The sequence below is a fragment of the Ruegeria sp. AN11 genome (assembly GCF_056536005.1).
On sequence record NZ_JBQFJD010000001.1, the window covers coordinates 3727351 to 3950554 of the forward strand.

Annotated in this window: 219 protein-coding genes, 1 tRNA gene, 1 pseudogene and 1 riboswitch (2 of these 222 running past the window's edge); of the genes and pseudogenes, 113 read left to right on the forward strand and 108 right to left on the reverse strand. The window is 57.8% G+C overall.

The window, feature by feature from the left end; translation table 11 throughout:
- Positions 1 to 1478: the 3' portion of a GcvT family protein gene (locus tag ACR3EQ_RS18435; protein ID WP_170614859.1), read on the forward strand. It extends 1030 nt beyond the left edge of the window; only the last 1478 of its 2508 coding nucleotides appear in the window; its start codon lies off the left edge, out of view; it ends in the stop codon at positions 1476 to 1478.
- Between the two features lie 68 nt (positions 1479 to 1546).
- On the opposite strand, the gene ACR3EQ_RS18440 is transcribed toward ACR3EQ_RS18435, so the two are convergent.
- The 3 genes from ACR3EQ_RS18440 to ACR3EQ_RS18450 all read right to left on the reverse strand — a co-directional run bounded on the left by ACR3EQ_RS18440 (position 1547) and on the right by ACR3EQ_RS18450 (position 3674).
- Positions 1547 to 1885, reverse strand: a complete 339-nt coding sequence (locus ACR3EQ_RS18440) for a carboxymuconolactone decarboxylase family protein (RefSeq protein ID WP_170614858.1) — start codon at positions 1883 to 1885, stop codon at positions 1547 to 1549.
- A gap of 65 nt (positions 1886 to 1950) precedes the next feature.
- On the reverse strand, positions 1951 to 2604 hold the full coding sequence (locus ACR3EQ_RS18445; RefSeq protein ID WP_170614857.1) for a DUF938 domain-containing protein: 654 nt from the start codon (positions 2602 to 2604) through the stop codon (positions 1951 to 1953).
- Positions 2601 to 3674 (reverse strand): FAD-dependent oxidoreductase, encoded by a 1074-nt coding sequence (locus tag ACR3EQ_RS18450; RefSeq protein ID WP_170614856.1) that lies wholly within the window; start codon positions 3672 to 3674, stop codon positions 2601 to 2603. Before ACR3EQ_RS18450 ends, ACR3EQ_RS18445 begins: the two co-directional genes overlap by 4 nt.
- Positions 3675 to 3803: 129 nt before the next feature.
- Here ACR3EQ_RS18450 and ACR3EQ_RS18455 point away from each other — a divergent pair, with 129 nt between their 5' ends.
- Positions 3804 to 4205, forward strand: a complete 402-nt coding sequence (locus ACR3EQ_RS18455) for a hypothetical protein (protein ID WP_480442174.1) — start codon at positions 3804 to 3806, stop codon at positions 4203 to 4205.
- 3 nt (positions 4206 to 4208) lie between these two features.
- Complete coding sequence (locus ACR3EQ_RS18460; protein ID WP_170614855.1) at positions 4209 to 5441, forward strand: HlyD family secretion protein; 1233 nt, start codon at positions 4209 to 4211, stop codon at positions 5439 to 5441.
- 229 nt (positions 5442 to 5670) lie between these two features.
- Here the strand turns inward: ACR3EQ_RS18460 and ACR3EQ_RS18465 are convergent, their stop codons facing one another.
- From ACR3EQ_RS18465 to xdhA, 7 genes are all read right to left on the reverse strand, one after another.
- On the reverse strand, positions 5671 to 6744 hold the full coding sequence (locus ACR3EQ_RS18465) for a BMP family ABC transporter substrate-binding protein (protein WP_170614854.1): 1074 nt from the start codon (positions 6742 to 6744) through the stop codon (positions 5671 to 5673).
- A 35-nt stretch (positions 6745 to 6779) separates the two neighbouring features.
- Positions 6780 to 7700, reverse strand: a complete 921-nt coding sequence (locus ACR3EQ_RS18470; RefSeq protein ID WP_170614853.1) for an ABC transporter permease — start codon at positions 7698 to 7700, stop codon at positions 6780 to 6782.
- Positions 7701 to 7703: 3 nt separating this feature from the next.
- Entirely contained in the window at positions 7704 to 8786 is a 1083-nt protein-coding gene (locus ACR3EQ_RS18475) for an ABC transporter permease (RefSeq protein ID WP_170614852.1), read from the reverse strand.
- 63 nt (positions 8787 to 8849) lie between these two features.
- The gene (locus tag ACR3EQ_RS18480) at positions 8850 to 10367 is read right to left on the reverse strand and encodes an ABC transporter ATP-binding protein (protein WP_170614851.1); all 1518 of its coding nucleotides are present in this window, start codon (positions 10365 to 10367) and stop codon (positions 8850 to 8852) included.
- Complete coding sequence (gene xdhC / locus ACR3EQ_RS18485) at positions 10364 to 11299, reverse strand: xanthine dehydrogenase accessory protein XdhC (RefSeq protein ID WP_170614850.1); 936 nt, start codon at positions 11297 to 11299, stop codon at positions 10364 to 10366. The genes ACR3EQ_RS18480 and xdhC overlap by 4 nt, the downstream gene beginning before the upstream one ends.
- Positions 11299 to 13701, reverse strand: a complete 2403-nt coding sequence (xdhB, locus tag ACR3EQ_RS18490; protein ID WP_480491502.1) for a xanthine dehydrogenase molybdopterin binding subunit — start codon at positions 13699 to 13701, stop codon at positions 11299 to 11301. The genes xdhC and xdhB overlap by 1 nt, the downstream gene beginning before the upstream one ends.
- The gene (gene xdhA / locus ACR3EQ_RS18495; RefSeq protein WP_480491504.1) at positions 13698 to 15059 is read right to left on the reverse strand and encodes a xanthine dehydrogenase small subunit; all 1362 of its coding nucleotides are present in this window, start codon (positions 15057 to 15059) and stop codon (positions 13698 to 13700) included. Before xdhA ends, xdhB begins: the two co-directional genes overlap by 4 nt.
- A 343-nt stretch (positions 15060 to 15402) precedes the next feature.
- Here xdhA and dnaE point away from each other — a divergent pair, with 343 nt between their 5' ends.
- The 3 genes from dnaE (at position 15403) to ACR3EQ_RS18510 (ending at position 19628) form a co-directional block, all read left to right on the forward strand.
- Entirely contained in the window at positions 15403 to 18903 is a 3501-nt protein-coding gene (gene dnaE, locus ACR3EQ_RS18500; RefSeq protein ID WP_480491505.1) for a DNA polymerase III subunit alpha, read from the forward strand.
- 90 nt (positions 18904 to 18993) lie between these two features.
- Positions 18994 to 19212, forward strand: a complete 219-nt coding sequence (locus ACR3EQ_RS18505) for a YMGG-like glycine zipper-containing protein (RefSeq protein ID WP_170614846.1) — start codon at positions 18994 to 18996, stop codon at positions 19210 to 19212.
- A gap of 47 nt (positions 19213 to 19259) precedes the next feature.
- Positions 19260 to 19628 (forward strand): hypothetical protein, encoded by a 369-nt coding sequence (locus ACR3EQ_RS18510; RefSeq protein ID WP_170614845.1) that lies wholly within the window; start codon positions 19260 to 19262, stop codon positions 19626 to 19628.
- A gap of 4 nt (positions 19629 to 19632) precedes the next feature.
- On the opposite strand, the gene ACR3EQ_RS18515 is transcribed toward ACR3EQ_RS18510, so the two are convergent.
- On the reverse strand, positions 19633 to 19827 hold the full coding sequence (locus ACR3EQ_RS18515) for a SlyX family protein (protein ID WP_170614844.1): 195 nt from the start codon (positions 19825 to 19827) through the stop codon (positions 19633 to 19635).
- 131 nt (positions 19828 to 19958) lie between these two features.
- Here ACR3EQ_RS18515 and hisS point away from each other — a divergent pair, with 131 nt between their 5' ends.
- From hisS to hisG, 3 genes are read left to right on the forward strand one after another with little or no spacing between them, the layout of a single operon-like run.
- On the forward strand, positions 19959 to 21506 hold the full coding sequence (gene hisS / locus ACR3EQ_RS18520) for a histidine--tRNA ligase (protein WP_170614843.1): 1548 nt from the start codon (positions 19959 to 19961) through the stop codon (positions 21504 to 21506).
- A 3-nt stretch (positions 21507 to 21509) separates the two neighbouring features.
- Positions 21510 to 22598 (forward strand): ATP phosphoribosyltransferase regulatory subunit, encoded by a 1089-nt coding sequence (locus ACR3EQ_RS18525; RefSeq protein ID WP_170614842.1) that lies wholly within the window; start codon positions 21510 to 21512, stop codon positions 22596 to 22598.
- Complete coding sequence (gene hisG / locus ACR3EQ_RS18530; RefSeq protein ID WP_480491507.1) at positions 22595 to 23284, forward strand: ATP phosphoribosyltransferase; 690 nt, start codon at positions 22595 to 22597, stop codon at positions 23282 to 23284. The genes ACR3EQ_RS18525 and hisG overlap by 4 nt, the downstream gene beginning before the upstream one ends.
- Here hisG and ACR3EQ_RS18535 read toward each other — a convergent pair whose 3' ends face one another.
- Complete coding sequence (locus tag ACR3EQ_RS18535; RefSeq protein WP_170614840.1) at positions 23285 to 23716, reverse strand: DUF1489 domain-containing protein; 432 nt, start codon at positions 23714 to 23716, stop codon at positions 23285 to 23287.
- A 129-nt stretch (positions 23717 to 23845) separates the two neighbouring features.
- Here ACR3EQ_RS18535 and ACR3EQ_RS18540 point away from each other — a divergent pair, with 129 nt between their 5' ends.
- The 7 genes from ACR3EQ_RS18540 to ACR3EQ_RS18570 all read left to right on the forward strand — a co-directional run bounded on the left by ACR3EQ_RS18540 (position 23846) and on the right by ACR3EQ_RS18570 (position 33872).
- Positions 23846 to 26131, forward strand: a complete 2286-nt coding sequence (locus tag ACR3EQ_RS18540) for an adenosylcobalamin-dependent ribonucleoside-diphosphate reductase (RefSeq protein WP_480491509.1) — start codon at positions 23846 to 23848, stop codon at positions 26129 to 26131.
- A gap of 319 nt (positions 26132 to 26450) precedes the next feature.
- Positions 26451 to 26729, forward strand: coding sequence for a hypothetical protein (locus ACR3EQ_RS18545; RefSeq protein ID WP_480491511.1), 279 nt, complete (start codon positions 26451 to 26453; stop codon positions 26727 to 26729).
- Positions 26730 to 27126: 397 nt separating this feature from the next.
- Positions 27127 to 27603: a winged helix-turn-helix domain-containing protein gene (locus ACR3EQ_RS18550; protein ID WP_480491801.1), complete on the forward strand. Its 477-nt coding sequence runs from the start codon at positions 27127 to 27129 to the stop codon at positions 27601 to 27603.
- Between the two features lie 871 nt (positions 27604 to 28474).
- Positions 28475 to 28792 (forward strand): hypothetical protein, encoded by a 318-nt coding sequence (locus tag ACR3EQ_RS18555; RefSeq protein WP_480491513.1) that lies wholly within the window; start codon positions 28475 to 28477, stop codon positions 28790 to 28792.
- A 31-nt stretch (positions 28793 to 28823) separates the two neighbouring features.
- Complete coding sequence (locus ACR3EQ_RS18560) at positions 28824 to 31652, forward strand: S8 family serine peptidase (RefSeq protein WP_480491514.1); 2829 nt, start codon at positions 28824 to 28826, stop codon at positions 31650 to 31652.
- Positions 31630 to 32832, forward strand: coding sequence for a trypsin-like serine peptidase (locus ACR3EQ_RS18565; RefSeq protein WP_480491515.1), 1203 nt, complete (start codon positions 31630 to 31632; stop codon positions 32830 to 32832). Before ACR3EQ_RS18560 ends, ACR3EQ_RS18565 begins: the two co-directional genes overlap by 23 nt.
- Positions 32829 to 33872 carry a glycoside hydrolase family 19 protein gene (locus ACR3EQ_RS18570; protein WP_480491517.1) on the forward strand — a complete coding sequence of 348 codons (1044 nt, stop codon included), beginning with the start codon at positions 32829 to 32831 and terminating at the stop codon, positions 33870 to 33872. The genes ACR3EQ_RS18565 and ACR3EQ_RS18570 overlap by 4 nt, the downstream gene beginning before the upstream one ends.
- A 146-nt stretch (positions 33873 to 34018) precedes the next feature.
- Here the strand turns inward: ACR3EQ_RS18570 and tnpC (ACR3EQ_RS18575) are convergent, their stop codons facing one another.
- Genes tnpC (ACR3EQ_RS18575) through tnpA form a run of 3 tightly spaced genes read right to left on the reverse strand, consistent with a single transcriptional unit; the run spans position 34019 to position 36388 of the window.
- A complete protein-coding gene (gene tnpC / locus ACR3EQ_RS18575; RefSeq protein WP_480491519.1) occupies positions 34019 to 35578 on the reverse strand; it encodes an IS66 family transposase in 1560 nt (519 codons plus the stop codon).
- 55 nt (positions 35579 to 35633) lie between these two features.
- Positions 35634 to 35987 carry an IS66 family insertion sequence element accessory protein TnpB gene (tnpB, locus tag ACR3EQ_RS18580; protein WP_480491520.1) on the reverse strand — a complete coding sequence of 118 codons (354 nt, stop codon included), beginning with the start codon at positions 35985 to 35987 and terminating at the stop codon, positions 35634 to 35636.
- Positions 35984 to 36388 carry an IS66-like element accessory protein TnpA gene (tnpA, locus tag ACR3EQ_RS18585; protein ID WP_480491522.1) on the reverse strand — a complete coding sequence of 135 codons (405 nt, stop codon included), beginning with the start codon at positions 36386 to 36388 and terminating at the stop codon, positions 35984 to 35986. The genes tnpB and tnpA overlap by 4 nt, the downstream gene beginning before the upstream one ends.
- A 288-nt stretch (positions 36389 to 36676) precedes the next feature.
- Between tnpA and ACR3EQ_RS18590 the strand changes: the two genes are divergently transcribed.
- The gene (locus ACR3EQ_RS18590; RefSeq protein ID WP_480491523.1) at positions 36677 to 38158 is read left to right on the forward strand and encodes an SEL1-like repeat protein; all 1482 of its coding nucleotides are present in this window, start codon (positions 36677 to 36679) and stop codon (positions 38156 to 38158) included.
- A gap of 159 nt (positions 38159 to 38317) precedes the next feature.
- On the opposite strand, the pseudogene tnpC (ACR3EQ_RS18595) reads toward ACR3EQ_RS18590, so the two are convergent.
- The 7 genes and pseudogenes from tnpC (ACR3EQ_RS18595) to ACR3EQ_RS18625 form a co-directional block, all read right to left on the reverse strand.
- Positions 38318 to 39235, reverse strand: a pseudogene (tnpC, locus tag ACR3EQ_RS18595) (IS66 family transposase); the annotation flags it as partial.
- Positions 39236 to 39304: 69 nt separating this feature from the next.
- Positions 39305 to 39931 carry a hypothetical protein gene (locus ACR3EQ_RS18600; RefSeq protein WP_480491525.1) on the reverse strand — a complete coding sequence of 209 codons (627 nt, stop codon included), beginning with the start codon at positions 39929 to 39931 and terminating at the stop codon, positions 39305 to 39307.
- A 41-nt stretch (positions 39932 to 39972) separates the two neighbouring features.
- On the reverse strand, positions 39973 to 40713 hold the full coding sequence (locus ACR3EQ_RS18605; RefSeq protein ID WP_480491527.1) for a hypothetical protein: 741 nt from the start codon (positions 40711 to 40713) through the stop codon (positions 39973 to 39975).
- A 20-nt stretch (positions 40714 to 40733) separates the two neighbouring features.
- On the reverse strand, positions 40734 to 41759 hold the full coding sequence (locus ACR3EQ_RS18610) for a hypothetical protein (RefSeq protein ID WP_480491529.1): 1026 nt from the start codon (positions 41757 to 41759) through the stop codon (positions 40734 to 40736).
- 220 nt (positions 41760 to 41979) lie between these two features.
- Complete coding sequence (locus ACR3EQ_RS18615; RefSeq protein WP_480491531.1) at positions 41980 to 42372, reverse strand: thermonuclease family protein; 393 nt, start codon at positions 42370 to 42372, stop codon at positions 41980 to 41982.
- Positions 42373 to 42395: 23 nt separating this feature from the next.
- Entirely contained in the window at positions 42396 to 43175 is a 780-nt protein-coding gene (locus ACR3EQ_RS18620) for a COG3904 family protein (RefSeq protein ID WP_480491532.1), read from the reverse strand.
- On the reverse strand, positions 43175 to 44455 hold the full coding sequence (locus ACR3EQ_RS18625) for a hypothetical protein (protein WP_480491534.1): 1281 nt from the start codon (positions 44453 to 44455) through the stop codon (positions 43175 to 43177). The genes ACR3EQ_RS18620 and ACR3EQ_RS18625 overlap by 1 nt, the downstream gene beginning before the upstream one ends.
- A gap of 521 nt (positions 44456 to 44976) precedes the next feature.
- On the opposite strand from ACR3EQ_RS18625, the gene ACR3EQ_RS18630 reads away from it, so the two are divergent.
- Entirely contained in the window at positions 44977 to 45468 is a 492-nt protein-coding gene (locus tag ACR3EQ_RS18630) for a thermonuclease family protein (protein WP_480491803.1), read from the forward strand.
- Positions 45469 to 46174: 706 nt separating this feature from the next.
- Here the strand turns inward: ACR3EQ_RS18630 and ACR3EQ_RS18635 are convergent.
- From ACR3EQ_RS18635 to zorA, 4 genes are read right to left on the reverse strand one after another with little or no spacing between them, the layout of a single operon-like run.
- Positions 46175 to 49645, reverse strand: coding sequence for an SNF2-related protein (locus tag ACR3EQ_RS18635; RefSeq protein ID WP_480491536.1), 3471 nt, complete (start codon positions 49643 to 49645; stop codon positions 46175 to 46177).
- A gap of 11 nt (positions 49646 to 49656) precedes the next feature.
- Positions 49657 to 50988: an EH signature domain-containing protein gene (locus tag ACR3EQ_RS18640; RefSeq protein WP_480491538.1), complete on the reverse strand. Its 1332-nt coding sequence runs from the start codon at positions 50986 to 50988 to the stop codon at positions 49657 to 49659.
- Positions 50985 to 52130 carry an OmpA family protein gene (locus tag ACR3EQ_RS18645; protein ID WP_480491540.1) on the reverse strand — a complete coding sequence of 382 codons (1146 nt, stop codon included), beginning with the start codon at positions 52128 to 52130 and terminating at the stop codon, positions 50985 to 50987. Before ACR3EQ_RS18645 ends, ACR3EQ_RS18640 begins: the two co-directional genes overlap by 4 nt.
- A gap of 3 nt (positions 52131 to 52133) precedes the next feature.
- The gene (zorA, locus tag ACR3EQ_RS18650; protein WP_480491542.1) at positions 52134 to 54092 is read right to left on the reverse strand and encodes an anti-phage ZorAB system protein ZorA; all 1959 of its coding nucleotides are present in this window, start codon (positions 54090 to 54092) and stop codon (positions 52134 to 52136) included.
- A gap of 353 nt (positions 54093 to 54445) precedes the next feature.
- On the opposite strand from zorA, the gene ACR3EQ_RS18655 reads away from it, so the two are divergent.
- The 12 genes from ACR3EQ_RS18655 to ACR3EQ_RS18710 all read left to right on the forward strand — a co-directional run bounded on the left by ACR3EQ_RS18655 (position 54446) and on the right by ACR3EQ_RS18710 (position 65189).
- Positions 54446 to 54539 (forward strand) — tRNA-OTHER (locus tag ACR3EQ_RS18655).
- 19 nt (positions 54540 to 54558) lie between these two features.
- Positions 54559 to 55065, forward strand: a complete 507-nt coding sequence (locus tag ACR3EQ_RS18660) for a hypothetical protein (RefSeq protein WP_480491543.1) — start codon at positions 54559 to 54561, stop codon at positions 55063 to 55065.
- Between the two features lie 3 nt (positions 55066 to 55068).
- The gene (locus tag ACR3EQ_RS18665) at positions 55069 to 55662 is read left to right on the forward strand and encodes a hypothetical protein (RefSeq protein ID WP_480491545.1); all 594 of its coding nucleotides are present in this window, start codon (positions 55069 to 55071) and stop codon (positions 55660 to 55662) included.
- The gene (locus tag ACR3EQ_RS18670; protein ID WP_480491546.1) at positions 55646 to 55843 is read left to right on the forward strand and encodes a hypothetical protein; all 198 of its coding nucleotides are present in this window, start codon (positions 55646 to 55648) and stop codon (positions 55841 to 55843) included. Before ACR3EQ_RS18665 ends, ACR3EQ_RS18670 begins: the two co-directional genes overlap by 17 nt.
- Positions 55843 to 56619 carry a hypothetical protein gene (locus tag ACR3EQ_RS18675; protein ID WP_480491548.1) on the forward strand — a complete coding sequence of 259 codons (777 nt, stop codon included), beginning with the start codon at positions 55843 to 55845 and terminating at the stop codon, positions 56617 to 56619. The genes ACR3EQ_RS18670 and ACR3EQ_RS18675 overlap by 1 nt, the downstream gene beginning before the upstream one ends.
- Entirely contained in the window at positions 56612 to 56791 is a 180-nt protein-coding gene (locus ACR3EQ_RS18680; RefSeq protein WP_480491550.1) for a hypothetical protein, read from the forward strand. Before ACR3EQ_RS18675 ends, ACR3EQ_RS18680 begins: the two co-directional genes overlap by 8 nt.
- Before the next feature lie 29 nt (positions 56792 to 56820).
- Complete coding sequence (locus tag ACR3EQ_RS18685) at positions 56821 to 57393, forward strand: hypothetical protein (protein WP_480491552.1); 573 nt, start codon at positions 56821 to 56823, stop codon at positions 57391 to 57393.
- A gap of 1290 nt (positions 57394 to 58683) precedes the next feature.
- Entirely contained in the window at positions 58684 to 59355 is a 672-nt protein-coding gene (locus tag ACR3EQ_RS18690) for a hypothetical protein (protein ID WP_480491553.1), read from the forward strand.
- A 5-nt stretch (positions 59356 to 59360) separates the two neighbouring features.
- Positions 59361 to 61622 (forward strand): DDE-type integrase/transposase/recombinase, encoded by a 2262-nt coding sequence (locus ACR3EQ_RS18695; protein WP_480491555.1) that lies wholly within the window; start codon positions 59361 to 59363, stop codon positions 61620 to 61622.
- Entirely contained in the window at positions 61619 to 62620 is a 1002-nt protein-coding gene (locus ACR3EQ_RS18700; RefSeq protein ID WP_480491557.1) for a TniB family NTP-binding protein, read from the forward strand. Before ACR3EQ_RS18695 ends, ACR3EQ_RS18700 begins: the two co-directional genes overlap by 4 nt.
- The gene (locus ACR3EQ_RS18705; protein WP_480491559.1) at positions 62574 to 64463 is read left to right on the forward strand and encodes a TniQ family protein; all 1890 of its coding nucleotides are present in this window, start codon (positions 62574 to 62576) and stop codon (positions 64461 to 64463) included. The genes ACR3EQ_RS18700 and ACR3EQ_RS18705 overlap by 47 nt, the downstream gene beginning before the upstream one ends.
- A gap of 429 nt (positions 64464 to 64892) precedes the next feature.
- Positions 64893 to 65189, forward strand: coding sequence for a hypothetical protein (locus ACR3EQ_RS18710; protein WP_480491561.1), 297 nt, complete (start codon positions 64893 to 64895; stop codon positions 65187 to 65189).
- A 7-nt stretch (positions 65190 to 65196) separates the two neighbouring features.
- Here ACR3EQ_RS18710 and ACR3EQ_RS18715 read toward each other — a convergent pair whose 3' ends face one another.
- The 3 genes from ACR3EQ_RS18715 to ACR3EQ_RS18725 form a co-directional block, all read right to left on the reverse strand.
- Positions 65197 to 66963 carry an adenylate/guanylate cyclase domain-containing protein gene (locus ACR3EQ_RS18715; RefSeq protein ID WP_170614838.1) on the reverse strand — a complete coding sequence of 589 codons (1767 nt, stop codon included), beginning with the start codon at positions 66961 to 66963 and terminating at the stop codon, positions 65197 to 65199.
- A 561-nt stretch (positions 66964 to 67524) separates the two neighbouring features.
- Positions 67525 to 67731: a DUF1059 domain-containing protein gene (locus ACR3EQ_RS18720; protein ID WP_170614837.1), complete on the reverse strand. Its 207-nt coding sequence runs from the start codon at positions 67729 to 67731 to the stop codon at positions 67525 to 67527.
- Positions 67732 to 67764: 33 nt separating this feature from the next.
- A complete protein-coding gene (locus ACR3EQ_RS18725) occupies positions 67765 to 68175 on the reverse strand; it encodes a GFA family protein (RefSeq protein WP_321254612.1) in 411 nt (136 codons plus the stop codon).
- A 157-nt stretch (positions 68176 to 68332) separates the two neighbouring features.
- On the opposite strand from ACR3EQ_RS18725, the gene ACR3EQ_RS18730 reads away from it, so the two are divergent.
- Positions 68333 to 69226 (forward strand): LysR family transcriptional regulator, encoded by an 894-nt coding sequence (locus tag ACR3EQ_RS18730; protein ID WP_170614835.1) that lies wholly within the window; start codon positions 68333 to 68335, stop codon positions 69224 to 69226.
- A 286-nt stretch (positions 69227 to 69512) separates the two neighbouring features.
- Here ACR3EQ_RS18730 and ACR3EQ_RS18735 read toward each other — a convergent pair whose 3' ends face one another.
- The gene (locus tag ACR3EQ_RS18735; RefSeq protein ID WP_480491805.1) at positions 69513 to 70424 is read right to left on the reverse strand and encodes a LysR family transcriptional regulator; all 912 of its coding nucleotides are present in this window, start codon (positions 70422 to 70424) and stop codon (positions 69513 to 69515) included.
- Between the two features lie 146 nt (positions 70425 to 70570).
- Here ACR3EQ_RS18735 and ACR3EQ_RS18740 point away from each other — a divergent pair, with 146 nt between their 5' ends.
- From ACR3EQ_RS18740 to ACR3EQ_RS18755, 4 genes are all read left to right on the forward strand, one after another.
- Positions 70571 to 71551, forward strand: a complete 981-nt coding sequence (locus tag ACR3EQ_RS18740; RefSeq protein WP_480491563.1) for a glutathione S-transferase family protein — start codon at positions 70571 to 70573, stop codon at positions 71549 to 71551.
- Positions 71552 to 71554: 3 nt separating this feature from the next.
- The gene (locus tag ACR3EQ_RS18745; protein WP_170614832.1) at positions 71555 to 73087 is read left to right on the forward strand and encodes a glutamate synthase-related protein; all 1533 of its coding nucleotides are present in this window, start codon (positions 71555 to 71557) and stop codon (positions 73085 to 73087) included.
- A gap of 74 nt (positions 73088 to 73161) precedes the next feature.
- The gene (locus tag ACR3EQ_RS18750; protein WP_480491564.1) at positions 73162 to 73728 is read left to right on the forward strand and encodes a hemerythrin domain-containing protein; all 567 of its coding nucleotides are present in this window, start codon (positions 73162 to 73164) and stop codon (positions 73726 to 73728) included.
- Positions 73729 to 73738: 10 nt separating this feature from the next.
- Entirely contained in the window at positions 73739 to 74776 is a 1038-nt protein-coding gene (locus tag ACR3EQ_RS18755) for a glutathione S-transferase C-terminal domain-containing protein (RefSeq protein ID WP_480491566.1), read from the forward strand.
- Positions 74777 to 74845: 69 nt separating this feature from the next.
- On the opposite strand, the gene ACR3EQ_RS18760 is transcribed toward ACR3EQ_RS18755, so the two are convergent.
- Both ACR3EQ_RS18760 and ACR3EQ_RS18765 read right to left on the reverse strand, forming a co-directional pair.
- Positions 74846 to 75064, reverse strand: coding sequence for a GDCCVxC domain-containing (seleno)protein (locus tag ACR3EQ_RS18760; protein ID WP_480442187.1), 219 nt, complete (start codon positions 75062 to 75064; stop codon positions 74846 to 74848).
- A 4-nt stretch (positions 75065 to 75068) separates the two neighbouring features.
- Positions 75069 to 75392, reverse strand: a complete 324-nt coding sequence (locus ACR3EQ_RS18765; protein WP_170614829.1) for a PQQ-binding-like beta-propeller repeat protein — start codon at positions 75390 to 75392, stop codon at positions 75069 to 75071.
- Positions 75393 to 75491: 99 nt separating this feature from the next.
- Between ACR3EQ_RS18765 and ACR3EQ_RS18770 the strand changes: the two genes are divergently transcribed.
- The 3 genes from ACR3EQ_RS18770 to ACR3EQ_RS18780 all read left to right on the forward strand — a co-directional run bounded on the left by ACR3EQ_RS18770 (position 75492) and on the right by ACR3EQ_RS18780 (position 78040).
- A complete protein-coding gene (locus ACR3EQ_RS18770; protein ID WP_480491569.1) occupies positions 75492 to 75890 on the forward strand; it encodes a MerR family transcriptional regulator in 399 nt (132 codons plus the stop codon).
- 363 nt (positions 75891 to 76253) lie between these two features.
- Complete coding sequence (locus tag ACR3EQ_RS18775) at positions 76254 to 77396, forward strand: sensor histidine kinase (RefSeq protein ID WP_170614827.1); 1143 nt, start codon at positions 76254 to 76256, stop codon at positions 77394 to 77396.
- Entirely contained in the window at positions 77393 to 78040 is a 648-nt protein-coding gene (locus tag ACR3EQ_RS18780; protein WP_170614826.1) for a response regulator transcription factor, read from the forward strand. The genes ACR3EQ_RS18775 and ACR3EQ_RS18780 overlap by 4 nt, the downstream gene beginning before the upstream one ends.
- A gap of 75 nt (positions 78041 to 78115) precedes the next feature.
- Here ACR3EQ_RS18780 and ACR3EQ_RS18785 read toward each other — a convergent pair whose 3' ends face one another.
- The 3 genes from ACR3EQ_RS18785 to ACR3EQ_RS18795 all read right to left on the reverse strand — a co-directional run bounded on the left by ACR3EQ_RS18785 (position 78116) and on the right by ACR3EQ_RS18795 (position 80545).
- Positions 78116 to 78949, reverse strand: a complete 834-nt coding sequence (locus tag ACR3EQ_RS18785) for a hypothetical protein (protein WP_480491570.1) — start codon at positions 78947 to 78949, stop codon at positions 78116 to 78118.
- A 206-nt stretch (positions 78950 to 79155) separates the two neighbouring features.
- Positions 79156 to 80064, reverse strand: coding sequence for a c-type cytochrome (locus ACR3EQ_RS18790; protein WP_480491572.1), 909 nt, complete (start codon positions 80062 to 80064; stop codon positions 79156 to 79158).
- A 13-nt stretch (positions 80065 to 80077) separates the two neighbouring features.
- Complete coding sequence (locus ACR3EQ_RS18795) at positions 80078 to 80545, reverse strand: cytochrome c (RefSeq protein ID WP_170614824.1); 468 nt, start codon at positions 80543 to 80545, stop codon at positions 80078 to 80080.
- A gap of 86 nt (positions 80546 to 80631) precedes the next feature.
- Between ACR3EQ_RS18795 and ACR3EQ_RS18800 the strand changes: the two genes are divergently transcribed.
- On the forward strand, positions 80632 to 81477 hold the full coding sequence (locus ACR3EQ_RS18800) for a LysR family transcriptional regulator (protein WP_170614823.1): 846 nt from the start codon (positions 80632 to 80634) through the stop codon (positions 81475 to 81477).
- Between the two features lie 184 nt (positions 81478 to 81661).
- On the opposite strand, the gene ACR3EQ_RS18805 is transcribed toward ACR3EQ_RS18800, so the two are convergent.
- Both ACR3EQ_RS18805 and ACR3EQ_RS18810 read right to left on the reverse strand, forming a co-directional pair.
- Positions 81662 to 83029, reverse strand: coding sequence for a sensor histidine kinase (locus ACR3EQ_RS18805; protein ID WP_480491574.1), 1368 nt, complete (start codon positions 83027 to 83029; stop codon positions 81662 to 81664).
- The gene (locus tag ACR3EQ_RS18810; protein ID WP_170614822.1) at positions 83026 to 83694 is read right to left on the reverse strand and encodes a response regulator transcription factor; all 669 of its coding nucleotides are present in this window, start codon (positions 83692 to 83694) and stop codon (positions 83026 to 83028) included. Before ACR3EQ_RS18810 ends, ACR3EQ_RS18805 begins: the two co-directional genes overlap by 4 nt.
- Positions 83695 to 83833: 139 nt before the next feature.
- On the opposite strand from ACR3EQ_RS18810, the gene ACR3EQ_RS18815 reads away from it, so the two are divergent.
- The 5 genes from ACR3EQ_RS18815 (at position 83834) to ACR3EQ_RS18835 (ending at position 89396) form a co-directional block, all read left to right on the forward strand.
- Complete coding sequence (locus ACR3EQ_RS18815) at positions 83834 to 84922, forward strand: tricarboxylate transporter (RefSeq protein ID WP_480491576.1); 1089 nt, start codon at positions 83834 to 83836, stop codon at positions 84920 to 84922.
- Positions 84923 to 85003: 81 nt separating this feature from the next.
- Positions 85004 to 87034, forward strand: coding sequence for a tripartite tricarboxylate transporter permease (locus ACR3EQ_RS18820; RefSeq protein ID WP_480491578.1), 2031 nt, complete (start codon positions 85004 to 85006; stop codon positions 87032 to 87034).
- Positions 87035 to 87042: 8 nt separating this feature from the next.
- Positions 87043 to 88131, forward strand: coding sequence for a 4-oxalomesaconate tautomerase (locus ACR3EQ_RS18825; RefSeq protein ID WP_170614819.1), 1089 nt, complete (start codon positions 87043 to 87045; stop codon positions 88129 to 88131).
- A 51-nt stretch (positions 88132 to 88182) separates the two neighbouring features.
- Positions 88183 to 88419 carry a hypothetical protein gene (locus tag ACR3EQ_RS18830; protein WP_170614818.1) on the forward strand — a complete coding sequence of 79 codons (237 nt, stop codon included), beginning with the start codon at positions 88183 to 88185 and terminating at the stop codon, positions 88417 to 88419.
- Positions 88416 to 89396, forward strand: a complete 981-nt coding sequence (locus tag ACR3EQ_RS18835) for a D-2-hydroxyacid dehydrogenase family protein (RefSeq protein ID WP_170614817.1) — start codon at positions 88416 to 88418, stop codon at positions 89394 to 89396. Before ACR3EQ_RS18830 ends, ACR3EQ_RS18835 begins: the two co-directional genes overlap by 4 nt.
- On the opposite strand, the gene ACR3EQ_RS18840 is transcribed toward ACR3EQ_RS18835, so the two are convergent.
- A complete protein-coding gene (locus ACR3EQ_RS18840) occupies positions 89365 to 90384 on the reverse strand; it encodes an AbrB family transcriptional regulator (RefSeq protein WP_170614816.1) in 1020 nt (339 codons plus the stop codon). The genes ACR3EQ_RS18835 and ACR3EQ_RS18840 overlap by 32 nt on opposite strands.
- 122 nt (positions 90385 to 90506) lie before the next feature.
- On the opposite strand from ACR3EQ_RS18840, the gene ACR3EQ_RS18845 reads away from it, so the two are divergent.
- Genes ACR3EQ_RS18845 through tcuB form a run of 3 tightly spaced genes read left to right on the forward strand, consistent with a single transcriptional unit; the run spans position 90507 to position 93650 of the window.
- On the forward strand, positions 90507 to 91187 hold the full coding sequence (locus tag ACR3EQ_RS18845) for a GntR family transcriptional regulator (protein WP_170614815.1): 681 nt from the start codon (positions 90507 to 90509) through the stop codon (positions 91185 to 91187).
- A gap of 11 nt (positions 91188 to 91198) precedes the next feature.
- On the forward strand, positions 91199 to 92593 hold the full coding sequence (gene tcuA, locus ACR3EQ_RS18850) for an FAD-dependent tricarballylate dehydrogenase TcuA (RefSeq protein ID WP_480491581.1): 1395 nt from the start codon (positions 91199 to 91201) through the stop codon (positions 92591 to 92593).
- Positions 92583 to 93650: a tricarballylate utilization 4Fe-4S protein TcuB gene (gene tcuB, locus ACR3EQ_RS18855; RefSeq protein WP_480491583.1), complete on the forward strand. Its 1068-nt coding sequence runs from the start codon at positions 92583 to 92585 to the stop codon at positions 93648 to 93650. The genes tcuA and tcuB overlap by 11 nt, the downstream gene beginning before the upstream one ends.
- A 54-nt stretch (positions 93651 to 93704) precedes the next feature.
- On the opposite strand, the gene ACR3EQ_RS18860 is transcribed toward tcuB, so the two are convergent.
- From ACR3EQ_RS18860 to ACR3EQ_RS18920, 13 genes are all read right to left on the reverse strand, one after another.
- The gene (locus tag ACR3EQ_RS18860) at positions 93705 to 94712 is read right to left on the reverse strand and encodes an iron ABC transporter permease (protein WP_170614812.1); all 1008 of its coding nucleotides are present in this window, start codon (positions 94710 to 94712) and stop codon (positions 93705 to 93707) included.
- Between the two features lies 1 nt (position 94713).
- Positions 94714 to 95661, reverse strand: a complete 948-nt coding sequence (locus ACR3EQ_RS18865) for an ABC transporter substrate-binding protein (RefSeq protein WP_480491585.1) — start codon at positions 95659 to 95661, stop codon at positions 94714 to 94716.
- Positions 95662 to 95679: 18 nt separating this feature from the next.
- Positions 95680 to 96465, reverse strand: a complete 786-nt coding sequence (locus ACR3EQ_RS18870; RefSeq protein WP_170614810.1) for an ABC transporter ATP-binding protein — start codon at positions 96463 to 96465, stop codon at positions 95680 to 95682.
- Complete coding sequence (locus tag ACR3EQ_RS18875; RefSeq protein ID WP_170614809.1) at positions 96462 to 96818, reverse strand: DUF1636 domain-containing protein; 357 nt, start codon at positions 96816 to 96818, stop codon at positions 96462 to 96464. The genes ACR3EQ_RS18870 and ACR3EQ_RS18875 overlap by 4 nt, the downstream gene beginning before the upstream one ends.
- A 101-nt stretch (positions 96819 to 96919) precedes the next feature.
- Positions 96920 to 97122: riboswitch (cobalamin riboswitch) on the reverse strand.
- Positions 97123 to 97232: 110 nt separating this feature from the next.
- Positions 97233 to 98969 carry a Mur ligase family protein gene (locus ACR3EQ_RS18880; RefSeq protein WP_170614808.1) on the reverse strand — a complete coding sequence of 579 codons (1737 nt, stop codon included), beginning with the start codon at positions 98967 to 98969 and terminating at the stop codon, positions 97233 to 97235.
- Positions 98970 to 98984: 15 nt separating this feature from the next.
- On the reverse strand, positions 98985 to 101786 hold the full coding sequence (cphA, locus tag ACR3EQ_RS18885) for a cyanophycin synthetase (RefSeq protein ID WP_170614807.1): 2802 nt from the start codon (positions 101784 to 101786) through the stop codon (positions 98985 to 98987).
- A gap of 23 nt (positions 101787 to 101809) precedes the next feature.
- Complete coding sequence (locus ACR3EQ_RS18890; protein WP_170614806.1) at positions 101810 to 102697, reverse strand: cyanophycinase; 888 nt, start codon at positions 102695 to 102697, stop codon at positions 101810 to 101812.
- A 56-nt stretch (positions 102698 to 102753) separates the two neighbouring features.
- Entirely contained in the window at positions 102754 to 103920 is a 1167-nt protein-coding gene (gene iadA / locus ACR3EQ_RS18895; protein WP_480491588.1) for a beta-aspartyl-peptidase, read from the reverse strand.
- Positions 103921 to 104021: 101 nt separating this feature from the next.
- Entirely contained in the window at positions 104022 to 105032 is a 1011-nt protein-coding gene (locus ACR3EQ_RS18900; protein ID WP_170614804.1) for an Ldh family oxidoreductase, read from the reverse strand.
- Positions 105033 to 105042: 10 nt separating this feature from the next.
- Complete coding sequence (locus ACR3EQ_RS18905) at positions 105043 to 105630, reverse strand: DUF3726 domain-containing protein (RefSeq protein ID WP_170614803.1); 588 nt, start codon at positions 105628 to 105630, stop codon at positions 105043 to 105045.
- Positions 105627 to 107312 carry a hypothetical protein gene (locus ACR3EQ_RS18910; protein WP_170614802.1) on the reverse strand — a complete coding sequence of 562 codons (1686 nt, stop codon included), beginning with the start codon at positions 107310 to 107312 and terminating at the stop codon, positions 105627 to 105629. The genes ACR3EQ_RS18905 and ACR3EQ_RS18910 overlap by 4 nt, the downstream gene beginning before the upstream one ends.
- Positions 107309 to 108286: a membrane dipeptidase gene (locus tag ACR3EQ_RS18915; RefSeq protein WP_170614801.1), complete on the reverse strand. Its 978-nt coding sequence runs from the start codon at positions 108284 to 108286 to the stop codon at positions 107309 to 107311. The genes ACR3EQ_RS18910 and ACR3EQ_RS18915 overlap by 4 nt, the downstream gene beginning before the upstream one ends.
- Entirely contained in the window at positions 108286 to 109728 is a 1443-nt protein-coding gene (locus ACR3EQ_RS18920) for an aldehyde dehydrogenase family protein (protein ID WP_170614800.1), read from the reverse strand. The genes ACR3EQ_RS18915 and ACR3EQ_RS18920 overlap by 1 nt, the downstream gene beginning before the upstream one ends.
- Positions 109729 to 109831: 103 nt before the next feature.
- Here ACR3EQ_RS18920 and ACR3EQ_RS18925 point away from each other — a divergent pair, with 103 nt between their 5' ends.
- Positions 109832 to 110713, forward strand: a complete 882-nt coding sequence (locus ACR3EQ_RS18925) for a LysR family transcriptional regulator (RefSeq protein WP_170815753.1) — start codon at positions 109832 to 109834, stop codon at positions 110711 to 110713.
- Positions 110714 to 110812: 99 nt separating this feature from the next.
- Here the strand turns inward: ACR3EQ_RS18925 and fahA are convergent, their stop codons facing one another.
- Genes fahA through hmgA form a run of 3 tightly spaced genes read right to left on the reverse strand, consistent with a single transcriptional unit; the run spans position 110813 to position 114094 of the window.
- A complete protein-coding gene (gene fahA / locus ACR3EQ_RS18930) occupies positions 110813 to 112069 on the reverse strand; it encodes a fumarylacetoacetase (RefSeq protein ID WP_480491591.1) in 1257 nt (418 codons plus the stop codon).
- A gap of 39 nt (positions 112070 to 112108) precedes the next feature.
- Complete coding sequence (locus tag ACR3EQ_RS18935; RefSeq protein ID WP_480491593.1) at positions 112109 to 112732, reverse strand: LysE family translocator; 624 nt, start codon at positions 112730 to 112732, stop codon at positions 112109 to 112111.
- A 6-nt stretch (positions 112733 to 112738) separates the two neighbouring features.
- Positions 112739 to 114094 (reverse strand): homogentisate 1,2-dioxygenase, encoded by a 1356-nt coding sequence (hmgA, locus tag ACR3EQ_RS18940; RefSeq protein WP_480491594.1) that lies wholly within the window; start codon positions 114092 to 114094, stop codon positions 112739 to 112741.
- Between the two features lie 57 nt (positions 114095 to 114151).
- Here hmgA and ACR3EQ_RS18945 point away from each other — a divergent pair, with 57 nt between their 5' ends.
- Positions 114152 to 114604, forward strand: coding sequence for a MarR family transcriptional regulator (locus tag ACR3EQ_RS18945; protein WP_170614795.1), 453 nt, complete (start codon positions 114152 to 114154; stop codon positions 114602 to 114604).
- 61 nt (positions 114605 to 114665) lie between these two features.
- Entirely contained in the window at positions 114666 to 115901 is a 1236-nt protein-coding gene (locus ACR3EQ_RS18950; RefSeq protein ID WP_480491596.1) for an adenylate/guanylate cyclase domain-containing protein, read from the forward strand.
- A 34-nt stretch (positions 115902 to 115935) separates the two neighbouring features.
- On the opposite strand, the gene ACR3EQ_RS18955 is transcribed toward ACR3EQ_RS18950, so the two are convergent.
- Positions 115936 to 116313, reverse strand: coding sequence for a VOC family protein (locus ACR3EQ_RS18955; RefSeq protein WP_480491598.1), 378 nt, complete (start codon positions 116311 to 116313; stop codon positions 115936 to 115938).
- A 40-nt stretch (positions 116314 to 116353) separates the two neighbouring features.
- Between ACR3EQ_RS18955 and ACR3EQ_RS18960 the strand changes: the two genes are divergently transcribed.
- Positions 116354 to 116890: a winged helix-turn-helix transcriptional regulator gene (locus tag ACR3EQ_RS18960; RefSeq protein WP_480491599.1), complete on the forward strand. Its 537-nt coding sequence runs from the start codon at positions 116354 to 116356 to the stop codon at positions 116888 to 116890.
- 36 nt (positions 116891 to 116926) lie between these two features.
- On the opposite strand, the gene ACR3EQ_RS18965 is transcribed toward ACR3EQ_RS18960, so the two are convergent.
- Complete coding sequence (locus ACR3EQ_RS18965; RefSeq protein WP_170614791.1) at positions 116927 to 117736, reverse strand: division plane positioning ATPase MipZ; 810 nt, start codon at positions 117734 to 117736, stop codon at positions 116927 to 116929.
- A 367-nt stretch (positions 117737 to 118103) separates the two neighbouring features.
- Here ACR3EQ_RS18965 and ACR3EQ_RS18970 point away from each other — a divergent pair, with 367 nt between their 5' ends.
- Entirely contained in the window at positions 118104 to 118475 is a 372-nt protein-coding gene (locus ACR3EQ_RS18970; RefSeq protein ID WP_170614790.1) for a VOC family protein, read from the forward strand.
- Between the two features lie 66 nt (positions 118476 to 118541).
- Here the strand turns inward: ACR3EQ_RS18970 and rpmE are convergent, their stop codons facing one another.
- Both rpmE and rplS read right to left on the reverse strand, forming a co-directional pair.
- Positions 118542 to 118763 (reverse strand): 50S ribosomal protein L31, encoded by a 222-nt coding sequence (rpmE, locus tag ACR3EQ_RS18975; RefSeq protein WP_170428949.1) that lies wholly within the window; start codon positions 118761 to 118763, stop codon positions 118542 to 118544.
- 11 nt (positions 118764 to 118774) lie between these two features.
- Positions 118775 to 119158: a 50S ribosomal protein L19 gene (rplS, locus tag ACR3EQ_RS18980; protein ID WP_170328369.1), complete on the reverse strand. Its 384-nt coding sequence runs from the start codon at positions 119156 to 119158 to the stop codon at positions 118775 to 118777.
- A gap of 389 nt (positions 119159 to 119547) precedes the next feature.
- Here rplS and ACR3EQ_RS18985 point away from each other — a divergent pair, with 389 nt between their 5' ends.
- A complete protein-coding gene (locus tag ACR3EQ_RS18985; protein WP_480491601.1) occupies positions 119548 to 120351 on the forward strand; it encodes a glycoside hydrolase family 25 protein in 804 nt (267 codons plus the stop codon).
- Positions 120352 to 120466: 115 nt separating this feature from the next.
- Here the strand turns inward: ACR3EQ_RS18985 and ACR3EQ_RS18990 are convergent, their stop codons facing one another.
- Together ACR3EQ_RS18990 and ACR3EQ_RS18995 are read right to left on the reverse strand one after the other, a co-directional pair.
- Entirely contained in the window at positions 120467 to 120829 is a 363-nt protein-coding gene (locus ACR3EQ_RS18990; RefSeq protein WP_170614788.1) for a hypothetical protein, read from the reverse strand.
- A 216-nt stretch (positions 120830 to 121045) separates the two neighbouring features.
- Positions 121046 to 121468 carry a hypothetical protein gene (locus ACR3EQ_RS18995; protein WP_170614787.1) on the reverse strand — a complete coding sequence of 141 codons (423 nt, stop codon included), beginning with the start codon at positions 121466 to 121468 and terminating at the stop codon, positions 121046 to 121048.
- Between the two features lie 375 nt (positions 121469 to 121843).
- Between ACR3EQ_RS18995 and ACR3EQ_RS19000 the strand changes: the two genes are divergently transcribed.
- Positions 121844 to 122263, forward strand: a complete 420-nt coding sequence (locus ACR3EQ_RS19000; protein ID WP_170619557.1) for a hypothetical protein — start codon at positions 121844 to 121846, stop codon at positions 122261 to 122263.
- A 218-nt stretch (positions 122264 to 122481) separates the two neighbouring features.
- Positions 122482 to 123102 carry a 30S ribosomal protein S4 gene (rpsD, locus tag ACR3EQ_RS19005; protein ID WP_170614785.1) on the forward strand — a complete coding sequence of 207 codons (621 nt, stop codon included), beginning with the start codon at positions 122482 to 122484 and terminating at the stop codon, positions 123100 to 123102.
- A 124-nt stretch (positions 123103 to 123226) separates the two neighbouring features.
- On the opposite strand, the gene ACR3EQ_RS19010 is transcribed toward rpsD, so the two are convergent.
- On the reverse strand, positions 123227 to 123688 hold the full coding sequence (locus ACR3EQ_RS19010; protein ID WP_170614784.1) for an Lrp/AsnC family transcriptional regulator: 462 nt from the start codon (positions 123686 to 123688) through the stop codon (positions 123227 to 123229).
- Between the two features lie 103 nt (positions 123689 to 123791).
- On the opposite strand from ACR3EQ_RS19010, the gene ACR3EQ_RS19015 reads away from it, so the two are divergent.
- The 4 genes from ACR3EQ_RS19015 to ACR3EQ_RS19030 all read left to right on the forward strand — a co-directional run bounded on the left by ACR3EQ_RS19015 (position 123792) and on the right by ACR3EQ_RS19030 (position 128116).
- Positions 123792 to 125207, forward strand: coding sequence for an aminotransferase class V-fold PLP-dependent enzyme (locus tag ACR3EQ_RS19015; protein WP_170815748.1), 1416 nt, complete (start codon positions 123792 to 123794; stop codon positions 125205 to 125207).
- Between the two features lie 64 nt (positions 125208 to 125271).
- Complete coding sequence (gene hisC, locus ACR3EQ_RS19020; protein ID WP_170614782.1) at positions 125272 to 126357, forward strand: histidinol-phosphate transaminase; 1086 nt, start codon at positions 125272 to 125274, stop codon at positions 126355 to 126357.
- Positions 126354 to 127274: a prephenate/arogenate dehydrogenase family protein gene (locus tag ACR3EQ_RS19025; protein WP_170614781.1), complete on the forward strand. Its 921-nt coding sequence runs from the start codon at positions 126354 to 126356 to the stop codon at positions 127272 to 127274. The genes hisC and ACR3EQ_RS19025 overlap by 4 nt, the downstream gene beginning before the upstream one ends.
- On the forward strand, positions 127271 to 128116 hold the full coding sequence (locus ACR3EQ_RS19030; RefSeq protein WP_170614780.1) for an extensin family protein: 846 nt from the start codon (positions 127271 to 127273) through the stop codon (positions 128114 to 128116). Before ACR3EQ_RS19025 ends, ACR3EQ_RS19030 begins: the two co-directional genes overlap by 4 nt.
- Here the strand turns inward: ACR3EQ_RS19030 and ACR3EQ_RS19035 are convergent.
- Together ACR3EQ_RS19035 and ACR3EQ_RS19040 are read right to left on the reverse strand one after the other, a co-directional pair.
- A complete protein-coding gene (locus ACR3EQ_RS19035; protein WP_480491604.1) occupies positions 128113 to 128970 on the reverse strand; it encodes an FkbM family methyltransferase in 858 nt (285 codons plus the stop codon). The two genes, ACR3EQ_RS19030 and ACR3EQ_RS19035, sit on opposite strands and share 4 nt — an antisense overlap.
- A 58-nt stretch (positions 128971 to 129028) precedes the next feature.
- Positions 129029 to 130030 (reverse strand): DUF2125 domain-containing protein, encoded by a 1002-nt coding sequence (locus tag ACR3EQ_RS19040; RefSeq protein ID WP_480491605.1) that lies wholly within the window; start codon positions 130028 to 130030, stop codon positions 129029 to 129031.
- A 67-nt stretch (positions 130031 to 130097) separates the two neighbouring features.
- Between ACR3EQ_RS19040 and ACR3EQ_RS19045 the strand changes: the two genes are divergently transcribed.
- From ACR3EQ_RS19045 to ACR3EQ_RS19055, 3 genes are all read left to right on the forward strand, one after another.
- Entirely contained in the window at positions 130098 to 130628 is a 531-nt protein-coding gene (locus ACR3EQ_RS19045) for a gamma-glutamylcyclotransferase (RefSeq protein ID WP_170614777.1), read from the forward strand.
- A gap of 69 nt (positions 130629 to 130697) precedes the next feature.
- Positions 130698 to 131876, forward strand: coding sequence for a biopolymer transporter ExbB (locus tag ACR3EQ_RS19050; RefSeq protein ID WP_170619555.1), 1179 nt, complete (start codon positions 130698 to 130700; stop codon positions 131874 to 131876).
- Between the two features lie 3 nt (positions 131877 to 131879).
- Positions 131880 to 133559, forward strand: coding sequence for a peptidoglycan -binding protein (locus ACR3EQ_RS19055; RefSeq protein WP_170614775.1), 1680 nt, complete (start codon positions 131880 to 131882; stop codon positions 133557 to 133559).
- 10 nt (positions 133560 to 133569) lie between these two features.
- Here the strand turns inward: ACR3EQ_RS19055 and ACR3EQ_RS19060 are convergent, their stop codons facing one another.
- From ACR3EQ_RS19060 to gloB, 3 genes are all read right to left on the reverse strand, one after another.
- A complete protein-coding gene (locus ACR3EQ_RS19060) occupies positions 133570 to 134178 on the reverse strand; it encodes a DJ-1/PfpI family protein (RefSeq protein WP_170614774.1) in 609 nt (202 codons plus the stop codon).
- A 78-nt stretch (positions 134179 to 134256) separates the two neighbouring features.
- On the reverse strand, positions 134257 to 136581 hold the full coding sequence (gene clpA / locus ACR3EQ_RS19065; protein ID WP_170614773.1) for an ATP-dependent Clp protease ATP-binding subunit ClpA: 2325 nt from the start codon (positions 136579 to 136581) through the stop codon (positions 134257 to 134259).
- 174 nt (positions 136582 to 136755) lie between these two features.
- Positions 136756 to 137523 (reverse strand): hydroxyacylglutathione hydrolase, encoded by a 768-nt coding sequence (gloB, locus tag ACR3EQ_RS19070; protein ID WP_170614772.1) that lies wholly within the window; start codon positions 137521 to 137523, stop codon positions 136756 to 136758.
- Positions 137524 to 137584: 61 nt separating this feature from the next.
- On the opposite strand from gloB, the gene ACR3EQ_RS19075 reads away from it, so the two are divergent.
- The 7 genes from ACR3EQ_RS19075 to ACR3EQ_RS19105 all read left to right on the forward strand — a co-directional run bounded on the left by ACR3EQ_RS19075 (position 137585) and on the right by ACR3EQ_RS19105 (position 143957).
- Entirely contained in the window at positions 137585 to 138319 is a 735-nt protein-coding gene (locus tag ACR3EQ_RS19075) for a methyltransferase domain-containing protein (RefSeq protein ID WP_170614771.1), read from the forward strand.
- A gap of 313 nt (positions 138320 to 138632) precedes the next feature.
- Positions 138633 to 139193 (forward strand): F0F1 ATP synthase subunit delta, encoded by a 561-nt coding sequence (locus tag ACR3EQ_RS19080; protein WP_170614770.1) that lies wholly within the window; start codon positions 138633 to 138635, stop codon positions 139191 to 139193.
- Positions 139194 to 140732 carry a F0F1 ATP synthase subunit alpha gene (gene atpA / locus ACR3EQ_RS19085; RefSeq protein ID WP_170614769.1) on the forward strand — a complete coding sequence of 513 codons (1539 nt, stop codon included), beginning with the start codon at positions 139194 to 139196 and terminating at the stop codon, positions 140730 to 140732. It abuts the gene before it with no gap.
- Positions 140733 to 140744: 12 nt separating this feature from the next.
- Positions 140745 to 141623, forward strand: a complete 879-nt coding sequence (locus ACR3EQ_RS19090) for a F0F1 ATP synthase subunit gamma (protein ID WP_170614768.1) — start codon at positions 140745 to 140747, stop codon at positions 141621 to 141623.
- A gap of 18 nt (positions 141624 to 141641) precedes the next feature.
- Positions 141642 to 143066: a F0F1 ATP synthase subunit beta gene (gene atpD, locus ACR3EQ_RS19095; protein WP_170614767.1), complete on the forward strand. Its 1425-nt coding sequence runs from the start codon at positions 141642 to 141644 to the stop codon at positions 143064 to 143066.
- A gap of 12 nt (positions 143067 to 143078) precedes the next feature.
- Complete coding sequence (locus ACR3EQ_RS19100; RefSeq protein ID WP_170817178.1) at positions 143079 to 143489, forward strand: F0F1 ATP synthase subunit epsilon; 411 nt, start codon at positions 143079 to 143081, stop codon at positions 143487 to 143489.
- 117 nt (positions 143490 to 143606) lie between these two features.
- On the forward strand, positions 143607 to 143957 hold the full coding sequence (locus ACR3EQ_RS19105; RefSeq protein WP_170614765.1) for an H-type lectin domain-containing protein: 351 nt from the start codon (positions 143607 to 143609) through the stop codon (positions 143955 to 143957).
- A gap of 60 nt (positions 143958 to 144017) precedes the next feature.
- Here the strand turns inward: ACR3EQ_RS19105 and rpiB are convergent, their stop codons facing one another.
- Both rpiB and ACR3EQ_RS19115 read right to left on the reverse strand, forming a co-directional pair.
- On the reverse strand, positions 144018 to 144467 hold the full coding sequence (rpiB, locus tag ACR3EQ_RS19110) for a ribose 5-phosphate isomerase B (RefSeq protein WP_321254484.1): 450 nt from the start codon (positions 144465 to 144467) through the stop codon (positions 144018 to 144020).
- Between the two features lie 67 nt (positions 144468 to 144534).
- Positions 144535 to 145554 (reverse strand): ribose-phosphate pyrophosphokinase, encoded by a 1020-nt coding sequence (locus tag ACR3EQ_RS19115; RefSeq protein ID WP_170614763.1) that lies wholly within the window; start codon positions 145552 to 145554, stop codon positions 144535 to 144537.
- 107 nt (positions 145555 to 145661) lie between these two features.
- Between ACR3EQ_RS19115 and ACR3EQ_RS19120 the strand changes: the two genes are divergently transcribed.
- A complete protein-coding gene (locus ACR3EQ_RS19120; RefSeq protein ID WP_480491608.1) occupies positions 145662 to 146264 on the forward strand; it encodes a DsbA family protein in 603 nt (200 codons plus the stop codon).
- On the forward strand, positions 146261 to 147085 hold the full coding sequence (locus ACR3EQ_RS19125) for an alpha/beta fold hydrolase (RefSeq protein WP_480491610.1): 825 nt from the start codon (positions 146261 to 146263) through the stop codon (positions 147083 to 147085). The genes ACR3EQ_RS19120 and ACR3EQ_RS19125 overlap by 4 nt, the downstream gene beginning before the upstream one ends.
- Before the next feature lie 35 nt (positions 147086 to 147120).
- On the opposite strand, the gene ACR3EQ_RS19130 is transcribed toward ACR3EQ_RS19125, so the two are convergent.
- From ACR3EQ_RS19130 to ACR3EQ_RS19160, 7 genes are all read right to left on the reverse strand, one after another.
- A complete protein-coding gene (locus tag ACR3EQ_RS19130) occupies positions 147121 to 148155 on the reverse strand; it encodes a threonine aldolase family protein (RefSeq protein WP_480491612.1) in 1035 nt (344 codons plus the stop codon).
- Positions 148155 to 148628: a YcgN family cysteine cluster protein gene (locus ACR3EQ_RS19135; RefSeq protein ID WP_170614759.1), complete on the reverse strand. Its 474-nt coding sequence runs from the start codon at positions 148626 to 148628 to the stop codon at positions 148155 to 148157. Before ACR3EQ_RS19135 ends, ACR3EQ_RS19130 begins: the two co-directional genes overlap by 1 nt.
- Entirely contained in the window at positions 148625 to 149557 is a 933-nt protein-coding gene (locus ACR3EQ_RS19140; protein ID WP_170614758.1) for a bifunctional riboflavin kinase/FAD synthetase, read from the reverse strand. The genes ACR3EQ_RS19135 and ACR3EQ_RS19140 overlap by 4 nt, the downstream gene beginning before the upstream one ends.
- A 68-nt stretch (positions 149558 to 149625) precedes the next feature.
- On the reverse strand, positions 149626 to 150069 hold the full coding sequence (locus ACR3EQ_RS19145; protein WP_170614757.1) for a MaoC family dehydratase: 444 nt from the start codon (positions 150067 to 150069) through the stop codon (positions 149626 to 149628).
- Between the two features lie 101 nt (positions 150070 to 150170).
- Entirely contained in the window at positions 150171 to 151046 is an 876-nt protein-coding gene (locus tag ACR3EQ_RS19150) for a TIGR01459 family HAD-type hydrolase (RefSeq protein WP_170614756.1), read from the reverse strand.
- 242 nt (positions 151047 to 151288) lie between these two features.
- Positions 151289 to 152209 (reverse strand): manganese-dependent inorganic pyrophosphatase, encoded by a 921-nt coding sequence (locus ACR3EQ_RS19155; RefSeq protein WP_170614755.1) that lies wholly within the window; start codon positions 152207 to 152209, stop codon positions 151289 to 151291.
- Between the two features lie 108 nt (positions 152210 to 152317).
- The gene (locus tag ACR3EQ_RS19160) at positions 152318 to 153298 is read right to left on the reverse strand and encodes a TraB/GumN family protein (protein ID WP_170614754.1); all 981 of its coding nucleotides are present in this window, start codon (positions 153296 to 153298) and stop codon (positions 152318 to 152320) included.
- 121 nt (positions 153299 to 153419) lie between these two features.
- Between ACR3EQ_RS19160 and ACR3EQ_RS19165 the strand changes: the two genes are divergently transcribed.
- The 6 genes from ACR3EQ_RS19165 to ACR3EQ_RS19190 all read left to right on the forward strand — a co-directional run bounded on the left by ACR3EQ_RS19165 (position 153420) and on the right by ACR3EQ_RS19190 (position 159293).
- The gene (locus tag ACR3EQ_RS19165; RefSeq protein ID WP_170614753.1) at positions 153420 to 154094 is read left to right on the forward strand and encodes a DUF2161 family putative PD-(D/E)XK-type phosphodiesterase; all 675 of its coding nucleotides are present in this window, start codon (positions 153420 to 153422) and stop codon (positions 154092 to 154094) included.
- 174 nt (positions 154095 to 154268) lie between these two features.
- On the forward strand, positions 154269 to 154556 hold the full coding sequence (locus tag ACR3EQ_RS19170) for a co-chaperone GroES (RefSeq protein WP_170614752.1): 288 nt from the start codon (positions 154269 to 154271) through the stop codon (positions 154554 to 154556).
- 55 nt (positions 154557 to 154611) lie between these two features.
- Positions 154612 to 156252: a chaperonin GroEL gene (gene groL, locus ACR3EQ_RS19175; RefSeq protein WP_170614751.1), complete on the forward strand. Its 1641-nt coding sequence runs from the start codon at positions 154612 to 154614 to the stop codon at positions 156250 to 156252.
- A 238-nt stretch (positions 156253 to 156490) separates the two neighbouring features.
- On the forward strand, positions 156491 to 157333 hold the full coding sequence (locus tag ACR3EQ_RS19180) for a DMT family transporter (RefSeq protein WP_480491615.1): 843 nt from the start codon (positions 156491 to 156493) through the stop codon (positions 157331 to 157333).
- A gap of 38 nt (positions 157334 to 157371) precedes the next feature.
- The gene (locus ACR3EQ_RS19185; RefSeq protein ID WP_170807913.1) at positions 157372 to 158145 is read left to right on the forward strand and encodes an alpha/beta fold hydrolase; all 774 of its coding nucleotides are present in this window, start codon (positions 157372 to 157374) and stop codon (positions 158143 to 158145) included.
- A complete protein-coding gene (locus ACR3EQ_RS19190) occupies positions 158142 to 159293 on the forward strand; it encodes an alpha-D-ribose 1-methylphosphonate 5-triphosphate diphosphatase (protein ID WP_480491616.1) in 1152 nt (383 codons plus the stop codon). Before ACR3EQ_RS19185 ends, ACR3EQ_RS19190 begins: the two co-directional genes overlap by 4 nt.
- Before the next feature lie 67 nt (positions 159294 to 159360).
- Here the strand turns inward: ACR3EQ_RS19190 and ACR3EQ_RS19195 are convergent, their stop codons facing one another.
- The 3 genes from ACR3EQ_RS19195 to ACR3EQ_RS19205 all read right to left on the reverse strand — a co-directional run bounded on the left by ACR3EQ_RS19195 (position 159361) and on the right by ACR3EQ_RS19205 (position 161198).
- Entirely contained in the window at positions 159361 to 160428 is a 1068-nt protein-coding gene (locus ACR3EQ_RS19195; RefSeq protein WP_480491618.1) for a 5-(carboxyamino)imidazole ribonucleotide synthase, read from the reverse strand.
- Positions 160421 to 160909 carry a 5-(carboxyamino)imidazole ribonucleotide mutase gene (purE, locus tag ACR3EQ_RS19200; protein WP_321254452.1) on the reverse strand — a complete coding sequence of 163 codons (489 nt, stop codon included), beginning with the start codon at positions 160907 to 160909 and terminating at the stop codon, positions 160421 to 160423. Before purE ends, ACR3EQ_RS19195 begins: the two co-directional genes overlap by 8 nt.
- Before the next feature lie 64 nt (positions 160910 to 160973).
- Positions 160974 to 161198 (reverse strand): YdcH family protein, encoded by a 225-nt coding sequence (locus ACR3EQ_RS19205; RefSeq protein ID WP_480491619.1) that lies wholly within the window; start codon positions 161196 to 161198, stop codon positions 160974 to 160976.
- Positions 161199 to 161362: 164 nt separating this feature from the next.
- Here ACR3EQ_RS19205 and ACR3EQ_RS19210 point away from each other — a divergent pair, with 164 nt between their 5' ends.
- The 4 genes from ACR3EQ_RS19210 (at position 161363) to ACR3EQ_RS19225 (ending at position 163876) form a co-directional block, all read left to right on the forward strand.
- Positions 161363 to 161776 (forward strand): Hsp20 family protein, encoded by a 414-nt coding sequence (locus ACR3EQ_RS19210; RefSeq protein ID WP_058275530.1) that lies wholly within the window; start codon positions 161363 to 161365, stop codon positions 161774 to 161776.
- Between the two features lie 5 nt (positions 161777 to 161781).
- A complete protein-coding gene (locus ACR3EQ_RS19215; protein WP_170614745.1) occupies positions 161782 to 162006 on the forward strand; it encodes a DUF1150 family protein in 225 nt (74 codons plus the stop codon).
- Positions 162007 to 162119: 113 nt separating this feature from the next.
- Positions 162120 to 163007, forward strand: coding sequence for a PhzF family phenazine biosynthesis protein (locus ACR3EQ_RS19220; RefSeq protein WP_480491621.1), 888 nt, complete (start codon positions 162120 to 162122; stop codon positions 163005 to 163007).
- Positions 163004 to 163876 (forward strand): glycosyltransferase family 10 domain-containing protein, encoded by an 873-nt coding sequence (locus tag ACR3EQ_RS19225; RefSeq protein ID WP_480491622.1) that lies wholly within the window; start codon positions 163004 to 163006, stop codon positions 163874 to 163876. Before ACR3EQ_RS19220 ends, ACR3EQ_RS19225 begins: the two co-directional genes overlap by 4 nt.
- Before the next feature lie 57 nt (positions 163877 to 163933).
- Here the strand turns inward: ACR3EQ_RS19225 and ACR3EQ_RS19230 are convergent, their stop codons facing one another.
- From ACR3EQ_RS19230 to trxB, 3 genes are all read right to left on the reverse strand, one after another.
- On the reverse strand, positions 163934 to 165652 hold the full coding sequence (locus tag ACR3EQ_RS19230) for a bifunctional sulfate adenylyltransferase/adenylylsulfate kinase (protein WP_170807918.1): 1719 nt from the start codon (positions 165650 to 165652) through the stop codon (positions 163934 to 163936).
- Positions 165653 to 165858: 206 nt separating this feature from the next.
- Positions 165859 to 167529 carry an adenylate/guanylate cyclase domain-containing protein gene (locus ACR3EQ_RS19235; protein WP_480491625.1) on the reverse strand — a complete coding sequence of 557 codons (1671 nt, stop codon included), beginning with the start codon at positions 167527 to 167529 and terminating at the stop codon, positions 165859 to 165861.
- A 123-nt stretch (positions 167530 to 167652) separates the two neighbouring features.
- Entirely contained in the window at positions 167653 to 168594 is a 942-nt protein-coding gene (trxB, locus tag ACR3EQ_RS19240; protein WP_170614740.1) for a thioredoxin-disulfide reductase, read from the reverse strand.
- A gap of 227 nt (positions 168595 to 168821) precedes the next feature.
- Here trxB and ACR3EQ_RS19245 point away from each other — a divergent pair, with 227 nt between their 5' ends.
- Positions 168822 to 169322 (forward strand): Lrp/AsnC family transcriptional regulator, encoded by a 501-nt coding sequence (locus ACR3EQ_RS19245; RefSeq protein WP_170619551.1) that lies wholly within the window; start codon positions 168822 to 168824, stop codon positions 169320 to 169322.
- Positions 169323 to 169439: 117 nt separating this feature from the next.
- Here ACR3EQ_RS19245 and ACR3EQ_RS19250 read toward each other — a convergent pair whose 3' ends face one another.
- The 4 genes from ACR3EQ_RS19250 to lgt form a co-directional block, all read right to left on the reverse strand.
- Positions 169440 to 170222: a Hint domain-containing protein gene (locus tag ACR3EQ_RS19250; protein WP_170614738.1), complete on the reverse strand. Its 783-nt coding sequence runs from the start codon at positions 170220 to 170222 to the stop codon at positions 169440 to 169442.
- A gap of 735 nt (positions 170223 to 170957) precedes the next feature.
- Entirely contained in the window at positions 170958 to 171716 is a 759-nt protein-coding gene (gene pgeF, locus ACR3EQ_RS19255) for a peptidoglycan editing factor PgeF (protein WP_170614737.1), read from the reverse strand.
- Positions 171713 to 172780 carry an SAM-dependent methyltransferase gene (locus ACR3EQ_RS19260; protein ID WP_170614736.1) on the reverse strand — a complete coding sequence of 356 codons (1068 nt, stop codon included), beginning with the start codon at positions 172778 to 172780 and terminating at the stop codon, positions 171713 to 171715. The genes pgeF and ACR3EQ_RS19260 overlap by 4 nt, the downstream gene beginning before the upstream one ends.
- Positions 172777 to 173664 carry a prolipoprotein diacylglyceryl transferase gene (gene lgt, locus ACR3EQ_RS19265; RefSeq protein WP_170614735.1) on the reverse strand — a complete coding sequence of 296 codons (888 nt, stop codon included), beginning with the start codon at positions 173662 to 173664 and terminating at the stop codon, positions 172777 to 172779. Before lgt ends, ACR3EQ_RS19260 begins: the two co-directional genes overlap by 4 nt.
- Positions 173665 to 173762: 98 nt before the next feature.
- Between lgt and ACR3EQ_RS19270 the strand changes: the two genes are divergently transcribed.
- The 5 genes from ACR3EQ_RS19270 (at position 173763) to ACR3EQ_RS19290 (ending at position 176975) form a co-directional block, all read left to right on the forward strand.
- Positions 173763 to 174011 (forward strand): accessory factor UbiK family protein, encoded by a 249-nt coding sequence (locus ACR3EQ_RS19270; protein WP_050604795.1) that lies wholly within the window; start codon positions 173763 to 173765, stop codon positions 174009 to 174011.
- Between the two features lie 327 nt (positions 174012 to 174338).
- On the forward strand, positions 174339 to 174839 hold the full coding sequence (locus ACR3EQ_RS19275; protein ID WP_170614734.1) for a type III secretion system chaperone family protein: 501 nt from the start codon (positions 174339 to 174341) through the stop codon (positions 174837 to 174839).
- Between the two features lie 39 nt (positions 174840 to 174878).
- The gene (gene proC, locus ACR3EQ_RS19280) at positions 174879 to 175694 is read left to right on the forward strand and encodes a pyrroline-5-carboxylate reductase (protein WP_480491629.1); all 816 of its coding nucleotides are present in this window, start codon (positions 174879 to 174881) and stop codon (positions 175692 to 175694) included.
- Positions 175687 to 176025, forward strand: coding sequence for a tRNA-binding protein (locus ACR3EQ_RS19285; protein WP_480491631.1), 339 nt, complete (start codon positions 175687 to 175689; stop codon positions 176023 to 176025). Before proC ends, ACR3EQ_RS19285 begins: the two co-directional genes overlap by 8 nt.
- Positions 176025 to 176975 (forward strand): 2-hydroxyacid dehydrogenase, encoded by a 951-nt coding sequence (locus ACR3EQ_RS19290; RefSeq protein WP_480491633.1) that lies wholly within the window; start codon positions 176025 to 176027, stop codon positions 176973 to 176975. The genes ACR3EQ_RS19285 and ACR3EQ_RS19290 overlap by 1 nt, the downstream gene beginning before the upstream one ends.
- Here the strand turns inward: ACR3EQ_RS19290 and ACR3EQ_RS19295 are convergent.
- Positions 176972 to 177550 carry a thymidine kinase gene (locus tag ACR3EQ_RS19295; protein ID WP_170680897.1) on the reverse strand — a complete coding sequence of 193 codons (579 nt, stop codon included), beginning with the start codon at positions 177548 to 177550 and terminating at the stop codon, positions 176972 to 176974. The two genes, ACR3EQ_RS19290 and ACR3EQ_RS19295, sit on opposite strands and share 4 nt — an antisense overlap.
- A 355-nt stretch (positions 177551 to 177905) precedes the next feature.
- Between ACR3EQ_RS19295 and ACR3EQ_RS19300 the strand changes: the two genes are divergently transcribed.
- The gene (locus tag ACR3EQ_RS19300) at positions 177906 to 178367 is read left to right on the forward strand and encodes a hypothetical protein (protein WP_170614729.1); all 462 of its coding nucleotides are present in this window, start codon (positions 177906 to 177908) and stop codon (positions 178365 to 178367) included.
- A 65-nt stretch (positions 178368 to 178432) separates the two neighbouring features.
- On the opposite strand, the gene ACR3EQ_RS19305 is transcribed toward ACR3EQ_RS19300, so the two are convergent.
- Positions 178433 to 179557: a beta-ketoacyl-ACP synthase III gene (locus ACR3EQ_RS19305; protein ID WP_170614728.1), complete on the reverse strand. Its 1125-nt coding sequence runs from the start codon at positions 179555 to 179557 to the stop codon at positions 178433 to 178435.
- 220 nt (positions 179558 to 179777) lie between these two features.
- Positions 179778 to 183131 carry a carbamoyl-phosphate synthase large subunit gene (gene carB / locus ACR3EQ_RS19310; RefSeq protein WP_170614727.1) on the reverse strand — a complete coding sequence of 1118 codons (3354 nt, stop codon included), beginning with the start codon at positions 183129 to 183131 and terminating at the stop codon, positions 179778 to 179780.
- 178 nt (positions 183132 to 183309) lie between these two features.
- Here carB and ACR3EQ_RS19315 point away from each other — a divergent pair, with 178 nt between their 5' ends.
- The 4 genes from ACR3EQ_RS19315 to aspS all read left to right on the forward strand — a co-directional run bounded on the left by ACR3EQ_RS19315 (position 183310) and on the right by aspS (position 187562).
- A complete protein-coding gene (locus tag ACR3EQ_RS19315; RefSeq protein WP_170619550.1) occupies positions 183310 to 184437 on the forward strand; it encodes an aminodeoxychorismate synthase component I in 1128 nt (375 codons plus the stop codon).
- A complete protein-coding gene (locus tag ACR3EQ_RS19320) occupies positions 184392 to 185039 on the forward strand; it encodes an aminotransferase class IV family protein (RefSeq protein WP_170614725.1) in 648 nt (215 codons plus the stop codon). Before ACR3EQ_RS19315 ends, ACR3EQ_RS19320 begins: the two co-directional genes overlap by 46 nt.
- Positions 185036 to 185707, forward strand: coding sequence for a CPBP family intramembrane glutamic endopeptidase (locus tag ACR3EQ_RS19325; RefSeq protein ID WP_480441894.1), 672 nt, complete (start codon positions 185036 to 185038; stop codon positions 185705 to 185707). Before ACR3EQ_RS19320 ends, ACR3EQ_RS19325 begins: the two co-directional genes overlap by 4 nt.
- 79 nt (positions 185708 to 185786) lie before the next feature.
- On the forward strand, positions 185787 to 187562 hold the full coding sequence (aspS, locus tag ACR3EQ_RS19330) for an aspartate--tRNA ligase (RefSeq protein WP_170614724.1): 1776 nt from the start codon (positions 185787 to 185789) through the stop codon (positions 187560 to 187562).
- 346 nt (positions 187563 to 187908) lie between these two features.
- On the opposite strand, the gene ACR3EQ_RS19335 is transcribed toward aspS, so the two are convergent.
- Positions 187909 to 188628 carry a response regulator gene (locus tag ACR3EQ_RS19335; protein ID WP_170614723.1) on the reverse strand — a complete coding sequence of 240 codons (720 nt, stop codon included), beginning with the start codon at positions 188626 to 188628 and terminating at the stop codon, positions 187909 to 187911.
- A 151-nt stretch (positions 188629 to 188779) separates the two neighbouring features.
- Here ACR3EQ_RS19335 and ACR3EQ_RS19340 point away from each other — a divergent pair, with 151 nt between their 5' ends.
- Positions 188780 to 189754 carry a 2-dehydropantoate 2-reductase gene (locus ACR3EQ_RS19340; RefSeq protein WP_480491635.1) on the forward strand — a complete coding sequence of 325 codons (975 nt, stop codon included), beginning with the start codon at positions 188780 to 188782 and terminating at the stop codon, positions 189752 to 189754.
- Between the two features lie 6 nt (positions 189755 to 189760).
- Here ACR3EQ_RS19340 and ACR3EQ_RS19345 read toward each other — a convergent pair whose 3' ends face one another.
- From ACR3EQ_RS19345 to hrpB, 3 genes are all read right to left on the reverse strand, one after another.
- On the reverse strand, positions 189761 to 191239 hold the full coding sequence (locus tag ACR3EQ_RS19345; RefSeq protein WP_170614721.1) for an inorganic phosphate transporter: 1479 nt from the start codon (positions 191237 to 191239) through the stop codon (positions 189761 to 189763).
- Between the two features lie 90 nt (positions 191240 to 191329).
- Positions 191330 to 191788: an NUDIX hydrolase gene (locus ACR3EQ_RS19350; RefSeq protein WP_170614720.1), complete on the reverse strand. Its 459-nt coding sequence runs from the start codon at positions 191786 to 191788 to the stop codon at positions 191330 to 191332.
- Between the two features lie 177 nt (positions 191789 to 191965).
- Positions 191966 to 194413, reverse strand: a complete 2448-nt coding sequence (gene hrpB / locus ACR3EQ_RS19355) for an ATP-dependent helicase HrpB (RefSeq protein WP_480491637.1) — start codon at positions 194411 to 194413, stop codon at positions 191966 to 191968.
- Positions 194414 to 194536: 123 nt separating this feature from the next.
- On the opposite strand from hrpB, the gene meaB reads away from it, so the two are divergent.
- The 5 genes from meaB (at position 194537) to ACR3EQ_RS19380 (ending at position 198588) form a co-directional block, all read left to right on the forward strand.
- The gene (gene meaB / locus ACR3EQ_RS19360) at positions 194537 to 195514 is read left to right on the forward strand and encodes a methylmalonyl Co-A mutase-associated GTPase MeaB (protein ID WP_170614718.1); all 978 of its coding nucleotides are present in this window, start codon (positions 194537 to 194539) and stop codon (positions 195512 to 195514) included.
- Between the two features lie 165 nt (positions 195515 to 195679).
- Positions 195680 to 196816 (forward strand): Hint domain-containing protein, encoded by a 1137-nt coding sequence (locus tag ACR3EQ_RS19365; protein WP_170614717.1) that lies wholly within the window; start codon positions 195680 to 195682, stop codon positions 196814 to 196816.
- 222 nt (positions 196817 to 197038) lie between these two features.
- Positions 197039 to 197326, forward strand: a complete 288-nt coding sequence (gene rpmB, locus ACR3EQ_RS19370) for a 50S ribosomal protein L28 (RefSeq protein WP_170614716.1) — start codon at positions 197039 to 197041, stop codon at positions 197324 to 197326.
- A 397-nt stretch (positions 197327 to 197723) separates the two neighbouring features.
- Positions 197724 to 198074, forward strand: coding sequence for a hypothetical protein (locus tag ACR3EQ_RS19375; RefSeq protein WP_170614715.1), 351 nt, complete (start codon positions 197724 to 197726; stop codon positions 198072 to 198074).
- A 40-nt stretch (positions 198075 to 198114) separates the two neighbouring features.
- A complete protein-coding gene (locus ACR3EQ_RS19380) occupies positions 198115 to 198588 on the forward strand; it encodes a copper chaperone PCu(A)C (protein ID WP_170614714.1) in 474 nt (157 codons plus the stop codon).
- Between the two features lie 96 nt (positions 198589 to 198684).
- On the opposite strand, the gene ACR3EQ_RS19385 is transcribed toward ACR3EQ_RS19380, so the two are convergent.
- Together ACR3EQ_RS19385 and ACR3EQ_RS19390 are read right to left on the reverse strand one after the other, a co-directional pair.
- Positions 198685 to 199293, reverse strand: a complete 609-nt coding sequence (locus ACR3EQ_RS19385; RefSeq protein ID WP_480491640.1) for an HdeD family acid-resistance protein — start codon at positions 199291 to 199293, stop codon at positions 198685 to 198687.
- A gap of 61 nt (positions 199294 to 199354) precedes the next feature.
- On the reverse strand, positions 199355 to 200050 hold the full coding sequence (locus ACR3EQ_RS19390) for an NAD-dependent deacylase (RefSeq protein WP_480491807.1): 696 nt from the start codon (positions 200048 to 200050) through the stop codon (positions 199355 to 199357).
- A 28-nt stretch (positions 200051 to 200078) separates the two neighbouring features.
- Here ACR3EQ_RS19390 and ACR3EQ_RS19395 point away from each other — a divergent pair, with 28 nt between their 5' ends.
- Positions 200079 to 200522 carry a low molecular weight protein-tyrosine-phosphatase gene (locus ACR3EQ_RS19395; RefSeq protein WP_480491642.1) on the forward strand — a complete coding sequence of 148 codons (444 nt, stop codon included), beginning with the start codon at positions 200079 to 200081 and terminating at the stop codon, positions 200520 to 200522.
- On the opposite strand, the gene ACR3EQ_RS19400 is transcribed toward ACR3EQ_RS19395, so the two are convergent.
- Positions 200519 to 201469 carry a LysR family transcriptional regulator gene (locus ACR3EQ_RS19400; RefSeq protein WP_170614711.1) on the reverse strand — a complete coding sequence of 317 codons (951 nt, stop codon included), beginning with the start codon at positions 201467 to 201469 and terminating at the stop codon, positions 200519 to 200521. The genes ACR3EQ_RS19395 and ACR3EQ_RS19400 overlap by 4 nt on opposite strands.
- Before the next feature lie 65 nt (positions 201470 to 201534).
- Positions 201535 to 201846 (reverse strand): hypothetical protein, encoded by a 312-nt coding sequence (locus ACR3EQ_RS19405; protein ID WP_170614710.1) that lies wholly within the window; start codon positions 201844 to 201846, stop codon positions 201535 to 201537.
- A 520-nt stretch (positions 201847 to 202366) separates the two neighbouring features.
- On the opposite strand from ACR3EQ_RS19405, the gene lepA reads away from it, so the two are divergent.
- A complete protein-coding gene (gene lepA / locus ACR3EQ_RS19410) occupies positions 202367 to 204166 on the forward strand; it encodes a translation elongation factor 4 (protein ID WP_480491808.1) in 1800 nt (599 codons plus the stop codon).
- Between the two features lie 77 nt (positions 204167 to 204243).
- On the opposite strand, the gene ACR3EQ_RS19415 is transcribed toward lepA, so the two are convergent.
- A complete protein-coding gene (locus ACR3EQ_RS19415; protein WP_480491644.1) occupies positions 204244 to 205008 on the reverse strand; it encodes a hypothetical protein in 765 nt (254 codons plus the stop codon).
- Between the two features lie 420 nt (positions 205009 to 205428).
- Between ACR3EQ_RS19415 and ACR3EQ_RS19420 the strand changes: the two genes are divergently transcribed.
- Together ACR3EQ_RS19420 and ACR3EQ_RS19425 are read left to right on the forward strand one after the other, a co-directional pair.
- Entirely contained in the window at positions 205429 to 205914 is a 486-nt protein-coding gene (locus tag ACR3EQ_RS19420) for a hypothetical protein (RefSeq protein ID WP_480491646.1), read from the forward strand.
- Between the two features lie 168 nt (positions 205915 to 206082).
- Complete coding sequence (locus tag ACR3EQ_RS19425) at positions 206083 to 206535, forward strand: hypothetical protein (protein WP_170614705.1); 453 nt, start codon at positions 206083 to 206085, stop codon at positions 206533 to 206535.
- 221 nt (positions 206536 to 206756) lie between these two features.
- On the opposite strand, the gene ACR3EQ_RS19430 is transcribed toward ACR3EQ_RS19425, so the two are convergent.
- The 3 genes from ACR3EQ_RS19430 to ACR3EQ_RS19440 all read right to left on the reverse strand — a co-directional run bounded on the left by ACR3EQ_RS19430 (position 206757) and on the right by ACR3EQ_RS19440 (position 208277).
- Positions 206757 to 207038 carry a type II toxin-antitoxin system Phd/YefM family antitoxin gene (locus tag ACR3EQ_RS19430; protein WP_170614704.1) on the reverse strand — a complete coding sequence of 94 codons (282 nt, stop codon included), beginning with the start codon at positions 207036 to 207038 and terminating at the stop codon, positions 206757 to 206759.
- Positions 207039 to 207481: 443 nt separating this feature from the next.
- Entirely contained in the window at positions 207482 to 207691 is a 210-nt protein-coding gene (locus tag ACR3EQ_RS19435) for a hypothetical protein (RefSeq protein ID WP_170614703.1), read from the reverse strand.
- A gap of 244 nt (positions 207692 to 207935) precedes the next feature.
- Positions 207936 to 208277, reverse strand: coding sequence for a metalloregulator ArsR/SmtB family transcription factor (locus ACR3EQ_RS19440; RefSeq protein ID WP_170614702.1), 342 nt, complete (start codon positions 208275 to 208277; stop codon positions 207936 to 207938).
- A 341-nt stretch (positions 208278 to 208618) separates the two neighbouring features.
- Here ACR3EQ_RS19440 and ACR3EQ_RS19445 point away from each other — a divergent pair, with 341 nt between their 5' ends.
- From ACR3EQ_RS19445 to ACR3EQ_RS19470, 6 genes are all read left to right on the forward strand, one after another.
- Complete coding sequence (locus ACR3EQ_RS19445; protein ID WP_480491648.1) at positions 208619 to 209251, forward strand: ATP-dependent Clp protease proteolytic subunit; 633 nt, start codon at positions 208619 to 208621, stop codon at positions 209249 to 209251.
- Positions 209252 to 209384: 133 nt separating this feature from the next.
- Entirely contained in the window at positions 209385 to 210653 is a 1269-nt protein-coding gene (gene clpX / locus ACR3EQ_RS19450) for an ATP-dependent Clp protease ATP-binding subunit ClpX (RefSeq protein ID WP_170614700.1), read from the forward strand.
- A gap of 199 nt (positions 210654 to 210852) precedes the next feature.
- Positions 210853 to 211212: a RidA family protein gene (locus ACR3EQ_RS19455; RefSeq protein ID WP_480491650.1), complete on the forward strand. Its 360-nt coding sequence runs from the start codon at positions 210853 to 210855 to the stop codon at positions 211210 to 211212.
- Positions 211213 to 211291: 79 nt separating this feature from the next.
- Positions 211292 to 211675: an NADH:ubiquinone oxidoreductase subunit NDUFA12 gene (locus tag ACR3EQ_RS19460; RefSeq protein WP_170807948.1), complete on the forward strand. Its 384-nt coding sequence runs from the start codon at positions 211292 to 211294 to the stop codon at positions 211673 to 211675.
- A gap of 12 nt (positions 211676 to 211687) precedes the next feature.
- Positions 211688 to 212140 carry an outer membrane lipid asymmetry maintenance protein MlaD gene (mlaD, locus tag ACR3EQ_RS19465; protein ID WP_170614697.1) on the forward strand — a complete coding sequence of 151 codons (453 nt, stop codon included), beginning with the start codon at positions 211688 to 211690 and terminating at the stop codon, positions 212138 to 212140.
- Positions 212137 to 212496, forward strand: coding sequence for a DUF2155 domain-containing protein (locus tag ACR3EQ_RS19470; RefSeq protein ID WP_480491652.1), 360 nt, complete (start codon positions 212137 to 212139; stop codon positions 212494 to 212496). Before mlaD ends, ACR3EQ_RS19470 begins: the two co-directional genes overlap by 4 nt.
- On the opposite strand, the gene aat is transcribed toward ACR3EQ_RS19470, so the two are convergent.
- The 4 genes from aat to ACR3EQ_RS19490 all read right to left on the reverse strand — a co-directional run bounded on the left by aat (position 212460) and on the right by ACR3EQ_RS19490 (position 215692).
- On the reverse strand, positions 212460 to 213092 hold the full coding sequence (gene aat / locus ACR3EQ_RS19475; protein ID WP_170614695.1) for a leucyl/phenylalanyl-tRNA--protein transferase: 633 nt from the start codon (positions 213090 to 213092) through the stop codon (positions 212460 to 212462). The genes ACR3EQ_RS19470 and aat overlap by 37 nt on opposite strands.
- Before the next feature lie 48 nt (positions 213093 to 213140).
- Positions 213141 to 214490: an acetyl-CoA carboxylase biotin carboxylase subunit gene (accC, locus tag ACR3EQ_RS19480; protein ID WP_170614694.1), complete on the reverse strand. Its 1350-nt coding sequence runs from the start codon at positions 214488 to 214490 to the stop codon at positions 213141 to 213143.
- Positions 214491 to 214499: 9 nt separating this feature from the next.
- The gene (gene accB / locus ACR3EQ_RS19485; protein ID WP_170614693.1) at positions 214500 to 215003 is read right to left on the reverse strand and encodes an acetyl-CoA carboxylase biotin carboxyl carrier protein; all 504 of its coding nucleotides are present in this window, start codon (positions 215001 to 215003) and stop codon (positions 214500 to 214502) included.
- 152 nt (positions 215004 to 215155) lie between these two features.
- Positions 215156 to 215692: a LuxR C-terminal-related transcriptional regulator gene (locus tag ACR3EQ_RS19490; protein WP_170614692.1), complete on the reverse strand. Its 537-nt coding sequence runs from the start codon at positions 215690 to 215692 to the stop codon at positions 215156 to 215158.
- 224 nt (positions 215693 to 215916) lie between these two features.
- Here ACR3EQ_RS19490 and ACR3EQ_RS19495 point away from each other — a divergent pair, with 224 nt between their 5' ends.
- From ACR3EQ_RS19495 to ACR3EQ_RS19515, 5 genes are all read left to right on the forward strand, one after another.
- Positions 215917 to 217212 carry a helix-turn-helix transcriptional regulator gene (locus ACR3EQ_RS19495; protein ID WP_170614904.1) on the forward strand — a complete coding sequence of 432 codons (1296 nt, stop codon included), beginning with the start codon at positions 215917 to 215919 and terminating at the stop codon, positions 217210 to 217212.
- Positions 217213 to 217290: 78 nt separating this feature from the next.
- Complete coding sequence (locus tag ACR3EQ_RS19500) at positions 217291 to 217671, forward strand: response regulator (RefSeq protein WP_170614691.1); 381 nt, start codon at positions 217291 to 217293, stop codon at positions 217669 to 217671.
- Entirely contained in the window at positions 217668 to 217982 is a 315-nt protein-coding gene (locus tag ACR3EQ_RS19505; RefSeq protein ID WP_170807953.1) for a hypothetical protein, read from the forward strand. The genes ACR3EQ_RS19500 and ACR3EQ_RS19505 overlap by 4 nt, the downstream gene beginning before the upstream one ends.
- Positions 217970 to 220648 carry an ATP-binding protein gene (locus ACR3EQ_RS19510; RefSeq protein WP_170614689.1) on the forward strand — a complete coding sequence of 893 codons (2679 nt, stop codon included), beginning with the start codon at positions 217970 to 217972 and terminating at the stop codon, positions 220646 to 220648. The genes ACR3EQ_RS19505 and ACR3EQ_RS19510 overlap by 13 nt, the downstream gene beginning before the upstream one ends.
- Positions 220649 to 220726: 78 nt before the next feature.
- Complete coding sequence (locus ACR3EQ_RS19515; protein ID WP_480491654.1) at positions 220727 to 221836, forward strand: FliM/FliN family flagellar motor C-terminal domain-containing protein; 1110 nt, start codon at positions 220727 to 220729, stop codon at positions 221834 to 221836.
- Here ACR3EQ_RS19515 and ACR3EQ_RS19520 read toward each other — a convergent pair whose 3' ends face one another.
- The 4 genes in view from ACR3EQ_RS19520 to ACR3EQ_RS19535 are tightly spaced (at most 33 nt apart) and all read right to left on the reverse strand, a layout consistent with a single transcriptional unit that may run on beyond the window.
- Positions 221837 to 222268 (reverse strand): protein tyrosine phosphatase family protein, encoded by a 432-nt coding sequence (locus ACR3EQ_RS19520; RefSeq protein WP_480491656.1) that lies wholly within the window; start codon positions 222266 to 222268, stop codon positions 221837 to 221839.
- Between the two features lie 9 nt (positions 222269 to 222277).
- Complete coding sequence (locus tag ACR3EQ_RS19525) at positions 222278 to 222709, reverse strand: DUF6691 family protein (protein WP_170614686.1); 432 nt, start codon at positions 222707 to 222709, stop codon at positions 222278 to 222280.
- Positions 222709 to 223131: a YeeE/YedE thiosulfate transporter family protein gene (locus ACR3EQ_RS19530; protein WP_170614685.1), complete on the reverse strand. Its 423-nt coding sequence runs from the start codon at positions 223129 to 223131 to the stop codon at positions 222709 to 222711. The genes ACR3EQ_RS19525 and ACR3EQ_RS19530 overlap by 1 nt, the downstream gene beginning before the upstream one ends.
- A 33-nt stretch (positions 223132 to 223164) precedes the next feature.
- Positions 223165 to 223204, reverse strand: partial view of an MBL fold metallo-hydrolase gene (locus tag ACR3EQ_RS19535; protein WP_170619544.1) — the end only. It continues 824 nt past the right edge of the window; 40 of the gene's 864 nt are visible here — the last part of the coding sequence; its start codon lies off the right edge, out of view; it ends in the stop codon at positions 223165 to 223167.

The following is a 223204-nucleotide window of genomic DNA, read 5'->3' on the forward strand; positions in this document are numbered from 1 at the left end:
ACGGCAACCCGCTGGTTGGTCCGGCACCAGGCCTGCGCAACATGTGGCTGGCCGAAGGTTTCTCGTTCGGGATCACCGCCGCGGGCGGCACCGGCTATTATCTGGCTCAGATGATGGTCGATGGCGAAGCTGAGATCGACATGGCCTCGCTGGACCCGAAACGCTATTCGTCGAACTGGATGACCACCGAGTTCGCGGCGCGCAAGAACGAAGAGTGTTATGAGCACGTCTACATCCTGCACCACCCGGATGAAGAGCGTGAAGCCTGCCGTCCGCTGCGTACCGTTCCGGCCTATGATCGGCAGAAAGCACGTGGCGCACAGTTCGGATGGGTCAACGGGTGGGAACGCCCGAACTATTTCGGCCCCGTCGATGCACCTGACAACTTCGACAAGGAAAACCGCTCGTTCCGCCGTGGTGGCTGGTGGCAACATGCCGTCGAAGAAGCCAAGGCGATCCGCGAAGGCGTTGGCCTGATCGACGCGTCGGCCTTCACCAAGCATGTCGTCAAAGGCCCCGGTGCGACCCAGTTCCTGGACTGGTTCACCTGCAACAAGCTGCCCAAGGTCGGACGCATCAACCTGACCTACGCGCTGACCTCGCACGGCACCACCCGCACCGAATACACCATCGTCCGCAACGGCGAGAACAACTACTACATCGTCTCTGCCGGTGCCTGGACCGAGTATGACGCCGACTATCTACGCAAGGCGGCCGAGGACAAGATGGAGGAGTTCGGTTACATCGAGATTCAGGACGTGACCACCCAGTGGGGCGTCTTCGCCATCGCCGGACCCAAGTCGCGTGACGTTCTGAAAGAGATCATCAAAGACGCCGATCCGGAAACCGCACTGTCCAACAAGCGCTTCCCGTGGTTGTCGGCCCGTCAGATCGAATTGGGTATGTGCCCGGTCAACGCGATCCGTGTGGCCTATACCGGTGAGCTGGGCTGGGAACTGCACCACCCGATCGAGATGCAGAACTACCTGTTCGACCTGCTGGAAAAAGCTGGTGAGAAGCACGGTATGAAGCTGGTCGGTGCACGCGCTCAGAACTGGCTGCGTCAGGAGAAATCCTATCGCGCCTTCGGCACCGAACTGGGCCGCGATGCAACCCCGCTGGAAGCCGATCTGCCGCGTTTTGTCGACCTGTCCAAGGACTTCTACGGCAAGGCCAAGCTGGAAGAGACCGGCGTGCGCGTGAAATGCTGCACCCTGCTGATCGACGGCCCGGACGATGCCGACCCGTGGGGCCGCGAGGCGCTGTACACGCCGGAAGGTGAGCGCGTGGGTCGTCTGACCTCGGGTGGATATTCGGTGGCCTTTGAGAAATCCATCGGCATGGGCTATGTGAAGCCCGAGCTGGCGGTCGAAGGCACCAAGCTGCAGGTCAAGATGCAGGACAAGCTGTGGGATGCGGTCGTGACCTGCGACAGCCCCTACGATCCGAAAAACGAAACCATCCGTAAGGACGGTTAAGTTAGGACCATGGGCGGTGCACTTGAATTGCGCCGCCTTTTGCGCTTGGCTTGTAGTGTAACGAATTGTTACTTATTGGAAAGTTCGTCGAAACATTCCAATGCCTTGGCCGCGTACATCATGGATGGTCCGCCGCCCATCTGGATGGCCATTGAAAGCACGTCCGAGACTTCGTCGCGTGAAGCCCCGGCTTTCACAAGAGCTTCTGTGTGCAATGAGATGCAGGGTTCACAGCGCACGGCGATCGACATCCCAAGGGCGATGAATTCCTTGATCTTGTAGTCCAACGCACCGCCTTCTTTGACGGATTTTCCCAATGCGCCGAAGGCGCGCGCCGTGTCGGGAATCGCCCCATTCAGGTTCCGCAAACCGCTTCGGGTTTCAGACAGTTTTGTCGTCCAGGTCATTGACGTTCTCCGTTATATACAAAAAACGGAATATATCGAAGGTCACCATCAGACTTTGATCTTGATCAGTTGCCGCGTTTATCCGCTATGAAGGCAAGATTATTTGCAGGCAACTCCACTCTTTCGACAACACTCAATCCTTGCCCTTCCATGAATTCGGCGATGTCATCATCGTTTTTGTACCCGATTTCAGGGTCTTGCTGGAAAAGGGCGTCATGAAAGCGTTGGTCACCGTCGCTGGTCAGGGTACCGGAACGCTTGAATGGGCCATAAAGGACAAAACGCCCATTTACGCACAGCGCCCGGGCGACTTCCGTCAGAAGCGTCATTGTTTCGTCCCAACTGATAAGGTGAAGCAGGTTGATCAGGACCACAAGGTCGAACTCTGCAAACTGCTTGTGCCAGCCCTCGGTTGTGGCATCCAGATGCGCGGCCTTCGATACGTTGGCCAGGGCCGTTGTATAGGCGTCGATGCTGGCGCGGCGAACAGGATCAATTTCGGTCGGTTGCCAATTGACTTCGGGCAGGACGGTCGCAATGGCACTGACATGCTGGCCTGTGCCGCTGGCAATCTCAAGCGCGGAACCTGAACGCGGTGCCCATTGCAGCAACAGGTCGCAAAGAACACCGCTGTTCCGGCTCGCGGCCGGAGCAACCAATTTGCCGCCGGCCTCCGGCGTCGCAACGCTCGCGTTCGAGGGCAACTTGCGGCGGGTCATGCGTTAAACCTCGCCGGGCTCAAAGCGGCGACTGTTTCCTGATCCAGTTCGGGGGCGGCGCCTGTTGTCAGATCCGCGACAAGCTGTGATGCAGCGGGTGCGGTTTGAAACCCGTAACCGCCCTGACCGACGGACCAGACGAATGAAGGGTCGCCGGGATCAGGCCCCAGAACCAGAGTTCCGTCCGGGGCAAAGCTGCGCAATCCCGCCCAGTTCGCCAAAACCCGGTTGACGGGTTCCGTGACCATCGCTTCATACCGGGCCAACCCTTCAGCCAGAACCATGTCATCGGCATAGGCATCGTGGGGGGCGACGGGATCAGCCTCGCTCGGGGACACGATAAGGTTTCCCGCGTCCGGCTTGGCATACCAGCTGTCGCCGGCACCCAGCATCATGGGCCAGCCGCGCACGTCATATCCGCCCGGCGCAGGAATGCGGGCCATCGATCTGCGATACGGCGTGATGCCGAGCGGTGCGATCCCGGCCAGTTCCGCGATTTCATCAGCCCATGCGCCAGCGGCATTGACCAGCATCCGGGCCTGATAAACCTGATCTGCCTTTATTTCCCAGTGCCGGGGCTTGCTGATTGCATTGACCTTGCGCCTGGTCAGAATTTGGCCGCCGTTCTTTCGTATGGTTCGGGCAAAATCCTGCAACAACCGGTCCGTGTCGATGTCAAACGCGGCATGACCAACTGCCGCGAATGCCAGCGTGTCCGGGTCCAGGATCGGGACACGGGCCAAGGCGTCTTCCGTGGAAATCGGCGCCACGCTCAGGTTTTCGGCATCTTTCCTGAATTCTTCGGCCTGATGTGGTGCCGCAACCAGCATGATCCCCCGAGGTGTCAGATAACCGCCGTTATCGGATTGCAGAAACTGCGCACCGGCCCTGTTCAACGCGACCACCGACGGTGGCCCATAGCTTTCTTCGAACAGGGCAGCCGACCGACCCGAAGCGTGATACCCCAGCGCGTCTTCTGCTTCCAGCACGGTGACAGAGCCAAATTGCGACAGGCGTGCGCCCGCGCTCAGACCGGCGATGCCGCCGCCAATGATCAGAAAATCAATCAACTCGTTTTACCCGTCTGAATCGATGTTTATGGAACACAACCCGTGAAGCGGGGTCAGGTCATTCAAGCAGGCTTGAATTTGCGCTTCAACCCATTCAAACAGTGGGCAATCAGATAAAGGGAGGGCAGGGTGAACGCCGCAGATTTACACCCGATGGCCACGGGACATATTCCGTCCTACGTGACACAGGCAGACGGAAGCGATTTTCTTTTCACTTTCATGCTGGTTTTTACTGTTGTCGTGATTGTTTTGCTTGGGGTTGCATATTTCACCCTGCATTCGATCCCCGAGAAAATTGCACACCAGTCCAACCATCCGCAATTTCAGCTGGTGGGTATTCTGGCGCTGCTGGCGTTGTTCACTCATAACGGTCTGTTCTGGGTCGCGGCGATCCTTGTGGCCGGGTTTCAGTTCCCGGATTTTGCTGCACCCCTGCGTGGAATTGCCGATGCCATCCGGTCCCTGGCGCCGCAGCGCGCGCCGGAACCACCCGCGCCACAACCGGCACAAGAACCGCAGCAGGAGCACTAATTCATGCTTGAGACATTGATGTGTGCGCTGGTCACGGTACTGCCGGATTATCTGTTTCGACGCTATGTTCAGGGCAAGCGGATCGGACATGAGATCACACTGTTCACCATGTGGTACGAACTGCGCTGGGGTCTGACCACCTGTGCCATTCTGGCGCTGACCGTGATCACCACCCTGTTTTATTTTCATCCCGCCAGCAGCACGGCGGCGTCCTATTTCCGCACTGTCACCATCCTGCCGCAACTGGGCGGGCGTGTGTCCGAGGTTTACGTTCGTAACAACGAACAGGTCACGGCCGGGCAACCGATCTTCCGGATCGAGGATCTGACCCAGACCGCGCAGGTCGAGGCGGCGCATGCTGAAATCGCGCAGGTTCAGGCCTCGCTGAAAGTCGCACAAACCGATCTGGCCGAGGCGGAAGCCGGGATTGCCGGCGCAAAGGCCGCACTTGATCAGGCTCTGGAGGATCTTGAGCGCAACACGACCTTGCGCGACGAAGGATCAAGCGCTGTGCGTCTGGCCGAAATCGACCGCCTGGAAAACCTGGTGGCCGAGCGTGAAGCCCAAGTGACAGCAGCCCAATCCCGGCGCGCTGCGGTCGTGCAACAGATCGAAGAGTTGATTCCCGCGCAACTGGCCAGCGCCAATGCACAATTGGACGCGGCACTGACCGAGCTGGACAAAACCGTCATCAATGCGGGGGTCACGGGCCGTGTCGAACAGTTCGGATTGCAGGTCGGCGACTATGTCAGCCCGCTGCTGCGCCCGGCTGGTATTCTGGTTCCGTCCTCGTCCGGTCATGACCGGTTCCAGGCGGCCTTCAATCAGCTGTCCGCACAGGTCATCAAGCCCGGCATGATCGGAGAACTTGGCTGCATGACCAAACCGTTTACGGTGATCCCGATGGTTGTGGTCGAGGTGCAGGACGTGATCCCCTCGGGTCAGATCCGCCCCTCGGACGAATTGCGCGATGTGCAGACCAATACGGTGCCCGGGTCGATCCTTGTCTATCTCGAACCGCTGTACAAAGGCATGGCGGACGACATTCCGGCGGGCAGCAATTGTCTGGCAAATGTGTACACGGACAACCACGAGCGGCTGGAGCATGAAGACCTGGGTTTCTGGGAGGCTGCGTTTCTGCATGTCGTCGACACGATCGGTGTCGTCCACGCGGCTGGCCTGCGCCTGCGCCTGATCTTGATGCCGGTCAACACGCTGGTTCTGAGCGGGCATTGATCAATCTGCTTGCCGGTTAACACGCAACGGCCGGTCTTGCGGCAGCGGTTCGCAAGCACGCTGGCGAACGACAGCCAGTATGGATAGGGCTTTGCTTGGGGCGATGGGGAACAGTCGCCAACTGAAATCAGGTCCTGCTGTATTCTGGCGATCTGCCGTGCCGTAGCTGCCACGGAAACAAAAAAGGGTTGGCCCGAGGGCCAACCCTAATGTTTCAATCTTACAGTGTTTACTGCGGAATCTCGCCTTCCAGACCTTCGACATAGAAGTTCATACCGGCCAGAGTACCGTCATCGGCAACTTCACCTTCGGCCAGCCAGTCGCTGCCGTCCTGCTTTTTCAGCGGGCCGGTGAACGGGTGGTAGCTGCCGTCAGCAATGGCTGCCTTCATGGCCAGCGCTTCCTCTTTCACGTCAGCAGGCACTGCGTCCGAGATTTCGCCAATCTCAACCATGCCTTCCTTGATGCCGTCCCAGGTGTTCACGGTTTCCCACGATCCATCCATAACGGCCTGGGTGCGCGCGATGTAGTAAGGCGCCCAGTTGTCGATGATCGAGGATACGCGCGGCTTCGGGGCGTATTCGCTCATGTCCGAGGCCTGACCGAACGTGATGACATTGCCTGCCTCTTGCGCGGCCGCCTGCGGCGCGGTCGAGTCGGTATGCTGCAGGATCACGTCCGCACCCTGTTCGATCAGAACAGTGGCCGCGTCGGCCTCTTTCGCCGGGTCGAACCAAGTGTAGGCCCAGACGATTTTGAAATCGACAGCCGGGTTCACCTTCTTGGCGTGGATGTAGGCTGAGTTGATGCCGCGGATCACTTCGGGGATTGGGTACGAGCCGATGTAACCGACGATGTTCGACTGGGTCATTTTCCCTGCGATGTGGCCCTGAACGGCGCGGCCTTCATAAAAGCGTGCCGAATAGACCGAGACGTTGTCGGCAGTCTTGTAGCCGGTTGCGTGCTCGAACTTCACGTTCGGGAATTTCTTGGCCACGTTGATGGTCGGGTCCATGTAGCCGAACGAGGTGGTAAAGATCAGGTCAGCACCTTCCAGCGCCATCTGAGTCATCACACGCTCGGCGTCCGGTCCTTCGGGCACCGATTCAACAAACACGGTTTCGACCTTGTCACCGAAATGCTCTTCAACGGCCAGACGGCCCTTGTTGTGTTCATAGGTCCAGCCGCCGTCGCCCACGGGGCCGACATAAACAAACCCGACCTTGGTTTTGTCTTCGGCCATGGCGCTTGTCGCCAGACCCAGCGCCATGGCGGCGCTTGTCAGAAGTGTTGTGAATTTCATTTAGTTACTCCCCAAGTTGGTTCAGTTGGCCCCGTCTAGTGCGAGGCATGGAAGGTCCGGCCCAGTGAGGCAGGTGCGCTGCTCTTGTCGGCCGAAAGGATCACAAGCACAAGGATCGTGATGATGTATGGCGACATTGCCAGATACTCGACTGGAATGGCAACGCCCGCTGCCTGCAGATTAAGCTGCAACACTGTGATTCCGCCAAACAAATAAGCACCCAACAATGCACGCCACGGCTTCCAGCTTGCGAACACGACCAGAGCCAGAGCAATCCAGCCAACACCGGCGGTCATGCCCTCGGTCCACTGCGGAACACGGATCAGGCTGATGTACGCGCCGCCAAGTCCGGCGCAGGCTCCGCCGAACAGGATCGCCATGATGCGGATCTTGATGACCTTGTAGCCCAGGGCGTGCGCCGCATCGTGGTTTTCACCCACCGCGCGCAGGATCAGACCAACACGGGTGTATTTCAGCGTGGCCCAGACGGCGGCCGTCAGAGCGATCCCGACATATAGGATCGGATCGTGCTGGAACAGGATCGGGCCAATGACCGGGATATCGCTCAGCACAGGGATATGGATGTCGCCCATGCTGGGCGGTTTGATCCCTACATAGCTCTGCCCCATCAATGCACTGAACCCAAGACCGAACAGCGTCAGCGCGAGGCCACTGGCGACCTGATTGGCCAGCGCCACTTGCGTCAGCAGGACGAACAGAAGGGACAGAACGGCTCCACCGATGGCAGCCGCGATGAACCCCAGCCAAGGCGAGCCGGTTTCGACCGAGATTGCAAAACCGCTGATCGCGCCCACAATCATCATGCCTTCGACGCCAAGGTTCAGAACGCCAGCCTTTTCGACGACAAGCTCTCCGATCGCGGCCAGAAGCAGGGGGGTTGCGGCCACCATCAGCGAGGCGACCAGAAGTACGGGATTGATTTCACCAAGGTCCATGGGTCACGCCACCTCGCTACGGGCCGCACGGATGCGGTAGTTTGTCAGAAGATCGAAAGCCAGCAGGAAAAACAGAAGCATCCCCTGGAACACCTGAATGGCTGCGGCCGGCAGGCCCATCTGAGACTGGGCGATTTCGCCGCCAATGTAGGTCAGCGCCATCAGGCCACCGGCCAGCAGGATACCCACCGGGTGCAGGCGGCCCAGAAAGGCCACGATGATCGCAGTAAAGCCGTAGCCCACGTTGAAATCGATGCTGACGACACCGGCCGGTCCCGAGACCTCGAACATGCCTGCCAACCCGGCCAGCATACCGGACAGGCCCAGGCAGAACAGGATCAGACGAGCAGGGTTTACACCGGCGAATTTCGCCGCCCGCGGTGCCTCACCTGTCAGGCGGATGTGAAAACCCAGCATGTGACGGTTCAGCAGCACATAGGCAAAGATCACCGCGATCAAGGCGGTCACGACACCCCAGTGCATCCCCGATCCCGCAATCAGTTCGGCATTATGCGCGCTTTCATAGGATTGCAGGTTGCGCGAGCCGGGAAAGCCGAACCCTTCGGGATTCTTCAGCAGGCCAAGAGAAACCGAGGCCAGCATCTGCTCGGCCACATAGACCAGCATCAGCGAAACAAGGATTTCGTTGGTTCCAAAGCGCACTTTCAAAAAGGCCGGGATCATCGCCCACAGCCAGCCACCAAACGCACCGGCGATCACCATTATCGGGAAGATGTACCAGCCCTCCAATGGGTAGAACGCAAGTCCCGCAGCAGCGCCGAATATGGCGCCCATGATATACTGACCCTCGGCACCGATATTCCAGATGCCGGCCCGGAAACCCAGCGAAAGGCCAATCGCGATCAGCACCAGCGGCGCGCCTTTCACCAGCAGTTGCGGCCGGTAGTAGAAGGAAAACTCACCGAACAATGGCTCCCAAAAGATGGTGCCGATTGCCTGCAGCGGGTTCTTGCCCAGAATAGCGAACAAAAGCCCGCCAAACACCATCGTTGCCAGCACGGCCACCAGAGGGGTCGCATAAGACCACGCCTTGGACGGCTGCGGCCGTTTCTCCAACACAATCACCTGCTCATCCCTCCAAGTTCTTCATCTTTTTGAAAATACTCCCGCCGGAGGCGGTCAATCTGTCTACACATGAGCCACCTCCATGCCATGCGCGCCGCCCATCATCAGGCCGATCTCATCCACGGTCAGACCTGTGGTCGTGCGTGGCGCGCTCAGGCGTCCTTCATTCAACGCGGCAAAACTGTCCGAGATCTCCATCAGCTCATCCAGATCCTGGCTGATGCAAATGACGGCAGTACCCTTGGCTGCAAGATCCAGAATGGCCTGTCGGATTGAGGCCGCCGCGGCCGCATCCACACCCCAAGTGGGCTGATTCACCACCAGAACGTCGGGGTTTTGCAACACTTCGCGTCCGATAACGAATTTCTGCAGGTTGCCGCCGGACAGAGACCGGGCCGCATTTTCCGGCCCGGGCGTGCGGACATCAAAGGCCTTGATGATCTTTTCGGCGAAACTCTTGGTCTCGGCCCATTTCAGAAACCCGTTGTTCTCCAACCCTTCACGGACCGATCCAGTCAGCAGGGCATTTTCGGTAAGGCTCATATCCGGAGCGGCCGCATGACCCAACCGCTCCTCGGGAGCGGTCAGAACACCCAGCTTTCGCCGTGCGGTCGGACCCAATTTGCCAATCGGTTGTCCATTGAACTTGATCGCGTCGGCTGTTGTCTGAATTTCTCCGGACAGCACGCCAAGCAATTCGTCCTGCCCATTGCCCGCAACACCCCCGATGCCCAGAACCTCGCCCTTTCGGACGGTCATATGCACATTCTTCAGCGCGGTCCCGAACTCAGAAGGCGAGGGCACCGACAATCCGCTGACATCCAGCGCAACGTCCCCGAACTCTCGCCCCGATCGTTCCGGCGTTTGCAGGGTCGAACCGACCATCATCTCGGCCATGTCCCGCGCCGAGGTCTCGGACGGAACGCATTCGCCCACATTCTTGCCCAGACGCAGGATCGTGGCGTGATCACACAGCGTGCGAATTTCTTCCAGCTTGTGCGAGATATAAAGGATCGAGGTTCCTTCGGACCGCAATTTGTTCAACGTCTCGAATAGGATATCTACCTCCTGCGGCGTCAGAACCGAGGTCGGCTCATCCATGATCAAGAGCTTGGGCTCCTGCAACAGACAGCGGATGATCTCGACCCTCTGACGTTCGCCCGCAGACAGATCACCAACCGTGCGATACGGGTCCAGCGGCAGACCGTAGGTTTCGGACACTTGCCGGATACGCGAGGCCAGATCGCCCATGGGTGGCGGGTTCTCCATCCCCAATGCGATGTTCTCGGCCACATTCAGTGCGTCGAACAGCGAGAAATGCTGGAACACCATCGCGATCCCGTCGGCCCGTGCGGCACGGGGCTCCGGCGGCGCAAAGGATTGGCCGCGCAACAGCATCGTGCCGCTGTCGGGCTTCACCAGCCCGTAGATCATCTTTACCAGCGTGGATTTGCCGGCGCCGTTTTCACCCAGCAGGGCGTGAACTTCGCCTTCGCCGATGTCAAAGGACACCTGATCATTGGCCACGACGCCGGGATAGGCTTTGGTCAGCCCCTGCAAGCTTAACAATGGAGTGGTCACGCGCTCAGGTCCTTTTTCAACTCGTTCTGCCGGGCAGGGCGCAAAAGCTGCGCCGCGACGCCAACGGCAATCATCTGCGGGTGTTTGCCCAGTGACGGATCACCGATTGGACAGCTTATCCGGCTGATCCGCTCGGGCGAGTGCCCAAGTGCCGCCAGCCGCGATCGGAATCGCGCCCATTTCGTAGCCGAGCCGATCAGCCCGGCAAAGCGGAAATCGTGCAAAAGCAGCCTGTTGCAAAGCTCCAGGTCCAGATTGTGCGAGTAGGTCAGGACCAAATGCTCGGCATCGCGCGGTGCATGGCGAACCAGTTCCGCTGGCTTGGCGGCCGGAACAGCGGTTACACCCGGCGGCACCGTTTCCGGGAACCGCTCAGGCCCGGTATCGACCCAGGTGATTGCCAGATCGGGCAGAGGGGACAGGACATCGACCAGGGCACGTCCCACATGGCCGGCGCCCCAGATCCACAGATTGCGGGCCGGTGTGTGAACCGGCTCGACCATCCAGCCGTCTAACAACTGAGCTTCGGGTTCGACACCCTGACCCCGGGCTTGCGCCAGCATCCGTTTGACCGACAGCGGCATCGCGCCTGTCGAAACCGGGCGAGCGATGATATTGTCATCCAGCCCTTCCACCGCATCAAAATCATAGATCTCGCTGAGCAGCGTCACAGCACCACCGCAGCACTGGCCCAGATCGGGGCCAAGCGCATGTTGCGTCAGGCGGGACGAAACGGCTTGTGTTCTTGCAGCTTCCGCCGCCTGAAATTCCAAAGTGCCGCCTCCGATCGTGCCGGACTGCCCGTCTTTCCAGACCAGCATCGCGGCCCCGACCTCGCGCGGGGACGACCCCTTGATCCCGGCGATAACCACCCGGACAACTTTTCCGTGGGTATTGACCGCCTCCCTCAAAGCCTCCCGATCAAATCCCATCAGATGCCTCCCTTCATCCTTTGGACCCCGCGCCAGACCTCTTCGGCCGTGGCGGGCGCATCCAATGCCGGATAGCTGTCCCCGCAAGCCGCCACTGCATTTGACAGTGCCAGCCAGGCGGAAATGCCCAGCATGAAAGGCGGCTCTCCGACCGCTTTCGACCGATAGATCGTGTCCTCGCGGTTTTCGCCATCCCAGAGCGCGACATTGAATATGTCGGGCCGGTCGGAACAGGCCGGAATCTTGTACGTCGACGGCGCATGGGTGCTCAGATTGCCCTTGCCGTCCCAAACCAGTTCCTCGGTCGTCAGCCAGCCTGCGCCCTGAACGTACCCGCCTTCGACCTGTCCGATGTCCAGCGCCGGGTTCAGCGACGCACCTGCGTCGTGCAGGATATCCGTGCGCAGGATGCGGTTTTCACCGGTCAGCGTGTCTACTGCGACCTCGGTGATCGAGGCACCGTAGGCAAAGTAAAAGAACGGGCGACCCCGGCCCTTGATCCGGTCCCACTCGATCTTGGGTGTTTTGTAAAACCCGGTCGCCGACAGGCTGATGCGGCCCTGATAAGCCAGTGCGGCAGCTTCGGCGAAGGTATAGCGTTCCTCTCCGATCGAGACATAGCCATCCGAGAATGTCACCGCCGACGGATCGGCCTGATGGCGTTCGGCCAGATAATCGGCCATCCGGTCGCGGATCGTGTCGCAGGCGGCTTTCACCGCCATACCGTTCAGATCGCTGCCCGACGAAGCTGCCGTCGCCGAGGTGTTGGGTACCTTCGCGGTATCGGTTGCGGTGATCTTCACCATCTCGAGCGGAATACCAAAGCGCGAGGCCGCAACTTGCGCGACCTTCTGAAACAGGCCTTGACCCATTTCGGTGCCGCCATGGTTCAGGTGGACAGAGCCGTCCTGATACACATGCACCAGCGCACCCGCCTGGTTCAGGTGGGTCAGCGTGAAGGAAATACCGAACTTGACCGGGGCAAAAGCGATGCCCTTCTTAATCACTCTGTTCTCGGCGTTCCACTTCTCGATGGCCGTCTTGCGTGACGCGTAATCGCTGGTTTTCAGCAGCTTTTCGGTCATTCCGTGCAATTCGAAATCGCTGACTTCCATCCCGTAGGGCGTGGTGTTGCCGCCTGCGGGCAAGGGGCGCACGGGGGCGTCCCCCATCTCAACAGCGCCGCGGCTGGTCAGGTCTTCGTGCGGATCGGGATGGCCCAGAGGTTTTTCCGCAGGCTCAGCGTCCGCGACAGCATGAGCCGGTTCGTAATAATTCCGGCGGCGCAGTTCGACCGGGTCCAAGCCCAATTCATAGGCTGCGTGGTCCATGACGCGTTCGATACCAACCATACCCTGCGGCCCGCCAAAGCCGCGATAAGCGGTGGCGGATTGGGTGTTGGTTTTCAGCCGGTGGCTTTCGATCCGCGCATTTGGCAACAGATAGGCGTTGTCGGAATGCAGCATCGCACGGTCGGCGACAGGCAGGGACAGGTCCTGCGCCCAGCCGCAAATGGCATATTGCAGGAAGGAAACACCCTGAATGTGCCCGTTTTTATCGAAACCGGCCTTGTATGCGATACGGAAGGCGTGGCGTTTGCCGGTGATGATCATGTCATCGTCGCGGTCATAGCGCATCTTGCAGGCCTTGCCGGTGGCGCGGGCGGCCACGGCACAGGATACGGCCAGAGCGTTGCCCTGACTTTCCTTGCCGCCAAAACCTCCGCCCATGCGGCGGGTCTCAACACGAACGGCATGCATGGGAACACCCAAGGCATCCGCCACTTTGTGCTGAATCTCGGTCGGGTGTTGGGTCGAGCTGTGCACCAGCATATCCGCGCCCTCATTCGGCACGGCCAGCGCGGCCTGACCTTCCAGATAGAAATGCTCCTGCCCGCCGATCTCGAACGTGCCTTCGATGACATGCGCGGCCCCGGCGATGGCGGCATCAGCGTCACCTTTGGCATAAATACGGGGACCATCTTCGAACCGGCTGTCCGCGGCCAAAGCCTCTTCGACCGTCAGGATCGGGGTTTCTTCGGCGTAGTCGATCTTGCCCAGCCGGGCTGCCTTGCGCGCGGCCAGATGGCTGGTGGCGATAACAAGGAAAACGGGCTGGCCAATGTAGTGGATCGTGCCATCCGACAGCAAGGGCTCGTCATGGATCGACGGAGAGACGTCATTTGCAAAAGGCAGATCATCGGCGGTCATGACCATGACGACCCCATCGGCAGCTTTCACCGCTGACAGATCCATCGACGTGATCGTACCCTTGGCAATCGGGCTAAGGCCAAAGGCCAGATGCAGCGATCCCTTGGGTGTCGGAATGTCATCCACATAGCGCGCGGTTCCAGAGACATGCAGCGGCGCCGCGTCATGGGGGAGGGATTTGGTCACGCTCATGCGGACACCTCCAATACGTTTGTGACTTCACCCTGATCTTCGAGGAAATACCTCTCAAGCATCGCTTTTGCGGTCTCCAACCGGTAGTTGGCCGAGGCGCGCATATCCGTCATCGGCGTGAAGTCGTTGGCAAAGGTTGGGATGGCGGCTTGAACAGTCTCATGTGTCCAGGGTTTGCCTGTCAGGGCCGCTTCGACATTCGAAGCGCGCTTGGGAATGCCAGCCATGCCGCCGAACGCGATACGCGCATCAGCGACGACACCGTCTGCCACAGTGATGTTGAAACACCCGCACACGGCCGAGATATCCTGATCGAACCGTTTGCTGAGCTTGTAAGCTTTCAAGCGATCATCTTGGCGCGGGAAACTGACCGCCTCGACGAATTCGCCCGGTGCGCGGTCCTGCTTGCCGTAGTCGATGAAGAACTCTTCCAGCGGGATCGACCGGCGTGTATTACCCTTACGCAGATGCAGTGTTGCACCCAAGGCAATCAGGGCAGGCGGGTTGTCCCCGATGGGCGAGCCGTTGGCGATGTTGCCGCCGACGGTGGCCGCGTGGCGCACCTGAACACTTGCGTAACGGCGGATCATCTCGGCGTAGGAGGGATGCAGGTCGGCCAATGCCTCACCCATGCGGTTCATGTCGACCATGGCACCGAAGCGGATTTCGTCATCCGTGATGGTGATTTCCTTCAGGTCATCGCAACGGTTCAGGAATATCACCGGATTGAGATCCCGCAGTTGTTTCGTGACCCAAAGCCCAACATCGGTCGCGCCGGCAACCAGGGTGGCGTCAGGATGCTGAGCATAAACCGCCGCCAGTTCATCCGTTGACCCCGGCAGCAGGGGCGAAGTCACCAGCGTCGCCACCGGCTTGTCCTTGACCCAAACGGGAACCGGTTGCGTTTCGGTCGCTGCAGCCGCGCGTATGATCGGTGCGTATCCCGTGCACCGGCACAGGTTTCCGGCAAGCTGTGTGTCGTGATCCGTGGCACCATTGGCGTGACTTGCCACCATCGACATGACGAAACCGGGGGTGCAAAAGCCGCACTGAGACCCGTGCAGATCAACCATCGCCTGCTGAACAGGATGGGACTCGCCATTTGGGCCGCTGGCACCTTCGACGGTGCGCACCGCTTTGCCGTGTAGTTGAGGCAGGAACAGAATGCAGGAGTTCAGCGCCTTGTGGCCACCCTCATCCGTCACCATGACGGTGCAGGCCCCGCAATCGCCTTCGTTGCAGCCCTCCTTGGTGCCGGTCAGGCCACGATCTTCGCGCAGCCAGTCCAGCAGGGTCGCTGTCGGATTGACATCCGCCAGCTCCACTGTCTCTCCGTTCAGAAGAAACGTGATATTCATACGAGAAACCCGTCGCGTTACCCAGTTGCGCCCGTTAGGCCCTCCTTCGATGCGACGTAGAAAGAGTGGCGGGCGGATAGCTTGCCGTCAGATGTTAGAAACAGCGCGCCTTGTCTGGCAAGAAAAACTGCCTGTACGATACACCATTAGGCACCCGCGACTTGTGAATGTCGCTTTTTCATAACGGTCAGTCGGTTGTTATTAAAGCGCTTTTTGGCAGAAGGGGCCTGCCATCCCCGAAGCACCTTCTGAAAAAGCCGAATAATCGCCGCCGATTTTTCCGGCATTTCAAAGCTGCGGTTCCTGCTTTTGCAACTCCGCAGGGTGGGATAGCGTAGGCAGCATGAGCAGTTCCCCTCGATTCATTCACCTCCGCGTTCACACAGAATATTCTCTTCTCGAAGGCGCCGTGCGGCTGAAAAAGCTGCCCGCCCTGTGCGAGAAGATGGAGATGCCTGCCGTTGCCGTGACGGACACCAATTCCATGTTCTCCGCGCTCGAGTTTTCGGTAACGGCCAGCGGTGCCGGTGTGCAGCCGATCATGGGCTGTCAGGTCGATCTTACCTATGTGCAGTCGCAACCCGGCGAAAAACCCAAGGCGCCCGCGCCGCTGGTGCTGCTGGCGCAGTCCGAGGTTGGATATGAGAACCTGATGAAGCTCAGCTCCTGCCTTTATGTGGACAAGGGCGGGCAGCTTCCGCAAGTGACCTTGGATGAACTGGCCGACCGCTCAGACGGTCTGATCTGCCTGTCCGGCGGTCCCGACGGGCCGGTCGGGCGGTTGCTGCAACAGGGGCAGCGCCCGGCGGCAGAGGCTTTGGTTGACCGATTGGCCGCGATGTTTCCGGACCGGCTTTATATTGAACTGCAACGCCACCCGGGCGAGGATGGCCAGCCCGAAGCGGAACGTCTGACCGAGCGTGGCCATGTCGAGATGGCCTATTCCAAAAACCTGCCGCTGGTCGCCACCAATGACGTCTATTTCCCGACCTCGGATATGTATGAGGCGCATGATGCGCTGATCTGTATCTCGGAAGGGGCTTATGTCGACCAGCAGGAAGGCCGCCGCCGTCTGACCGCGCAGCATTATTTCAAGTCGCAGCAGGAAATGGTGACCCTTTTCGCCGATCTGCCCGAGGCGATCGAGAACACGGTCGAGATCGCGCGACGCTGTGCCTTCATGGCCTATCGCCGCGATCCGATCCTGCCGAAATTCGCAGATGACGAGGTTGCCGAACTGCGTCGCATAGCAAATGAGGGCTTGCAGAAACGTCTGGCCGTGATTCCGCATGCCGTGACGCCTGAGGAGTATCAGGAACGGCTGGATTTCGAACTGGGCATCATCGAAGGGATGGGTTTCCCAGGTTACTTCCTGATCGTTGCGGACTTTATTCAATGGGCCAAGGACCACGACATTCCGGTGGGGCCGGGGCGGGGGTCGGGCGCGGGTTCTCTGGTGGCCTATGCGCTGACGATTACCGACCTTGACCCGCTACGCTATTCACTCCTGTTCGAACGCTTTCTGAACCCGGAGCGGGTCTCGATGCCTGACTTCGATATCGACTTCTGCATGGACCGCCGTGAAGAGGTGATCCGCTACGTGCAGCAGAAATACGGGCGCGACAAGGTGGGGCAGATCATCACTTTCGGCGCGTTGCTGTCCAAGGCCGCCGTGCGCGATATCGGGCGGGTGTTGCAGATGCCCTACGGCCAGGTGGACCGCCTGTCCAAGATGATCCCGGTTGAAGGCGTTAAACCCGTTTCCATCGAAAAGGCGCTGAAGGACGAGCCGCGCCTGCGAGAAGAAGCGCGCAACGAAGAGGTCGTGGACCGCCTGCTCACCTACGGCCAGCAGGTCGAAGGGCTGCTGCGGAACGCCTCGACCCACGCGGCGGGTGTTGTGATCGGGGACCGCCCGCTAGACGCGCTGGTGCCGCTTTATCAGGATCCGCGGTCCGACATGCCCGCAACCCAGTTCAACATGAAATGGGTCGAACAGGCCGGGCTGGTGAAGTTCGACTTTCTGGGTCTGAAGACGCTGACCGTGATCCAGAACGCGATGGATCTGATCTTCAAATCCGGGCGGCCCCTGCATGTGGCGGCGGATGGTACGGAGCTCTATGAACCCGCCGAAGGGGCGGAAAACCAGATCAACGCCATTCCGCTGGATGACGAGGCCACGTATAAACTCTATTCGGCGGCTAAGACGGTGGCGGTGTTCCAGGTGGAATCCTCGGGCATGATGGATGCGCTGAAGCGCATGAAGCCGACCTGCATCGAGGACATCGTGGCCCTTGTGGCGCTGTACCGTCCGGGCCCGATGGAAAACATCCCGACCTATTGCGAGGTCAAGAACGGGCTGCGCGAGATCACCTCGGTTCATCCTCTGATCGACCATATCCTTGAGGAAACACAGGGCATCATCGTTTATCAGGAACAGGTGATGCAGATCGCGCAGGTGATGGCGGGGTACAGCCTTGGTGGCGCGGACCTGCTGCGCCGCGCGATGGGTAAGAAGATCAAAGAGGCGATGGACGCCGAGCGCCCTAAATTCGAAAAGGGCGCGGGTGAGAATGGCGTGGATGCCAAGAAGGCCAGCGAGGTTTTCGACCTGCTGGAGAAGTTCGCCAACTATGGTTTCAACAAGTCCCACGCGGCTGCCTATGCAGTGGTCAGCTACCAAACCGGTTGGCTGAAGGCGAACCACCCGGTCGAGTTCATGGCGGGGGTCATGAACTGCGATATCCACCTGACCGACAAGCTGGCCGTTTATTTTGAAGAGGTCCGCAAAGGGCTTGAGCTTCCTTATGTGCCGCCCTGTGTAAACCGCTCGCTGGCGACGTTCGACGTTGTGAACGGAGAGCTGGTTTACGCGCTGGGCGCGCTCAAGAACGTAGGCGTCGAGGCGATGAACCTTGTTGTCGAAGGGCGTGGGGACAAGCCGTTTGTGAACCTCTTTGACTTTGCCCGCCGGGTCGATTTGAAGAAGGTCGGTAAACGTCCACTGGAAATGATGGCGCGGGCGGGGGCCTTTGATCAGCTCGACAAGAACCGCCGCCGCGTCTTCGAAAGCCTTGAGCAACTGGTGCAGTACTCGGCGGCGATCCACGACCAGAAGAACTCGAACCAGGTGTCGCTGTTTGGTGAGGCCGGGGATGATCTGCCCGAACCGCGGCTTTCCGCGACGCCCGACTGGTTGCCGGCAGAACGCTTGAGCGAAGAGTTCAAGGCAATCGGCTTCTATCTTTCAGGCCACCCACTGGACGATTACATGCCTGCGCTGAAGCGCAAGCAGGTTTTGACCCTGGACGAAGTGACCGAAAAGGCGCGTTCCGGCCCTTTGATCGCCAAGATGGCCGGTGTCGTTGCCGGACGACAGGAGCGCAAGTCAGCGCGCGGCAACCGCTTTGCCTTTGCACAGCTTTCTGATCCGACCGGAGCTTATGAGGTCACGCTGTTCTCGGATACGTTGGAGAAATGCCGGGAATTTCTTGAAACCGGCGCGCAGGTGGTTCTCACCGCCGAGGCGACGATGGAGTCGGATCAGTTGAAACTGCTCGGGCGATCTGTTGGGCCAGTGGACTCGGTGGTGGCCGAGGCGGGCGCAACCGGGCTGCGCATCTTCGTGGATCAGCCGCAGGTTCTGCCCACCGTCGCCAGGGTTTTGGAAGACGCTGCCGGTGCAGCCAAGGGCGCGGCGAAGGGGCCGATCCATCTGTGTCTGCTTGACCCGGGCTTGCCTGGGGATGTGGAAATGGATCTGGGGCAGGATTTTCCGATCAACCCGCAGATCAAAGGCGCGATCAAATCGCTGGATGGCGTGATGTCGGTCGAGGAAATCTGACGTCCAACGGCTTGTTGCCAGAAGATTGCCACCAAGCTAGGCTGGAATTCTACCTATATTCATTTGGGTTAAGTCATGGGAGGACGCCAAATGGGGATTTCAGGAAGACGTCTGGGAATACTGGTCGCTGCTGCTGTGGCGTCACTGGCATTGTTGCCCGCAACTCAAGCTTTGGCGGATAAGGACAAGCAGGAAGACGCGCTCAAAGGCGCTTTGATCGGCGCGGGCGTTGGTGCTTTGGTCGGCGATGGCAAGGGAGCCGCTGCGGGGGCTGTTGTCGGGGCCATCATCGGCGCCAATAAAAAGTGACCACCGATCCCAAAATAGGATCGTTGCCCAATTTGAGAGGACTTGCCATGCGTTTTCACGGGTTCAAACTGATTTCGATGGTCGCTTTTATCGCCGCGCCGGGATTTGCGCTGGCCGATGACGAAGCGGACCAGATGATGCAGGAAGCGCTGCCGCTGATGTACCATACCTGCGCATCAGTCATCGAAGAGGCAGACGGGAATGACGAGTACGTCCTGGACGTGGTCGGAAAGATGACGGCCCTGTCTCTGTACAATCGCCAGATCGACATCGAACAATACGCCGCGTCCGAGGACGACAAAGCCAAGCTGCGCGAAACCTTCCTGGCCGCGCTGACCGAAGGATGCACCGGGGACGAGGATGCGCTGCTGGGCGGTGTTGTGGACAGTGCGGTGAAATCGACGCTGGGACTGTAACCCTTTAGTAATGCGGCGGGCGCTCGTCGCCGAATACGACACCGCCGGACCCTTCCTGCGCGCGCTCAGCCTCACGTTGCAACAGCATCTCAACTCTGCGGGTCAGGCGTTCAATCTCGGTTTGTTGCCGCGTGACAACCGCGTTCAGGTCTTCGACTGTACGGGTCAGGTGGGCGATCTGTTCTTCCAGATGCTGCATGGGTGGCTCCTGTCTCTGGGGCTGGTCATAGCGACCCTGTGACGCCGTGGCCAGAGAAAGCGCGCCTTGCCCCGAAACAGACCATGGGATAGACCGCGCGCGGAACAAGAAAACTCCCAAGGACGCCCCACATGGCCAAGCCCAAGAAACAGCCCCGCCCCAAGGCCGAGACGCCGAAAGGGTTCCGCGACTATTTCGGCCAGGAAGTCACGCAGCGCACCGAGATGCTGCGGGCTATTGCGGACGTCTATCATCGGTACGGGTTTGACGCCCTGGAAAGCAGCGCAGTGGAAACTGTCGAGGCGCTGGGCAAATTCCTGCCCGACGTGGATCGCCCGAACGAAGGCGTGTTTGCGTGGCAGGAAGTGGACGAGAACGACAAGGGCGACTGGATGGCCCTGCGTTACGACCTGACCGCACCACTGGCGCGGGTCTACGCACAGCACCGCAACGATCTGCCGACGCCCTATCGCCGTTATGCAATGGGGCCGGTCTGGCGGAACGAAAAGCCGGGTCCGGGGCGGTATCGCCAGTTTTATCAGTGTGATGCCGATACGGTCGGTACGGCCTCAATGGCCGCCGATGCCGAGATCTGCGCCATGCTGTCGGATACGTTGGAAACCGTCGGCATCCCGCGCGGCGACTATCTGGTGCGGGTGAATAACCGCAAGGTTCTGAATGGTGTGTTGGAGACCATCGGTTTAGGAGACGTAAAAGCGGGGCAAACAGCAAGTCCTCAAGAAGCGTTTAATAAACAAGTTCAGAAATACAATCACATCGTTGTGAACAACGTACTTCGTACTATCGACAAGTTTGACAAGGTCGGTGAACAGGGCGTTCGCGAGTTGCTAACGCGCGGACGCAAGGACGCTTCGGGAGCGTTTATCGCAGGTGCCGGTCTTAACGAAGAACAAGTTAAACCAGTGATCGATTTCCTTACGGCACGCGGCTCAACTAATGCCGACACTTTGCTAAAACTGATGGTTGCGGTTGGAGATAGCGCGATAGGTGCTGAAGGAATCGCTGAGCTTCAGGAAATTGTGCAACTACTTGCATCACAAGGTTACGATGAGGACCGTATCGTCATTGACCCGTCAGTGGTGCGCGGATTGGGCTACTATACAGGCCCTGTCTTTGAGGCCGAATTGACCTTTGAGATTTTCGACGAGAAGGGACGTAAAAGGCAATTTGGTTCCGTTGCAGGGGGAGGGCGCTACGACGATCTGGTTGCCCGTTTCACGGGGCAGAAAGTGCCTGCTGTTGGCATCTCCATCGGTGTTGATCGCCTGCTGGCCGCGTTGCGGGAAAAGGGCCGCATCGCAGCGCAGGCCACTGGCCCCGTGGTTGTCACCGTCATGGACCGTGACCGCATGGCTGATTATCAGGCAATGGTCGCGGAACTGCGCAACGCAGGCATTCGGGCCGAAGTTTATCTGGGCAATCCCAAGAATTTTGGCAACCAACTGAAATATGCGGACAAACGGAACTCTCCGATTGCAGTGATCGAAGGCGGTGACGAAAAGGCGGGTGGCATCGTGCAGATCAAGGACCTTATCCTGGGCGCGAAGATTGCCGAAAGCGCCACGCTCGAGGAATGGAAAGAACGCCCCAGCCAGTTCGAAGTGCCGCGCGGCGATCTGGTCGCCAAGGTGCGTGAAATTCTGAACAGTCAGGACTGACGCATGCCCAACCGCTCTCAGATTCAGGCCCGCGCCGCGATGATGCGCGTCCGGTTCGAGGCCGCCGGGGCGCAGGTGGTCGATCCGCCTTTGCTGCAATCGGCAGACTTGCTGCTGGATCTCTACGGCGAGGACATCCGCGCCCGGGCCTATGTGACCTCGGACGCGCTGCGCGGCGAACAGATGCTGCGCCCGGATTTCACCCTGCCCGTGGTGCAGATGCACATGAGCGAAGGTGCCGAACCCGCGCGCTACACCTATTCGGGCGAGGTTTTCCGGCGTCAGGAACACGATCTGGACCGCGCAAACGAATACATTCAGGTCGGGTACGAGGTTTTTGATCGCGACGATCCCGCCGGAGCGGACGCCGAGGTGTTCTCGCTTTTTGCGCTGCAGCTTCGTGGTCTGCCCCTGCGCGCAGCCACCGGCGATATCGGTATACTGACCGCAGCCGTTCAGGGCCTGAGCACGACTGAACGACGTAAGGCCGCGTTGATGCGGCACCTGTGGCGACCCCGCCGGTTCCGTGTTCTTCTGGACCGGTTTGCCGGACGTAAACCCGCTCCGGCGGGCCGGGACGCTTTGTTGGACGCGTCCGATCCGATGACATTTGAATCCCCCATGATCGGCAAGCGGCGCTCATCGGAAATCGAAGCCCGCATCGCGGCACTGCGCGAAGACCGCGAGACGCCTCCGATTTCGGACAGCGAACTGGCCGGTCTGGAGACGCTGCTGAATGTCCGCGAAACGATGCCTTTCGCGCTTGAGCGCTTGCGCGATGTGGCCGTTGATCTGCCGCAGATCACCCCTGCGCTGGATCGGCTCGAGGCGCGGATTGCCTCGCTTCAGGCGCGTGGGGTCGACGTGGAACGGCTGGATTTCGAAGCCGCCTATGGCCGGACATCCATGGAGTATTACGACGGGTTCGTATTTGGCTTCTACGCCGAAGGCCGTCCCGATCTGCCGCCCATCGCAACCGGCGGACGCTATGACGCGCTGACCCGGCAACTGGGCAACGGCGCGGAAATTCCCGCAGTGGGTGGTGTCCTGCGCCCCGACCTGATGCTCGAGATCGAGGAGGGCGCAAGATGAGCCTGAAACTGGGCGTTCCCTCGAAGGGCCGGCTGATGGAAAAGACCTTCGCCTGGTTTGAAAAGCGTGGCATCACCCTGTCGCGCAGTGGATCAAACCGCGAGTATTCGGGCAAGGTTGAGGGGATCGACAACGTATCACTGATCCTGCTGTCGGCGGGGGAGATTCCGCGGGAACTTGCAGCAGGGCGGATCCATCTGGGCGTGACGGGAACGGACCTTGTCCACGAAAAATTGCCCCGCTGGGAACAACAGGTCGAAGAGATCGCGCCATTGGGGTTCGGAAATGCCGATTTGATCATTGCGACACCTGCCTGTTGGGTCGATGTGGACACGTTGGACGATCTGGATGCTGCAGCGGCGGCGTTCCGCAAGGTGCACGGCCACCGGCTGCGCATTGCGACCAAATATCATCGGCTGGTGCGTGAATTCCTGACCGAGGCGGGCGTGGCCGACTACACTCTGGTCGACAGCCAGGGCGCGACCGAAGGCACGGTGGTGAATGAAACCGCCGAGGCAATCGCGGACATCACGTCAACCGGGGAAACCCTGAGGGCCAACCATCTGAAAATCCTGTCGGATGGACTTATACTGCAGTCGCAGGCGACACTTTGGTGCAGCCGCGTCGCGAACTATGACGCTGACGACAAGGCCGTTCTGTCCGATCTGCTGGATCGGCTGGGCTAATTACAGCACACCAATCTCTGCCAGCGCGCGGTTCAGATCATCGGGCAGGGCATCGTCCTGCTCGCGTCCCTGTGGCAGATCGGCCGGAGTATCCTCGGGTTTCAGATAGCGCCAGCCCTGAAACGGGCGTTTCAGCGCGGTCTGCGTACGGTGTATCTCGGGGTCCAGCACGATGGCACAGCGGCGGATGCCGTCTTCGCCGCGTACCTCGTCCAGCCGCAGGATGCGTTGGCGGCACTGGATGACGCCCTTGATCACCCAATAGATTGATCCGCCGTTCAGAATTTCGGCCTCACGCTTGGGCCACATACGGGTGACGTGGCGCGGGCAGCCGTCCTCATAAAGCGCTATGCGGCCGTCCTGCCACGCCATCAGCGTGTCTACGCTTTCCGAGCCAACGGATAGTTTTATGAGGTTTACGTACTTATCCACAGCTTTCCCACAGAGTCGTCCCGAAGTGCATCTTTATATTGTAGCTCGTAAGGCGCAGTCATCAAGGTGTTGTGGCAGGGGCAGGGTTTGGGGTAGTCTGGATACCTCTTTCAGTACAGGGAATCAACAATGAGCCGCTTTGCCGCCCCCCTCGCCGAGCAGATCTGGGATATGAAATACCGCTTTAAAAAGGCGGATGGTACGCCCATCGACCAGACGGTCGAGGATTCCTGGCGGCGCATTGCCCGCGATCTGGCGCAGGTCGAGAACGACCCGGCGCATTGGGAGCAGAAGTTTTTCGAGGCGCTGGAAGACTTCAAATACCTGCCAGCGGGCCGTATCACCGCAGGCGCAGGGACAGCGCGGCGTGTGACCCTTTTTAACTGCTTTGTCATGGGAACAGTGCCTGACAGCATGGGCGGCATTTTCGATATGCTGAAAGAGGCCGCCCTGACGATGCAGCAGGGTGGGGGGATTGGCTATGATTTCTCGACCATCCGTCCGCGGGGCGCGGATGTGCACGGGGTCGCGGCGGACGCATCCGGTCCGCTGTCGTTCATGGATGTGTGGGACGCGATGTGCCGAACCATCATGTCCGCCGGATCGCGCCGAGGGGCGATGATGGCAACCATGCGGTGTGACCATCCGGATATCGAGCAGTTCATCACCGCCAAATCCGACCCGGCCCGTCTGCGCATGTTCAACATGTCGGTGCTGGTGACGGATGCCTTCATGGAAGCGGTCAAGGCGGACGGCCCGTGGGAGCTGGTGTTCGGCGACAAGATCTATCACACCGTTCAGGCGCGCGATCTGTGGAACAAGATCATTCAGGCGACCTATGACTATGCCGAACCGGGTGTGATCTTTATCGACCGGATCAACCAGGCCAACAACCTTAGCTACGTGGAAACCATCGCGGCCACGAACCCTTGTGGAGAACAACCGCTGCCGCCCTACGGCGCTTGCCTGCTGGGGTCGATCAACCTGGCGCGACTGGTGGCAGAACCGTTCGAACAAGCCGCCCATCTGGACGAGGCGGCGATGCAGGAACTGGTCGCCACGGCGGTTCGGATGATGGACAATGTGGTCGATGCGTCAAAATTCCCGTTGCCTGAACAAGCCGCCGAAGCACAGGCCAAGCGCCGTATCGGCCTGGGTGTGACCGGGCTGGCGGATGCTCTGCTTATGCTGGGCCTGCGCTATGGCTCAGACGAGGCGGCGCGTCAGACCGAGCGCTGGTTGCACGCAATCGCCCGCGCCGCGTATCTGGCGTCGGTGGGTTTGGCGAAGGAAAAAGGCGCATTCCCCCTGTTCGATGCCGAGAAATACCTGGCCAGCGGCACGATGCAGAAGATGGATGACGATGTGCGCGATGCAATCCGCGAACACGGTATCCGCAACGCTTTGCTGACGTCGATTGCACCGACCGGAACGATTTCCCTGTACGCCGGGAACGTGTCGTCCGGGATCGAGCCGGTCTTTGCCTATGCCTACACGCGCAAGGTGTTGCAGAAAGACGGATCGCGAACCGAGGAAGAGGTCGTGGATTACGCCGTGCAGATGTGGCGCAATAAGTTCGGTGACGAGGCGTTGCCAGACTATTTCGTGAACGCACAAACTCTGACACCGCTGGATCATGTGAAGATGCAGGCTGCCGCGCAGAAGTGGATCGACAGCTCGATCTCCAAGACGATCAACTGCCCCGAAGACATCAGCTTTGATGCCTTCAAGGACGTGTACATGCAGGCCTGGGATCAGGGCTGCAAGGGCTGCACCACCTATCGCCCGAACGATGTGACCGGGTCGGTTCTGACCGTCTCGGAAAGCTCGGACAAGGCACCCGGCGAAAGCGCCGACGCCCCACACGAAGCCGATGGCGGCGATGTCATCTACATGTCCGAACCGCTGGACCGACCCCAATCGCTGGAAGGTTCAACCTACAAGCTGAAATGGCCGGACAGCGAGCACGCGATCTATCTGACGATCAATGACATCGTGATCGCGGGCCGCCGTCGACCATTCGAGGTGTTCATCAACTCGAAGAACATGGAGCATTACGCCTGGACGCTGGCCCTGACCCGCATGATCTCGGCCGTGTTCCGGCGCGGTGGCGACGTGTCCTTCGTGGTCGAGGAGCTGAAAGCGGTGTTCGATCCGCGCGGCGGCGCCTGGGTCAAGGGCAAATACATCCCCTCGATTCTGGCGGCGATCGGCGGAGTCATCGAGCAGCACTTGATCAACATCGGCTTTCTTGAGGGCGAAGGCATGGGCCTGAAGTCCGACCCACAGGCACAGGTTGTGAACATGGATGCCCCGCGCGGAAAGGCCTGCCCGTCATGCGGCCAATTCGACATGGTGATGATCGAAGGTTGCATGACATGCCGGAGCTGCGGGCATTCCAAATGTGACGGATGATGCTTGAGCTGCGCTGTTGTGTGGGTGGGCATAAATAACCCATAGGGTTGATTTTTACGCCCATATGAACGGTCTTTAATGCCCACAGATTCTTAAGGATTTGAAATAAAATAAAAAAGACTCCTGTAGGGTTTTGAGGTCATTCTACGTTGGGCGACCTTCGATAGCATTCGCGCTATTGACCAAGACCAGAAAATCTCAAGACTGTGGCCATGGAACCAGATCGTCTCATACGCGTCACACGCTAAAGCTGACCAGAATTTTGTACTTGCCCAGCAAAACCGCTCGGGCAGTTCCATGGCTATCGGATACCGAATTGATGAAAAACAAATCGACTATCGAGGAGTCCCCTCAATACTCCGAATTGAACGCTCGATTTTCCCGTTTTTTGCTGGACTTCAGAAAGGAAAAACTCGCGCAGCAACTTGCCGGAGACGACAAAAACCGTGACGAGATTACTCGCGGAGACTTTCAATCATTCAAAGCGCGGATGACTGAGGGGTTGGAACTAACCGATTATGATCTAGATCGTATTCACCGCCGAGTATTGTCTGTACTTCTCCGCCCCGAAGCGGGCTCGGTGCGACAAGACGAATGAGGCTGGAAGGCTTAAAACTGGCGTGAAGACCGATCCGCTTTGACAATGAGTCAGTCCTAATTCTCACTTGAACATCTACGGTCACTTCACTGCGCACTCTTCAGTAAAAAAACAAAAACGTAATTCTAAGCTACTCCCGCATTTCTCTTCAATGCGCATCATCGGCGGGTCGCAGCCCTAAACGGACCTTCATCTTCGGGCTTTGCAAACTCCGAAATACCAGACGAAACCGCCGTTCGCTGTGGCGCTCTTGACTGGTCAAACGCAAACAGGACCGACTTTTCTATTGCGTGATCGCACCAGGAAGGCCCTAGATCGTCGTCAGCTTACAAATCCGATCTCCCTTGAAGAGAAGGCCGCGCACTATTCGGCTGAGGGTAGGGCGATCAAGGCACTCATGGAGAAGAAGGGTCTGCCCCAAAGGGGTGTCGCAACTGAGCTGGGTGTTTCGTTGGGCCTGGTTCAACGCCGCCTGAAACGAATGGAGAACGAAACCAGCAGAACTGACTCGGCTTGTCCTTGTAAAGATAATAGGAGCGAGCCGGCGCGGCGAGGCGCAGATGAGTCTGTATATAATAAAGGGCTCTCGAACCCAGAGGAGGCCTTGGTTTCGATCCGCAAGTCCTCATCTGTCGTGAAGCTTTCGGACAAGAAATGGGAGAAAGTACGGGAAGGGGCGAAGGTTACACCCTTTGAACCTGAAAAACCAGTCGAAGCCCATCCTCCGAAATCAATACCTGACAAACAACCGGCCAAGATTATTGGTTTTAGACCCATCGCATCTAGCCCACGTCCGCAGGATCTTCATTTCCAACCTTTGGAGGGACCTGAGGTGCCCCTGAATTGCAGAAAGCGCTTGCTTTGGTCGGGCTAAGGTGACCATCCCAGCGCGTTATTCGTGCTATTAGGAACGCTTGACGTGTTTTTAGGAACAGCCAGCTCGTGTTTTCACATGTGCCTTTCTCACAACGAGAGCAGTGCGCTGTAATTTACATCTAAAACAACATGTTAGCCCGCATCGGGTGATCAATCACTAACTGTTTGAATGCCGTTGTACAAGCCACCCCCGTTATCTCGATAGAGGCGCTGAAAACTATGACCAGTTGAATTTGTGATTTAAATCAATCCTTTACATCGTCTTTGTGACTGCGTTCCTGAAAACACGAGGTGCGTTCCCGAAAACCGATGCTGCACGAGGCCCCAATTGCAGCAATGCGCAGAGACCGGAAATTGCAAAATCTAACGAACGGTCCAGCGCTGCCTACTACCGACCAGTCAATATAATGAGGTTGCAGCCCGCATCGCGGACATTCACTGGAAGCGAAATATTTGGACGATGCCGAACTCACAATTCGCGGGACGATCCGACCGTTTGCTGCGCCTTGGTTCGCCTAACCAACGGTCCTGTCAGTACTATTTTGCTCATTCTTTTTGAACAACCAACAATGGTAAAAAACGATGGCGGCAAGAGCAATCATACGGGCTCTCCTCTGCCTGCCATCGCGTTCCGCAATTCCATTCAGTACGAGCACAAGGGCATTGTTACCTGCCAACAAGAAGAATGATGAAGAGCGGATCACTAAGCGATTATAACGTGTTGTGGGTAATCCCAAATGAGCCCTGTTCTATTTTATCGTTATACCAGAACAGTAAATCTATTCAGCAGAGGAAAATCGAAGCAATCAATACATGTTGACCCGAATCGAAAGTAGTAAGATGATTCGAATATTATAGTGGAGATTATTATGAAAAACTGGATTCTGGCGACAAGTATACTCTCTCTAGCAACGACAGCCGGTTGTTTACATGACGAAGAAGGTCAAACCGACATAGTTGATCAGGCTAACACCGTCATTGAAGGCACGAAGTCTGCTTGTAAGTTTGTCCCGTCAGTAGCATCAATTGCCGCTATTTTAGGAGTTCCAGGCGCGCCTATCGCAAGCGAACTGGCGGATCAAATTTGTGCAGAAGTAGCTAAAGTTCCGCGGTTGGAATCTGATGAAGGAGTATCTACCGTCACGGTGAGCGTTGACGGAAAAGAGGTGACAGGTTTGCGCTATTAAATTCGCGTTGCTCCACGAACCCCTTGGAGCAATGGCAGCTCTTCAAAATCCGGGGGACTTTTATACTATGAAGGGAATACGTAGCTGGAAAATTCGTAGCGTAGGGATCAACTCCATACTACTTGCCTTCCAAAAGATCGCTGCCTTCGTGGGCGCCGTAGTTTTTCTTCTCGTTGCTTACTCAGCCGACGCTAAGGGGCGCGAAACAGCTATAATCCAATGGCGTTCCAACAACACTATTTTTGATGGTATTCAGCATGCAATTGAGGATCATTACCTCACGCTGTATAATCTTGGGCTTTTGCCAACAAAAAAAATAACTTACAGGAATTCCGAGAGGAAGATAGCGGACGGTCTAGTCGATCACTTTTCCTACTTCCACTGGTCGGATAAAATCGACAATATCCTATGCGACATGAACTACTCTATATGCAGTAGATCAAGGGTGGAAAAGTCTAATACTAACTTCGGAGAAAACGATCACGTTCGAGGCTTTTTAGTTTCTGGCAAAAACAGAAGTAAATGGATTTACGACTACCCAGTGACCCTGATTGTACCCGACGTTGCATTTGATGTCTCTAGTAGGTGGATTGGCACAAGTTTGGACCTTTCAGGTGGAAAAACTACAAGAGCGCTCTACGAGGAAACAGCGTTGGGGTGCAAAACTCTACACGGATCCGAGACAATCGAATTCTTAACCTCAATGTCCAAAAATAGGTTGAAAAACACACTGAAGGTGTCCTCCGGAGATGACTGTGCCGCATTAATCGCAGGTCGCAACGCTCATTGGCTAAATATCGCATACACGGTTAATAACGAGGATAGTAGAAACGATCCGAATTCACATAATCCATCGAGTGTGACAGGCAACGATTCAGACTTGGCAACTGAAATAGCAGCCGCCGAAACAGATGAAGGTTGGGAGATTTTAGACAGAGCGTTAAAGGCTGTGTTTCCAATTGGATCTGATTTTGCAGCAGAAATTGAAGTGCCGGTTGCAATAATTGAAAGCTCCGTGGCGGTAAAGAAAAATGTCATAGGAAAGACAGAACTGGCGTCCGCAGCTTGGAAGTCAAAAATTTCTGAGATGTCATTCCGTGAGAGAATTCAACATATTCCTAAAAAAGGTTATCGTGCATTCGTTACTACAGGGGGCACTTTCCGCACACTGGTAGATTTCGCAAAAGAAGCGAGTGCTGGGTCCTTTGAGGAGGACAAAACATTTAAAGATCAAGCCTCTTCAATCGATGAATTGCGGATGGGCGCTAAATATGATGAATACATTGTTAACTCCTCCGCCAAGATGATCGCTGATGAGTTGGAAAGACAAGACTCCCAATGGGTACTTGATACGGGTGTAGAGCAAAAGTTCATTGGGTGGGATGGTAAAGATCATGAAAAATCATGGTTCAACAACGATGCTCACTTGGCAATTAATTTTAACCCAGGAACCCATTGGGGGTACTCACAAGCTCAAAGTTCAATTGTCTTTCTAGAAAAAGAGCTAGATACGGATCATTGTATCTTTAAGATAGATTGCACGCTCGAATACATCGGGACGATTGATACCAACGATCCAGATTACCGAGATGGTTTTAGCGAAGAACATCATGAGGCAGTTGAAAAGGTTGTAAGCGCAGTTTCTGATCATGATAAAAGAGCGTATCATGGCATAAGCGTAGCGGCAATTGCACTAGCACGACCTAAAGAAGGCAGAATGCATGGTATTAACCCTTATGCAATGCCTTTTCATCGAGAATTGAACGCTGGCGCAAAATGGAACCTTTCAACTATTGATGAAGAAAGAAGGCAAATCGGCTTGGCTAGAAATCCAACTATTTGGAATATTTCTGCAAAAACTAAACTACCCGATGATGTCACAGAAATTCAAAAACATGTAGTTCTACAATTAGATAGTAATCCATCTGCATACGGCAGAGATATTTTTGTTGTTTCAGCCGGCAACTTGCAAAACTCTGAAATAAAACATCTCAAAGAAGCCCAAAAGTGTTCTGTATTCCCGGCCTGCCTAGCAAGGGATGAACAGTTTAATTCAAGTGTCGTTACCGTGGTTGGGGTCATGTCCGCTACAAATGGAGACTTAGTCCCTTTTTCAGAAGGCAGCGCTGGCACTGAAATCTCATCGTTTACGGATGAAGAGTTTCAAATTGCGGCTCCCGCATCAGGCATTGTTGTACCGTCAAGTGAGCCAGGTTTTTTTATCAAAGTTAACGGGGTTAGTTTCGCCGTCCCGATGGTGGCAGGAACGCTTTCTGCACTCAGGTCGATGGAAAGCATTGGATCGACAGAAGCGATAGGTCGTATAATGGCTTGCGCGATGCAAAGTAGTAAGCTTCAGGAGCACGTAGCATCCGGAGTTTTAGACGTAGACTGCTCCCTTAGCACAACAAGGGATCAACTCAGGTATAAGGTTGATGTACAAGGAAATAAACCAGACGACCCGGACAGAGTATTAATTGGGACAGTGGTAAACGTTTGGAATAAGGATCTCAACAGCCCCACGTCAAGCGACATTATTGATTTTGGCGACGCAGCCGCGAAGGATATTCGCGGATCATTTCGAGCTCGTCCAGACCTGAAAAATGATGCCTTAATTGGTGTTAGAGCCCTTTCGGATGATCAAAGATACCTGAAATATGTTGTCAGGAGAGGAAGAAATACATTTGTTGATATTGAGGTAAGGCCTGCCCTCAAATCCGGCAAGGTTCTGGAATTCAAAGTGGACGGGGCTGATGATACTGTTTGCGTATATTTTGAGGATATACTCGACTACATACCAGCCTCCTATACTAATTCTATACAAATGGATGAGACAGATGTTCCAAATTGTCCATATTGAACAAAAATATTTACTCTCGTGTATCTTCTTTAGCTTTATTTGTTCTTCTGCGATTGCCTTTGAATTGGAATTTGAACCAGATCCATCAAGATATACGGAAACCAAAGAGGACTTACTCCTTCCTCTCAGGGATAAACCCCTGTCCAAATTTTCCCAGTACTTTCCGAATGTTGAGGTGCCCAGTATCTCGTTGGAATTGAAAGTTTTGAAAGGTGAAGATCAGAATTTTGTTATAGACGTTTTCAATGGCTCTGGTTTGTTGCAGGAGCAAATTTACAGTGATCAAATACAAGACATAGGAGACAAAAGTTTTTGGACTGAATTTACGAGTGGGCAAATTCGGGTGTCCTTGAGAGCTGGTGTCGGTGACCCCGTCAAAATTCAGGTGGTAGGATATTCTTATCAAGGCGATACGGGCGAATTCGATGGCGTTGTCAACTGGCCGCCATCGTTTGAAGCGGTGTCAAGCTTGGATGAAAATTTAAGACAGGCATTGTTGCCGCTTATGGCGAGAGTCTTGGTCGACACAAACTCCCCAAAAATATCAAATAGGGAACTGTCTAGGTCAAAGCCTTGTACGGGCGTTCTTATTTCCGAAAGCCTTCTTTTGACTGCGGCCCATTGTATTGATGGGCAGAGAACAATGTGTCCCCAAACTTTTTCCATTTTTGGTTATTTTTCCGGCGATGAATCCGAACTGGACTTTAGAAGATGTATTAGGGTTGAGTTTCTTGGGCGACATATTGATGTAGCACTTTTGCGGCTGTCTGCACCTTCTGAGGCTGAGGCATTTCCAATTCCGTCGAACAAGTTACCTAAGGTTGATGACGAACTATTTGTTGTTCAGTTCCCCAGAGGAAATTCCGGTAGAGTTTCCAAAGACAATGCTTGCAGAGTTACGGGCGTTGGGAAGCCTATAAAACCCTACAAGGACTCTGCTGACCCGGATCTGATCGACAAAGCTGGGTTTTATCATCAGTGCGATACTATGCCGGGGTCTTCCGGAGCTCCGATTTTTTCCCGCAGCGACATTGAACTAGTGGGCATCCAGCAGTCGCAACACAGCTTTGAAGATCAAAATATTGCCGTGCGTGGCGACTTATTCAAATCTTGTGTGAACATTACAGATGATCAAGTAAATTTGGTCTCAAAAGTAGGCATTTGTGAGCAATTACCATGAAGATGTTTTCTCAGTTTTTTCTCATCGTTGGCAGACCGGGATACTTGCTCAACCTGGTAATTTTCTTACTTCTTCTTGGAGGCTGCTTAAATGGTAGCCTATTTGATAGCGACAACACGGTTAAGGAGAAAGATGCTGTAAGTAAGTCTGAAACAATAGAAACTGTAGCTCTCGATCCTCAGCTAGTATCTCAATATCAGTTCTTGTACCAAGCCTCGCCAAGGGCGAAGAAATCTATCATTGATGGGTTTTCTCGGGCAGATGACCCAATGTTGAAAGCAGGCTTACTTCAAAACCAAGAACGCTTCTTACAGTTTCTTTCTCAAAGCGCAGTTGAGACATTCGGGTTTAGGACACTCGAAGAAAATATGAACTATTCGGCAGATAGACTTGTCGAAGTTTTTCCGCGTCATGTTACACCAGAAGAAGCAAGCAAAATTAGCTACAAGCCAAAAGAGATAGCCAACACAGTCTATGGTGGACGATCTTCTCTTGGCAATATCCCTGGTACAGACGACGGTTGGAACTTTCGTGGATCAGGTTATATTCAACTCACAGGACGGTATAATTTTGAGAAAATGTCCAAAATTATGAATTTGGATATAGTTTCAAAGCCCGAGTTGGTTCGTCAGCCACAAGTGGGTCTGGATTCGGCGATTGCGTTTTGGAATCATAACAATATTAGTACGATAGCCGATTCTGGAAGCATCAGAGCTGTGAGGAAAAAAGTCAATGGAGGTACGAACGGTCTCCCTGAAGCAAAGTTTTGGTATGCTCAAATCAAGAAGTACCTACCAAAGGGACCCGAACTGGAAACAGACGACAGTATTGACGAAGAGCTTAACCAAGCAGCCGCAGACATTTTGGGGCAGCTGGGCCTTCTCCAAAATCCAGGATTGGAGAGCACGTTTTCGTCCGGCGCCTATGCACGAGCATTAAAAGAGTTTCAAGTATCTCGTGGCCTCAAACCTACTGGGGTTATAGACGAAGACACACTGTACGAAATAACTGACCCGTTCCAACGCTACTCGGGAGAGTAGAGCAATAACTTTCGCCCATGAAGCCGCTAAACACGATCTTGGGGAGTGTCATCAACTCTGTGTATCTGCCCCGGTCCTAGCTGACCACGCTTTCAGACATGACGGCGAACGACTATCGTAAGCGGCGGCTGAAGACCGTTGGGTTTTTAGCTTGACGTTTTTAAGTTCCACGGGAGCAGTTCGTCGATTTGGTTCTTTGGGTGTCCTGCTGCGATGGCTTCGAGAGTGGCCTTGAGATAGGCGTAGGTTTCGACGCTGTTGATTTTCGCGGTTTCGATCAAAGAGGAGATCAGGCCCCTGGCTTTGCCGCCCTCGTCGTGACCTGCAAATAGTGCATTTTTGCGATTTAGGGCAATCGGGCGGATCAGATTTTCGACTTGATTGCTGTCGATCTCGACGCGTCCGTCGTTGAGGAAGGTTTGTAACCCCTCCCAGTGGTTGGCGATATAGGCGAGCTTTTCTCCAAGTCGGGACTTGGCCGAGACGCGTGTGCGTTGAGTTTGCAGCCACTCGCCGAAGGCGGCAACTAGAGGCGCGGATCGGGTCTTGCGTGCCGAGAGACGCTGGCCGGGGGATGTTCCTCGAATATCCCTCTCGATAGCGTAGATCTGGGCGATCTGGCGCAGGCCCTCTGCTGCGATCTCAGACTTGTCGCGGTCATGGATTTCCTTGAGCTTGCGGCGGGCGTGCGTCCAACAATGAGCCACGACGATGGGTGCGCCGCCCTTGCGCGTGGCGCGGGTCAGGCGATGGTATCCTGGGTAGCCGTCGATCTGGAGGATGCCATCGAAGCCGGTGAGGAATTTCTCCGCATTCTCGCCGCGCCGGTCTGGGGCAAAAAAGAACACCACCCCCGGCGGGTCATCGCCGCCCCAATTCCGGTCATCGCGCGCCAGTGCCCAGAGGTATCCGGTTTTGGTCTTCTTGCGGCCGGGGTCGAGGACCGGCGCAGTTGTCTCATCCATGAAGAGCTTCGTGGAGGCCCTCAGATGCTCGGCCAACCTGTCCACCACCGGTCCCAGATGAAAGGCTGCTTTGCCGACCCAATCAGCCAGTGTTGAGAGGTGAATGTCGATACCAGCACGACCCAGGATCTGGGATTGCCTGTGAAGCGGACAGTGGTCCGCGTATTTTGACACCAACACATGCGCGATGGTGCCCTCTGTCGGCAGTGCCCTTTCGATCAGGCGCGCTGGCACCGGGGCCTGGATCACTCCATCAGTGCAATATCGGCAGGCGTATTTGGGGCGCACGGTGACGATCACGCGTAGCCTGGCGGGTACGATATCCAGACGCTCGGATCGGTTCTCGCCGATTTTGTGCATCTCCCCGCACCCGCGGGGGCAAATCAAGCTGTCGGCTTCGACAATCTGTTCGATGCGTTCCAGATGCTCGGGTAGGTTACCCACGTTCCATCGCACCACGGGATTGCGTTTTGGGGTGTCTTCACCCGTGACCCAGGTGCCCTTGCGTTCCTGAACCTCGGCGACAGCAACTTCGAGATCTTCGAACAAGAGCTGCCGGTCGTCCTCATCCAGCTTCTCGGACTTCTTGCCATGCACCACATGGTTCAGTTCAGCCACCAGATGCTCAAGCCTTTTGTTGATCTCCTTGAGTTCTGCGACCTGCGCGGCCTGCGCCTCAAACAGCGCCCGGAACTCGGGCGGCAGCAGGCTCAAATCAAGGTCATTGGCAGCGTCAGACATGGCCGCCGCATAGCACGAAAGCCCAGGTTTGACGCGGCTCAATTGAGCCCCTGATTCATTCAGTCGCAGCCGGAGGGCGGCTTTCCAAAGCCTTCACCTTGCGCCAATCCAACCCCGCAAAAAGCGCCTCGAACTGGGCGTGGTTCAGCACCATCGCACCGTCCCGAATGGCGGGCCAGGTGAAGCTCGTGTCTTCCACCCGCTTGTACGCCATCACGAGCCCTGTCCCATCCCAGTAAAGCAGCTTGAGCCTGTCAGCGCGTTTGGAACGGAACACAAAGACAGTCCCTGTAAAGGAGTCTTTACGCAAAACCGATTGCACCAGCGCTGACAGCCCATCGTGACCTTTCCGGAAATCCACCGGATTGGTCGCCACCAGGATCCGCACCCGGTTCGAGGGAAAGATCATGACCCAACCCCAAGTGCCCGGACAATCTCAGCAACCCGCGTCGCCGGAGTGGCCCCATCCAACTTTACCAAGATGTCTCCAGCCGTGATCTCGATGGGCTGCGTAGAAAGCCCAGCGTCCGGGACCGGTGGCAAAGGTGGATCTTCAAAAACCACCAGCGGCGCAAAGGCGGCTTCCTCCTCCAAGGCCGGCAAAACAAGATCACCATCTTTGGCCATACGCCGCCACGACGAAACGTGGTTCGGCCGCAAGCCATATTTGGCGGCAACCTCATTCACTGTCGCACCCGGCAGCAACGTCTCCGCCACAATCCGTGCCTTCACATCATCCGGCCACCGCCGCCTCCCATCAGCTGAGAAGATAACACCAAGCCCGATGAGAAACTCTCTTGTACTCTCCATGGAGAAACTCACCTCAAAAAATCACTCGGAGGCGGAATCTCAGATCAGGGACAGGGCTGGAAGGTGATCGTCACCCACCGCTTACCACCAATCTAAACTTTCCGCGCAAGCGCCCTCACTCCGCCCTTGGCAGCAAACCCCCAGCCGTGGTCTATTGGCTGAAAAAGGACGAAACTCAACCCGATCAGCAGGAGCAGAAAGTAGCTTAATTTACGCCGGAAACTGTCCAAACATTGGGGAGTAGCTCAATTTGTCGTGGCTTTGCTTATCAGACTTGAAGGAGTAGCTTTGAGCGTTAGTCCCGAAATAGTCTGGAATACCCTGCTACCACATGTTGTGTTTGGCATGACTGTTGTTGGGGTATTCACTTCTCTGACTGCATTTTTGGGACTTACGCTTTTGCCCGTCGAGCGAAAGAAAAGTATTTCAAAGTGGCTTCTCGGAGAAGATGGAAGTGAGGAGAACTGGGCAAGTTCCTTCAATGGTTTCTTTGACGCTCTATTTGGAAGCCAACACCTGAGCTTTCGCTGTTTTTTCATCTCTGGGCTGGCGTCCCTGCTGTCGGTTTTTGTGATGTGGATGCTGTTCGGACTGGTAAGTGAGTTCCGTTCCCGACAAGTTAACCAGCAGGATCTAGCGACCGTCCTGCTGATAGGCGCCACAGTGAATATTGTCGCCGATTATCTGTCACTTTTGGAAACACGTGCGTTTCTACGATATCTTGAGATGCCTAGGGCTTGGTTAGTTCAAGTTAGTTGTATTTTTTTTGATGCCGTCTTAACAGCGGTAATCATTTGGATCGCTCTGTTTCTATTTCAAAATACACCAACTTACAAAAATTGGACCGCCGACGTCAGTCAAGATTTTGGCGAAGTTTTCTTAGTTTACTCACCACTATCCGTTTTTTTCTACTCGACATTCCTTACCAGCTTGTGGGTTTGGATATACGTCATTTCCACCCTTGTTATGCGCGGTCTTGCACGAATGAAGTTGGGACGGTTTCGAGATGTAGAGAACCAGCCGATAGGCGTGTTGATGTGGGCGCTACTTCCAGCCGTCTTTATGTCAGGCTTTCTTTTGTCCATGGCATTCGGAGCAATGTCTGTCAAAAATACGGCAGGCCTAACTATACTGGATCAAGGAGTTTGCGTTCTACTAAAGGATAATAGTTGCGTGCGGGCCGCTGCACTAGCCAACGAGGAAGATGAAAGGAACAGATTTTTGGTTAGCGCTTGCCTTGGTGGCGACGCAGAGCAGTGCAAGATAATCGAGAACGTTGTGGCTGATCCAACCAGTGACGCAGCAGTTCGATATTGGCAGTCTGTCTGTGGCGCGAATGACGTGGTTAGTTGCTACTTGAATGGTGTCAACTATAAGTACGGAATTGAACAAAGAGTGTGCGACCAAGGTGATCCCGAGAACTGCTATGTGTTCAAGACACAGCATAAGTTTGGGGCGTTTCAAAGACTTTGGGAGAAAATTACCGGACGAGATTTTGACCCCGTTAAGGCCGTCAGAAACTTTGAAGCAGCCTGTGCCGCGCAACACGCGCGTGCATGCACTTTGTTGGGTGTAGAGCTACAAATCAGATTTGACACAAAAGAGCCAATACGCTTGATGAAAAAGGGGTGTGATTTGGGAGACGGATTAGGTTGCGCGAGGCTTGGGGAATTCCTAGTAAACAACTTCAATCTAAACAGCGACCAAAAGTCTAGAGCACTTGAGTACCTGAAAAAGGGTTGCGAGGCTGGTTTCGACTTCGCTTGTTGAATTCTGAAAAGACTATTTTAACTGCATTACCGCCTACAATTACGGGCGACCGCGGCGATAGTCGCACTGAACCGCACCGGGATTGCCGAAGGCTGATTGACGTTAGTTTCGCGGTGACCATCCGGTGAAGGTGCTCTGGCAGAGTTCCGGTGACCCCTGCTACGCTGCCGCAGCAGCGTAGCACCAGGGCATGAGTTCGTTCAGACGTGTGATCTTATGGTCTGCGATCTGTGCCAAGACCCAGGTGAGCCACGCTTGGGAATCTACGCCGTTCATCTTGGCGGTTTCGATCAGGGTATAGGCGATGGCAGCAGCTTTCCCGCCGCCCTCGGAGCCGTCGAACAAGTAATTTTCGCGGCCTATGGCAATTGGCTTCATCGCCCGCTCCGCGGAATTGTTGTCGAGTTCCAGGATGCCATGATCCAGATACGGGCGCAGTTTTTTCATCCGCGTCAACGCGTAGCGGATGGCCTTGGCCAGTTCTGACTTTCCCGGAATCCGTGCCTGCTGCGCGGCCAGCCAGGCCTCCAGTTCATCGAGCAGCGGCTTTGACCGGGATTGGCGCAACTGGGCGCGATCCTGCGGCGGCAATCCCCGCGCATCCTTTTCTACGACATAGAGCTCTGCGATCCGGCGGATCGCCTCTTCGGCCGCGGCCAGCCCTTGCGATTGGAACACGTCAACGAACTTGCGCCGGATATGAGCCATGCAGGCAACCTCGCGGATTGCACCGGAACGGTACAGCTCATTGAAGCCGGAATAGCCGTCCGCATGCATCCAACCGCTGTAGCTGGCCAGATGGGCCAAGGGATGTTTGCCTGCGCGGTTTGACGTGAACTGATACCAGGCAGCAGGCGGATCAGCCCCGCCCCAAGGGCTTTCATCACGGACATAGGCCCAGACGCGGGCTGTCGCGCACTTGCCCTTGGCCTGCAATTTGATCGGAGTGTCATCTGCAAATATGGCCTGGCCTGCACGCACATGACGGCCAATCCCGTCAGCCAGCGGTTCCAGCAGCGCCGCAGACCGACCGACCCAATCCGCAAGTGTGGACCGGTCCAGATCGATCCCTTCGCGATCTCACCTTTTTATATTGCCCTTTTCCCACAACAATCGGCGTCAATAGCTCGTAGCTTTTAGAGATCTTCAACTAGTCAAAGGAATGAGCAAGACGTCAAGAACCGCAGCGGTTGACGCTCCTATTCCGGCGTCCACGAGAAATGAACGAATCTGCGACCCAGAGAAGTGCTGCCCACGAGCAGCTTTGCCCGCGATAATTGCTGAACTGACCAAAGATGATGTTGCAAGCCCTTCGCTTATCTCGTCGAAAAGTCCATCCCCTTGAAGTTCAGCAAGTCTGTCATAAACATCGCGCGTAAGCTCTTCGTTAGAAAACCCAGAGCTCTCTATACCGGGCATTCTCGCAGCCACTTCTTCGGTCACCCTGATGTCGATATCAGGGTATCGTGCCAAGTGTTCCAGAACTAGTGCTTCAGATGCCACAGCTTTTAGCTGGACCTCACCAATTGTGCTTCCATCGACTAGGAACTCGACATCACCACCCGGATGGTTGGTGAATTCTTTCACCTTCGCTTCAACGTGATCCCAGTCACCGTTTTCAGCCTCAACGAACAAGAGCTCGTGGTAGATGCCTTTTACGTTCGATGCTACGCCACGAAGCTGGTCCTCAGACAGCGAGCCCAAATATTGTGAAAGCTCTCCAGCAGACGCCGTTTCCAAAGAACGCGTTGAGCGGCGTAGAGCCTGTAGCACCAATCCTTCCTCTATCGCCCACTCACGTGTTGCATCTTCAATCAGGCGTTGGAACGTGACCGCGATGACGACCGAAGCAATCCTTGAATTCCGGTTTTGCTTTTCGGTTGAGCCATTTTTTGAGATCGACGGAGTAATCGCCGATGATGACGGCGAAGTTTCCATAACGGCAGTAGAGCTAGGGTTTCTTCGAAAGATAGGCATTGTTTTTCCGTTCTAGTGGAGTTTTCCGGGTTAGCCAGATGGTCCCCAACAAGAGCACAGAGTGGTAGCAAACCTTCATGGGCATATACCCGCAACTCGTCTTTTGATGGCTCGATTGCGCCATCGGCCACAAAAGTTGCGATAGGAGCAGCGAGACGGTAACTGGAAAACAAAGTTCGCACTTCGAACTCCAGCATGTTCGCTGGTTTTCGGGGTCGTCCGAACACTTTTCGCGAAATGAAAAATACTGCGACCAGACCAAGCACAGCACCAACCACAGGTAAAATGATAGCGCCGGCTACGGCACCCAAACCGAAAAGCGAGCCAATCCAATACATTTGTGCAGATGATGCTGCCGCGCCGCTTAAAGCTCCAATGGCGGTGCCCGTTGAAGCTGAACCGAATGCTGAGATAAACATTAGCATTCCGCCAATGGTAGCAGCGCCTGTAACTTTACCAGTCGCAATTTGAGCGACCCGTCGCGCACGACGGGCTCGACTTCCTGAGACTTGTGTGATCGCAGCGATAATGCCGTTTAGATCACGTTCGACGTGTTTTAATTGCCTCTTTGTGTTCATGCCCTGTCTCTTTTCAAGGGTCAGTTGACAGAACTTGATCGGAGCACGCCAACAAGCCTTCGGAACTCATTATCATCTGAAGCCCCCTTCCAGAAATTCGCAAAGCGGCAAACTACTTGAAGATTTCCTGGTTCGTAGTGCCTGCTACTGTCGACCCGATCCAAGGAGGCAAACATTGCTGAATCGCCATTCACTTCATCCAACTCAAGCGGCAGCCCGGTCAGCTCGCAGCAATATTCTTGCGCTCCCATTAGCTCTGCTATGTAATCCTGAAGAGCCGCTGCTGATGGAAACCCGAGGTCTTTTCTTTTCACAGTGCGCTCTACCGTCTGGCCGTTCGCTGCATTCGTCGTGTTGAGGGCGGTTCGTGCCATCCTTTCGGCTGCATCAGCGGCGTTGAAGAGTTCCGAGGCTCGCTGGTATGCAATCTTATCAGCCTGCGACCCATATTTGATCGGCGCATACCCCTTTTTGGCGGCTTCACTTCGTTTCTTCCAAAAAGGAATGTCATGCCAATAGCTTAGGTCGTCACCCGCGATCAGAGCCAATGTGTAATCGCGGTTCGAAGGACTAAGTGACTGAAGCGTTGCTTCTGTTGACAAGAAGTCTTTGGCCTTGGGGTGTAGTTCGTTCCATCTCAATGGAATACCCTTTTTTGTTTTGTTAGACCAAGACTTGCAGGGCTTATGACAAATAACGACCTCACGACCTCGCTCAATAGGCTCAATCTTGGTCTCGAAGTATGGGGCTTCGCTAATGGATGTTGTCCACCAGAGCTCGTCCCCATCCTTGTGAACCCAAATGTCATCCACAGTTTCCGCGATAGTAGTCATCAAGTTGAACCATCTGGATGCAGTCGCCTTGGTTGGGTTCTTTCCTGCCGCAGTGGTGTCATTCGCCATTCGGCTGGAAACATAACCCTCGCGATCATTGGCCTCCCAATACTTCTGGGCGTCGACGGCGTTCATAGTCGCTACCGTTCCGCGCTCCTTGCAGATCGGCCACTCATAGTTCTGGCGCCCAAAGTTGGCGATATAGACTTTCATAAATTGGCCCTACTGCTCTCAATGTTGATTACTTTTTCGCTTCCGCCAATGTAGGCAAGCTTACTTGGAAACTGCCAGGCTGAGTTGGAAAAGTCTTTTTCAGGACTGTACAAGTCGGTTGAACGAATAACAGCCAAAAACGGGTAGCTGGACCAAAGCAAAGACTATGAGCATACGTGATCCCATAACCAGCTGACCGCTAATTGAAACTTGAGAATAGTCAGCAATATGGAGCTCTTTGCAACCGCGACTTGGCAGCAGGTGTCTCGTACTGTCGATAGCGACCGCCACTATACCGCTTGCAATCCAGTGCATGCCCCGCGGAAATTACAGCAGCACCAATGTCTTGCCCGTCCGCATAACAGACACCAACCCAACGGTCGTGTGTGCGCTCTCCGTTGAGTATGCATTCAATTTTTTTGCCACGTAAGAAATTAACCATCCAGCGTTTAGCGTCCTGTCCAGAACGAGTACCAAGCTCTGGTGCGTCTACACCGTTTAACCGAACTGGCGTGCCATCAACGACAATTGTGTCTGCATCACGAACTTGGAGACCACCCGCAGTAGCAGTTGTGGCGAGCAGCGCCGCTGCAATGGTTAGCTTCTTGATCAAGGCAAAGTCCTCGGTGTCTGGTGTTAATCGACTATTTCGGTTGATATGCGGGTGTCCACGAGTTCTTCCTCGACAAGCGCATATATCTCCTCTGGAGGAGTGTTCAGCGAATACAGCATGAGCGCCGGGTCCACACCCATGTCGATGAGATGCTGCATGGTTTCTCCTTGCCCCTTTTGGATGCCCTCGACGGCAAAAACGACTGGAATGAGGCGGGGCTGCTCGTAGTAGTGCTGATGCATACCCACGATGCCTCGAAGAGAGACGACGCGTTCCTCGCCGCCTGCAAGGATGTAAGGACATGACGATACGCACATCGCGCCAGCCAGAACGGCGGTAGAAAGCTCAGCATCTCTCACCTGTTTACCAATGGACAGCGCCTCGGAAACCACTCCTCCTGGGCTGTGAAGAGCCACAAGGTCCGGTTTTTCTTGCATGTCAGATAGGAAAGAGGCGAAGCGAGAAGAGTCATCCATCTCTATTTGACCGCTCAGCAAAAGAACTCGCCCTAACCCCTCAACATCTTGCACAGTAAAGTCCAATCGGTTTGAAAAAGCCTCAGGTGCGGGTACATCCAGCGGTCCATCCTGAGGCAACAGCGACGGATCGCTACGATCAGTGCGATACTCACGACGCTGATCTCCAGGAGATACCGGGCCAGTCGGGAGTTCAATACGCTGCTTAAACGGGCTAGGAATGACGCCGAGAACGTCCGACGCTATCAGAACGCCTGCAATAGCGAACTGTAGGATGAGAACGTAGCGCAGCCCTGAACGAGGATCGAGACGACTTAACAGGCTCATCACGTTTCATCTTTTTGAGGAGTGGCGCGGTTGAGGATAGCTGCGTCTGCCACACCCATTGTCGCCTCTACGTCCTTCATGGCGTTCATCGCGGCTCTCAGATCAGCCAGTGTCAGCGTGTCTTCGATGCTCATACCATCCTTTCCGCTGCGTATAGCCGCCTGTGTGATTGCCAGCACGAACACCAAAACAGCGGGCAGCAAGTCGATGGCTATGGCTCCGGCCCAAGAAGGGACGAAGTTGTGGGCGTACTTGATGACTGCGTCAGCGCTAGAAATCGGGTTGTATGCCGTCTCGATGGGCGGCTCCATGTCTAGGACCTCATCAGCAGCGTTCTTAAGTGTCTTGCTGCGTTGATCCAGCGCGTTCAAAACGGAATTGATAGTGGACGATTGCGCGTCTCGTACGTCGGAACTGCGCCCGTCAAGCTCTGGAAGTACTACCGAGGATGGCAGGTCCTCAGCAGCACGAGCAACAAGTGGCGCCACGCTATACTGGTTGAGGCGCGAGATAACACCCGCCAGTTTGACGCTTTCCTCGGAGAATTGAACAGAGCGGCGGTCTACTGGACCTGGAGCAACAGTGAGCTCGCGCATCTTTGCGAGAATTTTGTTGCCTTGTTGGAAGGCTTCCTCGATAGGTTCCTGCTGTGCCGCAATCTGCTCTTCAAGATTGCGTAATTCTTCAGCCTTTTGAGTCAGTACGCGAAACACTGCGCCTCGACCAGCGGTTCCTGAGAGATCTCCGGACTGCTCGAGTTCAGCAAGTTCTTCAAAACTCTGGCGGGCGCGTTCCACCTCGCGACCCAACGCTTGACCACTCAGAGCTATATCGTGGGCTTGCTCAAGAGCAGCTTGGTAGTCACGGACAGTGTTTTCCAAGTGTTGTTCGACTGCTGCCGAGCCTGCGAGTGCGGCTGCGTTAAGCCAGCTAGACATGGCGATAATGGCGACAGAGCCAACAATCGTGGAGATGGTCAAACCAATGAAACCACTAGCCGTACGCATCGAAGGCAACAGACGGAGCATATAGCTCCAAAAGACGAAGATACCGACAGAGACAGCGATTGAGTACGCGACCGCGGCGAAGAATGAGACCGCGCCGTTATCTTCAAGCAGTGAGGACACACCAAGATAGGTGTAAATGCCAGACGCAATAGCTAGGACACCCAAGGCTGCGGGAGTAAAAGTATCTAACCAAGCAAGATGACCTTCGAGTTCTTTAGCCGTACGAAGTCCCTTTGCTTCCTCCGCCGTCAAGCGATCCTTGTTCTCCGTCATATTACATCTTGCTCCACACTCATAACGCGATAGTTCGTCACTTAATCATTCATTAAGATTTTTCACCTTGGGTTGCACATCTGAACGGTACGAAACGATTGCTTGTGCGAAACGGCCATTCTTCTGTGAGTTTCCGCCAACCTGCGCTGCCAGTCCTAGCAGAAGCGAAAATCACGAACTAACTGAATGTCCGGTTGTTATTCTGGAAGTTTCAGTAAGTGGAGATCAGTCGCCTGGCTTACCCGCGCGTGAACGCGCTCAGCGGGGTAAATCCGTCACATCTCTCAGAGCGAATGTGAAGTGTCCCTAGCAAATCAACCCGAACGTGTGCTTGGGTCGATCATGATCCAGTATGGCAATTTTGATTGACGTAACTTTTGGAGACCAGTCTCGTGGAAGTCTTGATAGTTTTGGGTTTGGTTTTGGCTGTCGCGGTGTATTTGGCAGTCCGCAGTAACAGGTCAGGCGATACAACTACTCCGCCGAGTCAGTCAGGTGTGAATGAGAAACCTAGATTGACCATGAACCAACGGCAGCGCACAACGCCGCCACAGCGTTTTGATCCAGACCATACGCTACCGAAACCCGACGTCACGATACTGGTGGGTTCAGCGTACGTTGTAGATGGCGATACATTGGTCATTAAGAAAACACAGGTCCGTCTGTTTGGTGTCGATGCTCCCGAGATGAACCACCCCTATGGCAAGAAGGCAAAATGGGCGCTCGTTTCGCTCTGCAAGGGTCAAAAAATTAGGGCGGAAGTGACCGAGCAAGATACCCACGGACGGACTGTTGCTAAGTGCTACCTCGAGGATGGCCGTGATCTATCCGCAGAAATGGTCAAACTTGGCCTAGCGATAGATTGGCCAAAATTCTCAGGCGGAAAGTATCGATCAATGGAAATACCTGATGCCCGAAAGAAGCTGTGGCTGGCCAATGCAAGGCAAAATGGGCACATGGGTCTGTGGAAGCAATATGAAGCAAAGCAAGCCGCTGGAAAACTGAATAACTGAGGATTTCAGAAACCACCGCCGCACCAAAGTATTGCAAATAGCTTCGACCGACATAGATTTTCCTCGGCCCGATGCAGAACATCATCGGTTTTGCATCGGGCCGTTACGCAACCAAAACGGACGAGAGGAAGTCAGCCGCGCTAATGGAAAATCAGTTGGCACTCTGTGATCCCGTGAAACATCAATCGACCGACCTAGTTTAGAAATGATTGGTCAGAGGTTGCGAAATGTTCAACGACGATGTCCTTGCAAAGTGCCCAGAATGCGGCTCTTCCGATAGTAGAATTTCGAATGAAGATATCACTTGCAGTGCATGTGGTTTTAGCGAGTTGCTTGTGTTTGATGATCAGGCACGTGAAGGAATGCAAAACGACATAGCAAACGTATTGAATATGGCAAAAGCGCGAGACGTTTTGCAGCGATGGAGTTTCGCGGGTTAATCTTTTTCAGTCGCTAGCCGGTGCGGTGTCTGATGAACTCAAACGCATCCAACCCCGTCTCTTGGCATAATACTGCTTTCTCTAGTTTAAAATACCAATTTGCGTTTCGGGCGAACGATCTAGAATTTTTCAACAGCAGAAAATCAAAGAGTGCTAACCCTCGGCCAATAGCCATAGTGAAAAAGATTGGCCAATGTGCGGCGGTGGGCCAGCTTATTCGTTATATTTGGCATGAGGTAGTGCAACCAGCCCTTAAACAAAAAAGCCTAAATTATGTGGTTGGGCCAAAGTGACAACCGGTGTCTGTCCACCAGTGTCACCTTCATTTCAGCAGCCAGCTGTTTCGCGTAGCTATCAAAACCTGCCGCGTTTGTTAGGACAACACACTGATGGCCTTTACTGACATCGTATCGACTGACTGAGTGAAGGACTTCACGAACCGGCTTTGCGTTCATAAGTTTTTCATGGTCGTCTGTGAACTTGCATTGCACTAAGACGACGTCTCCACGCTCGCGGTTTTCGAGATGAGTGTCGAGGCCACCATCTCCCACCCGCGGTGTTGTCGACATTTTCCAGTTGCCGCTTTTTTCGGCCTCGCGACCACTCCAGAGTTCGAATTCCTTCCAATCTAATCTGTCGATATCTCGGATATTGAACTTACTTTGAGTCATCCCTGAGATCATTGCACCTTGATCGGCTTCAATATCCTCCGCCGGCATTAGGATATCTCTGAATAGTTTGCGCTTGCGTACCATAATGTTGTTCAGGATGCAGTCGAATGAGGCATCCTGATGATGAGGATGCACTGCAATCGGGATATGAATAGTGCAGTCTAAGTCTTGACCGATGCGATAGATACGGTCGTTGCACTGTTCTTCAACGGCTGGGTTCCACCAACGCGAAAGATGGATAATGTGAGTTGCGGCAGTCATGGTAATACCGACACCCGCAGATTTTGGCGAAAGGATGCGAATGGCAAACTTGCCATCTCCACGGGTATGCTTGAAATCCTCAACGATATTTCCTCTGCGTTGAGGGGTTGTCTGACCATTTAATATTGGTATGTCGTCCAAGTCATAACGCTCACAAAGGAGGCGTCGCAGCAGGTGCTGCATCTCGTGTGTTTCGAGGAACAAAAGAACCTTTTCTCCTCGATCTCTCACCCCATCAATGATCTCGACTGCCGCTTTGATCCGTGCTGACCTCTCCATCATGGTCGCAAGTGCGTCGGGCTGATTGTGCAGCTGCTGTAAATTACCGGGGTAGAGCGAAACGGTTCTAAGCTGATGAAGGATTTTAAGTACGCGCCCATGCACATGATTTTGCAGGCCTGCAAATACCATGTCGTAGGCTTGGGCTTGGATTTCAGGCATTTCTGTTGCGTAGAAGCGATACTTCTTCAAGGGAAGTTCCTTTACGGTATCGCTTTTCATCCTGCGTATGCCGATAGGCGCTATAGGTATCCCAACGCCAGGTTCTGAGTAACTATGCGAGAACATCTCTTCGTGAAGTTCCCGATAAAGGGCCTCGTCCGCATTTTTGAAGCGATCCATGAAATCACGCAAGCTGCCGAGCGAGCCGGGCGCGATGGTGTCTATGATAGCCCACAACTCCGAGAGTTCATTCTCAACGGGGGTGCCGGTCAATCCTACGGTGAAATCAGATTTCATGGACTGAGCGGCCCGATGAGCCAGTGTGGTGACGTTCTTGATGTTTTGTATCTCATCAAAAACGACAGCGGCAAAATCGATTTTGGCGAATTCGACTTGGTTTTGAGCAAGTGTTTGATAGGTTGTCAGCACCCAAAAGATCCGGTCTTCCTCATGTTGGGTGTCCAATCCGAGATCTAAATTGTGGCTACCATCACTTGCTTTCGTTCTAAGGCGCTTCAATCCTGATCCATAAGCATCAATCCTAGATCCAAGGCCAAGGAAACTACCCATATGAGTTTCAACTTCTTTAGCCCAGTTTTTAAGGAGTGTCGTCGGCGCAACGACGAGGATTGGCTTCTTTTGATCTGATGGCGCCTTTCGCATGTTTTCCTGCAACCACGCCATGAAGGCGATGGTTTGTAAGGTTTTTCCTAGACCCTGATCATCAGCGTTCAGGACGCCGGGCAGACCTTGCAGGTAGGCGTCAATTTGCCAATCAAGCGAGACGTCTTGGTGCTTCATGAGCGTTGCGGTGATCTTGGGCGAACGGTTTATTTGGATGTGGCGAGGACGCTCTGTAAGTTCGCGTCGATAATTCAGTTCGTCGAAGTTATCCTTGATCAGAAGAACCCGTTGTTCAGTTGCTTTAGTCTCGGTCTCGCTACCCGTATCCTGACCTGGCTTGGGCTTGGGCTTGATCATGCCGACCAACTGATCAACAATGCCTTTTACTTCTTCGGTCGCGGGAATCTCATGCCCTTCGTGGTGAACGGTTTTTTTCCCATTTTTAATAGCTTCTGAAAGCTCGGCTTTCAGGCCTTCAATTTTTTCCTGAGGTAGGGTGATGAACTGATCACCGAGATAGATCCCGAATTCCTCAGGTTCCCAGCTATTTGGAATGCGTTTGACCCAAGGTACTACGGGTGGAACCCAAAGCCCGAGCTCGGTAACTCTGTCCGAATACTCCTTAGTCTCGACGAAAATAGCGGAAATGATTTGTTCAACTTGTTCCTGCTGGATGTCATCAGGAAGATCGAGGGCTTGTTCTGCTTCCAGCTTATTTCGATATACTTCCGCGATGGACTTGGCTGGATTAGCTGCGAACGCCTCGCGGGCTTCGGGAGAGGCTGTTTCGATATCGCGGACGTGTTGTAAAGCGGGAAACAAGAGCTCGTCGATAAGGACATATTCTCCGCTTTCGAGAAGGTAGGTTCGTTTCGCAGCTTCGTTGGAAAAAAAACCTTTGCCGGGATCGCTTTCGAATGTGAGACGCTCTTTGGGCGTCAGAAGTCCTTGTTTTTCACTGGCCGGGCTTTTCCCGGCGGCCGGCACCTTCCCGAAGAGAACGGGTTTAATTTGATAACCGTGTTCATTCTTGAACGAGACATCGAAGGAAATAGCGCGAGCCGTCTTCACTTGGAAACGAGATAGTGTGTCATCCAGACGAATTGTTAGCTCGTTCAGGTTGTTTGGGTTAGCGCCACCAAAGAAACTGGAGGTAGGATCATCTAGCGGATCAGTATCGACGTCGGTTTGATGGACAAGCGCCAACACTTCGGCAACCATCTGCATCTGTCGCGCGACGCTTTTGTCGGAAGCTGCCTTATACTGGTCGAGGATAGCGCAAATCTCGAAAACGGGATCCGGGATGATGTAAGTCTGACCGTTTCGTGATTGAGTAAGGAAGGCGCCGTCGCGTTTGACGCGGATGTTTTCCCCCTCATGCTGCCAGCGGGGCAAGATCACAAGATCGCCCGTTGCTAGGCTTCCCTTTTGCTCAAGGCGAAAGGTAAAGCTGGGATTGGGTGGAAGTCCAAGCGCTTTCAGTGAATTGTTGCTAAGTTGCGCGAGAGCTTTGTCATAAATGACAATGCCGTCTTTAAATTCCAAAGCCTGCTGCTTCTGATCTTCCATGAGACGTGTAATCTCGGCATGAGCGAGGCTGCCCGAGGCTCCGGTTCGTGCGGACCATTCTCGGAGGTGACGCTCTTCCAATTTGGTGCCAAAAAACAGAAGTCCTTTCGTGGTCTCGAGGAAACGCAAAACGATCCGGTTGTCTTCTCTTTTGTAGTCAGTTTCAAACATGAGAATTGGTCTTACCTATTCCGCCGCATGTAATCTTCAGCCTTCTGCATCCAGTTTTGATATGCGTCATGCGTATATTCGACGCCTTGAGCTTCGGGGCGCGCGTGAATTTCGTTTCTGTTGTAGGACTTCCGATGCAAATGCGGGGCATTGTAGGAGCCACGGTTGAATATTCGAACCCTAAAACTGTGAGTGCCTTCAACTATGGTGAGGTCGCCTACCTTCATAATAAAAAAACACTTCTCTCGTTCGTTAAAGTTTAGGGTTCCGTGTGAAAGGAATGATTTGTCTTCATGTTCACGGGCGAGACTGCGAGCGTATCGCGCACCATTTTCGTTCAAAACCACCCAAGCATCACTGATCCATTCTCGTTGGTCGATGGCAGCCCAAAATTTCCGCCTAGGCTCCCACATGTGGCTGCCCTCAAACTTGCTAATAATGTCAAAGAACATCTTGAGGGACTTGCTGGTCATCCAGCGGTTCATTATCTCTCGAGTCTCTGTGGAAACCCCCGCCCATTTTGCCTGTGAAACCCGGGGATCTCCAAAGTTCCGCACCAGAAAGCGTTCCACATCGTCTCTTAGTTCGGGGTTGTCCTGACCAGCGAAAGGGAGCACCAGAGCATCAATTCCGGCAGCTCTTGTCGCCTCAGCCGTGGTAGTGGAGTTTGGGCACAGCCAATTCATCACCCGCTCGAACGGAACTCTGTTAAGTGCTTGCCTTTCTTGGGCTGTGCTTTTTACCATCTTAGCAAAGACATCTTCGAACAGACCATTAGCATGGGGAGACCATATGCCCCACGACTTTGCGAGCTCGTAGGGGTTGTTGTTCTGCGAAAGCTCTTCGGCGATCAATCCAGGCGCTACTGCTGGTTGAAAAAGTTGTAGGTCTTCCACGAGGTGGGCGCGAACCGGAATATCCTTGGCGGGTTTGTTGGCCAAGATTGAACGGAGTCTGTCGAGGATTGGACTCACTTCCCGGGATGTTTCGATATAGGCGTCCAGCGCGGCTCGGCAGTAGCTCTTGCGACTGGTGCTCTCCAGTGTGTCAAGGAGTACGGCCGATACATTTGCCCACCTGACATCATCACGTACCTCTGAGGTAAGGAAAGACCGCAAGATGTCCGACGCCATATGCCATGGAAAACGTGACCAATCATTGCGATCCATCCGTTGCTGGAACTCGGCTAGCCTTGCTTCGAGGTCTTGTTCGGTTTTGGAATTCTGACCCATACCATACTTCTGCTGGACCCTTTTCACCGCTCTGTCCAGATGCACGGTCGTGGCGTTGAGCTCAATCTTTGAGGAACTTTTGGGTGCTATAAGAAGTTCAGACAGCTTCATTCCTGAACACCCTGGGTTTCAATTGCCGCCTGTATCGCAGCTTTCAGGCGCTCGACCTCTTCAACGTTTTTGGGGGTCGTCATGATGAAGCGCATGTCGATTCGTCGGTTTCCGTCTTTATCCGCTTGGGTTGTTCCGAAATTGATCGGGCGCGTTTCCCCGTAACCCGATACAGACAAGACTTCTTGACCGACGACATCCACGCCTTGCACGTCATCTAAGAGGTAATTGGCGTTCAGGAAGTCTGTGAGTTCAGGCCGATGCTTAACGAACACTTCGTACGTGGATGTTGCGCGTCTGGTAGAGAGATTGAGGTTGTAGATATCCGCACCATCGCTGTCTGTGTGGCCTTCAATCTGCACGGCCTCGATGACGGAGTTGTTCGGGTTGCAGTTGTCAGCGATGGCTGAGTTCGCGCCCAAAGTGTAGCAGGTTAACTCTTCAGTTAGGATCTCTGCAATCTTCCGCATCGTTGCTGTTGTACGGCGATCAGGTGTGGAGCTTCCAGATCGGAACTCGATTGCGTCTTCGCCAAATCGTACGACACCACTCACCTCATCCACGATAACTTTGATGCCGGCGGCGATCAGGCGGTCTTCAATCCGTGATAGAAGAATATTCCTGTCTTCTGAGATGCCCTTTAGGGCCGTCTCGACGGGGTCTGTTTCAAGCTGGTTACGCAGTTCCTTTAGCTCTACTTCCAGCGTTTTGATCCTATCCCGAAGATCCTCGATAACTTCCTTTAGATCAGTATTCTCAGTTTTGAGTGCATCATTTTCTAACTGGAGTGCGTCAATCTCGGTTTGAAGCCTTTTGTTTTCGAGTTCCAGGCGAGCCAATTCTTCACGCAAGCGCCGATTATCTTCACGCAGCGCTTGAAGGCGATCCCCTTGGTCGATGCGTGTTTCCAGTTCAGCTTTCAGCTGAACGATTTCAGCGCGCAGATCCTCGTTCTCAACTCGAAGTGTTTCCACTTGTTGTTGTAGCTCCCGAATATCAGGGGCTTCATCAATCAATAGTGTGGCAAAATATGCCAGAACCAACATGACAATGAAGAGGATAGAGATCATCAGATCGGTCATTGTAATGAAGACCGATTCCTCCTCTTCTTCTCTTCGTAGTTGGCGAGATGTCAGTGCCATGGATTATGCCCCGCGCTGAGTTGGCTCGAATTCGGCTATTCCATCGAGAACCGTTTGAATGGATTGAATCCCATCCCCGAAGCGGGTTGCGACCTCCTGTGTAAATCGACTGACCTGATCTTGAGACTCTGCAAGACTGCTCTCGAGCAGTTGGAGTGCGGATCCGAGATTTTGGTCGATTGTCTCAGCGTTTTCTACGACTTCTTTCAACCTAGCTATGGACGCTTGCATAGCCGCCATCGTCTGATCGACGGTGCTGCGGGAAGCCTCCATCATTTGCAGGCTACCTTCTAGTGATGTTCGAATGGCATTGTTGGTTCGTTCGATGCGCTCTACGCTGTCCGCAATTGGTCGGGAAACTCCCTCAAGAGATTTTGTGGAGTCTGTCAGGCTGGCGGAGGCTCTCTCCTGGGCATTGGTCGACAGGTTCACTGCATTTGCATGTTTGGCTAGCTCTTGGTTCGAAACCTCTAGTCGCGATGCCATTGTACGGATGGGATCCACGAGTGAAGTGTTCAGATTGCTTTGGAAGTCTGAGAGGCTACTCAGAAAATCACTGGATACGTCTGCCAGCTTCTGAGTAAGATCGGACCCGGCATTAGCAACCTTCTGGTTCACTTCAGCGCCAATCTCAGCAACCGCCGTAGTGGCTTTTTCAGAAACTTGGTCACTTGTGGCGTTGATTGAGCTCGCAAGGCCAGCGGTAGCATCGATGATCGAGTTTGCAGCGTCAGTCATCTTATCGTTGTTTGCCCGCATGCCGGCATCAATTGACTTAAGCAACGTTGCAATGGCGTCTTGCGAAGCTTCTTGCTCCAGTTCGCGAGCCTTGCGTGCGACCGCTTGATCCTCCTCCAGCTGTCGCCGTGCGCCCTCGACGACCGCATTCAAGTTTTCAATGCCCTTCGACATTTCGTTGCCAATACTGTTTCCTGAGTTGGCGAGGCGGTCAGCGACATCGATAAGCGTTCTGTTTATTGTCGAAAGAGTTCGAGACATCTCGTCCAAACTGTCGTTCAGCTTTGCATTTAAAGCATCTCCAATTTGCCCGACCATACCGGTGACTTCTGTTCCGGCGCTGTTGCTTACTGTGTCAAGAACGGGCTTAAGGTCTCTGGCCAGTGTTTGGCTAACCGTATCTCCAATCTGGGCACCGAGGTCATTGCCCAAAACCTTCAGCTGTGAAGTCTGTTCCTGAGTAGCTTTTAACTGATCGACGGCGATTTTTTCCGGAGTTTGAAAGCGAACCCTGTATTCGATGTCATCGCAGAGTTGCGCAACTTTTCTATCCAACGAAGCGGCCTGCATACGGTAGGTAATGGTAAACAAAATTGAGGCCAGCAGACCTGCCAGCGACATTGTGAACTTGCCACGCGCTGCGGCCAGGAACTCGGACATTGAATCTTGGTTGATATTGTCGAGAGTACCAAGCGCAGCGATAATCCCAAGAAATGTTAAAAGTAACCCTACCGAAACAAAGATTCCAGGTAGGTGACGCCAGACGCCGTGCTCAAATCCAAGGTCGTGACTGTTAAAAAAGAAGTTTGGACGAACAGTGTTGCAAATTGGTTTATCACGATCTTCTTCCTCCGGTATTACCAGTGTCTCACCATATTCATCCCATGCGCGACTTACGTTGTAGTCATACCCACGGAGTTTGTTTGACTGCGCCTCAGTCGAAATTTTGCTGTGAATTTTGTCAAACTGTTCGGCAAACTCACGTCGCGTAGAAGCCATCCTTATTGCCTTATGGATTCGGTTAACTGCCGCGACTTTCAATCGGTTTTGCAGGAGAAAAATTACCATAAAGAAACAGAAGGCACCCCCAATTCCAACTGTGACTAGGCCAACTGCGGCTTCGTCCTTCACAAGTTCAGCAACCGAGAAAATGATGTTGGTTGCATACATTCCAATTTGTGAAGAAATTGATCCGTCTTCAGAGAGCATTGCTAGCGTTTCCATGAGCCGTTCAGAACTAAAGGGTGTTTTTTCTGTAAGATCGACTACTGATGGAGCGCATGCAACGTGGTTTATTGAATACGTGGACTTGCTGTCACTATCGCCATTGTTTAAGCAAATTCGCCCTCGTAACTCGGAACGAGTGAGGCAGGTATATGCATCTCTATAGATCCTCGCTGAGAAAAATGTTTGAAAAAAACGAATTAACTTCAGTTATTTAGTCGATTTTTTGGTGTCAAACGAAATTTCCTTCTTGACCCGCGTGACATAAAGGCCTCAGCCTAGTGCCATGACATACACACGCATCAACTGCCATCGAATATCGGCCTGAGGTCGATAGCCCACGCGAAATCCGTGGGAGGCAGCATTGGTATGCGGGCGAGGCTTATATCCTTGTAATTGCTCCAGATTAGAGTGCACGAGTCGGTTCGATTCCGACGCCTCCTACCATCCCCCGGAGGAGTCCGACATGGCGGACGACGTTGCGAACGCAATTGATTTCAACGACATCAAGCAATCGGTCGAGGAGAGCCTCGGCCGCACATCTAATGGTTGGGCCGGCTTGGTCACGACGCTCTTCTCAGAGATCAAACAGTACTGCGATAAGAAACAAATATCCTATCCCGTCGTTCTCCAGATCAAGGAAAAACTGGGGGAGCTCCGTATCTACCACAGGTGTGATGATCGACACATCCAGTCGATGATCACCACCACGATTGCACGAGCAAATCGTTCCTGTGAACGATGCTCAAACGCTGCTGAGACCCAACTTCTGAACGGCTGGTACACGACCCTGTGTTGTTGGTGCGCGCATGATGTCGCGAGCAAGCGCCACCCTGAAAGGAAGAGGTTCTTAGGCGTTCGGAAAAATCCTGTTCGGGATCAAATGACCTGCTCAGTTTGTGGCTATTTCGGTCAGATCGACCGAACGGATGAGCGCGGACGCTGTCCTGCATGTGTGACGAAAGGGTGGTGAGTGATGCTAAAAATTATTGTCTACGCAAACGAAAGAGAGATCGCTCGGGCCCATGCCGGGAACGTCAGCGATGATATTGATGGGCTCTGCGACTACGAAGCGCGTGTGAGCGAAAGAGAGTCCGAGCAGCTCGGAATCGAAGAAAAAGCAGTACGCTTCGAGATCTCGCAGCATGATCGCAAGCAAACCGTTTGGTCACTCGTTGAGAAAATCGCCGCCATGTGGCTGGAGAAGACCGGTGCGCGAGAGCCCCGCACTAAGGCTGACGACGTGACGCGCGCATTTCTGAAGCTGAAGAAGGCCAAGTTTCTCGCCGGACAAGCGCCGCTGTCTGTTCCGATCACCGACGCAGAGGAGTTTGATGAACTCATCGCTGACGTCGAGATTGATCCACTGACCAGGACACTTCTGGCACTGCAAGCAGCTGAGATTGCATTGGGCCGTGCAAAACTGTCTGGTCCGGTCAGTGCAGACGAAATCAGAGCGCGCAAGGTGAATGAGAGTGACAACGAATTGCTATCGCAGATCCGGGCGAGCGTTCGCGAGTTGGATGATCGCATCACTGACGAAGGGAACGGTAATGACGAGGACAATTGAGCCGGTTTTCTCGAAAACTGAAGATCCAAGGTTCCTGAAGCGGTCGCTCGCTGTCCACGACAGTGAAAGCAGTGTTGTGATCACAATCTCGCCTGCCGATTTCGAAGGTATCGAAGATTTTACTTATGAAGAGATCATGCGCGCTGTTGATGAAAAATCTGGCGCGCTGAAGGATGAGTGATGAACCAGGCTGTCGATTGGAATGACATCCATACAAGCGTTCTGAACGCGCTTGGAGAGCATCGTGCGGGATGGGCTGACCAGCTCGCACTGGTGCTTGAGGATGTAAAACGTAGCGTTGAGCAACTTCCTGATGTTTTTGGGAAAGAGCTGCCGGAAGTTCAGCAGATCAAGCAAAAATTGGGAGGCCTTCGTGTCTGCACACGAAAGTGCAATCGAAATATCCTCGATGAGCTGGATACGCGTGTCGACGAGATTGAGAAGACGTGTGAGCGGTGCGGAAATTCTGCCGGAATCCAAAGCATCCAGGGCTATCTCACGACGCTTTGTTGCTGGTGCTACAACGACTACCTTCAAAGTCGGTTTGAAGGCGCTGAGGCGAGGTGGCCAACAGATCTTGAGCTCAACGTAGCAAATCGCTTTCCAGACCTGGTGAGCGCTGATACGGCGTCATTATGGCCAAGCATTGGTCCGGGCAGGCTGGTCTTGCTTGGCCGGTTCCTCGCAGAGGCGGAGCATCTGGTTCGAGAGAACTGTGAGACACCGATTCAAGTGCAGATCTCGGATGTGACGACGGGCCCAGACGGTTCAATCCAGATCAGCTTCAGTCGGTACGATCAATGCTTGGATCTTCTGCTCAAACGTGTCCAGCTGGATAGCAAGCGTACCTGCGCAAGATGCGGCCACGTGGGTGATATCGTTCGGAAGAAGCACAGGGCAACCGCCCTGTGTGCACACTGTCAGGAGCAAGGCGATTGGAATCCCTTCGATGAGTGATGAGTTTTCCGATGAGGAGATCTGTAGACGTCCGTTGGAATCGATCCCTCTGGATGACCTGATTTATGAGCTGAAAGCACGGTTGAAAGAAGGTTCAGATGCATGGCCGGCACTTCTGACGGCTGTACAAGAGCACATCGTGGACGCTGCTCCAGCTGATGGACCAGCATAATGGACAGACATCTGGATTAAAGAGAATAAGTGGCCAACGTGACCGAAAAAGACAAAATCACAGAAGGGTCAGGCAGCGTCTATCAAGACCTTGGCCTTCCGGAACCAATCGTCAGCCACCTATTCTGCGACTTAAGGATCGTCGCCGTCCAAGACAGCTTTTGCCCGATTGAGATCGCAGTTTTGAGGGTGATCGATGACAAGCCACACATTTGGAGTTCGCCCATTTACCCTGCGCGATCATGGCCACAACAGGTTCTGGATGCATCTCCAATCGACCTATCGACGGCTCCGGCCGCTGAAGAGGTGGCAAACCAGACACTCGATCTCGTCGAGCTCTGTGAAGCCGGTTGCGTCTACTCAGATTCTTCGGCGACGTCAGGATTACTGGAGCGTCTATTGGCTGAAGCAGAGGTTGGATACGTGCAAAAAGTAGATGTGCTCCGTGCAGACCAGATCATGCAGGATGATGCATCTCGTCGAGCGATGAAACAGCAGCTGAAGGTACGCAAGCGGAAATCTGACGATCCTCGCGATGAGGTGAAGCGGTTGTGGACCTGCTACCAAACAGTGAAGGCCTCAGAGGAAAGAGGTGCGCGATGAGAACGGCAGACGAACCTAGAGGAGATAGTCAAACAACACGACGAAAGGGTCCTTCGAAATGCTAAGTGTTTATTCAAAACACTGATCAGGTCCGCAGGATACGAGATTGCGAGACTACAAATGCAGTATTTTCGCGACCTGAATAAAGTCAAGAAATCTCGGCCTTTTACCGCAAAACCGGTGCGTGCATTCGATAGCTCCGGGAAATGAACATTTCTGCCGTTGATGACTTGAAGGACAATCTGCATAAAATCGCCATTGGACTAATCGCTGCGAAACCGTCCCGAGTGATTGACTGCGATAGTGTCGGGGCACATTGAGCGGAGACTGCCGTCGGTTCCAAAGAGCCCGGGCTCCAGTTTCAACAAGCAGCGAATCACCTCGCTCAGGACACGGGTGATTTGGCTGTTGAGGCCATTTGACCAGACGAAAGCGAAGGAATTCTATTCTTGCACTTGGGCGCTCCCTCATGCCGCAACGACAACAATCTCTCTTTGAAATTATCCTTACTCGCAAGAAGTGAATTAGGCAGAGCCTAATTCAGGGTCGGGTTTTGCAACGCAAGCGCGCCCAAGGATAAATGTTTCAAAACAGTGTCTTATTGAGGAATTCGCGGGAGTTTGATATGCTGATTGGCGTGTCAAACCTATCCCAACCTGGGGGGTGCACGAAATGAAAGCGAGGCTGAGAGATATGCCATTCGTTGTAGATAAATTTGCTGCCGGTGACGCAGTGCTGAGTTCGGAGGCGCCTTTTCGTTGAAAAAGACGAAAAGCACAAATCGGCTAATCAATGAGGTAGCCAGTTGTTTAGAGTGGGGTCGAATGATCTGACAAATTTGTCACATTTTATCGGCGTGAAAGTCACATCATTTAAACCCGCATCTTTTCGCTTGCACAGACCTCCGAGTTTTGAGTACGAGAAGCGCCCATGCAAAATTCTGTCCATCATATCGCGCCCAATCAGATACGGGTTTTCTGAGTTTCCGATCCGTTGGTAGCTCTCTTCAGCGATAGGTTCACATATCCTTCTTCTGCTGCGAGCTCCTGTAGGCACTAAGTCGATATGAGGCGCTTGTCATGGCGTTTACTACAAAACTTTTGGGGTTCTTGAAGACGTGTTGCGATAGCCATCGCGACATCACTCCTTCTTTTGCTCCACGTTTCTTGAATCTCACGCGAATAGCCGTGTGATCGGGCGGTTTCGGCCGCCTGCTTCCCACCAAAATTCAAATCACGAGTTTTTCTACCGAACGCGTTCGGTGGGCTCGATAAGACGTGAGGTATTCACATGAAGAAGAACTTTCCTGACGGAATCCGGCTCCCGTCAGATTTTCGTTCAGACCGTGCCATTGCGAAAGCCGCGAAACGCCATTGTACTGCTTACACCGTGATCGGTTCGAACCCGGGTGTAAGGGTTCAGGCGGAGTCTCAACTTGAGTTGGTCAATCTGCTGGTAATGCACGCGCAGCTCGAGGTTGAAGACATCTTCGATCAAGTGCGGTTCCGTTGGAATGGCTTCAGTGAAAAGGTGCGAGAGCATGTGTTTGATTACGTCGCGCACATCCGTGGAGGCTCTAAAGTTGCTTTCGCCGTAAAGCCAAGCTTTCAGGCCACGAAGTCGGTATTTGTAGAAAAAATGCAAGAGGTTGCGTGGTTCTCCGTTCAGTCTGGCTTTTGCGATGAAGTACGTATCCTGACGGAACGCAGCGCAGATCAGATTGAAAAGAGGAATGCAGAGCTTTTCTGGGCCGTGCGGCAGCCTATGCCGAGTGCTGACGACGTAGCTTGGAATGTAGCTCAAGACCTTCTGGGTGCAGCCTCACTGCGTGACCTTACAATCAAAACTGGACTTGGTGCCGACGGTTGGCGAGCGCTCGTGCGTTTGGTTGCCGCTCAACATCTTGTGCCACTTACCCGCGAAATCATCGACCCCCAAACACTTGTCCAACGGAAAGGATAATTCCCATGACTGTTCACTATGATCTGACCAAGAAAATCGCTGAAGCGAAGAATACCGCAAACGCTTCAACAAAAAGCCGCTTCGAAATCTCGATGCATGACCGCGTAACTATTGCAGGCAAACGTATGCGGTTGGCCGGCAAAACTGCAAACGGCTATGTCCTTTACCCAACTTCCGGATCAGGACTTGCCGAGTTTTTTGGTTATGAAGAATTGAGCCGACGCAACGCCTCTGGCGAAATTGTGCATGAACGTAACCACTTCCTGCCCAAGGCGGATCGCAATCAAAACTTCAATAATTCTATTTCGCTGTTCGATTTGACGGAAAAGCAGAAAGAGCGGTTCTGGAAACGCTTCAGCTTGGTAAGCGCTTATCTGGAGCTGGAAAGCGAGGATCGTGTCTCACCAAATGACAAGTCGATCAAGGAGTGTATGGCGGAAATTTGTCAATTGGCCGCAACAATTGCCTCGGAAGAGATGCGGACCCCCGAAGAGTGCATGCGCGACGAAGAAATTCGGACTGGAAAGCGGCGTCGTCGGCAGGGCGGCGGACGGATTGTAAGGAGCGTTGAGCCCGTCCATGCGACCACGTTGAGGAAGTGGGTGACCGCATATCGTCGAAATGGCAAGCTTGGTCTTCTCGATAGCGTTCACAACCGCGGAAATCGGTATAGCTATTTTAGCTCCGAAGAGCAGAAGTTGCTCAATTCAGAAACGCGAAAAAGTTACTTCAATCTCAACCGTCCAACCCAAGTAAAAACCACAGAAGACGTTCAGAGGGCGTTTGAAAAGGTCAATGAAGATCGCAAAAAGGAGGGTCTGACCCCGCTTCGGGTTCCTAGTCGGTATGCGGTGCGTCAATGCATCAAGAGCTTCAGTGAGTTCGAAGTTTTGCTGCACCGGTACGGGTACGACGAGGCGATGAAACGGTGCAAGCCAGTTGGGCGAGGGATCGAAACATCCCGGCCACTTGAACGGTGCGAAATGGACGAATGGCGAGTCGATCTTCGCACTCTGGTTTCTAGTACACGTCTCGGCGAACTTTTGACCCTGAAAGAGCTTGAGGACCTCGGTTTGCTTGGTGAAAAGGGGGCAAAGAGCACACGTTGGTGGTTGTCTGTCATTATTGATTGCCGCAGCCGCTGCATTCTTGCGATGAAGCTGACGAAGAACCCTAAATCCGCGACGGCAATCGATTGCTTGCAAATGGCGGTACAGGACAAAGGTGCATGGGTGGATGCCGTAGGCGCCGAAGCGGCTTGGGATATGTTTGGCTTGCCGGAAGTCCTTGTTACGGACAATGGAGCTGCCTTCAAATCGCAAGAGTTCATCAGCACTTGCCTGGATCTGGGTATTACCGTTGAAAAAACCATCGCCGGCATGCCCGGTATGCGCGGAACAGTCGAAAGGTTTTTTAAGACTGCATCGACGGGGCTTGCTGCCCGACTTCATGGTCGCACGTTTTCGAATTCGGTTGAACGCGGAGATCATCCGACAGAGGAGCGCACCTGCTTGAACACAGAAGATCTGTGCTTTGCGCTGGTGCGCTGGATTGTGGACGTTTACCATAATACACCACATGAAGGTCTGCACGGCCGGACACCGCTTGAGCAGTGGAACAAAGACATCGCGGACGGCAACTTCCCCGCTCAGGCAACGCCTGATATGCGCAAGAGGCGGCTGATTTTTGGAAAGAAGCTTGAACGGACTCTGAACAAATCAGGTATCACAGTTTTGGGTGTTCAGTACCACTCAGAGCAATTGGCGGAGTGGTTTGCGCATCGTGGCAAGCAGGATCTGCAAGTCAGCTGGTTGCCTGAGAATATTGGGGCGATTTCTGTGAAACTTGGAGAACACTGGCATGAAGTGCCAGCGGTTTACGATGAATTCGACAGTGTTCATGCACAACAGTGGGTTGCAGCTCGACGCAAGATGAAGAGTTCTGAACCGCGCAAAAGGGCGTGGGAACAGAATGTCGTTGCAAATGCGCTTGAAGCCATTGATGCAATGAACCTCAAAAAATCGCTCGAGTTCGGTCTGGTTTCACAGGTCTACTCTGAGACACGCATGGTGGCGTTGGAAAAGGAACTGTTTGTCGGATTTACCGTTTCCTCGTCTGAGACACGGCTGGCACAGGGGCCAACGCAGTTTGGCATTACCGTTGCTCCGAAAAAACCCGACTACTTGTCCGAGAGCGAGGGTAACCAGGACCGTCATCCACCTGTTGAAAAAGATGTTTGGGAGAGCGACGAGGAGGGTGACAAATGAACCAGATCAACCCAGTTATCGATCCTCAGACGGTTATGCAGTCGTTGCGGGCCAAGTACTTCACAAACAATCGGCACCACCAAATTACGCGTGAACTCGACCGTTTGCTTCAACCCGACCAGCAAGGTGGTAGGTTGCCTGCTCCGGAACTCCATGCAGGAGGGCTTGAGGCCAGGGGGCTTATGGTTGTTGCGAAGCCGGGGGATGGCAAAACTACCGCGGTTCACAGGGTCCTGAGTCGCCACCCGGCGTTGCAAGCGGCGACGGAGCAGGACGTGCCTCGGTACATCCGCATTCAGGTGCCAAGTCCAGCGACACTCAAAAGCCTGGGCCGCGCCATTCTCGGAGAACTTGGAATGAACGACGTTTCAGAGCGGGCCCCCGCTTGGGACATCTGGCGTGTTGTGAAGCATCGCTTGTCGTTGTTGGGCATCGTCGTGCTTTGGATCGATGAAGCCCAAGACGTTTTCCTGTCACGCTCAGCACGTGAGATTGACGACATGCTCAAGACGCTGAAATCGTTGATGCAAGGAGACCAAGCAGTGGTTCTCGTTCTCAGTGGCACTGACCGGCTTCTTGAGGTGGCGCGCTACGACCAGCAAGTCGACCGACGGTTCAGGAAAATCATGTCTCGACCGCTCGTCGTGGGCCACCACGAACAAAATCTTCAAGGGTTGATTGATACATACTGTCAGATGGCCGGCATCCGACCCGACATCGAACCGGATACACTGAGGCGACTTATCCATGGCAGCCGGGGTCTGTTCGGAAGAGCAATCGAGACTATCCTCGCGGCCATCGAACAAGCCCTCTGCGAAGAGAGCTACTGTTTGAAGCGATCTCATTTTGCGGAAGCTTGGAGCATCCAAGAAGGCTGCTCTTGGGATCAAAACGTGTTCGAGATCAATGATTGGGCAGCGCTAGAGATTGATAGCGACGCCGAAGAGTTTGATGCAGAACGAACCCGGCGGCAACATCAGCAAGTTGGACGGGGTTGATTCATTGAGTACAATTTTGCCAATGATGCCCATTTTGCCAGGTGAGAGCTTTGTTTCATGGGTCAGCCGGTTCGCCCGTGTTCAATGTGATATGTCTGCGAAAGAGTTTTCTTCTTTTGTGCGTATTCCACTTCAGGACCTCGCCAGGACTCGAGACAACGCGGTTGAGCAGATGCATCAGCTGACCGGCATTCCTGCGAAGCGACTTACGCAGGGCGGATACAAACAGCTTGCCTTTCGCTACTACAAACATCGAGATGAAGAGTTTCATTCAGAATTCGTTGCGGGCAATCGAGTAAGTTATTGCCCGCAATGCATCTTGAACGACATCTCGGACTGCCCTCAATCGTTGAGAATGCCGGTTGGGAAGATCAATTGGGCTTTTTCACCTGTGAGAACTTGTCCCGTTCATTCCGTTCCTTTGGTCCGAGAGCCTGGGAGAGGCCGAGGCAATCTCTTTCTGGATTTGGCTGCCCATATGCCAGACGAAGCGCGATTAGCAAAGCTGGCCGAAATTGGGAAACAGAGGCGCGTCTCTGAACTGCAATCTTACCATGAAGCCAGGCTTGAAGGGCGCCCCGGGCCAGAGTGGCTGGACGGGCAGCTGATTGATCTAGCCTCACGTGCATCTGAAATGCTTGGTGCGTGTATCGCATTTGGTCCAAATGCAAATCTTCCAAATCTGTCGCAAGAGGATTGGGACTTGGCCGGGTCGGTTGGGTACGAGTTTACAAAACGTGGCCCTGAAGGCGTTCGAGAAGGGCTTGAAGCGGTGCAGTCGAAGACGCCATGCTCAAAAATTCAAGCCGGGCCGCAAGGTGTGTTCGGTGTTCTCTATCAATGGATTCAGTTCAAAAAAAACCGAAAACCGATTGGGCCGTTTCGGGAGGTTTTCCGTGAACATATTCTGGAAACCATGCCAATTGGTGCGGGAACGATTCTGTTTGGAGAACCCGTTTTGCAGCGGCGGCGTCATTCAGTAGCGTCGCTGAGCCAAAAGTTTGGGGTGCATCCCAGGACTGTTCAAAATGCGCTTATGGTCGCCGATTTGCTGCCTGCGGGCTACGACGCGAAGCGGGATTTCGGAGCCATTGACGTTGCTCGTTCTGAAGACCTTCTCAGGAGGATGCGGCGTTCGGTTCCAATTTCTGAGGTTCCAAAATATCTAGGCTGCAAACGGCCCCAAGTGGCGCAGCTCATCGAAGCTGGGATGCTTAAACCAATCGCGGGCTGTAGAGATGGCCGAAGGAGCATTGCTCAGGGAGTTGACGCCAACGACCTGGACAGTTTTGTGAACCGCTTGCGAAGTTTCGGGCAGTCCATTTCTGAACCCTCAGAGGGTGTGTTGGGAATTGCCAACGCGGCTGAAGCCTTGAAAGTGCCCGCTGTCAAGATTGTCGAACTGTTGCTCCAAAGGCAACTAACTGGAGTTGAGCTTCTCGACGAAGAACTGCGTTACCAATCTGTACTTGTTGACGTGGCAGAAGTGGGTGAAAAACTCGGTTGCCGAACTGGTTCTCCCGGGAAATCGATTTCGGATGTCGCGCGAAAGCTTGGCCTTTCTGCCACCTCAGTCGACTTCCTTCTTCGAACTCCACCAGACGGAATGGAACCGGTTCTGACAATTTGCGGACAAACTAGACACATGGGGCAGATGCGTGATCTTGTTAGCCCTGCTAGCGTAGACCGTTTCAAGGTGGACTACCAAAAGATCACCGACGTTGCGACGAGAATGGCAACAACAGTTCCGGAAGCCCGAAGGAAGTTAAAATCTCGAGGGATCTTGCCAGTTTGGGAACCCAAAGCGGCGGGAGTGGAGCTCTACAGAACCTCAGAATTCTAGAAGAACAAAAAGCTGAAGTAGCAGCCGCCCTTCAGGGCGGCTTTTTCGTTGCCCAAATTTTTTTGTGGGCGACAATGAGTTGTCAAGATGGGCGAAGTGGCCGCGGCATAATCAAGGGTGATGATAAATATATATAAAAATCAATGTTTTAACTTTTTGGGGTTGCCGAATATGGGTTATTTATGCCCAACGGAACAGCTGTTGAACCGCCAGGCAATACGAACCCATTTCGGCGGTTTTGGCACCCATTAACAAGGTCAGTAGCGCCTATTATTCGTAAATCTGAGGCCAAAAAGGGAAATAAGACGCCGGGTCATTAATCGCCGGCGCCTTGGTTTTGTTGGTTCGAGTTTGCTAGTGCGCGCCGAAGCCAGACGATAATTGAAGGCAACAGGCGTTAGAAAGCGAAATCTACTGCGCCTGCCGTCAATGTTTGAGTTGCGCAGAAACGAACTTTTTAACGTGCAGACGAACCCAAAACCCAATTTCGGAGGCAGCAGCGGTTGTCCGGGGCAGTTTCACGCAACATGGGCAATAAAAATTCTCGCTGATGTTGCAACAGGCAATACGGCGGAGCTTGGAGCCGCCTCAGCAGGTGTCACGAACTGGTTTTGCGCGCCGTCAGTTGTTTCTGAACAAATGCGTTCTGATGAAAAAGAGGGTTCGACACATCTCGTGTGTTTGCCTGTGTGGCGGGTTTGCAAGGAAGCATTTGCCGTGTTTTGAAAGTTTGTCACACGACCGCACGCAAGAGACCGTTGTTCATGATGGCCAGCACCTGGTACATCTCTTCCCGAAGCTGCTCATTGCGCCGCTTGTCTTGGAAGCGTTCGACAGAAAGAAACCCTTCTATATCGAATTCCGGATCAATCGTGGCCAATCGTCGAATGGCGCGATTCAACCGCTCTGGGTCGCCTAAATGCAGGGCAGCTGCGGCTCGATATGCGGCTGCGCGCCGGGTCCTTCGCGGGAATGCTGTTGCTGCCTGAAAACAGGCTTCCCAGTCCCCCAAAACATAATGCGCAATGACGCCCACTTCCCGGCAATACTCTGGAAGGAACGGGTCAAGAGCTTCGGCGCGCCTTTGGAAGACCAACCCCTTTTCTCCGTCGCCCAGATAATTGTGAACATTGCCCGCGTGCGCCACTATGTACGCGTGGTTTGGCGTAATCTCGAGCGCGCGCGTGTAATGATAAAGCGCATTGTCAAAGTCCTCTTTGTAAAGGGACAGTGACCCCATGATCCGATGCACTTCAGCATCATTACAGTCCAGTTCCAAAGCGCGCCGCCCCATTTCCCAGTAGCGGTCTTCGTCCTTTATCCCAAGCCATTCGTCCCGCGTTGCTACAGCACAGGCCAGCCATGCCTGAGCGCGACCGAACGCCGGATCTTTTTCCAAGGCTCTATTAAACCACTTAATGGCGGATTCGGCATTCTCGCGTGTGACCCCGCCAATGCGGTGATGGTGAAGCCCTCGCTTCAAGCAATCATAAGCCGCCATGTCTTCCGTAGGTTTTTCCCGGGCAGATTTTTCCGCTTGCCGCTCGACGCGACCCGCGACGGCGGCCGAGATTTTGGCAACCATATCGTCCTGAACATCGAACAATTCGTGCACGTCGCAGTCGTAGTTTTCGGACCAAACCTGCGCACCACGAGCCGCATCAAAAAGATGCGCGGAAATCCTCACGCGGTTTCCCAAAACCCTTACGCCCCCCTCAACCGCATACCGAACACCCGTTTCGTTACATATCGTTTCTGGCGCGCAATCGCGTCCTTCCAACGAGAAGCTGGCATTTCGTGAAATCACGAACAACTCGGTGAAGCGGGAAAGCTCTGTGATAACGTCTTCTGTAAAACCTTCCGCAAAGTACTGCTGCTCTGGATCGATATTGCGGTTCTGGAAGGGAAGAACAATAACACCGTTATCACGTTGCTGAGGCTTGGCAGCCTGTGATTGAGGCAAGCCTTTCGTAAGCATGCAACTGTGCAGTCCGAGGTCTCCCTCAATCGCATAAAGTTCGATTGCATCTTCAATATTTTTGAAACGCCGGTGACCCATGGGCATGAACCGCACCTGCGCCCCACGTTTGGCTTGTTCGAATACTGCGCTTGAAACCAGAACTCCGCCCGGCTCAGCCTCTGCCTGAATGCGCGCGGCGATATTCACACCGTCTCCCAGAAGATCTTTCCCATCAACAATCACATCGGCAAGATGTATGCCGATCCGCAACTGGAGGCCGATTTCCTGTGCGTTATGAGGGGCCGATAGTTCACGCTGCAATTCAAAGGCCCCTCGGACCGCTGAAACCGGACTGGTGAACTCCGCCAACGCTCCATCACCAGCCCAGCTTATGACCCGAGCACCATGACGCTCCGCCAAATCGCTGACGATATCCCGCAATCGCTTAAGGCGCTTAACTGTGTCCGCTTCAGAGCGTTGCATCAACGCGGAGTATCCGACAACGTCCGTCGCAAGCACTGTGGCAAGACGCCGTTCCATTCTGATCTCCCGGCTAACAAGCTTTAGCAGTATATCATTTTGAAAGACTTAAATCGATTGTTCCCAGTGGGGACCGGAGGAAAATCAGAAAGAATGCTGAATGCCAAAGCGACAGCAAGCGGATTGAAGGCCAATGGCAAAACTTGTTGCTTCCAGCTTATAGGCAAGCTTTGAAAAAGCCTCCGCAAGGGATCTGGCTGTTCGACTTCGTTGAGCCTCGCCTTGCATACCAATCACGCTGCGTCGGTGGCCTCCAAAGCGATTGGCAAACGTCTGTGTCCTAGTTCACAGACCTCTCCTGTGATGGCGGTTAACGTAAGGTCAGACACAGGAGATCGATATGCTTCGTCAGACCTCAAACGCCACGTTTGCACAGACCGCACACACAGCAGGTTTCGTTCGCCCATTGGTTCGTATCCTGCGTCTTTGTACCCAGATGCAGCAGCAAGTGAACCGCTACCATTAACATTCCAGTGAACTCCGAATTGGAACGAAGGTTCTTTGGCAAGTATTCTGGCTGGGGTGGACCCGTACCGATCCCAACACTTCGCTGAATGCGAACTATTTGCCGAAGTCGTGAGTTTTTATCAGCTTGCCTAGATAATCGCGTGTCTCAGCATCCCAAGTGCTCGGATCTTCTCCGTGCGCGATCACCGCGTGAAGTTCCATCAATTTCCATACTTCATCTTCTGTAGAAGCCACGACCTTGCCGGGGCAGGTTTCCATGCCGTCGCAGTCTTTGCAGGCGTACGAAAACGCAGTACTCATTGTGTTTTCCTCCAGTGTAACTCCGCGGTTCGTCTAAAACTCCTCAAACGTAGGAAGGCCGTCATTGAGCTTGATCCACGGTTGTTTGTGAGAAACGAAAATATGGGCCTTGGGCTCTGCAGCGGATGGATCGTCCAAGGTGGAAGCGGCAAACCAAGCGTCCTTACTCCAGTCCTGACCTTCGATCTCCCCCTCGGCTGCATAGGTCAGAGTGGTGCCGCACTGCGGGCAAAAGCCGCGCGTGACACCTGGTGTTTTTTGAACTGTTCGGATTTCGCCCTTTGTTACAGCAAAATCCTCGGACGCCACTTTTGCCCAAGTGACAAAAGCCCCGCCAAGTGCCATTTGACATGATCTGCAATGGCAATGGCCAGACCAGACTGGGGCCGTGTTAATCCGGTAACGAACTGCACCGCAGTAGCAACCACCTTCAAAACCTTGCATTTGGATAGCTCCTTTTGTTCGAGAGTTGGCGCGACACGGACGATAGTTTTTTCGCTAAGTCGGCGTGATAGAGTTCGACTGTCTTCACCCAAGCATTGCCAATTCGTCGCCGTTATGCGAGTCAATTGTTCTACCCATATATTAGAAAAACTATCATATGAATTGGTTGAACCTGCCGTCTTTGAACGCCCTCCGCGCCTTTTCTGCCGTGGCAGAAGTGGGCAGCTACACCTTGGCCGCAGAATGCTTGAACGTAACGCAAGCTGCAGTCAGTCAGCAGGTAAAGTCCCTGGAAAAGCACCTGGGCATACCTTTGGTTGAAAAACGTGGCCGAGGTATTTCGTTGACCTCTCAGGGGGAACGTTTGGCTCGTGAGCTCAGTATAGGCTTTGAAATTGTTGGCCGAGGCGTGGAGCGCGTAACAGAGGCAGCAACAAACCGGCCAGTACAGGTCACGATGTCACCAGCCTTCGCCGTGGAGTGGTTACTTCCGCGTATGGCTGAATTTCAACGCGCACACCCGGAAATTACACTTATGCTTAATCCAACGTCACAGTTGGTTGAACCTCGTCCGGGTGGGATCGACATAGCAATTCGATATCATGACAAACGTAGGCCAAGGCCGGATGAAGACCCGGTTCTGATTTCTGACATGATTGTCGTCGCTACGCCGGAATTGGTTGAAGGTAAGGACCTGAACAGTCCGGAATCATTAACGCAGTTTCTGTGGTTGCAAGAATTAGGAACAAACGAAGCGAGCGACTGGTTTACCTTCCACGGTGTCGTTCCAGAGCAGCCTCTCTCAGTCAATCACATGCCGGGTAACCTGATCATGGCTGCCGTTCGTAGGGGCGACGGCATTGCCTACACAGCGCGTGCTTTTTTTCAGGATGATCTTCAGGCAGGCAGAATGGTGGAGTTGTTTTCTGAGCCATTATTTGGCGTCTACTACATCCACACTCTGCCGGATCATCATCGACCGGAGGTAATGCTGTTTCTCAAGTGGCTCCGATCGAAGTCAGAAGTTGTGTCAACAGAGGCGGGTGTTTAGCGGGAAGTGCCAAAAAAACCAAATGCTCGCTGAAGCTGGTCGTTTGAGCCCTTTTGGAGAATTCCGCGCCCGCCGCGTATATCCGACTAAGACCAAGAATATTGGGAACAGGTCCGTATTCCTGCATTGTGATTGAGACAGCATCCGGGAGTGGGCTGTCGCAGCTTCATGTGCGCGGCATGAAAGAATTTGTCGTGTCCAGCGCAATTGGGATTCTCATTCCAAGCCACGATCACACTGTTGAAGCGGGAATTCGCAAAGGCAAGCCGAATAGATTGCGGCCACCCTAAAATGCGGTGTCAGACACCTGGATGCTTTTTTGTGACCGGGCGCAGAAGGTTTTGATGGCTTCGGTAAATAACCTCATGCGGCGGTTCATACGTCTGTTTTCAGCATGCACCAGAAAAATGCCCCAGTTTTCGATTTTCACTTCAGGTAGCACCTGAACAATGTCGTCTGAGTGTTGCAGATCTCCAAGGATGAAATTGGGAAGGCGGGCTATTCCTAATCCTTGCTTCACGGCGTTCAGCAAGAACGTCCCGCTGTTGGAGTTGAGGTATGGTTGGAACTCAAAGATTTCCGTCTTTCCGGGTGTTGAAAGAAACTCCCATGTTGCGCGGTGGGCTGATCCAAAGTACAACAACTGATGGTCATGGAGATTTCGCAGTTCTTTTGGGGCAGGATGAGTCTCCAGATACCCTCGGCTGCAAAACAGTCCATGCCAAACAGAGCCGACACGCGTTGCGAGTAGCTTGGCCTCAGGTTCGTTCGTTATCCGGATAGCCAGATCGAAATTCTCTCGGGACAGATCCACCTGGCGTTCGTCGAAGTTTACGGTGAGCCGGATTTGCGGGTATTTCCGCTTAAAGTCAAAAAGTGCGGGCTGAAGGAATGAAACACCAAACTCCAGCGGAACACTCACACTTAACGGTCCTTCGACCACGGCGGAAGTGCTTGTGAAATCATCCGTGATTTCATCCATATCCTGTAGCAGTCGGGTTGCTCTCTGAAACAGTTCGCGGCCGGTCTCGGTTATTTCCCAGTTTCCACGCTGCCGGTCGATCAGAACAGTTTCATAGCGACCCTCCAGCAGAGAAACCCTTCGGCTGACAGCGGATTTTGCAATTCCAAGGCTCTGGGCAGCCCGCGTTATGCTGCCCGCTTCTATGACTGCAACGAACAGTCGCATGTCTTCCATCTGGCCCACGGCATCGTTCTCCAAATTAGAACAAAGTGGGCTAATATTAGTCTCTGGGTTGAAGAAAATGAACCAGTTAGTCTGAAGCGAAACGATGCGGCACGTCTTAACACGTGGCACGGTTTGCGGCTTGGAAAGGACAGCTCATGGGACTTCTGCAGGAAGGACGCTGGGTAAATCAATGGTACAACACCTCGGATACCGCAGGTCGGTTCGTGCGGCGGGCACCACAGTTCAGGAATTGGGTCACAGCAGACGGCGCGCCCGGACCAAGCGGCGAAGGCGGGTTCAAGGCCGAAGCCGGGCGTTACCATCTCTATGTTTCTCTGGCGTGTCCTTGGGCGCACAGAACGCTGATCTTTCGCACACTCAAGGGACTGGAGAAAATGATCTCGATCTCGGTCGTGCATTGGTACATGGCAGAGAACGGTTGGACATTTCGACCAGGTCCAGGTGCCGTGCCGGATACAATCAACGGCGCAGATTTTCTGCACCAGGTCTATACCGCTGCAAAACCGGACTATTCCGGGCGGGTGACAGTACCGGTTCTCTGGGACAAAAAGACCAAGACCATTGTTTCGAACGAGTCCCCCGAAATAATCCGGATGTTCAACACGGCGTTCGACGGGATCGGAGCAAAGCCGGGGGACTACTATCCAAAGGAGCTGCGCCCCGAGATTGATGCCCTGAATGACCGGATTTACGACACCGTGAACAACGGGGTCTACAAGGCGGGATTTGCCACCACGCAAGATGCCTATGAAGAGGCGGTCGTCCCATTGTTCGAAACCCTGGACTGGCTGGACGAGCGTTTGGGCAAACAGCGTTACCTGACCGGAAACAAGACTACCGAGCCAGACTGGCGCCTGTTCACGACGCTTGTGCGTTTTGACCCGGTTTATGTGGGTCATTTCAAATGCAATATCCGCCGGATCGCGGATTATCCTAATCTGTCGGAATATGTACGGGATCTGTACCAACAGCCCGGCGTCGCAGCGACCGTCAACATGGCGCATATCAAGGACCACTATTATGCCAGTCATGAAACGGTGAACCCGTCGCGGGTCATCCCGATAGGTCCCTGTATCGACTACTCCTTACCCCATGATCGCGACAGATTGGATTAAGACATGACAACCACACCACCCATCATCGCCGCTAAGACCCCGGAACGTGTCGAGCTTGAGAAAGGTAAAACCTATTTCTGGTGCCGGTGCGGGCGCTCACAAAAACAGCCCTTCTGCGACGGCAGCCACACCGGAACCGGGATTGCCCCGCTGAAGTTCATGGCAGAAAAGGACGGCCCGGCTGTTTTGTGCCGCTGTAAAGCCAGCGCCAATGCTCCGTTCTGCGACGGCAGCCACACCAGACTGGGTGACCTGTCCGAGGGCGACCCGGCACCCGAACCGGTGAGCGATGTGCCCAAGGCGACGCCGACCCCCGAAGAGCCAACGGTTGCCCGCATTCATGAACTGGCAAGGGACGGCCTTTCCAAGTTGGGTCACCACGGGGAAATGGGCGCCATGGGCGTGCCGCGCAAAGATTTGCCGCATTGGGACGACATCCAGATTCTGCCCGCGCAGATGGCGCGAAAGCCACTGCTGGATGGCGCCTTGGTATCGACCTCGGTCACAATCGGCCCACGGGCCACCAAGCCGCTGAAACTGGATATCCCGCTATTTGTCTCCGACATGAGCTTTGGGGCCCTGTCTGAGGAGGCAAAGACCGCATTGGCACGTGGCGCCGAACTGGCCGGGACCGGCATCTGTTCCGGAGAGGGTGGCATGTTGCCGGAAGAGCAGGCGGAAAACTCTCGCTACTTCTACGAACTCGCCTCGGCCCGGTTTGGATGGCGGCCGGAGTTGGTGGAACGCGTACAAGCCTTCCATTTCAAAGGGGGACAGGGCGCGAAAACCGGGACCGGTGGCCACCTGCCTGGTGAAAAGGTGCAGGGAAAAATTGCCGAGGTGCGCGGGCTGGAGCCGGGCCAAAACGCGATTTCGCCTGCGACCTTCCCAGATCTGGAAAGCCCGGAAGACTTCCGCAAACTGGCGGATGAGGTGCGGGAACGCTCTGGCGGTATTCCGATTGGCTTCAAATTGTCCGCAAATCACATCGAGGACGACATCGACTTTGCGCTGGCGGCCAGCGCCGATTACATCATTCTGGATGGTCGGGGCGGTGGCACTGGCGCCGCTCCGCTGATTTTCCGTGATCATATTTCGGTACCCACGATCCCGGCGCTTGCACGTGCCCGGGCGCATCTGGATCAAAAAACAGGCCACGAAGTTACACTGGTTGTCACCGGCGGGCTGCGCGTGGCCGAGGATTTCACCAAGGCAATGGCTTTGGGCGCTGATGCAATTGCGGTCAGCAATTCGGCCATGCAGGCCGTTGGCTGTATTGCGGCTCGCATGTGTAATTCCAACAATTGCCCGGTTGGCGTAGCGACGCAGAAACACGAGCTGCGGAAAAGGTTGGATGTACAAGTCAGCGCGGAGAGGCTTGCGCGCTACTTCGGTGCGAGTGTCGAACTGATGCAAGTATTGGCAAGAGCCTGCGGTCACCCATCGCTGAGCGATTTCAGTCTGCGCGATATCACGACATGGAAACGCAGTGTCTCGGATTTGAGCGGAATTCGCTTTGCCGGTGTGCGGACATAGACAGCGGCTGTGCAGCCGTGGGTCTAACGGTCGGAACATTTGGGCCACACATCCTTGCGGAAAGGAGTAAGCTCATGCTTGATAACCACAATATCCGCACCGAAAACATGCCGGGCGAGATGCAGGTCTTGCTCGACAAATATCCGCGCGACAGCTGGGACTCCCATCCCGGCTTCAAAGAGAAAACGCGGCACTGGCTGGGCGCCCATCAGATGTTTCGCCGTCTTGCCGAATTGGTTCGGACCGATGCCGAGCATTTTCTGAACCGAACGGTGTCACCCGACGCGTACGCCGCCCGTTTGTCCTATTATGGTAACGCGCTTGTCGGCAATCTGCACGGCCATCACGGCTGGGAAGATCGCAGTTATTTCCCCGAACTCTCTGCGGCGGACCCCCGCTTTGATGCGGGCCTGGAGGTACTGGAAAAGGATCATGCAGATCTTGATCTGGTCCTTGATCAATACACCCGAACAGCCAATCGGGCGATCAAGCTGATCCATCTGGATGAGGCCCAGGCACGTTCAGAGGTCGGAGCGCTGCGCGACACGTCGGAAGTGATCGAGGCCTTTCTGAAACGCCATATAAGTGATGAAGAAGAGCTTGCGGTGCCTATCATTCTGCACCACCGTCTGAGAGGGTGAAGCTTGAACAATGACGGACCGTTCTAAACAGGAAGATCAGTCAAATGCCGAACTGCGCCGCGCCCGAGGGGAATTCGTGCGCGGCGTCAGCGGTTTCCGGCATGCCATCGGCGATACTGATTTTCCCGCAGAACCGGGCAGGTATCACCTGTTTGTCGCGCTCAACTGCCCGTGGTGCCACCGGGTTACACTGGCCCGCAACGGGTTGGGCCTGCAGGGCAGTATTTCGATGGATGTGGTGTTTCCCAACCGAACAGACGAAGAAGACCCTGAAGGCCCGAACCACTGGCAATTCGCACCTGACCTCGTGGCTTCGCTGACTGGAACAACACTTCCGGAATGCACCGCCGAAACCGGCACTGGCCAGGGTTTCAGGCTGGTGCGCGACATATATCTGGCAGAAAGTTCTGAAGAAAAATCGGTTCCAATCCTGTACGACAAAAAGTCAAAGCGCATCGTCAATAACGAAAGCGCCGAGATCATTCGCATGCTGGATCGCAATGCGGTCGAACTGGGCAGTTCGCGTGGCAATGATGAACGGCCAGTTCTTTACCCGGATGATCCGGCCATTCGGACAGAAATCGACGAGCTGAACGAGCTGATTTACGTCAATATCAACAACGGTGCCTACAAAGCCGGATTTTCGTCTGATCAAAGCGTATATGCGGCGGCTTTCACCGCCTATTTTGACACTCTGTCACGGCTTGACGCCCGCCTTGCCAGCGACGGTCGCATGTTTCTGACCGGCAATCATTTCACCGAAGCAGACCTTCGCCTGTTTCCGACGCTGTATCGACACGACCCGGTCTATTACCTGCGTATGAAGCTCAACGGTGCCCAGATCCTTGACTACCGGAACCTATGGCGCTGGCTTTGCCGCGCGCATTCCGTGCCGGGCGTGGAAAACAGCGGTTCAATTGAACACTGCCGCCAAGGGTATTTTGGTCGAAGCTGGAATGGTGTTGTACCCCTTGGCCCCTCGAAACCAATGACATACCCCGAGGCCTACAAACATCCGGAACTGGCGGACCATCGCCAAGCGAAGTGATCTTCATTTTGGGCGCGCATGTAACGTTTCAACATCGACGGACCCAAAGTTGCCGCCCCATATGCGATACTAACTGCAGCAGTCATCCCCCAACTGGATTGGCGGACATGGGACCGTCGCGTAAGAGCAGAATACACAGCAATCGCCCTCCAGCGGCTTCAAAACGGCCTTGCATGACTTGCATTCATAGAACCACTGGCAGGAGTCTGTTGGCATTTTCTCGGTTTCGACGTGCCCACATTCAGGGCAAGTCAGAGTACTGTCGAGCACCACGGTTTGTTTCGTCATTGTCTCACATCTTCATGATTAGATAGTCGTTGATCTGAGCCTCTTTGAACACGATGACCCATGCCAGTGCGGTGATCAACGAGCTTCCTACTAGCCACCATTTCAACTGGCACAAAGCCCTGTTTCGATGAGATAGAAACCACGCAATCGCGACCAGTGCTGTGGAGATGGCGAGAACGTAATAACTTCCCGCAGCAATTTTTCCGAATACCGCCAACCAGCTGCCTCCAAAGCCCAGCAACATCACGGCCATTGGAAGAACACAGCATGTTGCGACGCCCAGAGCGGAAACCGATCCAAGGTAGCTTAGGATCACGTATTTCTTCATCTTTCACTCCGTGGGTATTAAATTTGATCAAGTTGAGGCACCAACTGTCAGATTGTATAACTCCTGTAGCGACTACAGGATCAAGAGGGGTCACTTCACATGATTGCGATAGGAGAGGCTTCCCGGCAAAGCGGTGTCGGAATAGAAACCATCCGCTATTACGAACGCGAAGGTATCGTACCAAGACCCGCGCGAGCTCTGAACAATCGTCGCCTCTATTCACCGAACGATGTCGGAAGACTTCACTTTCTGAAGAAGTGCCGTGACCTGGGGTTTCCGCTTTCAGACGCCAAGGCGCTTTTGGAACTGTCAGAGGGAAGTACCGATGACTGCCAATCAGTCAAAGAATTAGCCGAGGCTCACATTGTCAGTGTTCGTAGCAAGATTGATGAACTCAATCGCCTGGAGCGCGCCTTGAGCGAGCTTACAGCCAATTGTGATAGTGGCAACGTTCACCGCCCGATGCTGCAAAGACTGAGAAAGATGGAAGACACCTGACTTGGCTTCTGGGTCAGAACCTGGGTTTCGAGTAGCCGACAGTTCACGTCAGACCAAGGTCTGTGGTGCGTTAAGAGATTGTAGTTCATAGTCGATTTCACAATGAGAGGAAAAATAGCTGACCTGACAATTGGCAATTGGTCGCTGTCGCGAGTTTTTCTTGCGGCCAGTATTGCCGTGATGGGCACTGCTACCGCGATAGTCGGGGTCTGGGTGTCAAATCGAATTCAGAATGCTGTCGTCCAGAACTCCGCCAACTCTGCCGCGCTTTATATGGAAAGCATCGTTTCCCCCCTCAGTCAGGAATTGGCGCACGGCGACCGAATTTCAGAGCAGGCAAGCCGGGCACTGGACGAGATATTCATGACCCAGCCAATGCGCGACCGCGTTGTCTCCTACAAATTCTGGAAACAAGGAGGTGTCATCGCCCACGCCTCGGATACTGCGATAATTGGCAGCCGATTCAGTCCAACCGACGATCTGAAGCAAGCTTGGGGCGGAAAAATCTCCGGCTCTTTTGAAGAGCTTGATCATGCCGAAAGCGCCGCCGAAGCGGCCCTTGGGATACCTTTGCTTGAAGTGTACAGCCCCATTCGCGAGCTTTGGTCCGGTGAAATCATTGCGGTTGCCGAGTTCTACGAAAGGGCTGATCAACTGGAACTGGACCTTGCCAAGGCAAGAAGAACAAGCTGGTTGGTTGTCGGCTCGGCATTTGTGGCCAGCACGATCGTGTTGTTTTCGATTGTTGCAATTGGCGACAACACAATTCAGCGACAGGGGCGTCTTCTGGAAAAGCGCCTTGCAGAAAGCGAACAGATGGCCGAGCAGAACGCCCAGTTGCGGTCGCGTGTCGTCGAAGCGTCGGAAAGATACGCCACGCAAACGGATCGGTTTCTCAAGAAGCTTGGTGCCGAACTGCATGATGGTCCCGCTCAGTACCTGTCCTTGGCCGCCCTTCGATTGGAGGCAGCGTTTCCGGAAGGGTCTGCAAGGCCCAAAGAGGCTGAAGAAATTCATCAGTCTTTGCAGAAGTCCCTTACAGAAATTCGTGCATTGTCGCGGGGGTTGTCGGCTCCGGACATCGACAACCTTACGCTCATTGATGTCGTGAAGAGGGCTGTAGAAGATCACTCGGAACACAGCCCGTTGCGGCCGGAGATTTCGTTTCAAGGGCGCCAGTCGCCGGAATTGTCACTGTCCGACAAGTTGTGTGTTTTTCGGTTTTTGCAGGAAACACTCTCCAATGCAGCAAGATATGCCCCGGATTCCCGATGCACGGTCACCAGTGAAGTGCAAAGTGACCGCATCGTCATTCAGGTCAGCGACGACGGACCCGGGTTTGACACTTCGGACGAAACCGTTTTGCGCGACGATGGTGGGCAGGGATTATTGGGCTTGCGAGATCGGGTCGAGAGCATTGGTGGCAGGTTCAGTGTTTCGTCGCGCCCCGGCAACGGCACCATAATAGCAATGACATTATTTCCCAGAAAGATGAGTGCATTATGACCACATCTGTCGTTATAGCGGATGATCATCCGATTTTCAGGGACGGCCTGCAGCGTACTTTGGATGAGGCCGACGGGTTCGAGGTTCTCGCCGCCGGTTCAAGTGCGGAAGAGGCGATAGCGCTCGTCGGAACGCATCAGCCAGACATCGCCATTCTTGACCTCTCGATGCCGGGAGGCGGGATAAGCGCGACACGCAAGATTGCGGCAATGACAAACCCACCCTTCATTGCGATCCTGACGGTCTCGGAAAACAGCAGTGACGTTGCGGATGCACTGGAAGCCGGCGCCATAGGGTACATTGTCAAGGGCGTGACAGCGAGCGAACTGACAGCTTCTCTGCGCAGCATTGCTGCGGGCGAAGGGTTTGTCTCGCCGGGTCTTGCTTCACGCGTGCTGCTTAAGATCAACAGCGAAAACGGTGCCCGCAAAAACAGAGACATCCTGAATGATCTCACGCATCGCGAGGAGGAAATCCTGCGCCATGTGGCCAAGGGGTTGAGCAACAGGGAAATCGCCGTAGCGCTGGGTCTTCAGGAGAAAACCGTGAAGCACTACATGACGGCGATCCTGTCCAAACTTCATGCGAGAAATCGGGTGGAGGCCGCTTTGATAGCGCACGATGCTTGGAACAAAGGAGACTAGTCGCGGTGTCTTCGATGATAAAGGCGGTCTCTGCTTATGAGAGACCGCCTGGGGTACTTCTGCCAGGAGCGCCGTTTAATTTGCGATTGCCTGCAATCTGCGTCGATCCGAGGCGGTTGCGTTTCTTTCAACAACAGTCCGGTTGAACGGATCTTTCAGTTCATAGCGCCCAAACTCGATCTCTTCTTTCCACCCATTGGCGTAGTTCACTTCGATGTTGTCGCCTTGGCGTTCAATTTTCGTGGGGCGGCTGCCAGATGCGCCGCCTTGGCCACTTGAGCGTACGTTGTTGATAGAGATGCCGTTCGCCAAAGACCGCAGCCGTGAGACGTCAGCACCAGTCGCGGGACGTTCCTCGACGGTTCGGTTCTGCGCATTCTTTCTTTCATAGCGGCCGTTTTCGATCTCTTCCTTGGTTCCGTCGGCGTAACGAACTTCGATGCCGCTCGCATTTGTCTCAACCTTCGTTATCCCGGCCGAACCAGTTGGTCTGCCACCGGTCTGAGACCGATCCTTTTTACCGCTGCCCCTGTTGGAGCGCTTTGAGTCATCATCGTCGTCGTCAACATCACGACCGCCTTTGCCCGATCCTGAATTGTCGTCACGATCATCATCCCGGTCGTCGTCTCGATCGTCATCCCTGTCATTGTCGCGATCATCATCCCGGTCGTCGTCACGACCATCGTCGCGGTCACCACCACGGCCGCTATTTCCCGATCCCGAGTTGTCGTCCCGGTCATCGTCGCGATCATCCCCGTCTTTGCCCTTGCCGCTTTTGGCGAACGCGTAGACCGGTTCAAACTGAAGGCGACCGTCTGCGTCAAACTTTGGCACGTAGGGCGTCGCAGCAATCAACGAAGCCAATGCCACTGTGCTTAGAAGTTGACCTAACTTTTTCCGGGCTTTCATTTCCGCCTCCATTGCCGTTTGACGCGATTTTTGATACTGAAGACAGGCTACCCTTGGTCGGGCCTTCCCACATCGGGCTTAGGTCTGACGAATTTCAAGCCGAACGTCTTAGCTAAGATCCTGTGGCCTTTTGAACCACCGTCAGTTTCGGGGCGCATCACAGGGGCGGTTTCCCGATACCAAAGACCCATTTCCTCGAACGGCAGTTACTCCGGCACAGGCGCAGCGGACGGCAGGGAAACGGCTTTGAGATAGGCGGCAATCGCCAAGCGGTCGTCATCTGTAAGCTGTGATGTGTTCTCGATGACTTCCGCCATTTCACCACCCGCGCTGTCATAGTCCGGTGTGAAACCGGATCTCAGGTATTCCGCTATGTCAGCTTCAGACCAATCAAGCTGGTCGGCGGTCAGGCCGGGGAAGCGACCTTTCCCGCTTGGATTTGGCGCGCCTGCCAGCCACAGATCACGTTGCAGACCACCGAAGGCATTTCGCGGTGTGTGGCATTCAGCGCAGTGTCCCAACGCCTCGACCAGATATCGGCCTCGGGCTTGTTGGTCCGTCAGATCGCCTTCAACCACCCAGCCTGGCTGCAGGTACAATAGCTTCCATCCCCCCAGCCCGCGTCGAATGTTGAAAGGAAAGCCGACCTCATGCGCGTCACTTTCCGTGGCCACCGCTGGCAGGGTGCCGAGGAAGGCATGGAGAGACGCAACATCCTCCAAGGTCATGTTGGCATAAGACGTATAAGGAAAAGCCGGGTAATAATGTTGCCCCTCGGGACCCGTGCCATGAAGCAGGGCGTTGGCCAGATCCAGCGCAGACCATGAACCAATTCCGGCTTCCCGATCACTGGATATGTTGGGGGCTATGAATGTGCCAAAACCCGTTTCAAACCGACGCCCTCCGGCGAGTTTAAGCTTCTCCTCTCCGGTGGCATATGGTGGTGAGTGGCAGGACGCACACCCGCCTGCATAGAAAACAGCCTCACCTCTGACGAGATCGGCGGTGACATCATTCAGTTGCGCCGGATTCACTCTTTGCGGTCGGGTCAGCAGAACACCGGCCAACCCGACCAAAACTACGACACCAGCGGCCAATCGAAAGAAACGCCGCACCTTCAGTGCCTCATCAGTTTTCTGGCGCTCTGTATGCCTTGTGACATGCCGTACAGGCTCCGCCCAATTGTCCCATCGCCGCTTTCACGGCTTCCACATCTTGTCCTGCCGCAGCCTGCATCGCAACGGCGGCTTCAGCCATCGCTTGCCCTTTGGCTCCGACGTCAGGAAAGTTTTCCCAGATGGCGGGCAGGGCACGGGTGGCGGGGTCGGACGCATTGTCGGAACCAGCCGGCCACATTGCGGATTGATCGATCTGCGTCAGAACGACAATATTGTTGGCAGCCCGAGTTGCCGCCTCGGCATCGTATTCTACCTCTCCCTTTATCATTCCGCCGAGTGTTTCCAGATTAAAGGCATAAAGCTTCATGATTGAGGTCCGAGCTTTTACAGCCGGGTTCTGACTTTCCTGGGCGATGGCTGTTCCTATTGCGGCTACCGACAAAAGACCTGCCGCGAAAATCGTAATTTTCTTCTTCATGGTATTTCTCCCTGTTCAATACACCGAATGTTAGCTTGAACGAATTTTCTTGTAATTGTTTGTTATTCGTCGTCCCCTGTTAATTTATGAACAACGACAATTGGGATGATATCCGATACGCGCTTGCCGTCTCCAAATACGGATCGTTGAATGCAGCGGCGTCTGCCTTGGGTGTCACACATGCAACGGTCCTGCGCAGAGTGGCCGCGTTCGAACAGCGAAATGGCTGCACTATCTTTCAGAAAAGCCCGTCGGGATATTGCGCGCTCCCCGAGGCCCGAGCAGTTCTTTCTGCCATGGAAGGCGTTGAAGACGCGGTCCTTTCGGTGGAGCGGGCAATTGTGGGCGCAAACCGGTCCCCTGTCGGTCGCGTGCGCATTGCTTCCACTGACAGTCTTTGCCAGCTTGTGCTTCCACAAATATTGACCGAGATTTCAATGCTGTATCCCGGCTTGGAACTGACTTTGTTGAGTGGAAACAGCCACCATGATCTGCCCCGGCTGACCGCAGATATCGCAGTACGGCCGTCGGTTCAGCTTGGGGAAGGTCTGGTTGGGGAACGCTCGGGTACATTGTCGTTCGGAGTTTACGATGATGGTTGCCCAGATCTAAAATGGATGAGGCTTGATGGCGCATTAAGCCGCTCGCTCCCGGCTAAATGGATGGCGGAACACGTGAATGCTGACGATATGACCAACGGAGCAGACAGTTTTCTGGTCCTCCAGCAGATGGCGGCTTCGGGCGTGGGCAAGACCTTTCTGCCCACATTCATTGGCGACGCGGACGCCCGGCTTCGCAGGTCGGACGACGCGGTTCCGGATTTTGAGGTTCCGCTCTGGGTCGCGACACTTGAGGAAATCGCGCACACCCCGAGGTTTGCCGTTGTTCAGCGGGCGTTGGCTGGACGGTTACCCAAAGCTCTGGCACGTTGACATCATGCCGAAAAGAAGTACTGCGGCCATCTATTCGGCAGAACGGCCATACAAAGAACCACCTCGGTTACGCGGGGCTAACGCGCGCCTGTGTGTGAAACTATCATCTCGATAGAACCATGTCCGGTGATGCAATGGACCAGTTAGATGGGCAGGGTGGGCAACGTTGAAACCCGGTCAGAGTTTACGGAACACAAGGAAGCTCGAGCGTAAGGCTTGCGCCACGCGCGGCTTTGTTGATTGAAACCTGCCCACCGTGACGCTGTGCGACGGCGGCAACGATGGACAGGCCCAGCCCGCTGCCTTCGGAGTGCTCCAGTTGTGAAAATCGCCCAAAAGCTGCCTCGCTGTGGTCGGGGTCTAGGCCTTTTCCGTCATCGGCCACAGTCAGCTTCACGACCTTGTCATCGCGGTGCAGTGTAACCGAAATCCGGCTGAGAAGACCGCCGCCGTGCTTCAGCGCGTTGTCCAGAAGGTTTTTGACAGCCTCGTTCAGAAAAACCTGATCGCCCGAAACCATTACGGCTGTATCCGGCATGGCAACTTCGAATTCGATCCCATTCGCCAGGATGTGGACACCCATTTCTGCGCAGGCCTCCTCGACAACCGAACGAAAGTCGAATTCTGCTACCTGTTCCAGATGTGCCGGATATCGGAGCCTTTCGAGGGACAGCAACTGTTCGGCCACAGTGGCCGAGTTTTTGGCAGCGGTCATGAGTTCCTGAATGCGCTGTTCCTTGTCGTCCTCCGTTTTTGCATCCCGCAGGGCCTCGGCCATGGACTGGACCGCAGCTGCTGGGTTCCTTAGCTGATGCGCGGCTTCGGAAATGAATGTCTGATGGGCGTTGATGCTGCGTTCAACCTGACCAAAAAGCCGGTTCAGGGTTTTGACGACACCCAGCACTTCGACCGGAACGGGGCGTTTGATTTCACTTAGGTCATCCGGCGATCGCAGGTCGATTGCGTCCTGCAAATCCAGCAAGGGCCGCAGACCGCGCGCCACACCGAACCAGACGACGATTGCAAGAGTGGCGAGCAGGATACCCATGAGGATCCCGGCCCGGATCGACAGCTGATTGGCAAAGGCGTTGCGGTCGGCCATGAGCTGCCAGACCGTAACAGTTGCGTCACCAGCGAGGTTCTCCAAAGTGACGCGTTCCGTCATCCGCAGGACGCGGACCGGTTCATCGCGATAAACAGCTTCGAAGAAAAATGGTTCATAAGGATCCTGATCGCCTGCGTCGGTTGAGGTCGGCGGATAGGCATAACCCGTAACGTAAATGCCGCCGGGCCCTGTCACGTGATAGAAAACCTCTCCGCCCGACGAGTCGCGGATCATGCTGCGCGTTGAGGGGAGCAAAGCGTCCCCCCCTGAAATGGCGACATCGCGCGAGATTGCGAGACCGGCAGACAGCAGGCTGTCATCAAACAATTCCTGGGCCGTTTTCTGGGCGACCGTAAAGCGCCAGAACCCAAGCAGAACGGCAAGCAAGACCAGAGGTGTCAGGATCAGAAGAAACAATCGCAGCCTGAGCGATCCGTGCCCAATCACTGTTGCACCTCAAGCAGATACCCAAGGCCACGGGCAGTCTTGATCCTTATCCCCAATGGCTGAAGCCGCTTGCGCAGGCGCGACACGTGGGGTTCAACCGCCGAATCCTCGACATCTGCACCGACACCGTAAACGTAGTCGTTCAGCTGGCTTTTGGGGACAATTCTGCCGCGTCGTTCCAGCAGGCATTCCAGAACCGCCAATTCCCTGCGCGGAATGTCCAATACCTCTCCCCGCGCACTGGCTTGTCTTGCGGCACGATCGAATTCCAGGCCTCCGATGGTCTCTTTCGCGCCATAGTCAAGCTGCTTGCGGCGTGACAATGCCCGGATTCGGGCCTCCAGTTCGTCCATTTCAAACGGCTTCACCAGATAATCGTCAGCCCCCATGTCCAGGCCAGACACGCGGTCGCTGGTTTCGGAACGCGCCGTCAGCAGTATGACCGGCACGCCATCGCCTCGGTTGCGAAGGGTTCGCAGGATTTCCAGCCCGGACTGCCCCGGCAGATTGATGTCCAGTACCACCAAATCTGCGCCCTCCTGCTCAAGGAAAAGGTCGGCTGCGTCGCCGTCGGTCAGAATATCTGCCGCGTGACCACGATCGCGCAGCCGGTAGGCAATGGCGTTGGCCAGCGTTTCGTTGTCCTCGACAATGACGATCCGCATCGGGTCTCCTGCAAGTTTCGCGCAAGGTTGGCCCCTCATGATTGCCAGATGGGAGGGGGAATCAACCCCGCAGTTCTATTTGCAATCACGGTGGCGCGAGAGCCGTTGGCGTGGTTGTCTGGTCAACAGGGAGGAACCAATGACCATTTCCAGCTTTACCCGTCGCGCCGTCGTGGGGCTGATCGCCGCTGCCGGTATCGCGGCACCCGCCACTGCCGAGGTCGATTTCTCGGGCAAGACCATTGAATGGGTTATACCGTTTTCGGAAACGGGCGGTTCGGCTAAATGGGCCAACTTTTTCGCTCCGCTTCTGTCCGAGGCACTGCCGGGTAAGCCGACTGTGGTTGTGAAATTCATGCCGGGCGCAGGGTCGACCAAGGGCGCGAATTGGTTTCAGGAGCAAAAGCATGATGACGGCACGCTGTTGTTCGGTACGTCGGGATCGACGCAGTTTCCTTATCTGCTGAGCGATCCGCGCGTGCGCTATGAATACAATGATTGGATTCCGGTCATGGCGTCGGGAACCGGTGGTGTTGCCTATCTGAACGCTGAAGATGGCGCCAAGTTTGACGGTTCCGCCAATGCGCTGAAAGATATCAACTTCATCTACGGATCGCAGGGCGCCACCCGGCTGGACCTGGTGCCGCTGCTGGCATGGCAGATGCTGGGCATGAATGTTGAGCCTGTCTTTGGCATCAAGGGTCGCGGTGACGGTCGCCTGATGTTTGAACGTGGCGAGGCCAATATCGACTACCAGACATCGTCCGGCTATCTGGGTGGCTCGGCCCCGTTGGTCGAATCCGGTCAGGCCGTGCCGATGATGACATGGGGTGCCCTGGATGCGGATGGCAACATCGTGCGTGACCCGACTTTCCCGGACATGCCGACCTTCAAGGAGGTCTGCGAAGCAACCGAAGGATGCGAAACCAGCGGCGAGGCATGGGATGCCTGGAAAGCCTTCTTTGTAGCCGGTTTTCCGGTTCAGAAGCTTGCGTTTTTGCCCGGTGATACACCTCAGGACGTTGTCGACGCATATACTGCGGCCTTTAAGGCTGTGACCGAGCGCGGCGACTTCGCGGAAATCTCCTCGAAACGCGTTGGCAAATACCCGGTGTTTGTTGGTGACGGCTCAAAAGCGGCCCTGCAAACCGCGACAAGCGTTGACGACAACGCCAAGCAATATGTCCTGAACTGGCTCAAGGAAGCCTACGGCGTCGAGCTCAACTAAGCCGGCCCAATTCAGCGCGCGCCCTCACTACGAGGCGCGCGCTTTCTGAGTTCCATCAAAATCATATGAAAGGCGGCCGCTATGGAGGTTTTCGCCACCGCTCTTCCTGCGCTTGGTGACGCGTGGGGTCTGATCCTGCAACCCATCGTTCTGGGCTACCTGGTGCTTGGTGTCGTCATGGGATTGGCCGTTGGGGTGTTCCCGGGACTTGGCGGAATCGCCGGGCTGTCGCTGCTGTTGCCTTTCATGTTCGGAATGGACCCGATCCTGGGTTTGGCGCTGATGATAGGGATGGTCGCCGTTGTCCCGACATCTGACACTTTTGCGTCGGTTCTGATGGGAATACCCGGCAGTTCCGCATCTCAGGCGACGGTGCTCGATGGTTTTCCGATGGCCAAGAAGGGCGAAGCGGCGCGGGCGCTTTCCGCCGCCTTTGCCTCGTCCCTGTTTGGTGGTCTGGTCGGGGCGACCTTCCTGACCATGTTCATTCTGGTTGCACGACCGATCGTTCTGGCTTTTGGCCTGCCCGAAATGTTGATGATTACCATCCTCGGCCTGTCTATGGTTGCCATTCTGGCCGGTCGCATACCGCTAAAGGGCGTTGCTGCGGCCGGACTTGGCCTGATGGTCGGAACTATTGGTGAGGCCGACGCGGGCGGGTCTCTGCGCATGGCGACTTATGACATCCCGTATCTGACCGACGGTCTGAAACTGGTCATCGTCGGCTTGGGTATCTTTGCGGTACCCGAGATTGTCTCGCTCTTGCGGCAGGACCGATCGATTGCCGAAGGGGCTTCGCTGGGTGCCGGATGGCTGGACGGTGTCAAGGATTGGTTCGCCAATATCTGGCTGTCGATCCGCTGTTCGATCATCGGTGTGGTTGTCGGCATCATCCCCGGTTTGGGAGGGTCGGTCGTTGACTGGATCGCCTATGGTCATTCGGTGCAATCGACGCCGGACAAAAGCAACTTCGGCAAGGGCGAAGTGCGCGGGGTCATAGGCCCGGAAAGCTCGAACAATGCAAAAGAGGGCGGCGGTCTGGTTCCGACCTTGTTGTTCGGTATTCCGGGTTCCGGCTCCATGGCGATCTTCATCGGCGCGGTTGCTCTGCTGGGATCCGGCGATATCGAGGTCGGTCCGAGCATGCTCAAAGACAATCTCGACATCACCTATTCGATCGTCTGGCTGCTGGCGTTGGCCAATGTTGTGGGGACGATCCTCTGCATAGCGGCCTCGGGCGGGATCGCAAAGCTGACCACGATCCGCTTTACCTATCTTGCACCGTTCCTGTTCATGCTGATCAGCTTTGCGGCCTTTCAGTCCGGTCAGAATTTCGAAGACCTGCTGGCCCTGTTCGTTATAGGTCTGATCGGCATTTTCCTGCGCCGCTTCGACTGGTCGCGCCCGGCCTTCCTGATCGGTTTCGTGCTTTCGAACCCGGTTGAGAAATTCACCAATCAGGCTTTCCAGATCGCCTCGTTCCGCTTCCGCAAGAGCTTAGGTGAGGGCATGGAGTATGTTTTCAGCCCCATCGTGATCGTCCTGATCGTGGTCACAGTCGTTTCGGTCATTCTGGGCATCCGACAGGCCAAGATGATCATGGCCGAGGGCGATGTTCAGGCGGGCACCAAGCGCGCGCCGCTGGTCTTCCTGCTGGTGATCATGGCCTATCTGATCTTTGCACTGGTCAATGCCAACATGATCCCCGACTACAACATGACCGACAAGATCATCCCGCTGGTGATCGGCAGCGTTTCACTGTTCTGCTGCGTGATCCTTTTGCTCCAGATGATGCGTCGGCCCGAGGGGGATGCGATTTTCGCGGACAAAGAAGTAGCGGGTGAGGACGCCAGCGCCCCACACGGTCTGTGGTCCACACTGGCCTGGTTTGCCAGCCTGATCGCGGCAACATGGGTTGTGGGCTTTATCCTTGCCCTGATCGGCTTTCTGATCGCGTTCCTACGTGTGCGCGCCGGGTCAAGCTGGCCGATGACTTTGATCCTGACCGCCTGCGGTGTCGGCTTCATGTGCTTTATGGCGGGCGCTCTGAACCGCGACTTTCCGCCTGGTCTGCTGCAGGACATGCTTGATCTGCCATGGCCGCTGAAATGAGCCGCGCGATGCCCCAGACAGCGATCCCATTTGTCTTCATGCGCGGCGGCACCTCGCGCGGCCCGTATTTCCGGCGTTCTGACCTGCCCGAGAATCTGGATTTGCTGGCCGAGGTTCTGATTGCCGCCCTCGGTGCCGGGCACCCGCTGAATATCGACGGCATAGGCGGCGGCGCGGCAGTTACGACCAAGGTCGCTATGCTGTCGGCCAGCGACGATGACTGGGCGGATGTCGACTATTTCTTTGCCCAGGTGTCGGTTGAAGAAAGGCTGATCGATTTCAAACCTACCTGCGGGAATATTCTGTCCGGGGTCGGCCCGGCGGCGATTGAGATGGGATTGATCACGCCGAAAGGTGGTGAAACCGAAATCCGCATCCGCGCCGTCAATACCGGGGCGCGGGTGGTGGCAAAGGTGCAAACGCCGGCGGGCCATCTGACCTATGATGGCGCCGTTGAAATAGCCGGTGTCCCGGGATCCGCAGCGCCGATACAGCTTGGTTTCATGGGGGTCGTCGGATCATCCACCGGCGCGTTCCTGCCCACCGGTAACCTGCGTGATACGGTCCAGGGGATCGAACTGACCTGCATGGATGTCGCGATGCCGATGGCCATCGCCCGGGCTGCCGATTTTGGTTTGACCGGATATGAAAACGCAGAAGAACTGGACGCAAACCGCGCGTTCTTTGAACGGATGGAGGCCATTCGGATCGAAGCGGGTCAGAGGATGGGAATGGGCGATGTGTCGAAATCCGTGACGCCCAAGTTTGGTATCTTGGCCCCTGCGAAAGATGGGGGTACGATCGCGGTCAGGTACTTCATGCCCTGGAAGACTCATCCAACAATGGCCGTTACGGGCGCGCAATGCATGGCCTCCTGTGCATTGACGCCGGAAACGGTTGCAGCCGGGCTAGTCGAACAAATGGAAACCAGTCCGGCTGAGGTGGTATTGGAGCACGCTTCGGGCAAGATCGACGTCCTTGTGGATTTCTCCAACGAGGGCGGATTTGCCCTGAACTCAGCTGGATTGGTGCGCACCGCACGCAAACTGGCGGATGGTCATGTCTATGTTCCTAGCAGTGTGTGGGATGGGAGTTGATCGGGTAAATCTAAATTGGTATACTTTGGTATACAGTTAGGAGGTGTCACGATGGACCACTATTCCGAATGCCTCGACATTGCTCGACAGGAACTCAAACTGGCGCAAGCCGCGCTGCGACGGGACATGACCGAGTATCCGGCACCGATTGCGGGCTGCGATGAACAGTTCAATCACCTGCTTGATCAGAGCGAGCGCGTTCGCAACGCATTGGCAGCGCTTGAGGCAGCGCATTTTGTCCCAACTCCAAGAAAGCTCGAAGCCGAGCGGGGTATTGAAAGCCGGTGAAAGTCCATGTTCTCGATGATTGGTTCGACACATTGCGCGGCTTGCCCTGCTTTTCAAAGCTGGCCGACCATGAGGTCACGGTCTGGACAGATCACGTCGAAGATACGGATACCCTGGCCGCGCGCCTGCAGGACGCCGAAGCGCTGGTCCTGTTCCGGGAGCGCACCAGGGTAACCCGTGAGTTGCTTGAGAAACTTCCCAACTTGCGCCTGATCAGCCAGCGCAGCGTCTATCCGCATGTGGACGTTCAGGCATGTACTGACAACATAGTGCTGTTCTGTTCGAACATGCACGCGGGCACGCCGTCTTACGCTGCTGCTGAACTGACCTGGGCGCTGACCATGGCCGGAATGCGGAACCTGCCGGCGCAAATGGAATCGGTCAAGGCGGGGCGCTGGCAAGCCGGGGTCGGCAAGACACTGCGCGGGCGACAACTGGGCCTTTATGGCTATGGGCGTATTGCCCGGGCCGTTGCGGGCTATGCCGAGGCGTTTGGCATGAGCGTTGTTTGGTGGTCGTCTGAAGATGGCCGCGCCCGCGCAGCCGCCGATGGTGCGGCGGTCGCATCCAGCCGACAGGAGTTTTTTTCCGGCAGCGATGTCGTTTCGATCCATGTGCGCCTGAAACCGGAAACCCGCGGTATCATCACGGCAGCCGACTTGCGGGCGATGCAGCCCGGTTCGCTGTTTGTGAACACGTCGCGGGCCGGTCTGATCGAACCCGGCGCGCTGTTGAAGGCGCTCAATAACGGCCGCCCCGGAAATGCGGCAATTGACGTGTTTGACACCGAACCGCTGACCGATCCTGACGACCCGTTGCTGTCGCATCCCAACCTGATCGCAACGCCGCATATCGGTTTTGTGACCGAAGATGAGTTTGACCTGCAATTTGCGGATATCTTTGATCAGGTGAACGCCTTTGCCGAAGGCGCTCCGATCCATATGATCAATCCCGAGGTCTGGACCAGCGCAAAATAAGATTGGCCGCGATGGGCGCCCCAATGATCACCAGCACAATCCGCGTCAGGTGATGAGTGATCACGAATCCCAAATCCGCGCCTGAAACAATGGCCAGCACAGTCATCTCGGCCTGACCTCCGGGCGCAAAAGCAAGGAACGCCTCGACAGGGCGACCCAGCCCGAGTGTGGTGACAACAGCCGTAAAACCCGCAGCCAAGATGGCAAGAACAACGACATAGGCAACACCGGCGGCAACGACACGGCGCAATTCGCCCCATGTGACGCCAACGAATTTCACTCCGATCCCGCACCCGATGAAGAACTGCGCAGCCAGAATAGCTTCACGCGGAGGACGGGAGTGGATGAAATCCCCCACGGACAGAGCAGCGGTCAGGATCATCGGCCCGAGGATGGATGCGCCGAACAGGCCAATTCTCTCTCCGCCTTTCCAGCCGACCAAAGCGGCCAGAACCATGAGCAGAATTTCGTGCACCGGCAGATTGCTTGCGGGCTGCCCGATGGGGTTGGTCAGTTCAGCATCGTAGAACACTGTCAGAAACAGCGGTGCCAAAGTGACAATAATTAGAACGCGCGTGCCGTGAATCAGCGACAGGGTGCGTGGATCGGCGCCGGCTTCGGTCCCGAAGATGATCATGTCCTGCAATCCGCCCGGCATTGCGGCGTAGAATGCGGTTTTCTCATCGAACCCCCACACCTTGCGAAAGAACGGAACGCCGACCAGCGCGATCAGAATGATGAAGAAGGGGATTAACATGATCGATGCTGCCATCTTGGGCAGATCGGCGAACAGGGCAGCCGTGATCGAGGCACCAACAGCGACACCCAGAATGGTCCGGGCTGCGACAGAAACCTGACCAAAGCCTTCCATTGGTGCGTGAGCCAGTGCCGCAATCAGGCAAGCGGTCATTGGACCGAACAAAAACGGCAGCGGCAGGTCCAGCGCCCAGAAGATCGCAGTGCCGAACACCGCGAGGCCAAGGGTCATCGACCGCTTCACGAAGAGCGAAGTCTGGTTTCCTGGGGTGGACAAAGGTTGGTTTCCGACGCTGTTGACTCACTATGTATCCAAATGTATACAAGTGGACGCAATATGCAAGTGTGAGTGTTATGACTATTCAGGACGACCCATTACAGCCCGGCCCGCAAGGCAGCTCTGCCTATCAGAGATTGCTGGACGAGATCCGCGAAGGGTCGTTGTTGCCTGGTGAACGACTGCGGGAGATTGAGCTGTCCGATCGGCTGGGCGTCAGCCGAACGCCGGTCCGCGAAGCCATCCGTCAACTTGAGGCCGACGGGTTGGTCACGCATGTCCCACGATTGGGCGCGACGGTCCGCAGCCTGGATTACGCCGAGGTCATGGAACTGTACGAGATGCGCGCCGTGCTTGAAGGCACTGCAGCGCGCCTTGCTGCGCGGGCCGCGTCGGACGTGGAACTGGACGAGCTTGAGGTTTTGAATGAGCGTCTGGCCGAGGCGGGAACAGGTCCGGATGCGGCGCGGATCAACCGGATTTTTCACGCAACGCTACTGGATGCGGCCAAGAACCGGTTTCTGGCAAAATCCATGCTGTCCTTGCAAAAGGCTTTGTTGATCCTTGGCCCATCGCAACTGCTGGACAGCGATCGGGCTGAGGCTGCCGTGGCCGAACATCGCCGTATCATGGCCGCCCTCAAAACACGTGACGGGGCGGCAGCCGAGACGGAAATGCGAGCGCATATCCAGGCTGCGCAACGCATGCGCATTCGCGCATTGCAGGAACGAGATCGCACCAGCGATCAAGGCCAATAGGACAACCGGAAATGGCCCCTCAAACCGAAGCTTATGATATTGCAGTGATCGGCGGGGGAAATGCCGCCCTCTGCGCCGCGATGACGGCAGCCGAGGCGGGCGCCCGTGTCCTGATCCTGGAGGCAGCACCGAAACCCTATCGCGGTGGAAACTCGCGCCACACCCGCAACTTTCGCTGCATGCACTCGGGCCCATTGGGCCCGCTTGTCGAAGCGTATGGCGAGGACGAATACCTGTCCGATCTTTTGAAGGTGACCGACGGACAAACTGACGAGCGTCTCGCACGGCTGGCGATCCGCACTTCCGAGGAATGCCTGCCTTGGATGGAAGAACACGGGGTCCGGTTCCAGCCGTCGCTTTCGGGGACCCTGTCGCTGGCGCGAACAAATGCGTTTTTCATGGGTGGTGGCAAGTCTCTGGTTAATGCGTATTACAGAACAGCGGCAGGGCTGGGCGTTGAAGTGCTGTACGAGGCTGCCGTCACCCATCTGGAACTGAATGGCGACAGGGTCGAATGGGTCGACTATACCCACGAGGGGCAGTCCCAACGCATCGCACCCAAGGCGGTCATTGTTGCCTCGGGCGGGTTTCAGGCCGACACCGATTGGCTGACCCGTGCCTGGGGACCGGCGGCGCAGAACTTCCTGGTCCGTGGTACGCCCTATAATCGCGGTGTGGTGCTGGCCGATCTGCTGGACCAAGGTGTCGAGAGTGTCGGCGACCCGACCCAATGCCACGCCGTTGCGATCGACGGACGCGCGCCCAAGTTTGACGGTGGCATTGTCACCCGTCTTGATTGCGTGCCGTTCTCCATCGTCGTGAACAAGAACGCCGAGCGGTTCTATGACGAGGGCGAGGATGTCTGGCCCAAGCGTTACGCGATTTGGGGTCGTCTGGTGGCGGCCCAGCCGGAACAGGTGGGCTACGTGATCATCGACGCCAAATCGCTGAACCTGTTCATGCCGTCTGTTTTCCCGCCGCTTCAGGCTGATACTCTGGATGAACTGGCCGAAATAATGGACCTGCCTGCCGGAAAGCTGAAGGCAACGGTCGCCGAATTCAATGCCGCCTGTGGCGACGGCAGCGGCTTCCATCCAACCGAGCTGGACGGGGTTTCCACATCCGGCCTGACACCACCAAAGACAAACTGGGCTCGCCCAATTTCGGAACCGCCGTTCTATGGGTATTCGCTGCGCACCGGTGTGACCTTCACCTATCTGGGGCTCAAGGTCGACGAGACGGCACAGTGTTCGACCCCTAACGGCAAGATCAGGAACCTTTGGGCAGCCGGGGAAACCATGGCCGGTTCGATCCTGGGGCAGGGGTATCTGGCCGGATTCGGCATGACCATTGGAACGGTTTTCGGACGTATCGCAGGACGTGAGGCCGCCGCTTATGCAAACTGAACTGATACAGGAAGCCCGCCGTCAGGCCGAGATTTGCAATGCCTGCCGGTATTGCGAGGGTTACTGCTCGGTTTTCCCGTCATTGCACGCCGAGCGCGCGTTCTCGGATGGCGACATCACACAACTCGCCAACCTCTGTCACAATTGCAGGGGATGCTATTATGCCTGCCAGTACACCGCCCCGCACGAGTTTGATCTGAACCTGCCTGCTGCTTTGGCCGAAGTGCGCCGGGACAGTTGGGAAAGCTTCGCCTGGCCCCAGCCTTTGGCGCGTCGCTTCCACACCCAAGGAGGGGCAATTGCGCTTGCGCTGGTCCTCGGATTTGCCGCGCTGTTTTGGGCGATCCGGGCAATCGGGTCTTCTGGCGGCGAAGGTTTCTATGCGGTTCTTTCCCACAATGCGATGGTGGCGATCTTTACGCCCGCCTTCCTGCTGCCGCTGTTCAGCATCGCCATCAGCTTGCGCCGCCATTGGCGTGCGGTTGACGGAAAGTCAGTCCAATGGGCCGATCTGACAGCGGCGTTCAAACACGCCGGGACGATGCAGGATCTTGCCGCCGGCCATGGCGAAGGCTGCAATTTCGAAGATGAAGACCGGTTCAGCCATGCTCGCCGACACATGCATCAGGCGATCATGTATGGGTTCCTGCTTTGCTTTGCCTCAACCTCGGTGGCGACAGTGATGCATTACGGCTTTGGCCTGCATGCATCCTACGGATTCTGGTCATTACCCAAGCTGCTTGGCGTCTCAGGCGGTATCCTGTTGACCATCGGCTGTGGCGGCATGGTCATGTTGAAGCAGAAATCGGATCGTGACCTTGGCGACACCTCCGCGTGGGGTGGAGAAATGGGCTTTACCCTGTTGCTGGGGTTTGTTGGCCTCAGCGGCCTTGTCCTCTACGTGCTCGGCTCGACCACAGTGATGCCCGCTCTTCTGGCCATCCATCTGGGGTCGGTTCTGACCTTCTTCCTGCTGATGCCCTATACCAAGATGGCACATGGGTTCTATCGCCTCGCCGCACTTGTCAGAGATGCACAGAGGAAGCGCGGCACATAAATGGTTCGCACCAGCCGCTGCTTGCGCCCTGGATGGAAGGTGGAAAGGGTCCGGTCAGCGGGCTCTGGTCCTGAACAGGAGCAGGAACACGAACGCCGATCCGATTGAGGTTGTCACGATCCCGACAGGCAATTCCTGCGGGGCCAGCAACAAACGGCTGATAATATCCGAGCCTGTCAGCAATGCCGCGCCGACGAGAGCTGCGGTCGGCAGCAGATGGCCATGCAGCGGCCCCGCGATTCCGCGGGCGATGTGAGGGACCATCAGACCGACGAAACCGATGACACCTGCGACCGAGACGAACACCGCCGTTGCCAGCGCCGCAACAAAGAACATGCTAAACCGCAGTCCGCGCACGGGTACGCCGAGGGTAGAGGCAGTAAGGTCGCCGGTCAGCAGCGCGTCGAGCCAGCGGCTGCGGTAGAGAGAAAAGCTCAGGATCAGAAGCAGGCCTGCGCAGACCAGCGGAAACGTCTCCCAGCGGGCCAGGCCCAGACCGCCCAGCATCCAGAAAATCACGGAATGCGCGGCGCGGCTGTCGCCTGCAAAAATCAGGTAGTTGGTGATGGCCGAGAACAGGAACGAAACCGCAAGCCCGGCCAGGATCAGTTTTTCGGGCGCGCTTGTGCGTAAACCGTGAACCAGCGCCAGCACGATGCCCGACGCCACAAGCCCGCCGCAGAACGCGGCCAACGGCAGGGTCCAAAAGCCCAGCACGTCGCCGGTCACGGTGATCACGAACACGGCGCCGGCCGCCGCACCCGAGGACAGGCCGAACAGGAAAGGATCAGCAAGATCGTTGCGGGTTGTGGTTTGCAGGACGACGCCGACGATGCCCAACCCGGCGCCGATTACGGCCGCGAACAGGGCGCGCGGCAGGCGCAAATCAAACACGATCCGGTGCAACGGCGACATTTCCCCGTCACTCAGACCTGTTCCCAGCAAGACAGCGGTGAACGTGTCGGAAACCGGAATGGATGTGGTGCCGTAGATGGTTGAGATCAGCAAAAGGGCGGCCAGAACGACCGCCCCCAGCAGAAGTGTCAGGCCAAGTCGACCCATATCAGTTGAGATCCGGATGCATGGCCTGCGCCATTTTCAGGATCGCCTCGATATTTGCCGGTCCGGGGGTAAGTTCCTCGTACCGCAGGCCAATCCAGGCCTCGTTCTTGACGGCATCGGTCTGGGACATCACCGGATGCTCCTGCAGAAATTTGAAGGTATCCTCGGCGCCGTTGCCGGTCTGGTAATCCAGCAGCACCAGAAATTCGGGGTTGGCGGCCGCCACCGTTTCCCACGAGGTGCGGCCCCAGCTTGTATCCATGTCATGGGTCACGTTTTCACCGCCCGCTGCGGAAATCATCGCATCGGGAATGGCAAACTTGCCCGCGGTGAAGGGCGCATCAGCCGGACCATCCAACAGGAAAACGCGCGGTTTGGGCAGATCGGCGGTCCGGGTTTCGATCTCGGTCAGTTCTTCTTTCCAACCATCAACCAGTTCCTTCGCCTTGTCTTCGACCTGCATGACCTGGCCCAGGCGCAGAACGTCATCAAACAGCAGGTTCATGCTGGCTTCGGGGCGGTCCTTGTCCAGATGCACGCAGCTTTCGGACAGGATCAAGGTCTTGATGCCAAAGGGTTCCAGCGTGTCAGGGGTCACGTCTCCGCCCGGCTTCATCCCGTAATACCAGCCCGCGAAGAACATATCGGGTTCGGCGGCCACAAGGTTCTCGACCGTTGGGTATTTGGGCGCAAGCTCGGGAATGTCGCCGCGCAGCGTATCGAATTCCGGGCTGGTCTTGTACCATCCGGTGATGCCGGTCAGCCCGACGATCTTGTCCTGCAGACCCAGCGCAAAGGTCATGTCGGTCATGTTCATATCGTGCACGACAATCCGCTCGGGCGCAGTTTCAAAAACCAGCGGCTTGCCGCAATTGTCGACGGCAATTTCTTGTGCCGACGCACCGCCTGCCAGGGCTGTGGTCAGGACCACCGACCAGATCTGTTTCATTCAAAGATGCTCCTAGGGTTAGTTTGAGACCGAGGTTTTTCGGATATCCAGCGCCGGAATCACGCGGCCCTCATGGTGAAAGTACAGGTAGTCGACGCCAAAGGTTTCCCGAACCTGGTCCGAGGTCAGCACATCGGCCACGGGACCAAAGCCCGTGAGCCGCGCGGATTTCATCATGGCCACATGGGTGGCGAATTCGGGGATCATGACGAGGTCGTGGACGATCATAACCACCGTGATGCCCAACTCGGCAACCAGCGACAGCATCCGCCCCTTGGCGTCGGGGTCCAGATGGTTTGTCGGTTCGTCCAGAAACAAAAGCGAAGGGTTCTGTGCCAGAGCGCGCGCAATATGCGCACGTTGACGTTCACCCCCGGAAAGTACGCCCATTCGTTTGTCCGCCAGATCACTCAGACCTGTCAGGTTCAAAACCCTGTCCAGTTCGGCGGCGTGGCCCTCTTTCGACCGATCAGCCCGGATCGGGATTTGCCCCAAGGCCACATATTCCCGCAAAGACAGTCTGCTATCCGGCAGTTCGTGCTGACTGACAACAGCGATCATTCGGGCGCGCTCGTTGGCGGGCATGTGTTTCAGGCTGCGCCCATTGATCAAAACGTCGCCCAGCACCAGTTCGGCCGTGCCGCACAACAGGTTCAGAAGCGTCGTCTTCCCGGCCCCGTTCGGCCCGGCAATTGCAAGGATTGCGCCTTCTTCCAGTTCAAAAGACGCCGCTTGCAGCAGAACATCACCATTCAGCGCATAGTATTCGACGTCACGCACGGCAAGAAATGCAGAGGTCGTCATGAAGGCTCCTCCAAAATCATTCGGGGCAAACGGGAAAGGGTTTTGTCAAAAAGCGCGCTCGGCCTGTCGGACGCGCATGTCCATCCATCGGCACTGTTCTGATATTGCAACGCGAATTCGGCCAAGGCCGCGATGTCATGCGGGGTCCGGATGTCACCGAACAGGTATTGGGCTTTGCCGGCGGCCTGAAACCCAACAGTTGTCGGCTGCGCACACCCGGCCATGCAATCGACCGTGCGAATGGCAAACCCGGAAGGTAGCGCATCTGACAAAGAAGAGCGTATTTTGTCCGCAGACAAATCACCGTTGCATGTCGAACAGATCAGAAGAATATGATCAGTGGCGTCTGACATGGTCCGCTCCACTTGTTGCCAAGCGCGGACAGAAGGTGCTGATCATGTAAACACGTGACTGACGTGCCATCTAAGCCTCCTTCCAGGGCGCCCCGCCCTGGGTTGGTTGAACACTGATGGCAGGTCTCCTGACTCGCGGGTCCTTGCTTGGCCTTCCTTCCCGGCCTATTCGGCCAGTGGGTGTTTGGCGTCGCTCACCGCTTACAGTTGCGGGGGCAGTTACGGACTTGGCCTTCAGGGCCGCACCGTATTCCCTTTTCATCCCTCGGGTCTTCCTTCGGGAACCATCTACTAGCTAAGTGCCTCAGACCCGGGCATGCGTCAATACAGAATTATTGGCAGGACAATCGGATCGGCTGGGCAGGGCGGTGTTCGAATTTCACCGCCCGAGGCTCTCGGATTCAGCGTAGGGGTTCAGTTTTCCAGCAGTTTTAAGACTTGCTCGCGCTCGGACAGGACCAGCAACAGGGCGAGATCGCCCGGTTCGATCTGATCCAGTATTGTCCTGCTCGCCTCGGTCGGGGAAGGCGCGCTCAGGATCTGCTCATCCCGAAGACCCTTGTCCATTGCCGCCTGCTTAATCAGCTTTGGAATCTCACCAAGGTTGCGTCCCCGCAGATAGCCCTCAAGCTCGGCAGCGACGACCACATCCGGCTGGAACCGCAAGGCCGTTTGCGTGACATCGATGATGTCCTGATCGGACCGGTCCCCGGCATGGCTTAGCAGTATGAAGCGGCGCTTTGCCGGAAGTCCGGACAAAGCCTCGCACACCGCTGCGACCGAATGTGGGTTATGCGCAAAATCGACAAAGACACGGGCGCCGTTATGTGAAAACTCGTTGCACCGGCCAGGATTATCTTTGGCGTCTGGCTTGAACCCGGACAATCCGGCGCGAATGGCCTTTATCGGGATATCGAGTGCGCGGGCCAGACACAGCGCAGTCATTGCGTTGAGAATATTGTACCTGGCAGCCCCGCCCATGGCGAGCGGCACATCGTGAACCGAAATCACCGGTTGTTCCGAGAAGCCATCGAAGAACACAATCATCTCGTCCCGCAGGAAGGCACAACAATGTCCTTGCTCGCGGGATTGTTGGATCAGTGCGTTTTTCTGGTCCAGCGAGAACCACCAGATCCTGCAGGACGTGTTCAGTGCCTCATCCCGGACATACGCGTCATCCGCGTTCAGGGCCAGAACGCCATCTTTCTTAAGGGTGCGGTGCACGGCGAACTTGGCCTGCGCCAACTCCGGAACCGTGTTGACGCCATACTGACCCAGATGATCATTGGCGACATTTGTGACAGCCGCAGCCGAGGCGGCATGGGTTGGAAGACCCCGGCGCAGGATTCCACCACGGGCAACCTCCAGACAGGCGACTTCAAGCCGCCGGTCGCGCAGCAGCATGCGCGCTCCGCCGGGGCCGGAATAATCACCACGGTCGAGGATGTCGTCGCCGACGCGGACAAACTCGGTCGAGGTCAGCCCGGCAACCTTGCCCGCCGCCCGGGCGATCGCCTCAAGCAGCCGGGTCGTTGTGGTCTTGCCATTGGTTCCGGTGATGAAGGCGACGGGGATGTTGTGCAAGGCGTCCCACTCGACTTCATCAGGCGCAGGCAGAGCGTTCCAAGCCCAGGTCCGGCTTCCGACCCCGTGGCCGATCGAAATCTCGTCGTCGTCACACAGGATATCGACGCCCCGCGCCGAGGCCGCCTGGATCAGGGCGATCAGGGCCGGATTTGCCTCTTTGGCCATGACGTCGCGGACGTTGGCGATCATCTTGTCGAAATCGCCGGGTGTTTCCCCGACCAGCGCCGCGGCACAGAAATGCCATGCGGTCTGGACCGCAAAGATCGCTGAATATAGCTGATCCATCGGCGCTGAAATCGCAAGGTTCACGCCGCCGGTGAATACCCGATATGTCAGCTTTTCCTGGTGCCAGCCGAGAGCATCCAGCACACGACGTGCATGATGCTGCCACAGCTCAATGACACGCGAAGACTGCTCCTGGTCAAAAAAGACGTCCATGATTGCGCCCGGGTGATCCCAGAGCAACCCGGGCCCGGTCAGCCGGCGCGCATCGTCTACCCGAAACGCGTCACTGGTCGCGCTGGGGATGGTCAGCGCGGTCTCAAGCTCTTCAATTCTGTCCATTCCGGTGCCCTCGGCTCAATCCGCGTCTTCGCTGATTTCGCGGGCCAGACGCACGCCGCGCTCGTCCCGGATCAGGGCCTGATCGCTGTCGAATATGTCCTCGAAAGAGGTCTCAACAGGGGCAGGCTTTCCGATTGCTTCAGCTTCAGGTGCGTCGCCATCCGAATTGAAGTAGATGATCTGTTTCCAGCAGCGGGTGGTGTCGTCGCCGAATATCACCAGCAGATCGCCGGGAGCTGCCATTTCAAGACCCGCCGTCACCGCTTCGACCTCATCAGGGATGATTGTGATCGCCTCATCCGGCGTGCCGCCTGCAATCAACGCCTGCCGCAGCATCTGAGGAATTTCGTCATGCCCGCGTCCGCGGCGGCGGTCGTCAGCCTTGCAGATGAAGTGGTCAAAATGACCGGCCAGCGCCGCGCCCGCATCCTCGACGTCCTCGTCACGACGGTCACCGGGCATCGATACGACGCACAGCCTGCGGCCCTTGATCTCTAGCTGGTCGGCCAGCGCCGCCATTGCCTTCAGGGCGGCGGGGTTGTGGCCATAATCCAGGATTACCTTGAACGGATGTTCGTCATAAACGTTCATCCGCCCCGGTGCCTGGAAATAGCTGGTGTCAAAGGTCCGCAGCCCGTGGCGGATGTTGTCCAGATCAACGCCAAAACTATAGGCCATGGCGGCAGCAAACATGGCGTTCTGCACGTTGAAGATCGCCTTGCCTTCCAGTGTCGCCGGGATCAGGTGCGACCAGAGCACGGGGATATGCAGGCCATTGTCGTATATGGTCAGCATGTCGCCGTTCATGCCTTTTTCCAGCACGATGGCCTTGCCGCCTTCCTTGATATGTTCTTTCACAAGACTGTGGCCGGGATTGGTTGTGACATAGAAGATCTGACTTGCCCCGGCATAATCCGCCATCTTCAGGCAGTTGATGTCGTCGGCGTTCAGAACGGCCGTATCCGTGGCGCTTTCCACCACGACGCGTTTGACCACGGCAAGCTCTTCGACCGTGTTGATGCCACCCAGCCCCAGATGGTCGGCGGATACGTTCAGACAGGCGGCCACGTTCGAGCGTTGATAGCCCAGGCCCGAACGCACCAGCCCGCCACGCGCGGTCTCCATCACGGCGAAATCGACCATCGGATCGCGCAGCACGATCTGGGCCGACTTGGGCCCGGTCATGTCGCCCTTGACGCTCAGCTTGCCATCCACATAGACCCCGTCGGTCGAGGTCATGCCAACGGTCTTGCCGCTGGTTTTCATGATATGGTTCAACATCCGCGATGTTGTGGTTTTCCCGTTGGTTCCCGTGATTGCCGCAATGGGGATGCGTGTCTTGTCCCCGACCGGGAACAGCATGTCGATCACCCGACCGGCAACATCGCGCGGTTGGCCTTCGGACGGAGCCACGTGCATCCGGAATCCGGGGGCTGCGTTCACCTCGACAATCGCGCCGCCGATATCCTTGTAGGACTTGGTGATGTCGTCGATCAGAAAATCGACACCGCCTACATCCAGCCCAACCGCCATGATGGCGCGTTCAGCCATGTCGCGGTTGTCGGGATGAACCACATCGGTCAGGTCGATGGCCGTGCCGCCTGTGGACAGGTTCGCGGTAGAGCGCAAATAGAAAACCTCGCCCTCCGGCAAAACGGTTTCTTCGGTCACTCCGGCGTTTTCCATCAGGCGTTTGGCCTGATTGTCGATCTCCAGCATGGTCAGCACTTTTTCGTGCCCGATGCCCCGGCGCGGGTCCTGGTTCACGATGGCGACCAGTTCAGCAATCGTATGCTTGCCATCCCCCATCACATGACCCGGAACCCGTTTGGCGACGGCGACCAGCTTGTTGTTGACCACCAGCATCCGGTGATCAAATCCTGTAATGAAGCTTTCAACCAGAATGGCGCGGCTTCGCGAGTGTTCCTTGGCCTCGGCAAAACCGGCCTCGACCTCGGATTCCGAGTTCAGATTGATCGATACTCCGCGGCCGTGATTGGCATTCAGCGGTTTGACCACCACCGGAAATCCGATCCGGCCAGCTGCTTTTGCGGCTTCGCGGGCCGAATAGACCATGCGCTGTTGTGGCACCGGCAGACCCAGATCGTTCAGCAGATTGTGGGTATCTTCCTTGTCGCAGGAAATCTCGACCGAGATATGTTTGGTCTCGGACGTGATGGTCGCCTGAATGCGTCGCTGATACTTGCCATGCCCGAACTGAACCAGCGATCCTTCGTTCAGGCGGATCCATGGAATGTCACGTTCTTCGGCGGCCTTGACCAACGACCCGGTCGAGGGACCGAATTCCTTGCGTTGGGCACGCAGAACAAAGCTGCGCAACTCGTCGTCCCAATCGAAATCGGGATCGAAATCATAGTCCAGGGCTTCCTTGAGGTTTTGCGGCAGCAGGTGCATCAGCAGGCGCATGGCCAGTTTCCCGGCATCAAGTCCCACGTCGCGCTGGCGGTATTCGTAGACCATATTGTACTGGCCGGGTTCGCCCGTGCCCCGCGTCCGGCCAAATGTCACATCCGTGCCGGCCACGTTCTGAACCTCGATGGCGCAATGTTCCAGCACGTGACCCAGCCAGGTGCCTTCATCCTCGCGCAGACGGCGGATAAAGCCGCCGGGCTCGCGATAGGAACAGCCATGCTCGGCAAGGCCGGGGAGGGCCGCGACCAACGCGTCGATGAATTCGGGGCCTATTCGGGCCGAGGGCCAATCTTCCAACAATCCCAGATCAATGACGTGTCGAATAACCGGAAAACTTGCCCAGACGTTGGGACCGACGAAGACATTGGTAGAGATTATTTTCATAAGGCTCCTCGTTTATTAATTGTTCATTTCCCCCCGGAGGCGTCCTCGTCGCCGGACAAATCGGGCAAGGTGCAGAACGCCATATGCTCATCTGGCGGAAAAGCCTGGCGAGCCATCAGGTCATAACGGCACCCTTCGCCCAGAACGTCAAGCCGAAGACCTAAAAGGCTCAGTGCTTCGCCCCGGCGTGCATCCCACATCGAGGAATGCGTCAGATGGCTGGCATCCACGACCGTGACCGTGCCGCTGCCAACAACCTCCAGGACGTTGTCGGGGCCAATAAAGGCGGCGGTGTCCTCGTCAATTCCAAGGCCGATCAGAAAAGGGTTGAAAGATGAGGCGGTTAGAAGGCGCCCCAGCCGATTGCGCTGGGTAAAATGCTGGTCGATGATCACCGCGTTGGTCAGGCCCATGCCCGGTGCAAGCGTGATGTTGCCTTCGGCGGGGGCCGAGTTGCTGCTGCCTCCGGCGACCATATGCTCGGACATGATCGACGCCCCGGCAGAGGTTCCGGCAACCGGCACGCCCGCCGCATTCCGGCGGCGGATTTTCTGCGCTACCAGCGTTCCGCCGAGAATCGCGGACAGGCGCAACTGGTTGCCACCAGTCATGAAAATACCGGTCGCCCGGTCCAGCATTCCGGCGTAATCGGGGTTGTCACAGTCGGCGCGGCGCGAGATGGGCAGGAATTCGACCTGACCCGCGCCAAGCTCGGAAAAGATGCGGTTATAGTCCGGCCCCGTTTCTTCCAGCATCGAGGCGGTCGGGATCACAACGATGTCGGCATCCGCGCCGCCTGACAGCTCCACGAACTTGCGGTGGATCTGCATTTCCTTCACGCGGTCTTCGCCGCCACCAATCGGAATGATGAACCCGCGAGGGGTGTCTGCATCAACGGGTGCAGGGCACATGTCAAGATTACCTTCTTCGTCCTGAAGCGGGGCAGCCGCCGGGGCCGCACAGGCGCTTATATCTGTTCATACATGCCGCGCCGGGCTATCTGGGCGCTGCGGACATGCCATTCCCCCCGCGCCATCACATGCCGTATGCCAAGGTTTTCGTCAAGAACCACCAGATCGGCGTCTTTTCCGTTGCTCAACCGGCCTTTTCCATGCAATTTCAGCAGGTCGGCGACATTTGATGTCAACGGGCGCAGAGCCTCATCCAGAGGTACGCCCATGCCCACCATCTCGGCCAGCGTTTCGGGCAATGTGTCAGACAGGCCAACGCCAAAACGGGTCAGATTGCCCTCATGGTCGAATGCGGGCAGGCAGCCGCCACCATCGGAGCTGATGGTGAAGCGGTCTGTCCGCCCGCCGGCATCACGAAACTGAACATAGGCTTCGGCAGCGGAAATGCCTGGATCGACATGCGCGCAGGGAAAGGCCGTGGCATCAATGAAACAGCCATGACGGGCAAGGGCGACGGCCTGTTCGAACAGCGGCTTGTTGCGGTTGACATGGGTCGGATTGAAGACCCGGGCCGGAATTTCGCTGGTCTCGATCGCCTGTTCCAGCATCGAAAGCCCGCGCACGCCATCCCCCATATGGCAATGAACGATCCCGGCCTTGCCTGTCATCAACCCTGCAACATGCGCCTCGCTGGCAATGCGCAGGAACTCGTCCAGTGTCGGCTGGCTGGAGCGATGATCGCTGATCGCCAGTTCACCGACACCGATGACCGGGTCAAGGAACACGATGTCGCCACGGGCGGACCCGGTCAGCGTGGTCAGCGGGACGTGATAGCCGCCCGTGTGGCACCAGGCCGAAAGTCCTTCTGCGCGAAGACCGTAGGCTTGCTGCACCAGTGTCTGCGTATTGCGGGTCAGATCGTCGGTCCCCAAAACCCCAACGACCGAGGTGACGCCCGCCCGCGTGAACGAGGACAATACCATCGGCGGCACTCGGCTGGCAGGTCCGGTTTCGCCGCCCCCACCCGTGATGTGGGCATGGCCGTCGATCAGACCGGGCACAACCGGCGCGCCTTCGGCATCCAACACGTCAACCTGCAACGGCCCGCCCAGATCAGGCAGGTCCCGGCCCAGATAAACGATCTGTCCGGCAGCGACCAAAAGATGACCGATCCCAAAGGGCTCGGGGGTAATAAGATTGGCATTCCTGATCAGGGTCAGCATATTTGCGGTCCGTCATATACAAAACGAACGTTCTTTATTTGACCCTTTCGCAAAGCTCAAACAATTCCGTGCGATTACCTGTGGATCATGTTCCGCCAGATTCAGTTCAGGAAGGTTTCGATTTTGTCCAGGGTGGCAACATTGACAGCCACCCCATCGGTCTGTGACGCAGCGCGCTTCGCGCCGCGACCGTCCCCCGGAAGATGGGCGCCCGACTGCGCCCTGATTGCATCTAACAGCGCGCCTATCCCAGTGGCGAAACTGTCGCCGGATGTGGCGGCGGGATCGATTGCAATAAAGAACTGGCCGGTCTTGGGTGGGCCACCGGCGGTACCCGAAAACGGCGATGCATGGATGCCCAGTGTGGCTCCGGTCAGCGCGGCGGCCATGACCTCGGTCAGCAATGCAACGCCCACGCCCTTGTAGCCGCCGGACGGCGCCATCGAGCCTTTGAGGCCGACATTGGGGTCGGTTGTCGGGTTGCCATCGGGATCCAGCGCCCAGCCGACAGGAATGGCCTTGCCTTCGCGCGCGTGTTTCATCACTTCGCTTTTGGCGATGGTGCTGGCGCTTTGATCAATCAGCAGCGATGGCTGCCCGTCCGGGCCGGGAACCGCAACCGAGAACGGGTTGGTGCCAACCACAGGTTTCGATCCTCCGGATGGTGCGATCGAAGCGGGGGCGTTGGTAAAGCCCAGACCCACCAGACCGGCCTGCGCCAGCCGATATGTATGATATCCCAGAACACCGCAGTTATAGCTGTTGCGGATTGCAAGCACTGCCACGCCCTGCTCGCGCGCAGCCTTTGTCAGCGCCTCGAACCCGAGATCGATGGCGGAATGTGCAAAACCCGTCGCCGCGTCGACGTTGATGACACCGGGGCGCGGGCGGGTCAGAACGGGCTCGGCCCGACCATCCACCTTGCCGCACTGCACATGCTCGCAATAAATCGGGATATAGGCGAGGCCGTGGCTTGCAACACCATCCGCTTCGGTTGCAGCGGTGGCCACTGCCAGCGGGCGGGCGTTGGCCTCGGTGGTGCCCGCAGCGACAAGCGCGCGAAAGGCCAGATCTTCGATTTCTGCGAGGGTCAGGGTGCGGGTCTCGATCATGGGTTTCTCTTCAGTCATTGTCGGAAAGCCCGGCACCAGCACCCAGAAGGCGGGAGGCTTCGGTGGCGGGGGCGTAGGTGCGGTGGGCAAACCTGTTCAGGGTCTCCCAATCGCTTGGGTCTGGGATGGCGCGGGATCGCTGTGGCGCGATGCTGGTCAAATCGCCGCTTGGACGGATTTCAACGCGATCGGCACGATTGGGCAGCGCATCGGAGGTTGAAACAACGGCTCCGTCAGTAACAATCTCAGCGCCATCGCAGGTGATTTCAACACAAGACTCCAGTCGACGTGCTGCATAGGCCGCAAACGGCACCAGAAGCAGTGGGCATTCGACTTGCCGCAACACTATAGGGTCTGACTTCAGAATATGCGCGCTGTCGGACAGATATGCGCCGTTTGACAGTGGGCACGGACCGCGTTCGCCTGACCGGATCGTTTCTTGTTCCAGCAGCCGCGCCATAGTTCCGATACCGTCCAACCCCTGCGCGCAAAGCCAGCGCGTTGCCTTGCCGGCTTCCTCGGCCAGTCCCCAACTGTAGCCCGCGCCGCGTGCGGCCCGTTTGGCCGTGGCCTCAACCTCGTTCAGGGAATAGCTCATTCCACAGCCTCCGGGTAAACCCACAGATCCGCCGTTTGAGGCGTCAATTCCTCGGGGTAGGGCGCGCCGGAATACATGCAGATGCGAACCCATCGGTCTGACCGCGGATCGAAATGGGTTGCCCCGAAAAACGAGAGTTTGGCACGCAACATGTCGATGGGGAGAACATCTGCACTGATCGTATTGTCACGGATTTCGCCGTAGGGTGCGATGCATGACATCTGAGCCCGTCGAACCGTATGCCGGTGTTCCGGGTGTTGCAGCAGAAACTCAGCGATGGGTGCGTTGTCCTGCCAACTGGCTAGCTGCTGGCAGGCAAGCGCCGCATCCCGCGCTGGGGCCAGCGGTTGTTCATAGTCCGAGATCGGCTCTTCGAACCGCTCACCCAATCTGGGTTCCAGCTTTTCTTCCGAGACATACCAGGCCCGGGCGCAATTCTGCGGGTTGGTCCAATCAACATCCAGTGCCCAGTCAAAGCTTTCGCGGATCAGCGAACGGACCTGTTTCACCGTCATCGCGCCGTCGATCAGATGCGCCTGCGTGTTGCTGTCGGCCATGCAGCTTGCCAATCCATCCACAAGCTCGGGGTAGGGTTCCATGATCAGCGAGACGACCAGTTCCTGACCTTCTTCGCTGAGCGTGTTCTCTGACCAGCGCACAAGCCGGTCCCAGGGTTGGTTCTGCGTCAGGTCATCCTGTTCCAGATAGTCCGAGATGGCCTTCAGATCAGCGTTCAGAGTCGCCAGTTTTTCAATCTGTATCGGGTGATCCGACCGCCACCATGAGGTCGACAGCATGCTGCGGTCAAAGATGTTCAGGAATTTTTGAACTTCGTCGCTGGATGCAGTTTCGATGCCGCGCACGCGGGCGATGGCCTCTTCCCGTGCCATGATCCAGTTGTTGAACAGGATCGGATGGTTGACGATAAACGGCGCCATTCCCAACCCTGTGGAATTGCCGATGCCCAGCCAGCGTGCGATTTGCGGGTCAAGCACCGCAGCCTGTCCATTGCCTTTGACATTCGCCATATGCTGTACCAGATCGCGCACAAAAACCCGGGTCAGGTAGACTGACAGCATCTCGATCTGGAACGGGCCACTAACTTCGGAACGATCTGCCGTTATTTCGCGATCGGCCGCGCCGAACTTGCCGGAACCATAAACCGCCGTGGTCCGCATCAGATAGCCGACCTTGTAAATCTGCTCCAGCTCGGGCTGTTGTCCGGCGGCAAGACTGTCGACAACATGGGTCCACAAGCGAACGGACCGGTTGGCCCGCGACAGGGACAGTTCGCTTTCGCTGACGCGCCCCGCCTCTTGCAGCGGGACATTCCTTGACAGTCGCGCGATATCCTCGGACGTCGGAACCCCGTCAAACAGTGTGAAAGTGGCATCCCACGCCTCGGCAATCACCCGGTCCGAGCGTTGTTCGGGCGGCAGGTCATGGGCAAACGCGACCAGAGAATACGCGCGCTCGGGACCGCAAGCGGTATAAACCGCATGGCCGACACCGTTGTCATCAATCTCAAAGACCGGGCGAGAGAAAACCCAGGCCTCCTCCGCCATGCGCCGCGTCAGTTGCCGCATGAAGCTGAGGCGACATTGATGCAGCGAGCCCAGGCGGGAAAGGCGCATCACCTTCGCAGGATCACGTCGCGCGATATGAGAGGCCGGGGGTGTCATGCGTGTTGAGGTCCGAAGCTTTCATTAAAGAACCGATACCAGTTACCGCCCATGATACCGGCAATTTCGTCTTCGCTCATGCCGACGGTACGCAATCCGGCCTCGATGTTGCCGAAATCGCGATTGTCGCGGAACCAGTCCGGCATCGGCGGAAAGCCGGGATTGCTGGCCGAGCCTTCGCCGTAATCGATCTCTTTCGTCCAGCGCCCTACACGCATCCATTCGACCACACTGTCGGGCTGGTCCTGGCACAGATCGGTGCCGATCCCCAGATGCTGAACGCCGTATGTGTCGGCGGTACGCGCGATCATCTCACAGAAACTTTCAATCGTGCATGCGGATTTGTCTTTCAGGTGATGAGGGTAGACCGAAAAGCCGAGCATCCCACCATTTTCCGTCACCGCACGAATAACCTCCGCGCGCTTGTTGCGCAGGGCCGGAGACCATTCGTGCGGATTGGCGTGAGTGATGGCAATGGGACGCTCGGACAGTTCGGCGGCCTCGATAGTCGACCGGTCTGCCGAATGGCTCATGTCGACCACAAGGCCAACGCGGTTCATCTCTTTGATGACCTGTTTGCCCATGCGGGTAATGCCGGTGTCTTCGGCCTCGTAACAGCCGGTCGCCAGAAGAGACTGGTTGTTGTACGTCAGTTGCATGAACCGCGCACCAAGGTCATGCAGGATTTCCACCAGCCCGATATCGTCCTCGATGGGGCTGGGGTTCTGAAATCCGAAGAACACTGCCGTCCGGCCGGTATCGCGGGCTGTGTCGATGTCGCTGGCCCAACGGCCTTTCATGATCAGGTCCGGATACTGCTCGAACCAGCGGTTCCACTTTTCAAAGTTCAGAACCGTTTCGCGAAAGTTCTCGTGATACGAAATGGTGACGTGGATCGCGTCCACACCACCTTCGCGCAGTTGGCGAAAAATCTTTTCCGACCAGTTGGCGTATTGCAGCCCGTCAATCCGCATCAGACGGGACCCGCGCTGATATAGGCTGTTTTGACGGTGGTGTAGAATTCGGCCGCCGCCTTGCCCTGTTCACGCGGGCCATACGAGCTGTCGCCGCGCCCGCCAAATGGCACGTGATAGTCGGTTCCGGCGGTGGGCAGGTTGACCGTGACAACACCGGTACGTGCATTGCGGCGGAAGTGTGTGGCGCGGGCCAGCGACTTGGTCACAATACCCGAGGTCAGGCCAAAATTGGTGTCGTTCACCACGCTCAGCGCTTCGTCATAGCTGCCGACTTTGATGACGCTGGTCAGGGGCGCGAACATTTCCTCTCGGTTGATGCGCAAATCGTTGGTCGTGTTCAGGAACACGCCGGGGGACATGTAGAACCCGTCATGCGGCATATCGAGCAACTGGCCACCACAGGCAAGCTCGGCGCCTTCGGATTTGCCAAGCTCCACATAGCTCAGGTTTTCCTTGAGCTGCTGCTGACTGACAACCGGCCCCATCTGCACCCCATCCTGCAGGGCATGGCCGACCTTCATGGCCTTCGCACCGGCCACGAGCTTTTCGACAAACGCATCATGCACACCGGCATGAACGACCAGACGCGAAGACGCAGTGCATTTCTGGCCGGTGCCCCCAAAAGCGCCGCCAAGCGCCAGTGTGACGGCCAGATCCAGATCAGCGTCATCCATCACCGCCAGAGCGTTCTTGGACCCCATCTCCATCTGCACCTTGGTCAGGTTCTGGATGGCGGCAGCAGCGATGCCCTTTCCGACCGGAACCGAACCGGTGAACGAGATTGCGTTCACCTTTGGGCTTTCCACCAGCCGTTGGCCAATGGATCGGCCTGAGCCCATGACAAGGCTGAACAGACCCTTGGGGATGTCCTGCCGTTCAATGATTTCGGTCAGGGCCACAGCCGAGGCCGGTGTGATGTTCGCGGGCTTCCAGACAACCGCGTTGCCATAACACAGCGCCGGGGCGATCTTCCACGAAGCGGTCGCGGTTGGGAAATTCCACGGGCTGATGATGGCCACGACGCCAACCGCTTCGCGGCGTACGTCAATCTCGACACCCGGCCGGACACTGTCTGCATTTTCACCGATCTGACGCAGGCATTCTGCGGCGTAATAGGTAAAGAACTGGCCTGCGCGATAGACCTCGCCCTTGCCCTCGGCAAGCGGTTTGCCTTCCTCTCGTGATAGCAGCGTGCCCAACTCTTCGGCGCGCGACATCAGCTCATTCCCGATATTCATCAGAACGGCTTGCTTGCGCTCCGGCAGATAGGCCTCCCATTCGGCCTGCGCAACGCGCGCCTGATCCAGTGTCGCGTCCAACTGGTCCGGGCTGGCCTGCGCGAACATGCCGACCAGATCGCTCAGGTCCGAAGGGTTGCGGTTTTCAATTTCGCTTTCTCCCGCCAGCCATTCGCCGGCGATCAGGTTCAGTTTGGTCACAATGCGCCCCAGAGTCGAAAAACAGGATTTCTGACAGGATGGCTTTTTGCAGCAACATCAGTCAAACTCAAATAAATGAAGAAAACTTCAGGAATCTTGAACCATGGCAATCAAGATCGAAACTTTGCGGTGTTTTTGCGCCGTTGCCCAAACCGGTCAGCTGAATGAAGCCGCCGACAGGCTTGGGCGGACGCAATCCGCCGTGTCGATGACATTGAAGCAATTTGAGGAACACCTCGGCAAAAAACTGTTCGAGGGCGAGCGCAAGAACCGTCTTTCACCTTTGGGGCAGCAGGTGTTCGAGCTTGCACTGAAACAGGTTCGTCAATTCGATCAAACCGTGCAGAACATCGAAGCGGCAGCGGATGCCGAACACGGCCTGTTGCGGATCGTTTCGGTCCCGTCGGTTGCGGCGCTGGTTTTCCCGGCGGCGCTGGCGCATATGACGCAGCGGTTTCCCGGCTTAAAGATCGAACTGCGCGATACGGATACTCAGCAGGTGCTTGATGCGCTGGTCGAGGGCAAGGCTGATATCGGAATTGCCTCGGGCCACCACGCACTGAACGGGTTCCGGGCGATTGCCCTGTTCGAAGACCTGTTCGGATTGGTTTGCGCGTCGGACCATCCGTTGATCAAAGCTGAAGCCGCACCGACAATTGATGATGTCGCATCGGCTCCGTTTATCCGGAACGCATTGTGCGGCCTGATCCGCTCGCCGCGATTTGTGCAGGCCATCGAAGGTGCGGATGTCACCATCCACAACACACACTCGCTTGTAACGATGGTGCGCACAGGCAGATGGGTGACGGTTCTTCCGCAAACCGTTGCCCGGTTCATCCCCGAGGCGACGGCCTTCCGGCCCATTTCGGACCTTGCAGACAAAAGGCAGGTCTATCTTTATGTCAGCGAACGGTCACGGTTTCAGGACATGACTGAAGAGATCAGTGCCTTCATTCAGGGCCTTGATCTGGGAGGCGGGCAATGATGACGCGGAAGACATGATGACTACAAACGCACCACAGTCTTGCAATGGAGACCCCCGCCGATGCCTGCCTGCAGGACCGTCGGAAGTCTCCAAAAAAACTCAGGACTTATAGGGGTCAGACAGTGCCGGCAGAACGGTTCCGACGCAATCACCGAACCCGATGACATACCCATCCCCTTTGGCCGCACCTTTCAGAGTCAGTGTGTCACCGTCCTCGATGAAACTGCGTGTCTCTCCGCCGTCCAGCGTAAGTGGTTCCTTCCCACCCCAGCTGAGTTCCAGCAAGGATCCACGTTCGGCTTTTGTCTCGCCCGAAATCGTCCCTGACCCAAGCAGATCACCTGCATTCATCGGACAACCCGATGTGGAGTGATGGGCCAACTGTTGCGCAGCGGAATAGTACATCTCGTTGTAGTTCGTTCGCGCGATGGTGGTGGCTGCCTTGCCTTCGGGCGCCATCGTGACCTCCAGCTCGATGTCATAGAGCATCGGGCCGCAATCCTTGAGGTGATCCAACAATTCGAACTCACGCTCCGGTGTGTCACACCGGAAGGGTTCAAGCGCTGCCTTGGTGACGATCCACGGGCTGATCGAAGTCGCGGTGGCCTTGGCCTGAAACGGGCCCAGCGGCTGGTATTCCCATGCCTGAATATCGCGCGCGGACCAGTCATTCAGCAGGACATAGCCGAAAATGTGGTCATCTGCCGTCTGAACCGAGATCGGACCATCGGACGGAGTGCCGACAATTGCCCCCATTTCAAGCTCGATATCGAACCGGCGGCTGGGCAAAAATGCCGGTAGATCCTGATCGGGCGATTTGAGCTGCCCCCAAGGGCGGCGAATATCGGTGCCCGAAACCACCACGGATGAGGCGCGCCCGTTATAACCGATCGGGATATGCAGCCAGTTCGGCGGTAACGCATTTTCGGGGCCACGGAACATTGTCCCGACGTTGAAGGCGTGATTCCGGCCCGCGTAGAAATCGGTGTATTCGCTGACCGCAAAGGGCATGTGCAACTCGGCCTCATCCTGTCGCACCAACAGTGGCTGGACCTTTGCCTGTTCGTCCGACCCGTCGGCCAGCAGGGCGGTCAGCCGATCGCGCAATGCGCCCCAGACGGCCGGGCCTTCCTCCATCACCGGGTTCCAAAAGGGCAAATCGAAAAGCGGCTCGTCACCCAAGTTGATCAGACCTTCGGCCTCGGCAGAGGTGACGTCCAGGATCATGTCTCCGATGGCGACGCCGCAACGGGGTTCTTCACCCTCGGTCGAAAAGACCCCATAGGGCAGGTTGTTCAGCGGAAACGGGTGCGTCGCGTCATTGGCCGAAGCCACCCAGGATTTTTTCAAAGGCATGGTCTGTCCTTTTTTGTGTCTTGTGGCGTGATGCCGCCGTTATGCTGTCGGGCGGAGGGACTTCAACCCAAGCAGTATTGCCGCCAATATCATGAAAATGCCGCCCGCCCGATCAAGCCAAAGCCGCGCCTGTCCACTGAGCCGTCTGGCCAGCCAGCTTGCGCTGCCGCCATAGGCCGAAAGGAACAGGCCGTCCATGACCAGATGGGTCGCCGACAAAACGGCAAACTGCGGCCAGAACGGGTAGGTGCCGTCGATGAACAACGGGAAAAGGGCGGCAAAGATCACTACGGCCTTCGGGTTTGCCGCAGACGTGATAAACCCTTGCGCCCAAGTTGATTTTCGGCTTGTTCTGACGGCTTTCTGAAGCGTCTTGCGTTCAGCCCGCAGGATGGATCGTGCGCCAAGAAAAACCAGATACGCCACGCCGAGCCATTTGATCACGGTCAGTGCAATGCCCGATGTGGCAATCAGCGTCGCCAGCCCAAGACCCGCCGCCAGCATTTGCAGCAGATTTGCCGTCAGATCCCCCGCTGCCGTGAACAGACCCCGAGAAAAGCCGTTGGCCGCCGAGTTTGACAGCATCAGCAACTGGCTCGGCCCCGGAGTGCTCATCAACAGCAGGACGGTTCCGACATAGGTGATCCAGATGTCCAGGCTCATGGCTGACTACTTCTTTCCAGGCGTTCCATCGAACTTTTTCTCAAGCGAAGTCCAGCAATCGATGTAGTCATCCTGCAAGGGCGCCTTGTTGGCTGCGAAGGGTGTCAGATGCTGCGGGAACCGCGTTTCGAACATGAAGGACATGGTGTTGTCCAGCTTGTCCGGACCCAGGTTGGAATTCGATGCTTTTTCAAAGGCATCCTTGTCGGGTCCATGTGGCAGCATCATGTTGTGCAAGCTCATGCCGCCCGGAACAAAGCCCTGCGGTTTGGCGTCGTACTGACCGTAGATATTGCCCATCAGTTCGGACATGATGTTCTTGTGATACCAGGGCGGGCGGAACGTATCCTCCATCACCATCCAGCGTTCGCGGAACAGAACAAAGTCGATATTGGCCGTGCCGAGTTGCCCGGACGGGGCGGTCAGGACGGTAAAGATCGACGGATCGGGATGGTCGAATAGGATTGCGCCGACAGGGCAGTAATTGCGCAGATCGTATTTGTAGGGCGCGTAGTTTCCATGCCAGGCCACGACGTCCAGCGGGCTGTGCCCGATCTTTGTCGTGTGGAACTGTCCGCACCATTTGATGGTCACCGTCGATGCCGTCTCGCGATCTTCAAAAGCCGCAACAGGTGCCTTGAAATCGCGGGGATTGGCCATGCAGTTCGCGCCGATGGGGCCGCGGCCGGGAAGTTCGAACTTCTGCCCGTAATTTTCGCAGACAAAGCCGCGCGCCGGGCCTTCCAGCACTTCGACCCGATAAACCAGACCGCGCGGCAGGATGGCGATCTCTTTCGGCTCCAGGTCGATGATGCCCAACTCGGTCGCAAAACGCAGACGGCCTTCCTGCGGCACGACCAGCAATTCGGAATCGGCGGAATAGAAATAGTCATCCACCATGGACTCGGTGACCAGATAGATATGGCTCGCCATTCCGACTTGCGTGTTTACGTCGCCTGCTGTCGTCATGGTGCGCATTCCGGTCAGCCAGGTCAGCTTCTCCTGAGAATGCGGGACCGCGTCCCAGCGATACTGGCCCAGGCTGATCACATCCGGATCAACACAGGGTGCAGATTTCCAGTGCGGCAGGTCGATCTTTTCATAACGGTGTGAATGCTTGACCGAAGGGCGGATGCGATAACACCAGGTCCGCTCGGGCGGGTTGGCGGTAAAAGCTGTGCCGCTTAACTGTTCGCCATAAAGGCCATAGTTGCATTTCTGTGGGCTGTTCATGCCCTGCGGCAGCGCACCCAGCAAAGCCTCGGTTTCGAAGTCGTTGCCAAAGCCGGGCATGTAGCCCGCGTGCGTCCCGACCGGAGTGATGGCCTGGGTCAGTTTGTGTGGATCAGTCGGACGGTTCATCCTGTGTTCCTCCATTTGCTGCTTGTCGGGTAATAGTTGATTTTGTAACTAACAAGTATGGCAAAGCCCGATTCACACAAAAAAGATGACTTTGATCTGCAGGAATTCCTGCCGTTTCTTCTGAACATGGCTGCGGAAGAGGTTTCGCTTGAGTTCCAGCGCATTTACAAAGGGCGGCACGGCATGCTGCGCACCGAATGGCGCGTGCTGTTCCATCTTGGCAACTTCGGGGAAATGACCGCTAAGGAGATCGGCCAAAGGGCCAAGGTGCACAAGACCAAGATCAGCCGGGCGGTTCAGCGGCTGGAACAGCGCCGTTACCTGGCGCGCACCCAAAGCGACACGGACCGACGGGTCGAGCATCTCAGGCTGACGGACGCCGGCACGCGCGTATATCGCGAACTGCGCGACATTGCCGAGCAATATGACGCAAAGCTTGCCAATGCGTTTTCCGATGACGAGGTTATCCTGTTGCGGCAAATGCTTCGGAAGCTGGCGGGAATGGTCTGAGCACTGGTAATTTGCCGTCCCTTACCCCAGATGATCAAGAGACTTGATACAGGACTTGAATATGACGGCCCCGGACACCGAAACGGCAAAAGCGGACTCTCTGATCGAATGGCTGGTCGACCGGGGGCTGGAAGGGGCCGGAAAAGAAGAGTTGCTGGACGGGTACTGCGCGCGACTGGTTGATCTGGGCGTGCCCCTCATGCGGTTTCACGCGGCGCAATCCGCCCTGCACCCGGTGTATGGCGGCACAGGATACAGCTGGTATCACCGGCATGGCGGAGACTATCAGAAGTTCGAGTATTCCGAAGAACCCAGCCCGCAATGGCAGCAAAGCCCGCTTTATGCACTGATGACAGAGGACATGCAGAACCTGCGTGAACGGCTGGTTGATCAGAACACGCCCAGCCGTTTTCCGTTGCTCAATGAACTGCGCGAGCAGGGCGCCACGGATTACTACGCAACAGGTGTATCCTTCGAGCGTCCCATGCGCGAGGCCCTGAAAGAGCCGGACACTTCGGTTGACGGAGTGCTGATGTCCTGGACCAGCGACGCGCCCGAGGGGTTCCGCGATCATGATCTGAACCTGATTAATTCCGTCTTGCCCCATCTGGGACTTGCGCTCAAATCGGCGTCCAATAGCCGGATGGCCAGGGATCTGATGCGCGTCTATCTGGGCCGGGACGCGGGGCGCCGGGTGCTGTCAGGGGAAATTCGCCGCGGTTCGCTACAGCAGATCGACGCTGTGATCTGGAACTTCGATCTTGAAGATTTCACCAGCCTGTCCGAGCAATTGCCCGGCCCGGAAATCATCGAAATGCTGAATGACTATCTGGCGGTTGTGGTGGCGGTCGTGCACGAATGCGGTGGCAATATCCTGAAATTCATGGGCGACGGGCTGATGGCCATGTTCGATGTCGGGGAAATCGACGAAGACGCGCGCGCCGCGCTGGCTGCCGTAGCGCTGTTGCAGGATCGAATGGCCGCAAGGAACGCGCAGCGGCAGGCAGAGGGTCTGCGCGTAGTTGGTTACACCCTGGCGCTGCACGCAGGTGAAATCCTCTATGGCAATATCGGGGCGGAAAACCGGCTGGATTTCACTGTGATCGGACCTGCGGTCAATCAGGCCGCCCGTATCTCCGGCATGCACCGGTCTCTGGGGCAGCGAATCCTGATATCAGACGACGTCGCCCGGGCCGCCGAGCCTTGCAGTCACGAGCTTGTATCGTTGGGCCGCTACATGCTGCGCGGTGTGACCGAGCCGAAAGAGCTGTTTACTGTCTACAGGGCCGCCGAATAACGGCGGCCCGTGGGATTGCGCCGGTCGTAAGATGTCATCCTTGTCCGGTCAGGTCCTGCGCCAACATCATGGCGTTGCCGTCCAAGTCGTAGAATGTGGCGGTGCTGACCATCCCCTCGATGGTTTCTGTGTCGCCGTCGAATTTGACCCCGGCCGTTTCCAGCGCGCCCCTTGCCGTTTTGATGTCGCTTACTCCAAATACAGGGACGGTGTTACCGGGCGCGGGTTTGGTCTGCTCGCCCAGCCCCAAGGTTACGCCGTCGGTCTTTGTCTGCATTTCGCTCCAGCCGGCCTCGTCAGTGTGATGGATCAGCTCAAACCCAAGCATGTCGCTGTACCATTTGGCGCTGGCGTGACGGTCGCGGACTGAGATCGCAAGCGTGATCGTGTTTTCCAAAGAAACTGGCAGCATCGGTCTTTCCTACTATCTAATAATAAAGTAACTATATTTTATGGACACAAAGTCACTTGTCAAGCTTACGTCGCGGGCATGGTCGCTGAGCATTCTGGCAAAGCTGCACGCGGGCGTTCCGGGGCGGCAGGCACCGTTGATTGCGGCGACGGGGGCAAGTCGCAGTTCGTTTACCCAGAGCCTTGGGCACCTGATCGAGTTAAGGCTTCTTGAGAAAAACCCCGGCCACGGTCATCCACTGCGCCCCGAATTCCGGCTAACGCAGAGCGGTAAAGAAATGGCCGAGGTTGCAAGCAGAATTGTTAAGGCCGTGCCCGACGAAAAGGACTTTGCCCTTCTGAGGCGAAGCTGGACGGTGCCAATTCTGGCCGTGACGCAAACCCCCCAGCGCTTTTCGGCCATAAAGTCAGATCTGTACACGATCACCGACCGCGCGTTGTCGAAGTCGCTCTATCTTTTGGAAACACATAACTGGCTTAGACGCGACATCGATCTCTCAGGCCGATCGCCCTTTCCGACCTACCTTGCCATCAATCGTGGCATCGAAGTCAACAAGGCGATCGCCCTGGCAAAATGATCAGGATGTTCAAGGCAGCGGTGAAGATGTGCCCCGTCAGAAGTCGATCTCGACCCCCGGCAGGTTCAGTTCCTTCATCATGTCGCGCAGCTCTTGTCGCGCGGCGATGTTCGAGATGTTCAGCTGTTTGACCCCGATATCCTTGAGGTCCAGCAGGGTCAGGCCGCGCGGAAACAGCTCGCGGAAAATCACCCGTTCGGAAAAGCCGGATGCAACCCGGAAACCGATCCTCTGAGACAGCATCTCTATCGCGCGCTGCATCTTTTCTTTGTTGACCATGCGCTGTGTGCCGACCCGGTTGCGGACCACAACCCAGTCGATGGGTTTCAGCCCGGCCTGCGCCCGCAGTTGACGCGCATTCCACACCATTTCCGAATAGACCGACGGCCCGAGGATCTTTTCACCCTTTGAGTCGATCCGCGCCAACAAGTCGAAGTCGATGAAGCTGTCATTCAGCGGCGTGATCAACGTGTCGGCCAACGAATGCGCCACCTGGCTGAGGCGCGTGTGCGAGCCGGGGCAGTCGATCAGGATGAAATCGCTGTCGCTTTCCAGTTCAGCAACGGCGGCGGACAGGCGGTGGTCATAGATATTCTCGCCCGGCTTCAGCGTGGCCGCATCGATTTCGGGCAGGTCGTGATGACGCGGGCTGGGCAGGCTCAGGTCCGAACTTCTGAGAAAGTTCAGGCGGTTTTCGAAGTAACGCCCAAGGCTGCGCTGCCGCAGGTCCAGATCCAGTGTGCTGACCTTGTGCCCCAGCCGCGCCAGCGCCGTCGCCACATGCATCGAAACGGTCGATTTGCCTGCGCCGCCCTTTTCGTTCCCGACCACAATGATATGTGCCATGCTTGTATTCCCAAGTCCCGCCGTGTTTGCCCACACGTTGTTTGTGGCCACTATATGTTGTGTTTGGTGGGAAGGAAAGAACCTCAAGCGGTGTATTGGCCTATTATTGGCGAGGAAACCGGAAAACAGCGCGGCCCGGGCGGATTACGCCGTGCAACAAGACGGGCGGCTTGCACCGTTTCTCAGATTTGCCAAAGAAACGATGGGCCAGACAGGCAAAAACAGCGCGTGGTTGCGAAGGCCGTGACCTGCACTTTCCCAGTGGGCTTTCAAGGTCAGTCGATGCCGGTTTCGTGACTTGTATACCTGTGGCACCTGACGGACAGTGCGTCGCAAACAGCTTAGCAATCAGCAAAGGACATCCTGAATGATCGGATATGTTACCATTGGTGTTTCCAAAATGGACAAGGCCAAGGAGTTCTATACTGCGCTTTTCGCGGACAAAGGCGCGAAGGTTCTGATCGATGCCGGTCGGATTGCGTTCATCGGCAACGATCCGACTGCACCCATGCTGGCGGTTTGCGAACCCTATGACGGCGAAACCTGCGCGTCAGGAAATGGCAACATGCTGGCCTTTGTCGCCGAATCCAAAGATGCGGTCACCACCATGTATGACAGGGCCATCAGCCTTGGCGCGACGGACGAGGGCGAGCCGGGCCAGCGTGTGCCCGACCGCTTTTACGGCGCATATGTGCGGGACCCGGACGGCAACAAGTTGTGCTTTTACGTGTTCGGATAAAGCCCAACGCGCTCCACAAAAAAGGCCGCCCAATGGGCGGCCTTCTGCATTCGGAACCGGTAAGGCTTAGAAGCCCAGACCTTCGTATTTTTTCTTGAACTTCGACACGCGGCCGCCGGCGTCCATCAGGCGCGACGAGCCACCGGTCCACGCGGGGTGCGAGGAGGGGTCGATTTCCAGAGCCAGCTGGTCGCCTTCGGCGCCCCAGGTGGATTTCATCTGAACCACGGTGCCATCGGTCATTTTGACGTTGATGACGTGATAATCGGGATGGATGTCTTTTTTCATCTTTCCGCTCCTTACGCCTCGGCGCCAGCCTTGGGCTTGTAGTTGGTGACTTCTGCGATACGCGCGGACTTACCACGGCGCGAGCGCAGATAGTACAGTTTGGCGCGACGGACGCGGCCACGGCGGACAACGGTGATGCTGTCAATATTGGTCGAATGCAGCGGGAAAACACGCTCCACGCCTTCGCCAAACGAAATCTTGCGAACGGTGAACGAACCGGCGATGCCGCTGCCACCTTTGCGCGCGATGCAGACGCCTTCGTAGTTCTGCACACGGGTACGCGACCCTTCGGTCACTTTAAAGCCGACACGGATGGTGTCTCCGGCTTTGAAATCGGGGATGTCTTTCCCCAGGGCGGCAATCTGTTCCGCCTCAAGCTGTGCGATCAGGTCCATCGCAGGTACTCCTATCTGCTCGTGGTTGGTCCACGAAGTTTGGGCACGGCCTGAGAGCTCTTGGTCTTCACCGGGTCCTGCGCACAGCCCGCCAGAGGTCAGGTCGAATGTTCCTTTGGTCTGGCTTGCCGCATCGCGTCCGGGCCGAAGAAAGCGGGACGTCACGCTGCGAAACAAACCAAAACACCGGAGTCGCATGACGCGGCACCGGATTGCGCTGCTTTAGGCGTTTTGGTGCCCGGGATCAAGCATGAATTGTCAATTTCTCAAGGTGCCAGGTGTGCAAGCGGTAAGTTTCCGCCGTCATGCAATTGTAGCGTTGTCTTATCATGCAGATTTGTCATTCTGAGCCCAACAATACGAGCAGATATTTCAGGCAGGTTAGAATAATGCGTTTAGCGATATTATTGGCACTTATCGGGCTGACACTTGTATCTTGCGGGCGGCGTCCTCCGCCACCACAGGTGGTCGAGCACTTCGAGGTAACGGACCCGAAACCGCCATTGGTTATTCACCCTCGCTTTGGCGATGCGGATCCTCATGAGTGGGAGGGGCGGCACCCCGGAAGCTACCCGGTCCATGGTCTGGACGTGTCGCGCTGGCAGGACTCGATCAATTGGCGCACTGCCCGCTCTGCCGGGGTCAGCTTTGTGTTCATCAAGGCCACTGAAGGGGGCGATTTCGCGGATCCGCGCTTCAATGAACACCGGCAGGGCGCGCAGGCAGCGGGTGTGCCGTGGGGCGCCTATCACTATTATTACTTTTGCCGTCCTGCTGCCGAACAGGCCCGCTGGTTTATCCGCAACGTGCCCAAGGGCGCCGATCTGCCTCATGTTCTCGACATGGAATGGACGCCACATTCCAAGACCTGCACTTTGCGGCCCGATGGCAAAACAGTGCGGGCCGAGGCCGAGAAATTCCTGAATATTCTCGAGCGTCACTACGGGCGCAGACCGATCGTCTACACCACCGTGGATTTTTATCAGGACACCAATATCAGTCGCCTGCCCAAAACCGAGTTCTGGTTGCGTTCGGTTGCCGGGCACCCTCGCGACGTTTATCCGAATACGATCTGGCGTTTCTGGCAATACACTGGCACCGGGCTGGTCCCGGGGGTCCAGGGCAAGGTTGATATCAACACATTCAACGGAGAGCCGGAAATCTGGGCCCGCTGGAAGGCTGGAGGCAACTGAGTTTTCTTGGGTGGTGAGCTCCGGACGTTCGCTTTTGCGAATTCCGGGTAACAGCAAAAGCACGGATGATCCGGTCAGGCTTGCCCATTTGGGCATGCCTGTTTTGGTAGGTGTCTCAGCTATTTTCAGGCGAACTGCTTTCGCCTTCTGAAAGCACCAGAAAAGCGCCGAGCCCAAGAAGGACGGCGGGAACGATTGACAAAAAGCTCAGGCCGAAGGCCCATAAAATTCCGACGGCGGACAGGCCCATCAGGCCAGCTCCAACCTGCGCGTTCCTGCCGGCGATGCCTCCGCCCAGAAGGCCGGCGACCGGCAACACCAGCGACATGATGCTGTAGAACTGCGCGGATGATGCGCCCTGCTCGTACCCGATGCCGCTGGACAACGAGCCGAGGGCGGATGAGGCGCTGTAGCCCACCGCACCGACCAATAAGGCGATAACACCGCCGATAATTCCAAGTATCATTCCAGTTTTCATTGTAATCTCCTGCTTGAAATTGTTGGGTCTGCGACCCTGTTCAAACGCTAAGAGACCACCCGTCTCGCGGGCAATGGTTTCGCAATGACAACTTTTGTAATCCGGTCAGATATCCTGTACCGATCGGGCAGGATATCCGTACTTGCAATGACTTGCCACGCGCATGCCGAGGCGCAGACGTTCCCCGCCACGGATGCCGTCAGGCAAGTGCACCCATCAATTCAAAGTCGGTTTGTAGCTTTCAACGGTGCCGCCGCCGATGAGGTGACTTAACCGGTTCTCGCGTTCCGTGCCGTAACTGTCGCCCAGCCAGAAGACTTCACCATCCGTCAGGTCACGGCGCTCAAAGCCGTGCTTGGCCAGGCAGCGGTCGACGCCGTCGATCTTGCCGTTTTCATAAATGGTATCCTGATTCAGCCCGACAATCGCCGGGCCCAGGATGACGCCCACCAGAATGACACCGGTTGCATAGCCACCGACAACGGCGCTGGTGCCGCCGGCCTCGGCATTGGCCGAACAGCTCTGAACTGCCCTGCGGGCAAAGGCAAGATCGTGGCCGGGCTTTACGGGGATGGATGGTCCGGGATTGGCGGCACAAGCACTCACAACAAGTAATGCACCAAACAATAACTTTTTCATTTTACAAACTTATTCACTCTTGGGAGGTCGATTCCGACCAGTATTCTCCAGGCTGAGTACCTGCATTTTCGAGCAACCTCAAAGTGAATTGCTTCATTGCTGCTTTCTGCGACTTTCTGGTCACAATCGTCCGGATGAGGCGGCCAAAGAGGGGGGTGATCGTGTCCCTGAATGTCAGTGGGCTGTGTGCTGAAACTCTTTGAAAAGCCCGGAAGTATCGTTTTGAAATGGCAAAAGCACAACATTCCTGTGAATGCTGCAATTCGGTCTTTTTTCCGACCAATTCTTAATAGATAAATACGCATCGGTAACGTGTAGTTTGTTGAAAGGTCGGGCGGGCAAATGAGAACCGGACAAAACGGTCGCAAAGCTATCTTGTGGACACAAACTGAAATCGACGGGCTTGAGGCTGCGCCTCTGGAATCGTTGACGGTAGGTGCGGCATGGTCCTGGCGCGGCGTGGCACGTCGACTGGACGTGGCTGCCGAGATGATGCTGGGCAAGGCAGAAAGCGTCGGCAGCAGGGTTGTCGCTGAAAGTGTATATTCCTCTTCGGAGATACCCGGTGATGTGTTTGGCACTGTTGTTCTGACCAACGGTGCACGGCAATATCGAGGGGAGTTGATTGTCCCCGAAGGTGAAGACGCGCCGACGCTGGTTTTTGAACAGGATTTCCCCGAGCGGGATCAGGATTACTGGGTCAGCGAAATCTGGGAAATCAGCCTGCCATTTGACGCCATCGATCACAGCAACAGCACAGTGATCGCATTTCCGGCACGGAACGGCCTTCGGTAACTTCCCCATTATTGGTGCAACAGGCCGGCTGTTTCCCTGCGGGTTAAAAAATCAAAGCCCCGAGACCTGTTGACTCTCCGAAATTCACGGATATAAGCGCTGCTTCATTGGTGTTGGTGGCCCCCGCAAGGGGATGCCTGTCATGGGGGAAACCTCAAGAGGACAACGCCCTTCATAGTGGCCTGAATGGGCCTCGACCTGAACGAAGGAGATCAGCCGTGACCAAACGCACGTCTGCCAAGTACAAAATCGACCGCCGGATGGGCGAAAACATCTGGGGTCGTCCGAAATCCCCGGTCAACCGTCGTGAATACGGCCCCGGCCAGCACGGCCAGCGCCGCAAGGGCAAACTGTCGGACTTCGGTCTGCAGCTGCGCGCCAAGCAGAAGCTGAAAGGCTATTATGGCGACCTGACCGAGAAGCAGTTCCGCCGCATCTACGCCGAAGCCGAGCGTGTCAAAGGCGATACCGGTGAAAACCTGATCGGCCTGCTGGAGCGTCGCCTCGACGCTGTAGTCTATCGCGCCAAGTTCGTGGCGACCGTGTTTGCTGCACGTCAGTTCGTGAACCACGGCCACGTCAAGGTAAACGGCCAGCGCGTCAACATCCCGTCCTACCGTGTCAAGGAAGGCGACGTGATCGAAGTGCGTGACAAGTCCAAGCAACTGGCCGTTGTTCTGGAAGCCGCTGCTCTGGCCGAGCGTGACGTGCCTGACTACATCGACGCCGACCATTCGAAAATGACCGCGACCTTCGTGCGCGCGCCGGGCCTGAGCGATGTGCCATACCCGGTCGTCATGGAGCCGAACCTGGTCGTCGAATTCTACGCGAAGAACTGATCTTCGCCGATCCCAAGTTTCAAAGGCCGCGCTGTTCTGCGCGGCCCTTTTTTGTTGGGGGCTCTGCCCCCATCGCGGCAGGCCGCGCTTCCCCCGGGATATTTTTGGCCAGATGAAGTGCGGATCAGAGCGGTAGCGGACGCCCCTCGGCAATCGCTTCCATGGCGAAATACGAAGTCACGCTGTCCAGTTCCACCTTTTCGATCAGGCGCTGATAGACCTTGTCGTAAGATGCCATGTCCTGGGTCACCACCTTGAGTTGATAGTCATAGTCGCCGCCGATCCGGTGGAAATCCACCACTTCAGGGATGGTCAGGACGTGGCTGCGAAAAGCCTGCAGCCATTCCGTTGAATGGTGCCGGGTGCGCAGCATGACAAAGACAACTAGGCTGAGCCCCAGCTTTTCACGCGCGATCCGGGCACTGGAGCCTTGCAGCACGCCATCGTCGGTCAACGCCTTGAGGCGGCGCCAGCACGCATTCTGCGACAGGCCGACCCGGTCGGCCAACTCGCGTTGCGACAACGAAGCATCCCGTTGCAGCTCTTTCAGAATGCGTATGTCCAATTGATCTAATTTTGAGGTCATTCCTGATCATATGACACAAAAAAGGAGAAAATAAAGCAAAAATAGGTGAAGTTTTTAGAACATAGTTCAATCACATTGGTTCCAAAGGAATGGAGCAGATGCAATGACCTTGTCCGAATTTCGAGCAAACCTTCAGACCGCCGCTCAAGATTCATCCCTGCGTGAAGGGCTGATCGGAGAGAACGTGCTGATCCCTGGTCTGCTTCGGGGCGTACCGCTTGTCTATGCGGATTACGTGGCCTCCGGCCGTGCGTTGCGGCAGGTCGAAAACTTTGTGGCCGGGCATGTGTTGCCGTTCTATGCCAACAGCCATACTGAGGCCTCTTTTTGCGGATCCTATATGACACGTTTGCGCCGCGAAGCACGCGCAGAGATCGCCCGCATTGTTGGCGCAAGGGGAGAAGACGCGGTGATTTTTGCCGGGTCGGGCGCCACTGCGGGTCTCAACCGGCTGGTCAGTTTGCTAGGGATAGAGCAAGCTGACCAGCCAGTTGTCCTGATCGGGCCGTATGAACATCATTCGAATATTCTGCCATGGCGGGAAAGCAAGGCGCGGGTGATCGAAATTCCCGAAGCCCCGGAGGGTGGCCTTGATCTGGATGCATTGAAAGAGGCGCTGGTTGCAAACCAGGATGCGGATCTGTTGATTGGTTCGTTTTCGGCGGCATCAAACGTGACGGGCATCATCACCAATCCCGATCCGGTCACACGGTTGCTGAAAGAGCATGGTGCTGTGTCGGTCTGGGACTATGCCGGTGGCGGACCTTATCTGCCGATGGACATGGGGCCGGCGGACGCGCGCAAGGATGCGATAGTCGTGTCACCACACAAATTTCCCGGCGGGCCGGGGGCGTCGGGCGTTCTGATCGTGAACAGTCATGCGGTTCAGCGCACCTGCCCCAGCTGGCCCGGTGGCGGAACCGTCAGTTTCGTGTCGCCTTGGCGCCATGATTACAGCGAAGATCTTGCCACCCGGGAAGAGGCCGGAACGCCAAACGTCATCGGAGATATCCGCGCCGCGCTGGCCTTCATCGTCAAGGATGTCGTTGGCTCCGAGGAGATCGCAAAGCGCGAGGCGCTTTACAATCAAATGGCGCTGGACGGCTGGCGTGGCAATCCAAACCTGACATTGCTGGGCGTGGACAACTCGCACCGCCTGCCCATCTTTTCGTTTCTCGTCCGTGACAATTCTGGCCAGCCAGTGCACCAGCAGTTGTTCACCCGCATGCTGAGCGATGTCTATGGCATTCAGGCTCGGGGCGGATGTGCCTGCGCCGGGCCTTATGCGCACCGACTGCTGGGTATAGACCGCGCGACATCCGAGGTTTTGCATGCCGAATTGTCCGCAGGGAAAGAGATGAAGAAACCCGGTTGGGTGCGGCTGAACTTCTCGTACCTGATGACCGAAGAGACGGTTCAGTTCATCATCGACAGTGTTAATGACCTGTCGCACCGGACCGAAGAATTCGCACCATTCTACGACGCTGATCCGGCAACGGCCCGCTTCCGGGCGGCATAAGGGAATTGCCGCTTTTCTCAATCCGTTGAGACGGGTATGAGGGGCTCGGATAACGGAGCCCCTCATGACCAAGATTACCCCGCAACCCGGCATCATGGACATCGCGCTGTATCAGGGCGGCCAGTCGCATATCAAAGGCGTGGCGGATGTCATCAAGCTGAGTTCCAACGAAAACCCCTTTGGTCCGGGCCGAAAGGCGATTGAGGCCGTTCGGGAAACTGCTGCCATGCTGCATCGCTATCCCAGCACGGATCATGCCAGTCTGCGCAGTGCAATCGGCGAGCGGAACGGGCTGGATGCGGCGCGGATCATCTGTGGCGTCGGCAGCGACGAAGTTCTTCAGTTCGTGGCGCAGGCCTATGCGGGACCGGGCGATGAGGTGATCCATACCGAGCATGGGTTTTCCATGTACCCGATCATCGCTCGCATGGTCGGCGCGGACCCGGTCATGGTGGCTGAAACGGATCGCACGGTCGATGTGGATGCCATTCTGGCGGCGGTCACCGAACGCACACGGATCGTTTTTGTCACCAATCCAGGCAATCCGACTTCGACTATGATTTCCGAGGCCGAACTGACGAGATTGGCGGAAAACCTGCCCGAAAGCTGCCTGATGGTGGTTGATGGCGCCTACGCCGAGTTTGTCGATGGGTTTGATGGCGGCGCGGCATTGGTGGACCGTTTTGAAAATGTGATCATGACGCGGACCTTTTCCAAGATCTACGGTCTGGGCGGGCTGCGTGTCGGCTGGGGGTACGCGCAGCAGCCGATCATCGATGTGCTTAACCGGGTCCGCCAGCCCTTCAACTTGTCGCAGACTGCGCTGGCCGCGGCAGAAGCGGCGGTGCGGGACACCGATTACATGACGTTTTGCCAGACCGAGAACGCCCGCCTGCGCGTTTGGTTGTCGGGCGAGCTGGCGAAGATCGGCGTTCCGTCAGACCGGTCTTGCACCAATTTCATCCTGGCGCGCTTTGCTGATCAGGCCGAAGCCGAGGCCTGCGACGACTACCTGAAAACCCAGGGTTTGATTGTTCGGCGGGTTGCAGGCTACAACCTGCCGAACGCGCTGCGGATCACCGTTGGCGATGAAGAGGCCTGCCGCCGTGTCGTGGCAGCAATCACCGCGTTCAAAGGGGGCGCAGCATGAGCCAGATATATGACCGTGTGGCGCTGATCGGGCTGGGTCTGATCGCTTCCTCGATGTTCTGGGCCATCAAGCGCGCCGGTCTGGCCGGCGAAGTGACGGGCTATGCAAGGTCCGAAGCCACCCGTGATACGGCGCGGCGCATCGGGTTGTGCGACCGCGTGTGCGACACGGCGCGCCAGGCCGTTGAAGGGGCCGATCTGGTGGTGCTGTGCGTTCCTGTTGGTGCGATGGAAGCTGTTGCGCAGGATATCGCACCGGTCCTGAAACCGGGCGCCACCGTGACGGATGTCGGTTCGGTCAAGCGCCACGTTATTCAGGCCGTGTCACCGCACGTTCCCGATGGCGTGCATTTCATTCCCGCCCACCCATTGGCCGGAACCGAGCATTCAGGTCCCGAAGCTGGGTTTGCGGAACTGTTCGACAATCGCTGGTGCCTATTGGTGCCGGTGGAAGATGCTGACCCTGTAGCCGTTACCCGGCTGCGTGCCCTGTGGGAGGGGATGGGCTCGAACGTTGATGAAATGGATGCCGACCATCACGATCTGGTTCTGGCCGTGACCTCTCATGCGCCGCACCTGATTGCCTATACGATGGTGGGCGTCGCGGACGATCTGCGGCGGGTCACAGATAGCGAGGTTATCAAGTACTCGGCAGCCGGTTTCCGGGATTTCACCCGGATTGCAGCGTCTGATCCGACCATGTGGCGCGATGTGTTTCTGACCAACAAGGACGCGACGCTGGAAATTCTCGGGCGCTTTACCGAAGAGCTTTTTGCCCTGCAACGTGCGATCCGCACCGGGGATGGCGAGCACCTGTTCGATTACTTCACCCGCACCCGCGCGATCCGACGCGGCATCATCGACGCGGGTCAGGATACGGACGCGCCCGACTTTGGACGTGGCAAGGCCCATTCATGACAAAGATCTGGGGGCGCATACTGGTCGGAACTGCGGTGTTGGTCGCCACCGCAACCACGGCTGCGCCACCAGAACAATCGCTGTTTCCATTGACGCGCCCGGCGGCCTTTGCTGGGGGCGCAGTGATTTCCAAAGCGGCAGCATCCGTTGCGGCGCTGTCAGAGATGCGGCCCCAAACACGTCCGGAATCGCCTCAGGTTTTGGCTGCTGCTGCGCGACCATCGGATCTGCCGCTGCTGGGACCGGACACGTCACTGATGCCGTACCTGCGGCCCAAAGAGTTGGAGCAACAGGCTTTTCTGAAGAAACGCAAACTGCGCAAGGGGTCAGTTTGCGGTGACATCGCCATTCAGGGCAAAGCGGTGGGCAGGGTGTCGGGCAAGATCAAGGCCTGCGGGATCAAGGATGCGGTCCAGATCACATCAGTTTCGGGTGTCGCGCTCAGCCGCCCGTCGACGATGGATTGCGGCACGGCGATCGCGCTCAACAAATGGGTCGACAAAGCCGTCATTCCCACCTTCAAAAGACGTGGTCCGGTAGTCGAGTTGCAGGTGGCGGCCCATTACGCCTGCCGCACGCGCAACAGCCAAAAAGGTGCCCGGATTTCGGAACACGGCAAGGGGCGTGCCATCGACATCTCGGGTTTCACAATGGCCGATGGTGAGGTTGTGACGGTTTTGAACGGTTGGCGCAAAAACCCCTCGCAAAAGCAGCTGATCAAGGTTTGGCGCGGTGCCTGTGGCCCGTTCGGAACCGTGCTGGGACCAAACTCGGACAGGTATCACCGCGATCATTTCCACCTGGACACGGCGCGGTACCGCAGCGGTACGTTCTGCCGCTAGTTCCGGCGCGCTTGCGATTTCAGGTTCATTGCCAGCAGATCGGTCTGTGCGTGGATGTGATTGAAACTGTCCCGGGTCAGAACCGTTTGACCGTTCGCAAAATCAACGACGTGATCATAGGCCTCAAACAGAATATCCCGCAGCTTTTCGTTTTCGGAGGCATCCTTTTTGGGGGTGTATTCCAAATAGACCGGGGGTTTGACTTCGCCCAGGGTTCGCAGTGCGCCTTGCAGGACCTGCAATTCATGCCCTTCGACGTCGATCCAGATTAAACGAAGATCCTGAAGCGATTGGGCTTGGGTCTCGAGAAGTGAATCAACGGTGGTCACATCCACCATGATCGCATTGTCCTGCGCCTCTCCGATTTTCGAACCGCCCCGGTTCAGTTCACTTGTGACGAAGGGCAACTGCCTGCTTTTGTCAGATGCGCCAACGCGCAGAATGGTCACTTTATCGTTCAGGTCGTTGATCTGAGCGTTCCGGCACAGCAATTCGTGGTTTTCGGGGTCGGGTTCGATTGCAACGACCGAGTTGCAGTGCAGATCCCTGAAGAAATAAACTGTGTGTGTACCGATATTTGCACCGACCTCCAGCACGGAACCGCCTTCCGGGGGCTGGCCCGAACGGGTCAGATATTCGGCCAGTTCACGCACCGGTTCGCGACTGAATTCGCCGAATTTCGTCAGGTGTTCTCCAATGACATCATGAGGGTAATAGACCAGGCTGTGATCGTCGAAATTGCGAAAGAACAGAACGTCATCTGTCCACAACTGCCGCAGCAGTTCGCGCCTGATCTTCTTGTGTCCCAGCGCCCAGTTCGAAATCCGATTGGAAATGAGTGTTCTTAGTCCCATTGACCGTTCCCGTAAGCGCTGAATTCTGTTTCGTGTCTGCCCAAGGTATCGCCGGGCATCACCGCAATATCAACCGGGGTGCAGGTCCCAGGGGCAAGGGGCCCAGTGCCACGAAACCGTCGCGGAAATTGAGCTGTAGGTCCAGCGCATTCGGATTTCCGCCCAAACCGGCCATAAAGTTCAGCGCCCGCGTGACCGGATCAACCGCCTGATCCGGCAAGGCACCGGCGGCGTTGGCCATGGCGATCATGTCGCGCCAGTTTTCCGCCTTGATGGCGATTTCGCCGGTTGGAATGCCCTGCGCGTCAACATCCAGCTCGCCAGCAGCAAACAGGCGCAACTCACCCCATCTGATTTCCGCCAGCCTCAGATCGATGGCTACCGGCTGCGGCCTGCTTTCCTCAAGCGCAGAACGGTCCCAGGGCTTGTCAAAGGTGACGGTCATGTCCATCGCCAGCGTTTCAAATGCCTGCGGCAGCGATGTGGCCGACCGCATGAGGTCGCGCAGATCCATGCCGGGACGAAAGCCGTCGATCCGGGCGCTGACCTTGTATGCTTCGGGCTGGCCGGACTGTTCCATAAGCAGATCAAGGGTTTCACCACCGGCCACCGCAGCAGCTTCGCCAGCGACAATCCACTTGTCCGCAGTCAGGGCCATCTTTTCCAGAACAAGTGCGACACCCGGCTGCAATTGCAGTTCTGCCTGCAAATCCGTTGCCTGAACGGTCGCCGTCTGGTCGAAATAGGACAACCGTTGGGGCGTATCCGCAAACCGCAGCACCTGCCGACCGGGCCAGATCGCAGGGCTTTCGAACTCGATCCAGTCGGCGCTCCAGGCGGTGCCGTTGACCGGATCGGCCAGCCCCGGGTTGTTCAGCCGGGTTACGTGATGCGTCGGATAACCCGCTGTTGCGACTTCGGAAAATTCGGCCTGCCAGTCCAGTTCCTGTTGCTTGTCGAACCAGGCGGTGATCGCGCTGCGCAGCCCGTAACCGGCGATGAACCAATAGGCACTCCAGGCAACGGCAACAAATATGAGTACTCGTATCAGACGGCGCATGACAAATGGCCCTTTTTCCTGCGTCGGATTTGATGTTTATAGGCGCAAACGGGCAAGGACCAGAGTAATGACGATGTGGGTTTTCGGATATGGATCGCTGCTGTGGAATCCTGGGTTTCCGGTGGCGCGCAGCGAACGCGCAACCTTGCATGGATATGCTCGCTCTTTCTGCATGAGTTCCATCCACCACCGCGGCACCGAGGACCACCCGGGTCTGGTGCTGGCGCTGGACGAGCAGACCGCCGCCCATTGCAAGGGTCTGGCACTGGCGGTCGAAACGGGGCACGAGGAACGCACCCTGCACGAACTGCGCGAGCGCGAGCTGATTTCCTCGGCCTATGTCGAGAAGATGCTGGATGTGCATCTGGACTGCGGTACAGTGGTGAATGCCGTGACCTATGTGATCGACGAGGCCCACGTGCAGTATTGCGGCGGCATGCCCTTGGAAGAACAGGCTCAGATCATCGCCCATGCCGTTGGCGGGCGCGGTCCGAACACCGAATATCTGTACAATACGACCGAACATTTGGCCGAGATCGGTCTGCGCGATCCCGATCTTGAGTGGTTGTCGCAACGGGTGCGCAGCATTACCGCATAAACCCTTGGCGTCACCGGCGGAAGTTCGCTAGATTCAGCGCAGAGCAGGCAAAAACCGGGAATGACGCGCATGGCGCAGGCACATCAGGGCGCGAGACCCCATTTCTCGCATCCCATCCGACAGATCGTGATGATGTTGATCGCGATTGGCCTGTCAGGGCTGGGTGTGTTCATGGCGCTGCCATACGTGCTGCCGGTGTTTCAGGCGAACCCCTATCTGAACGGGTTCATTCTGCTTGTTTTCGTCATCGGCGTTCTGGCCTGTTTCTATCAGGTGGGGCAGCTGATCGGCTCCGTCCGCTGGATCGAGGCATTTGTCGGCGGTGTTGTGCGCGAGGATGCCCGGACACCGCAGCTTTTGGCACCGCTGGCCTCGCTGCTGCGCGAACGCGGTGCGCGGTCGCAGATCAGTTCCAGTTCAACCCGGTCAATTCTGGATTCCGTCGCCGAACGGGTCGAGGAAGAGCGTGAGATCACACGCTATATCACCAACGTCCTAATTTACCTTGGCCTTCTGGGTACATTCTTTGGCCTTGCCACCACCGTTCCGGCCATAGTCGACACCATCCGCAGCCTGAACCCGCAGGAAGGCGAAGAAGGGTTGGCGGTGTTCAACCGGCTGATGACCGGGCTCGAGGCGCAGTTGCAGGGTATGGGCGTCGCATTTGGATCCTCGCTGCTTGGGTTGGCTGGCTCCTTGATCGTTGGCCTGCTGGAACTCTTTGCCGGGCACGGCCAAAACCGGTTCTATCGCGAGCTTGAGGAATGGCTGTCATCGATCACCCGCGTCGGGTTCGCGGCAAGTGAAGAAGGCGGCGCAGAAATCGCGGTTCTGACGCCGGTTCTGGATGCAATGTCCGAACAGATGAATGCGCTGCAGGATCTGTTTTCCGCGCAGGAAGCTGACCGCGCCGACCTTTCGGCCAAGATGGGTCAGCTGGTTCGAACCATCGGGGACATGAACCAGCGGCAGTCTGAAACCGAAGGTGTGACATCTGCTTTGGAACGCGTGGCCCTTGGTCAGGACGCGCTGCTGGATCACATGCGCGAACATGGCGCCGGCGACGGGATCGACGCCGAAAGCCGGATGCGCCTGCGGTCGATGGACGTGCAGCTGCTGCGTATCCTCGAGGAAATTTCGGCTGGCCGTCAGGAAAGCATGAACGAGATGCGCAAGGATATCGAATTGCTGGTCAGGGCGCTGACCCTGCCCAAGGGCGCCGTGCGCAGCACACCGGAAGGCGAGTAAGCCATGGCTCTGTCCCGCCGCACAGGTCAACGTTTCCAGGGTTCGGTCTGGCCCGGCTTTGTGGATGCGATGACCGGGCTGCTGATGGTTCTGACCTTCGTTCTGACCATCTTCATGGTGGTGCAATTCGTCCTGCGCGAGACTATTTCGGGGCAGGAGGATGAGCTGACGGCCCTGTCCGACGAAGTCGCCGCGTTGGCAGGCGCACTGGGGCTGGAAGAGCGTGAAAACAGCCGTTTGCAGGCCCGTCTGGGGGCGCTGAACGCGACCTTGACGCAGGCCGAAGATGACCTGTCACAGGCACAGACCCGGATCACGGATTTCGAGGCTCAGGTCGCGGCTCTGCTGGTTGATCAGGAAGAGGCGCGCGGGGCGATTGCCGATCTTCAATCCCAGCGCGAGGAATTGCTGAGCGAACAGGAGGCCCTGAACCTTGCGCTTGCCCAGCGCCGGGCAGAAATCGACGCGCAGGCCGAAGCTGCCCGTTTGGCTGCCGCCCGCCGGGAAGCGCTGGAAGCGCTCGTTGCCGACCTAGAGGCGAGCGAGGCAACCCAAAGCAGCCGGATCGCTGAACTTGAAGAAACACTGAGCGCGGAAGAGGCCGCGAAACTGGCCGAAGCCGCCGCCGCCGAAAACCTGCGCAACCGTCTTCAGGACGCCGATGCGGAGCTGACGGCGATGACCCTGGCACTTGAGGCGCAGCGCAAGGACGCCGAGGATACTCTGACCTTGCTCGCCGCGGCGCAGGCAGCCAAGGCCGAGCTGGAGCGTCGCTTTGGCGATCTGGATCCGGAAGAATTGAAGGCGCAACTCAAGGCCGCCCTGGCCGCGCAGACCCAGGCGCAAGCGGATGCCGAGGCGCAGAAGACACTGGCAGAAGAGCGTGCAACATTGCTGGCGGTGGCACGTAACACGATTGCGGATGAAAAAGAAATCTCTGCAGAAGCGCAGCGGCAAACGGCGCTTTTGAATCAACAGATGGCTGCACTGCGCGGGCAGCTTGGATCGTTGCAGGCCCTGCTGGATGACTACGAAGAGCGTAACGCTTCAGCCAATATCCGCATCCAGACACTGGGGCAGGACCTGAACGCCGCCCTGGCGCGGGCGGCCTCGGAAGAACGCCGTCGCCGCTTGCTGGAAGAGGCCGAGCGGATACGGCTTGAGGCCGAAGCCGAAGCGCTGTCGGGTCAGAACCAGCAACTGGCGGCGCAGGCCGAAGATCTGCAACGGTACCGGTCCGAGTTTTTCGGGCGCCTGCGCGAGGTTCTTGGGGATCAGGAAGGCGTACGGATCGAAGGCGACCGGTTCGTGTTCTCGTCCGAGGTTCTGTTCGACACCGGCTCGGCCGTCCTTTCCCCGGAAGGGCAATTGGAGGTCGCCAAGGTGGCCAATATCCTGCGCAGCGTGGCGGCGGAAATCCCTGAAGGATTGAATTGGGTCATCCGGGTGGACGGGCACACCGACAACGTGCCGCTGGCCGGAACAGGGCGGTATCAGGACAACTGGGAACTCAGCCAGGGGCGCGCCTTGTCCGTTGTTCGCTACATGGTCGACGCGCTGGGCATCCCGCCAGACCGGCTTGCCGCAAACGGCTTTGGTGAATTCCAGCCCGTCAATCCGTCAGATACGCCCGAAGCCCGCGCCCAGAACCGGCGGATCGAGCTGAAACTGACCGAGCGCTGATCCCTTTACATCACGTCAGCCCATGCACGCGGGCAAACGGATCGTGGGTCTTGTCCTTGTGCCAGGTATACTCACACCACACCGACACCTTTTCGGCTACATCCGTTCCGTGCATCAGGGCAATGGCGCCCAGGGCCATATCCATTCCGGCGGAAACGCTGGATGAGGTCAGGAATGGCCCGTCTTCAACCCATCTGGCCCGGGGAACCCACTCCACGTCGGGCCCTTGGGCGCAGACCCACGAAAAGGCCGCCTTGTTGGTCGTGGCGCGCCGGTTGTCCAATACCCCGGCCCTAGCAAGAAGGGCGCTGCCAGTGCATACGCTCAAGGTGAATTCCGCCTTATCCGAACTGTCCGCAATCCAATCCAACAAGCGTGAGTTGTTGACTTCCTTGCGGGTGCCAGCTCCGCCCGGCACAAAAAGAATGTCATAGCCCTGCGCTGCGTCGATCGTCGTGTCGGCAAAAGCCTTCAGTTTTTGATTGCTTTCAACCGGCCCACTGGTTTCCGCCACAAGCTCCAGGGTGAAGTCATCGGTCAGCAAGCCGAACATCTCCATCGGGCCGAACACATCCAGCAACTCAAACCCGGGAAAAATCAAAGCGCCGATTTTGCGCATCCCTGTCTCCTGTCCTTTGAACGAAAATCGCCTGCCAATTTGGGATGGCAGGCGATGGCTGTCGTTTCATTCTTCGGGTTAATCTGCCGTCAGCAGCGGAGGTTTGTCGCCCGGAATACGCGGCTGATCGGGGCCGAGGATTTCCAGATCCAGCTCGCCGTCCTTGACGGATACGCGGACCACACCGCCCTTGGCGAGTTTTCCGAACAGCAGTTCCTCGGCCAGTGGTTTCTTGATGTGCTCCTGAATAACCCGTCCCAACGGGCGGGCACCCATCTTGTCGTCATAACCCTTGTCGGCCAGCCATTCGGCTGCGTTGGGGGTCAGATCGATCGAGACGCCGCGATCCAAAAGCTGCGCCTCAAGCTGCAGGACGAACTTCTCGACCACCTGCAGGATGACCTCTTTCGGCAGCGGCGCGAACGATATCACCGCGTCCAGACGGTTGCGGAATTCCGGCGTGAACATGCGCTCGATTGCGGCGGTGTCCTCGCCCTCGCGGCGATCACGGGCAAAGCCGATGGCGGCCTTGGCCTGTTCCTGCGCGCCCGCGTTCGAGGTCATGATCAAGACCACGTTGCGGAAGTTCACCGTGCGGCCGTTGTGATCGGTCAGCTCACCGTGGTCCATCACCTGCAACAGGATGTTGAACACGTCCGGGTGCGCTTTCTCGATCTCGTCCAGCAGCAGGACGCAATGTGGATGCTGGTCGACGCCGTCGGTCAACAGACCGCCCTGGTCGAACCCGACATACCCCGGAGGCGCACCGATCAGACGGGAAACCGCGTGTTTCTCCATGTATTCGGACATGTCGAACCGCAGCAGTTCCACACCCAGCGTATCGGCCAGCTGTTTCGCAACCTCGGTTTTACCCACACCGGTCGGGCCGGCGAACAGGTAATTGCCGATTGGCTTTTCAGGCTCACGCAAACCCGCGCGTGCCAGTTTGATCGCGCTGGACAGCGCCTCGATGGCTACGTCCTGACCAAACACCACCCGTTTCAGCGAAGCTTCCAGGTCTTTGAGAACCTCGGCATCATCCTTGGTGACGTTCTTGGGCGGAATGCGGGCGATCTTGGCGACCACCGCTTCGATCTCTTTCACACCGATGGTCTTGCGGCGTTTGCTTTCCGCGACCAGATGCTGGGCCGCACCGGCCTCGTCGATCACGTCGATCGCCTTGTCGGGCAGTTTGCGGTCATTGATATAGCGCGCCGACAGTTCCACAGCGGTTTTGATCGCATCAGCGGTGTATTTGATCTCGTGATGCTTTTCGAAATAGGGTTTCAGACCGCGCAAAATCTTCACGCTGTCCTCGACCGAAGGCTCATTCACGTCGATTTTCTGGAACCGGCGGCTCAGCGCGCGGTCCTTCTCGAAATGCTGGCGGAACTCCTTGTACGTGGTCGAGCCCATGGTACGCAGCTTGCCGCCCTGCAGTGCAGGTTTCAGCAGGTTCGACGCGTCCATCGCGCCGCCTGAAGTGGCGCCGGCACCGATCACGGTGTGAATCTCGTCGATGAACAAGACCGCGTCAGGATGGTCTTCCAACTCGGTCACGACAGCCTTGAGACGCTCCTCGAAATCACCGCGGTATCGGGTTCCGGCCAGCAACGCACCCATGTCGAGCGAGTAGATCGTGGTGTTGGCCAGAACATCCGGCGCTTCACCCGCGACGATCTTATGAGCCAGACCTTCGGCGATGGCAGTTTTGCCCACACCCGGATCACCCACCAGCAGCGGGTTGTTCTTGCGGCGGCGGCAAAGCACCTGGATGCAGCGTTCGACCTCATCTGCGCGCCCGATCAGCGGATCGACATCTCCGGCCCGCGATTTGGCGTTCAGATCGATGCAATACTTGCCCAGCGCGCTTTCCTTTTGTTCGCCTTCACCCGCGCTAGACTGAACCTCTTCCTCAACCTGATCCGCGCCGGAAACGGGACGGTTTTCACCATACGCAGGATCCTTGGCCACGCCATGTGCGATGAAGTTAACCGCGTCATAGCGGGTCATGTCCTGCTCCTGCAGGAAATAGGCCGCGTTGCTTTCGCGTTCGGCGAAGATGGCGACCAGAACGTTGGCCCCGGTGACTTCGGTCCGGCCAGAGCTTTGAACGTGAATCGCCGCGCGCTGGATGACACGCTGGAAGGCTGCAGTCGGCACCGCCTCGGATCCGTCAATATCCGTCACCAGATTTGACAGATCCTCGTCGATGAACTCGACAAGGGTACTGCGCAACTCATCCAGATCGACGCTGCACGCCTTCATCACGCGCACCGCATCGGGTTCTTCCAGCAGCGCCAGCAGCAGATGCTCCAGCGTTGCGAATTCATGTCGCCGTTCGTTCGCCGCAGCCAGGGCCGCGTGAATGGCTTGTTCTAATGTGCTCGAGAATGAAGGCACGCGGGTGCTCCTCTGTCTTGGGTCAGAAGGGGGCGCGTTAAAGGTCGGATCCCCATCCCAACCATGTCCTCATACTATTAGAGTTTGGTTGATCGTGGCGCGGCTTCAAGGGTTTTCTTGCTCTTGACAGTCACATTTCGTGTGACCGTGACCGTGACGTGGGGCAAATAGGTCCTAAAACCGGTCTTTTCTAGCCCGAATTTCGGCAAATACTGATACAGGATCGGCATTTTCCATCCCCAGTTGAGTCTTGATCCCAGGATCCGTGGCCCGCAGAAACGGATTTGTGGCCTTCTCAAGCGCCAGAGTCGACGGAACGGTTGGCTCGCCGGCAGCCCTTGCACGGTCGATATCCTGCATGCGCTGCTGCAGCGCCGCGTTGTCCGGATCGACAGTGATCGCGAACTTTGCATTGGATTGTGTGTATTCGTGACCGGAACAGACGATCGTCTCGTCGGGCAGGGCGGCCAGTTTGCCAAGCGAAGCCCACATTTGCGCAGGTGTGCCTTCGAACAGACGGCCGCAGCCCAAGGCCATCAGGCTGTCTGCTGTGAACACAGCCGTGCTCTCCGGCATGTAAAACGCGATATGTCCGATCGTATGGCCCGAGACGTCCAGCACATGAACCGGTTCGCCGCCGATTTCGAAAGTATCGCCTTCGCGCACCTGCAAATCCAGATGCGGCAGGCGGTGGGCGTCAGCGGCGGCTCCGATCACTTTGGCAGAGTGATGTTCGAGGATTCCGGCCAGACCATCCACATGATCCCAGTGGTGATGGGTCAGCAGGACATGAGACAGTTTCCAGTTGCGGGCGTCAAGCGCGGCCAGGATCGGTCCAGGTTCAGGCGCATCGATCAATGCGGTCTGGCCACTGACCGCATCATGCGCCAGAAAGGCGTAATTGTCGCTGAGGCATGGGATGGTGACGATCTCAAGAGGCATGGCCTTTTGCCCTTTCGTTGCTAGACTGCCGACAGCTAAGCCGATTGACCGGGTGTCCGCAATGCATCTTGATGTGCAGGATCTGAGGAATTTCTACTACCGCAGCACTTTGGGACGTGCCGCGCAGGCGGCGATCCGTGGTCGAATGGTCGAGCTGTGGCCCGAGGCCAAGGGGCAGACTGTTGTCGGGTTTGGATTCGCCGTGCCCTTGCTGCGCCCCTATCTGAAGGATGCGCGGCGCGTGATCGGGCTGATGCCCGGCCCACAGGGTGTGATGCCCTGGCCTGCAGGAATGCCCAACGTCTCTGTCCTAACCGGAGAGACGCTTTGGCCCATCGAAACCGGTCACGTGGACAAGCTGGTGGTTATGCACGGTCTGGAAACCTCTGAGCGTCCGACCCAGTTGCTGGAGGAATGCTGGCGCGTGTTGGGGCCGGGGGGGCGTATCCTGTTTGTCGTGCCCAACAGGGCGGGTCTGTGGTCGCGGTCCGACCGGACACCGTTCGGGTTTGGTCGCCCGTATTCCGCATCGCAGCTGGAATCCCAGCTCAAGGCCCATCATTTCGTCCCGGAAACGCATTGCTCGGCTCTTTACATGCCGCCATCCTATCGACGGTTCTGGTTGAAATCCGGCAATCTGATCGAAAAGACAGGGCAACGTCTGCCGACAATTATGGCGGGTGGCGTTCTCATGGTCGAGGCGACCAAGCTTATCCGGCCGCCAAGTGGCACCGTGACCAAAGATGCGGTCAAACGCCCGATCAAAGCGCTGGACGGCCTGCTCAAGCCGGCCTGACAGAACGGGTGATGGACACCCATGTCTGGTGCCTAAATCTGAGGGAAATAGGCCACAGGAATCGCCAAAAGCTGCAATTTGGTAACATTTTTCACCCATTCAGACGTGTCCAAAGGGTCGCACTTTGCGTAAGTATATGAAATCAAACAATTTGTGGATAACATCGTAATCACTATACTATATTGCGAGGTTGGAACACCTCTGCTACATCCCCGGTGATTTTGATCCCCGCCCTACAAGGACGGGGTTTCTTCACGCCCCCGGGGTAGCTGCCGCACGCGAATTCGGGGCCCAAAATATCGGAAGGGTGGACGTGTCCGAACCAGCTTCGATTTCCACAGGCATCGCCGAGCGCTATGCCACCGCAATCTTCGAGATTGCCAAAGAGAATAATGACCTCGCAGGTCTGGAAACCGGCATCAATGATCTGGCAGCAGCTTTGGGCGAAAGCGCAGATTTGCGCGACCTGATCGCCTCGCCTCTGGTTTCCCGCGCCGAACAGGAAGGCGCAATCACCGCAATTGCCGCCAAGATGGGGCTGAACTCCATCCTGCAGAACACGCTGGGCCTGATGGCGCAAAAGCGTCGCCTGTTCGTTGTGCCGCAGCTGGTGCAGGTTCTGCGCGATATGCTGGCGGACGAGCGCGGCGAAGTGACCGCCGATGTCGCCTCGGCCAAGGCGCTGACCAAGACGCAAATGGAAAAACTGTCCAAAACGCTGTCCGAGCGTGTGGGCAAGACCGTGACAATCAATGCGACCGTTGATGAAAGCCTCATCGGCGGTCTTGTCGTTAAAGTGGGCTCGAAAATGATCGACAGTTCGATCCGTTCGAAGCTGAACTCCCTACAGAATGCAATGAAAGAGGTCGGATAAATGGGAATCCAAGCTGCAGAGATTTCTGCAATCCTGAAGGACCAGATCAAGAATTTTGGTCAGGAAGCCGAAGTGGCCGAGATCGGCCGCGTGCTGAGCGTCGGTGACGGGATTGCCCGTGTATACGGCCTGGACAATGTGCAAGCCGGTGAGATGGTCGAATTCCCCGGTGGCATCATGGGCATGGCGCTGAACCTGGAAAGCGACAACGTCGGTGTCGTTATCTTCGGTTCCGACCGTGACATCAAAGAAGGTGACACCGTCAAGCGCACCAACTCGATCGTTGACGTTCCGATCGGTGACGAACTGCTGGGTCGCGTTGTTGACGGTCTGGGCAACCCGCTGGACGGCAAAGGCCCGATCAACGCTTCCAAGCGCGGCGTTGCAGACGTGAAAGCCCCGGGCATCATCCCGCGTAAATCGGTGCACGAGCCGATGGCAACCGGTCTGAAATCGGTTGACGCGATGATCCCGATCGGCCGCGGCCAGCGGGAACTGATCATTGGTGACCGTCAGACCGGCAAAACCGCCGTTGCTCTGGACACCATCCTGAACCAGAAAGTCTACAACGACGCAGCAGGCGACGACGAGTCGAAGAAGCTGTATTGCGTTTACGTTGCGATCGGCCAAAAGCGTTCGACCGTTGCGCAGCTGGTGAAGAAACTGGAAGAATCCGGCGCCATCGAATACTCGATCGTTGTGGCCGCAACCGCGTCCGACCCGGCACCGATGCAGTTCCTGGCGCCTTACGCCGCGACCGCGATGGCCGAGTACTTCCGTGACAACGGCCGCCACGCGCTGATCATCTATGATGACCTGTCGAAACAGGCCGTGTCCTATCGTCAGATGTCGCTGCTGCTGCGCCGTCCGCCCGGACGTGAAGCCTATCCTGGTGACGTTTTCTACCTCCACTCCCGCCTGCTGGAACGTTCGGCGAAGCTGAACGAGGACTTCGGTGCAGGCTCGCTGACCGCTCTGCCGGTTATCGAAACTCAGGGTGGTGACGTTTCGGCGTTTATTCCGACCAACGTGATCTCGATCACCGACGGCCAGATCTTCCTGGAAACCGAATTGTTCTACCAGGGCATCCGTCCTGCCGTGAACACCGGTCTGTCGGTTTCGCGTGTGGGCTCGTCGGCCCAAACCAACGCGATGAAATCGGTCGCCGGTCCGGTTAAGCTGGAGCTGGCTCAGTACCGCGAAATGGCTGCGTTCGCGCAGTTCGGTTCCGACCTTGACGCCGCAACTCAGCAGCTGCTGAACCGTGGTGCGCGTCTGACCGAACTGATGAAACAGCCGCAGTACTCGCCGCTGACCAACGCGGAAATCGTCTGCGTCATCTTCGCAGGCACCAACGGCTACCTCGACAAGATCGACGTTTCGGATGTTGGCCGCTACGAGGCCGGTCTTCTGGCGCACCTGCGCGGCAAGCACGCCGACCTGCTGAAGTGGATCACCGACGAAGATCCGAAGGTCAAAGGCGACGCGTCCGACAAGATCAAGGCAGCGATCGACGAATACGCCGCAACCTTCGCTTGATAGGGGGTTCCGATGCCTAGTCTGAAGGACCTTAAAAACAGGATCGAGTCGGTCAAATCGACCCGCAAGATCACCAAGGCCATGCAGATGGTCGCGGCAGCAAAACTGCGCCGCGCCCAGGAATCTGCCGAAGCCTCGCGCCCCTATGCCGAGCGGTTCAATGCCGTGATGGCGGGGCTGGCGGCTTCGGTCGGGGGCAGCGACAGCGCCCCCAAGCTGCTCCGTGGTACGGGCAGTGATGATGTCCATCTGCTGGTTGTGATGACAGCTGAACGCGGCCTGTGTGGCGGCTTCAACTCGAACATCGCCAAGCTGGCCCGTCAAAAGGCGGAAGAGCTGCGCCTGAATGGCAAGACGGTCAAAGTTCTGACCGTCGGCAAGAAAGGCCGCGACGCGCTCAAGCGTGATTTTGGCGATCTGTTCGTTGGACATATCGACCTGAGCGAGGTCAAGCGTCTGGGGTATTCCAACGCGCAAGACATCGCCAAGGACGTCCTGTCTCGTTTCGACGGGGGAGAGTTCGACGTTGCCACGATCTTCTACTCGAAGTTCGTCAACGTTGTGACCCAGATCCCGACGGCACAGCAGGTCATCCCCGCCTCGTTCGAGGACGAAGCGGCAGGTGACGACAGCGGTGCCATTTTCGACTACGAGCCCAGCGAAGAGGCCATCCTGGCTGACTTGCTGCCCAAGGGGGTTGCGACCGCGATCTTCTCGGCTCTGCTCGAAAACGGAGCGTCCGAACAGGGTGCACGGATGTCCGCGATGGACAACGCGACACGTAACGCGGGTGAAATGATCGACAAGCTGACGATCCAGTTCAACCGCTCGCGTCAGGCCGTAATCACCAACGAGCTGATTGAAATTATTTCCGGCGCCGAAGCGCTGTAAGAAAACCGGAGACGAAACATGGCGAATGCAAAAGGCAAAGTCACACAGATCATCGGGGCCGTCGTCGACGTGCACTTCGACGATCAGCTGCCTGAAATTCTGAACGCGCTGGAAACCACCAACAACGGCAAGCGCCTGGTGTTGGAAGTTGCTCAGCACCTGGGTGAAAACACTGTCCGCACCATCGCGATGGACGCGACCGAAGGTCTGGTCCGTGGCGAAGAAGTGACCGACACCGGCGCACCGATCTCGGTTCCCGTCGGCAACGCTACTCTGGGCCGCATCCTAAACGTGGTCGGCGAGCCGATCGACGAAAAAGGCCCGGTTGAGGCGACAGAAGCCCGCGCGATCCACCAGCCCGCACCGACCTTTGCGGAACAGTCGACCGAATCCGAAGTTCTGGTCACCGGCATCAAGGTTGTTGACCTGCTGGCCCCCTACGCAAAGGGCGGTAAGATCGGCCTGTTCGGCGGCGCCGGCGTTGGTAAAACCGTTTTGATCATGGAACTGATCAACAACATCGCAAAAGTGCACTCGGGCTTCTCGGTGTTCGCGGGTGTTGGTGAACGGACCCGTGAAGGGAACGACCTGTACCACGAGATGATCGAATCGAACGTTATCAAGCCGGACAACCTGTCGGAATCGCAGGTGGCCCTGGTTTACGGTCAGATGAACGAACCTCCGGGAGCGCGTGCGCGTGTTGCTCTGACCGGTCTGACCCTGGCCGAGCAGTTCCGCGACCAGTCCGGTACCGACGTTCTGTTCTTCGTCGACAACATCTTCCGCTTCACGCAGGCGGGCTCCGAGGTTTCGGCTCTGCTGGGTCGTATTCCTTCGGCGGTGGGCTATCAGCCGACACTTGCGACCGACATGGGTGCCCTGCAGGAACGCATCACCTCGACCAAAGCTGGTTCGATCACCTCGGTTCAGGCGATCTACGTGCCTGCGGACGACCTTACCGACCCCGCGCCGGCAACTTCGTTTGCGCACCTGGACGCGACTACCGTTCTTAACCGTGCGATCTCGGAAAAGGGTATCTACCCTGCGGTTGACCCGCTCGACTCGACCTCGCGTCTGCTCGACCCGGCCATCGTTGGCGAAGAGCACTACAAGGTTGCGACCGACGTTCAGCAGATCCTCCAGCGCTACAAGTCGCTGCAGGACATCATCGCCATTCTCGGCATGGACGAACTGTCGGAAGAGGACAAGCTGACCGTGGCCCGTGCCCGTAAGATCGAACGCTTCCTGTCGCAGCCGTTCGACGTGGCCGAAGTCTTCACCGGTTCGCCTGGTGTTCAGGTTCCTCTGGATGTCACCATCTCGTCGTTCAAGGCCGTTGTGGCCGGCGAATACGATCACCTGCCCGAAGCGGCCTTCCTGATGGTCGGCGGCATCGAAGACGTGATCGCCAAGGCCGAGAAGATGGCTGCAGCGGCTGCCTAAGGAGAAACCCTGATGGCAAACACGATGCAATTCGACCTCGTCAGCCCGGAGCGGAGCCTTGCTTCGCTCGCGGTGACGGCGGTCCAGATTCCCGGCGCGGACGGGGACATGACGGCAATGCCCGATCATGCCCCCACCATCACCACACTGCGCCCCGGTCTGCTGAAGGTTGAGGCGCCCGAAGGGTCCAGCGAATATCTGGTCACCGGCGGGTTTGCCCAGATCAACGGTGACAGCTTGTCGGTTCTGGCCGAAAAGGCCATTCCGGTTTCAGAAGTGACCCGTGCGCATATCGACGATCTGATCGCCGAGGCCCGCGAGTCGCACGAAGCGGCAAAAGGTGGCGACGATCAGACCATCGTCGACGACGCGGCCAAACTGCTGGCCGACATGGAAGCGCTTGGAACGCATATGAGCCTGTAACGCGGGCTTGATCGCTTATGAATTAGAACGGCCTCGCGTTTGCGGGGCCGTTTTTTTGTCGTGCTTTTGCCCGAATGCCGGAATAAGTTGCGGGAATTCAAGAACAACGACGACAGAATGAAAACTTTTCAAACCCATCCGATTGGCATTGATCAAGGCGAGGCCCTGTTGTTTTCCGATTTTGCCAATGGCGGTGAAATGTGGACAGGCGAGGGGGCGCGGGAACGCCGGACAACCGTTGCATTCAGCCAACCGTTTCGCTCGGCACCGATGGTACAGATCGGCATTTCGCTGTGGGATGTGGACACGTCCTCGGCGCTGCGCGCCGAAATCAAGGCCGAGAACATTACGCCCGAAGGGTTCTGCGCCGTCTTCCGCACCTGGTCGGATACGCGCGTTGCCCGCATCCGCGCCTCGTGGACCGCGATTGGCGAGGTGCCGCACGAGGATGACTGGCATATATCCTGAGCGCTCCTTCAGAACGGAAGCCGCGCTCTTGTCGTCAACTGCTCACCTGAAGCCCGTTTCTTACGCGTCGGTGCCTTCGATCATGTCCACGCGTGTTGCGTGGCGGCCACCTTCGAACGCGGCCCCCAAAAACGCGTCCACGATATCCAGCGCCTGACCTTCGCCAATGACGCGCGCGCCCATGGACAGCATGTTGGCATCATTGTGCTGCCGGATCATCCGGGCTGAGAATGTGTCGGAACACACACCGCAGCGGATGCCAGGAACCTTGTTTGCCGCCATCATGATGCCCTGACCGGTGCCACACAACAGGATGCCAAGCGCACAATCGCCCGAAGCAACGCGCTCGGCAGCGGCCTTGCCATGCAGGGGGTAGTGCGTGCTCTCCGGAGTGGTCGGGCCGATATCCACGACCTCCCACCCGGCGTCTGCGATATGTGCGGCGATTGCCCGGCGCAGTTCGATGGCGGCATGGTCACTGGAAAGGACGACGCGTTTGTTGTCAGTCATGAAAAGGCTGTCCGTTCTGAGATGCGTGATTAGGAATGGCGCGCCTTTTCCGGGCGCCCCTTTCCGTTCAGTTCATCTGATACAGGGATTCGTAGATTGGTGTCAGTGTCTTGTCTTCGAACAGCGAAGAAACGCTTGTGCCGTTCCAGATGTTTAGGATCGCCTGGGTAAAGATCGGTGCCGTCGGGACGATCCGGATGTTCTTGGCCTTGGCGATTGCGTCGGTGGGCTGGATCGTGTCGGTCAGAACCAGCGACTTCATGACCGAGTTGGTCACACGTTCGACCGCCGGGCCGCTCATGACGCCGTGGGTGATGTACGAGTGAACCTCTTTCGCGCCGTTATCCAGCAGCACCTGCGCCGCTTTGCAAAGCGTACCGGCAGTGTCGCACATGTCGTCCACGATCAGGCAGATCTTGTCTTTGACGTCGCCGATTACTGTCATCTCGGCCACTTCACCGGCTTTCTCGCGGCGTTTGTCCACGATCGACAGGGGGGCGTTGATCCGTTTGGCCAGTTCGCGCGCACGGGCCACGCCGCCGACGTCGGGCGACACCACCATGATCTCATCCAGGCTGTCTTTGAACTGGTGCTTCACATCCAGGGCAAAGATCGGCGAGGCATAGAGGTTGTCCACCGGGATATCGAAGAAGCCCTGAATCTGGGCCGCGTGCAGGTCCATGGTCAGAACCCGCTCGATTCCGGCACCGGTCAGCATGTTGGCGACCAGCTTGGCAGAGATCGGCGTACGCGCCTTTGTGCGGCGGTCCTGACGGGCATAACCGAAATAGGGGATCACGGCAGTGATCCGCTGGGCCGACGACCGACGCAGGGCATCAGCGATGATCAGAAGCTCCATCAGGTTGTCATTGGCCGGGTTCGAGGTCGGCTGGATGATGAACATGTCCTCGCCGCGCACATTCTCGAACACCTCGACGAAGATCTCGCCATCGTTGAACCGTTCGACCCGCGCATCGACCAGCCCCTGATCGACGCCGCGGTAAAGGCTCATGCGGCGGGCTATGGTTTTGGCAAGCGGAAGGTTGGCGTTCCCAGCGATTAGCTTGGGTTCGTGAAGTGTCGGCATCGGCTGAGGTCCCCGGGCAGCAATGGCAATGTGACAGATTCGTGATGTTGACACCGCTTAGCATGGCCTTACCGTCCCGCAAAGGTAACGCAGCGGAGAAAGTGCACATGACCCAGATTGACTACTATTTTGCGACACTCTCGCCCTATTCCTATCTGGCCGGAACCCGGTTGGAGGAGATCGCGGCAAAGCACGGTGCGACGATCAACTACAAGCCGTTGGACATTATCGCACTGTTCTCGCGCACTGGTGGGGTTCCGCCGAAGGATCGGCACATCTCTCGCATCGAATACCGGGCCCAGGAATTGCTCCGCCAGTCCAGAAATCTGGGAATGGAATTCAACCTGCAACCCGCGCACTGGCCGACGAATATGGCCCCCTCATCCTACGCCGTGATCGCCGCCGTTCAGGACGGTTCCGGCGATGTCGGGCAGCTTTGCCATTCGATCCTGCGCGCCTGCTGGGCCGAGGAAAAGGACATCGCTCAGGATGGTGTGATACGCGATTGCCTGTCAAAGGCCGGGTTTGATCCCGGACTTGCCGACAGCGGCCTGCTTGTGGGTGCGGAAACCTACGCCGCCAATCTTGAAGAGGCCGTCGATCGCGGCGTGTTCGGCGCGCCCTTCTATATCACCCCGGATGACCAGAGGTTCTGGGGGCAGGACAGGCTGGACGATCTGGACCGGCACCTGTCGACGCTGAAGGCATGACAGGCCGTACCCTGCCGCAAGAAGTCTTTGTGCGAACACTGGGCAAGGGCGCGCACCAGATGCTCGCCCTGCACTGCACCATTGCCCATTCCGGCGCCTGGTCGGGCCTTGCAGCTGCGCTGAGCGCGCAGGCAAGCCTGATTGCGCCGGACATGCTGTCACACGGCCGCAGCCCCGATTGGGACGGGCGGGGCGACTTTTTTGACCGGATGACCGAACTGGCGGCCAGCCAGCTGCAAAAACCGATGGATGTGATCGGCCACTCCTTCGGTGCGATGATCGCGTTGCGCCTGGCGGTCGAACACCCCGACCTCGTGCGCCGCGCTATTCTGATTGAGCCGGTCTTTTTTGCCCTGGCAAAGCTGGACGCCCCGAACCTCTACGATCAGCATGAGCGAGATGCAGAACCGTTTGTCTCCGCGCTCGCCGCAGGCAACGCATCGCAGGCAGCCCGCCTGTTCAACCGCATGTGGAGCACACAGGACAGCCCCCGCTGGGCGGATCTGCCGGACCGTACCCGCGCCGCAATGATCCGCGGGGTGCATGTAGTCCCGGCCTCCAACAATGCCCTATACGAGGACGGTGCGGGCCTGTTGCAACCGGAAAAACTGGAACGCGCCCAGATGCCGGTCCGGATCCTCAGCGGATCGCTGACGCACCCGGTCATACCCGCAATATGCAACAGCCTGCAACGCCGTCTGCCTGCGGCAACCACCGAAATCATCCCGGGGGCAGGGCACATGCTGCCGATTTCCCATCCAAAAGAGACGGCGCGCAGCCTGTCGGAATTCTTCCGCATTCCGATGGCTTCTTCTGTCTGAATTTTCTGCGGCGGGGGCGACGCCCCCGACAACTGTCAGAAAAGGGCCAGAAACCGGTCGATCTGTTCCGCACTGATGGACCAGTCGCAGACAAGGCGGCAGGCCAGCATCTCGTCTTCGTCCGCCCCGTCCAGTTCATCACCCCACATGTGATAGACCGCGCCCTTTTCGTGCAGGCGACGATGCAGGTGCCTCGGGAAACGGGCGAAAACGATATTGGCTTGCGGCTCGTGCAGGAAATCCGCACCGGCCGCCTGCAATCCTGCCGCCAGCCTTGCGCAATTCGCGTTTGCCTGCCGGGCTGCGCGCAGCCACAGATCGTCCCGCAGATAGGCCGCCATCTGCGCCGACAGATAGCGGTGTTTGGAAAACAGATGCGCGCCCCGCTTGCGGCGCAATTCGAATTCCCATGCTTTGCTTTCGTCAAAGAAAACAACCGCTTCGACGCCCATTAGCCCGTTCTTGGTGCCGCCAAAGCTTACGGCGTCCACCCCGGCTTTCCACGTCATTTCGGCAGGGGAACAGTTCAGCGCGACCAGAGCATTGGCGAACCGTGCCCCGTCCAGATGCACCGGCAGACCGAATTCCCGTGCAACACCGCACAGCCCCTGCAATTCGGCGAGCGAATAGACAGACCCGCGCTCGGTCACCTGAGTGATCGATACAGGGCCGCGCTGCGGACCATGTACGCCGCGGGTCTCCTCGCCCAGAATGCTGCTGCGCAATGCCTCTGGCTGCATCTTGTCGCCGCCGGGCACCAGCGTCAGCTTGGCGCCGCTGTAGAACTCGGGCGCGTTGCACTCATCCTCGTGAATGTGGGCGACGGGCGAGCAAAAGACGGTGTCCCAAGGGTTCGCCAGTGTCGCCAGCGCCAGCGAGTTTGCAGCCGTGCCTGTCGCCACCAGGTATACCGCCGCGCCCGGCGCCTCGAAGACGCCTCGGATCCGGTCGCGTACCTCGTTCATCAGCGTGTCGGCGCCATAGGCCATCTGATAGCCCTGATTGGCTTCACTCAGCGCGGTCAGCACTTCGGGATGGACTGGTCCGGAATTGTCAGAGGCGAAAAACATCAGACGGGCTCCTCGATAATATGGTCTTCCCACTCTTCCAGAGGGGTCTCGAATTCGGAAACGGTGCGCCCCTGAACGGAAACCCCGGCCGCATGAACGCTGTCCGGAGTCCCCGATATCAAGGGGTGCCAGTCATACAAGGGCTTGCCTTCCCACAGCAGCCGGTAGGCACAGGTCTGCGGCAGCCAATAGGCGTGATCGTCAATATTGTCCGGGGTCATCACGATGCATTCCGGCACGAACTGATGGCGGATGTCGTATTGCGTGCAGCGGCAGCTTTCGTCGTCCAGCAGGCGGCAGGCGACGCAGGTCAGGGCGACCTCGCCCGTGTCTTCATCTTCCAGCTTGTTCAGGCAGCATTTGCCGCAGCCATCACACAGGGCCTCCCATTCGCGCTGGTTCAGGCGACGCAGGGGCTTACGCTCCCAAAAGCGATGCGACAGGCCGCCGCGTTCGATCGGGTCTTGTTTCATTGGCCCGCCAGAACCTCGCGGGCACGGGCACAATCCGCATCCATCTGCGCGACCAGCCCGTCCAGCCCCTCAAACGTCATTTCCGGGCGCAGATAGTCCACCAGCCCCACCGACAATGTGGCACCGTAAAGATCGCCCGAGAAGTCGAACAGAAAGGTCTCGATATTCGGCACTGCGCCATTGAACATCGGGCGTGTCCCAACAGATGCGGCACCGCGATAGCTGCCCTGATTGGGTCCATCCAGAACGTCAACCAGCACCGCGTAGACGCCGAATTTCGGCGGGTGCAGCCCTTCGATGGACATGTTGGCCGTCGGAAAACCCAGTTCGCGCCCGCGTTGTTCCCCGCCGATGACCTCGCCTTCGATCCGATGCCAGTGACCCAGCATCGAGGCGGCGTCGCGCGGGCGTCCGTCACTCAGCGCCTGTCGGATCGCGGTGGATGAGACCACATGCTCGGACCGTTCCTTCAGCGGCGCGATGGTGACACCAAACCCCATGCCCCGGCCAAACCGGACCATGTCATCGGCTGTGCCGCTGCGTCCCTTGCCAAAACAGAAATCGGCCCCCACCACCACATGCGCCAGACCCAGGCCTTTGCAAATGACATCGCGCGCGAATTCCTCGGGGGTCAGGCCGGCCAGCGCACTGTTGAAGGGCAGCTCATACAGCTTCTGCACCCCAAGTTTTTCCAGCCGATGCGCCCTGCTGTTGCCGCGCATCAGGCGGAAAGGGGGGCTGTCTGGCGCGAAAAACTCGCGTGGATGCGGCTCAAACGTCATGACACCCAAGGGCGCATCTGGCGCGGCCTTGCGCGCCAGTTCGATGACCGACCGATGGCCGATATGAACGCCGTCAAAGTTCCCGATCGCCACGCTGGCGCCCCGGTCCTGAGGCTCGACAAACTGAAAATCCCGGATGATGCGCATGGCGTCTGCCTAGCGGGACTGAGAGGCGGGTTCAAGACCTGCCGATAGCAGATCAGACAGAGTTCGCCTCAGTCAAATTTCCGCGAGGGGGCCAGAACCATGGCTTCGCCAACCAAAACCTTTTTGCCTTCGACAGAACAATGGCAGTCCAGCTTGACGCGCCGCTTCGAAAAGTCGATGTCGATGACCTTGACCTCGGCATAAACCATGTCGCCGGGGCGGACCGGAGCCAGAAACTTCAGCGACTGGCCCATGTATACGGTACCGTGACCGGGCAGCTGCTCACCGATTACCGCCGAAATCAGGCCGGCCGTCAGCATCCCATGCGCGATGCGCCCTTCGAAAATCGTGTCGCGGGCATAATCGTCGTCCAGATGAACCGGGTTCCGGTCGGTCGACACCTGGGCAAACATCTCGATGTCCTCGTCCGTCACCACTTTGCGCAGGTGGCGGCTCATGCCCATTTCAATGTCTTCGATACAGATCGTTCCGCGCGGAAGATTGTCCAACATGTTGCCCTCACTTGCAGTTGGCGGAGAAATAAAAAACCGCCCGTAGCCATCGATTGGCAACTTTATTACTTCGCAAGTGCAGAAAATCAAGCCTTATTTTATTACCTCAGACGGCCGATCGAATAGGTTGGGTTTATTTTTTCTTTTTCAATATAGCTGTTTAGCGCATCCGGGTCAGGCTGGTATGACGTTTTTGTCTCGGATGCAGCCAGACCGCCGGATATGAACAGGGAATCAATCCCTTCCCCTATGCCGCCGGCGATGTCCGTATGTGGACCGTCACCGATTGCCAGAATATCGGCATCAGCGATATCCGCGCCCAGTTCCTGCAACCTGCGCCGGGCCAAATCATAAATCGGCGGATGAGGCTTGCCAAAATACAGGCTCTCACCGCCCATTTCGGTGTAAAGGCGGGCCAGAGCCCCTGCACACCATTCCCGCACTTCACCACGATCCACGACAATATCGGGGTTTGCGCAGAGCAGCTTCAGCCCTTTTTGTTTGGCGTACAGAAAATCGGCCCGGTTGACCGCCGGGTCCGCCATGGGGTCGAACGGGCCGCAGCAAACAATTCCTTCGGCTTCATCCAGCGGCACCCGTTCGATCTGGATTGGGTGATGCAACAGCTTGAGTGGTTCAAAGAACCCTTCGTCGCGCTCCCATTCGCCCATGAAATAGACTTTCTGACCAACCGTGCCTCGGAACATGGCCGACCGGGCCGAGTCGCCACTGGTGGCGATGGTGTCATATGCGTCGGCGGGTACGTTGAACTGTGTCAGTTGCACTGCCACACCGGCACGGGGTTTTGGTGAGTTTGTGACCAGAACCACCAAACCACCCGACGCGCGGTAAGTTTGCAGCGCAGCAACCGCTTCGGGGAAGGCTGTAATGCCATTGTGCACGCAGCCCCACAGGTCAACGAACAGAGCTTTGTAGCGGTCGGAAACCTCGGCAATCGATTGGATGATCTGTGTCATGTCAGGCCCCTGTTGACGCGGTGGGAAAGTCATCAAAGCCTATGGCAGAGGAATACCGGTTTGGCCAGTAGGGGCTTTGCCCCCGCCGCCCTTCGGGCGTCTCCCCCAGGATACTTTCAGCCAGATGAAGCAGGGGATCCAAACTTCATCTGGCCAAAAATATCCCGGAGCGCGAGGCAGAGCCTCGCAAAAAAAAACAGGCGCCCGATAAAGGCGCCTGACTTTCTGTAAAGAGTTCGGTGTCAGACCTTGAGGTTCGGGATGATCTGTTTCTTGCGGCTCATGATACCGGGCAGAACCACGGCATCGCCGTCGACCGAGGCGCCAAAGCTTTTTTCGGCAACGGATTTGACCAGATCGTTCGGAACCAACAGGGTGGCTTCTTCGTTCAGGATGTCCACAACGAACAGCAGAACCTGATCCACACCATCTTCCCGGGCTACATCCGCCATCGAGCCTGCCAGGCTGTCCTTGCGGTCCAGAACCACACCGGGCGCGGTGGTTTCAAGAACCGAGACGCGGAATTTGGTGCCGTCGACCTCGTATTCTTTGCTGTCCATGCGGATCAATTCCGCGTCGGAAAAGGACGAAACGTCCGACTTCGCGGCGAACATGTCGGCAGCGTATTCCGAGATATCCAACTCAAGTTCGGCGGCGAGCTTTTCCGCGACCGCACGATCGCGTGGGGTCGTGGTCGGCGAGCGGAACTCCAGCGTATCGGACAGAATGCAGGTCAGCGCCGCGCCTTTGATGGCGTCAGGCATCTTGGCCGCGTCATCCCCGATCAGGTCGATCATAATGGTTGCGGTACAGGCCAGTGGGCGAACGGTAATGTCGATCGGGCCTTTGGTTTCCAGGCCGCCAACCAGCTTGTGGTGGTCGATGATGGCGCGGATATCGGCGCCGTTGATACCGGCAGGCAGCTCGGCGGGGTTGTTGGTGTCGACGATGACGACCGGAGCGCCCTCACTCACGTCTTCGATGATCCGCGGTTTCGGCAGATCCCAGTGGCGCAGCATGAAGGCGGCTTCGGTATTGGGTTCGCCCAGCAGCACGGGCTCGGCTTTCTCGCCCTGGATTTCGTTCAGATACCAGGCCCACAGAATGGGCGAGCCGGTCGAGTCAGTGTCGGGGGACTTGTGGCCGAAAACCTGGATTGTCATGTCAGTGTCCTGCAGAAATGGGATTTTGCGGGCCTTATAGGGTGGACAGACAGGCTTGTCACCCGGCTGTGCGCCAGATGCGACTGTTCGTCAAATCTGACTGTCAGATCAAAAGGGCGCGCGGGTCAGCGTGAAGCCCGCAAGCTGTAATTGATGCAACAACCCCTGCTGACCTGCCAGATGCCCCGCACCCACGGCGATGACGGCCGTTTGGTTCTTCAGTTCCAGAATGTGCTTCAGCCAGTTGTCGTTGCGCTGGATCAGCAATTGCTGCTCGAACGCCTTCCATTCGGCATCAAATTCTTCCTGCGTCAGACCTGATGCGTCGAACCCCTGCAGCAAGGAAAGCTGGATGATTTCGGCATGTTTTTCTTCCAGATAGGCGTTGGTCATCGTGGCCAACTGGTCTTCGCTGGCCTCCAGCGCGCCGGCAAGCCGGGCCAGTGACTGGGCCTGTTCTTCGATCGGATGGCTCTCGAACATCGCAATGACATCTTCGACCTGTTCCAGCGAATGCTGCGGGATACCGTGAGTATCGGCGAGTTCGGACAGGCGTGCATCCATGCCGCGGTCTCCGTCCGGGGTCTGGGCGACGCAGGATGGCACGCCCAATGTCAGGCTCAAAAACCAGGGGCGCAACTTGGCGGCGGTCCAGGCGGGAATGCCGCGTTTGGCCAAGGTGGCTGACAGGGCGGCCCAATCCTCGGCCGACATCAGATCAATCAGAGTCGGCCCCGATGTGATCAGCAAAGGGCTGGGGTCCTTGGCCAGAGCCTGCTCGAACGCTTTCATCTCGGCCTGCGAGGTTTCAAAGAAAAAGGCGTCGGCGTCTTTCAGGAGCGGTTCCAACCGCTCGACCACGGCGGACATGCGCGGGTCATTGACGTGCAGGGTTCCGATCAGATGCATTACCGTGTCGCCCCTCACGGCAACCCAGTGGTTGCCTTCGGGAAAGGGGATGCCGTCCAAGGCGTGTTCAAGGCGGGTCGCCATCTCGGGTGTCATGTCCGCCCTCAGGTCGCGGCCTTCGCAAGCGGCGTGAAGGCTGGCAGGCAAGATCAGGCACAACAGAAATATAAGAAGGCGCATCGTTTTCCCTGCTTTGACGGTCATCCTACCGGGCGCGACATTGCCTTTCCTTTCGGCGATGCGCAAGCTGAAGGGACTGGCAACGTCTGGCAATCCCGGCCGAATAGCCTAGCATGGTGAGATGAAGCGCGAACAGGACCTATACCCGCCGATCAAGGCGTTGCTTGAGCGTCAGGGATACACTGTCAAGGGCGAGGTCGGCGCAGCCGATATCGTTGCCGCGCGCGACGGCGATGATCCGGTCATTGTCGAGCTGAAGCTGGGGTTTTCGCTGGCCCTGTTTCATCAGGCGATCGCGCGCCTGAAAGTAACCGATCAGGTCTATGTCGGTGTGCGCAAACCGAAGGGCCGGACCGCAAGGCGGGCGCTGAGGGATAATCTGTCCTTATGCCGCAGGCTGGGTTTGGGCCTGATTACCGTCCGGGAAGATGGCCGGGCCGAGGTGCATTGCGACCCGGGGCCGTACGCGCCTCGCAAGAACAAGGTAAGGGCCGCGCGGTTGTTGCGGGAATTCGACCGGCTGCAAGGAGACCCGAATGCGGGCGGGGCCACGCGGCACGGAATCGTGACCGGGTACCGCCAAGACGCCCTGAAATGTGCGGCCCATCTGGCGGAATGCGGCGCGACCAAGGGATCTGACGTGGCCAGCGCAACCGGAGTTACCGGGGCGACGCGCATCATGCGCGACAATCACTATGGCTGGTTCGAAAAAGTCGAAAAGGGGGTCTACCAATTGTCGGCCTGTGGATCCGAGGGGCTGAAGCACTGGGCCTACAGCTGGGAACAGCAGGACTGAAGCCCGAAACGGCCCCGCTGGAATCCCGGACGCAAAAAGTTTCTCACATCTTGTTGACTCGGCCTTTCCAACTCCCTAGCTATGCGTCGTTATCACTCGGATGACCCGAGTGCTAACGCCTCGCCGTTAGGTGAGGGGAGGATAAACAAACTTTGAGCCCAAGGAGCTGCAAAGATGGCATTGAAACCGCTTCATGACCGTGTGCTGGTCCGTCGCGTTGAAAGCGAAGAGAAAACAGCAGGCGGCCTGATCATTCCTGACAGCGCAAAAGAAAAGCCCAGCGAAGGCGAAGTCGTTGCAACCGGCGAAGGCGCACGCAAGGACAGCGGCGAACTGATCGCAATGGCCGTAAAAGCCGGCGACAAGATCCTGTTCGGCAAATGGTCGGGCACCGAGGTCAACGTCGGCGGCGAAGAGCTGCTGATGATGAAAGAAAGCGACATCATGGGGATCATCGAGTAAGCCTGTGCGCTTTCTCTGATCTTCATTTCCAACATATTTCTCAAGGAGAAACGACATGGCTGCAAAGGACGTCAAGTTCGACACCGATGCCCGCAACCGTATGCTGAAGGGTGTGAACATCCTGGCTGACGCGGTTAAAGTGACCCTGGGCCCCAAAGGCCGCAACGTGGTTCTGGACAAATCCTTCGGCGCGCCGCGCATCACCAAAGACGGTGTTTCGGTTGCCAAGGAAATCGAACTGGAAGACAAGTTCGAAAACATGGGCGCGCAGATGGTGAAAGAAGTCGCCAGCCGCACCAATGACGAAGCCGGCGACGGTACCACCACCGCAACCGTTCTGGCACAGGCCATCGTCAAAGAAGGTCTGAAGCAGGTTGCAGCGGGCCTGAACCCGATGGACCTGAAGCGCGGCATCGACCTGGCAACCGCCAAGGTTGTTGAAGGCATCAAGGCCGCTTCCCGCGAAGTCAAGGACTCGGCAGAAGTTGCTCAGGTTGGCACCATCTCGGCCAACGGCGAAGCCGAAATCGGTCAGCAGATCGCAGACGCGATGCAGAAGGTTGGCAACGAAGGCGTTATCACCGTCGAAGAAAACAAAGGTCTGGAAACCGAGACCGACGTTGTCGAAGGTATGCAGTTCGACCGTGGCTACCTGTCGCCCTACTTCGTCACCAACGCAGACAAGATGATCGCAGAACTCGACGACTGCATGATCCTGCTGCACGAAAAGAAACTGTCCTCGCTGCAGCCGATGGTTCCGCTGCTCGAGCAGGTGATCCAGTCGCAAAAGCCGCTGCTGATCATTGCCGAGGACGTTGAAGGCGAAGCGCTGGCAACTCTGGTTGTCAACAAACTGCGCGGCGGTCTGAAAATTGCTGCTGTCAAAGCACCGGGCTTCGGCGATCGCCGCAAAGCCATGCTGCAGGACATCGCAATCCTGACCGGCGGTCAGGTCATCAGCGAAGATCTGGGCATGAAGCTCGAGTCCGTGACCATGGACATGCTGGGCACCGCCAAGAAGATCGAAATCACCAAAGACGAAACCACCATCGTCGACGGTGCTGGCGAGAAGGCCGAGATCGAAGCACGTGTTGCCCAGATCCGCACCCAGATCGAAGAAACTTCGTCGGATTACGACCGCGAGAAGCTGCAAGAGCGCGTTGCCAAACTGGCAGGCGGTGTTGCTGTTATCCGCGTCGGCGGCATGACCGAAGTTGAAGTGAAAGAGCGTAAGGACCGTGTGGACGATGCTCTGAACGCAACACGCGCTGCCGTTCAGGAAGGCGTCGTTGTGGGCGGTGGTGTTGCTCTGGTTCAGGCCGGTAAAGCACTGGAAGCTCTGAAGGGTGCAAACGCTGATCAGGACGCAGGCATCAACATCGTTCGTAAGGCTATCGAAGCGCCGCTGCGCCAGATCGCCGAGAACGCAGGTGTCGACGGTGCGGTTGTTGCAGGCAAAGTTCGCGAATCCTCGGACGCTGCCTTCGGCTTCAACGCGCAGACCGAAGAATATGGCGACATGTTCTCGTTCGGCGTGATCGACCCGGCCAAAGTTGTCCGTACCGCTCTGGAAGACGCGGCATCGGTTGCCGGTCTGCTGGTCACCACCGAAGCGATGGTTGCAGACAAGCCGCAGAAAGACGCACCTGCCGCAGGCGGCATGCCCGACATGGGCGGCATGGGCGGCATGATGTAAGACGTCGAATTCGCTCCGGCGAATTCTGACGACCCCGACAGGTGCCAGGCCCTATGGTCAGGCTGCTTCACGGGGACGCACAGTACAAAGGAACGGGGTCGTCTTCGGGCGGCCCCGTTTCGGTTTCGATGGCCGCGATGCGGCCATGCCTCCGGCGGGAGTATTTGGGAAAAGATGAAGCGCCGGGTGTTTGCGGAAAGGACTGTCCAGTTCGCGGCGAACCGGCTATGCGGTTGATATGAGACTGTTCCTGCTGACCACCCTGACCATGTGCGCCTTCGCGGCGAACTCGATCCTGAACCGGCTGGCAATCGACAGCGGGGCCGCCGATCCGGCGGGATTTGCTGTGGTGCGGGTTCTGTCTGGGGCCTTGATGCTGGTGGCGCTGGTCCGGCAACAAGGCGGGCCTCTGCCGGTATTTCACAAGCGCAGAGTTATCGGGGCCGGGTCACTGTCCATTTATATGATCGGGTTTTCGATGGCGTACCTGACGCTTGATGCGGGATTGGGGGCGTTGATCCTGTTCGGGGTTGTACAGATTTCCATGTTTGCCTTTGGCGCCGTGTCAGGTTCGGGTCCCACCGCGCGCCAGGTGGCCGGAGCGGGGATTGCGCTTGCCGGACTTGGGTATGTGTTGTGGCCATCTGGTGCTGTTCAGGTCGACTTGTCCGGCGCCGCGCTGATGACAGCGGCGGGTGTGGGCTGGGCCGCTTATTCGCTGGCTGGCCGGTCCGAGCCCGACGCATTGCAAGGGACAGCTGCCAATTTCGTGGTTGCCCTGCCGGTCACGGCCGTTGCGCTGTTTTTGTTGGGCGGAGTTTGGCAGATGGCACCCGCGGGGTATGCGCTGGCGATTTTGTCCGGCGCCGTAACCTCGGGGCTGGGTTATGCGCTGTGGTATCGGGTTCTGCCGCAGCTTTTGCCTGCGACCGCGGCCGTGGTGCAACTGAGCGTTCCGATCATCGCCATCGCGGCTGGCATTGCCCTGCTGGGGGAAACGGCAGGTCTGCGTCTGGCTGTTGGAACCGTCGCGGTTCTGGGCGGCATTGCGATGGCCGTATCGCGACGGAAGACCGGCTAGGGGTTTTCACGATCCACTATAAGCCTTATCTGGCGGCTATGAGATTTCTGGTCGTATTGCTTCTTTGCCTCGCTCCATCTTTTGCCAGCGCGAAATGCGTTGTTTTGCTGCATGGGCTTGCGCGCACCAAGGCTTCGTTTTCGGTGATGGAGCAATTGTTTAGCGCCCACGGCTACAAAGTCGTGCGTCCGGATTACCCGTCAACGGATCTGCCCATACCCGAACTGGCCCGGCAGACCGTGCCGGACGCCCTTGCCGCCTGTGGGGACGAGACCGCAAATGTCGTGGCCCATTCGATGGGCGGGATTCTTCTGCGGTACTGGCTGCAGGACAATACACCGGACAACCTGGGCCGCGTGGTCATGCTGGGCCCGCCAAACCAGGGCAGCCAACTGGTTGATGAGCTTGGCTCATGGGAGGTTTTCGGTATGCTCAACGGTCCAGCCGGGTTGGCGCTGGGAACGGGACCGGAGGGTATTCCCGGCCAGTTGCCGCCGGTCGAATTCGATCTTGGCGTAATCGCGGGAGAAAACTCGCTGAACCCTTTGTTTTCGTCGATGATCGAGGGGCGGGATGATGGAAAGGTGTCAGTGCGAACCACCCGTGTCGCAGGCATGGCCGATCACATCGTATTGCCTGTGACCCATACCTTCATGATGAACAACCCCCGGGTCATGGCGCAGGCGCTGCATTTTATCGAGTTTGGCCGCTTTGATCCGCAGATCACCTGGCTGGACGGTGTCATGGATGTCATTGACGAGATCTGTATCGGAGAGGACTGTTCAGAACCTCCGTCGGAGCCGACGCGATGACCGCACTTGAACTGACCTTCACCCGGGCGGATGTTCTTGTGTCAGGTCACGAAGTGACGCGAACCGAACTGGCCGTGGCGGACGGGATCATTCAGTCCTCGGGGGCCGGACGGCAGATCGATGTGTCGGGATACACCATCCTGCCGGGGATCGTCGATCTGCACGGGGACGGGTTTGAGCGTCATCTTGCGCCGCGTCGCGGAGCGATGAAGCAAATGGCCGAAGGTCTGGTGTCGGCCGAGGCGGAACTGGCCGCAAATGGTATTACCACAGCCGTGCTGGCCCAGTTCCATAGCTGGGAGGGCGGCGTGCGCGGCCCGGGATTTGCGGGCCAGGTCTTTGACGCGATTGCCGGGGTCAGGGATACCGTCGTGACGGATCTGTTGCCCCAGTTGCGGTTTGAAACCCACATGCTGGACGACTATGCGGACCTGCCCGAGCGTATTGCCCGGTGGCAGGTGCCTTATGTGGTGTTCAATGATCATCTGCCGCATGACCGCCTGGCGCAAGGGCGCACACCGCCGCGTCTGACCGGGCAGGCGCTCAAGGCCGGGCGCAGCCCTGAAGCGCATCTCGAAATGCTGCAAGAAATGCATGCCCGGTCAGGGGAAGTACCGGCAGCGCTGGAACAGCTTTGCGCCACGCTGTCCGATCGCGGTGTCCGGTTGGGCAGTCATGACGACGCCACGGCCCGGGCCCGGGCAGACTGGCGCGCGCGTGGGGCCCGGATATCAGAGTTTCCCGAAACGCTGGAAGCCGCCGAGGCGGCCCGTGCTGCCGGTGATCACGTCATACTGGGGTCTCCGAACGTGGTGCGGGGCGGCTCGCACAAAGGCAATGCCAGCGCGCTTGACCTGATCACGATGGGCCTGTGCGACGCGCTGGCGTCGGATTACCATTACCCCAGCCCGCGCCGCGCGGCCCTGATGCTGGCCAAAAGCGGTCTGCTGGATCTGGCCGGGGCCTGGGCGCTGGTCTCGTCAGGGCCTGCGCAGGTGCTGGGTCTGACGGATCGCGGCACGCTTGCATCGGGCAAACGGGCCGATCTGGTGATCTTGGAAACCGCCACCAACCGTGTCGCGGCCACTCTGGCGGGTGGGCGCGTCAGCTACATGTCCGGGGACATCGCGGCGCGCCTGGTGGCATAAGCGCGCTGCGTCTCCTCTAGTTCACGAACAGCTTCGACTGAGGCATCGCACGCCGGCACGATACCCCTCAGCGGATGACCCGGTTGAAATGGCCCATCTTGCGGCCTGCCTTGACGTCGGCCTTGCCGTAAAGATGCAGCGCCACATCCCGTTCGCGGGCCAGATCGGGCACACGGTCCATATCGGCGCCGATCAGGTTCTCCATGACCACGTCGGAATGCCGCTGGCCATCCCCCAGAGGCCACCCTGCGACAGCGCGGATGTGCTGTTCGAACTGATCCACGGCGCATCCATTCTGGGTCCAATGTCCCGAGTTGTGAACACGCGGGGCGATTTCGTTGACGATAAGACCCTCGGCCGTGACAAACAGTTCAACGCCCATCACCCCGACATAATCCAGCGCGTTCAGAATATTGGCCGCCAGCAGCACGGCATCCGTTCGCTGCGAGGGCGACAGCCGCGCCGGTACGGTCGTTGTATGCAGGATACCGTCACGGTGGACGTTTTCACCGGGATCGAAACAGGCAACTTGACCGTCCAGACCACGGGCGGCGATGACGGACACCTCGTGCGAGAAATCCACGAAGCCTTCCAAAATGGCAGGCGCCCCCGCCATATCGGCCAGTGCGGATTCGGCGTCGTCGGGCGCGCGCAGCCGGGCTTGACCTTTGCCGTCATAACCGAACCGGCGGGTTTTCAGAATGGCGGGTGTGCCGATCTCATCAATCGCTGCGCGCAGGCTGTCCAGATCTGTGATGTCGGCAAAGGGTGCCGTTTTCAGGCCCAGTCCCTGCAGAAAGCTCTTCTCGGTCAGCCGGTCCTGACTGACCCGCAGGGCTTCGCGGCCCGGGCGAATGGGGCGATGCGCTTCCAGCAGATCCAGTGCCTCGGTCGGGATGTTCTCGAACTCATAGGTGATGAAATCCACGTCTTCGGCAAAGGCACTCAGGGCGTCGGCATCGTCATAGGCGGCAGTGGTCACGCGGTCGGCGACGTGGCCAGCAGGCGGGTTCGCGCCTGGCTCAAATATATGCGTGACAAACCCCAGACGGGCCGCTGCGACCGACAGCATCCGGCCCAGCTGGCCACCGCCCAGAATTCCGATCCGAGCCCCGGTTTGCAATGCTTCAGTCATCGGCAGGCTCCTCGGGGATAGAGGCCGACAGGGCCTCGCGCCAGGCATCCAGCCGTCCGGCCAGTTCGGCATCCTGCAAGGCCAGGATACCAGCAGCCATCAACCCGGCATTGGCACCACCCGCCGATCCGATGGCCATGGTCGCCACCGGAAACCCTTTCGGCATCTGAACGATGGAATAGAGGGAATCGACACCCGACAGGGCCCGCGTCTGAACCGGCACTCCGATCACCGGAATCCGTGTCTTCGAAGCCATCATGCCCGGAAGATGCGCTGCCCCGCCGGCACCCGCAATGATCACCTGCAAGCCGCGCGACACAGCGGTTTTGCCATAGTCCCACAGGCGATCCGGCGTGCGATGGGCCGACACGATGCGCGCCTCGTAGGCAACACCCAGTTCGTCCAGAATATCCGCGGCTTCCTTCATCGTGGGCCAGTCCGATTGGCTGCCCATTATGATGCCTACCTTGATCTCACCCATCCGCATTTTCCCCGGCTTTTCAAAGAGCGCGCACTATAGCCAAATCCACCTGTCTGGCAATGCGTCAGGCGATGATGTCGGGGGTCAGGCGGTCCTCGATCAGCCGGATGATGTCCTTCAGCCGCAGTTTCTGCTTTTTCAGCCGTTTGATGGTCAGCTGGTCCGAGGTACCCATTGCCTGCAGCGCCTCAATCGCTTCGTCCAGATCGCGGTGCTGACGTCGGAACACCTCAAGTTCAACCCGCAAAACCTCATCAGTTTTCATGGAAAGATCGGTAGGCGCATTCATAGGCGACTCAGTCGTAGTTGTGGTGCTTTCCACACAAGATAGTGTGTCAGGGTTTATCGGGCCAGACCTTGTGGACATCCCTGCATATTCCCATATTCTATTACACGCGGTTGCCGCAACGGGGCCGCACTACCCGTCGCTTTGACATAAAAGGACGAGAAAACGTGTCAAAACTTACTCTTGGCTCATACCCGCATCTTTTGGGGTTCGAGCAGTTGGAACGCCTTCTGGAACGGTCTGCAAAGGCTGGCAACGAAGGATACCCGCCCTACAATATCGAACAGACATCGGATTTTTCGTATCGCATCACCCTGGCCGTGGCTGGGTTCGCGGAAGAAGATCTGTCGATCACCATCGAGGATCGCCAGTTGGTGATCCGGGGCCGTCAACGCGACGACAGCGAGGGGCGTATCTTTTTGCACCGAGGCATTGCGGCGCGTCAGTTTCAGCGCATGTTTGTGCTGGCAGACGGGGTCGAGGTCGGCGAGGCGATCATGGAAAACGGTCTGCTGCACGTGGATCTGACCCGCGCCGTGCCGGAAACCGTGGTACAGACGATCAACATAAGGAAGGGGTAAGAGCAATGAATACACCGATTGAGATTAACACCGAAGGCGACCGGATCGTGTATGTCAAAGCGGTCGATGTTGCCGATCTTCCCTTGGAAGTGCGAGAGCAGGCTGGTGATCTGGATCAGCTTTATGCGGTTCACGATTCCGACGGACAGCAATTGGCGCTGGTCGCCGACCGGAAACTGGCTTTTGTCCTGGCCCGTGAACATGACTTTTCACCGGTGGCCGTTCACTGAACGGCCCCGCCTCCGGCTGTTTTTAGCGTGACAATGACCGCCATAGCGGCGACATATGCGAACCGGAAGGGCCGGATGCGCCCGTAATTCATATGGTTCGGGGAAAGTGACGCATGAGCTGGTTCGATTTTGACTGGGTAGACGCCTTCAGCGACCGGGCATTTGGCGGAAACGGTTGTGCCGTGGTCCACGGTGGTGCTGTGCTGTCGCAGGAAGTGTGCATGGCCTATGTCCGCGAAACCTCGCTTGTGGAATGCACCTTCACCGGCCCTTCGGAAGTCGCGGATGTGCATGTGCGTTACTTCCTGGCCAGTCGCGAAATCCCATTTGCCGGGCATCCCACCATCGCCACCGTAGCAGCCATGCGGTCGCGCGGGTTGTTCGAAGGTGACTGCCTGACGCTGGAAACCGGGGCAGGGATCGTATCGATCCGCTTGAGCGGCGATGAAATTGAGATGACGCAGGTTGCCCCCCAATTTGGCCAGCACGTGCCGGCGGAACTTGTTGCCGCCGCGATCGGCCTTTCGGAAAGCGCCATCATCTCCCCGCCCCAGTTCGTGTCGACCGGATTGCCGTTCTGCATCACCGTGTTGCGCGATCATGATGCCCTGCGGGCCGCAAAACTGTCCGAAGAGCCTCTGCGCAAGGTGGCCGAGAAGGCAGGTTTTTCGGGCTCAGATATGGCCGAACCCTTCCTTGTGACGCTGAAGGGTGCAACGTCTGAAGGTGACACATTCTCGCGCCTGCTGCTGGCGCCACCCAGCCCGCCAGAGGATCCGTTCACCGGCTCGGCCACGGGCGCCATGGCGGCTTACCTGTGGAAATACGGCCTGATGCCGAAGGACACCTTTGTGGCCGAGCAGGGGCACGACATGGGCCGCCCCGGACAGGCGACTGTCACGCGAATTGGCCCCCCGGACGCGATGACCGGGATCAGGGTTGCCGGTCGCGGCCATGTCCTGATGCGTGGTCAGGTCGACCTGCAAGAGACATTGCAATGACCCGTCCCGCGATTGCCATTTTGCCATACGGCCACCGTCTGGGTCCGAAACTGGGGGCAGTTCCCCTGTCCGATCTCATCTGGCCCGAGGGCTGCCCAGAGCGCCTGACCGGCAAGACCATCGGCGATCTCGAGCGCACCGATCACCTGATCATGTACCCCAACTCTACCGTACATCTGCGCCTGCGCCGCGGCACACGCGCGCGCATTTCGTTGATGATGGGGGAACCTTCGGCCATTCACGCCAAGCACGACCGGATGCTGCGCTGGACCCATCGCCGCTTTTTCCGGGTGTTCACCTTTCACGACATCCTTCTGCAGACCATCCCGAACGCCGTGTTCCTGCCCTACGGCGATACGCAGGTGTCGGACTGGCAGGATCTGAAAACTGAAAAAAAACGCTCCTGTTCCCTCATCGCGTCGGCCAAACGGGATCAGGTTGGGCATGAATTGCGGCACGAACTGATTGACTGGGTCCGGGAAAGTGGCGCGGATGTCGATGTAATGGGCCGGGGTTACAAACCGTTTGAGAACAAGTCCGATGGTCTGGCCCAATACCGGTACTCGGTGGTTATCGAGAACGTCCGGGAACGGAACTACTTCTCGGAAAAGCTGATCGATGCGATCCTGTGTTCGACCGTGCCGATCTACTGGGGATGCCCGAATATCGACGACTTCATGGACACTTCGGGCATGATCCTGTGCGAATCCAAGGCTGAAATTCAGCAGGCGATTGCGGATGCATCGCCAGAGGATTTCACCGCCCGTCTGCCGCATGTGCAGGCCATTCAGGCCAAAGCCGCCGAATTTGGCGCCTTCGAGCGCCGCGCAGTCGAGGCGCTTCGCGCGGAACTGAATTCCGGAAGTTGAGAGAAGATAACCCCCGGCATAGACCGGGGGCTTCCGTGTTCAGGTTCTGAAACCGGCTCAGGTCGCGGCAATCAGGCCCATGCTTTCCAGTTTCAGCAGTACCTGGTGGGCGCAGTTGTCGACCTCGACATTCTCGGTTTCAACGCGCAGTTCCGGGTTCTGCGGTACGTCGTAAGGGTCCGAGATGCCGGTGAACTCCTTGATCTTGCCTTCCCGCGCCAGCTTGTACAGGCCCTTGCGGTCGCGACGCTCGCATTCCTCGATCGTGGTGGCCACGTGAACCTCGCAGAACGCGCCGAATTGTTCGATCTCTTCGCGAACCGCGCGGCGGGTTGTGGCATAAGGCGCGATCGGCGCGCAGATGGCGATGCCACCGTTCTTGGTGATTTCAGACGCCACATAGCCGATGCGGCGGATGTTCAGATCCCGGTGTTCCTTCGAGAAGCCCAGTTCCGATGACAGGTTCTTACGCACAATGTCACCGTCCAGCAAAGTCACCGGGCGGCCGCCCATTTCCATCAGCTTGACCATAAGCGCGTTGGCGATAGTGGACTTGCCCGAGCCCGAGAAACCGGTGAAGAACACCGTAAAGCCCTGCTGGCTGCGCGGCGGCTTGGTCTTGCGCAGTTCTGCAACGACTTCGGGGAAGCTGAACCATTCGGGGATTTCCAGACCTTCGGCCAGACGGCGGCGCAGTTCGGTGCCCGAGATGTTCAGGATCGTGACCTTGTCCTTGTCCAGGATCTCGTCATTCGGCTCGTACTGAGCACGCTCCTGAACATAGACCATGTGTTTGAAGTCGACCATCTCGACGCCGATTTCGTCCTGAAACTGGCGGAACAGATCCTGCGCGTCGTAGGGGCCATAGAAATCCTCGCCCTGGCTGTTCTTGCCGGGGCCGGCATGGTCGCGGCCCACGATGAAATGGGTGCAGCCGTGGTTGGCGCGGATCAGGCCGTGCCAGACCGCCTCGCGCGGGCCGGCCATGCGCATCGCCAGGTTCAGCAGCGACATCGATGTGGTGGATGCGGGATACTTGTCCAGTACCGCCTCGTAGCAGCGGACACGGGTAAAGTGATCGACATCACCCGGCTTGGTCATGCCGACAACCGGATGGATCAGCAGGTTGGCCTGCGCCTCCTTGGCGGCGCGGAAGGTCAGTTCCTGATGCGCTCGGTGCAGCGGGTTGCGGGTCTGGAACGCCACGATGCGGCGCCAGCCCAGCTTGCGGAAATAGGCGCGCAGCTCGTTTGGGGTGTCGCGGCGGGCGCGGAAATCGTAGTGGACCGGTTGCTGAATGCCGACCACGGGGCCGCCCAGATATACCTTGCCGGCCACGTTGTGCAGATAGTTCACGGCCGGGTGCGCGTCGTCGTCCGCGCCAAAGACTTTCTCGGCCTCACGCGCCTTGTCCGGTGTCCAACGGTCGGTCACGGTCATGGTGCCCAGAATGACGCCTTCCTGATCGCGCAGGGCAATGTCCTGACCCAGTTCGATGTTCTCGGCAAAATCTTCGCTGACATCCAGCGTAATCGGCATCGGCCACAGGGTGCCGTCAGCCAGGCGCATGTTTTCCACGACGTTGTCGTAGTCGGCCTCGGACAGGAAACCCTTGAGCGGGTTGAACCCACCATTCATCAGCAGCTCCAGATCGCAGATCTGGCGCGGGCTCAGGTCCCAGCTTGTCAGATCGGCGGCTTCGACCTTCAGTTTCTGGGCCGAGTCATAGGATACGTACAGTTCAGGGATCGGTGCCAGATTGCTTAACATCGTCATCAGAATACTCTTATTACAGTGTGGTGTTGCCTGTCGTCGCGGCGCATGTGCCCCGATGCAGGCCCGGAGTCCATATACCTTCATGAAACAAAGGACGATATGCGTCGAATTCTCCCGGATTGGAAGGATTTTCCATGTTTGGAATGCAATTGCGATCGAGGTTCTTCAAATTGGCAACAATTCCGCCGTATTCAGCGAATGTGTTCCTATGCCGCGACGCTCAGCTCAAGTTCCGATGCACGCTTGACGGTCAGGGCCGGCACCGGGTGGCTCACACCGCGCAGCTCGAAAAAGTGGATGTCTGAAACGCTGTAATCAAACTCCGCCGCCTGCAAAAGCGTCTCGGACACCAGCAGTTCCGCACCCAGTGCCTTGGTTTCGGCTTCCAACCGGCTGGCCACGTTCACGGCATCCCCGATAATGGTGCGAGAAGCCGAACCGGCAGCGCCGATCTCGCCCAAAACCAGATCGCCCAGATGCAGACCCATGCCGATCCGGACACCCGGTGCGCCTTCGCCCTCAAGCTGACGGTTGAACTGCTGCAGCGCCTGGCTGATCTCGGCTGCCGCCTTCAGCCCGGCCCGGGCCGAGCTTGCGGTATCCGGTGTTTCAAACACGGCCAGCAGCCCATCGCCCATGTATTTGTCGACAACACCGCCCTGGGCAGTGATGGGCGGCACGATCGCGTCAAAGAACCGGTTCAGAAGGAACACAATGTCATACGGCAATTGGCCGGTCGTGCGCGCGGTGAACCCGCGCATGTCCAGAAACAGCACGGCAAGCTGGCGCTCTTTTCCCTGACTGGCATGCGCGCGCCCGCGGCGGCCTTCAGGGCGGAACATGCGGAACACGGTTGCGGGTTCGGTCGGGCGAATCTGACAGGCCAGGCGCGCGCCCTGCGGGGCGTTTACGGCGCTCAGACTGCGTGCCTCGACTGCACTGGGGGACGGAAGATCGTCGGTCCCTTTCTCGACAATTACACGGCAGGTGGTGCAACGCCCCTTGCCGCCGCACAATGCAGTGTGCGGGATGCCGTTGGCCTGAGAAATCTCAAGCAGGGTCATGCCTTTCTCTGCCACTACCTCGGGGCCGTCCACATACCGGACACGCACCGAATGCCTGCGCCGCCACATCTTGCGCCCGAAATAGATCAGAAGCGTCGCCCCAAGGGCCACCCAGAACACCATTAGCGAGGTGTTCTTGACACCGAACATGGTTTGGAAAGCTTCGGGGGAGGGCCAGTTGTAGTGCTCGATATACTGCTCGCGAAGGTCATCATCGGCGAAATCCAACCACAGCCGCCGCCCCTCGGTCAGCAGCCCCGCAAGCGCAAAGGTTGGGATGAAAACGGCCAATCCAATCAGATAGGGCACGGCCCGTGACCACCAACGGGTCAGGCGCAGCCACATATGCAGGCCGATACAGCCATGTATCCAGACCAACAACAGCAACAGGCTTTGCATCCAGATCGCGATGCTGGGCCACATCAGGATGATGATATAGCCCATCTCGTCATTCACATCGAAAATCTCGTGCGCATACCGTGTATGAACAATGTGAGAGATCAGCTGCAGCGGGATCAGCAACCCCAGAACAACCTGCAATCCGGTGCTGAACGGCATGCGCAGGGTTCTGCGCTGGGCGATGGAATAAAGCGCCAGACCGGCATGGGTGAACAGCGCCGCATACAGAAGGATTGCCCCGGCATCGTGCCGGGTCACAGCCTGACGCCCATCCTGCATGCCATGCAGGTAATCCGTGTGAAACAGGCCCAGGCCAATGTTGATGAAATGGAAGAAGGCAAAGGTAAACAGGACAAGGCCGCTGCCGATCCGAAGACGGGTAGCCCATCCGCCGCGCCACAGAACGTTACTCAATGATGCCACCCATATCCGGCCTTTCGTGCCCCAAAGTCTGATACGGGGTAGGGCGGCGGTCAAGACGGCCATCGGGCGAAGGACTGAATTCACCGTGCGGCGCTGGTGAATTCAGCCAATTGCTTATTCCTGTTCGGCCAGGAAACGCTCGGCGTCCAGTGCGGCCATGCAACCCATTCCGGCGCTGGTGACGGCCTGGCGATAGATATGGTCCGTCAGGTCACCCGCAGCGAAAACACCGGGAACCGAGGTTTCGCTGGACCCCGGTTTGGTCACGACATAGCCACCCATATGGGTTTCCAGCGTGTCCTTGACCAGTTCGTTGGCCGGAGCGTGGCCGATGGCCACGAATACGCCCTTGCAAGGAATTTCCGTGATCTCGCCGGTTTTCACGTTCTTCACGCGCACGCCTTCCACGCCCAGCGGAGCATCGGTTCCGATCACCTCGTCCAGTTCATGGAACCACAGCGCCTCGATCTTTTCGTTTTTGAACAGGCGATCCTGCAGGATTTTTTCTGCCCGCAGTTCATCCCGGCGGTGAATCAGCGTGACCTTGCTTGCAAAGTTGGTCAGGAACAGCGCCTCTTCGACGGCGGTATTGCCGCCACCGATCACCACGATCTCCTGTCCACGATAGAAGAACCCGTCGCAGGTGGCGCAGGCAGATACGCCAAAGCCCTTGAACTTGTCTTCCGAGGGCAGGCCAAGCCACTTGGCGCGGGCGCCAGTGGCAAGAATGACCGCGTCTGCCGTGTAAACCGTGCCGCTGTCACCCTTCGCGGTGAACGGGCGCTTGCTGATATCCAGATCGCTGATGATGTCGCCGATGATCTCGCAGCCCATCGCCGCTGCGTGTTCCTGCATCTTGATCATCAGATCGGGGCCCTGCACCTCGGTAAAGCCGGGATAGTTCTCGACATCGGTTGTGGTGGTCAGCTGGCCGCCGGGCTCGATCCCCTGTACCAGGATCGGCTCCAGCATTGCCCGGCTCGCATAAACGCCGGCCGTGTATCCGGCCGGTCCCGACCCGATGATCAGAACCTTGGTGTGTTTTGTGTCGGCCATGGTACCCCCAACTCGATCTGCCTGATGTGGGCGCTCGGCCCGTTGAGGGTGGATATAGCGACCGCTTGATCGGGCTTAAAGCCCCTTCCTGACGGTTCCTGTACGGCAGGCAGGTCAGGCGTTGTCGATCAATTTTGCATTACAAATAAACAATATTGCGCGGCGGTGAAATAATATTGCGCATTAGCTGGGCGCTGATATAACAACTGAAAATTCAGGAGCATTCCATGGTCGCCACACGGCTGGATGAGATTGACCGCAAAATTCTGGCGGAATTGCAGGCAGACGGTCGCATGACCAATGTAGAACTGGCCAAACGCGTGGGAATATCGGCCCCGCCGTGTCTGCGCCGAGTGCGCACGCTCGAGGAATCAGGCCTGATCCACGGCTACCACGCCGACGTCAACGCCCGCGAACTTGGGTTCGAAGTGCAGGTCTTTGCCATGGTCGGGCTCGAAAGCCAGGCCGAATCCGAACTCAGCGCGTTCGAAAATCGGTGCCGGGAATGGCCACTGGTCCGCGAATGCCACATGCTGAACGGCGAAGTCGATTTCATCCTGAAATGCGTTGCGCCAGATCTCAGCAGCTTTCAGCAGTTTCTGACAGGCGACTTGCTGACCACGCCGAACGTGGCCAGCGTCAAGACGTCGCTTGTCATCCGCGGCGCAAAAGACGAGCCCGGCGTGCCCTTCGACGTTCTGGAAGAACGAATGAACCGGACGGCGTAACCCCCGCGCGTTTTGGATGTGCCGTAACCGGCGGCAGCATTGCGGCGACCGCCAAAGATAAGATCCAACTGAGTATTAGCTGCATTATGCCCCCACTATGCAGTAATCGTTAACATTTCACGCTGATATCGCGTCCACCTCTCCATCTCCGGCGCGCGGCATCAGCAGCGGGCCAAAATCGTTGAGCGACTCGATATGAGCAAACAGGTTCAAATAGATCGACCGCAAAGAGTGGCTGATCATCCGAACAGCATTAACACCTGGATGATAAGACTCAAAAGACAACCCATCAACACTTATCACCGAATGCCGTTTGAGGCAGATATGAAACAGTTCGACCGGAGTGGGCGGCAATGTTTCGATAACGCCCATTCCGTCCTGGAACTCCCGAACCGGTGCCAGAATCGGCGCGCCGCCATGCAGGTGGCGCAAATGGGCCGGGCAGCCCAGCAGCCGGGCTGCTGGTCCGGCGATGACACCGGACATCGGCTTCTGCATCCCGAACGTGTCGGCCATGATCCGGGTCAATGGCCGCGTCCGGCCGCGAGAATCTTCGCGTCCTGGAATCAGCGTGACGGATCCTTTCCACAGCACGGTTTCCGAGGTGCCATCCTGTGTCAGGACCGTATCCCCCGGCATCAGATCTTCGATTGCAATCGGTCCGCGTTCGGTATCGACCAGCGAACCGCGCGTGAAAGCGCAGAACGCGTCCTCGAACATGGGCAGCGCCGGTGCGATGTGGCGGGTTTGCGAAACTTCACCGTTTTTCAGCAAGGTGCTGACTTCGTAGCGCCGCAGCTGCGCCTTTGCCTTTACTGGCGGTTGTTGGGCTTCGCGCAGCATCGCCGACGTTTCGACGGCATTTCTGGCGGCGCGTGCCAATGAATTTGGAATAGTCATATTTATTCCGTCCCCTCTAAATACCGGTCATGCAGGCCGAACCCTAGGGCAGACCCACCAGATCGGTGTTGTTCTTTGTCTTGAATGAAACGAGAGACCACAGGACGGCAGTCGGAATTCCCGCGCGTCGCGACGCAATATCGCATAACTTTGGTCAACACATTGACCCCCCAGACAAACTCACACAAACGCAAACTGAAATTGTTCACGCACACACGCCCCGTATCAGCGCCACGCAGTATGGTCGTGGCAGCTCGTGCATCGGGCCGGAGCACCCTCCCGTTGCACGTATTAGCCCTTGGAACCGGCAGCATGGTTCCGCGGGCCTTCATGATCAGCGCCGCGCCGCCAGACGGCGTGCAACTCTGACAGATCTGCTGGAAACTCGCTTCCATGGCATGTCAGGGTTTTGATCCCTGATCGCCGCGAAAACAGCGCTTAGAAAGCGTGATCTCGTCTTCATAACTTTGTCCTGCTCAATTATTGGGGCTTAGGCCCGTTTTCCCTTGTGTGAACCATTTGTGACGCTGATTTGCGGCACCGATAAGGCTGATCCGGGATCAATTGAGGACAAATTGAAGGTAAGCGGTTCCCTTTGTTAACATTGCCGCGCCAATCAAAGGTCAAAACGTATAACTGTTTGACAGCGGACAATAATTTCCGTTCGATTCTGATTGGAATAAACACCAAAAATGTGGCGGAAAAGCGGCAAAATTGCCTTAATCTTGTCTAAAACTACAATCTGATCGCGGAAATCAGGCGCCCGTAGTCCGCCTCTTTGGCGTGTGTCGACCGGCGGTAGGAATAGAACCTTTCAGGGTCGGAATAGGTGCAATGCCGTGTCCATTCCGCCTGCCCGATACCCGCCGCCCGCAGCCGGTGCAGGCCAAAGGCGGGCAGATCGAAATGAAGTCGATCGCCTTGCCCATTTACGAAAAACCGCATGTTATCGGGCGAGTCCGCGGCAAAGTCATCCAAAAACTCCGGCCCGACCTCATATGCGCGTTGCGAGATCGTGGGGCCTATCACCGCAATGGTGTCTTCGCGGCGCGCGCCTAGGGCCACCATGGCCTCCAACGTGGCTTCCAGCACACCATCCAGGGCACCGCGCCACCCGGCATGTGCGGCCCCGATCACATTTGCGTTTGGATCAGCAAACAGCACTGGCTGGCAGTCGGCCGTCAGGATCGTCAGGGCCAGCCCGGGCATTGCAGTCACAACCGCGTCCGCCTTTGGCTTCTCACCGGTAACCGGGGCATCGACCGTCAGGACGGTTGGGGAATGCACCTGATGCACACTGATCAGCGCGTCGGGGGTAACTGCCATCGCATCGGCCACCCGGCTGCGGTTCACGGTTACGACGTCGGTCTGGTCAGACGACCCGTACCCGCAGTTCAGCCCCGAGAAGATTCCGGATGACGCCCCGCCGCGGCGGCTGAAAAACCCATGGCGGACAGGGGACAGAAGATCAGATGTCAGAATCTCGAGCGTCATGGTTCCAGTCCCGGTGGTGGAGAAGCGTTTGCCGGATAGAGGCCCAGCACTTTGAACAGGTTTCCCATTTCCTCGGGATGCGTCAACCGGCGATGTGCCGAGACCAGCGAATCCAGCGCCGGACCGGTTAATGATTGAGCCAGTCTTTGCGCGCGTGCCGTTATCCCCAGCCGCTCAAGGAAAACGCCCTGTGGGGTCAGGCGCGTGTGGGCACAGCCCGCTGTCCGGCTGGCCGCTGCAAGGGGTTCGAAATCAACATGAGCCGTCAGGTCGGCCTGGCCCGGATCCGTCAGCACGTCTGACCGCTGATGCCCGCGCAGCGCCTGCAACGTGTCGCCCAGCGATCGCCAGTCGCCGTAATCCACGATCAGGCCAACTCCTCCATACGCCGCTATGCGACCGGCAATTTCGGTGAGATAAGGCGCCGCAGCTGCGCAAAGCTCGACCAAATCGCCATCCATTGTATCCTCAAGCCGGTCTTGCAGGGCAATTTGCGACCCCAATGGCCCCAGACCAAAATGCAGCGCACCCTGATCCGCGCCGATCAGACGCTCGCGCCAACCCTCGCCGTCACGCAGGAATTGCCGGATGGGCAGGGCATCAAAGAACTCATTAGCTACAAGATAAGTGGGAAGGCTTGGCAATTCATCGATCGCGTCGATCCAAACGGGTGCGTAGTCCTTCAGAGTCTCCGCCTGCATGGCGCGCAGTGTGGGTGATGCCTCCAGCAACAGCACCCGCGCCGCGTCATGAAAGCCGGGAACCTCCCGCGTCGCGCGCAGGATATCGGCCATCAGGGTTCCGCGACCGGGACCGAGTTCAACCAATGCAATCCGCGACGGACTTCCCTGATCCAGCCAGCTTTGCGCCAGGCACAAGCCGAGCATTTCTCCGAACATCTGGCTTATTTCGGGTGCGGTAATGAAATCGCCCTGCACGCCCAGCGGGTCGCGGGTTGTGTAGTATCCCAAATCAGGATGCAGCAGGCATTCGCTCATGTAATCGGCAATCGTCATCGGGCCGTCCTGCCCGATCCGTGCCAGCAGGTGATCGGTCAGGGTCATTTCGCCGCCCGGGCACGCAGGGCAAACCACAGGCCAAGAGCGATCATCGGCAAAGACAACAACTGTCCCATCGTCAGCCCATAGCCGCCCACATGCCACGCAAGACCCAACGGGTTGCCGGGAGAAACAAACTGCGCATCCGGCTGGCGGAAGAACTCGACTATAAAACGCGACGCGCCGTATCCGGCCAGAAACACGCCCATGATCAGGCCGGGTTTGCGGAACGCCCCGCGCCGATAGGCCAGCCACAGCAAAAGCGCGCCAAGCAGGATGCCTTCAAGTGCAGCCTCATACAATTGTGAAGGGTGGCGCGCGCACATGCCCGCCACAACGCCGGGGCAGTCCTGCGCGGCCATGCCGGGAAAGATCACAGCCCATGGCGCATCGCTTGGCCGCCCCCAGAGTTCCGCATTGATGAAATTTGCCAGTCGCCCAAGCAACAATCCCGGCGGTACGGTGTGGGCGATCAGATCGGCCAGAGACAGCGCCGGTATATTATGCCGCCTTGCATAAAGATATGCGGCGACAACCACGCCCAGCAATCCGCCGTGAAAGGCCATGCCGCCTTGCCAGACTTTCAGGATATCCAGCGGATGCGACAGGTAGTATCCGGGCTGATAAAACAGCACGAACCCCAGCCGTCCGCCCAGAATGACGCCAAGGATGATCCACGTGACCAGATCCTCCAGCTGTTCCTTGCGCAGAGGCGGCACCTCGCCGGGCCACAGGGCAGGGCGACGCAACGCGGACAGCGCCATCCGCCACGCGATCAGAATGCCGGCGATGTAAGCCAGTGCGTACCATCGCAGCGCGAACTCCATCCCGAACAGCGAGATCGAGAACAATTCGGGCGACAGATCGGGAAAATTCAGAATAGCCTGCATGTGCGTCTCATTGCCCGGGCTTTGCAGGGCAAGTCAACCTTGAGTCCGGCTCATTCTTTACCCATATAGGGACCAACCGCGAAACCGGAGTTAGAGACATGCAAACCCGCAACAAAATCCTGGACGACGTATCCCAGCTGATGACCAACGCGATGGGCGTGGCGCAGGGCGCGCGGGAAGAGGCCGAAAATGCGATGAAGTCGATGATCGACCGCTGGCTGGCCGACCGTGATTTCGTCACCCGCGAAGAATTCGATGCCGTCCGTGCCATGGCCCAGAAAGCGCGCGAAGAAAATGCGGCGCTCGAAGCGCGGATTGCAGCGCTTGAGGCGAAACTGGACAAGTAACGTTCCGTTCGCGCCGCGTTGACCAAGTTTTCACGACAAAATTATCTGCCGCGCAATCCGAATTAACGGGTTGTGCGATGCGGTGTATTTTGACGCGTCGCAGAATTAAATCAAGAAAAAGCTGGGCAAAGTGCCAATATTTTGGATGCCGTTGCAGGCTGTCCACAACTTATTGCTGTTATCCCCAAGAATGGGGGTTGTCAGAATATCAACCACATCGCACCATATTTAGTACAGGCCCAAGGGGGAAGCCCGGCTTGTAGAGCAGGCAACTAGCAATGGGGCGCTGCCAGCCCCGAAATGCTAGAGAAGGAGCGAGGTGGCATTATGGCCCTTTCCGAACAGTTTCTAGAAGAAGACCTTCATCCGATTGATATTGTTGAACATCTGGCCGAACACCACGACTGGGATTTTGACCGCATCGGCGATGACCAGATTGCCATGGCCGTCGAAGGCCAGTGGCGGACCTATTCGATCACGCTGGCCTGGTCCAACTATGACGAAACACTGCGGATGGTCTGTTCGTTCGAAATGGAACCGCCGGCCGAACGGGAAATGCAGCTTTACGAGCTGCTCAACAAGATGAACGACCAGTGCTGGGCTGGGGCCTTTACCTACTGGGCCAACCAGAAACTGATGGTCTACCGCTATGGTCTGGTGCTGGCGGGCGGCCAGATGGCCAGCGCCGAGCAGATCGATACGATGATCAACGCCGCCGTACTCAGCGCCGAGCGGTATTACCCGGCGATACAACTGGTCACGTGGGGCAACCGTACCCCGGAAGAGGCCATTCAGGTCGCCATTGCAGAGGCCTACGGCCGCGCGTAAAGCTTTGCCCTGAATCGTTACATTACGAGAGGGGCAATCATGGATATGTCACGCGTCGCCGATCAAGGGCTTGTGCTTTTGGGATGTGGCAAGATGGGGTCCGCCATGCTCGCCGGATGGCTTGAGCATGGTCTTCCCGCATCTTCGGTCTGGGTTATCGACCCTTACCCTTCCGACTGGCTCAAGGCGCAGGGCGTGAACATCAACACACCGTTGCCCGAAGCGCCCGCCGTGGTGCTTGTTGCCGTCAAACCGCAGATGATGGGCGACGCGCTGCCCGCGATCAAGGCGCTGGGCGGTGGCACCAGCCTGTTCATCTCTGTTGCAGCCGGAACTTCGCTGGCCACGTTCGAGGACGTTCTGGGGCAGGGTACCCCGATCATCCGCGCCATGCCAAACACGCCCGCCGCGATCCGCCAGGGCATTACCGCGCTGATCGGCAACGCCAACGCCACAGACGCCGATGCGGATCTGGCCGAATCCCTGCTCTCGGCCATCGGACAGACGGTCCGGCTGCAGAGTGAGGACCAGATGGATGCCGTAACCGGCCTCAGCGGTTCGGGTCCAGCTTATGTTTTTCACCTGATCGAAGCGCTCGCCAAGGCGGGCGAGGCGCATGGCCTGCCGCACGAACTGGCGATGAAGCTGGCCAAATCCACCGTGGCCGGGGCCGGTGCGCTGGCCATGGCCGCCGAGGAAGACCCCGCACAACTGCGCATCAATGTCACCTCGCCCAACGGGACAACGCAGGCCGCGCTTGAGGTTCTGATGCACGAGGAAACCGGGTTCCCGGATCTTCTGCACCGCGCCGTCGGCGCTGCAACCAACCGGTCGAGGGAGCTGTCGCGTGAGTGAGATTTCCTTCGACGACTTTCTGAAGGTTGATATCCGCGTGGGTCAGGTGGTGCGCGCAGAACCATATCCCGAAGCCCGCAAACCCGCGATCAAGATGTGGATCGACTTCGGCGACGAGATCGGCGAGCGCAAAACCTCGGCTCAGATCACGGCCCATTACGACCCGGCCGGGCTGGTCGGCAAACATGTGATGGCCGTGATCAACTTTCCGCCGCGCCAGATCGGACGTTTCATGTCCGAAGTTCTGGTGCTGGGGCTGCCGGACGAAAACGGCGAAATCGTTCTTATCGGCCCTGACGGCAAGGTCCCGCTGGGCGGGCGGATGCACTGATGAAGCTCTGGATCACCCGACCGATGACACCCGCCGTCGAAGCCCGCGCCCGTGCCGAGTTCGACGTCCAGATCAGGTCTGAAACCACGCCGCTTGACCACGCTGAAATGCATCGTGCCTTGACCGAGTTCGATCTGGTGGTTCCGACGTTGGGCGATCAGTTCTCGGCGCAGATCATCGGTGAGGTGCCCGCACCGCGATGCAAGCTGCTGGCCAATTTCGGCGTGGGTTACAACCATATCGACGTGGATGCGGCACGGTCGGCAGGTATCGCCGTTACCAACACGCCTGGCGCTGTCACGGACGCCACCGCTGACATCGCCATGACCCTTCTGCTGTCCACTGCTCGCCGTGCGGGCGAGGGTGAGCGGCTGGTCCGATCGGCTGGCTGGCGGGGGTGGCACCCGACCCAGATGCTGGGCCACCACGTGACCGGCAAGCGGGTCGGCATCGTGGGCATGGGCCGTATCGGGCAGGCCATCGCACGGCGCTGTCATTTCGGGTTCGGTATGCAGGTTGCCTATCAGTCGCGCAGCCCAAAGGACGTCGATTTTCCCGCGGACTACATCCCCAAACTGAGCGACCTTGCAGCGTCGGTCGATTTCCTGGTTCTTGCCGTCCCCGGCGGCGTGCAAACGAGGCATCTGGTCAACACGCAGGTTCTTGAGGCGATGAAGCCGTCCGGCCTGCTGATCAACATCGCGCGGGGCGAGGTCGTGGACGAGGCGGCCCTGATCGTGGCCCTGCGAGACGGCCGAATCGCGGGCGCGGGTCTGGACGTATACGAATTCGAACCGATCGTCCCTCAGGCCCTTCGTGATATGGAAAACGTGACATTGTTGCCGCATCTGGGCACGGCCACCGAAGAGGTGCGTACCGATATGGGGCAGATGGCGCTGGACAATGTCGCGGCCTTTGTTGCGGGGCGTCCGTTGCTCAACCCGGTTTAGACGCCCACCGCCTGGCGCCAGTGTTTGCGGCACAGCGAAACATAGGTTTCGTTGCCGCCGATCTGCACCTGTGCGCCTTCGGTGATGGCCTGGCCGTTTTCGTCCTGCCGGATCACCATGGTCGCCTTACGTCCGCATCTGCAGATGGTGCGCACCTCGCGCATCTCGTCGGCCAGCGCTAGCAGGGCGGCCGAGCCCGGGAACAGCTTTCCGAGAAAATCGACCCGCAACCCATACGCCAGCACGGGAACATCCAGATCGTCCACCGCGCGGGCCAGTTGCCATACCTGATCCTCGGTCAGAAACTGCGCCTCATCGACGAAGACGCAGGCGATTTTGCCTTTGTTCCGGCGATCTTGGATCATCTGAAAAACGTCGTCTTCCGTTGCGAACACATCCGCTTCGGCGGATATTCCGATGCGAGAAGCGATGCGACCGACACCGGCCCGTCCATCCAGCGCGGCGGTCATCAGATAGGTATCCATGCCCCGCTCGCGATAGTTGTGCGATGCCTGCAGCAACACGGTCGATTTGCCCGCATTCATGGTGGAATAGTTGAAATACAGTTTTGCCATGGGCCGGGTCTAAATCGGGTGAACCAAGGGGGCAAGTCATCAATGGCATTAAGGAAGCGACGTCGCCGTTGCGGTTGCATGGGCCGAGCAGATGCTCTCTGGGGATGGAACCCGCGCGCCCACAACAACGACGCCGTCGGCCAACATATGGCCTAAACAGAGCGGAGCTAAGAATCAGCTCCGCGATCACTCATTACCGGCTTGAAATGCCGCCACTCACTCACAAAATCCCCGCATATCTGAGGGATAGCCAATATATGACATTTCAATTATGAATCGAATATGGGAAATTTCCCCACCCTTTCCCCCAAATGCGGTCGGCTGAAGGGTGATTACAGGTAACAAAGGTAAAACAATGGCAGATATCGGGGCCTATCTGAAAAAGCATACCGAAGCACTGGTCAAAGATGTGGGAATCGAATCTGCCTGTAAGATAACGGGCAAGTCCAAAGCGACACTTGGGCGGTACTATTCAGACAACGCCGAACACAGCGACCGGTTCATGCCGGTGGACGCCGTAGCGCGGCTTGAGACGGTGGCAGGCTTCCCCCACGTTACCTCTGCGCTGGCCGATCTCAATAACATTACTTTGTCGTATGACGGCCGGAATTCCGACTCCCCGCGCACCGGCGGCGTGAACTCGGACGTCATCGCCTTAAGTCAGCGTTTTGCGATGCTGATGACCGAATACCAGGCTGCCATCGAAGACGGTATCATCACCGTGAACGAGGCAAAGCGGCTGCTGAGAGAAACCAGTCTGTTGCAGCAGGTGCTGATCGAAATGAAGCTGCATCTGGAAGAAGAAAGCGTCAGCTGAATCGCCGGAACTCGGGTCCGAGATGCGATTTTCGTGAACAGACGCTTGCCCGAATGATTGTGAACTCAGCCGTGCCGCTTCACAATCACAGACCCGACCGAATAACCGGCCCCGAAGGAACAGATCAGGCCGATCTGGCCATCTTCCAGATCGTCCGAGTATTTCGAGAATGCAATGATCGACCCGGCGGATGAGGTGTTAGCGTAATCCTGCAGGATATTGGGCTGCTCACCCGGATCGGGCACGCGGCCCAGAACCTTTTTGCCGATGAAATCGTTCATGGTCTTGTTGGCCTGATGCAGCCACAGCCGTTTCAGATCGTCACTGCCTAGCCCCTCGGCCTCCATGTGATCGGTGATGTGCTGGCTGACCATCGGCAGCACCTCCTTGAACACCTTGCGCCCGTTCTGCATGAACTGCATGTCGCGCCGATCTTCCATCCCGGCCGGTCGGGTGCGGCGCAAAAAGCCGTTGTTGTTGCGGATGTTGTTGGAAAATGCCGTGGCGCAGCGGGTCGAGAGAATCTCAAAATGGGCGCCCGTGGCATCCTCCTGCCGCTCGATCAGCGTGGCGGTTGCAACATCGCCGAAAATGAAGTGGCAATCGCGGTCGCGCCATTCCAGATGGCCCGAGCAGATCTCGGGGTTGACCACCAGCGCCGCCCGGACAGACCCCGACCGGACCATATCCGCAGCCGCCTGAATCCCGAACGTGGCCGAGGAACAGGCGACATTCATGTCAAACCCGAAGCCCGAGATACCGAGCGCCTGCTGTATCTCGATCGCAATGGCAGGATAAGCGCGCTCGTGGTTCGAGGCAGCGCAGATCACCAGATCAATGTCATCCGCCGTGAGACCGGCCTGCGTCATGGCCTTTTTGCAGGCATCCACCGCCATTTCGGTCATGATCCCCGGCTCATCATCGCCGCGCTGCCGTAGAAGCGGGTGCATCACGTCCGGATCCAGAACGCCGGATTTGTCCATCACATAACGGTTTTCGATCCCTGATGCCTTCAGGATGAACTCTTCCGACGAATGCTGCATCGCCTCCATGCGCCCGTCCGCGATGGCCTGCGCGTTCGCGGCGTTCTGTTTGTCGGCATAGGCGTTGAACGCTTCGACAAGCTCGGCATTGGTGATGACATTTTCGGGTGTGAAAACCCCGGAGCCGGTGATGGCAGGCGTATACATGGTCGGTCCTGATTGGTCTGGATCAGCACAAAATGCCGATGCAAGGCGGGCAGATCAAGGTTGGGTGACCTAAGGGAATGCGCGGGAACACGCCGGGTGATGTAACCTCCGGCGTGATTGCTTTTGCTTACCCGACTATGTGAACAACCTGCCCGAGCCAGAAAAAACCCCCGGATTGCTCCGAGGGTTTCGAGTAACATTCAAATGACGCTGAACCGTGTCAGCCCTGCAGCGACCTGACCTCGACATCACCCTCGGCCTGCGCCTTGATCGCCAGAGCGGCAGCATGGCTGGCAGCGGCTGTGGTGAAATACGGGATCTTGTCATAAAGCGCGATCGAGCGGATGGCCTTACTGTCCTCGACCGCCTGCGCGCCTTCGGTGGTGTTCATCAGCAACTGAACCTGACCGTCTTTCAGCATGTCGACCACGTCCGGGCGGCCTTCATAAACCTTGTTGACCACGTCGCAGGGCACGCCCTGTTCAGCCAGCCAGCTTTGCGTGCCCCGGGTCGCGACAAGTGTAAAGCCCTGCGCCACCAGCACCTGCGCCGCTTCAAGCATCGTCCAGCCCTTGTCCGCGTCCTTGATCGAGATGAACGCGCGCCCCGAAGACGGCAGGACCATCCCGGCGCCCATCTGCGCCTTCAGGAAGGCGCGCGGGAAGCTGCGGTCCCAGCCCATCACTTCCCCGGTCGAGCGCATTTCGGGGCCTAGGATCGTGTCGACGCCGGGGAAGCGGGCAAAGGGCAGCACCGCCTCTTTAACCGAAAACCACGGCATGTCCGGGTCGGCCAGTGTCATCTGATCGGCGATCTTGGTGTCGTCCACGGTCTTGTAGGCCGGACGCATCGGGAAGTTCGAAAGCTTTTCACCCGCCATCACCCGCGCCGCGATCGAGGCAATCGCACTGTCGGTCGCCTTGGCGACAAACGGCACCGTGCGGCTGGCGCGCGGGTTCACCTCGATCAAATAGATCTCATCATCCTTGATGGCGAACTGCACGTTCATCAGGCCCACGACGTTCAGAGCTTTGGCCAGTTTGAACGCCTGATCCTTGATCTGGTCGAGGATCTCTTTCGAGAGCGAATAGGGCGGCAGCGAACAGGCCGAGTCACCCGAGTGCACGCCTGCCTCTTCGATATGCTGCATGATACCGGCTACGTGTACGTCGGTGCCATCGCACAGCGCATCCACATCCAGTTCGACCGCTCCGGCCAGATAGCTGTCCAGCAGAACCGGGCTGTCACCCGAAACCACCACGGCCTCGTTGATATAGCGTTTCAGCTGGTCCATATCGCGCACGATTTCCATCGCGCGGCCACCCAGCACGTAAGAGGGGCGTATCACCAGCGGGAAGCCGATGTCTTCGGCAATTTCCAGCGCCTGCTCGTCGGTAGAGGCAATACCGTTATTGGGCTGTTTCAAACCCAGATCGTTGACCAGCGCCTGGAACCGCTCGCGGTCTTCGGCAAGGTCGATGGCGTCCGGCGTGGTGCCGAGGATCGGAATGCCTTCGGCCTCAAGCGCGTTGGCCAGTTTCAGCGGCGTCTGGCCGCCGAACTGAACGATAACACCGTGCAACGTGCCGTTTTCCTGTTCTTTCGTCAGGATTTCCATCACGTGTTCAAAGGTCAGCGGCTCGAAATACAACCGGTCCGAGGTGTCATAATCGGTCGAGACCGTCTCGGGGTTGCAGTTGACCATGATGGTCTCATACCCCGCCTCGGTCAGCGCGAAACAGGCGTGACAGCAGCAATAGTCGAACTCGATGCCCTGACCGATCCGGTTCGGACCACCACCGAGGATGACAACCTTCTTGCGGTCCGACGGACGTGCCTCGCATTCAACCTCACCCATCATCGGGGCTTCGTAGGTCGAGTACATATAGGGCGTCTGTGCTTCGAATTCGGCGGCACAGGTGTCGATGCGTTTGAACACGGCATTCACACCCAGGTTGCGGCGGGCGCGGCGGACGTTTGCTTCGTCGCGGCCAGACAGGTTGCCCAGTCGCGCATCGGTGAAGCCCAGCATCTTCAGCTTGCGAATACCGTCCTCGGTTACCGGCAGGCCGTCTTTGCGGACCGTGCGCTCGGCCTCGATGATCTCGCGGATACGGGCCAGGAACCACGGGTCAAACTTGGTAACGCCGAAAATCTCGTCATCGGTCAGACCGTGACGCATGGCCTGCGCGATGGTGCGAAGGCGGTCGGGCGTCTGCTGACTGATCGCCTTGATGACGTGCGCCTTGTCGTCACCGCTTTCGCCCTCGTCCCACAGGCCGATGCTCAACCCCGGAATTTCGATCTCGTCAAACCCGGTCAGGCCCGATTCCATCGACGCCAGCGCCTTCTGCATCGATTCGTGGATGGTGCGGCCGATGGACATTGCCTCACCCACCGACTTCATCGCGGTGGTCAGGTAGGGTTCGCTGCCCGGGAATTTCTCGAAGGCGAATTTCGGGATCTTGGTGACGACATAGTCGATTGTTGGCTCGAACGACGCGGGCGTGACCTTGGTGATGTCGTTGTCCAGTTCGTCCAGTGTATAGCCCACAGCAAGCTTGGCGGCGATCTTGGCAATCGGGAAACCGGTCGCTTTCGAGGCCAGCGCCGAGGAGCGCGACACGCGCGGGTTCATCTCGATCACGACCATACGGCCATCTTCAGGGTTGATCGCCCACTGCACGTTCGACCCACCTGTTTCGACGCCAATCTCACGCAGAACGGCGATCGAGCCGTTGCGCATGATCTGGTATTCCTTGTCGGTCAGTGTCAGGGCAGGGGCCACGGTGATCGAGTCGCCGGTGTGCACGCCCATCGGGTCCACGTTTTCGATGGAACAGACGATGATGGCGTTGTCGGCGGCGTCGCGCACCACCTCCATCTCGTATTCCTTCCAGCCCAGCAGGCTTTCGTCGACGAGGATCTGGTTCACCGGCGAGGCATCCATGCCGGAGCGGCAAAAATGAATATAATCCTCGCGGTTATAAGCAACACCACCGCCGGTTCCGCCCAGTGTAAAGGCGGGGCGGATGATCGCAGGCAGGCCGATTTCTTCCAGTTCGTCCAACGCCATCTGTACGCCGGCATCCAGATCGGTGGAGCCGTTCTCGCGCTTGGGTGCGGTCACGATGGTTGCCTTGGGGTTCTCAAGACCCAGCCGGTCCATCGCCTCGCGGAACAGGGCGCGGTCCTCGGCCATTTCGATGGCATTGCGCTTGGCGCCAATCATCTCAACCCCGAACTTCTCGAGCACACCCATCTCTTCCAAAGCCAGCGAGGTGTTCAGACCGGTCTGCCCGCCCATCGTGGGCAGCAGAGCGTCTGGGCGCTCTTTCTCGATGATCTTGGCAACCACTTCGGGCGTGATCGGTTCGATATAGGTGGCATCTGCAAGACCGGGATCGGTCATGATCGTAGCGGGGTTCGAGTTCACCAGAATGACCCGGTACCCTTCTTCCCGCAGCGCCTTGCAGGCCTGTGCGCCCGAATAGTCGAATTCGCAGGCCTGTCCGATGACAATGGGGCCGGCCCCGATGATCATGATCGACTGGATGTCGGTTCTTCTGGGCATGGCCTGGTTCCTTCGATTGTCCGCGAGTCAGGGCACCCTCCGAGTGCCCAAATTGTCCTGCGTTATAGGGACCGCGCCAAAAGGTTCAAGGGGGATCGAAAACAGGGATGAAATTGCCGCTTTCCCCTCTTTCCCTTACCGCCGTATTCTCTATACCGCGCAGCACGGTAAATTGAGGATGCACGTGCGAATTCGTTTCGATCAGGGGCCAGCCGGACCCGGAACCAGTTTCGACCGACCAGCCAGAGTGATCCGCGTGGACAGGGCGGAGGACGTGCCCCAGGCGATGGCGGCGCTGGATTCGGCGCGCGCTGACGGTGCATGGCTGGCAGGCTACGCCAGTTACGAGCTTGGATATGTTTTAGAGCCGCGCCTTAACGACCGCCTGCCGGAAGATCGCCGCCTGCCGCTTCTGTGTTTTGGCGTTTATGACGCGCCCACACAACGTGATCTTCCCGCCGCCGCCGGCGGGGTGACCGGTTTTCAGCCACGCTGGGATGAGGCCCGGTATACCCGCGCCTTTCGACAGGTTCATGACGCGATCGGGGCCGGGGATATCTATCAGGCCAATCTGACCTTTCCGATCGATCTGACGGTCGAAGGCGACAGCGCCGCGCTATACGCGGCCCTTGCAGCAGGCCAGCCTGTCGGCCATGGCGCGTTGATCGAGCAAGACGATCTGCCCGATCTGCTCAGCCGCTCGCCCGAGCTGTTTTTCCGCACCGACGCCGACCGCGGGATCGAAACCCGCCCGATGAAAGGCACTCAGCCTCGCAGCGAGGACATGGCGGAAGACGCCCGCCGCCGCGCATTCCTGTCGACCGACGACAAGAACCGCGCCGAGAACCTGATGATCGTTGATCTGCTGCGCAACGATATCAGCCGCGTCGCCTTGCCCGGATCGGTCCGGGTGCCCGAACTGTTCAAGGTCGAAACCTACGCCACCGTCCATCAGATGGTCTCGCTGGTGCAGGCGCAACTTCATATGGGCGCGGAATTGTCCGATATCCTCACGGCACTTTTTCCCTGTGGCTCGATCACCGGCGCGCCCAAAATCCGCGCGATGGAGATCTTGTCCGACCTCGAACTCTGGCCGCGCGACATTTATTGCGGCACAATCGGCTGGGCAGCGCCGGACGGACGGTCGGAATTCAACGTAGCGATCCGTACGCTGATGGTGGAAAACGGCGCTGCCACGCTGAATGTCGGCGGCGGCGTCGTCTGGGACAGCACCGCCCCGTCCGAATATGAGGAAGCGCTATGGAAAGCCCGCTTTGCCCGCCAGCCGAGACTGACTTCCGCCTGATTGAAACACTGGCCTACCGGCCGGGGCAGGGGATGATCCGGCTGGATCTTCATCTGAACCGGATGCAGCGCACAGCAAACGCCCTGCACCTGCCGTTTTCCCCGGACGACGCACAATCGGCGCTGCAGACCATAACGGGCGATACCCCGCTCCGGTGTCGTTTGACGATGGACGTGTCAGGCCGTTTCGAGGTGACCACCGGGGTGTTGGCCGACAATCCTGCGGTCTGGCGGATTGCCGTGGCCGAAACACGGCTGTCTTCGTCGGATATCTGGTTGCGGCACAAGACCACGCAACGCGAAACCTATGACATCGCCCGGGCCTCGTTGCCTGCCGGAACGGATGAGCTGATTTTCCTCAACGAACTGGACGAGCTGTGCGAGGGCACCATAACGAACCTGTTCATCGAAACCTCGCGGGGCCAGCACCTGACACCGGCACTGACCTGCGGTCTTCTGCCGGGCATTCTGCGGCAGCAGCTTCTGGAAACAGGAAAAGCCACTCAGGCGGTCCTTACCCTGGCCGATCTGCGCAACGCCCGGAACCTCTGGGTCGGCAATTCCCTTCGCGGCCTGATCCCGGCTGAACTGGTGCAGCATTGAGCGCGTTTGGCGAATGGGCCCTTCCGCCGACAACCCGTGTCCGGCTCTGGCTGGAGTTCGGATTGTTCTTCGTCGCGGTCCCGGTCCTGATTGCCGTCCTTTTCCCGCCGAACTGGATGTTTCCGATGCTGTTCATCTTCACGGCAATCGGGATCGTTCTGTTGCACAACACGCCCGGCTTTTCATGGGCCGAACTACGCTGGAACTGGCACAACTGGTCCTGGGCCGAACTGTTGGTGTTCATCTTCGCCATGGCCCTGTTCTGCTCGATCCTGGTGTTGTGGACACGGCAGGACGCAGCGTTCTACCTGCTGCTCCACCGGCCCGAGTTTCTGGCCCTCATCTGGCTCGGGTATCCGCTGGCCTCGGCCCTGCCGCAGGAGCTGCTTTTCCGGCCTCTGTTCTTTCGCCGCTATCACGGGATCCTGCCGGACGGCCGCGCGGCCTATCTTCTCAATGCCGCGCTGTTTTCACTGGCGCACCTGATGTATTGGAGCTGGATTGTCGCCCTCATGACCTTAGGCGGCGGGCTGCTGTTCACCTGGGCCTACCGCAAGCGCGGATCGTTTTTCTACGCGGTGCTGTTGCACGCGATTGCGGGCAATATCATCTTCGCGGCCGGGCTGGGCATCTATTTCTACTCGGGCAACGTGCAAAGGCCGTTTTGACGACGCGACCCGCCTTGACTTTCCAAGCCCGACGGGGTGTATCGGCGCGACGAATTCTGCGCCCGAAGGGATATGATCCATGCACGCCTACCGCAGCCACACCTGCGCCGCTCTGACCGCCGCCAATGTCGGTGAAACCGTCCGCCTGTCCGGCTGGGTGCATCGGGTCCGAGATCACGGCGGCGTGCTGTTCATCGATCTGCGCGACCATTTCGGCGTAACCCAGGTGCTGTGCGACGGCGACAGCGCCGCCTTTACGGCCCTAGAAAAGGTGCGCTCCGAGTGGTGCATCCGCATCGACGGCACCGTCAAGGCGCGTGATGCCGAACTAGTGAACCCGAAATTGCCGACCGGCGAGATCGAGGTATATGTCCGCGAACTCGAAGTGCTGGGCGCCGCCGAAGAACTGCCGCTGATGGTTTTCGGCGATCAGGAATACCCAGAGGAAACCCGCCTGCGCTATCGCTATCTGGACCTGCGCCGCGAGGCCATGCAGCAGAACATGACCCTGCGCTCGGACGTTGTCGCCTCGATGCGCAAGCGTATGTGGGATCAGGGCTTCCGCGAGTATCAGACGCCAATCATCACCGCCTCGTCGCCCGAAGGCGCGCGCGACTTCCTGGTGCCCTCGCGCCTGCATCCGGGCAAGTTCTACGCCCTGCCGCAGGCCCCGCAGCAGTTCAAGCAGCTGATCATGGTGTCGGGCTTTGACAAGTATTTCCAGATCGCGCCGTGCTTTCGCGACGAAGACCCGCGCGCCGACCGCTCGCCCACCGATTTCTACCAGCTCGACCTCGAGATGTCGTTTGTCGAGCAGCAGGACGTGTTCGATACCATCCAACCCGTTCTGACCGGCGTGTTCGAAGAATTCGGCGGTGGTCGCAAGGTCGATCAGGACTGGCCGCAGATTTCCTACAAGGACTCGGCCCTGTGGTACGGCACCGACAAGCCCGACCTGCGCAATCCTATCAAAATGCAAGTGGTCTCCGACCATTTCCGCGGATCTGGCTTCGCGATATTCGCGAAGCTGCTCGAGCAGGAAGGCACCGAAATCCGCGCCATCCCTGCGCCGAATGGTGGCAGCCGAAAGTTCTGTGACCGTATGAACGCCTTTGCCCAGAAAGAAGGTCTGCCCGGTATGGGCTACATCTTCTGGCGCGATCAGGGCGAAGGCATGGAGGCCGCCGGCCCGCTGGCCAAGAACATCGGCCACGAGCGGACCGAGGCGATCCGTCAGCAGTTGGGTCTGGGTGTCGGCGATGCGGCTTTCTTCCTGGGCGGCAAGCCGAAAGCCTTTGAAAAGGTTGCAGGCAAAGGGCGCGACGTGATCGGCGAAGAACTGAACCTGACCGAGAAGGACCGTTTTGCCTTTGCCTGGATCGTGGATTTCCCGATCTACGAGCAGGACGAGGAAACCGGTGCGATCGATTTTGAGCACAACCCGTTCTCGATGCCCCAAGGCGGGATGGAGGCGCTGAACGGCAATCCGTTGGACGTGCGCGGCTATCAGTACGATCTGGCCTGCAACGGCTATGAACTGGTTTCGGGCGCGATCCGGAACCACAAACCCGAAATCATGCTGAAGGCCTTTGAACTGGCCGGTTATGGTGAGGACGAAGTCAAATCCCGCTTCGGTGCCCTGTTCAATGCCTTCCATTACGGCGCGCCGCCGCACGGTGGCTGTGCTGCCGGTATCGACCGGATCGTTATGCTGCTGGCCGATGAGGCCAACATCCGCGAGGTCATGATGTTCCCGATGAACCAACGCGCCGAGGATCTGATGATGGACGCCCCGTCCGATCCGACCTCGGATCAGCTTATGGAACTGGGCTTGCGCCTCATTCCGCAGGAGTGATCCGGTAACGCCCGCCTTGCGCGGGCGGTTGCCCTGACGGGCCGTTTCCGGGATCGCGCCATAGGCCCCGCGCATCGATACGCGCTGACCGGTGATGCAATCCCTTAATCCACACGAACCCACCTCATTTGGCGCAAGGCGTGAATTGCCTTTCCCCTCGGCATCCTGGCCTCACCACTCACGCAGGGGTCTGACCGGACGACGATCAGCCGCTCAGCCAGCGGATCAGTCAAGCGGGTTTTCCAGATGCTGCCGGTTGTTTCGAATACTTCGCGCCGCCGTGCGCGTCTGCCGGTAGGCCCATAGAAACAGCAGCGTGGCCGTGATGAAATACGCCGTGACCATGTCAGATCGCCTCCCGCTGTTGTAAGCGGGACTGAACGATACCGGCCACCTGCGCCGCCCGCGCGGTCACAGGCGCACCCGCAGCCCGGGACGCGGCCAGCTTTTGCGCGGCGTCTGCCAGCACCGTGTCTTCCGCATCGCGGGCCACGCCGGTCAGAAATTGCGCGGCATAGTCCAGTGTCCGGTGGTCGTTTGGCCCGGCCAGAACGTCGGCGATATGGGCCATGTCGTCCTGATAGGCCATCGGATCGGGGCGTATGACCTCATCCTGGATGGCATGCAGTCCGCCGGGGCGGCGATCTTCGGGCAGCAACTCCAGAATGGTGCGCTGGAAACAGGCCAGAGAGTTCAGGGGCTTGTTCAGAAAACCGTCTGCACCGGCCTGCATTGCCAGTTGCTCGGCACAGTCATCGCCGGACAGACCCAATATGACGCCGATCCGGGGCGAGGCCTCGTTAAGTTCGGCAATCAGGTCCGCCCCGGGCCCGTCGGGCAGCCCCATGTCCACCAGAATGACCGATGGGCGATAGATCTTCAGATGACGCCGCGCAGATGTCAGACAGTCCGCCCGCCGGATCCGCGCGCCGCTGTGCAGACACATCAGCCGGATCGCATCGCAGGCATAACGGCTGTCCTCGACAACCAGAATGGTTTGCCCCAAAAGCGGGCGCGTGGCGGTGGGCAAAGGGCGTGTGGCCTCGAAAGGGTTCGAATCGTCCATGGCAGACCTCCTGATCAGCAGATGCCTCACGCTAGGATCTCCTGGCTAACACAGGGTTAATTTTGCACTGCACGCCAGAGGCAAACACTGGCCGTTTCCCGTCGGCTCGTGCTACCAAACCTTCTGACCCGCCAACGGCAGGAGGGCCGTCATGAACATCGTCATTGCCGGAGCCGGCAGCATCGGGTGCTATTGCGGCGCGTTACTGGCTGATGCGGGGCATCAGGTCACCTTGCTGGGTCGCGCCCGAATTCTGGACCCGATCCGGGGGCAGGGCCTGACGGTGACCGATTTCTCGGGCCTGCATCGTCACATCGCGCCGGACAGATTTACCCTGAGCGAAGACCCGGCCTGCCTGTCCCGGGCCGGGATCGTGATTGTGTCGGTCAAAACGGGCGCCACGGCGGATCTGGCGGCGGATATCGCCCGCTTTGCCCCGACAAGCGCACCGATTTTGTCGTGGCAAAATGGTATGGAAAACGCTCGCATCCTGCGTGCAGCCTTGCCGGGGTACGATGTGCGCGCCGGAATGGTGCCATTCAACGTTGTGCCGACAGAACCCGCCTGTTTTCACCGGGCGACCTCCGGCGATATCATAGTCGAAAGCGGAACGGGCGCATTGGGCCAGACGCTGGGCAGCGCGGATTTGCCGGTGTCTGAAAGTGACGATATTCAGGCGGTGCAATGGGGCAAACTGGTCATCAATCTAAACAACGCCCTGAATGCCCTGTCCGGCCTGACCCTGCGTGAACAGCTCATGAACCGGGCGTGGCGGCGTTTGATGGCCGAGCAGATGGGTGAGGCACTGCGTGTGCTGAAAGCCGCCGGTCATCCCGTCGCGTCGACCACGCCGCTTCCGGCGTGGATGACGCCATATGTTTTGCGCCTGCCAACACCGCTTTTTACCCGGATTGCATCCCGGATGCTGACCATTGACCCCAGCGCACGCACATCCATGGCCTATGATCTGGCGGCACGCAGGCCGACGGAAATCGACAGTTTGCAGGGCGAGATCGTTCGCATCGCCAACGAAGCCGGCACTTCGGCGCCGCTATGCGAAAAAGTGCGGTACCTGATCGAAAGAGCCCCCGCCGAGCCTTTGACACCGGACCGGATCCGGGCTTGAGACAGCTCAGGAAAACGCCGTCAGCACCCAGAAGATCACCGCAGACATTGCCGCTGCCGCAGGCACTGTAATAACCCATGCCGCCACAATGGTCATGAAATGCGACCGGCGTACCAGCTTGCGGCGTTGGTACTCTTCAGGTGCCAGCTGCAACTCGGACGAGCGCCGGCGGTTGGTAACTTTCCGTCGGCGGTCCGAGTGCCACTCGCGGTAGAAGCCAACCCCGAAAACCGCGCCCACAGCAATGTGGGTCGAGCTGACGGGCAGGCCCAGCCAACTGGCGAAGATTACCGTAATGGCTGCCGACAGGGCCACGCAGAATGCGCGCATCGGGTTCAGTTTGGTGATCTGGCTTCCGACCATGCGGATCAGCTTGGGGCCGAACAGGAACAGGCCAAACGAAATGCCGAAGGCCCCGATGACCATCACCCATGTGGGAATGGACACCTTGGCCGAGAAATCTCCGAACTCTGCCGCGTGCACAATCGCCGCAAGCGGGCCAACCGCGTTGGCGACGTCATTGGCACCGTGGGCAAAACTCAGAAACGTGGCCGAAATCACCAGAGGCAACCCGAACAGGGTTTTCAGCGACCGGGTGCGGTTCTCGAGACCTTCGGACTTTCGACGCACCCAAGGCACGGTAACCGCCCAGACCAGCAGGGCTGCGGCCAGACCGATCAGCAGGGCGTATTCCAGATCGATCTTCACGATCCGCTTCAGGCCCTTGACGGACAGATAGGTGGCAAATGCCCCCGCCATGACCGCGACGAGGATCGGAACCCAAAAACGGGCAGCGGCAATCTTGTCGTCCTGATACTGGATCTTGGCCTTGATCAACGCCAGGAAACAGGCGGCGATTGCGCCACCCAGCACCGGTGAAATGACCCAGCTGGCGGCAATGGCGCCCATGGTGCCCCAGCTCACCGCGCTCAGCCCGGCCGCCGCAATTCCGGCGCCCATGACGCCGCCGACCACCGAATGGGTCGTGGACACCGGCGCGCCGATCCAGGTGGCCAGGTTGACCCACATGGCCGATGAAATCAGCGCTGCCATCATCGCCCATATGAAGACGTTGTTGTTTTGCACCGACATCGGATCGATGATGCCTTTCGAGATGGTCGAAACCACATCGCCGCCGGCCAACAAAGCTCCGGCGCTTTCGGCCACGGCGGCGATCAGGATCGCACCGCCCATGGTCAGAGCGTTGGCACCTACCGCAGGGCCCATATTGTTGGCCACGTCATTGGCGCCGATATTGATCGCCATATAGGCCCCGAACCCTGCGGCCGCGACCACGATCAGACTGCCATCGGCCTGACCGAACAGTACCGCTGCGGACAAACCGGCCAGCGCGATGAAGGCCAGCGCGATCCCCGGGGCCAGCAACGGCCGCGCCACATGCGCATTCGCATGCTCGAGCCGTGAAATACGGTGAAGGTCGCTGTCCAGTGCGCGCCAGCGGGATTTGGTCTGCGATTCTGACATCTGTTTGGGCCGTTAGGGATTTGGATGCAGGCCGCTAACGGTTTTCGGCAGGTTGGGCAACCGACATGTCATCAATTTTACGTTTTACTGTTACAAATGCAGCAGCAAATCGCGCAATTCCGGCTCGTTCACACGTTCCGCGGCCACTTTGGGCGACACCCAGCACCGCTGACGCTCATGCGCCTCGGGGTATTGATCCGACAGTTCCGTCACCGGTATGCGGTAGACATTTGTCCGGACCGCCTGGGATGTGCCGTCCTTCAGGATCTTGTCATAGGTGAAATGCCCGATCGGTGTTTTGTCGAAAGAAGTGGCCCGCACGCCGGCCTCTTCCCACGCTTCCTGCAAAGCGGTCTCGGCCCCGTCGAGGCCGTCAATCGGCCAGCCCTTGGGAATGACCCACCTTTTGGTTTCGCGGCTGGTGATCAGCAGAACATCCTCACCGGTTTCGGTTCTGCGTGTGCAAAGCGCGGCAAACTGCACCCGTTCCGGGCGCTGAAACAGAGGTTTGCCGACCTCGTTCCAGAGCTTTTGTAGCTTGTTTTTCATGTGTTCGCGTCAGTTTCCATAACCTGCATTAGGCAGATATCATTTAGGAACCTAACGGAGTGTTTTCAACGAGCTTTCATTTCCGGAAAGTGTTGCCGCTCCGACTCTACCGCGTGCTCACGCACACCCGGTGGCGGTCACGAAAATTCACTGAAAATCCCGCGCGGGGAGCTGTCTTCACTTGTGGCGCCTGTTGGCGCGAAGGGTCGGGTCGGCCTGAGTCGGATCTTCCGGCCAGGGGTGTTTGGGATATTGCGCCCGCATATCCTTGCGCACATCCGCATAGGACCCCGCCCAGAAACCCGGCAAATCGCGCGTGATCTGGATCGGACGCTGTGCCGGCGACAGCAGGGTGATCTTCAACGGTTCATCCCCGATGACCGGGTGGCGCGTCACTCCGAACATTTCCTGCAACCGGACCGAGATTTCGGGCACCGCCCCGCCATAGTCGATCGGAATTTTCCGACCCAGCGGCGTCTCGAACGATCCTGGTGCGCGGCGGTCCAGCTCCTGCGTCTGCGTCCAGTCCAGTCGCCCCCGCAGGGCAGGCAACAGATCGAAGCGTTTCCAGTCTTCTGCATTGCGCACGCCCGCCAACATCGGCAGCAACCAGCTTTCCAGATCCGCCAGCAGCCCTTCGACCGAGAAGTCCGGCAGGTCCACCCCTCCGGCCCGGACCAGTTCCACCCGGGAAGCAAGCCGGGCGGCGGCCCCGTCCAGACGCAACCCCAGATCGCGTACACCGTCCAACATGGCGCGCGCCACCTGTTCTGCGGGCACGTCCTTCCAGATCCTGTCGTCCAGAGCGATCGCCCCGAACCTTTCCTGCTGGCGGGCCACGACCCTGCGTTCGCGCCTGGACCAGTCGCAACTGTCGATCCATGCGATCTGATCGATGAACAGGTCGCGGATGTCCCGCTCGGTGATCTGCACCGCCATTCGCACGCGGGCCTCACGCGGGTTTCCGTCCGTATCGATCACCACCAGATAGGGTGCGGCGGCCAGCGTGTCGCCATTGTCCAGCACAACACCCTTGCCGCCTGAAAGGACATAGCGTGGTACGTTCCCCTTGCGCCGCTGACCGACGCGGTCGGGATAGGCCAGCGCCGCCATGGTCGCAGGGGACAATTCACCAGCCCCGCCGGACTGCGCCCGCAACCGCCTGGTTTCGCCCTTGATGCGCTCCACAACACTCATGTTCACCGGCCAGACCCGATTGCGTTGGAACGCGCGTGGATCTCGTAACGCTTCAAGCCGAAGGGACAGATCGGCTGGCGCGCCCTTCAACGGATCCCGTTCGGCCATCAACGCCGCCAGCGGCGCGGCGTCAGCACCCGCGTGCACCAGCATGTGCCCCAACCGAGGGTGCAGGGGCAGCGCCGCAAGCGCCCGCCCGTGATCAGTGATCCGCCCACGGGCATCCAGCGCACCCAGCATCGCCAACAGTGCCCGCGCTTCGGACATGGCCCCCTCGGGTGGTGGCGTCAGAAATGCCAGATCGCCCGGTTCGGCCCCCCACAATGCCAGTTCCAGCGCCAGACCGGTCAGGTCCGCCGCCTCGATCTCGGCGGGCGGGTAGGCGGCCAATGCGCCATCCTCGCCTTTCGACCACAGCCGATAGCACAGGCCTTCGGCGACACGACCGGCTCGGCCCGCGCGTTGCGTGGCCTCGGCCCGCGTGACCCGTTCGGTCACCAGCCGGGACATGCCCGATCCGGCATCGAACCGCGCCCGTCGCGCCTGTCCCATGTCGACCACCACCCGTATGTCGGGGATGGTCAGAGAGGTTTCGGCAATTGATGTTGCCAGCACCACCTTGCGCCCCTGATCAACTGGCGCAATTGCGGCGCGCTGGGCGGCAAAGGGCATTGTCCCGAACAAGGGCCGTACCACGCAGTCGCCGGGCAACCGCCCCGACAAGGCCGACTCGGCGCGCCGGATTTCACCTTCGCCCGGCAGAAACACCAGCATCCCGCCGCCTGCCGGGCGGCTGTCACGCTCAGCCCGCACGACCAGATCGACCAGCGCATCCAGCCGTCGTGCCTGCGCGCTCAAAGGCCGGTCCAGCCAGCGTGTTTCAACCGGGTAGCTGCGCCCTTCTGACGTCACCAGGGGGGCATCCATCAGCTGCCCCACCGGTTCTGCATCCAGTGTCGCCGACATCGCCAGCAGGATCAGGTCGTCCCGCAGCGCAGCCGTGACCTCAAGACACAGGGCCAGACCCAGATCAGCATTCAGGGACCGTTCGTGGAATTCATCGAAAATCACCGCGCCAATACCCGGCAGGTCGGGTTCGGACTGCAGCATCCGGGTCAGAATACCTTCGGTCACAACCTCGATCCGGGTCGTTTTCGAGACTTTGGCATCGCCGCGCACCCGATAGCCCACGGTCTGGCCTGCGCGCTCTCCCAGGGTTTCGGCCATGCGCTCGGCCGCCGCCCGCGCAGCCAGACGCCGGGTTTCCAGCATCACGATCCTGCCATCGCACAGACCGGCGTCGAGCATCGCCAGAGGCACCCGGGTGGTTTTGCCCGCGCCGGGCGGGGCCTGCAACACGGCACGGCCCCGCGCCTTCAGCGCTGAGATCAGATCGGGCAGGGCATCATCTATCGGCAGTCGGGTCATGCCGCCTTATCCCCAATGGCACCGCCAAGGTCCAGAACGCGTGCGCCGAAACCCTGCCGCGGGTACTGGACAAACCCGGCCCCACTCCGTCATCTAGGGCAAATTTCGACGAGGGACCCATCCATGAACACCGCCGAGCTTGGGGACAGAATTCTGCAGGGCGACCGCCGCGCGCTGGCACGCGCCATCACGCTGGTAGAAAGCCGCCGCGCCGATCACCGGGCGCAGGCCGCCGAATTGCTATCCCATCTGGCAACAGCGGATCGGCAATCGCTGCGCATCGGCCTTTCGGGGACGCCGGGTGTCGGCAAATCCACCTTCATCGAAAGCTTTGGCATGATGCTGACGGAGCAGGGGCTGCGCGTCGCGGTTCTGGCGGTCGACCCCAGTTCGGCCCGCTCGGGCGGCTCGATTCTGGGCGACAAGACCCGGATGGAACGGCTGAGCCGCGAGAAGAACGCTTTTATCCGCCCGTCCCCCAGCCAAAGCCACCTGGGCGGTGTTGCCCGCCGCACGCGCGAGGCGATTGCCCTGTGCGAAGCGGCCGGCTTTGACGTGGTGCTGATCGAAACCGTGGGCGTCGGCCAGTCCGAGACCGTGGTTTCGGAAATGTCCGATCTGTTCCTGCTGCTGCTTGCGCCCGCAGGCGGCGACGAATTGCAGGGCGTCAAGCGCGGCATCATGGAAATGGCCGACATGATTCTGGTCAACAAGGCCGACGGCGACCTGAAGGCCACCGCCACCCGCACCTGCGCCGATTATGCCGGTGCGCTGCGCCTGCTGCGCAAACGTCCGCAGGACCCCGAAGGTTTTCCGAAAGCGATGACCGTCTCGGCGGTCGAGGAACATGGACTGGAACAGGCCTGGGACGAGATGCAATCCCTCACCCAATGGCGCCGCGACAACGGTCATTGGCACGCGAACCGGGCTGCGCAGGCCCGCTTCTGGTTCGATCAGGAGGTGCGCCATGCCCTTCTGGCGCAGCTTGACGCACCCGAAATCCGCGCCGAGATGGAGCGGCTGAGCGCCGAGGTCGGTTCGGGCAATATCAGCCCCACCGCAGCGGCGGATCGTATGCTCGGCACCCTATCCGGGCATTAGGTCCGGGCCGGAATTCCGGCAAAGGTGGTGCGATTCCATCTGATGTTGTATTAGATATGAATACTTAACGGGATCCGGGCGCTCGGGCGCTCGTCCCTCAAGGTGGCACATGTTGAGGCCGCAGGGCAGGAGCCAGACTGAACAGATCAACGGGAACTGTCGATCATGCCCAATATCAATGGCACCAACGGTGCCGACAACATCGACGTCACCAATAACAACGGCACCCTGAACGGCACGCCGCAGGGTTCACCGATCGACAATATCCGTGGGCGGCAGGGCAATGACGTCATCAACGTCTCGAACAGCACGGTCGTGGGTGATGTGCGCGGCAATGCCGGAAGCGATGACATCACCATCACGGGCAGCACCATCGGCGGCACGCTGGCGGCCGGCGGAGCAGGCGACACGGTCACCGTCCGTGGGTCGGACGTTTCCAACATCCGCCTGGGCGGCGGCAATGATACGCTCGATTTCCAAAGCACCAATGTGTCCGGCGATATACGCGGTGGCAGCGGAACCGATACGCTGAACCTGCCTACGGGCACGGTCATCACCGACAACACATTTGGCACCATCACGGTTGTGGCCGGGACCGGCTATTCGTTGTCCAGTGGCACGTTCACCCTGCCGTCGGGCAGTACCGTCACCTATTCCACCTTCGAAAACGGAGCCGGTGTTCCCTGCTTTACCCGCGACACGGAAATTCAGACCGAACACGGACCCGTGCCCATCCAGAACCTGCGCACGGGCGACAGAATTCCCACTGGCGGCCACGGGCTGCAGCCCATTCGCTGGATCGGTCGCCGCCGCATGGGCGCAAAGATTCTTGCCGCCAACCCCAAACTCCGGCCCGTCCGGATCCACGCCGGAGCCCTGGGCGGCGGGTTGCCGCAGCAGGATCTGTTGGTCTCCCGGCAGCACCGCATGGTGGTGCGGTCGAAAATCGCGATGCGCATGTTCGGCGCGCCCGAGGTGCTAATCCCCGCGATCAAGCTGACGCAACTGCCGGGTATCCATGTTGATGACACGCTGGCTGAGGTTGAGTATTTTCACCTGCTCTTTGACCGGCACGAGATCATCTTCGCCGAAGACGCCCCCACCGAAAGCCTTTTCACCGGACCCGAAGCGCTCAAGACCCTCAGCGATGCGGCGCGCGAGGAGATTTTCGCCATTTTCCCGGAACTGGCGGACGTGACACATGAGACGGATCCCGCCCGTTTCATTCCGCGCGGGCCGCAACAGGCCCGGCTGGTCGCGCGCCACTTGCGCAACAACAAGCCCCTGCTTCTGAACCCGTGATCCGGGCAGCAAGGATTGCGATTATTGCCCGAAACGGATGTCCCGGTCGGACATCGCGGATTACCTCCGAAGGTGTCGGAAAGAATTCGCAGCATCCGTCTTGACCCTTCCGCCGATTCCCACTACACGCATTCAACCAGTTTTCGGGCGCGACTTCGGGTTGCGCCCCTTGTGATTTGGCCGCAGGCAGTAGCCCGGCCTCCAGAAACAAAGGAAGAAACCATGTCGCGCCGTTGCGAACTGACCGGAAAAGGCCCGATGACTGGCAACAATGTCAGCCACGCCAATAACAAAACCAAGCGTCGCTTTCTGCCGAACCTGAACGACGTTACTCTGCAGTCCGAAACACTGGGCCGTGGCGTCAAGCTGCGCATCTCGGCTGCTGCTCTGCGTTCGGTTGACCACCGCGGTGGTCTGGACGCGTTCCTGGCCAAGGCCAAAGACGATGAGCTGTCGGCAAACGCGCTGAAAGTGAAAAAGGAAATCGCCAAGGCACAAGCCTCGGCCTGATCTTTTTCACAGCAAGAGTTTTGGCCCTGCACCCGCCCGGTGCGGGGCCTTTTTCTTGGCCTGATTGCAAACTGTTCCTCAAAGAGAAATAGTTTTATTCTCTTTCGTGAAATTGTTCACAGACGCCCATCGGTGGCAAGTCTATTGTCTGACTCGCAATTCCGGTGGAGATTGTGGATATGTCGTTAAAATCGTTTTACTTTTTCTCTCTGTTGGCTACCGTTTGCGCCAGAACCTTTGCGGCCTGCACGCGGATGCAGAGACGGGTGAACCATCTTCACACCAGCCTGACCAAAAGCCAAGTCCGTCGTAACGGCGTGGATACCTGACGCGGAGAAAAGGACGCAGGCGAATGCCCTTGTGACGCGCGCGAAAGCGGGCGTATATCGCGGATAAGATGAGATCCGTATTCAAGCAAAATCTGGCTCTGGCCATTTCCCTGCTCGTCATTCTGACCGGGCAGGGGGTGGCTGTGTCGCGGGGGATGGACCGCGCCGTTGGTCAGATGGTGCTGTGCACCGGAACCGGCCCGGTTGTCGTCTACATGGACGAAGACGGCCAGCCCACCAAAGCCCCGCATTACTGCCCTGACTACGCCCTGAGCCTTCTGGGGGCGTTGGCGGCGGCGCAACCCGAGTTGCCTGCTGCTCCGCGCCTTTCGCAACCGGCCCCATTGCCGTTGGCCGAAAACCTCGTCGCCCGGACGCTGCCGCGCAAACCGGCCCGCGCGCCTCCTTTTCTGATCTGATTCCAAACCAGTTTTCAGATCAAATCAAAGGAGAGGCACAATGTCCTTCAAATCCACCCTGTTCGCCACCATCGCCACCGTAGCCATGGCCACTACCGCATTTGCCCAGGACCTGATCCTGGTCGAAGGCGCCTATGCCAGATCTTCGGGCAAATCGGCCAAGGCGGGCGCAGCTTTCATGATGATCCGGAATGACAGCGGTCAGGATGACCGTCTGATCGGTGTGACGTCGGATGTGGCGGCACGGGTCGAGCTTCATACCCACGAGGTAGACGAAAACGGCGTCGCCAAGATGATGCATGTCGAGGAAGGCTTTGCCATCCCCGCGGGCGAGGTCCACATGCTGAAACGCGGCGGCGATCACGTGATGTTCATGGGCCTGAAGCAGCCGTTCGAGCAGGGTGCAACCGTTCCTGTCACCCTGATCTTCGAGCAGGCCGGTGAAGTCACGGTCGAGGTCCCGGTCGATCTCGAGCGTCAGGATCAGGGCGGCCACGGCTCGCATTCCAACTGAACCAACGCCTGTCTTCAGGCCGCTCTGCGGCCGTCATCCATGCGTCAGGCCGGGTTTAGCCCGGCCTGTTGCCCTTTGGCGGTCCGGGTATTTTTGCTATCTGTTGACGACACGCATGTCGATCCGGTCATGGGCCCGTTTGAACCGGGCCGTCAGCCAGAACATTACGGCGGCAAATGCCAGCGCAGAAAACGCGATTGCCCATCCCAGCGCAACCAACCCGCTGCCGGGCCAGAACATCAGAACCAAACCGATCAGAATGGCGATGATTCCGGAATTGCGCAGGGTCGGCCCTGCCGGGTCCATCTGGTGCATCTGTCGCCACGTCATGACGGATCCGATCCCGACAATCAACGCCCAGGCCCCAAGCAGGAAGAAGGCAAGCCGGGCGGTCCCTTCGGGCCATATCAGCAGGATAAGGCCAATCAGCACGGCGCCGATGCCGAACCCGCCAATCAACCCGCGCCGCCCGAACCCCAGCAACGTCAGCCCGCCATCGAGAATCAGCAACAGACCGACCAGTTGCAACAGAACCGTAATGCTGCCGGCCGGCCAGAACAGGGCCGCAAGCCCAAGTGCGGCGGCCATCAGCCCACGCAGCAGAAATGTCCACCAAAGATTGGCGAGCTTGTCACCAAGCGCGTCCCGACCTGTAAATGTGCCGTCTTCCAGAACTTCACCGCTCCGGGTCTGATGTTCCTCCATCGGGGTCTCCTGTCTTCGGGTCTTATTCCAATACGCTTGAACCCGATTGTAACGGATGGCATCAGGTCCGATCCAGCAGCCGATCCACCCACCCGGGCACGATCTGTGTGGCCGGGCCAAATACCGTCTCATCAAAATGGGACGCTCCGGAGGACGGTTCAAGGTTCAGCTCGATCGTCCGCGCCCCGGCGGCTTGCGCCTCGTGCACAAAAGCCGCCGCAGGATAGACCTGACCCGATGTGCCGATGGCGGCAAAGATCGCGGCGTCGGCCAGATGATCATAGATGTCGTCCATGAAATAGGGCATCTCGCCAAACCAGACGACACCGGGGCGGGCGGTTGGATGGTCACAGGCGGGACAACGTTCGCCCACTACCATTTCCGTCGGGGCCTGCCAGCGATGGTTGCAGGCCGAGCACAATGCGCCGGCCAGAGTGCCATGCATATGGATGACCCCTTTGGCACCGCCCGCCTCATGCAAGCCGTCAACATTCTGGGTCACGATGACCACGTCTCCGCGCCAATCCCGCTGCAGCCGTGCCAAGGCTTCATGCGCCGCGTTTGGCTGCACCTGCGCGGCCTGTTTTCTGCGGGCATTGTAGAACCCGTGGACCAGCGCGGGATCGCGGGCAAAACCTTCGGGCGTGGCCACATCTTCGATGCGGTGCTGCGCCCATAATCCGCCTTCATCGCGAAACGTGCTCAACCCGCTTTCGGCTGAAATTCCGGCTCCGGTCAGAATGACGATCTTTCCCATGTCTCCTCCGCGCGCTAAACCTTGGCTCATGACCCACCGTATCCTGTTTGTCTGTCTCGGCAATATCTGCCGCTCACCCGCGGCCGAGGGCGTGTTCCGCGCCCGTGCCCCGCAACACGAAACCGACAGCGCCGGCACCATGGGCTGGCACATCGGCACTCCGCCCTATGGCCCGATGCAGACCGCTGCCCGCGCCCTGGGCATCGACCTGAGCGACCTGCGCGCGCGGCAGTTCCTGGCGGCCGATTTCAACCGGTTCGACCTGATCATCGGTATGGACGCCAGCAACATCGAAGATATCGAGGCCTTGCGGCCACCGGGGAACCAAACCCCTGTCCGCCTGCTGACCGACTTCGCGCCCCAGACCGGGGCCGACCATGTGCCCGATCCGTACTATACCCGTGATTTTGACGGTGCGCTTGACCTGATTGAAGCGGCGGTCGAAGGGCTGGACGCCCATCTGAGGGCTTAGCCGATCACCTTCAGCCGGTCGCTGAGCCACGGCACCTGCTCGATCGCGGGGTCAAGGATATGGCTCCGCATCAGCCTTTGAATCATGCCCGCAATCTCGCGCGGAACCTCGTCGGGCCAGTCCGTGCGGGTGAACAGTGAGATGGTGCGCGAAAACTCTCCGAACGGGGCCGGATAGACTTCAAGCCCGTCATGAAACCGCGCCGCCCGCATATAGCCCAGCGGTGTGGTGATCGCCCAGCCCAAGCCCCGCGCCACCATCGCCATCAGCGCCAGATGCGAGCCGATCTCGAACCGTTCCTCGAACTCGACCTGCTGCCGCGCCAACTGGCTCTCGATCTGGCGGCTGATCAACTGTTCGCGGGCATACCGCAGGAACGGCAAGTCCCGCAGCGCGGCCTCCACACCTCCGGCGCCTTTTGGGGCCACCAGTATGAACGGATCGCGGACCAGAGGGTACTCGACCACGCCCTCCAGCACCTCGCCGCTATGGGCCGAGACCGCCAGATGCAGCCGCTGGTCCTCAAGCGCCTGAAACAGGTCAAGGCTGGACAGCGTGATCAGCTTGAATTTCGACCGGGTCAGGCTGTCGGCCAGCAACGTTGCCAGCCGTGGGGTCAGTTCGTTGTCGAAATCGTCGATCAGACCGATGGACAGCGTGGCCAGATGCCCCAGGTCCATTACGGAAAGCTCGCTCTGCGCCATCTGCAATTCGGCCAGCACGGCTCTGGTCCGGGCCAGAAAGCTGCGCCCGGCCTGCGTCAGCCGCATCGGTCGCCGCCCATGATCCACAAGCTCGGCCCCCAGCGCGTTTTCCAGATTGCGCAACTGCTGGCTGACCGACGGCTGGCTTAGCCCGGTGATCTCGGCCGCCTGCGCCACCGATCCCGTCCGCGCCAGCGCCTCGAACACTTCGAGGCCGCGCAAGCTCAGCCCTTTCATAACCATGCAAAATCCTTTCGCTGCGCCTTTTCTGAGGGGCAGCGGGCGTCAGGTCAAGGATTGCGTCCGGCTTAGCTGCAGATCGCCTGCGCCATCTGGCCGAAGTTCTGATACCGATCCCACAGCGCGTCATCGCGCGCAGTTTTCGACATCTTCAACTCCTGCGCCTTGTGTGGGTCGGTAAACCACTTGGCGACGGTCTTCTGGTCGCTGCGCGTCAATGCCTGATTGGCCACATGCTGAATGCAGCTGCACCGATCCCGCGTCGCCGCCGCCCGGTCGGACGCCAGACATGCCTGTTTGATCTTGGCCGCATACGAAGGGGCCGGAGCCACCGCCGTCAGCGACGCCGCACAGAATGCGATTAAGAGGAACTGTTTCATACTCGAGCCTCGTTTTTATTGCCTGCCCGGAGAGATCTGACGCCCCTCTCGGTCTGCGGCGGAGTATGAATTAATCGGGGGTTCGGATCAATCATGCGTTGCGAAAAAGTGATTACTGGGGTCAACCCCGCCACACCCGTAGGCCGGGCTTCAGCCCGGCACCGGTCAAGGCAGGAACGCCAACCACTCTTGAACAGCTTCAATTGACCCTTCGATTGTCTGGAATACTCGGCAGTATGCACTGGCCCCGGCGACCGGAATGTTCCATCGGATAACCCCTTCTTCGGCAGGATCAGTTCTGCGCGCACCAGACCTGCAGGTCTTCCAATCCAACCTTCAGCATCGTCCCTCAGGCAAGACACGATTGCCGACGCAGGTGACGGCAGTTTCACTGCAACCCACCGCAGAGCACAGTATTGTCGGCATTCGTTTGCCAAGCTCCAATTCTTTCTTGGCTCAGGTTCCGATTGCAGTCGTTCTCCACCTTGACCGCCTTAAAAAACCCGCTAATACGCGGAACATGACAGACCTCGCTCATATCCGCAATTTCTCCATCGTCGCGCATATCGACCATGGCAAATCCACCCTTGCCGACCGGCTCATCCAGGAGACCGGAACGGTGCAGGATCGCGACATGAAGGAACAGTTGCTCGACAGCATGGATATCGAGCGCGAGCGGGGCATCACCATCAAGGCCAACACGGTCCGCATCGACTATACCGCCGACAACGGCGAGCAATACGTGTTGAACCTGATCGACACCCCCGGCCACGTCGACTTCGCCTATGAGGTCTCGCGGTCCATGCGTGCGGTCGAGGGGTCGCTGCTGGTCGTGGACTCGACCCAGGGGGTCGAGGCGCAGACGCTGGCCAACGTCTATCAGGCCATCGACGCCGATCATGAGATCGTGCCGGTGCTGAACAAGATCGACCTGCCCGCGTCCGACTGTGACCGCGTGGCCGAACAGATCGAGGACGTGATCGGCATCGACGCGACCGACGCCATTCAGGTCAGCGCCAAGACCGGGCAGGGCATCCACGAGACGCTGGAAGCCATCGTGCGTCAGTTGCCCGCGCCGAAGGGCACTCTGGACGCGCCGCTCAAGGCGATGCTGGTCGACTCGTGGTACGACGCCTATCTGGGTGTGATCGTTCTGGTCCGCATCATGGACGGCACGTTGAAAAAGGGTATGCGGGTCAAGTTCATGTCGAACGGCACCCTGCACCATGTCGACCGCGTCGGCGTGTTCAGGCCCGAAATGCAGATGATCGACAGCCTTGGCCCCGGCGAGATCGGCTTTCTCACCGCCTCCATCAAGCAGGTCCGCGACACCCGCGTCGGTGACACCATCACCAATGACCGCAATGGCACCGAGGTTGCCCTGCCGGGCTTCAAACCCGCGCAGCCGGTGGTCTTCTGCGGCCTCTTTCCTGTGGACTCGGCCGAATTCGAGGACCTGCGCGACGCGATCGACAAACTGGCCCTGAACGATGCCAGTTTCAGCTTTGAAATGGAAACCTCGGCCGCGCTGGGCTTTGGCTTCCGCTGCGGCTTCCTGGGCCTCTTGCACCTCGAGGTCATCCGCGACCGCATCGAACGCGAATATGATATCGATCTCATCACCACCGCGCCGTCGGTGATCTACCACGTCTTCATGAAAGACGGTGAGATGATCGAGCTGCACAACCCCGCCGACATGCCCGACTTGTCCAAGGTCGAGCACCTGGAAGAACCGCGCATCAAGGCGACCATTCTGGTGCCCGACGAATACCTCGGCGACGTGCTGAAACTCTGCCAGGACCGCCGTGGCATCCAGATGGACCTGACCTATGCGGGCAGCCGCGCCATGGTCGTCTATGACCTGCCGCTGAACGAGGTCGTCTTTGACTTCTACGACCGCCTGAAATCGGTGACCAAGGGCTATGCCAGCTTCGACTACCAGATGACCGGCTATCGTGAGGATGCACTGGTCAAGATGTCGATCCTCGTGAACGACGAACCGGTCGATGCGCTGTCGACCATGGTTCACCGCGACCGGGCCGAGATGCGGGGCCGGGCGATGTGCGAAAAGCTCAAGGACCTGATCCCGCGCCACATGTTCAAAATCCCGATCCAGGCCGCCATCGGAGGCAAGGTCATCGCCCGCGAGACCCTCTCGGCGCTGCGCAAGGACGTGACCGCCAAATGCTACGGAGGCGACGCCACGCGGAAACGCAAACTGCTGGACAAGCAGAAGGCTGGTAAGAAGAAGATGCGCCAGTTCGGGAAGGTCGATATCCCGCAGGAGGCGTTTATTTCTGCGCTCAAGATGGATAGCTAAGGCTGTCCATTTCGAATTCCAATATTGGTGGTAATGCAATAGCCGTTTTCAAAATTGGGCATACGCTGTCACTGCGACTATTTGCTTTGGTATGACAGAGTGACGTTTCGCAAGTTTACTTGCTCCACAATTTCATTTGCTTTTCTTACAACAGTAATTGGTTCAGGGGAGTAACTCTCTAGGATGGCGCAAAGGGAAGACTCTGCAGCCTTTATTAACTCTTGCGCACGTTCTTTTAGTAGCCATCGTGCATCTTCGTAGTGGCCCTTCACATCGAGAAAACCATCAGGCAGGTCGATACTTTCTCCAGTCTGATGTATGTCGTGCAAAACCGAAACCATTGATAAGAAATCTAAATCTTTGTTGCTCGCGTTCCAGCTGTGCACAGTGTTGCCACGATCTAGTATCTCTTTTCGAAGAACTCCTTCTGTGCGGCGAAGTTCCTCTTTCAGCCAGTTTGGTTGATCTAGGTTCAATGTCTGACAGGCTGTTTTTGATGTATTAAAGTATAGCTTAATCTTTTCTTTGTATTTGTAACAAAGGTTTTGGAATAGGAACCAGTTCAGCTCAAGATGTTTAACCCTCGATACTCTAGTACTATTCCATGGATCCCTAGAGATCATGTGGTAAGTTGTTTGCATGTCTTCAATGACACCACCCAATTGGACTAGTGCGCTAACACTTGACGCAGCTTGATCCGCCATAATCTCTGCGATTTCACGGGTAGTAGACTCAATGTTTGAATCGACAACTTTTCGTTTTTCGGACGAAATTAGTTCCGTCGTTTCCAGTGAGAGATCCTTGTAGGGTTGGAATTCATTTAAGTCGATCATCGCGGCCAATTTATTGAGCCTTATCTAAATGTTTTTTAGTCCAAAAGGCTGCTTTCTGTATTTACTACAGTTGTTTGCATGTTCGCGCCTTCGGATCAACCCACCCGCCCGGTGGCACCGCCGGGCCGCGCCGACCCGCCCCCGTCAAACCGAAGGTTTGCCTTCGGCAAAACGGGCGGCGCGTTTGCGCCCCGGGGCACGCCCGTTCGCGGCTGAATTCGTCCACTGGACGAATTCCGGGACGCCGCTCACCCTCTCGGGCCAACCGCTGCTCTCAGTTCCACCGACCACCCGCTGCGCCATACGCGCGATTAATACCCAACCATCTGATCAGAATGTGGTATTGTCTCTCCGGGGGACCGCGTTCAGGTGGACGCATTTCTTGTCCGGAAACTTGCAACGCCCAGGCCTCAGAAACGAGAGGGTATAATGCAAAAGTTCTTTCAGACGACCGCAATCTCTGTGCTCGCCATCGGGCTGTTCGCCGCCTCGGCATCCGCGGAAACCTATGATTCCGCGGGCAAGGGGATGGGTATGAATGCCAACGAAGTCTACGGCATTTCTGACGGCCACGCGGTGGTGAAAACGCAGACAAATTACGACAGTTTCGAGGTCCCGTCCGGCCATCCGCTGGAAGGGGCGACAGGGGCCTGCTTTGGCGCTTTGCTGATCAATGCGGGCGCGGCCTCGGGCACTGGCAACTGCGTGTTCGACACCGCGTCAGGGGACAAGGCGGTGCTGAGCTGGGTCGCCAAGGGCCTCGGCGCGGATGGCGCACTGACCGGAGACTGGACCGTGTCGGGTGGCACTGGCGGATGGGGGACCGCTTCGGGGAGCGGCACGTTTTCATCGCTGACCGACTCGGAAACCAAGACATTCGTGAACACGATAACCGGCAGTATCACGATGAACTGACTTAACAGTTTAAAGCCATGGTATCGGGCGCGCGGGCAGGGGTTCGCGCGCCCAATCCGCGTGGGCGTTGCCTGAACGTTGGATGAACCGATCATGAAGTTTCCCTCAGGTAAGTTGCAACCCGCTTTCGCCCTCCCAATCTGTTTGGCAGAGAGAAGGAGAGAGCCCATGACCAGATACATGACCGCCGGAGCCGCTGCTCTGGCCACCACACTCGCCCTTGGAACCGCCGCGCTGGCAGATGCCACACCGGATCTGCGCGGCACCTGGGCCGGCAGCTACACCACGGTTTCCCCCTCGCGCACCGCCACCGGTGACGTGCCGCGCTTTAACAATGCCGAATGGGTGCTGCATATCGAAAAGCAGCAGGACAACGTGTTCTGGGGACCCAGCAAATGGCGGCGTGCGGCCAGCGAGGACTGGACTTTCTATGACGCCACCGGCTCGGTCAGTCTGGACGGGTCGGGCAAGATCGGCATCGTTGAAAGCTCGGCCGATCCGACGATTGGCGTGAATGCCCTGATCGATGCCCGCTATGAGGATGGCAAGATCTATGCGGATTTCCGTAGCCTGCGGAACGGAACGACCTACAGCACTGTTCTGGAACGTCAGGTGAACTGAAGTGTTTCCGGCCCGGTCGGGCTGTAGGGGGTACTGGCTGTCGTTGGTAGCGCGTAATAGGTAATCCCGCCCGGGCCGGAACGCTTCTCAAAAACGGAACCAGCGTCTCCGCCAGGAGGGGACAGGCCGGGCGGCAAGCTCGCCGCCCGCGACAGGGTCCAGACCGCCCCGCGCAAGAATGCGGCGTTCCTCGGCGCGGGTCATCTGGATTTCGCGAACCTTCAGCGCGGCCCCGCGCGCGGTGACATAGGTGCCGTCCGGCCCCGGTTCCATCCCCGGAATGTTCCGCCCCCGGACCACATTCCGCGGATGCCGCTCAGAAGGTGTTTCCACCCGATTTCGTCATCTTCCTGCAGGTGCCAGATCCGGCTGGCCTCGGTGATCGAGATCAACGCAGCCAGCGGTTTGCCGTGGCGGGTCCGGATGATCACCTCGCGGGGATCCTGGGCGCGGGTGACCAGATCACACAGATGGGCGCGGGCGTGGGAAATTGTGCAGCGCATCGGCGAATCTCCGTATGTACGATTCGAAAGATCGCGGGTTCGATGAATGTACAAACCCTGCAATTTCGGCCTAGGGCACTGCGCGGGGCCTTCGCACCTGCAGAAATCGCCCAAAATTGGGCCGCTGTTTCATGTCCGGACTTATCCACCCTCAACCCCACGCGGCATCGCGGATTTCAGAGTTGTCCACAACTCTTTCCCGGCGGATACCAACAGGTTATCCCCGTCTAATTTTCATGCTGCAGTGCTATTTTCTTGTCGGTTGAGGGTGTGAATGTAACAGTCTGATCACCGCAGCGGTTCTTAGGAACCCAAGCGGGGCGCAAGGGCCAAGGGGGCCGCGGTGATGAAGGCGGATCTTAGGATTTGGTTTTGATCACAATGGCTTACCGGTGGAGGATCGGTTGAGTTGGGCTTTATGTCCGGATCAGATGGTCAGCCTCTCAGACGGTTCGTGCGTGCTGCGCCGCGACATTGAGCGTGACGTAGCGGCTTTGGTCCTTTCGGGGGCCGGGCAACCGGATCGTGATGTCTTTCTGGACAGATCGGACCGGCAAGGCGTCAGGGGTGTCCGCAAGGATACATGCAAAGACCGCGTCTGCGCACCTGACGCCTTTTCCTTTTTCGAACCCCGGGTTCATACAGGCTGCCACTACTCACCTGCCAACGAGAGCGGGGTTCTTTTGCTTGAGCAAAAGAACCCCGCATTTGTGTCAGGATAAGCAATGCCGCGTCTATGCACCTGTGGGTAACATCCTACATGACCTTTTTGAGGTGCGCAACTATATATAGGGTGCACTGCTGCCGCCGACGCAATATGCGGAGGACCTTCGGCGGTTGTTCAGTATGTGACCATTGAGTTATTCGGTCTGCCCGTTGTCCGTAGTGGAACAGTTGTCAGGCGTGTTTCCCAGCGCAGAACAGCTCGTAAACCACTTCCAGTATCCGGCGCGGGCGATCATCTGCCAGGCGGTAATAAATGGCTTTGCCTTCCCGGCGGGGCGTCACAAGGCCTTCCAACCGCAAACGGGAAAGTTGTTGCGATACAGCGGCCTGACGGGCAGACAGCAACGTCTCCAGCTCGGTCACAGATTTCTCTCCGGACACCAGATGGCACAGGATCATGAGGCGACCCTCGTGACTGATAGCTTTTAGAAAGTTGGACGCTTCTGTGGCGCTGGTCACCATACGGTCTAGGTCTTCAGGGTTCATGTCCTGTGCGAGCTGAGGCAGTGCCATTTTTCCGATCCTTCTTGGCCCGATAAAGGGGCAGGTGTTAACCAATTACAGACGATCAATATGGGCTGTGTAGATACAGTTATTGATCATGCATCACAATATGCACGCATCAAAATACCGTGATGAAAGACATAAGCCACCGAAGCCAAACCGCATTTCGATGATTTTCCGGACACCGATCCAAACCGCGGGCGCCCTCAAATGCCACTCGACAATTCCAAAAGCAAGAATACCTGACCGATGTCAGCCGACCCCTTGCGGCCCCTCTGTGCCGATACTAAGACTCATGTAACTTTTCTTCGGGTAGTGTCCCGATCCATAGCAAAGCAGGCAGGTTCCGAATGTTCGATCCCGTAGATACATATATGAACACTCTTGTCCCGATGGTCGTCGAACAGACCAGCCGGGGCGAGCGCGCATACGACATCTTCTCGCGCCTCCTGAAAGAGCGGATCATTTTCATCAACGGTCCGATACACGATGGCATGAGCCACCTGATCGTGGCGCAACTGCTGCATCTTGAGGCGGAAAACCCGAACAAGGAAATCTCGATCTACATCAACTCGCCCGGCGGCGTCGTCACCAGCGGTTTGTCGATTTACGACACAATGCAGTACATCAAGCCGAAATGTTCGACATTGGTGATCGGTCAGGCGGCCTCGATGGGTTCTGTTCTGCTGGCTGGGGGTGAGAAAGGCATGCGCTTTTCGCTGCCCAACAGCCGGATTATGGTGCATCAGCCCAGCGGCGGTTACCAGGGTCAGGCCAGCGACATCATGATCCATGCGGCCGAGACGCAAAAGCTCAAGGATCGCCTGTATGATATCTACGTGCGTCATACCGGACAGACCAAAAAGGCGGTTGAAAAAGCGCTGGATCGTGACAATTTCATGAGCCCGGAAGAAGCCATGGACTGGGGCCATATCGACGAGATCGTCGAAAACCGCGCCAAGATGGGCGGAGAAGAGGCCTGAGTTCAAAACCTCGCGCACACTGCGCGAGGTGCGATTTTGAGATTGTAGCGGCCCCGGCGCTGGCCTAAGCTGCGTCAAAAGGCGGCAAGCGCGGCTCGAGGGGGTCGCTGGGATGGAGCCCGAAAGGTAAAACATGGCGACGAATTCAGGCGGTGACGGCAAGAACACGCTCTACTGCAGTTTCTGCGGCAAGAGCCAGCATGAGGTGCGCAAACTGATTGCCGGCCCGACCGTGTTCATTTGCGACGAATGCGTCGAGCTGTGCATGGATATTATTCGCGAGGAAACCAAGGCCAGTGGCCTGAAGTCTTCGGATGGCGTGCCAACGCCCAAGGATATCTGTGAGGTGCTGGACGATTATGTCATCGGTCAGGCCACTGCCAAACGGGTTCTGTCGGTTGCCGTGCACAACCACTACAAACGGCTGAACCATGCCCAGAAGGCGGGCAATGATATCGAACTGGCGAAATCGAACATCCTGCTTATCGGCCCCACCGGTTGCGGCAAGACCCTGCTGGCGCAAACGCTGGCACGGATTCTGGATGTGCCATTTACCATGGCGGATGCGACGACGCTGACCGAGGCCGGATATGTGGGTGAGGATGTCGAAAACATCATCCTCAAGCTGCTTCAGGCCAGCGAATACAACGTCGAGCGTGCGCAGCGCGGCATTGTCTATATCGACGAAGTCGACAAGATCACGCGCAAGTCTGAAAACCCATCGATCACCCGCGATGTCTCGGGCGAGGGCGTCCAGCAAGCGCTGCTGAAACTGATGGAAGGCACCGTGGCCAGTGTTCCGCCGCAAGGTGGTCGCAAGCATCCGCAGCAGGAGTTCCTGCAGGTGGATACCACGAATATCCTGTTCATCTGCGGTGGTGCGTTTGCCGGGCTCGACAAGATCATCGCGCAGCGCGGCAAGGGTTCGGCCATGGGTTTCGGCGCAGACGTCCGCGAGAATGACGAGCGTGGTGTCGGCGAGATTTTCAAGGATCTTGAGCCGGAAGACCTGCTGAAATTCGGCCTGATCCCGGAATTTGTCGGCCGTCTGCCGGTTCTGGCCACGCTGGAAGATCTGGATGAGGACGCGTTGGTTACCATCCTAACCAAGCCCAAGAACGCCTTGGTCAAGCAATATCAGCGTCTGTTCGAGCTGGAAGATGCCGAACTGGCCTTTACCGATGACGCATTGCAGGCAATCGCCAAGAAGGCCATCGAACGCAAGACCGGCGCGCGTGGTTTGCGCTCGATCCTCGAAGACATCCTGCTGGATACCATGTTCGACCTGCCGGGGATGAAAAACGTGACCGAAGTGGTGGTCAACGAAGAGGCCGTGATGTCAGACGCTCAGCCTCTGTTCATCTATGCCGATGCCGGACAGGAATCCGCCTCTGCGGGTTGATCGGACGCGGTTTCAAAAAATCGGTTGGTTCGGCCTTTCGAGGGGGGCGCTGCCCCCATCGCGGCGGGCCGCGATTCCCCCGGGATATTTTTAGCCAGATGAATAAAGGATCCCGTGTTCACCTGGCCGCAAATATCCCGGAGCGCGAGGCGGAGCCTCGCAAAATCACCCCCGGATGAACCTTCTTAAGGAGAGCAGTGTGATCAAGCGTATTTCCTCGGGCGGCGAGTTTGAGGCCAAGGTCGGATATTGCCGCGCGGTTGTGGCCGGTGGGCTTGTTCATGTCGCGGGCACGGTCGGGCAGGGCGATACGGTAGCCGAACAATGCCGGTCCGCGTTGGGTATCATCGAAAAGGCACTGGCCGAGGCCGGAGCGGGTTTCGCCGACGTGGTTCGGGTCACCTATATGCTGCCGGACCGGATGGAATTTGCGCCGTGCTGGCCAATCCTGGCCGAAATATTCGGAGAGCACCCTCCGGCAGCGACGATGATCGAGTGTGGCCTGATCGACCCCAAATACAGGGTCGAAATAGAAGTAACCGCGGTTTTGCCGGAATGACGCAGTTGCGTTGCGTGGTACTGGACCTTGCCCGGCCTTTGGTCCATACCTTCCTTGACTTAAATGCCGGAGGCAACCGATGGGAATACTGAACACTCTATTGCGGGCGGTGACCTGGTGGAATGGGGCGACCCTGAACACACGGATTTTCACCTCGCGCAATGGCATCAAGGTTGGCGAAGACAACGAAGGCAATGTTTTTTACCGCAATGCCGATGACAGCAAGCGCTGGGTCATCTTCAATGGCGAGGTCGAGGCCAGCCGGATCGATCCGGATTGGCACGGTTGGCTGCACCGTACCTGGGATGAGCCGCCCACCGACAAACCGCTTGCGCACAAGTCCTGGGAAAAACCGCATCAGGAAAACCTGACGGGAACAGCTTTGGCATACATGCCTGCCGGATCGTTGCGCCGGGCCGAACCGGTCGAGCGATCCGACTATGAGGCCTGGAGCCCGGAATAGGCGAGGCGAGCGATGTCTACCCATAACATGACCGAAGTCTTGGTCGGCGGTGTTGTACTGGCATGCGCCGTCGCATTTGGCGTTTATGCCAGCCAATCCACCGGCCTGTCGCAAAACCGCACAGGCTATGAACTGGGCGCATCCTTCCGATCCCTGGAAGGTGTGGGGGTCGGAACAGACGTGCGCTTGGCGGGGGTGAAGATCGGGACTGTAACGGGTGTTGAACTGAACGCCGATACCTATCGTGCCGATACAACCTTCACGATTGCGGATGGTGTCCTGGTGCCGGATGACAGTGCCATCGTGATCTCTTCCGAGGGGTTGCTCGGCGGGAACTTTGTTGAAGTCATGCCCGGCGGTTCGCCCTTCTTTTTTGAACCGGGAGACGTGGTCGAGGATACGCAGGGTGCCGTCAGTCTGATCTCACTGCTGGTCAAGTTTGTGGCCGGAGACGGCAGCGAATGATGCGCGCCGCGCTTTTGGCGCTTATCCTTTCCTCAACCGGCGCAATGGCCCAGCAAAAAGTGGCGTCTGGGTCGGGTGCCATGCTGCGTGGTCTGGACAAGGTCAGTGGCCAGACCGTTGATGTCGAGTTGCAAAGCGGCGAGACGCAGACCATCTTTGGGCTGGATGTCGCTTTGGGCGATTGTAGGTATCCGATTGAAAACCCCACCGGCGATGCGTTTGCCTTCCTGACAATCTGGGAACAGGGCAAGACCGAGCAATTGTTTGACGGCTGGATGATTGCAACCTCGCCCGCGCTGAACGCGCTGGACCATTCCCGTTATGACGTTTGGGTAATCCGCTGTATGACCCCCTGAGGGGTTTGAGAGATTTCGGCGGAAAAATGAGCGCTGGCATTGACCGCCCTTTCCAGAGCCTGCTGGTAGCGCGCGCGCGGGATTTCAATTGCGCCAAGCGAGGCTAGGTGCGCTGTCAGAAACTGCGTATCGAACAATTGAAATCCGGTCTGACTTAATCGGTCCACCAAATAGGCCAGGGCGATCTTCGACGCATCGGTATGGTACGAAAACATGCTTTCGCCAAAAAACGCGGCACCGAGGGCCACGCCATAGACGCCTCCGACCAATCTGTCTTGGGCGTATACTTCCAGCGAATGGGCATGGCCCGAGCGATGAAGCTGCAGATATAGATCGCGCAGTTCGGCGTTTATCCAGGTGTCCGCGCGGTCTGCGCATCCATCGACAACCCCGGCGAAATCACGATCGATTGAAACAGAATAGTCCGCGTTTCGTATGCGACGGGCCAGGCTTCGGGAAATGTGAAACCCATCCAGCGGAAACACTCCGCGCAGTTTGGGATCAACCCAGAACAGTTCAGCCGCGTCCCGGTGCTCGGCCATCGGAAAGATACCGATGGAATACCCGTGCAGCAGAAGTTCAGGAGACAGGCTCATGATTTTTGGCCGGGCATTGGGTGGGTGTGACCACCCAATGCCGCTGTCTTACTGGGCCATGTTTTGCGCAAGCCAACGCTCCAGCCAGTGAATGTTGTAGTCACCGCTGTGAATGTCGGATTCCTGCAAAAGCGCGTGGAACAGGGGAACCGTGGTGTCGATACCGTCGACGATCAATTCACCCAGCGCTCGTTCCAGCCGCGCCAGCGCTTCGGCCCGGTCACGGCCTTGCACGATCAGCTTGGCAATCAGAGAGTCGTAATAGGGCGGGATCGAATACCCGTCGTAAAGCGCCGAATCCATCCGGACGCCCAGTCCGCCCGGCGCGTGGTACGCTGTGATCTTGCCCGGGCAGGGCGAGAAGTTGGGCAGTTTTTCAGCGTTGATCCGAACTTCGATGGCGTGACCGTTGATCTCCAGATCGTCCTGGCCGAAGGACATCGGCTCACCTGCGGCGACGCGGATTTGCTCGCGCACCAGATCGACGCCAAAGATACCTTCGGTGACGGGATGTTCTACCTGCAGGCGGGTGTTCATCTCGATGAAATAGAACTCGCCTTTCTCATAGAGAAACTCGATGGTCCCGGCGCCGATGTAGTTAATCTTGGCCACCGCATCTGCGCAGACCTTGCCGATCTTGGCGCGTTCTTCCGGGGTGATGCAGGGGCCGGGGGCCTCTTCAAACACCTTCTGGTGGCGACGCTGCAGCGAACAATCGCGCTCGCCCAGATGTACGGCCTTGCCTTTGCCATCGCCGAACACCTGAATCTCGATGTGGCGCGGCGTGGTCAGGTATTTCTCGATATAGACCTCGTCGTTGCCAAAGGCGGCCTTGCCCTCGGCGCGCGCGGTCATGAATGCGCTTTCCATCTCGTCGGCATTCATCGCGACTTTCATGCCGCGCCCGCCGCCACCGGCGGTGGCCTTGATGATGACGGGATAGCCGAATTCCTCGCCGATCTGCTTGGCTGTGGCCAGATCAGGCACTCCGCCATCCGATCCCGGAACGCAGGGCACGCCCAGGGCTTTCATCGTATCCTTGGCGGTGATCTTGTCGCCCATGATGCGGATATGTTCCGCAGTGGGGCCGATGAAGGTAATGCCGTGGTCCTCGACGATCTGCACGAACTCGGCATTCTCGGACAGGAAGCCATAGCCGGGGTGAATGGCCTGCGCGCCGGTGATTTCACAGGCCGATATGATCGCAGGCATCGACAGGTAGCTTTGCGGGCTGGGCGGAGGGCCGATACACACCGATTCGTCCGCCATACGCACATGCATGGCGTCGCTGTCAGCGGTAGAATGCACGGCGACCGTCTTAATCCCCATCTCGCGCGCGGCACGGATCACGCGTAGGGCGATCTCGCCTCGGTTGGCAATCAGGATCTTGTCGAACATGGGCCCGCCTTACTCGATGATGACCAGAGGGGTGCCGAATTCCACAGCGTCGCCATCGCCGACCAGAATACGTTTGACTGTACCCGACTTGGGGGCGTGGATGTGGTTCATGGTCTTCATCGCCTCGACAATCAGCAACGTGTCGCCTTCAGACACGGATGCCCCGACAGAGATGAAAGAGGGTGCACCGGGTTCGGCCTGCATGTAGACAGTGCCAACCATGGGCGACGTCACGGCGCCGGGGTGGCTGGCGGGATCTTCGGCAGCGGCGGGCGCTTCCGCAGGGGCCGGAGCCGCAGCAGCAACGGGGGCGGCAGCGACCGGTGCAGCGGCCGGAACGGTCATCTGAACCGGGGCAGGCACGGCCTGCGACATGCGGCTGACGCGTACGTTCAGGCTGTCTTCCTCGCCATACTCGCGCTTGACCTGCAATTCGGTCAGGTCATTTTCGCGCAACAGTTCGGCCAATGCCTTGATGAACGCCACATCCGCTTCGTGCTTGGTATCTGTCATGAGTGTCCTCGACGGTTCCCCTTTGGCCCGTCTGTTTCGTGCGGGCTTTGGTCTGATTAGGCAGCGTTATAAGCCAAGCGCACGGTCATGAAAAGTGCCGTCTCGCCCTGCTAAATTGGGGTTTTACTCGGAAACGTGAGGGGGTGAGGCGCTCATAATGGCATCCCCGACAATTTGGCGACAAGCTCAGGCAGTTTCCGGGCGCCGAACTTCTCCAGAAGCCGCGCGCGGTAGGCCTCGATGGTGCGATAGCTCAGGCCCAGTTCGCCGCCGATCTCCTTGGCGGATAGCCCCCGGCACGACAGGATGGCCACTTCGCGTTCCCGCGCGGTCAGTTCGACCAGTGGCCGTTCTTCGGAGATGTCAGAAAAGCTCCAGATTCCATGTCGAAACGGGTCATCAGGCGTCAGCGAGCGTCCGCGCGCCCGGCACCAGAACAGATCGCCATTGCGCCGACGCATGACGCGTTCATCCGTGTAGTAGCCCGTATCGCGCATCACCTGCAGACTGCGCGCGCCAATGCGCTCCCAGTCGGCCACGGACGGGTAGAGATGCAGCAGAGGCATGTTGCGATATTCCGCTTCTTCGCCGCCAAAGGTGCGCGCGAATTGCAGATTGCATCGCCGGATGATCCGGTTTTCCAACTCGACAAGGCCGATCGGCGCGTATTCGAATGCAGGGTCGCTCATTTCTGTATCGTGCCGGGATTTGTGGTGAAAATGAAGTGGTATGAAGAAATAGATCGAACGGGGATGCCTGTTGGTGAATACTAAACGAAACGCATCGTGCGGTATAGCTTGTCAATTGTGTAAAGACTGCTTGAAAATAATGCCCTAAACTTCTTTTATTAATAATTTTATCTGAAAACAAATCTGGGATATACAGTAGCGGCAACCGAAGGGAGGGTGCTGCAATTCGGGGTGTATTGACAGGAAGCCGTATCAGGGAACGTCGGCAGATTGCTGGTATGCGCCAGTCCGAACTTGCCCGGCAGGTCGGCATTTCGGCCTCTTACCTGAATCTGATCGAACACAATCGACGCCGGATCGGCGGTAAGCTTTTGGTCGATATAGCGTCAGTTTTGATGGTGGAACCTTCGGTACTGACGCAAGGTATCGAGGCCACGCTGATTTCGGCTCTGCGTGAGGCTGCGGCGGAATCGGTCGGCCATTCCGCCGAAATTGACGGGCTGGAAGAATTTGCCGGACGCTTTCCTGGGTGGGCGAAGGTGCTGGCACAGATGCATCGGCGGGTCGTGTCGCTTGAACGCACAGTCGAAACACTGTCCGATCGCCTGACGCATGACCCGCACCTGGCCGCATCCATGCACGAGGTTCTGTCAACGGCAGCAGCGATTCGATCCACGGCAGCCATTCTGGTCGACACCCGGGATATCGAGGCCGAGTGGCAGGACCGATTTCATCGAAATCTGCATCAGGATGCAGAGCGTCTGGCCGACAGTTCAAAGGCGTTGGTGGCTTATCTGGATGACAACGACTCGGTAAACGATCGCCGGGGTGTGCCGCTGGAAGAGGCCGAGGCGTTCTTTTCGGATCATGCGCACCATTTCCCAATGATCGAAGAGAACGGAGCGACCGGCGAAATAGACCTCAACGCGCTTGATTCTGGTGCCGCCAGGGCCGTCACGCGCGATCTTCTGGGGCTTTATGCACGGGACGCACAGGCCCTGCCGCTTGAGCCACTGAAGGCAGCCCTGGCTGATACAGGAACAGATCCGCTGAAACTTGCGGCCCGGTTTTCGGTCGACCACGCCACGGTATTGCGCAGGCTGGCCTTTTTGCCCAAGGACACGCTGACCCGCCCGACAGGCCTCGTGATCTGCGACGCCTCGGGAAGCATCCTTTTCTTCAAGCCGGTACAAGGGTTTGCCTTGCCGCGATACGGCGAAGCCTGCCCGCTGTGGCCGTTGTATCAGGCGTTGAACCGGCCATTGGTGCCGATCCGCAGGCGTGTTCTGCAACTTGGCAGAACAGCGGCAGAATTCGAGTGTCATGCGGTGGCCTGGCCGCATAGCATATCGGGTCACGAGGACGGGCCGGATTACCGGTCTGTCATGCTGGTGCAACCGGTCGAGTTTGCCGGAGACACAAGTAATGCAAGTGTCCGCGCCGGTCCCGGCTGCCGCGTGTGTCCAAACCCGGAGTGCGGGTCGCGCCGCGAACCGTCGATTCTGAGTGAAGGTTTTTGACAGTTTCGTAACATAGCGCTTAATCTGAATGTGACAGGTCGCCAGGCGCGTGGCCGGTCTCGGGGAGGAATTGCAAATATGAGCCGTAAGGTTCTGTTGATTGAGGATGAGCCGAACATTGCTGAGGCCATTCGGTTTTTGCTGACGCGTGAAGGCTGGCAGGTCGAAACCCATGCCGAGGGTACGAATGCGGTTGAAGTGATTCAGGGGGCAAACCCTGATCTGGTGATACTGGACGTGATGTTGCCGGGTAAAAACGGCATGGACATCCTGCGGGATTTACGCGAGCTGGACGAGATGAAAGCTCTGCCGGTCCTGATGCTGACTGCGCGGGGCCAGTCCCGTGACCGCGAGATGGCTGAAAATGCCGGGGTCAGCCGGTTCATGACCAAGCCGTTTTCCAATGCCGAAGTTCTGACAGCGGTGCGGGACCTGCACGCACAGGCCACCCGGACATGAGCCAGAGCGAAGACCATCAGCCGCCAGCAGGGCGGTCTTCGCTGTTTCTTGAACGTCAAGGCTATCGTCGGCGCAGGTTGATGGATGCGGCCCGGTTGCTGCCCGTTCTGGGTGGCGCCCTTGTTGCAATCCCGCTGTTATGGCCCTCGGTAGATAGCGCCGGGGCCGGTGTTCCATTGTCCTCGGCCATCTATTACATCTTTGCCTGCTGGGGGCTGCTTATTCTGGCCAGTGTGGGATTTGGCTATGCGGCCAGGCGTTTGTCCCGGCGCGACGAAACCGAGGCGGATACGGATCAATGGCAACGCTGAACGTCCTGATCCTGGTCTGCCTGGGCTATGTCGTGTTGCTGTTTGGCGTTGCGTTCGCTGCCGACAGAATGGCGGCAGCGGGCAAGGGCAAATGGCTGCGTTCACCGCTGATATATACACTGTCCCTGTCGATCTACTGCACCGCCTGGACCTTCTACGGTGCGGTCGGAAACGCAGCCCGTTCGGGGCTGGAATTCGTGACCATTTATCTGGGGCCGACTTTGGTGATGATCGGTTGGTGGTGGGGCCTGCGCAAATTGGTCCGGGTCGGACGCAGCCAGCGCGTGACTTCGATCGCGGACCTGATCTCATCCCGCTACGGCAAGTCGAACACGCTGGCCATCTGCGTGACAATTCTGGCGGTACTGGGCGGTACGCCCTACATCGCGCTGCAATTGCAGTCGATAACCCTGTCCTTTTCCATTTTTGCCGAAGCAGACCCTTCGGGCCTCTATCGCGAAGGTTCCAGTGTATTCTGGGTCGCGGCAGGTCTTGCCGTTTTTGCAATCCTGTTCGGCACACGCAACCTGGACGCGAACGAGCGACACCACGGTGTGGTGACGGCCATCGCTCTGGAATCCGTGGTAAAACTGTTCGCCCTGCTTGCCGTCGGTGCGTTTGTGGTCTGGGGCGTTGCGGGTGGGATCTCCCCGATGATGGAGCGTATCGACGCGTCGGATATCGGTCGATGGAACGTGGATGCGGGCCGATGGACCACTTTTGTTTTCCTGTCCGCCGCTGCCTTTGTCTGTCTGCCGCGCATGTTCCAGGTCATGGTGGTGGAAAACGATGACGAAAGTCATCTGCGAACCGCTGCATGGGCATTTCCGCTGTATCTGCTGCTGATGAGTCTGTTTGTCGTTCCGATTGCCGTTGTGGGGCTGGATCTGTTGCCCGAAGGCTCGAACCCGGACCTGTTCGTTCTGACCGTGCCGCTGTCGCAGGGCAATGACTGGCTGGCGATGCTGTCCTTTATCGGCGGGTTCTCCTCGGCCACGTCTATGGTGATCGTGACTGCGATGGCGCTGTCGACCATGGTATCTAACCATATCGTCATGCCAATCTGGCTGAGCACGCAGGAAGGTTCCGGTTCGGTTTCGGGTGACGTGCGCAACGTGGTGTTGATGTCCCGCCGGGTGTCCATCGCAGCCCTGATGGCGCTGGGCTACTTTTACTACCGGCTGTCGGGGGGCGGGGCGGCTTTGGCCTCGATCGGTCTGATTGCTTTTGCGGGTGTATCCCAGATTCTGCCGGCAATGGTCGGCGGCCTGTTCTGGCGCGGTGCCACTCGAACCGGAGCACTTGCCGGGCTCAGCGTTGGGTTCGTCCTGTGGATCTACACCCTGCTTCTGCCGGGAATGGGCGGCGCCATAATGCCTGACAGCGTTGTGCAGAACGGGCTGTTCGGTTGGGGCTGGCTGCGGCCACAGGCGCTGTTCGGGATCGAGGGGATCGACCCGATGGTGCATTCCGTCCTGTGGTCCATGTCGCTGAACACCGTTGCCTTCTGTATCGCCTCGCTGCTGAGCTTTCCCAGCCCGCTTGAACGCCTGCAGGGTGCGCAGTTCGTCAATGTCTTTGATCACTCTGTCGCGCCGGGTGGCTGGACCGGTTCGGTCGCTCAAAGCGAAGATCTGATGATCATGACCCAGCGGATTCTGGGTGCGGGTCCCGCGCAGGAGTTCTTTCAGTCCGAGGCCAGACAACAGGGCGGGCGCGCCGATCTGCCTGAACCGACGCCGGGGTTTCTGGAACGGCTGGAACGCGAGTTGAGCGGTTCGGTTGGTGCCGCTACAGCCCATGCCATGATCGGACAGATCGTTGGCGGTGCATCGGTTTCCGTCGAAGATCTGTTGGCGGTCGCGGACGAATCCGCGGAACTGCTGGAATATTCTAGCAAGCTTGAGGAGAAGTCCGCAGAACTCAGCCGCACGGCGCGGAAACTGCGCGAAGCCAACACGAAGCTGACGCAGATTTCCGAGCAAAAGGACACGTTCCTCAGTCAGGTCAGCCACGAATTGCGTACGCCAATGACCTCGATCCGGGCTTTTTCCGAGATCATGCGTGACACGGACGGGCTGAAGCGCGAGGAACAGACCCGATATGCCGCGATCATTCATGACGAGGCGTTGCGTTTGACGCGTTTGCTGGACGATCTGCTGGATCTGAGTGTTCTTGAAAGTGGCAAGGTCAGTCTGAATATGGGGGACGACACGCTGCGCTCGGTCCTGGATCGAGCGGTCGCCAGCGCGCTTGCGGGAACCGAAAAGACTCTGAGTGTGCGGCGGGTGCGTGGTGCTGAACGGATTCCGCTGCACACGGATCTGGACCGCCTCGCCCAGGTGTTCATCAACCTGATTTCGAACGCTCAGAAATACTGCGACGCGACCGATCCGGAACTGACGATTTCCGCTCATGACATTGGCGGTCAGGTGGTGATTGACTTCGTGGACAATGGCACTGGCATCCCCCCCGAAGCGCGTTCGGTTGTGTTCGAGAAATTTGCCCGCGTAGGGGTCGAAAAGGCCCAGGGGGCGGGGTTGGGTCTGGCGATCTGCCGCGAGATCGTGCAGCGGCTGGGCGGCGAGATCAACTATCTCGCGGGGCAGGGCGGGGCGGCGTTCCGGGTCAGCCTGCCGCTGGCCTACCGGCAGGCTGCGCAATAACGGCCGTCTAAAGACATTCGTAACTTTGGCTGGGTTACACCTGAACCTGGAATTCGGAATAAGGTGGCGAACAGGGCGATGACACAACCCGTCAATGCGGCTTTGGCGCGTAAGCTTGCAATCAGGCCGACCGAACCCGACGACACGCCCCGACCGGTGCTGCGGGCCCTCCGACTGGCACTGGCCAGGGCGGCGGGCGAACAATGGAACCTACCACTAACTGTAATCGGCGCAAAACAGACGACCTGCCCGCAGGACGGGTTGGCTGACCTGATAGGGAAAGACTGGCTTTTGCTGTTGTTTCGGGCGGACAATGGGGTCATGGCTGCCGTTTGTCTGAACCCCGGCGCTGTGTCCGCGATCGTGCAGGCGCAAGCCTTCGGTGAGGTGCTGCCGGGTGAACCTCAGCCGCGCCCTTTCACTGAAACAGATGCGGCCATGGTGGCACCTCTGATCGAAGATACGCTGGCTCGGTCCGTCGATCTGGTCGCCTTGGCGTCCGATCAGGCGAGCCTGTCGGGGTTTGAGTTTGCTTCCCGCCTGCCGGATACACGGGCCTTGTCACTGGCGTTGGTGGAAGACAGATACCGCCTTTTCGACCTGACTGTGGAGCTGGGCGGAGGGGCGCGGCAAGGTCAGATGTGCTTTCTGCAACCCGAGCCAGCACAGGTTGCGGAAACCGGTGACGCGGCCATTCAGCAAACAGGGCCCCGACTGGATCAGGCGACTGGCGTTTTGCGGGTTGAACTGAATTCTGTGATCTGCCGGATGTCGCTGCCCCTGACGGGATTGTCGGAACTAAAGGTGGGCGATGTTGTTCCCCTGACCGGCGCAAGGCTGGACCGTACCAGGCTCCTGACGATTGACAAAAGCCCCGTCGCTGTCGGTCGTCTGGGTCAATGTGGGGGAATGCGCGCTGTTCGGCTGAATGAGCAAGGAATTACACCTGTTCCCGCCGATGCGGCAGCGTTGGCATTTCTGGAAAGCAAGCCCGACGAAAAACAGTCGATCCCCAAAGATCCAACCGCACAAGTCGATGCGGTTGAGGCCTCCTTGCCAAGAGACACGCGTTTGCTGACATCAGCCGATGCGGAACTGAATTTTGAGGACACGGACCAAATGGCCGCCGAGATATCCCAGCTTGCTGGATTGACCGGGCCGGAAACCGACCCGGGCCATAATTTCTGATCAGCTTTTTTCCTTGCGCATGTGATCCAATGCCGGACGCAGGTTGTCCAGCATGTAACCTGCATTGGTTGTAGCGGACAGGATGTCATCCGTGCTCATCCGATCACATTGTCCCAGCGCCCAGACCACCGAGCATCGCGTGCCTGATGCGCAATAGGCCAGAACCGGCCCGCTGCAGCTTTCCGCCAGTTCACGTTGAAGCGCCGCGTTCTCGGGGGTCATGGTCTGGTGTGTCAGTTCCAAAACCTCGTATTCCATCCCTGCATCGCGAACTGCCTGTCCGATGGCGTCAGACTGCATGTTCGCCGGAACTTCGATGTTGGGCCTGTTGCAGATGACTTTAGCAAATCCAGCCGCAGCGATAGCTGGCACATCCTCGACCGTGATTTGTGGCGAGACGGCATAGCGGGGGGTGATTGGTCGAATCTCCATTCTGATTGCTTAGGCCGGGTTTGCGGTTCTGTCCAGTTGCGAACCAAGGGTTGGAGCCATCAACATTCCCGTGATCATTGCGACCATAAACACAACGCCGCCAACCCCGCCGTAGCTGAGCGACGCAATGGCCGGGCCCGGGCACAATCCGGCCAGCCCCCAGCCGGCCCCGAACAGAACCGATCCAATGATCAGACGGCGATCCAGTTCCGATGACGGTGCGGTCGGAAACTGCCCACCCACCAGAGGTGCGCGGTTGGTCGTCAGCTGCCAGGCAACCAACATAGGCAGAATTGCACCTCCCATCACAAAGGCCAGGGTCGGATCCCAATTGCCGAACACGTCCAGCCAGCCTTGCACCTTGGTGGTGTCCGTCATGCCCGAGATCAGAAGACCCGCGCCGAAAAGGGATCCGGCAATCAGAGAAATCAGAACGCGCATCAGATCACCCCCCAGACGTGCCGCAGCAGGGCAATCGTCAGCCCGCCCGCGGCGATGTAGACAATCGTGGCAACGATTCCACGCGCAGAAAATCGCGAGATGCCGCACACACCGTGCCCGGAGGTGCAGCCGTTCGCGATCCGGGTGCCGACGCCAACCAGAAGGCCGGCGGCTATCACAACCGCGATGTTTCCGGCCAGATGGGTTTCAGCTTGCGGATTCATCAAGGGGCGAAGCAATGCCGGTATGGCGACAACACCGGCGATGAACGCCAAACGCTCGGTCATTCTGCCGCTGCGATCCACCAACCCGCCAAGGATACCGCTGGCGCCCATGATGCGGCCGTTTCCCAACAGATAAACCGCTGCGCCAAGCCCGATCAGAAGGCCTCCGGCGAGGCCCCATATCCAGTCTGCATTCATGTTGTTTTGCCTTCTTCTAAGCGCCTGTACGCGTCAAAGCTTGTTGAGGGGCAGCTTCAGAAACACGTCGCCT

What these genes read in the sequence shown, in the direction of transcription:
- ACR3EQ_RS18440 (WP_170614858.1), bottom strand. Translation starts at nt 1,885, where the DNA reads ATGACCTGGACGACAAAACTGTCTGAAACCCGAAGCGGTTTGCGGAAC.
- ACR3EQ_RS18445 (WP_170614857.1), bottom strand. Translation starts at nt 2,604, where the DNA reads ATGACCCGCCGCAAGTTGCCCTCGAACGCGAGCGTTGCGACGCCGGAG.
- ACR3EQ_RS18460 (WP_170614855.1), top strand. Translation starts at nt 4,209, where the DNA reads ATGCTTGAGACATTGATGTGTGCGCTGGTCACGGTACTGCCGGATTAT.
- ACR3EQ_RS18465 (WP_170614854.1), bottom strand. Translation starts at nt 6,744, where the DNA reads ATGAAATTCACAACACTTCTGACAAGCGCCGCCATGGCGCTGGGTCTG.
- ACR3EQ_RS18470 (WP_170614853.1), bottom strand. Translation starts at nt 7,700, where the DNA reads ATGGACCTTGGTGAAATCAATCCCGTACTTCTGGTCGCCTCGCTGATG.
- xdhC (WP_170614850.1), bottom strand. Translation starts at nt 11,299, where the DNA reads ATGGGATTTGATCGGGAGGCTTTGAGGGAGGCGGTCAATACCCACGGA.
- xdhB (WP_480491502.1), bottom strand. Translation starts at nt 13,701, where the DNA reads ATGAGCGTGACCAAATCCCTCCCCCATGACGCGGCGCCGCTGCATGTC.
- xdhA (WP_480491504.1), bottom strand. Translation starts at nt 15,059, where the DNA reads ATGAATATCACGTTTCTTCTGAACGGAGAGACAGTGGAGCTGGCGGAT.
- dnaE (WP_480491505.1), top strand. Translation starts at nt 15,403, where the DNA reads ATGAGCAGTTCCCCTCGATTCATTCACCTCCGCGTTCACACAGAATAT.
- ACR3EQ_RS18505 (WP_170614846.1), top strand. Translation starts at nt 18,994, where the DNA reads ATGGGGATTTCAGGAAGACGTCTGGGAATACTGGTCGCTGCTGCTGTG.
- ACR3EQ_RS18510 (WP_170614845.1), top strand. Translation starts at nt 19,260, where the DNA reads ATGCGTTTTCACGGGTTCAAACTGATTTCGATGGTCGCTTTTATCGCC.
- ACR3EQ_RS18515 (WP_170614844.1), bottom strand. Translation starts at nt 19,827, where the DNA reads ATGCAGCATCTGGAAGAACAGATCGCCCACCTGACCCGTACAGTCGAA.
- hisS (WP_170614843.1), top strand. Translation starts at nt 19,959, where the DNA reads ATGGCCAAGCCCAAGAAACAGCCCCGCCCCAAGGCCGAGACGCCGAAA.
- ACR3EQ_RS18525 (WP_170614842.1), top strand. Translation starts at nt 21,510, where the DNA reads ATGCCCAACCGCTCTCAGATTCAGGCCCGCGCCGCGATGATGCGCGTC.
- hisG (WP_480491507.1), top strand. Translation starts at nt 22,595, where the DNA reads ATGAGCCTGAAACTGGGCGTTCCCTCGAAGGGCCGGCTGATGGAAAAG.
- ACR3EQ_RS18540 (WP_480491509.1), top strand. Translation starts at nt 23,846, where the DNA reads ATGAGCCGCTTTGCCGCCCCCCTCGCCGAGCAGATCTGGGATATGAAA.
- ACR3EQ_RS18545 (WP_480491511.1), top strand. Translation starts at nt 26,451, where the DNA reads ATGAAAAACAAATCGACTATCGAGGAGTCCCCTCAATACTCCGAATTG.
- ACR3EQ_RS18550 (WP_480491801.1), top strand. Translation starts at nt 27,127, where the DNA reads ATGGAGAAGAAGGGTCTGCCCCAAAGGGGTGTCGCAACTGAGCTGGGT.
- ACR3EQ_RS18555 (WP_480491513.1), top strand. Translation starts at nt 28,475, where the DNA reads ATGAAAAACTGGATTCTGGCGACAAGTATACTCTCTCTAGCAACGACA.
- ACR3EQ_RS18560 (WP_480491514.1), top strand. Translation starts at nt 28,824, where the DNA reads ATGGCAGCTCTTCAAAATCCGGGGGACTTTTATACTATGAAGGGAATA.
- ACR3EQ_RS18565 (WP_480491515.1), top strand. Translation starts at nt 31,630, where the DNA reads ATGTTCCAAATTGTCCATATTGAACAAAAATATTTACTCTCGTGTATC.
- ACR3EQ_RS18570 (WP_480491517.1), top strand. Translation starts at nt 32,829, where the DNA reads ATGAAGATGTTTTCTCAGTTTTTTCTCATCGTTGGCAGACCGGGATAC.
- tnpC (WP_480491519.1), bottom strand. Translation starts at nt 35,578, where the DNA reads ATGTCTGACGCTGCCAATGACCTTGATTTGAGCCTGCTGCCGCCCGAG.
- tnpB (WP_480491520.1), bottom strand. Translation starts at nt 35,987, where the DNA reads ATGATCTTTCCCTCGAACCGGGTGCGGATCCTGGTGGCGACCAATCCG.
- tnpA (WP_480491522.1), bottom strand. Translation starts at nt 36,388, where the DNA reads ATGGAGAGTACAAGAGAGTTTCTCATCGGGCTTGGTGTTATCTTCTCA.
- ACR3EQ_RS18605 (WP_480491527.1), bottom strand. Translation starts at nt 40,713, where the DNA reads ATGAACACAAAGAGGCAATTAAAACACGTCGAACGTGATCTAAACGGC.
- ACR3EQ_RS18610 (WP_480491529.1), bottom strand. Translation starts at nt 41,759, where the DNA reads ATGAAAGTCTATATCGCCAACTTTGGGCGCCAGAACTATGAGTGGCCG.
- ACR3EQ_RS18620 (WP_480491532.1), bottom strand. Translation starts at nt 43,175, where the DNA reads ATGAGCCTGTTAAGTCGTCTCGATCCTCGTTCAGGGCTGCGCTACGTT.
- ACR3EQ_RS18625 (WP_480491534.1), bottom strand. Translation starts at nt 44,455, where the DNA reads ATGACGGAGAACAAGGATCGCTTGACGGCGGAGGAAGCAAAGGGACTT.
- ACR3EQ_RS18630 (WP_480491803.1), top strand. Translation starts at nt 44,977, where the DNA reads ATGAACCAACGGCAGCGCACAACGCCGCCACAGCGTTTTGATCCAGAC.
- ACR3EQ_RS18635 (WP_480491536.1), bottom strand. Translation starts at nt 49,645, where the DNA reads ATGTTTGAAACTGACTACAAAAGAGAAGACAACCGGATCGTTTTGCGT.
- ACR3EQ_RS18640 (WP_480491538.1), bottom strand. Translation starts at nt 50,988, where the DNA reads ATGAAGCTGTCTGAACTTCTTATAGCACCCAAAAGTTCCTCAAAGATT.
- ACR3EQ_RS18645 (WP_480491540.1), bottom strand. Translation starts at nt 52,130, where the DNA reads ATGGCACTGACATCTCGCCAACTACGAAGAGAAGAAGAGGAGGAATCG.
- zorA (WP_480491542.1), bottom strand. Translation starts at nt 54,092, where the DNA reads ATGGAAACGCTAGCAATGCTCTCTGAAGACGGATCAATTTCTTCACAA.
- ACR3EQ_RS18660 (WP_480491543.1), top strand. Translation starts at nt 54,559, where the DNA reads ATGGCGGACGACGTTGCGAACGCAATTGATTTCAACGACATCAAGCAA.
- ACR3EQ_RS18665 (WP_480491545.1), top strand. Translation starts at nt 55,069, where the DNA reads ATGCTAAAAATTATTGTCTACGCAAACGAAAGAGAGATCGCTCGGGCC.
- ACR3EQ_RS18670 (WP_480491546.1), top strand. Translation starts at nt 55,646, where the DNA reads ATGACGAGGACAATTGAGCCGGTTTTCTCGAAAACTGAAGATCCAAGG.
- ACR3EQ_RS18675 (WP_480491548.1), top strand. Translation starts at nt 55,843, where the DNA reads ATGAACCAGGCTGTCGATTGGAATGACATCCATACAAGCGTTCTGAAC.
- ACR3EQ_RS18680 (WP_480491550.1), top strand. Translation starts at nt 56,612, where the DNA reads ATGAGTGATGAGTTTTCCGATGAGGAGATCTGTAGACGTCCGTTGGAA.
- ACR3EQ_RS18690 (WP_480491553.1), top strand. Translation starts at nt 58,684, where the DNA reads ATGAAGAAGAACTTTCCTGACGGAATCCGGCTCCCGTCAGATTTTCGT.
- ACR3EQ_RS18695 (WP_480491555.1), top strand. Translation starts at nt 59,361, where the DNA reads ATGACTGTTCACTATGATCTGACCAAGAAAATCGCTGAAGCGAAGAAT.
- ACR3EQ_RS18700 (WP_480491557.1), top strand. Translation starts at nt 61,619, where the DNA reads ATGAACCAGATCAACCCAGTTATCGATCCTCAGACGGTTATGCAGTCG.
- ACR3EQ_RS18705 (WP_480491559.1), top strand. Translation starts at nt 62,574, where the DNA reads ATGCAGAACGAACCCGGCGGCAACATCAGCAAGTTGGACGGGGTTGAT.
- ACR3EQ_RS18710 (WP_480491561.1), top strand. Translation starts at nt 64,893, where the DNA reads ATGTTTGAGTTGCGCAGAAACGAACTTTTTAACGTGCAGACGAACCCA.
- ACR3EQ_RS18715 (WP_170614838.1), bottom strand. Translation starts at nt 66,963, where the DNA reads ATGGAACGGCGTCTTGCCACAGTGCTTGCGACGGACGTTGTCGGATAC.
- ACR3EQ_RS18720 (WP_170614837.1), bottom strand. Translation starts at nt 67,731, where the DNA reads ATGAGTACTGCGTTTTCGTACGCCTGCAAAGACTGCGACGGCATGGAA.
- ACR3EQ_RS18725 (WP_321254612.1), bottom strand. Translation starts at nt 68,175, where the DNA reads ATGCAAGGTTTTGAAGGTGGTTGCTACTGCGGTGCAGTTCGTTACCGG.
- ACR3EQ_RS18730 (WP_170614835.1), top strand. Translation starts at nt 68,333, where the DNA reads ATGAATTGGTTGAACCTGCCGTCTTTGAACGCCCTCCGCGCCTTTTCT.
- ACR3EQ_RS18735 (WP_480491805.1), bottom strand. Translation starts at nt 70,424, where the DNA reads ATGGAAGACATGCGACTGTTCGTTGCAGTCATAGAAGCGGGCAGCATA.
- ACR3EQ_RS18740 (WP_480491563.1), top strand. Translation starts at nt 70,571, where the DNA reads ATGGGACTTCTGCAGGAAGGACGCTGGGTAAATCAATGGTACAACACC.
- ACR3EQ_RS18745 (WP_170614832.1), top strand. Translation starts at nt 71,555, where the DNA reads ATGACAACCACACCACCCATCATCGCCGCTAAGACCCCGGAACGTGTC.
- ACR3EQ_RS18750 (WP_480491564.1), top strand. Translation starts at nt 73,162, where the DNA reads ATGCTTGATAACCACAATATCCGCACCGAAAACATGCCGGGCGAGATG.
- ACR3EQ_RS18755 (WP_480491566.1), top strand. Translation starts at nt 73,739, where the DNA reads ATGACGGACCGTTCTAAACAGGAAGATCAGTCAAATGCCGAACTGCGC.
- ACR3EQ_RS18760 (WP_480442187.1), bottom strand. Translation starts at nt 75,064, where the DNA reads ATGACGAAACAAACCGTGGTGCTCGACAGTACTCTGACTTGCCCTGAA.
- ACR3EQ_RS18765 (WP_170614829.1), bottom strand. Translation starts at nt 75,392, where the DNA reads ATGAAGAAATACGTGATCCTAAGCTACCTTGGATCGGTTTCCGCTCTG.
- ACR3EQ_RS18770 (WP_480491569.1), top strand. Translation starts at nt 75,492, where the DNA reads ATGATTGCGATAGGAGAGGCTTCCCGGCAAAGCGGTGTCGGAATAGAA.
- ACR3EQ_RS18775 (WP_170614827.1), top strand. Translation starts at nt 76,254, where the DNA reads ATGACCCAGCCAATGCGCGACCGCGTTGTCTCCTACAAATTCTGGAAA.
- ACR3EQ_RS18780 (WP_170614826.1), top strand. Translation starts at nt 77,393, where the DNA reads ATGACCACATCTGTCGTTATAGCGGATGATCATCCGATTTTCAGGGAC.
- ACR3EQ_RS18785 (WP_480491570.1), bottom strand. Translation starts at nt 78,949, where the DNA reads ATGAAAGCCCGGAAAAAGTTAGGTCAACTTCTAAGCACAGTGGCATTG.
- ACR3EQ_RS18795 (WP_170614824.1), bottom strand. Translation starts at nt 80,545, where the DNA reads ATGAAGAAGAAAATTACGATTTTCGCGGCAGGTCTTTTGTCGGTAGCC.
- ACR3EQ_RS18800 (WP_170614823.1), top strand. Translation starts at nt 80,632, where the DNA reads ATGAACAACGACAATTGGGATGATATCCGATACGCGCTTGCCGTCTCC.
- ACR3EQ_RS18810 (WP_170614822.1), bottom strand. Translation starts at nt 83,694, where the DNA reads ATGCGGATCGTCATTGTCGAGGACAACGAAACGCTGGCCAACGCCATT.
- ACR3EQ_RS18815 (WP_480491576.1), top strand. Translation starts at nt 83,834, where the DNA reads ATGACCATTTCCAGCTTTACCCGTCGCGCCGTCGTGGGGCTGATCGCC.
- ACR3EQ_RS18820 (WP_480491578.1), top strand. Translation starts at nt 85,004, where the DNA reads ATGGAGGTTTTCGCCACCGCTCTTCCTGCGCTTGGTGACGCGTGGGGT.
- ACR3EQ_RS18825 (WP_170614819.1), top strand. Translation starts at nt 87,043, where the DNA reads ATGCCCCAGACAGCGATCCCATTTGTCTTCATGCGCGGCGGCACCTCG.
- ACR3EQ_RS18830 (WP_170614818.1), top strand. Translation starts at nt 88,183, where the DNA reads ATGGACCACTATTCCGAATGCCTCGACATTGCTCGACAGGAACTCAAA.
- ACR3EQ_RS18840 (WP_170614816.1), bottom strand. Translation starts at nt 90,384, where the DNA reads ATGACCCTTGGCCTCGCGGTGTTCGGCACTGCGATCTTCTGGGCGCTG.
- ACR3EQ_RS18845 (WP_170614815.1), top strand. Translation starts at nt 90,507, where the DNA reads ATGACTATTCAGGACGACCCATTACAGCCCGGCCCGCAAGGCAGCTCT.
- tcuA (WP_480491581.1), top strand. Translation starts at nt 91,199, where the DNA reads ATGGCCCCTCAAACCGAAGCTTATGATATTGCAGTGATCGGCGGGGGA.
- tcuB (WP_480491583.1), top strand. Translation starts at nt 92,583, where the DNA reads ATGCAAACTGAACTGATACAGGAAGCCCGCCGTCAGGCCGAGATTTGC.
- ACR3EQ_RS18860 (WP_170614812.1), bottom strand. Translation starts at nt 94,712, where the DNA reads ATGGGTCGACTTGGCCTGACACTTCTGCTGGGGGCGGTCGTTCTGGCC.
- ACR3EQ_RS18865 (WP_480491585.1), bottom strand. Translation starts at nt 95,661, where the DNA reads ATGAAACAGATCTGGTCGGTGGTCCTGACCACAGCCCTGGCAGGCGGT.
- ACR3EQ_RS18870 (WP_170614810.1), bottom strand. Translation starts at nt 96,465, where the DNA reads ATGACGACCTCTGCATTTCTTGCCGTGCGTGACGTCGAATACTATGCG.
- ACR3EQ_RS18875 (WP_170614809.1), bottom strand. Translation starts at nt 96,818, where the DNA reads ATGTCAGACGCCACTGATCATATTCTTCTGATCTGTTCGACATGCAAC.
- ACR3EQ_RS18880 (WP_170614808.1), bottom strand. Translation starts at nt 98,969, where the DNA reads ATGGACAGAATTGAAGAGCTTGAGACCGCGCTGACCATCCCCAGCGCG.
- cphA (WP_170614807.1), bottom strand. Translation starts at nt 101,786, where the DNA reads ATGAAAATAATCTCTACCAATGTCTTCGTCGGTCCCAACGTCTGGGCA.
- ACR3EQ_RS18890 (WP_170614806.1), bottom strand. Translation starts at nt 102,697, where the DNA reads ATGTGCCCTGCACCCGTTGATGCAGACACCCCTCGCGGGTTCATCATT.
- iadA (WP_480491588.1), bottom strand. Translation starts at nt 103,920, where the DNA reads ATGCTGACCCTGATCAGGAATGCCAATCTTATTACCCCCGAGCCCTTT.
- ACR3EQ_RS18900 (WP_170614804.1), bottom strand. Translation starts at nt 105,032, where the DNA reads ATGATCGAGACCCGCACCCTGACCCTCGCAGAAATCGAAGATCTGGCC.
- ACR3EQ_RS18905 (WP_170614803.1), bottom strand. Translation starts at nt 105,630, where the DNA reads ATGAGCTATTCCCTGAACGAGGTTGAGGCCACGGCCAAACGGGCCGCA.
- ACR3EQ_RS18910 (WP_170614802.1), bottom strand. Translation starts at nt 107,312, where the DNA reads ATGACACCCCCGGCCTCTCATATCGCGCGACGTGATCCTGCGAAGGTG.
- ACR3EQ_RS18915 (WP_170614801.1), bottom strand. Translation starts at nt 108,286, where the DNA reads ATGCGGATTGACGGGCTGCAATACGCCAACTGGTCGGAAAAGATTTTT.
- ACR3EQ_RS18925 (WP_170815753.1), top strand. Translation starts at nt 109,832, where the DNA reads ATGGCAATCAAGATCGAAACTTTGCGGTGTTTTTGCGCCGTTGCCCAA.
- fahA (WP_480491591.1), bottom strand. Translation starts at nt 112,069, where the DNA reads ATGCCTTTGAAAAAATCCTGGGTGGCTTCGGCCAATGACGCGACGCAC.
- ACR3EQ_RS18935 (WP_480491593.1), bottom strand. Translation starts at nt 112,732, where the DNA reads ATGAGCCTGGACATCTGGATCACCTATGTCGGAACCGTCCTGCTGTTG.
- hmgA (WP_480491594.1), bottom strand. Translation starts at nt 114,094, where the DNA reads ATGAACCGTCCGACTGATCCACACAAACTGACCCAGGCCATCACTCCG.
- ACR3EQ_RS18945 (WP_170614795.1), top strand. Translation starts at nt 114,152, where the DNA reads ATGGCAAAGCCCGATTCACACAAAAAAGATGACTTTGATCTGCAGGAA.
- ACR3EQ_RS18950 (WP_480491596.1), top strand. Translation starts at nt 114,666, where the DNA reads ATGACGGCCCCGGACACCGAAACGGCAAAAGCGGACTCTCTGATCGAA.
- ACR3EQ_RS18955 (WP_480491598.1), bottom strand. Translation starts at nt 116,313, where the DNA reads ATGCTGCCAGTTTCTTTGGAAAACACGATCACGCTTGCGATCTCAGTC.
- ACR3EQ_RS18960 (WP_480491599.1), top strand. Translation starts at nt 116,354, where the DNA reads ATGGACACAAAGTCACTTGTCAAGCTTACGTCGCGGGCATGGTCGCTG.
- ACR3EQ_RS18965 (WP_170614791.1), bottom strand. Translation starts at nt 117,736, where the DNA reads ATGGCACATATCATTGTGGTCGGGAACGAAAAGGGCGGCGCAGGCAAA.
- ACR3EQ_RS18970 (WP_170614790.1), top strand. Translation starts at nt 118,104, where the DNA reads ATGATCGGATATGTTACCATTGGTGTTTCCAAAATGGACAAGGCCAAG.
- rpmE (WP_170428949.1), bottom strand. Translation starts at nt 118,763, where the DNA reads ATGAAAAAAGACATCCATCCCGATTATCACGTCATCAACGTCAAAATG.
- rplS (WP_170328369.1), bottom strand. Translation starts at nt 119,158, where the DNA reads ATGGACCTGATCGCACAGCTTGAGGCGGAACAGATTGCCGCCCTGGGG.
- ACR3EQ_RS18985 (WP_480491601.1), top strand. Translation starts at nt 119,548, where the DNA reads ATGCGTTTAGCGATATTATTGGCACTTATCGGGCTGACACTTGTATCT.
- ACR3EQ_RS18990 (WP_170614788.1), bottom strand. Translation starts at nt 120,829, where the DNA reads ATGAAAACTGGAATGATACTTGGAATTATCGGCGGTGTTATCGCCTTA.
- ACR3EQ_RS18995 (WP_170614787.1), bottom strand. Translation starts at nt 121,468, where the DNA reads ATGAAAAAGTTATTGTTTGGTGCATTACTTGTTGTGAGTGCTTGTGCC.
- ACR3EQ_RS19010 (WP_170614784.1), bottom strand. Translation starts at nt 123,688, where the DNA reads ATGACCTCAAAATTAGATCAATTGGACATACGCATTCTGAAAGAGCTG.
- ACR3EQ_RS19015 (WP_170815748.1), top strand. Translation starts at nt 123,792, where the DNA reads ATGACCTTGTCCGAATTTCGAGCAAACCTTCAGACCGCCGCTCAAGAT.
- hisC (WP_170614782.1), top strand. Translation starts at nt 125,272, where the DNA reads ATGACCAAGATTACCCCGCAACCCGGCATCATGGACATCGCGCTGTAT.
- ACR3EQ_RS19025 (WP_170614781.1), top strand. Translation starts at nt 126,354, where the DNA reads ATGAGCCAGATATATGACCGTGTGGCGCTGATCGGGCTGGGTCTGATC.
- ACR3EQ_RS19030 (WP_170614780.1), top strand. Translation starts at nt 127,271, where the DNA reads ATGACAAAGATCTGGGGGCGCATACTGGTCGGAACTGCGGTGTTGGTC.
- ACR3EQ_RS19035 (WP_480491604.1), bottom strand. Translation starts at nt 128,970, where the DNA reads ATGGGACTAAGAACACTCATTTCCAATCGGATTTCGAACTGGGCGCTG.
- ACR3EQ_RS19040 (WP_480491605.1), bottom strand. Translation starts at nt 130,030, where the DNA reads ATGCGCCGTCTGATACGAGTACTCATATTTGTTGCCGTTGCCTGGAGT.
- ACR3EQ_RS19045 (WP_170614777.1), top strand. Translation starts at nt 130,098, where the DNA reads ATGACGATGTGGGTTTTCGGATATGGATCGCTGCTGTGGAATCCTGGG.
- ACR3EQ_RS19050 (WP_170619555.1), top strand. Translation starts at nt 130,698, where the DNA reads ATGGCGCAGGCACATCAGGGCGCGAGACCCCATTTCTCGCATCCCATC.
- ACR3EQ_RS19055 (WP_170614775.1), top strand. Translation starts at nt 131,880, where the DNA reads ATGGCTCTGTCCCGCCGCACAGGTCAACGTTTCCAGGGTTCGGTCTGG.
- ACR3EQ_RS19060 (WP_170614774.1), bottom strand. Translation starts at nt 134,178, where the DNA reads ATGCGCAAAATCGGCGCTTTGATTTTTCCCGGGTTTGAGTTGCTGGAT.
- gloB (WP_170614772.1), bottom strand. Translation starts at nt 137,523, where the DNA reads ATGCCTCTTGAGATCGTCACCATCCCATGCCTCAGCGACAATTACGCC.
- ACR3EQ_RS19075 (WP_170614771.1), top strand. Translation starts at nt 137,585, where the DNA reads ATGCATCTTGATGTGCAGGATCTGAGGAATTTCTACTACCGCAGCACT.
- atpA (WP_170614769.1), top strand. Translation starts at nt 139,194, where the DNA reads ATGGGAATCCAAGCTGCAGAGATTTCTGCAATCCTGAAGGACCAGATC.
- ACR3EQ_RS19090 (WP_170614768.1), top strand. Translation starts at nt 140,745, where the DNA reads ATGCCTAGTCTGAAGGACCTTAAAAACAGGATCGAGTCGGTCAAATCG.
- atpD (WP_170614767.1), top strand. Translation starts at nt 141,642, where the DNA reads ATGGCGAATGCAAAAGGCAAAGTCACACAGATCATCGGGGCCGTCGTC.
- ACR3EQ_RS19100 (WP_170817178.1), top strand. Translation starts at nt 143,079, where the DNA reads ATGGCAAACACGATGCAATTCGACCTCGTCAGCCCGGAGCGGAGCCTT.
- ACR3EQ_RS19105 (WP_170614765.1), top strand. Translation starts at nt 143,607, where the DNA reads ATGAAAACTTTTCAAACCCATCCGATTGGCATTGATCAAGGCGAGGCC.
- rpiB (WP_321254484.1), bottom strand. Translation starts at nt 144,467, where the DNA reads ATGACTGACAACAAACGCGTCGTCCTTTCCAGTGACCATGCCGCCATC.
- ACR3EQ_RS19115 (WP_170614763.1), bottom strand. Translation starts at nt 145,554, where the DNA reads ATGCCGACACTTCACGAACCCAAGCTAATCGCTGGGAACGCCAACCTT.
- ACR3EQ_RS19120 (WP_480491608.1), top strand. Translation starts at nt 145,662, where the DNA reads ATGACCCAGATTGACTACTATTTTGCGACACTCTCGCCCTATTCCTAT.
- ACR3EQ_RS19125 (WP_480491610.1), top strand. Translation starts at nt 146,261, where the DNA reads ATGACAGGCCGTACCCTGCCGCAAGAAGTCTTTGTGCGAACACTGGGC.
- ACR3EQ_RS19130 (WP_480491612.1), bottom strand. Translation starts at nt 148,155, where the DNA reads ATGTTTTTCGCCTCTGACAATTCCGGACCAGTCCATCCCGAAGTGCTG.
- ACR3EQ_RS19135 (WP_170614759.1), bottom strand. Translation starts at nt 148,628, where the DNA reads ATGAAACAAGACCCGATCGAACGCGGCGGCCTGTCGCATCGCTTTTGG.
- ACR3EQ_RS19140 (WP_170614758.1), bottom strand. Translation starts at nt 149,557, where the DNA reads ATGCGCATCATCCGGGATTTTCAGTTTGTCGAGCCTCAGGACCGGGGC.
- ACR3EQ_RS19145 (WP_170614757.1), bottom strand. Translation starts at nt 150,069, where the DNA reads ATGTTGGACAATCTTCCGCGCGGAACGATCTGTATCGAAGACATTGAA.
- ACR3EQ_RS19150 (WP_170614756.1), bottom strand. Translation starts at nt 151,046, where the DNA reads ATGACACAGATCATCCAATCGATTGCCGAGGTTTCCGACCGCTACAAA.
- ACR3EQ_RS19155 (WP_170614755.1), bottom strand. Translation starts at nt 152,209, where the DNA reads ATGACAATCCAGGTTTTCGGCCACAAGTCCCCCGACACTGACTCGACC.
- ACR3EQ_RS19160 (WP_170614754.1), bottom strand. Translation starts at nt 153,298, where the DNA reads ATGCGCCTTCTTATATTTCTGTTGTGCCTGATCTTGCCTGCCAGCCTT.
- ACR3EQ_RS19165 (WP_170614753.1), top strand. Translation starts at nt 153,420, where the DNA reads ATGAAGCGCGAACAGGACCTATACCCGCCGATCAAGGCGTTGCTTGAG.
- ACR3EQ_RS19170 (WP_170614752.1), top strand. Translation starts at nt 154,269, where the DNA reads ATGGCATTGAAACCGCTTCATGACCGTGTGCTGGTCCGTCGCGTTGAA.
- groL (WP_170614751.1), top strand. Translation starts at nt 154,612, where the DNA reads ATGGCTGCAAAGGACGTCAAGTTCGACACCGATGCCCGCAACCGTATG.
- ACR3EQ_RS19180 (WP_480491615.1), top strand. Translation starts at nt 156,491, where the DNA reads ATGAGACTGTTCCTGCTGACCACCCTGACCATGTGCGCCTTCGCGGCG.
- ACR3EQ_RS19185 (WP_170807913.1), top strand. Translation starts at nt 157,372, where the DNA reads ATGAGATTTCTGGTCGTATTGCTTCTTTGCCTCGCTCCATCTTTTGCC.
- ACR3EQ_RS19190 (WP_480491616.1), top strand. Translation starts at nt 158,142, where the DNA reads ATGACCGCACTTGAACTGACCTTCACCCGGGCGGATGTTCTTGTGTCA.
- ACR3EQ_RS19195 (WP_480491618.1), bottom strand. Translation starts at nt 160,428, where the DNA reads ATGACTGAAGCATTGCAAACCGGGGCTCGGATCGGAATTCTGGGCGGT.
- purE (WP_321254452.1), bottom strand. Translation starts at nt 160,909, where the DNA reads ATGGGTGAGATCAAGGTAGGCATCATAATGGGCAGCCAATCGGACTGG.
- ACR3EQ_RS19205 (WP_480491619.1), bottom strand. Translation starts at nt 161,198, where the DNA reads ATGAATGCGCCTACCGATCTTTCCATGAAAACTGATGAGGTTTTGCGG.
- ACR3EQ_RS19215 (WP_170614745.1), top strand. Translation starts at nt 161,782, where the DNA reads ATGAATACACCGATTGAGATTAACACCGAAGGCGACCGGATCGTGTAT.
- ACR3EQ_RS19220 (WP_480491621.1), top strand. Translation starts at nt 162,120, where the DNA reads ATGAGCTGGTTCGATTTTGACTGGGTAGACGCCTTCAGCGACCGGGCA.
- ACR3EQ_RS19225 (WP_480491622.1), top strand. Translation starts at nt 163,004, where the DNA reads ATGACCCGTCCCGCGATTGCCATTTTGCCATACGGCCACCGTCTGGGT.
- ACR3EQ_RS19230 (WP_170807918.1), bottom strand. Translation starts at nt 165,652, where the DNA reads ATGACGATGTTAAGCAATCTGGCACCGATCCCTGAACTGTACGTATCC.
- trxB (WP_170614740.1), bottom strand. Translation starts at nt 168,594, where the DNA reads ATGGCCGACACAAAACACACCAAGGTTCTGATCATCGGGTCGGGACCG.
- ACR3EQ_RS19245 (WP_170619551.1), top strand. Translation starts at nt 168,822, where the DNA reads ATGGTCGCCACACGGCTGGATGAGATTGACCGCAAAATTCTGGCGGAA.
- ACR3EQ_RS19250 (WP_170614738.1), bottom strand. Translation starts at nt 170,222, where the DNA reads ATGACTATTCCAAATTCATTGGCACGCGCCGCCAGAAATGCCGTCGAA.
- pgeF (WP_170614737.1), bottom strand. Translation starts at nt 171,716, where the DNA reads ATGACGCTCGAGATTCTGACATCTGATCTTCTGTCCCCTGTCCGCCAT.
- ACR3EQ_RS19260 (WP_170614736.1), bottom strand. Translation starts at nt 172,780, where the DNA reads ATGACCCTGACCGATCACCTGCTGGCACGGATCGGGCAGGACGGCCCG.
- lgt (WP_170614735.1), bottom strand. Translation starts at nt 173,664, where the DNA reads ATGCAGGCTATTCTGAATTTTCCCGATCTGTCGCCCGAATTGTTCTCG.
- ACR3EQ_RS19270 (WP_050604795.1), top strand. Translation starts at nt 173,763, where the DNA reads ATGCAAACCCGCAACAAAATCCTGGACGACGTATCCCAGCTGATGACC.
- ACR3EQ_RS19275 (WP_170614734.1), top strand. Translation starts at nt 174,339, where the DNA reads ATGGCCCTTTCCGAACAGTTTCTAGAAGAAGACCTTCATCCGATTGAT.
- proC (WP_480491629.1), top strand. Translation starts at nt 174,879, where the DNA reads ATGGATATGTCACGCGTCGCCGATCAAGGGCTTGTGCTTTTGGGATGT.
- ACR3EQ_RS19290 (WP_480491633.1), top strand. Translation starts at nt 176,025, where the DNA reads ATGAAGCTCTGGATCACCCGACCGATGACACCCGCCGTCGAAGCCCGC.
- ACR3EQ_RS19295 (WP_170680897.1), bottom strand. Translation starts at nt 177,550, where the DNA reads ATGGCAAAACTGTATTTCAACTATTCCACCATGAATGCGGGCAAATCG.
- ACR3EQ_RS19300 (WP_170614729.1), top strand. Translation starts at nt 177,906, where the DNA reads ATGGCAGATATCGGGGCCTATCTGAAAAAGCATACCGAAGCACTGGTC.
- ACR3EQ_RS19305 (WP_170614728.1), bottom strand. Translation starts at nt 179,557, where the DNA reads ATGTATACGCCTGCCATCACCGGCTCCGGGGTTTTCACACCCGAAAAT.
- carB (WP_170614727.1), bottom strand. Translation starts at nt 183,131, where the DNA reads ATGCCCAGAAGAACCGACATCCAGTCGATCATGATCATCGGGGCCGGC.
- ACR3EQ_RS19315 (WP_170619550.1), top strand. Translation starts at nt 183,310, where the DNA reads ATGCACGTGCGAATTCGTTTCGATCAGGGGCCAGCCGGACCCGGAACC.
- ACR3EQ_RS19320 (WP_170614725.1), top strand. Translation starts at nt 184,392, where the DNA reads ATGGAAAGCCCGCTTTGCCCGCCAGCCGAGACTGACTTCCGCCTGATT.
- aspS (WP_170614724.1), top strand. Translation starts at nt 185,787, where the DNA reads ATGCACGCCTACCGCAGCCACACCTGCGCCGCTCTGACCGCCGCCAAT.
- ACR3EQ_RS19335 (WP_170614723.1), bottom strand. Translation starts at nt 188,628, where the DNA reads ATGGACGATTCGAACCCTTTCGAGGCCACACGCCCTTTGCCCACCGCC.
- ACR3EQ_RS19340 (WP_480491635.1), top strand. Translation starts at nt 188,780, where the DNA reads ATGAACATCGTCATTGCCGGAGCCGGCAGCATCGGGTGCTATTGCGGC.
- ACR3EQ_RS19345 (WP_170614721.1), bottom strand. Translation starts at nt 191,239, where the DNA reads ATGTCAGAATCGCAGACCAAATCCCGCTGGCGCGCACTGGACAGCGAC.
- ACR3EQ_RS19350 (WP_170614720.1), bottom strand. Translation starts at nt 191,788, where the DNA reads ATGAAAAACAAGCTACAAAAGCTCTGGAACGAGGTCGGCAAACCTCTG.
- hrpB (WP_480491637.1), bottom strand. Translation starts at nt 194,413, where the DNA reads ATGACCCGACTGCCGATAGATGATGCCCTGCCCGATCTGATCTCAGCG.
- meaB (WP_170614718.1), top strand. Translation starts at nt 194,537, where the DNA reads ATGAACACCGCCGAGCTTGGGGACAGAATTCTGCAGGGCGACCGCCGC.
- ACR3EQ_RS19365 (WP_170614717.1), top strand. Translation starts at nt 195,680, where the DNA reads ATGCCCAATATCAATGGCACCAACGGTGCCGACAACATCGACGTCACC.
- rpmB (WP_170614716.1), top strand. Translation starts at nt 197,039, where the DNA reads ATGTCGCGCCGTTGCGAACTGACCGGAAAAGGCCCGATGACTGGCAAC.
- ACR3EQ_RS19375 (WP_170614715.1), top strand. Translation starts at nt 197,724, where the DNA reads ATGAGATCCGTATTCAAGCAAAATCTGGCTCTGGCCATTTCCCTGCTC.
- ACR3EQ_RS19380 (WP_170614714.1), top strand. Translation starts at nt 198,115, where the DNA reads ATGTCCTTCAAATCCACCCTGTTCGCCACCATCGCCACCGTAGCCATG.
- ACR3EQ_RS19385 (WP_480491640.1), bottom strand. Translation starts at nt 199,293, where the DNA reads ATGGAGGAACATCAGACCCGGAGCGGTGAAGTTCTGGAAGACGGCACA.
- ACR3EQ_RS19390 (WP_480491807.1), bottom strand. Translation starts at nt 200,050, where the DNA reads ATGGGAAAGATCGTCATTCTGACCGGAGCCGGAATTTCAGCCGAAAGC.
- ACR3EQ_RS19395 (WP_480491642.1), top strand. Translation starts at nt 200,079, where the DNA reads ATGACCCACCGTATCCTGTTTGTCTGTCTCGGCAATATCTGCCGCTCA.
- ACR3EQ_RS19400 (WP_170614711.1), bottom strand. Translation starts at nt 201,469, where the DNA reads ATGGTTATGAAAGGGCTGAGCTTGCGCGGCCTCGAAGTGTTCGAGGCG.
- ACR3EQ_RS19405 (WP_170614710.1), bottom strand. Translation starts at nt 201,846, where the DNA reads ATGAAACAGTTCCTCTTAATCGCATTCTGTGCGGCGTCGCTGACGGCG.
- lepA (WP_480491808.1), top strand. Translation starts at nt 202,367, where the DNA reads ATGACAGACCTCGCTCATATCCGCAATTTCTCCATCGTCGCGCATATC.
- ACR3EQ_RS19420 (WP_480491646.1), top strand. Translation starts at nt 205,429, where the DNA reads ATGCAAAAGTTCTTTCAGACGACCGCAATCTCTGTGCTCGCCATCGGG.
- ACR3EQ_RS19425 (WP_170614705.1), top strand. Translation starts at nt 206,083, where the DNA reads ATGACCAGATACATGACCGCCGGAGCCGCTGCTCTGGCCACCACACTC.
- ACR3EQ_RS19430 (WP_170614704.1), bottom strand. Translation starts at nt 207,038, where the DNA reads ATGCGCTGCACAATTTCCCACGCCCGCGCCCATCTGTGTGATCTGGTC.
- ACR3EQ_RS19440 (WP_170614702.1), bottom strand. Translation starts at nt 208,277, where the DNA reads ATGGCACTGCCTCAGCTCGCACAGGACATGAACCCTGAAGACCTAGAC.
- ACR3EQ_RS19445 (WP_480491648.1), top strand. Translation starts at nt 208,619, where the DNA reads ATGTTCGATCCCGTAGATACATATATGAACACTCTTGTCCCGATGGTC.
- clpX (WP_170614700.1), top strand. Translation starts at nt 209,385, where the DNA reads ATGGCGACGAATTCAGGCGGTGACGGCAAGAACACGCTCTACTGCAGT.
- ACR3EQ_RS19460 (WP_170807948.1), top strand. Translation starts at nt 211,292, where the DNA reads ATGGGAATACTGAACACTCTATTGCGGGCGGTGACCTGGTGGAATGGG.
- mlaD (WP_170614697.1), top strand. Translation starts at nt 211,688, where the DNA reads ATGTCTACCCATAACATGACCGAAGTCTTGGTCGGCGGTGTTGTACTG.
- ACR3EQ_RS19470 (WP_480491652.1), top strand. Translation starts at nt 212,137, where the DNA reads ATGATGCGCGCCGCGCTTTTGGCGCTTATCCTTTCCTCAACCGGCGCA.
- aat (WP_170614695.1), bottom strand. Translation starts at nt 213,092, where the DNA reads ATGAGCCTGTCTCCTGAACTTCTGCTGCACGGGTATTCCATCGGTATC.
- accC (WP_170614694.1), bottom strand. Translation starts at nt 214,490, where the DNA reads ATGTTCGACAAGATCCTGATTGCCAACCGAGGCGAGATCGCCCTACGC.
- accB (WP_170614693.1), bottom strand. Translation starts at nt 215,003, where the DNA reads ATGACAGATACCAAGCACGAAGCGGATGTGGCGTTCATCAAGGCATTG.
- ACR3EQ_RS19490 (WP_170614692.1), bottom strand. Translation starts at nt 215,692, where the DNA reads ATGAGCGACCCTGCATTCGAATACGCGCCGATCGGCCTTGTCGAGTTG.
- ACR3EQ_RS19500 (WP_170614691.1), top strand. Translation starts at nt 217,291, where the DNA reads ATGAGCCGTAAGGTTCTGTTGATTGAGGATGAGCCGAACATTGCTGAG.
- ACR3EQ_RS19505 (WP_170807953.1), top strand. Translation starts at nt 217,668, where the DNA reads ATGAGCCAGAGCGAAGACCATCAGCCGCCAGCAGGGCGGTCTTCGCTG.
- ACR3EQ_RS19510 (WP_170614689.1), top strand. Translation starts at nt 217,970, where the DNA reads ATGGCAACGCTGAACGTCCTGATCCTGGTCTGCCTGGGCTATGTCGTG.
- ACR3EQ_RS19515 (WP_480491654.1), top strand. Translation starts at nt 220,727, where the DNA reads ATGACACAACCCGTCAATGCGGCTTTGGCGCGTAAGCTTGCAATCAGG.
- ACR3EQ_RS19520 (WP_480491656.1), bottom strand. Translation starts at nt 222,268, where the DNA reads ATGGAGATTCGACCAATCACCCCCCGCTATGCCGTCTCGCCACAAATC.
- ACR3EQ_RS19525 (WP_170614686.1), bottom strand. Translation starts at nt 222,709, where the DNA reads ATGCGCGTTCTGATTTCTCTGATTGCCGGATCCCTTTTCGGCGCGGGT.
- ACR3EQ_RS19530 (WP_170614685.1), bottom strand. Translation starts at nt 223,131, where the DNA reads ATGAATGCAGACTGGATATGGGGCCTCGCCGGAGGCCTTCTGATCGGG.